At 37.7% G+C, this 230,686-nt stretch carries 181 protein-coding genes, 5 tRNA genes, 2 rRNA genes and 1 riboswitch (1 of these 189 cut by a window edge); of the genes, 107 read left to right on the top strand and 81 right to left on the bottom strand.

Translation table 11 applies throughout. From position 1 onward, the window contains the following. Nucleotides 1–4: 4 nt before the first annotated feature. From I6U50_RS05070 to rrf, 4 genes are all read left to right on the top strand, one after another. A tRNA-Ile gene (locus tag I6U50_RS05070) sits at nucleotides 5–78 on the top strand. 183 nt (nucleotides 79–261) lie between these two features. Beyond that, nucleotides 262–335: transfer RNA gene (locus I6U50_RS05075), tRNA-Ala, on the top strand. A gap of 218 nt (nucleotides 336–553) precedes the next feature. Next, nucleotides 554–3,388: ribosomal RNA gene (locus I6U50_RS05080) — 23S ribosomal RNA — on the top strand. Between the two features lie 167 nt (nucleotides 3,389–3,555). Further along, nucleotides 3,556–3,664: ribosomal RNA gene (rrf, locus tag I6U50_RS05085) — 5S ribosomal RNA — on the top strand. A 74-nt stretch (nucleotides 3,665–3,738) separates the two neighbouring features. Here rrf and I6U50_RS05090 read toward each other — a convergent pair. Further along, nucleotides 3,739–4,377 (bottom strand): diheme cytochrome c-553, encoded by a 639-nt coding sequence (locus I6U50_RS05090; protein WP_198638075.1) that lies wholly within the window; start codon nucleotides 4,375–4,377, stop codon nucleotides 3,739–3,741. 77 nt (nucleotides 4,378–4,454) lie between these two features. Beyond that, nucleotides 4,455–5,285, bottom strand: coding sequence for a universal stress protein (locus tag I6U50_RS05095; RefSeq protein WP_198638076.1), 831 nt, complete (start codon nucleotides 5,283–5,285; stop codon nucleotides 4,455–4,457). Between the two features lie 114 nt (nucleotides 5,286–5,399). On the opposite strand from I6U50_RS05095, the gene I6U50_RS05100 reads away from it, so the two are divergent. Then, nucleotides 5,400–5,864: an RNA methyltransferase gene (locus I6U50_RS05100; RefSeq protein WP_193712349.1), complete on the top strand. Its 465-nt coding sequence runs from the start codon at nucleotides 5,400–5,402 to the stop codon at nucleotides 5,862–5,864. A gap of 93 nt (nucleotides 5,865–5,957) precedes the next feature. Further along, nucleotides 5,958–7,904: a M1 family metallopeptidase gene (locus tag I6U50_RS05105; RefSeq protein ID WP_198629511.1), complete on the top strand. Its 1,947-nt coding sequence runs from the start codon at nucleotides 5,958–5,960 to the stop codon at nucleotides 7,902–7,904. A gap of 59 nt (nucleotides 7,905–7,963) precedes the next feature. Here the strand turns inward: I6U50_RS05105 and I6U50_RS05110 are convergent, their stop codons facing one another. Then, nucleotides 7,964–9,394, bottom strand: coding sequence for a TonB-dependent receptor (locus I6U50_RS05110; protein ID WP_198638077.1), 1,431 nt, complete (start codon nucleotides 9,392–9,394; stop codon nucleotides 7,964–7,966). 37 nt (nucleotides 9,395–9,431) lie between these two features. Further along, entirely contained in the window at nucleotides 9,432–10,970 is a 1,539-nt protein-coding gene (locus I6U50_RS05115) for a SulP family inorganic anion transporter (RefSeq protein ID WP_198629509.1), read from the bottom strand. A gap of 352 nt (nucleotides 10,971–11,322) precedes the next feature. On the opposite strand from I6U50_RS05115, the gene era reads away from it, so the two are divergent. From era to I6U50_RS05130, 3 genes are all read left to right on the top strand, one after another. Further along, a complete protein-coding gene (era, locus tag I6U50_RS05120; protein ID WP_198638078.1) occupies nucleotides 11,323–12,204 on the top strand; it encodes a GTPase Era in 882 nt (293 codons plus the stop codon). Nucleotides 12,205–12,522: 318 nt separating this feature from the next. Continuing rightward, on the top strand, nucleotides 12,523–13,830 hold the full coding sequence (gene der, locus I6U50_RS05125; RefSeq protein ID WP_193712354.1) for a ribosome biogenesis GTPase Der: 1,308 nt from the start codon (nucleotides 12,523–12,525) through the stop codon (nucleotides 13,828–13,830). Between the two features lie 106 nt (nucleotides 13,831–13,936). After that, nucleotides 13,937–16,699, top strand: coding sequence for a TonB-dependent receptor (locus tag I6U50_RS05130; RefSeq protein WP_198638079.1), 2,763 nt, complete (start codon nucleotides 13,937–13,939; stop codon nucleotides 16,697–16,699). Between the two features lie 265 nt (nucleotides 16,700–16,964). On the opposite strand, the gene I6U50_RS05135 is transcribed toward I6U50_RS05130, so the two are convergent. The 5 genes from I6U50_RS05135 to I6U50_RS05155 are packed head-to-tail and all read right to left on the bottom strand — an operon-like array spanning nucleotide 16,965 to nucleotide 20,113. After that, nucleotides 16,965–17,762, bottom strand: coding sequence for a TPM domain-containing protein (locus I6U50_RS05135; protein ID WP_198638080.1), 798 nt, complete (start codon nucleotides 17,760–17,762; stop codon nucleotides 16,965–16,967). Continuing rightward, nucleotides 17,763–18,203: a TPM domain-containing protein gene (locus tag I6U50_RS05140; protein WP_193712357.1), complete on the bottom strand. Its 441-nt coding sequence runs from the start codon at nucleotides 18,201–18,203 to the stop codon at nucleotides 17,763–17,765. Between the two features lie 5 nt (nucleotides 18,204–18,208). After that, nucleotides 18,209–18,805 (bottom strand): LemA family protein, encoded by a 597-nt coding sequence (locus I6U50_RS05145; protein ID WP_193712358.1) that lies wholly within the window; start codon nucleotides 18,803–18,805, stop codon nucleotides 18,209–18,211. A 1-nt stretch (nucleotide 18,806) separates the two neighbouring features. Further along, complete coding sequence (locus I6U50_RS05150) at nucleotides 18,807–19,136, bottom strand: MerR family transcriptional regulator (protein WP_079722071.1); 330 nt, start codon at nucleotides 19,134–19,136, stop codon at nucleotides 18,807–18,809. Next, nucleotides 19,136–20,113 (bottom strand): M23 family metallopeptidase, encoded by a 978-nt coding sequence (locus tag I6U50_RS05155; RefSeq protein ID WP_193712359.1) that lies wholly within the window; start codon nucleotides 20,111–20,113, stop codon nucleotides 19,136–19,138. The genes I6U50_RS05150 and I6U50_RS05155 overlap by 1 nt, the downstream gene beginning before the upstream one ends. A gap of 131 nt (nucleotides 20,114–20,244) precedes the next feature. Here I6U50_RS05155 and alaS point away from each other — a divergent pair, with 131 nt between their 5' ends. The 3 genes from alaS to I6U50_RS05170 all read left to right on the top strand — a co-directional run bounded on the left by alaS (nucleotide 20,245) and on the right by I6U50_RS05170 (nucleotide 24,873). Further along, nucleotides 20,245–22,854 carry an alanine--tRNA ligase gene (gene alaS / locus I6U50_RS05160; protein ID WP_198638081.1) on the top strand — a complete coding sequence of 870 codons (2,610 nt, stop codon included), beginning with the start codon at nucleotides 20,245–20,247 and terminating at the stop codon, nucleotides 22,852–22,854. A gap of 157 nt (nucleotides 22,855–23,011) precedes the next feature. Beyond that, on the top strand, nucleotides 23,012–23,968 hold the full coding sequence (locus I6U50_RS05165; RefSeq protein WP_198638082.1) for a GSCFA domain-containing protein: 957 nt from the start codon (nucleotides 23,012–23,014) through the stop codon (nucleotides 23,966–23,968). A gap of 290 nt (nucleotides 23,969–24,258) precedes the next feature. After that, nucleotides 24,259–24,873 carry a DUF4230 domain-containing protein gene (locus I6U50_RS05170; protein WP_193712362.1) on the top strand — a complete coding sequence of 205 codons (615 nt, stop codon included), beginning with the start codon at nucleotides 24,259–24,261 and terminating at the stop codon, nucleotides 24,871–24,873. Between the two features lie 60 nt (nucleotides 24,874–24,933). Here I6U50_RS05170 and I6U50_RS05175 read toward each other — a convergent pair whose 3' ends face one another. From I6U50_RS05175 to I6U50_RS05185, 3 genes are all read right to left on the bottom strand, one after another. After that, nucleotides 24,934–26,691 (bottom strand): aromatic amino acid hydroxylase, encoded by a 1,758-nt coding sequence (locus I6U50_RS05175; RefSeq protein ID WP_198638083.1) that lies wholly within the window; start codon nucleotides 26,689–26,691, stop codon nucleotides 24,934–24,936. Nucleotides 26,692–26,821: 130 nt separating this feature from the next. Next, nucleotides 26,822–27,364, bottom strand: coding sequence for a DUF4136 domain-containing protein (locus I6U50_RS05180; protein ID WP_198629502.1), 543 nt, complete (start codon nucleotides 27,362–27,364; stop codon nucleotides 26,822–26,824). 11 nt (nucleotides 27,365–27,375) lie between these two features. After that, nucleotides 27,376–29,373 carry a urocanate hydratase gene (locus I6U50_RS05185; RefSeq protein WP_198638084.1) on the bottom strand — a complete coding sequence of 666 codons (1,998 nt, stop codon included), beginning with the start codon at nucleotides 29,371–29,373 and terminating at the stop codon, nucleotides 27,376–27,378. Between the two features lie 105 nt (nucleotides 29,374–29,478). On the opposite strand from I6U50_RS05185, the gene I6U50_RS05190 reads away from it, so the two are divergent. Next, nucleotides 29,479–29,940, top strand: coding sequence for a copper resistance protein NlpE (locus I6U50_RS05190; RefSeq protein ID WP_198638085.1), 462 nt, complete (start codon nucleotides 29,479–29,481; stop codon nucleotides 29,938–29,940). On the opposite strand, the gene I6U50_RS05195 is transcribed toward I6U50_RS05190, so the two are convergent. Further along, entirely contained in the window at nucleotides 29,935–30,105 is a 171-nt protein-coding gene (locus tag I6U50_RS05195; RefSeq protein ID WP_193712367.1) for a DUF5522 domain-containing protein, read from the bottom strand. The two genes, I6U50_RS05190 and I6U50_RS05195, sit on opposite strands and share 6 nt — an antisense overlap. 32 nt (nucleotides 30,106–30,137) lie before the next feature. Between I6U50_RS05195 and I6U50_RS05200 the strand changes: the two genes are divergently transcribed. The 4 genes from I6U50_RS05200 to hemL are packed head-to-tail and all read left to right on the top strand — an operon-like array spanning nucleotide 30,138 to nucleotide 33,555. Continuing rightward, a complete protein-coding gene (locus tag I6U50_RS05200; RefSeq protein WP_193712368.1) occupies nucleotides 30,138–30,464 on the top strand; it encodes a hypothetical protein in 327 nt (108 codons plus the stop codon). A 32-nt stretch (nucleotides 30,465–30,496) separates the two neighbouring features. Then, nucleotides 30,497–31,435, top strand: coding sequence for a 1-aminocyclopropane-1-carboxylate deaminase/D-cysteine desulfhydrase (locus I6U50_RS05205; RefSeq protein WP_198638086.1), 939 nt, complete (start codon nucleotides 30,497–30,499; stop codon nucleotides 31,433–31,435). A gap of 1 nt (nucleotide 31,436) precedes the next feature. Further along, a complete protein-coding gene (locus tag I6U50_RS05210; protein WP_193712370.1) occupies nucleotides 31,437–32,258 on the top strand; it encodes a glucosaminidase domain-containing protein in 822 nt (273 codons plus the stop codon). Between the two features lie 7 nt (nucleotides 32,259–32,265). Then, complete coding sequence (gene hemL, locus I6U50_RS05215; RefSeq protein ID WP_198638087.1) at nucleotides 32,266–33,555, top strand: glutamate-1-semialdehyde 2,1-aminomutase; 1,290 nt, start codon at nucleotides 32,266–32,268, stop codon at nucleotides 33,553–33,555. A gap of 258 nt (nucleotides 33,556–33,813) precedes the next feature. On the opposite strand, the gene I6U50_RS05220 is transcribed toward hemL, so the two are convergent. Further along, entirely contained in the window at nucleotides 33,814–35,331 is a 1,518-nt protein-coding gene (locus I6U50_RS05220; protein ID WP_198638088.1) for a GH3 auxin-responsive promoter family protein, read from the bottom strand. Between the two features lie 110 nt (nucleotides 35,332–35,441). On the opposite strand from I6U50_RS05220, the gene I6U50_RS05225 reads away from it, so the two are divergent. Continuing rightward, nucleotides 35,442–36,236: a DUF2797 domain-containing protein gene (locus I6U50_RS05225; RefSeq protein ID WP_198629385.1), complete on the top strand. Its 795-nt coding sequence runs from the start codon at nucleotides 35,442–35,444 to the stop codon at nucleotides 36,234–36,236. Nucleotides 36,237–36,432: 196 nt separating this feature from the next. Here the strand turns inward: I6U50_RS05225 and I6U50_RS05230 are convergent, their stop codons facing one another. Beyond that, entirely contained in the window at nucleotides 36,433–39,105 is a 2,673-nt protein-coding gene (locus tag I6U50_RS05230; protein ID WP_198638089.1) for an AsmA-like C-terminal region-containing protein, read from the bottom strand. Between the two features lie 90 nt (nucleotides 39,106–39,195). Continuing rightward, on the bottom strand, nucleotides 39,196–39,894 hold the full coding sequence (locus I6U50_RS05235) for a queuosine precursor transporter (protein ID WP_198638090.1): 699 nt from the start codon (nucleotides 39,892–39,894) through the stop codon (nucleotides 39,196–39,198). Between the two features lie 106 nt (nucleotides 39,895–40,000). Between I6U50_RS05235 and folK the strand changes: the two genes are divergently transcribed. Further along, on the top strand, nucleotides 40,001–41,128 hold the full coding sequence (folK, locus tag I6U50_RS05240) for a 2-amino-4-hydroxy-6-hydroxymethyldihydropteridine diphosphokinase (protein ID WP_198638091.1): 1,128 nt from the start codon (nucleotides 40,001–40,003) through the stop codon (nucleotides 41,126–41,128). A gap of 11 nt (nucleotides 41,129–41,139) precedes the next feature. Here the strand turns inward: folK and I6U50_RS05245 are convergent, their stop codons facing one another. Beyond that, nucleotides 41,140–41,706, bottom strand: a complete 567-nt coding sequence (locus tag I6U50_RS05245; RefSeq protein WP_193711701.1) for an RNA methyltransferase — start codon at nucleotides 41,704–41,706, stop codon at nucleotides 41,140–41,142. Nucleotides 41,707–41,848: 142 nt separating this feature from the next. Here I6U50_RS05245 and I6U50_RS05250 point away from each other — a divergent pair, with 142 nt between their 5' ends. The 6 genes from I6U50_RS05250 (at nucleotide 41,849) to I6U50_RS05275 (ending at nucleotide 48,848) form a co-directional block, all read left to right on the top strand. Further along, nucleotides 41,849–43,681: an ABC transporter ATP-binding protein gene (locus I6U50_RS05250; RefSeq protein WP_198638092.1), complete on the top strand. Its 1,833-nt coding sequence runs from the start codon at nucleotides 41,849–41,851 to the stop codon at nucleotides 43,679–43,681. Nucleotides 43,682–43,766: 85 nt separating this feature from the next. Next, entirely contained in the window at nucleotides 43,767–44,216 is a 450-nt protein-coding gene (gene tnpA, locus I6U50_RS05255; protein WP_193711699.1) for an IS200/IS605 family transposase, read from the top strand. A gap of 254 nt (nucleotides 44,217–44,470) precedes the next feature. Further along, nucleotides 44,471–45,718: an ATP-binding cassette domain-containing protein gene (locus tag I6U50_RS05260; RefSeq protein WP_198638093.1), complete on the top strand. Its 1,248-nt coding sequence runs from the start codon at nucleotides 44,471–44,473 to the stop codon at nucleotides 45,716–45,718. Nucleotides 45,719–45,843: 125 nt separating this feature from the next. Then, a complete protein-coding gene (mutS, locus tag I6U50_RS05265) occupies nucleotides 45,844–48,435 on the top strand; it encodes a DNA mismatch repair protein MutS (RefSeq protein WP_193711714.1) in 2,592 nt (863 codons plus the stop codon). A gap of 238 nt (nucleotides 48,436–48,673) precedes the next feature. Continuing rightward, nucleotides 48,674–48,746, top strand: a tRNA-Gly gene (locus tag I6U50_RS05270). Nucleotides 48,747–48,763: 17 nt separating this feature from the next. Beyond that, a tRNA-Leu gene (locus I6U50_RS05275) sits at nucleotides 48,764–48,848 on the top strand. Between the two features lie 585 nt (nucleotides 48,849–49,433). On the opposite strand, the gene I6U50_RS05280 is transcribed toward I6U50_RS05275, so the two are convergent. Then, a complete protein-coding gene (locus tag I6U50_RS05280; protein ID WP_198638094.1) occupies nucleotides 49,434–50,408 on the bottom strand; it encodes a YihY/virulence factor BrkB family protein in 975 nt (324 codons plus the stop codon). 88 nt (nucleotides 50,409–50,496) lie between these two features. Continuing rightward, entirely contained in the window at nucleotides 50,497–52,254 is a 1,758-nt protein-coding gene (locus I6U50_RS05285; protein ID WP_198638095.1) for a mechanosensitive ion channel family protein, read from the bottom strand. A gap of 205 nt (nucleotides 52,255–52,459) precedes the next feature. Between I6U50_RS05285 and I6U50_RS05290 the strand changes: the two genes are divergently transcribed. The 3 genes from I6U50_RS05290 (at nucleotide 52,460) to I6U50_RS05300 (ending at nucleotide 56,658) form a co-directional block, all read left to right on the top strand. Further along, on the top strand, nucleotides 52,460–53,128 hold the full coding sequence (locus tag I6U50_RS05290; protein ID WP_198638096.1) for an FAD-binding oxidoreductase: 669 nt from the start codon (nucleotides 52,460–52,462) through the stop codon (nucleotides 53,126–53,128). Between the two features lie 99 nt (nucleotides 53,129–53,227). Next, complete coding sequence (locus I6U50_RS05295) at nucleotides 53,228–53,989, top strand: sterol desaturase family protein (RefSeq protein ID WP_198638097.1); 762 nt, start codon at nucleotides 53,228–53,230, stop codon at nucleotides 53,987–53,989. Nucleotides 53,990–54,204: 215 nt separating this feature from the next. Further along, complete coding sequence (locus I6U50_RS05300) at nucleotides 54,205–56,658, top strand: zinc-dependent metalloprotease (RefSeq protein WP_198638098.1); 2,454 nt, start codon at nucleotides 54,205–54,207, stop codon at nucleotides 56,656–56,658. A 209-nt stretch (nucleotides 56,659–56,867) separates the two neighbouring features. Here I6U50_RS05300 and I6U50_RS05305 read toward each other — a convergent pair whose 3' ends face one another. Continuing rightward, nucleotides 56,868–57,545, bottom strand: coding sequence for a M15 family metallopeptidase (locus I6U50_RS05305; protein WP_198638099.1), 678 nt, complete (start codon nucleotides 57,543–57,545; stop codon nucleotides 56,868–56,870). 199 nt (nucleotides 57,546–57,744) lie between these two features. Between I6U50_RS05305 and I6U50_RS05310 the strand changes: the two genes are divergently transcribed. The 4 genes from I6U50_RS05310 (at nucleotide 57,745) to I6U50_RS05325 (ending at nucleotide 62,721) form a co-directional block, all read left to right on the top strand. Beyond that, on the top strand, nucleotides 57,745–58,491 hold the full coding sequence (locus tag I6U50_RS05310; protein WP_198638100.1) for an SDR family NAD(P)-dependent oxidoreductase: 747 nt from the start codon (nucleotides 57,745–57,747) through the stop codon (nucleotides 58,489–58,491). Nucleotides 58,492–58,832: 341 nt separating this feature from the next. Next, nucleotides 58,833–61,487: a PAS domain S-box protein gene (locus I6U50_RS05315; protein WP_198638101.1), complete on the top strand. Its 2,655-nt coding sequence runs from the start codon at nucleotides 58,833–58,835 to the stop codon at nucleotides 61,485–61,487. Between the two features lie 9 nt (nucleotides 61,488–61,496). Further along, nucleotides 61,497–61,871 carry a response regulator transcription factor gene (locus I6U50_RS05320; protein ID WP_193711678.1) on the top strand — a complete coding sequence of 125 codons (375 nt, stop codon included), beginning with the start codon at nucleotides 61,497–61,499 and terminating at the stop codon, nucleotides 61,869–61,871. 76 nt (nucleotides 61,872–61,947) lie between these two features. Next, nucleotides 61,948–62,721, top strand: a complete 774-nt coding sequence (locus tag I6U50_RS05325; RefSeq protein ID WP_193711677.1) for an XRE family transcriptional regulator — start codon at nucleotides 61,948–61,950, stop codon at nucleotides 62,719–62,721. 70 nt (nucleotides 62,722–62,791) lie between these two features. Here I6U50_RS05325 and I6U50_RS05330 read toward each other — a convergent pair whose 3' ends face one another. From I6U50_RS05330 to I6U50_RS05345, 4 genes are all read right to left on the bottom strand, one after another. Then, nucleotides 62,792–62,947 carry a hypothetical protein gene (locus tag I6U50_RS05330; RefSeq protein WP_193711676.1) on the bottom strand — a complete coding sequence of 52 codons (156 nt, stop codon included), beginning with the start codon at nucleotides 62,945–62,947 and terminating at the stop codon, nucleotides 62,792–62,794. Nucleotides 62,948–62,973: 26 nt separating this feature from the next. After that, nucleotides 62,974–63,252 carry a hypothetical protein gene (locus I6U50_RS05335; RefSeq protein ID WP_193711675.1) on the bottom strand — a complete coding sequence of 93 codons (279 nt, stop codon included), beginning with the start codon at nucleotides 63,250–63,252 and terminating at the stop codon, nucleotides 62,974–62,976. A gap of 129 nt (nucleotides 63,253–63,381) precedes the next feature. Continuing rightward, a complete protein-coding gene (locus I6U50_RS05340) occupies nucleotides 63,382–63,612 on the bottom strand; it encodes a hypothetical protein (RefSeq protein ID WP_193711674.1) in 231 nt (76 codons plus the stop codon). 61 nt (nucleotides 63,613–63,673) lie between these two features. After that, a complete protein-coding gene (locus tag I6U50_RS05345) occupies nucleotides 63,674–64,930 on the bottom strand; it encodes a 3-deoxy-D-manno-octulosonic acid transferase (protein WP_198638102.1) in 1,257 nt (418 codons plus the stop codon). Nucleotides 64,931–65,024: 94 nt separating this feature from the next. On the opposite strand from I6U50_RS05345, the gene I6U50_RS05350 reads away from it, so the two are divergent. Next, on the top strand, nucleotides 65,025–66,158 hold the full coding sequence (locus I6U50_RS05350) for a DegT/DnrJ/EryC1/StrS family aminotransferase (RefSeq protein ID WP_198638103.1): 1,134 nt from the start codon (nucleotides 65,025–65,027) through the stop codon (nucleotides 66,156–66,158). Between the two features lie 10 nt (nucleotides 66,159–66,168). Continuing rightward, nucleotides 66,169–67,449, top strand: a complete 1,281-nt coding sequence (locus tag I6U50_RS05355; protein ID WP_198638104.1) for a metal-dependent hydrolase family protein — start codon at nucleotides 66,169–66,171, stop codon at nucleotides 67,447–67,449. Between the two features lie 240 nt (nucleotides 67,450–67,689). On the opposite strand, the gene fabD is transcribed toward I6U50_RS05355, so the two are convergent. The 5 genes from fabD to I6U50_RS05380 form a co-directional block, all read right to left on the bottom strand. Next, nucleotides 67,690–68,571 carry an ACP S-malonyltransferase gene (fabD, locus tag I6U50_RS05360; RefSeq protein ID WP_193711670.1) on the bottom strand — a complete coding sequence of 294 codons (882 nt, stop codon included), beginning with the start codon at nucleotides 68,569–68,571 and terminating at the stop codon, nucleotides 67,690–67,692. 99 nt (nucleotides 68,572–68,670) lie between these two features. Next, complete coding sequence (locus tag I6U50_RS05365; protein ID WP_198638105.1) at nucleotides 68,671–69,171, bottom strand: pyridoxamine 5'-phosphate oxidase family protein; 501 nt, start codon at nucleotides 69,169–69,171, stop codon at nucleotides 68,671–68,673. A gap of 102 nt (nucleotides 69,172–69,273) precedes the next feature. Further along, nucleotides 69,274–70,125: a fructosamine kinase family protein gene (locus tag I6U50_RS05370; protein ID WP_198638106.1), complete on the bottom strand. Its 852-nt coding sequence runs from the start codon at nucleotides 70,123–70,125 to the stop codon at nucleotides 69,274–69,276. Continuing rightward, complete coding sequence (locus tag I6U50_RS05375) at nucleotides 70,112–70,594, bottom strand: dihydrofolate reductase (RefSeq protein ID WP_198638107.1); 483 nt, start codon at nucleotides 70,592–70,594, stop codon at nucleotides 70,112–70,114. The genes I6U50_RS05370 and I6U50_RS05375 overlap by 14 nt, the downstream gene beginning before the upstream one ends. A 4-nt stretch (nucleotides 70,595–70,598) precedes the next feature. Continuing rightward, the gene (locus I6U50_RS05380; protein ID WP_198629342.1) at nucleotides 70,599–71,096 is read right to left on the bottom strand and encodes a 2TM domain-containing protein; all 498 of its coding nucleotides are present in this window, start codon (nucleotides 71,094–71,096) and stop codon (nucleotides 70,599–70,601) included. Between the two features lie 63 nt (nucleotides 71,097–71,159). Here I6U50_RS05380 and I6U50_RS05385 point away from each other — a divergent pair, with 63 nt between their 5' ends. After that, nucleotides 71,160–72,245, top strand: coding sequence for an aminotransferase class V-fold PLP-dependent enzyme (locus tag I6U50_RS05385; protein WP_198638108.1), 1,086 nt, complete (start codon nucleotides 71,160–71,162; stop codon nucleotides 72,243–72,245). Here I6U50_RS05385 and egtD read toward each other — a convergent pair. The 9 genes from egtD to I6U50_RS05430 all read right to left on the bottom strand — a co-directional run bounded on the left by egtD (nucleotide 72,242) and on the right by I6U50_RS05430 (nucleotide 80,436). Then, nucleotides 72,242–73,210 (bottom strand): L-histidine N(alpha)-methyltransferase, encoded by a 969-nt coding sequence (egtD, locus tag I6U50_RS05390; protein ID WP_198638109.1) that lies wholly within the window; start codon nucleotides 73,208–73,210, stop codon nucleotides 72,242–72,244. The two genes, I6U50_RS05385 and egtD, sit on opposite strands and share 4 nt — an antisense overlap. A gap of 12 nt (nucleotides 73,211–73,222) precedes the next feature. Next, entirely contained in the window at nucleotides 73,223–74,386 is a 1,164-nt protein-coding gene (egtB, locus tag I6U50_RS05395; RefSeq protein WP_198638110.1) for an ergothioneine biosynthesis protein EgtB, read from the bottom strand. 102 nt (nucleotides 74,387–74,488) lie between these two features. Next, entirely contained in the window at nucleotides 74,489–74,899 is a 411-nt protein-coding gene (locus tag I6U50_RS05400; protein WP_232805884.1) for an energy transducer TonB, read from the bottom strand. Nucleotides 74,900–74,932: 33 nt separating this feature from the next. Beyond that, nucleotides 74,933–75,310: an energy transducer TonB gene (locus tag I6U50_RS05405; RefSeq protein WP_198638111.1), complete on the bottom strand. Its 378-nt coding sequence runs from the start codon at nucleotides 75,308–75,310 to the stop codon at nucleotides 74,933–74,935. Between the two features lie 32 nt (nucleotides 75,311–75,342). Continuing rightward, nucleotides 75,343–76,167, bottom strand: coding sequence for a thymidylate synthase (locus I6U50_RS05410; protein WP_198638112.1), 825 nt, complete (start codon nucleotides 76,165–76,167; stop codon nucleotides 75,343–75,345). A gap of 79 nt (nucleotides 76,168–76,246) precedes the next feature. Then, nucleotides 76,247–77,941 (bottom strand): NupC/NupG family nucleoside CNT transporter, encoded by a 1,695-nt coding sequence (locus I6U50_RS05415; protein WP_198638113.1) that lies wholly within the window; start codon nucleotides 77,939–77,941, stop codon nucleotides 76,247–76,249. An 11-nt stretch (nucleotides 77,942–77,952) separates the two neighbouring features. Next, a complete protein-coding gene (locus I6U50_RS05420) occupies nucleotides 77,953–78,579 on the bottom strand; it encodes a bifunctional nuclease family protein (protein ID WP_198638114.1) in 627 nt (208 codons plus the stop codon). Nucleotides 78,580–78,663: 84 nt separating this feature from the next. Next, a complete protein-coding gene (locus I6U50_RS05425) occupies nucleotides 78,664–79,626 on the bottom strand; it encodes an electron transfer flavoprotein subunit alpha/FixB family protein (protein ID WP_198638115.1) in 963 nt (320 codons plus the stop codon). A 63-nt stretch (nucleotides 79,627–79,689) separates the two neighbouring features. Continuing rightward, the gene (locus I6U50_RS05430; protein WP_193711658.1) at nucleotides 79,690–80,436 is read right to left on the bottom strand and encodes an electron transfer flavoprotein subunit beta/FixA family protein; all 747 of its coding nucleotides are present in this window, start codon (nucleotides 80,434–80,436) and stop codon (nucleotides 79,690–79,692) included. Nucleotides 80,437–80,749: 313 nt separating this feature from the next. Between I6U50_RS05430 and I6U50_RS05435 the strand changes: the two genes are divergently transcribed. The 6 genes from I6U50_RS05435 (at nucleotide 80,750) to I6U50_RS05460 (ending at nucleotide 89,545) form a co-directional block, all read left to right on the top strand. Then, entirely contained in the window at nucleotides 80,750–81,730 is a 981-nt protein-coding gene (locus I6U50_RS05435) for a pyruvate dehydrogenase complex E1 component subunit beta (RefSeq protein WP_198638116.1), read from the top strand. A 169-nt stretch (nucleotides 81,731–81,899) separates the two neighbouring features. Further along, on the top strand, nucleotides 81,900–84,398 hold the full coding sequence (locus tag I6U50_RS05440; protein ID WP_198638117.1) for a DUF5686 and carboxypeptidase-like regulatory domain-containing protein: 2,499 nt from the start codon (nucleotides 81,900–81,902) through the stop codon (nucleotides 84,396–84,398). A 65-nt stretch (nucleotides 84,399–84,463) separates the two neighbouring features. Beyond that, nucleotides 84,464–84,982 carry an inorganic diphosphatase gene (locus tag I6U50_RS05445; RefSeq protein ID WP_193711655.1) on the top strand — a complete coding sequence of 173 codons (519 nt, stop codon included), beginning with the start codon at nucleotides 84,464–84,466 and terminating at the stop codon, nucleotides 84,980–84,982. 113 nt (nucleotides 84,983–85,095) lie between these two features. Then, on the top strand, nucleotides 85,096–87,552 hold the full coding sequence (locus I6U50_RS05450; protein ID WP_198638118.1) for a sodium-translocating pyrophosphatase: 2,457 nt from the start codon (nucleotides 85,096–85,098) through the stop codon (nucleotides 87,550–87,552). A 434-nt stretch (nucleotides 87,553–87,986) separates the two neighbouring features. Next, nucleotides 87,987–88,235: a DUF7218 family protein gene (locus tag I6U50_RS05455; RefSeq protein WP_198638119.1), complete on the top strand. Its 249-nt coding sequence runs from the start codon at nucleotides 87,987–87,989 to the stop codon at nucleotides 88,233–88,235. Nucleotides 88,236–88,510: 275 nt separating this feature from the next. After that, nucleotides 88,511–89,545 carry an App1 family protein gene (locus I6U50_RS05460; RefSeq protein WP_198638120.1) on the top strand — a complete coding sequence of 345 codons (1,035 nt, stop codon included), beginning with the start codon at nucleotides 88,511–88,513 and terminating at the stop codon, nucleotides 89,543–89,545. A 2-nt stretch (nucleotides 89,546–89,547) separates the two neighbouring features. Here I6U50_RS05460 and I6U50_RS05465 read toward each other — a convergent pair whose 3' ends face one another. Further along, entirely contained in the window at nucleotides 89,548–90,213 is a 666-nt protein-coding gene (locus tag I6U50_RS05465; protein ID WP_193711651.1) for a sterol desaturase family protein, read from the bottom strand. Nucleotides 90,214–90,224: 11 nt separating this feature from the next. Further along, nucleotides 90,225–90,839 (bottom strand): deoxynucleoside kinase, encoded by a 615-nt coding sequence (locus I6U50_RS05470; RefSeq protein WP_198638121.1) that lies wholly within the window; start codon nucleotides 90,837–90,839, stop codon nucleotides 90,225–90,227. Between the two features lie 165 nt (nucleotides 90,840–91,004). Between I6U50_RS05470 and I6U50_RS05475 the strand changes: the two genes are divergently transcribed. Further along, the gene (locus I6U50_RS05475) at nucleotides 91,005–91,898 is read left to right on the top strand and encodes a DUF302 domain-containing protein (RefSeq protein ID WP_198638122.1); all 894 of its coding nucleotides are present in this window, start codon (nucleotides 91,005–91,007) and stop codon (nucleotides 91,896–91,898) included. Here the strand turns inward: I6U50_RS05475 and I6U50_RS05480 are convergent. After that, entirely contained in the window at nucleotides 91,895–92,812 is a 918-nt protein-coding gene (locus I6U50_RS05480) for an AraC family transcriptional regulator (protein WP_198638123.1), read from the bottom strand. The two genes, I6U50_RS05475 and I6U50_RS05480, sit on opposite strands and share 4 nt — an antisense overlap. Nucleotides 92,813–92,925: 113 nt before the next feature. Here I6U50_RS05480 and I6U50_RS05485 point away from each other — a divergent pair, with 113 nt between their 5' ends. Both I6U50_RS05485 and I6U50_RS05490 read left to right on the top strand, forming a co-directional pair. Continuing rightward, nucleotides 92,926–94,425 carry an aldehyde dehydrogenase family protein gene (locus I6U50_RS05485; protein ID WP_198638124.1) on the top strand — a complete coding sequence of 500 codons (1,500 nt, stop codon included), beginning with the start codon at nucleotides 92,926–92,928 and terminating at the stop codon, nucleotides 94,423–94,425. Between the two features lie 3 nt (nucleotides 94,426–94,428). After that, nucleotides 94,429–94,788 (top strand): DUF779 domain-containing protein, encoded by a 360-nt coding sequence (locus tag I6U50_RS05490; RefSeq protein ID WP_198627821.1) that lies wholly within the window; start codon nucleotides 94,429–94,431, stop codon nucleotides 94,786–94,788. Between the two features lie 206 nt (nucleotides 94,789–94,994). Here the strand turns inward: I6U50_RS05490 and I6U50_RS05495 are convergent, their stop codons facing one another. From I6U50_RS05495 to I6U50_RS05505, 3 genes are all read right to left on the bottom strand, one after another. Beyond that, nucleotides 94,995–95,363, bottom strand: a complete 369-nt coding sequence (locus I6U50_RS05495) for a DUF6122 family protein (RefSeq protein WP_198638125.1) — start codon at nucleotides 95,361–95,363, stop codon at nucleotides 94,995–94,997. Nucleotides 95,364–95,419: 56 nt separating this feature from the next. After that, the gene (locus I6U50_RS05500; protein WP_193711644.1) at nucleotides 95,420–95,752 is read right to left on the bottom strand and encodes a DUF202 domain-containing protein; all 333 of its coding nucleotides are present in this window, start codon (nucleotides 95,750–95,752) and stop codon (nucleotides 95,420–95,422) included. Between the two features lie 108 nt (nucleotides 95,753–95,860). Further along, on the bottom strand, nucleotides 95,861–99,154 hold the full coding sequence (locus I6U50_RS05505) for an amidohydrolase family protein (protein ID WP_198638126.1): 3,294 nt from the start codon (nucleotides 99,152–99,154) through the stop codon (nucleotides 95,861–95,863). 334 nt (nucleotides 99,155–99,488) lie between these two features. Between I6U50_RS05505 and I6U50_RS16075 the strand changes: the two genes are divergently transcribed. Further along, on the top strand, nucleotides 99,489–99,821 hold the full coding sequence (locus tag I6U50_RS16075) for a hypothetical protein (RefSeq protein ID WP_317192016.1): 333 nt from the start codon (nucleotides 99,489–99,491) through the stop codon (nucleotides 99,819–99,821). Nucleotides 99,822–99,862: 41 nt separating this feature from the next. Beyond that, entirely contained in the window at nucleotides 99,863–100,006 is a 144-nt protein-coding gene (locus I6U50_RS16080; protein ID WP_317192017.1) for a hypothetical protein, read from the top strand. Here the strand turns inward: I6U50_RS16080 and I6U50_RS05515 are convergent. From I6U50_RS05515 to metK, 5 genes are all read right to left on the bottom strand, one after another. Continuing rightward, a complete protein-coding gene (locus I6U50_RS05515; protein ID WP_198638127.1) occupies nucleotides 100,003–100,944 on the bottom strand; it encodes a pyridoxal-phosphate dependent enzyme in 942 nt (313 codons plus the stop codon). The two genes, I6U50_RS16080 and I6U50_RS05515, sit on opposite strands and share 4 nt — an antisense overlap. A gap of 67 nt (nucleotides 100,945–101,011) precedes the next feature. Continuing rightward, nucleotides 101,012–101,464: a universal stress protein gene (locus I6U50_RS05520; protein WP_193711640.1), complete on the bottom strand. Its 453-nt coding sequence runs from the start codon at nucleotides 101,462–101,464 to the stop codon at nucleotides 101,012–101,014. A 111-nt stretch (nucleotides 101,465–101,575) separates the two neighbouring features. Beyond that, the gene (locus I6U50_RS05525; RefSeq protein ID WP_198638128.1) at nucleotides 101,576–102,505 is read right to left on the bottom strand and encodes a 2-hydroxyacid dehydrogenase; all 930 of its coding nucleotides are present in this window, start codon (nucleotides 102,503–102,505) and stop codon (nucleotides 101,576–101,578) included. Nucleotides 102,506–102,531: 26 nt separating this feature from the next. Continuing rightward, on the bottom strand, nucleotides 102,532–103,896 hold the full coding sequence (locus I6U50_RS05530) for an acyl-CoA dehydrogenase family protein (protein WP_193711638.1): 1,365 nt from the start codon (nucleotides 103,894–103,896) through the stop codon (nucleotides 102,532–102,534). A 134-nt stretch (nucleotides 103,897–104,030) separates the two neighbouring features. Beyond that, on the bottom strand, nucleotides 104,031–105,287 hold the full coding sequence (gene metK / locus I6U50_RS05535; protein WP_198627815.1) for a methionine adenosyltransferase: 1,257 nt from the start codon (nucleotides 105,285–105,287) through the stop codon (nucleotides 104,031–104,033). Between the two features lie 891 nt (nucleotides 105,288–106,178). On the opposite strand from metK, the gene I6U50_RS05540 reads away from it, so the two are divergent. The 11 genes from I6U50_RS05540 to I6U50_RS05590 all read left to right on the top strand — a co-directional run bounded on the left by I6U50_RS05540 (nucleotide 106,179) and on the right by I6U50_RS05590 (nucleotide 117,075). Continuing rightward, entirely contained in the window at nucleotides 106,179–107,471 is a 1,293-nt protein-coding gene (locus I6U50_RS05540; RefSeq protein ID WP_198638129.1) for an O-acetylhomoserine aminocarboxypropyltransferase/cysteine synthase family protein, read from the top strand. Between the two features lie 86 nt (nucleotides 107,472–107,557). Then, a complete protein-coding gene (locus I6U50_RS05545) occupies nucleotides 107,558–108,571 on the top strand; it encodes an alpha/beta fold hydrolase (RefSeq protein WP_193711635.1) in 1,014 nt (337 codons plus the stop codon). Continuing rightward, nucleotides 108,534–109,607, top strand: coding sequence for a homoserine dehydrogenase family protein (locus I6U50_RS05550; RefSeq protein ID WP_198638130.1), 1,074 nt, complete (start codon nucleotides 108,534–108,536; stop codon nucleotides 109,605–109,607). The genes I6U50_RS05545 and I6U50_RS05550 overlap by 38 nt, the downstream gene beginning before the upstream one ends. 21 nt (nucleotides 109,608–109,628) lie before the next feature. After that, nucleotides 109,629–110,792, top strand: a complete 1,164-nt coding sequence (locus I6U50_RS05555) for a trans-sulfuration enzyme family protein (RefSeq protein ID WP_198627812.1) — start codon at nucleotides 109,629–109,631, stop codon at nucleotides 110,790–110,792. A gap of 94 nt (nucleotides 110,793–110,886) precedes the next feature. Beyond that, nucleotides 110,887–111,303 (top strand): RrF2 family transcriptional regulator, encoded by a 417-nt coding sequence (locus I6U50_RS05560; protein WP_198638243.1) that lies wholly within the window; start codon nucleotides 110,887–110,889, stop codon nucleotides 111,301–111,303. Between the two features lie 122 nt (nucleotides 111,304–111,425). Beyond that, complete coding sequence (locus I6U50_RS05565; RefSeq protein ID WP_193711632.1) at nucleotides 111,426–111,677, top strand: DUF2061 domain-containing protein; 252 nt, start codon at nucleotides 111,426–111,428, stop codon at nucleotides 111,675–111,677. Between the two features lie 65 nt (nucleotides 111,678–111,742). Further along, on the top strand, nucleotides 111,743–112,372 hold the full coding sequence (locus tag I6U50_RS05570) for a phosphoadenosine phosphosulfate reductase domain-containing protein (protein ID WP_193711631.1): 630 nt from the start codon (nucleotides 111,743–111,745) through the stop codon (nucleotides 112,370–112,372). 174 nt (nucleotides 112,373–112,546) lie between these two features. Beyond that, complete coding sequence (locus tag I6U50_RS05575) at nucleotides 112,547–114,640, top strand: HEPN domain-containing protein (RefSeq protein WP_198638131.1); 2,094 nt, start codon at nucleotides 112,547–112,549, stop codon at nucleotides 114,638–114,640. Next, entirely contained in the window at nucleotides 114,606–115,418 is an 813-nt protein-coding gene (gene cobA / locus I6U50_RS05580; RefSeq protein ID WP_394370610.1) for a uroporphyrinogen-III C-methyltransferase, read from the top strand. The genes I6U50_RS05575 and cobA overlap by 35 nt, the downstream gene beginning before the upstream one ends. A 6-nt stretch (nucleotides 115,419–115,424) precedes the next feature. Beyond that, the gene (locus I6U50_RS05585; RefSeq protein ID WP_198627809.1) at nucleotides 115,425–116,018 is read left to right on the top strand and encodes a precorrin-2 dehydrogenase/sirohydrochlorin ferrochelatase family protein; all 594 of its coding nucleotides are present in this window, start codon (nucleotides 115,425–115,427) and stop codon (nucleotides 116,016–116,018) included. Next, entirely contained in the window at nucleotides 116,011–117,075 is a 1,065-nt protein-coding gene (locus I6U50_RS05590) for an NAD(P)/FAD-dependent oxidoreductase (RefSeq protein ID WP_198638132.1), read from the top strand. The genes I6U50_RS05585 and I6U50_RS05590 overlap by 8 nt, the downstream gene beginning before the upstream one ends. Nucleotides 117,076–117,277: 202 nt before the next feature. Here I6U50_RS05590 and I6U50_RS05595 read toward each other — a convergent pair whose 3' ends face one another. From I6U50_RS05595 to I6U50_RS05615, 5 genes are all read right to left on the bottom strand, one after another. Beyond that, nucleotides 117,278–118,111 carry an NAD(P)-dependent oxidoreductase gene (locus tag I6U50_RS05595; protein ID WP_198638133.1) on the bottom strand — a complete coding sequence of 278 codons (834 nt, stop codon included), beginning with the start codon at nucleotides 118,109–118,111 and terminating at the stop codon, nucleotides 117,278–117,280. A 49-nt stretch (nucleotides 118,112–118,160) separates the two neighbouring features. Next, on the bottom strand, nucleotides 118,161–118,481 hold the full coding sequence (locus I6U50_RS05600) for an ArsR/SmtB family transcription factor (protein ID WP_193711626.1): 321 nt from the start codon (nucleotides 118,479–118,481) through the stop codon (nucleotides 118,161–118,163). A gap of 750 nt (nucleotides 118,482–119,231) precedes the next feature. Next, a complete protein-coding gene (locus I6U50_RS05605; RefSeq protein ID WP_198638134.1) occupies nucleotides 119,232–119,654 on the bottom strand; it encodes a hypothetical protein in 423 nt (140 codons plus the stop codon). Beyond that, a complete protein-coding gene (locus I6U50_RS05610) occupies nucleotides 119,647–120,126 on the bottom strand; it encodes a helix-turn-helix domain-containing protein (RefSeq protein WP_198627805.1) in 480 nt (159 codons plus the stop codon). The genes I6U50_RS05605 and I6U50_RS05610 overlap by 8 nt, the downstream gene beginning before the upstream one ends. A gap of 3 nt (nucleotides 120,127–120,129) precedes the next feature. Then, nucleotides 120,130–120,615, bottom strand: a complete 486-nt coding sequence (locus I6U50_RS05615) for a hypothetical protein (protein ID WP_198638135.1) — start codon at nucleotides 120,613–120,615, stop codon at nucleotides 120,130–120,132. A gap of 352 nt (nucleotides 120,616–120,967) precedes the next feature. Here I6U50_RS05615 and I6U50_RS05620 point away from each other — a divergent pair, with 352 nt between their 5' ends. The 6 genes from I6U50_RS05620 to I6U50_RS05645 all read left to right on the top strand — a co-directional run bounded on the left by I6U50_RS05620 (nucleotide 120,968) and on the right by I6U50_RS05645 (nucleotide 128,329). Further along, nucleotides 120,968–121,390: an OsmC family protein gene (locus I6U50_RS05620; RefSeq protein WP_198638136.1), complete on the top strand. Its 423-nt coding sequence runs from the start codon at nucleotides 120,968–120,970 to the stop codon at nucleotides 121,388–121,390. 209 nt (nucleotides 121,391–121,599) lie between these two features. Further along, nucleotides 121,600–121,708, top strand: a riboswitch (SAM riboswitch). A gap of 52 nt (nucleotides 121,709–121,760) precedes the next feature. Further along, on the top strand, nucleotides 121,761–122,777 hold the full coding sequence (locus I6U50_RS05625) for a homocysteine S-methyltransferase family protein (protein WP_193711619.1): 1,017 nt from the start codon (nucleotides 121,761–121,763) through the stop codon (nucleotides 122,775–122,777). Next, nucleotides 122,774–125,479 (top strand): methionine synthase, encoded by a 2,706-nt coding sequence (gene metH, locus I6U50_RS05630; RefSeq protein WP_198638137.1) that lies wholly within the window; start codon nucleotides 122,774–122,776, stop codon nucleotides 125,477–125,479. Before I6U50_RS05625 ends, metH begins: the two co-directional genes overlap by 4 nt. Nucleotides 125,480–125,495: 16 nt before the next feature. After that, nucleotides 125,496–126,452, top strand: a complete 957-nt coding sequence (gene metF / locus I6U50_RS05635) for a methylenetetrahydrofolate reductase [NAD(P)H] (protein ID WP_198638245.1) — start codon at nucleotides 125,496–125,498, stop codon at nucleotides 126,450–126,452. Between the two features lie 24 nt (nucleotides 126,453–126,476). Beyond that, nucleotides 126,477–127,577 carry an acyloxyacyl hydrolase gene (locus I6U50_RS05640; protein WP_198638138.1) on the top strand — a complete coding sequence of 367 codons (1,101 nt, stop codon included), beginning with the start codon at nucleotides 126,477–126,479 and terminating at the stop codon, nucleotides 127,575–127,577. Further along, nucleotides 127,574–128,329, top strand: coding sequence for a head GIN domain-containing protein (locus I6U50_RS05645; protein ID WP_198638139.1), 756 nt, complete (start codon nucleotides 127,574–127,576; stop codon nucleotides 128,327–128,329). The genes I6U50_RS05640 and I6U50_RS05645 overlap by 4 nt, the downstream gene beginning before the upstream one ends. Here I6U50_RS05645 and gldA read toward each other — a convergent pair. Further along, nucleotides 128,316–129,221, bottom strand: coding sequence for a gliding motility-associated ABC transporter ATP-binding subunit GldA (gene gldA / locus I6U50_RS05650; protein ID WP_198638140.1), 906 nt, complete (start codon nucleotides 129,219–129,221; stop codon nucleotides 128,316–128,318). The two genes, I6U50_RS05645 and gldA, sit on opposite strands and share 14 nt — an antisense overlap. A gap of 419 nt (nucleotides 129,222–129,640) precedes the next feature. Between gldA and I6U50_RS05655 the strand changes: the two genes are divergently transcribed. The 14 genes from I6U50_RS05655 (at nucleotide 129,641) to I6U50_RS05720 (ending at nucleotide 144,476) form a co-directional block, all read left to right on the top strand. Next, nucleotides 129,641–130,465, top strand: a complete 825-nt coding sequence (locus I6U50_RS05655) for a prephenate dehydratase (protein WP_198638141.1) — start codon at nucleotides 129,641–129,643, stop codon at nucleotides 130,463–130,465. Further along, on the top strand, nucleotides 130,465–131,613 hold the full coding sequence (locus I6U50_RS05660; protein WP_198638142.1) for a pyridoxal phosphate-dependent aminotransferase: 1,149 nt from the start codon (nucleotides 130,465–130,467) through the stop codon (nucleotides 131,611–131,613). The genes I6U50_RS05655 and I6U50_RS05660 overlap by 1 nt, the downstream gene beginning before the upstream one ends. Beyond that, nucleotides 131,610–132,458, top strand: a complete 849-nt coding sequence (locus I6U50_RS05665; RefSeq protein WP_198638143.1) for a prephenate dehydrogenase — start codon at nucleotides 131,610–131,612, stop codon at nucleotides 132,456–132,458. Before I6U50_RS05660 ends, I6U50_RS05665 begins: the two co-directional genes overlap by 4 nt. 24 nt (nucleotides 132,459–132,482) lie before the next feature. Further along, nucleotides 132,483–133,565, top strand: coding sequence for a bifunctional 3-deoxy-7-phosphoheptulonate synthase/chorismate mutase type II (locus I6U50_RS05670; RefSeq protein ID WP_193711611.1), 1,083 nt, complete (start codon nucleotides 132,483–132,485; stop codon nucleotides 133,563–133,565). 208 nt (nucleotides 133,566–133,773) lie between these two features. Next, on the top strand, nucleotides 133,774–134,724 hold the full coding sequence (gene rsgA / locus I6U50_RS05675; protein WP_198627797.1) for a ribosome small subunit-dependent GTPase A: 951 nt from the start codon (nucleotides 133,774–133,776) through the stop codon (nucleotides 134,722–134,724). Further along, entirely contained in the window at nucleotides 134,721–135,173 is a 453-nt protein-coding gene (dtd, locus tag I6U50_RS05680; RefSeq protein ID WP_193711609.1) for a D-aminoacyl-tRNA deacylase, read from the top strand. The genes rsgA and dtd overlap by 4 nt, the downstream gene beginning before the upstream one ends. Nucleotides 135,174–135,225: 52 nt before the next feature. Continuing rightward, nucleotides 135,226–137,133, top strand: a complete 1,908-nt coding sequence (locus I6U50_RS05685) for a DUF3857 domain-containing protein (RefSeq protein WP_198627795.1) — start codon at nucleotides 135,226–135,228, stop codon at nucleotides 137,131–137,133. A gap of 7 nt (nucleotides 137,134–137,140) precedes the next feature. Further along, nucleotides 137,141–139,153 (top strand): transglutaminase domain-containing protein, encoded by a 2,013-nt coding sequence (locus I6U50_RS05690; RefSeq protein WP_198638144.1) that lies wholly within the window; start codon nucleotides 137,141–137,143, stop codon nucleotides 139,151–139,153. A 7-nt stretch (nucleotides 139,154–139,160) separates the two neighbouring features. After that, entirely contained in the window at nucleotides 139,161–139,487 is a 327-nt protein-coding gene (locus I6U50_RS05695) for a nucleotide pyrophosphohydrolase (protein WP_193711606.1), read from the top strand. Then, nucleotides 139,487–139,750 carry a hypothetical protein gene (locus tag I6U50_RS05700; protein ID WP_193711605.1) on the top strand — a complete coding sequence of 88 codons (264 nt, stop codon included), beginning with the start codon at nucleotides 139,487–139,489 and terminating at the stop codon, nucleotides 139,748–139,750. Before I6U50_RS05695 ends, I6U50_RS05700 begins: the two co-directional genes overlap by 1 nt. A 12-nt stretch (nucleotides 139,751–139,762) precedes the next feature. Continuing rightward, the gene (aroA, locus tag I6U50_RS05705; protein ID WP_193711604.1) at nucleotides 139,763–140,986 is read left to right on the top strand and encodes a 3-phosphoshikimate 1-carboxyvinyltransferase; all 1,224 of its coding nucleotides are present in this window, start codon (nucleotides 139,763–139,765) and stop codon (nucleotides 140,984–140,986) included. Between the two features lie 86 nt (nucleotides 140,987–141,072). Next, nucleotides 141,073–142,128, top strand: coding sequence for a tRNA preQ1(34) S-adenosylmethionine ribosyltransferase-isomerase QueA (gene queA, locus I6U50_RS05710; RefSeq protein WP_193711603.1), 1,056 nt, complete (start codon nucleotides 141,073–141,075; stop codon nucleotides 142,126–142,128). 215 nt (nucleotides 142,129–142,343) lie between these two features. Continuing rightward, nucleotides 142,344–143,387: a 23S rRNA (adenine(2503)-C(2))-methyltransferase RlmN gene (gene rlmN / locus I6U50_RS05715; RefSeq protein WP_193711602.1), complete on the top strand. Its 1,044-nt coding sequence runs from the start codon at nucleotides 142,344–142,346 to the stop codon at nucleotides 143,385–143,387. Nucleotides 143,388–143,498: 111 nt separating this feature from the next. After that, nucleotides 143,499–144,476, top strand: a complete 978-nt coding sequence (locus tag I6U50_RS05720) for a polyprenyl synthetase family protein (protein WP_193711601.1) — start codon at nucleotides 143,499–143,501, stop codon at nucleotides 144,474–144,476. A 60-nt stretch (nucleotides 144,477–144,536) separates the two neighbouring features. Here I6U50_RS05720 and I6U50_RS05725 read toward each other — a convergent pair whose 3' ends face one another. From I6U50_RS05725 to I6U50_RS05745, 5 genes are all read right to left on the bottom strand, one after another. Beyond that, nucleotides 144,537–144,791: a hypothetical protein gene (locus I6U50_RS05725; RefSeq protein ID WP_198627791.1), complete on the bottom strand. Its 255-nt coding sequence runs from the start codon at nucleotides 144,789–144,791 to the stop codon at nucleotides 144,537–144,539. 80 nt (nucleotides 144,792–144,871) lie between these two features. Further along, nucleotides 144,872–145,108: a hypothetical protein gene (locus I6U50_RS05730; RefSeq protein WP_193711599.1), complete on the bottom strand. Its 237-nt coding sequence runs from the start codon at nucleotides 145,106–145,108 to the stop codon at nucleotides 144,872–144,874. A gap of 46 nt (nucleotides 145,109–145,154) precedes the next feature. After that, on the bottom strand, nucleotides 145,155–145,937 hold the full coding sequence (locus tag I6U50_RS05735) for a TIGR03915 family putative DNA repair protein (RefSeq protein ID WP_198638145.1): 783 nt from the start codon (nucleotides 145,935–145,937) through the stop codon (nucleotides 145,155–145,157). Nucleotide 145,938: 1 nt separating this feature from the next. Beyond that, a complete protein-coding gene (locus I6U50_RS05740) occupies nucleotides 145,939–147,198 on the bottom strand; it encodes a putative DNA modification/repair radical SAM protein (protein WP_198638146.1) in 1,260 nt (419 codons plus the stop codon). Nucleotides 147,199–147,274: 76 nt separating this feature from the next. Continuing rightward, nucleotides 147,275–148,960, bottom strand: coding sequence for a sulfatase family protein (locus tag I6U50_RS05745; RefSeq protein WP_198638147.1), 1,686 nt, complete (start codon nucleotides 148,958–148,960; stop codon nucleotides 147,275–147,277). 96 nt (nucleotides 148,961–149,056) lie between these two features. On the opposite strand from I6U50_RS05745, the gene I6U50_RS05750 reads away from it, so the two are divergent. The 7 genes from I6U50_RS05750 to bglX all read left to right on the top strand — a co-directional run bounded on the left by I6U50_RS05750 (nucleotide 149,057) and on the right by bglX (nucleotide 163,227). Further along, complete coding sequence (locus I6U50_RS05750) at nucleotides 149,057–151,804, top strand: helix-turn-helix and ligand-binding sensor domain-containing protein (RefSeq protein ID WP_198638148.1); 2,748 nt, start codon at nucleotides 149,057–149,059, stop codon at nucleotides 151,802–151,804. A gap of 224 nt (nucleotides 151,805–152,028) precedes the next feature. Next, on the top strand, nucleotides 152,029–155,145 hold the full coding sequence (locus tag I6U50_RS05755; RefSeq protein ID WP_198638149.1) for a SusC/RagA family TonB-linked outer membrane protein: 3,117 nt from the start codon (nucleotides 152,029–152,031) through the stop codon (nucleotides 155,143–155,145). Nucleotides 155,146–155,163: 18 nt separating this feature from the next. Continuing rightward, a complete protein-coding gene (locus I6U50_RS05760; RefSeq protein ID WP_198638150.1) occupies nucleotides 155,164–156,618 on the top strand; it encodes a RagB/SusD family nutrient uptake outer membrane protein in 1,455 nt (484 codons plus the stop codon). 246 nt (nucleotides 156,619–156,864) lie between these two features. Then, the gene (locus I6U50_RS05765) at nucleotides 156,865–158,235 is read left to right on the top strand and encodes a glucoamylase family protein (protein ID WP_198638151.1); all 1,371 of its coding nucleotides are present in this window, start codon (nucleotides 156,865–156,867) and stop codon (nucleotides 158,233–158,235) included. Nucleotides 158,236–158,290: 55 nt separating this feature from the next. Beyond that, nucleotides 158,291–159,091 carry a carboxylesterase family protein gene (locus I6U50_RS05770; protein ID WP_198638152.1) on the top strand — a complete coding sequence of 267 codons (801 nt, stop codon included), beginning with the start codon at nucleotides 158,291–158,293 and terminating at the stop codon, nucleotides 159,089–159,091. Nucleotides 159,092–159,105: 14 nt separating this feature from the next. Then, on the top strand, nucleotides 159,106–160,920 hold the full coding sequence (locus tag I6U50_RS05775) for a family 43 glycosylhydrolase (RefSeq protein WP_198638153.1): 1,815 nt from the start codon (nucleotides 159,106–159,108) through the stop codon (nucleotides 160,918–160,920). A gap of 33 nt (nucleotides 160,921–160,953) precedes the next feature. Next, on the top strand, nucleotides 160,954–163,227 hold the full coding sequence (gene bglX, locus I6U50_RS05780) for a beta-glucosidase BglX (RefSeq protein ID WP_198638154.1): 2,274 nt from the start codon (nucleotides 160,954–160,956) through the stop codon (nucleotides 163,225–163,227). A gap of 304 nt (nucleotides 163,228–163,531) precedes the next feature. Here the strand turns inward: bglX and I6U50_RS05785 are convergent, their stop codons facing one another. Beyond that, nucleotides 163,532–164,431 carry an alpha/beta hydrolase gene (locus I6U50_RS05785; RefSeq protein WP_198638155.1) on the bottom strand — a complete coding sequence of 300 codons (900 nt, stop codon included), beginning with the start codon at nucleotides 164,429–164,431 and terminating at the stop codon, nucleotides 163,532–163,534. A 109-nt stretch (nucleotides 164,432–164,540) separates the two neighbouring features. On the opposite strand from I6U50_RS05785, the gene I6U50_RS05790 reads away from it, so the two are divergent. From I6U50_RS05790 to I6U50_RS05800, 3 genes are all read left to right on the top strand, one after another. Continuing rightward, nucleotides 164,541–164,993 (top strand): GatB/YqeY domain-containing protein, encoded by a 453-nt coding sequence (locus tag I6U50_RS05790; protein WP_193711587.1) that lies wholly within the window; start codon nucleotides 164,541–164,543, stop codon nucleotides 164,991–164,993. Between the two features lie 67 nt (nucleotides 164,994–165,060). After that, nucleotides 165,061–165,134 (top strand) — tRNA-Arg (locus I6U50_RS05795). Between the two features lie 287 nt (nucleotides 165,135–165,421). Further along, on the top strand, nucleotides 165,422–166,867 hold the full coding sequence (locus tag I6U50_RS05800) for a sulfatase (protein ID WP_198638156.1): 1,446 nt from the start codon (nucleotides 165,422–165,424) through the stop codon (nucleotides 166,865–166,867). Between the two features lie 414 nt (nucleotides 166,868–167,281). Here I6U50_RS05800 and I6U50_RS05805 read toward each other — a convergent pair whose 3' ends face one another. Continuing rightward, nucleotides 167,282–168,493, bottom strand: coding sequence for a proline dehydrogenase family protein (locus I6U50_RS05805; RefSeq protein WP_198638157.1), 1,212 nt, complete (start codon nucleotides 168,491–168,493; stop codon nucleotides 167,282–167,284). Nucleotides 168,494–169,379: 886 nt separating this feature from the next. On the opposite strand from I6U50_RS05805, the gene I6U50_RS05810 reads away from it, so the two are divergent. From I6U50_RS05810 to I6U50_RS05870, 13 genes are all read left to right on the top strand, one after another. Beyond that, nucleotides 169,380–170,756, top strand: coding sequence for a nucleotide sugar dehydrogenase (locus I6U50_RS05810; protein ID WP_193711584.1), 1,377 nt, complete (start codon nucleotides 169,380–169,382; stop codon nucleotides 170,754–170,756). A gap of 260 nt (nucleotides 170,757–171,016) precedes the next feature. Continuing rightward, entirely contained in the window at nucleotides 171,017–172,003 is a 987-nt protein-coding gene (locus tag I6U50_RS05815) for an SDR family oxidoreductase (RefSeq protein WP_198638158.1), read from the top strand. A 17-nt stretch (nucleotides 172,004–172,020) separates the two neighbouring features. Then, nucleotides 172,021–173,274: an oligosaccharide flippase family protein gene (locus tag I6U50_RS05820; protein WP_198638159.1), complete on the top strand. Its 1,254-nt coding sequence runs from the start codon at nucleotides 172,021–172,023 to the stop codon at nucleotides 173,272–173,274. Beyond that, nucleotides 173,267–174,736, top strand: coding sequence for an asparagine synthase-related protein (locus tag I6U50_RS05825; protein WP_198638160.1), 1,470 nt, complete (start codon nucleotides 173,267–173,269; stop codon nucleotides 174,734–174,736). Before I6U50_RS05820 ends, I6U50_RS05825 begins: the two co-directional genes overlap by 8 nt. 36 nt (nucleotides 174,737–174,772) lie before the next feature. Next, nucleotides 174,773–176,035, top strand: a complete 1,263-nt coding sequence (locus I6U50_RS05830) for a hypothetical protein (RefSeq protein ID WP_193711580.1) — start codon at nucleotides 174,773–174,775, stop codon at nucleotides 176,033–176,035. Continuing rightward, nucleotides 176,032–177,114, top strand: a complete 1,083-nt coding sequence (locus I6U50_RS05835; protein ID WP_198638161.1) for a glycosyltransferase — start codon at nucleotides 176,032–176,034, stop codon at nucleotides 177,112–177,114. Before I6U50_RS05830 ends, I6U50_RS05835 begins: the two co-directional genes overlap by 4 nt. Continuing rightward, nucleotides 177,111–178,286, top strand: coding sequence for a glycosyltransferase family 4 protein (locus tag I6U50_RS05840; RefSeq protein WP_198638162.1), 1,176 nt, complete (start codon nucleotides 177,111–177,113; stop codon nucleotides 178,284–178,286). Before I6U50_RS05835 ends, I6U50_RS05840 begins: the two co-directional genes overlap by 4 nt. Beyond that, nucleotides 178,283–178,855 carry an acyltransferase gene (locus I6U50_RS05845; RefSeq protein ID WP_198627706.1) on the top strand — a complete coding sequence of 191 codons (573 nt, stop codon included), beginning with the start codon at nucleotides 178,283–178,285 and terminating at the stop codon, nucleotides 178,853–178,855. The genes I6U50_RS05840 and I6U50_RS05845 overlap by 4 nt, the downstream gene beginning before the upstream one ends. Before the next feature lie 25 nt (nucleotides 178,856–178,880). Continuing rightward, nucleotides 178,881–180,062, top strand: a complete 1,182-nt coding sequence (locus tag I6U50_RS05850; protein WP_198638163.1) for a glycosyltransferase family 4 protein — start codon at nucleotides 178,881–178,883, stop codon at nucleotides 180,060–180,062. Between the two features lie 374 nt (nucleotides 180,063–180,436). Continuing rightward, on the top strand, nucleotides 180,437–181,588 hold the full coding sequence (locus tag I6U50_RS05855) for an MraY family glycosyltransferase (protein WP_193711575.1): 1,152 nt from the start codon (nucleotides 180,437–180,439) through the stop codon (nucleotides 181,586–181,588). Nucleotides 181,589–181,690: 102 nt separating this feature from the next. Beyond that, nucleotides 181,691–182,491, top strand: coding sequence for a polysaccharide biosynthesis/export family protein (locus I6U50_RS05860; RefSeq protein WP_198627704.1), 801 nt, complete (start codon nucleotides 181,691–181,693; stop codon nucleotides 182,489–182,491). 5 nt (nucleotides 182,492–182,496) lie between these two features. After that, nucleotides 182,497–184,893 carry a GumC family protein gene (locus I6U50_RS05865; protein ID WP_198638164.1) on the top strand — a complete coding sequence of 799 codons (2,397 nt, stop codon included), beginning with the start codon at nucleotides 182,497–182,499 and terminating at the stop codon, nucleotides 184,891–184,893. Nucleotides 184,894–185,268: 375 nt separating this feature from the next. Further along, nucleotides 185,269–186,630, top strand: coding sequence for a capsule assembly Wzi family protein (locus I6U50_RS05870; RefSeq protein ID WP_198638165.1), 1,362 nt, complete (start codon nucleotides 185,269–185,271; stop codon nucleotides 186,628–186,630). A gap of 369 nt (nucleotides 186,631–186,999) precedes the next feature. Here I6U50_RS05870 and I6U50_RS05875 read toward each other — a convergent pair whose 3' ends face one another. Beyond that, the gene (locus I6U50_RS05875) at nucleotides 187,000–188,004 is read right to left on the bottom strand and encodes an LLM class flavin-dependent oxidoreductase (protein ID WP_394370611.1); all 1,005 of its coding nucleotides are present in this window, start codon (nucleotides 188,002–188,004) and stop codon (nucleotides 187,000–187,002) included. 305 nt (nucleotides 188,005–188,309) lie between these two features. Here I6U50_RS05875 and I6U50_RS05880 point away from each other — a divergent pair, with 305 nt between their 5' ends. Further along, entirely contained in the window at nucleotides 188,310–188,675 is a 366-nt protein-coding gene (locus I6U50_RS05880) for a hypothetical protein (protein ID WP_198638167.1), read from the top strand. Between the two features lie 117 nt (nucleotides 188,676–188,792). Then, entirely contained in the window at nucleotides 188,793–189,143 is a 351-nt protein-coding gene (locus I6U50_RS05885; protein ID WP_198638168.1) for a DUF488 domain-containing protein, read from the top strand. Between the two features lie 13 nt (nucleotides 189,144–189,156). Here the strand turns inward: I6U50_RS05885 and I6U50_RS05890 are convergent, their stop codons facing one another. The 8 genes from I6U50_RS05890 to tamL form a co-directional block, all read right to left on the bottom strand. After that, complete coding sequence (locus I6U50_RS05890; RefSeq protein WP_198638169.1) at nucleotides 189,157–190,128, bottom strand: YpdA family putative bacillithiol disulfide reductase; 972 nt, start codon at nucleotides 190,126–190,128, stop codon at nucleotides 189,157–189,159. After that, the gene (rpe, locus tag I6U50_RS05895) at nucleotides 190,115–190,777 is read right to left on the bottom strand and encodes a ribulose-phosphate 3-epimerase (protein ID WP_193711567.1); all 663 of its coding nucleotides are present in this window, start codon (nucleotides 190,775–190,777) and stop codon (nucleotides 190,115–190,117) included. Before rpe ends, I6U50_RS05890 begins: the two co-directional genes overlap by 14 nt. A gap of 315 nt (nucleotides 190,778–191,092) precedes the next feature. Then, nucleotides 191,093–191,956: a sigma-70 family RNA polymerase sigma factor gene (locus I6U50_RS05900; RefSeq protein WP_011708302.1), complete on the bottom strand. Its 864-nt coding sequence runs from the start codon at nucleotides 191,954–191,956 to the stop codon at nucleotides 191,093–191,095. A 674-nt stretch (nucleotides 191,957–192,630) separates the two neighbouring features. Next, nucleotides 192,631–194,865: a polyribonucleotide nucleotidyltransferase gene (locus I6U50_RS05905; RefSeq protein ID WP_193711566.1), complete on the bottom strand. Its 2,235-nt coding sequence runs from the start codon at nucleotides 194,863–194,865 to the stop codon at nucleotides 192,631–192,633. Nucleotides 194,866–195,177: 312 nt separating this feature from the next. Further along, on the bottom strand, nucleotides 195,178–195,447 hold the full coding sequence (gene rpsO / locus I6U50_RS05910) for a 30S ribosomal protein S15 (protein ID WP_193711565.1): 270 nt from the start codon (nucleotides 195,445–195,447) through the stop codon (nucleotides 195,178–195,180). 101 nt (nucleotides 195,448–195,548) lie between these two features. Next, the gene (gene accD, locus I6U50_RS05915) at nucleotides 195,549–196,406 is read right to left on the bottom strand and encodes an acetyl-CoA carboxylase, carboxyltransferase subunit beta (protein ID WP_193711564.1); all 858 of its coding nucleotides are present in this window, start codon (nucleotides 196,404–196,406) and stop codon (nucleotides 195,549–195,551) included. Between the two features lie 112 nt (nucleotides 196,407–196,518). Beyond that, nucleotides 196,519–197,586 carry a class II fructose-bisphosphate aldolase gene (fbaA, locus tag I6U50_RS05920; protein WP_198638170.1) on the bottom strand — a complete coding sequence of 356 codons (1,068 nt, stop codon included), beginning with the start codon at nucleotides 197,584–197,586 and terminating at the stop codon, nucleotides 196,519–196,521. A 45-nt stretch (nucleotides 197,587–197,631) separates the two neighbouring features. Beyond that, nucleotides 197,632–200,205, bottom strand: coding sequence for a translocation and assembly module lipoprotein TamL (gene tamL, locus I6U50_RS05925; protein WP_198638171.1), 2,574 nt, complete (start codon nucleotides 200,203–200,205; stop codon nucleotides 197,632–197,634). A 37-nt stretch (nucleotides 200,206–200,242) separates the two neighbouring features. Here tamL and I6U50_RS05930 point away from each other — a divergent pair, with 37 nt between their 5' ends. Continuing rightward, a complete protein-coding gene (locus I6U50_RS05930; RefSeq protein ID WP_198638172.1) occupies nucleotides 200,243–200,974 on the top strand; it encodes a TrmH family RNA methyltransferase in 732 nt (243 codons plus the stop codon). A gap of 124 nt (nucleotides 200,975–201,098) precedes the next feature. Here the strand turns inward: I6U50_RS05930 and porT are convergent, their stop codons facing one another. Together porT and ubiE are read right to left on the bottom strand one after the other, a co-directional pair. Then, complete coding sequence (gene porT, locus I6U50_RS05935) at nucleotides 201,099–201,761, bottom strand: type IX secretion/gliding motility protein PorT/SprT (protein ID WP_198638173.1); 663 nt, start codon at nucleotides 201,759–201,761, stop codon at nucleotides 201,099–201,101. Between the two features lie 4 nt (nucleotides 201,762–201,765). Beyond that, a complete protein-coding gene (ubiE, locus tag I6U50_RS05940) occupies nucleotides 201,766–202,494 on the bottom strand; it encodes a bifunctional demethylmenaquinone methyltransferase/2-methoxy-6-polyprenyl-1,4-benzoquinol methylase UbiE (RefSeq protein WP_193711559.1) in 729 nt (242 codons plus the stop codon). A 138-nt stretch (nucleotides 202,495–202,632) separates the two neighbouring features. On the opposite strand from ubiE, the gene trkA reads away from it, so the two are divergent. Both trkA and I6U50_RS05950 read left to right on the top strand, forming a co-directional pair. After that, complete coding sequence (trkA, locus tag I6U50_RS05945; protein ID WP_193711558.1) at nucleotides 202,633–203,982, top strand: Trk system potassium transporter TrkA; 1,350 nt, start codon at nucleotides 202,633–202,635, stop codon at nucleotides 203,980–203,982. Continuing rightward, entirely contained in the window at nucleotides 203,982–205,478 is a 1,497-nt protein-coding gene (locus I6U50_RS05950; RefSeq protein ID WP_193711557.1) for a TrkH family potassium uptake protein, read from the top strand. Before trkA ends, I6U50_RS05950 begins: the two co-directional genes overlap by 1 nt. Before the next feature lie 289 nt (nucleotides 205,479–205,767). Here the strand turns inward: I6U50_RS05950 and I6U50_RS05955 are convergent, their stop codons facing one another. Beyond that, the gene (locus I6U50_RS05955) at nucleotides 205,768–206,961 is read right to left on the bottom strand and encodes a pyridoxal phosphate-dependent aminotransferase (protein WP_198638174.1); all 1,194 of its coding nucleotides are present in this window, start codon (nucleotides 206,959–206,961) and stop codon (nucleotides 205,768–205,770) included. A 100-nt stretch (nucleotides 206,962–207,061) separates the two neighbouring features. Beyond that, a complete protein-coding gene (locus I6U50_RS05960) occupies nucleotides 207,062–208,165 on the bottom strand; it encodes a fatty acid desaturase family protein (RefSeq protein WP_198638175.1) in 1,104 nt (367 codons plus the stop codon). A gap of 120 nt (nucleotides 208,166–208,285) precedes the next feature. Here I6U50_RS05960 and rsmG point away from each other — a divergent pair, with 120 nt between their 5' ends. Next, nucleotides 208,286–208,915 (top strand): 16S rRNA (guanine(527)-N(7))-methyltransferase RsmG, encoded by a 630-nt coding sequence (gene rsmG / locus I6U50_RS05965; protein WP_198638176.1) that lies wholly within the window; start codon nucleotides 208,286–208,288, stop codon nucleotides 208,913–208,915. A gap of 455 nt (nucleotides 208,916–209,370) precedes the next feature. On the opposite strand, the gene I6U50_RS05970 is transcribed toward rsmG, so the two are convergent. The 3 genes from I6U50_RS05970 to pruA form a co-directional block, all read right to left on the bottom strand. Continuing rightward, the gene (locus tag I6U50_RS05970) at nucleotides 209,371–216,156 is read right to left on the bottom strand and encodes a LamG-like jellyroll fold domain-containing protein (RefSeq protein ID WP_198638177.1); all 6,786 of its coding nucleotides are present in this window, start codon (nucleotides 216,154–216,156) and stop codon (nucleotides 209,371–209,373) included. Nucleotides 216,157–216,305: 149 nt separating this feature from the next. Further along, nucleotides 216,306–226,034 (bottom strand): T9SS type A sorting domain-containing protein, encoded by a 9,729-nt coding sequence (locus I6U50_RS05975; RefSeq protein WP_198638178.1) that lies wholly within the window; start codon nucleotides 226,032–226,034, stop codon nucleotides 216,306–216,308. Nucleotides 226,035–226,356: 322 nt separating this feature from the next. Then, nucleotides 226,357–228,000 (bottom strand): L-glutamate gamma-semialdehyde dehydrogenase, encoded by a 1,644-nt coding sequence (pruA, locus tag I6U50_RS05980; RefSeq protein WP_198638179.1) that lies wholly within the window; start codon nucleotides 227,998–228,000, stop codon nucleotides 226,357–226,359. Nucleotides 228,001–228,139: 139 nt separating this feature from the next. Here pruA and I6U50_RS05985 point away from each other — a divergent pair, with 139 nt between their 5' ends. Then, a complete protein-coding gene (locus I6U50_RS05985; protein ID WP_198638180.1) occupies nucleotides 228,140–228,856 on the top strand; it encodes an NRDE family protein in 717 nt (238 codons plus the stop codon). Here the strand turns inward: I6U50_RS05985 and apaG are convergent. The 3 genes in view from apaG to I6U50_RS06000 are tightly spaced (at most 30 nt apart) and all read right to left on the bottom strand, a layout consistent with a single transcriptional unit that may run on beyond the window. Beyond that, entirely contained in the window at nucleotides 228,853–229,239 is a 387-nt protein-coding gene (apaG, locus tag I6U50_RS05990) for a Co2+/Mg2+ efflux protein ApaG (protein ID WP_193711549.1), read from the bottom strand. The genes I6U50_RS05985 and apaG overlap by 4 nt on opposite strands. Before the next feature lie 2 nt (nucleotides 229,240–229,241). Further along, nucleotides 229,242–230,324, bottom strand: coding sequence for a DUF3667 domain-containing protein (locus tag I6U50_RS05995; protein ID WP_193711548.1), 1,083 nt, complete (start codon nucleotides 230,322–230,324; stop codon nucleotides 229,242–229,244). Nucleotides 230,325–230,354: 30 nt separating this feature from the next. Next, on the bottom strand, nucleotides 230,355–230,686 hold the 3' end of the coding sequence (locus tag I6U50_RS06000) for a type IX secretion system plug protein (protein WP_198638181.1). It continues 922 nt past the right edge of the window; only the last 332 of its 1,254 coding nucleotides appear in the window; its start codon lies beyond the right edge, outside the window; the stop codon is at nucleotides 230,355–230,357.

The following is a 230,686-nucleotide window of genomic DNA, read 5'->3' on the forward strand; positions in this document are numbered from 1 at the left end:
GGACAGTCTCATAGCTCAGCTGGTTAGAGCGCTACACTGATAATGTAGAGGTCGGCAGTTCGAGTCTGCCTGAGACTACAGCGCGCTAAAGCGCAGTTAAAGGTTAAGAGTTCAAAGTAATTTGAATTTGGGACAACAACGTTCATTACAAATTGAAAGGAAATTTTAGAAGTTGGGCAACCAGTTTACAGTACGCAGTGAGCAGTACGCAGTACAGTTACGACTGAATACTGAATACTAATTAACTGCCAACTGAAAAATGGGGGATTAGCTCAGCTGGCTAGAGCGCCTGCCTTGCACGCAGGAGGTCATCGGTTCGACTCCGATATTCTCCACAAAAGGCTTTAAGCATTATGCTATAAGCCGTAAGCAAAAATGCCTAAGGCTTATAGCCTAAAGCATATAGCTTATAAAGTTCATTGACATATTGAGAAACAAAGAATACGAGAAAACTACAGTTATAGGATGTAAATTTTATAACGAGGTAAATTAATTATATTAATAGAATACATTGTGATTTAAGGTCACGAGAAATTCGAGCATAAGCAAGAAGCATACAAGCTAGATAAGGGCGTATGGGGAATGCCTAGGCTCTCAGAGGCGAAGAAGGACGTGATAAGCTGCGAAAAGCTGCGGGGATTGGCACATACAAGTTGATCCGCAGATATCCGAATGGGGCAACCCACTATACTGAAGGTATAGTATCCGCAAGGAGGCAAACCCGGAGAACTGAAACATCTAAGTACCCGGAGGAAGAGAAAACAATAGTGATTGCGCTAGTAGCGGCGAGCGAACGTGCATTAGCCCAAACCATAAGGTTTACGGACCTTATGGGGTTGTAGGACCACAATATTTGTTGCAAACAGAATTAGAACAAGTTGGAAAGCTTGGCCATAGACGGTGACAGCCCGGTATAGGTAATGGATGTAATGATAGTGGTATCCTGAGTAGTGCGGGGCACGTGAAACCCTGTATGAATCCGGCGGGACCATCCGCCAAGGCTAAATACTCCTGAGAGACCGATAGTGAACCAGTACCGTGAGGGAAAGGTGAAAAGAACCCTGAACAAGGGAGTGAAATAGATCCTGAAACCATACGCTTACAAGCGGTCGGAGCCTTTAGGGGTGACGGCGTGCCTTTTGCATAATGAGCCTACGAGTTACCGTTTCCAGCAAGGTTAAGCAGTTCAGCTGTGGAGCCGTAGCGAAAGCGAGTCTTAATAGGGCGATTTAAGTTGGTAATGGTAGACGCGAAACCGTGTGATCTACCCTTGGGCAGGTTGAAGCTGTGGTAACACATAGTGGAGGACCGAACCCGTTGACGTTGAAAAGTCTTGGGATGACCTGAGGGTAGGGGTGAAAGGCCAATCAAACTCGGAAATAGCTCGTACTCCCCGAAATGCATTTAGGTGCAGCGGTATAATAGTTTTATAGAGGTAGAGCTACTGATTGGATGCGGGGGCTTCACCGCCTACCAATTCCTGACAAACTCCGAATGCTATAAAATGTTTTATATCAGTGAGGGCATGGGTGCTAAGGTCCGTGTCCGAGAGGGAAAGAACCCAGACCATCAGCTAAGGTCCCCAAATGTATGTTAAGTTGAATAAACGCGGTTGGACTGCCCAGACAGCTAGGATGTTGGCTTGGAAGCAGCCATTCATTTAAAGAGTGCGTAACAGCTCACTAGTCGAGCGGTCCGGCATGGATAATAATCGGGCATAAACATACTACCGAAGCTATGGATTTCATATTTAGATATGGAGTGGTAGGGGAGCATTGTAACAGAGATGAAGGTGAGTCGTGAGGCTTTCTGGATTGGTTACAAAAGAAAATGTAGGCATAAGTAACGATAATGCAGGCGAGAAACCTGCACACCGAAAGACTAAGGTTTCCCCAGCTATGCTAATCAGCTGGGGGTTAGTCGGGACCTAAGGCGAACCCGAAGGGGGTAGTCGATGGACAACAGATTAATATTTCTGTACTTGCCCCACGTTAAAGCGGACGGAGGCGAAAAGTTGGTGCGTGCTGACGGAATAGCACGTTGAAGGGAGTGGTAACACCCCGATAGTACACAAAAGCTTCGGCCGGCGTGATAATCCAGCGGATCGACTTCCAAGAAAAGCGAGTGGATGCAACCCGTACCGTAAACCGACACAGGTAGTTGGGATGAGAATTCTAAGGTGCTCGAGAGATTCATGGCTAAGGAACTAGGCAAAATAGGCCCGTAACTTCGGGAGAAGGGTCGCCCCGCTTTTAGCGGGGCCGCAGTGAAGAGGTCCAGGCGACTGTTTATCAAAAACACAGGGCTCTGCTAAATCGAAAGATGATGTATAGGGCCTGACACCTGCCCGGTGCTGGAAGGTTAAGAGGAGATGTTAGCTTCGGCGAAGCATTGAATTGAAGCCCCAGTAAACGGCGGCCGTAACTATAACGGTCCTAAGGTAGCGAAATTCCTTGTCGGGTAAGTTCCGACCTGCACGAATGGTGCAACGATCTGGACACTGTCTCAGCCATGAGCTCGGTGAAATTGTAGTATCGGTGAAGATGCCGATTACCCGCTACGGGACGAAAAGACCCCGTGCACCTTTACTATAGCTTAGTATTGACTTTGGACAAGTGATGTGTAGGATAGGTGGGAGACTTTGAAGCGCCGTCGCCAGGCGGTGTGGAGTCATTGTTGAAATACCACCCTTTACTTGTTCGGAGCCTAACCTCATTATGTGAGGGACAGTGCTTGGTGGGTAGTTTGACTGGGGTGGTCGCCTCCAAAAGAGTAACGGAGGCTTCTAAAGGTTCCCTCAGCACGCTTGGTAACCGTGCGTAGAGTGCAATGGCAAAAGGGAGCTTGACTGAGAGACATACAGGTCGATCAGGTACGAAAGTAGAGCATAGTGATCCGGTGACACCGCGTGGAAGGGTCATCGCTCAAAGGATAAAAGGTACGCCGGGGATAACAGGCTGATCTCCCCCAAGAGCTCACATCGACGGGGGGGTTTGGCACCTCGATGTCGGCTCGTCACATCCTGGGGCTGGAGAAGGTCCCAAGGGTTGGGCTGTTCGCCCATTAAAGTGGCACGCGAGCTGGGTTCAGAACGTCGTGAGACAGTTCGGTCTCTATCTGTAGTGGGCGTTAGAAATTTGAGTGGACCTGACTCTAGTACGAGAGGACCGAGTTGGACCAACCTCTGGTGCACCAGTTGTTCCGCCAGGAGCACTGCTGGGTAGCTACGTTGGGAAGGGATAAGCGCTGAAAGCATATAAGCGCGAAACCCACCACAAGATGAGATTTCTTTAAAGGACCGTGGGAGACGACCACGTTGATAGGCCATAGGTGTAAAGGCAGCAATGTCATAGCCGAGTGGTACTAATAATCCGTAAAGCTTGATGCGATTCCTGTTATCCTGCAAGGGATAACAGGAGCTTGAATGCTTGCCGCAGTTTTATTTTATTTTTTGTTTCTTTTAATATGTCAACTTATTAGAGTAGGCAGTTGTAAGTAAAAGGGTAAGCAGGAAAACCTGCAAATTTATAGACTGTAAACTGCATACTAAAGACTTAAGGTGGTTATGGCAACGGGGCTCACCTCTTTCCATTCCGAACAGAGAAGTTAAGCCCGTTAGCGCAGATGGTACTGCTATTTGTGGGAGAGTATGTCACCGCCTTTTTTTTAAAAGACCTTTACAGCAATGTAAAGGTCTTTTTTTTTGATCTAGTTTTTTTGGAAAGGAGGAGGGGGCTACTATAAGTCTTTAAGTGGTTTTGCAGGTGGGACTACATTTGCTACCGGTGGTAGGCTTTTAAAATAGAAGTACATGGCCTTTAAATCTTCTTCCTTTATATCTTTAAAGTTTTGCCAGGGCATGGGCGGCAATAACATGCGGGCATTTTCCTGGCCTTTGTATTTTCCTTCCACCATAGCCCTTTTAAACTGTTGAAACGTCCAGGTGCCCATACCCGTGTCGTGTGGTGTTAAGTTTGCCGCATATGAAACTCCCCAGGGACCCACAAAAGCAGTTAAATCCTGGTTCATTAACATCCACCCCTCTTCTAAGGCTTGCTTATTCAATGATGGTAAATTGTTATTTGCCTGAAATCCTGAAAAGGCTAGTTCAGTAATCATCTCTGGTCCTCTTTCCCCTAATTTTTTAGGACTATGACAGTCATGACATCCAATTATTTCTACAAGGTACTTACCACGATTTTCATATTCTGTGGTACTTGATTTTTTTTCTTCAATTGTATTTAGGCTAATTCCTTTTGTGAAGTTTTCTTTCTTTTCTTCTTTGCATGAACCAAATAAGATTATAGTTAGTATACTTACACTAAATAAACACAGTTTTAATAAGGGCTTTCCAGAAATAGATTGTAATAGTTTCATAATGCCGATTTTATATTTCTTTAATTTATAAAATCGGCAGAAATCAACTTATAGGGGGAAATACCTATATTTTCAAGTTAAATTTCCCGGTTAATACTCAATACAGGAAGATCGTAGTTGTTAATTATTTCTTCGGTAATGCTTGGGCTAAAAATAGTATCGAAGCCTGTGCGATGATGTGTTATACTTGTGAATAGGTCGGGTTTTAATTTGTTAAGAGCCATTCCTAACCCACGAGCTTCATTATTGGCATTTAAACACCGAACTTTTAAATCTTTAATTTCAATTTTTCCTAGAAACTCATTAGCCATATTATCAATTTCATCTGTTTCTTTAAAATTATAAGGAGTATTTATGTAAACGATTTCAATTTGGCTTTTTAATTTTGTTAGGATGTTATAGATTTTTTCAAAGGCTTTCAATGATTTTTCCTGTAAGTCGGTAGCTATAAGAATTTTCTTTAGTCTGTTAAAATCAAAATAACTCTTTATTGCTAATACCGGAAGCTGAGATTGTCTAATTAGTTTTTGGGTGTTAGAACCTAATATTTTTTCAATGCCTTTAGTGCCATGCGTTCCCATAACAACTAATTCATAATATTTAGGATGAACATAATTTACCAAATCATCCATGCCTGTATTATAGATTATACTATATTCTGCTTCAACATTATTTTTATTCGCTTTTTGTTCCCATTTTTTTAATTCGTTTTTGGCATTGTTAATTCTTTCTTTAGTTTCAGGATATTTTTTTTCATCTTCTTTCGGTAGTTTGCTCCAGTCTACCGGTGTGGGTACACTATGTAAAAAACGTACGGGAAGTTGTAATGAATGTGCAAGAGCAAGTGCAAACTCAGAGGCGTTATTTGCAGACTCAGAGAAATCAGTTGGTATTAAAATATATTTCATGACAATGGTTTTTAATAAATTTAAGTTACATAAATATAATTTGAAATGAGGAATATCAGGTTTAGTCTCTCAGGCATAGTCTAGAAATATTAATTCTACTATTTTTGAAGCACTATGAGAATAAATAATTTAGAACAGGGGTTTTTTGGAATTGGAATACAAAATGGGAAAACTCCTGAAAATCTTGGAGTACTATGGCGTTCGGCCCAAAATATGGGGGCAAGCTTCATTTATACCATAGGTAATCGTTATGCAAAGCAGGCTTGTGACACTCATAAAGCTGTAGGTGCCATGCCTTATTTCCACTACAAAACCTTTGAAGATTTTTATGCACATCTCCCAAAAGGAGCCATGTTGGTAGGTGTGGAACTTACCGATGAAGCCGAAGCACTCGAAACGTTTAAGCACCCCAGGCGTTGTGTTTATCTACTGGGAGCAGAAGATCATGGCCTATCTAAAGAAGCTATCGAAAAATCTCATTTTTTGGTAAAATTCCAGTCAAGCTTAAGTTTAAATGTTTCTGTGGCTGGGAGTATCATAATGTACGATAGAAGCAGTAAAACGCATTTTTCTACCTAATTTTCCGAAGCTTTTTTTATAAACTTCATTTTATCAGGGATTCTTGAACAGTTTGGTTAAATTAGCGGCAGTTATAATAAAAATTTTAAAGGAATGAGATACCTATCCAGAGCTATGCTTGGTCTGGCAGTTGCCGGTTTGTTTTCTACCGGTACCAATGCCCAGGAGGTTGTAGAGAACAACCAAAAAGATTTTAATGAATTTATGGATCGCAGTGGTAATATGTACCGCTCAGCTTCAGGTAAACCGGGGCCGGAATATTGGCAAAACGAAACCGATTATAAAATTGAAGTGACTTTAAACGATGAAGATCATACCATACAAGGGCATATTGAGCTAACCTATACAAATAATAGTCCTCAAGATTTAGATTTTATATGGATGCATTTAGAGCAAAACCGTTTTAAAGAAGATTCTCGCGGATATTTAACCACTCCAATTCAGGGAAATCGTTATAATGGCGATATAGATGGAGGATATACCATTACCAACCTTAAAGCTAAGGTAAAAAGAAGTTCTTCTTCAGAATATATAATATCGGACACCAGGATGCAGGTATTTTTTGATGACCCAATTCCTGCCAATGGTGGTGAAGCTACCGTTTCTATGAATTTTGAGTACAAGATTCCGGTAGAAGGTATGGATCGTATGGGAAGACTTGCTGTTGAAGATGGTACTATTTATGCTTTAGCACAATGGTTTCCTAAAGCAGCGGTTTATGATGATGTAGAAGGGTGGAATATTGAACCTTATCTTGGCGCTGGCGAATTTTACCTTGATTATGGCGACTACGACTATAAAATTACTGCACCTGCAAGTCACATAGTAGTAGCATCAGGGGAATTGCAAAACCCCAGGCAGGTTTTATCTCCTACCGTAAGGGAAAGAATGGAAAAAGCTTCTAAAAGCGATTCTACCGTGTATTTAATCAAGCCCGAGGAAGTAAACGATATGTCTTTGCGTGCAAAACAAGAAGGTACGCTTACCTGGCATTTTAAAATGGAAAACACCCGCGATATAGCTTTTGGTTCTTCAAAAGCATTTATTTGGGATGCAGCCAAAATAGATTTGCCTAGCGGAAAGAAAGCCATGGCACAATCGGCTTATCCTAAAGAAAGTGACGGGCAGGGTGCCTGGGGCCGTTCAACCGAATATTCTAAAGCTTCTGTAGAACATTATTCAAACAAATGGTTTGAATATCCTTATCCTGTAGCTATAAATGTTGCAGCCGATATTGGTGGAATGGAATATCCGGCATTAAATTTCTGTAGTTGGAAAAGTGAAGGTGCTTCTTTATGGGGAGTTACAGATCACGAATTTGGGCATAATTGGTTTCCTATGATTGTAGGAAGTAACGAAAGAAGATATGCCTGGATGGACGAAGGTTTTAATACTTTTATTAATTATTACAGTACTGTAGAATTTAACAATGGAGAGTATCCGGCAAGATTAAATAAAACCAGGAATATGACTGGCTGGTTTACCAGTGAGCAGCGTGAAGGCATAGATACCTATCCAGATGTTTCTAACCTAAGAAACCTTGGGATGATAGCTTATTATAAGCCCGCTATTGGTTTATTATTGCTTAGAGAATATATTTTGGGCGAAGAGCGTTTTGATAATGCTTTTAAATCTTATATTGAAACATGGGCGTATAAACATCCACAACCGGCAGATTTCTTTAACCATATGGAAAACGTTTCAGGGGAAAATCTTTCCTGGTTTTTTAGTAAATGGTTTTATGGTACAGGAAATATAGACCTGGGAATAGATGCGGTAAGAGCCTATGAAGGTAATTATGTGGTTTCTCTTTCGAATGAAGGAGAAATTCCTATGCCTGTTAAAATGGAAATTACTTATGGTGATGGTTCTTCTGAAGAAGTTACACTTCCGGTTGAGATATGGCAACGTGGAGATTCGTGGAACTATCTGCACCGAACCGATAAAGCGATTGAAAAGGTGGAATTAGATCCAAATAAGATTCTGCCTGATGTAAATTCAGGTAATGATTCCTGGCCAAATACTTTCTACGAAGATTAAGAGTATATTGAACAAAGAAAAAGCCGTTTGAAGTTAATTCTAACGGCTTTTTTATTTTTCTATTTTCCTTTAAAAAGTGATTTTTCTTTAATCATTTTTGTTGTGCTTTCCGGAAGCATAGCTTCCCAACCGGCTTTTCCTTCTATAATCATCTCATGAACCTGTCTTGAATGGATATCTAAAGTTTCAGGATCATAATCTTTAATATCTACTACCCGGCCATTATCTTTAAAATATTGATATAGCTCCTGCATTCTGGGGTGAACTTTTAAGTTTTCACTAGTAATAATTTCACCCGTTTCCTCGTCTTTTAATGGGTATAAATAAATCTTCAGGCTTTTAAAGAATAACTTTCCAAAGGCCTCCAAAATTCCTCCGCTTAAATGCCTGTAATATCTTTGGTCAAAAATATCTTTTAGCGTACTTACTCCCATGGTAAGTCCCATTCTTTCTTTGGTATGTTGTCCAAAATACTCTACAACCTTATAATATTCCTGAAAGTTTGAAATCATTACCGTTTGCCCCAAAGAACCTAATAAGTCTGCTCTGTCTAAAAAGTCACGTTCGTCTATTTCCCCTTCTTCTTTAAGATTGGAAAGAGTAATTTCAAAAATAACTACCGTCTTATCTTTATCTACCTTTCTTTCATTTAAAAAAAGCTTAAGCGATTTTTCATACATCGCCATATTTACCTTCGTAACAGGCCTGAAACTTCCGCGAAGCGTTAAAATATTTCTTTTGTAGAGAATACTGGCCGGTAACACATTATTACCGTTGGGAGCAAACATAATGGCTTCGGTGATTCCATTTTTAACCAGCTCTAAACTCATTAAACGATTATCTACATTTTTAAAAACAGGCCCTGTAAAATTAATAGCATCAATTTCAATTTTGTCGGTGGTAAGATGGTCAAAAAGGTGTTTGAGTAGGTTTTTGGGATCATCGTGGTGATAAAATGCGCCATAAATGAGGTTTACCCCCATGATACCTAAACTAATTTGCTGATGAACCGCATTATTTTCATGAAACTGTACGTGTAAAACAATTTCACTATAGTCTTCTCCAGGCGTGGTTTGAAACCTAATTCCCAGCCATCCGTGACCTTTGTATTTCTTTGCCCAGTCTATGGTAGCTACTGTATTTGCATAGCTAAAAAAAAGTTTATTAGGATGTTTTAAGCGTGAAATGCGTTCTTCTATAAGTCCCGTCTCGTAACGCATCATACTGGTTAAGCGCTGCTCTGTAACATAGCGCCCATCATCTTCAATCCCGTATATGGCATCACTAAAATCTTTATCATAGGCACTAAGGGTTTTTGCCACCGTGCCCGAAGCACTCCCTGCCCTAAAAAAATGGCGTACTGTTTCCTGGCCGGCGCCAATTTCAGCAAAGGTGCCGTATATATTTTCATTGAGGTTAAGGCGCATGGCCTTATTTTGCACAGAGGTTATTTCTTCAAACTCTTTCTCTCCTTCCGAAATTATAGACATGATATGCGTTTTAGTTTGAAGTATAAAGTTAAGAAACTTAAGCCTTTTCTACTGCAACTTTATACGTAGGGTCTTCCAGAATATTTACTTCAATAATAGCATCTGCATTACTTAATAGGCTCCTACAATCTTCACTTAAATGTCTTAGGTGTAATTTCTTACCTTGTTTCTGATACCTTTCTGTAAGTTTATTTAATGCCTCAATTCCCGACATATCTACTACACGACTTTCAGAAAAATCTATAATCACTTCTTCAGGGTCGTTTAAAACATCAAATTTATCATTGAATGCCTGTACAGATCCGAAGAAAAGTGGCCCATAAATTTCATAATGTTTTATACCTTCTTCGTCTACTCGTTTTCTGGCACGAATGCGTTTGGCATTATCCCAGGCAAAAACCAGGGCTGAGATAATTACTCCCACAAGTACTGCCAATGCAAGGTTATGAAGAATTATGGTTACTAAAGTTACCAAAACCATTACCAGAACATCAGACTTGGGCATTCTTCTAAAGGTTTTTAGACTAGCCCACTCAAAAGTTCCCACGGCAACCATAATCATTACCCCGGTTAGTGCGGCCATTGGTAATAGTTCTATTACCGGTGCACCTACGAGAATTATAACTAGAATGGTAAACGCAGCTACAATTCCAGAAAGCCGTGCGCGAGATCCAGAAGATAAATTTACCAGTGTTTGGGCTAACATAGGGCAGCCGCCCATTCCGTAGAAGAAGCCATTGGCAATGTTTGCAGTTCCCTGGGCTAAACACTCTTTATTACTACGGCCACGGGTCCCTGTGATTTCATCAACGAGATTTAATGTTAATAGACCTTCAGTTAAACCTACTGCAGCCATAATTAGTCCATATGGAAAAATCACCTGTAACATTTCCCAGGTAAGGGGAACCTGTGGAATATGGAAAGGTGGTAAGCTACCACTAACTGAAGCAATATCTTTTACTTGTCTTGTTTCAATTCCGAAGAAATAAACAATAGCGAAAACAACCAATATGGCTACTAAAGATGGTGGTACTGTTTTGGTTATTTTTGGGAGAATAAGAATGATGCCAATAGTTAACGCTACCAGTACTATCATAATTAATAAAGCATCTCCGGTTAGCCATTGTACCTGGCCATTAATTATTTCTTTAAACTGTTCTAATTGGGCAGTGAATATAATTACTGCCAAGCCATTTACAAACCCGAACATTACAGGTTGCGGTACTAGCCGAATAAATTTACCCAGCTTAAAGATCCCGACTGCAATTTGAATAATTCCAGCCATGGCCACTGCCGCGAATACATATTCTAATCCGTGAGAATTCATTAAAGCGATTAAAACTACCACGGTAGCGCCGGCACCACCAGAAACCATGCCCGGGCGCCCTCCAAGTACAGCCGTAATAATCCCCATAATAAAAGCTGCATACAAACCTACCAGTGGGGGGAAATCTGCAAGAATAGCAAAAGATAAGGATTCTGGAATCATAGTCATCGCTACGGTAAGTCCTGCAAGGACTTCATTTTTATAATCAACTTTTTGTGAAAAATCAAACAGGTTGAAGATTTTTTGCATCAGAATTTAATTTTAATAAGTATTGGGAGCGGAATATTTTCCGCAGAAAATAATGTTGGAATATAATAAAAGTAAAACCTTAATTGCCTAGGGCGGAGTAAGTGGAGACGAATATTTGCTAATTCCTTGTTTCATAAGAGGCGTCAAAATTAGCCAATTATTTTGAATACAAAAGCTTCGTGCCACTTAAGTGGTAATTTTTAGCGCTTTATAAATAAGAATTAACTTGATTATCAAATTGATAATTAATTTTTATTGCAGCCGGCGAGAATTACTTTTTTGGAAATAATTTGAAACAAAGAAGATAACTATTATCTAATCATCTTACCTTTGCATCATAAAAATTATTAAAATGGCACATAAAGCAGGATTTGTAAATATTATAGGGAACCCAAATGTGGGCAAATCTACCCTTATGAATGCTTTTGTAGGTGAAAAGCTATCTATTATAACTTCTAAAGCTCAAACCACGCGCCACCGTATCTTGGGAATTGTAAATGGCGAAGATTTTCAAGTGATTCTAAGTGATACTCCGGGAATTATTAAACCGGCCTATCAATTACAGGAATCTATGATGGATTTTGTGAAATCGGCTTTTGAGGATGCCGATGTTTTGATCTATATGGTTGAAATTGGCGAAAAGGAATTAAAAGATGAAGCTTTCTTTAATAAAATTGTTTCTGCCGATATTCCTATTCTTTTGTTGCTGAATAAAATTGATAAATCTAACCAGGAAGAATTAGAGAGCCAGGTGCAATTATGGAGAGAAAAAGTGCCCAATGCCGAGATCTTCCCGGTTTCTGCATTAGAGGGATTTAATGTAAAGGAGGTTTTTACTAGAATTATTGAATTGTTGCCTGAATCTCCTGCCTTTTATCCAAAAGATACGCTTACCGATAAACCCGAACGTTTTTTTGTAAATGAAATAATTAGAGAAAAGATTTTAATGCACTACAAAAAAGAAATTCCGTATGCAGTAGAAATTGATACCCAGGAATTTTTTGAAGAAGATGAAATTATTAGAATGCGAAGCGTAATTATGGTAGAACGCGATACGCAAAAAGGAATCATTATAGGCCATAAAGGTGCTGCTTTAAAAAGAGTGGGAGTAGAAGCCAGAAAAGACCTTGAGAAATTTTTTGGAAAACAGGTGCATTTAGAGCTTTATGTGAAAGTAAATAAAAATTGGAGAAGCGACCAGCGCCAGTTAAAGCGCTTTGGGTATAATGATTAAGAGCTTCAATTTAATAGTTCAAATAACTTCCGCTTTCTAAGTTTCGGGTAAACCGGAATTTTTACACTAATTTTGCAAACAAATAAAAAAGGCCTTCAGAAAAGTCATGTTTTCGTCAAGCCAAACTTGTTTCAGATTCTATTATCTTTTTGATTTTTAAGAAATTAGATTCCCGATGAAAAATAGGGGTAGACTCTGAAATAAATTAAAGACGATGTATAGCGTACTTGGTAGAATGAGTCTTATAGTTTTAGAATCATTTGTTTTCTGAATATATTCAGGAAATAAAACCTCAAGGAGGTATTAAAGATAAATATTATGGGCAATATCGTAGCCATTGTAGGAAGACCAAATGTTGGGAAATCTACCTTTTTCAATAGGTTAATTCAACGCCGTGAGGCGATTGTAGATTCGGTTAGTGGGGTAACTCGCGATCGCCATTATGGAAAATCAGATTGGAATGGTCGAAATTTTTCCCTTATAGATACCGGAGGTTATGTGGTGGGAAGCGATGATATTTTTGAAGCCGAAATAGACAGACAGGTTGAGCTAGCTATAGAAGAAGCTGATGCTATTATTTTTATGGTAGATGTAGAAAGTGGTGTAACTCCTATGGATGAAGATGTGGCGCAATTACTTAGAAAAGTAGATAAGCCGGTTCTTTTGGCTGTTAACAAGGTAGACAATAACAAAAGGCTTGAAAATGCTGTAGAATTTTATTCCTTAGGCTTGGGAGAGTATTTTCCTATTGCCAGTACAAATGGTAGTGGTACAGGAGATTTATTGGATGCATTAATTGCAGCCTTACCGGTAAACGAAGCCGAAGAAGAAACAGAATTGCCAAGGTTTGCCGTGGTGGGCCGTCCCAACGCAGGGAAATCGTCTTTTATAAATGCATTAATTGGGGAAGAACGTTATATTGTAACAGACATTGCGGGAACTACCCGAGATGCTATGGATACACGGTATAACAGGTTTGGATTTGAGTTTAACCTGGTAGATACCGCCGGGATTAGAAGAAAGTCAAAGGTGAAAGAGGACCTTGAGTTTTACTCGGTAATGCGATCGGTTAGGGCTATAGAAAATTCAGATGTATGTTTGTTAATCTTAGATGCCACAAGGGGTTTTGATGGGCAGGTTCAGAATATTTTCTGGCTGGCGCAAAGAAACCGAAAAGGAATCGTGATTTTGGTTAATAAATGGGATTTGGTTGAAGATAAAAAGACCAATACCATGAAAGAATTTGAAGCCATGATTAAGCGTGAAATAGAACCTTTTACCGATGTTCCTGTAATCTTTATGTCTGTTCTCACCAAACAACGTATTTTTAAAGCCATAGAGACTGCAGTAAAAGTTTTTGAGAATCGCAGTAAAAAAATTAAAACCCGTGAGCTTAACGATGTGATGCTGCCAATAATTGAGCAAAACCCGCCGCCGGCTTATAAAGGTAAATACGTGAAAATTAAGTTTTGTACGCAATTGCCTACTCCACAACCACAATTTGCTTTTTTCTGTAATCTTCCTCAATATGTTCGAGATCCTTATAAACGATTTATAGAGAATAAGTTAAGGAATGAGTTTGACCTAACAGGAGTGCCAATTTCGGTGTATTTTAGGAAAAAATAAGTTTTCCGTTAAACTATGTGATAAATTAGGAGTCTAACTATCAATATAGTTAGTGAGGTGATATTTATTTCCTCAATTTATTCATAGTTTAACACCCAAATTCTACATGAGATTTTTCTTTTCTTTTGCCTTGCTTATTCTGGCAGGGAACTTAACGGCCCAAAATTTCGAAATTAATGGTAAAGTAACAGGACCGCAGGGGGAACCGTTAGAATCTGCAACGGTATACCTGGAAAAACCTGTAGATAGTAGTTTGGTTACTTATACAATTTCAGATAATTCGGGGACTTTTCAACTTGCCGGTAATGAGAAGCTTGAAATCGCCAAGCTACTTGTTTCTTATGCGGGTTTTAAAACTTATAGCCAAACAGTAGAAATTGGTGAAAAACTCAATTTGGGTACTATAAAGATGCAAATAGCCGATAATGCATTAGATGAAATAACAATCACTTCCTCTCGCGCTCCGGTAACGATTAAAAAAGATACCCTTGAATTTAACGCCGCCTCTTTTAAAACTCGTAAAGATGCAAATCTTGAAGAATTGTTGAAAGAACTTCCGGGTGTGGAAGTAGCTACCGATGGTAGTATCACGGTTAATGGAACCCCGGTTTCACAAATTAAGGTAAATGGAAAAGAGTTTTTTGGGGACGACCCTAAAATTGCTACTAAAAACCTTCCGAAAGAATTGATTAATAAATTACAGGTGGTAGATAGTAAAACCAAATCTGAGGAATTTACAGGAAAAGAAGGGGATGCCGAAAATAAAACTATCAATATAACCATAGATGAAGATAAAAATCGTGGATTTTTCTCCAGACTTACCGCCGGTGGCGGAACCAACGAGCGCTATGAATTAAGCGGAATAGGTAATTATTTTAAAGATGATTTACGGGTAAGTCTCTTAGCGAGTTCCAACAATATAAATTCTTCGGGTTTTTCTTTTGATGAGATTTATGACTCCATGGGGCGAAATGCTTATTCTATTTCCAGAAGTCGTGGGGGTAGTTTTAGTGTAAACGGAAATAATTTTGGTAGCGGAAGTGGCATTACCAGGTCTGATAATGCCGGCTTTAACTTCGTAAATGAGTGGCCACAAGAAACCGAGCTTTCCTCGAATTATTTTTATAGCCGTGCCGATAATATTACTGAAAGTAAGACTCAAAGAGAAAATATTTTACCTGATAGAAGGTTCTTTAACAATTCAGAATCTAGTGGGCAGCGTCTTAATAACAATCATAGGTTTAGTTTAGGGTTTGAAATTCAACCAGACACGCTTACCAGGATTTCGGTGAGACCAAATATTAATACTAATAACGGTCGCTCTTCCAATCAATCCTTTACAGAATCGATAGAGGAAAACGGTACGCCTATAAACACTGCTTTAACCGATAATTATTCTGAAGTGCATAGTGTGAATTTTTCTAATCGATTATACTTTACCCGTAAATTCGGTGAAAATGGAGGTTACTACAGTTTAGGTTTTAATAATCAGAATAATAACAGGTCTCAGGATAATAATTTCTTCTCGGAAAGAGAGATTTATAATCAGCAAGGAGAATTAGAAAGAACCGATGTGCAGGATCAATTAATTTCTGAAGAAAATACCGATAATAATTATGGAATAAATGTTAATACCCGTATACCAATTACCGGGGGCTTAAAATTGGATGTAAGCTATAATTTCGATAAAAGAAATGGTCGTAATGAGCGCCTGGTTTATGATGGGGATGATGAAGGAAGTTACACCTTGTTAGATGATGAATTGAGTAACGATTTTGTTTCAGAATCTTTTGAGCATCGTCCCAGTTTGGGACTTGCCTATAATAGCGATAAGTTAAGGGCACATGTTTCGAGTGGTTTTCAAAGTATTCGATTAAAAAATAAAGACCTTTTTACCGAAACAAGCATAGATAATACCTACGAAAATCTGTTTGCTAATGCTTATTTTAGATTTAATTTATCACAGGGTAAATCTATTTATTTTAATTACCGGAACTCCTGGGAAACTCCGTCACTTTCACAATTGCAGCCTGTAACCAATACCATAAACCCTCTAAATATTATTACCGGTAACCCAAACCTACGCCCCGCTTTAAGAAATAGGTTACACCTTAATTTTAATAATTTCGATTTTAAAACACGCTCTGGCTTTTATGTTTATTTGGGAGCGAATTTTATTAATAATAAAGTGGTTAGTAGAAGCTCTATAGATCAGGATTTAGTGAGAACCACTACCTATACAAATGTAGATGGTGCTTATAATTATTATGGAGGAGGTACCCTGGACAAGACATTTGAGTTGCAGAAAGAAAGTTCTATAAAAGTCAAAACCGGACTTTACGGTAATTTCGATAAAAATATAGGCTTTACAAACGAACAGCGTTATTCTTCCAAGAGCTTACGCTTTACGCCAAGTTTAAACCTGGAGTATAACTTTAGGGATTTGGTGACTATAGAACCTTTTTACAGTATCGAGTTTGTAGATGCTGAATACAGTTTTAATAATAGGGAAGAGAATTATAAGAATCAAAATATTTCCCTGGCGCTGACTTCCTTTTGGCCTGAAAAATTTGTGATAGGTAGCGATATCTCCTACCAAACTATTGGTAATGCCTCGCCGGGATTTCAGAATTCTTTTTACCTGTGGAATGCCAGTTTAGGCTATGAGATTTTTGGGGAAGACGGTGTACTAAAAGTAAAGGTTTTTGACTTGCTGGATCAAAATATAGCCACACGTAGATTTACTGGAGACGACTTTATTCAGGATACCCAGCAGCTTGTTTTGGAACAATACTTTATGCTTAGCTTTACGTATAAAATCAGCAAGTTTGGCGGAAAAGATCCAAATAATAAGAGAGGAAGAAGGTAGCATTAATTTACCTTGATATTTGCTCCCCTCCTTGCAAGAAGGGGATGAATTCAGCAGAGCTGAAGAAAGGGGAGGTTTCACATTCTAATTGATTTTTTGGGAAAATAACCCCTCCGGCCTGTGGCCACCTCCCCTTGAAAATAAGGGGAGGACCCGTATGCTTTTTAAAATAAACTCGGTTAGATCAAAAAATCATTTAAACTGGAAATCGAAAACTGACACCGTTTTACTGCTAACTGCTTACTTAATTACTGCAAACTGGAAATTACCAGCTTCCACCGGCACCGCCGCCGCCGAAGCCTCCGCCGCCGAAACCGCCACCAAAGCCGCCTCCGCCGCCAAAACCTCCACCGGAGCTGCCTCCGCCAAAAGTGCCACGCCCAAGAGAGCTTAAGATAATAGCGTCTAGAAAAGTATCTCCTGCGCTTCTACGGCCACCATTTCTACCGCCACCGCCACGTCGTTTAAAAAACGAAATAATAATGATCACAAAAATGATTAGCATAACAATTCCCTGAAGCGGAAAGCCTCTTTCTGAATTTCGGGATTGCGGTGTGCCTTTAAAAGTGCCCGATAATACCTGGAAAATTGCGGTAGTTCCGGCATCAAGACCATTGTAATAGCTCCCGTTTCTAAATTGAGGGAGAATTACCTGTTCAATTATTTGTTTACTACGGGCATCGGTCATATACTCTTCAAGCCCGTAACCGGTTGTGATCCAAATTTTACGATCGTTTTCGGCAACCAGTATCAATAGGCCATTATCCTTTTCACTTTGTCCTATACCCCATTCCTGAGCCCATTCTGCAGCGTATACGCCTTCATACTCACCTTGTAAAGATTTTATTGTGGCAATTACAATTTGGGTAGAGGTAGTATCAGCATAGTTAATTAACTTCTGCTCTAACTGATTTTCTTCTGAGACAGATAAAATATCAGCTCCATCATAAACACTGGTTTCTTCTGCCGGTTTAGGCGGAATGTCCCGTTGTGCATAGATGAACCCCGAAAAAACGAGGAAAAACAGAAATAGTAATTTGAATTTTTTGGTGAATTGTGGCATTTATCCTTTTGAAATTTCGTTGGAGAGTTCGTCTCGTGTGTCTTCACTCCACGGGAAGTGTTTTTTAAGTTGCTGGCCTGCGGTTAGAATTCCGTTTACCAGGCCTTGCTTAAACTCTCCTTTTTTAAATTTATCTACAATGGCATCTTTAGTGCTTTCCCAAAAATTATCGGGAACTACGTCGTTAATGCCTTTGTCGCCATAGATCACAAAGTTATGATCTTCTACGGCAACGTAAATAAGCACGCCATTATCATGTTTGGTATTATCCATCTTTAGAAGGTGAAAAACCTCCATAGCGCGCTCAAAAATATCTTTTTCGCCGGTAGTTTTTTCCAGGTGAACCCTTACCTCGCCAGAGGTATGGCTCTCTGCTTTTCTAATGGCTTCAATGATCTCCTCTTCGTCTTCTTTGCTTAAAAAATCTTCAACTTTACTCATTGTTTTTAAAAATCAAATTCAACATCGGGTGCGTTTTCTGCACCTTCTTCAGCTTCAAAAGTCGCTTTTCTTTCAAATCCGAACATTCCGGCAAAAATATTATTCGGGAACTTTCTAATATAGGTATTGTATTGTCTTACCGCTTCGTTGTACCGGTTTCTGGCTACGCTAATTCGGTTTTCGGTTCCTTCTAATTGCGATTGTAATTGAAGAAAGTTTTGATTCGATTTAATATCGGGATATCTTTCAACCGAGACTAAAAGCCTTGATAATGCTGAAGATAATCCGCCTTGTGCCTGCTGGAATTGCTGAATTTGCTGCGCATCTAAATTCCCCGCATCTACATTTACCGAAGTGGCTTTGGCACGGGCTTCAATAACGTCGGTAAGTGTTCCTCGTTCAAAATCGGCTGAACCTTCTACGGTACTCACCAAATTTGGGATAAGATCACTTCTACGCTGATAGGCATTTTCTACATCGGCCCAATTCTTTAAAACGCTTTCTTCGTATTCTACCGCGGTGTTATTCACGCCAGCCGTAAGGCTATAAACTATAATACCCAGAACTACAATAACTATTACAGGAATTAACCATTTTTTCATTTTATAACTGATTTTTAAGATTGATTAGTTTAGCTTTTACCCCTTCCAGTTTCCGAATTATCTCGAAGTTACTAAGGGTTTTTTGTTTTTCTTCTTTTAAATGTGTTTTTGCACCTTCTAGCGTAAATCCGCGTTCTTTAACCAGGTGATATATAAGTTCTAAATTCTTAATATCTTCGGGAGTGAACTTACGATTGCCCTTGGCGTTTTTTTTGGGTTTAATTACATCAAATTCCTTTTCCCAAAAGCGAATTAAGGAGGTGTTTACCTTAAAGGCTTCAGCAACTTCGCCAATGCCATAATATCTTTTATCGGGTAAGTTAAGGTGCATTAATCTAGCGATTGGTTTTCTTGTTGTGCTTTTTCCAGAACTTTGTCAAATTCTTCGGGCGATAGATGGCCGTAATAAAAGTTAATAGGATTAATGCGCCTATCATCCTTAAAGATTTCATAGTGTAAGTGTGGCGCCTGAGACCTGCCGGTACTTCCTATATAACCAATAATGTCACCCCGCTTTACACGCTGGCCAACCCTTACATTATATTTGTATAAATGGGCATAAAGGCTTGTGTAGCCATAGCCATGATCTATTCTTATATGGTTTCCATACCCGGTAGACCTGTTGTCGGCCCTGGTTATACGGCCATTCCCGGTAGCATAAATAGGAGTGCCACGAGGAGCGGTAAAATCCATCCCATGATGAAATTTTCTTACTTTGGTAAAGGGGTCGGTTCTCCAGCCGTATCCGGAGGCAATTCTGCTCAGGTCTTCATTCTTTACAGGCTGTATGGCAGGAATAGAAGATAATAAACTCTCTTTTTCTTTTGCCAATTCGGCGATTTCATCTAAAGATTTAGATTGCACCACCAATTGCTTGCTTAGAATGTCCATTCGTTTTGTGGTTTCAATAATCAATTTAGAATTATCAAAACCTTCCAGATCTTTATAGCGGTTTATACCACCAAAACCGGCAAGTCTTTGCTCTTCGGGAATTGGGTTGACTTCAAAATAAACCCGGTAAATATTATTGTCCCTATCCTCAATATTGGCGAGTACATTCTGGATTTGCGTCATTTTTTTATTGAGCAAACCATATTGAAGCTCCATGTTTTGAAGTTCGCGTTTTAAAGCTTTTTCTTTTGGAGTTTCAATTTGCGGAATGTTTAAATAAATAACCAGTAAAAGAAAACCGGCCAGGAAAGACCCTAGAATACTAAGCAATACAATCCCTGTGCGGCGGCCTTTTCGGCGCTCGATTTTTTTATAGGATTGCGTCTCACTATCGTAATAATATTTAACCTTCGACATGAGTCAAATTTATGCTATTTTTGCCAACAATACTAAGCAATTACCATGCTAAGTTAAGTTTGGTAAACGAACAAATATAAGAAATTGTTGCAGCACCAACACAATTAATAATTTTAGATTCGATTAAGTAGATGAAATCTCAGGAAATAAGAAGTCAGTTTTTACAATTTTTTAAGTCCAAATCCCACAAAATAGTACCTTCGGCACCCATGGTGTTAAAGGACGACCCTACCCTTATGTTTACCAATGCAGGGATGGTGCAGTTTAAGGAATATTTTTTAGGAAATAGCGAGCCTGCCAGTCCTCGTATTACCGATAGCCAAAAATGTTTACGGGTAAGTGGTAAACATAACGATTTGGAGGAAGTGGGCATGGATACCTACCACCATACCATGTTCGAAATGCTTGGTAATTGGAGCTTTGGCGATTATTTTAAGAAAGAAGCTATACATTGGTCCTGGGAGTTATTGACCGAAGTTTTTAAAATTGCTCCCGAAAATCTCTATGTGTCTGTTTTTGAAGGAAGCAAAGAAGATAAATTAGGCCTGGATACCGAGGCTCTTGATCTTTGGAAAGAAATTGTTCCTGAAGACCGAATTGTCTATGGCGATAAAAAAGATAATTTCTGGGAAATGGGAGAGCAGGGGCCTTGCGGACCTTGTTCCGAAATTCATATAGATATTCGTTCTGAAGCTGAAAAAGCTAAAAAACCGGGAAAAGAGCTGGTAAACGAAGATCATCCGCAGGTAGTAGAGATTTGGAACCTGGTTTTTATGCAGTACAATAGAAAAGCCGATGGTTCCCTGGTAGAATTGCCTGCAAAGCATATTGATACCGGAATGGGCTTTGAAAGGCTGTGCATGGTATTGCAGGGAAAACAATCTAATTACGATACCGATGTTTTTACCCCCCTAATTGCTGAAATCGAAAAAATTACTAAAGCCGCCTATGGGAAATCTGAAAAAATAGATATCGCTATTAGGGTAATTGCAGATCATGTAAGAGCTGTAGCTTTTTCTATTGCCGATGGGCAGCTACCTTCAAACACAGGTGCAGGTTATGTGATTAGAAGAATTCTAAGACGTGCTATTCGTTATGGTTTTACGTTTTTAGACACTAAAGAGCCATTTATTTATAAATTGGTAGATGTTTTAAGCAAGCAAATGGGTGAGGCTTTCCCCGAACTTAAATCTCAAAAAACTTTATGTGAAAATGTTATTAGGGAAGAAGAACAGTCTTTTTTAAGAACATTGGATCAGGGCTTGGTTTTACTGGAGCATATAATTTCAGAAACAAAAGGAAAAACTGTTTCAGGTGAAAAAGCATTTGAGCTTTACGATACTTTTGGCTTTCCTATAGATTTAACCGCTCTTATTTTACGAGAACGCGGATTTGATCTTGATCAAAAAGAATTTGAAATTCAGCTTAAAAAACAAAAAGATAGATCTCGTGCGGCAACCCAGGTTACAGCCGGAGATTGGGAGGAATTAAACCCGGTAAATGCCGAAGCATTTGTGGGCTATGACCATCTGGAAACAGAAACTCAAATTGCCCGCTACCGAAAAGTGGAAAGCAAAAAAGGTACATTGTTTCAAATTGTACTTACACAAACTCCTTTTTACCCTGAAGGCGGTGGCCAGGTTGGAGATAAAGGTTTCCTGGTAGATGATAAAAACAACAAGATCAACATTACCGATACTAAAAAAGAGAACAATTTAATTGTGCATTTTGCTAAATCTCTTCCTAAAAACCCTAATGTTAAACTTAAAGCAGTTGTAAACGCAAAAAACAGGGAAGCCACTGCTGCCAACCATACTGCTACACACTTATTACATCAGGCTCTTCGGGAAGTTTTGGGAACCCACGTAGAACAAAAAGGTTCTTTGGTTAAAGGAGATTATTTGCGTTTTGATTTTTCTCATTTCAGCAAGGTAAATAAGGAGGAGCTTGAACAGGTAGAGAAACTGGTGAATAATCGTATTAGCGAGCAATTGCCATTAGAAGAACATAGGAATATCCCATTTAAAGAAGCAGTAGAAAAGGGGGCTTTGGCGCTTTTTGGTGAAAAATATGGGGATGCGGTTAGAGCTATTCGTTTTGGCGAGTCTATGGAGCTTTGCGGAGGTACCCATGTAAAAAACACTTCAGAAATATGGTATTTTAAAATTACTGCTGAAGGTGCTGTGGCTTCCGGTATACGTAGAATTGAAGCTATTACCGGGGAAGCTGTAAAAGATTATTTTGCTAACCAGGATGAGGTTTTGGAACAAATAAAGGCCGAATTGAAAAACGCTAAAGATCCGGTTAAAGCGGTAAGTACTTTACAGCACGAAAATGTGGCTCTAAAAAAGCAGATAGAGTCTTTGTTAAAAGATAAAGCCAAAAACCTAAAAACCGAATTAAAATCTGAAATCTCAGAAATTAATGGGGTGAATTTTCTTGCTAAACAAGTAGATTTAGATGCCGGGGGCATTAAAGACCTGGCTTTCCAGCTTGGCAACGAATTTGAAAACCTATTTCTTTTATTCGGGACCGAGCAACAGGGGAAAGCGCTTTTAAGTTGCTATATCTCTAAAGATTTGGTGAAAGAAAAAGATCTACATGCCGGGAAAATTGTAAAAGCCCTTGGGAAATATATTCAGGGGGGTGGCGGTGGCCAGCCGTTTTTTGCAACTGCCGGCGGTAAGAAGCCCGAGGGGATAAAAGAGGCGTTGCAAGAAGCGCAAGCCTATTTAAAATAAAATATGTGACTGTCTGAAAAGTCTATTTTCGCCAATCTTAATCTGTTCCAACCTTTAATATGTTTGGTAGGTTAGGTGTTTAAAAAACTACCTGATAGAGCGAGTAGGTTTAGGATAATAGATTTAAAGTCTTTTCAGACAGCTTCTATATAATTCTATGGAATTCAGGACTAAAATACCTATAGCAAGGGCAGAACCTAAAATAGACTATAAGTCTAAGGTTTTTCTTGTGGGCTCCTGTTTTGTGGAAAATATCGGTAAAAAGCTGGATTTTTATAAGCTTCAGAATTTACAGAACCCGATGGGTATTCTGTTTCACCCTATAGCTATTGCAAATTTTTTTCAAAAACTTCACAGAGCTGAAGCATATACTAAGAGCGATATTTTTGAATATCAGGAACGTTGGCATTGTTTTGATGCGCATTCGTCTTTAAGCCATCCTGATGCCGATGTGTTATTAGAAAACCTAAATTCAGCATTAGGAAATGCCCGTGATTTCCTTCAACAAAGTTCTCATGTGATAATTACATTGGGGACGGCGTGGAGTTATTATCATTTAGAAAGCAAGCAAAGGGTAGCGAATTGTCATAAAATCCCACAAAAAGAATTCAGAAAAGAATTGCAATCAGTTGGCGAAATTGAAGCATCATTGCGTAGTACCCTTATGATTTTAAAAGAAATTAATCCTGAGGTTGCAGTAATTTTCACGGTTTCTCCAGTGCGGCATAGTAAGGATGGGTTTGTTGAAAATCAACGTAGCAAAGCACACTTAATTACTGCCGTTCATAGCATCATAGAGAGTAAAGAATTTGAGGTTGGAAATTCTTATTTCCCTTCGTATGAGCTTATGATGGATGAGCTTAGGGACTATAGGTTTTATGCCGAAGATATGCTGCACCCTTCACGAGTAGCTATAGATTATATTTGGGAGCAATTTATTATTGCCTGGTTTTCAGAAACTTCTTTGCCTGTTTTAAAAGAGGTGAAAAATGTTCAGAATGGTCTGGCGCATCGGCCCTTTAATCCTAATTCTAAAGCACATTCCCGTTTTCTGGAGAAATTACAAGCACAAATTTATAAGCTTAAACAGCGCTATTCGCATTTGGATTTTTAATTAAAATCTATTAAAAATAATATTTAATAATTTTTCTTTTTTGACTTTATATAGAAATATTTTGTATTTTTAATTAAGATTTGAGGTGTAAAGTATTGGAAATTAGGAGCTGAAAAGTTCATTTTTTTTAATCGGCATCTTGATTCTTTTCTAGAATTTGTTGGGGTAGATTTTAGAAATTTTTAAAACTTATGGACGGGTGGGGCCGTCCATAAGTATTTTATAGGGCTAAAGTATTCTTCCAAAATCTCAAAATTCACAATCTTTGTACCTTTAGAAAAAATTGATACATGAAAAATTTTCTTTTTGGTGCTTTCCTGGTATTACTGGTTGTTTTTGGGGTTCGTTATTGCGAAAATAAAAATCAGGAAAGAGATGAATTAGAAGAAAGTACGGCCTTGTTGCAGCAACAAATAAAAAATGTTGGTAAGCTGGTTGTTACCGAGGGTACTTTCTCCCAGGTGTATTCTTATAAAAATTCTAAAAAGTTTTATCTCGATATATTTTCAGCTCGAAAAAAAGCTCTAATTATTGTGAATGCATCGGTAACAGTTGCATACGATCTTAGTAAATTAAAAACAGAGATTGATGAAGAGAATAAGATTGTGCGTATTACTGAGATTCCGAAGGAAGAAATTAGTATAAATCCCGAGATTAAATACTATGATGTGACCCAGGATTATTTAAACCAATTTGATGCGGCAGATCATAATAAAATCCGAAACCGCATAGATACCTCTATTCGAGAAAAAGTAGAAGCGTCTTCTTTAAGGTCTAATGCCCAAAATAGGCTAATTAGCGAGTTACAAAAAATATATATCTTAACTAATTCTATGGGATGGACCCTACAATACAACGAGAAAAATTTTAGTAATTCAGAAGAGCTGGAACAAATTAAACTGTAAATTATGCTACTGAATAACCGAGGTTTAAAACTTGTAAACCGTGTTTAAATAAATTCAAAATTAATTTTTGACCAATTGGCTATTTATAAGGTTGACGCCTCCATCAATTAAGTGCGCAATATCGGGTCTTCGGGATTTTACGAGTTCTAAGTTTTGTAAAGCCTCTTTAGCGAGTTTTTCGTGTTTACCTACTGCCAGTTCGTAAATTTCAACCGAGAGTAGCCAGTCTTTTGGATGCTCTTTTTGTAGAAGCTCTAATGCAGCATCCAGCGAGAATTTTGCATTTTTTCCTTCCCTAATATTTCTAACCGAAGCATAAAGTGAAGCAAGTTCCTCGCGTTCTGGGGTACTCTTGCTTTTAATGGTTGTACTCGACGTTTTATGTGTAATTAAATCGAAGGAAAGATTATCTGCCGGGCCGGCAAATGCCGAAATGACTTCTTTACCAATAGCCATATCGTAGTTGCCCCATTCGGGTTTAAAAAGAATCTCCTGGTTGTAAGTGACCTTACAATTTTTAAGACTTATTAGAATTATTTTTCCCTGGAGGTTTCGGGTACCGGTAATAATTTCTCCGGCTACGTTTATACCTCCTTCAAATTCCAGTTCTATTTTTTTTCCTTCATAGATTCCATAAGCACTAAGATCTCTGGGGCTCATATCTTCTATGGCTAAATTGATACCTTTTAAAGTGCCAATAGGAGATCCGAATCCGTTTGGATGGTTCTTTACGCCGTGGCCAACCAATTCTTTCTCGCGGTGAGAAAGGGCGGTTTTTCCCGAGGTTTGGATATAAATTGGCTTGCCTTCATGTTCAATAACTTTCGAGAAATCTCCCGAAATTTGCAAACCGGTGCTTAATTCTATAGAACCCAAATTTTTAGAATTAATCAGCTTTTTTATACCTTCAAGTCCACCTCTTCTTAGCGCCATTTTATTGGCAAACTCTTCCAAAACCAAACTTAAATGGGCAAAGTCTGGTGTTATATATAGTTGAGGTTGAGGTTTGGTGATATCGAATTCCTGTTTGCAGGCTTCTATAGAATAAGGTATTTTCTTTACTTTATCTGTCATACACCAGGCGCTTTCTCCAATAGAGGATAAAAGGCCGGCGCCATAAATTTTAGGATTCTCAATGCTGCCAATTAACCCGTACTCTACCGTCCACCAATGCAGATTTCTTATTTGGGCCATTTCACTAAGTTCGGCAGTTTCATTTTGAAGCTTATCTACTTTTTTTTCGGCTGCTTCAATTTCTTCCTGTGGTGTGTCTTCGGCTTCTTTTATGATGGAGAGATGTCTTATAGCTTCATAGATTTCATAATCCCTGGCGCTGGAAATGGCCTTGCAACCAATTTCGCCAAAACGCCTAAGGTATTCGGCGTATTCGGGATTGGCAATAATAGGCGCGTGCCCTGCACCTTCATGAATAATATCGGGTGCCGGGGTATATTCAATATGTTCCAGCTGCCGTATATCGCTGGCAATCACCAAAACATTAAATGCTTGAAATTCCATAAAAGCGGCGGGCGGAATAAACCCATCTACCGCTACAGCTGCCCAGCCAATTTCCTTTAATATCCGGTTCATTCCATACATATTTGGAATATGATCTATAGAAATCCCCGTTTGTTTTAGGCCCTCTAAATAAGATTCGTGAGCCACTTTACTTAGATAATCAACATTTTTGCGCATTACATAACGCCAAACCGCATGATTTATAGGAGAATAATCATCGTAATTTTGTGGTTTTATATATTGTTGAAGATGGGCCGGCAAGCGGTCTAAAATCGCATTAGATTCAACGTTATCGAGCATAATTATCATTAACTAAAATTCAATATAAAGATAAGAAATTAAGCTGAAAATTATAAAATGTCAATGAAATATGCTTAAAAATAAAAACGTCCCTAAAAAAGGGACGTTTTGTTGAGAAAAATCTGTTGGGTTATTTGTTGATTTCCGGGGGATACTTTTCCAGTATCTCCCTAACAATTTCGTTTATTCTTTCCTGTTTTTTATCTACATCACTTGCTAAAGCGGCTGTTCCCATTCCCTGCCAAACCAATTCTTTTTCTTCAGCATCAATAAGATCTATGTAAAGAGTGCCTTCACTGGTACGGTTTACCGTGTTAAATCCAGAGCCCCAGTACCATGGGTGCCAACCCCAGCCATATCCCCAACCTACCATGTTGTTTTGGTAGATGTTTATATTTTCATTGGTTTTTGTAAAAATACTAACCAAAAGGTCTGGGTTCTCTGATTTTGTAAAACCTTTACGCTGCATCTCTGATTCTATAGCTCTTAGAATTCTTTTTTTATCCAAATCTGAAATTTCAGCTTTGTCTATTCCGGGCTTAAAGAATGCGAAACTCTTGTATTGGTTAAAGTTTACCTCCCTGTCGTAATCTGAGGCAACTTGCACGCTGCTGCACGAGGTTAGCAGGATAGCCAACAGTAAAAAAACCGGAGTAATTTTTAAGACTTTCATAAAATATAGTTTTAGGTGTTAATATCAAAGAGAGCCGGATCTACCAGGTTTGGGATAGTTACTTTTAGTTTTGGCTCCATCTGCATAGCCCTTTTTGCAGTAAAAACTGCTTCTTTGTTTCGGGCCCAACTTCGGCGTGCAATTCCATTGTTAACATCCCAGAAAAGCATAGATTTTAAACGCTCTTCCGACGCTGTATTACCTTCAAGAATCATACCAAAGCCACCATTAATCACTTCGCCCCAGCCAACACCACCGCCGTTGTGAATACTAACCCAGGTGGCACCTCTAAAACTATCACCAATTACATTTTGTATGGCCATATCGGCTGTAAACTGCGAGCCATCATATATATTAGAGGTTTCCCGGTAGGGGGAATCTGTTCCCGAAACATCATGATGATCACGACCTAAGATAACGGGGGCAATTTCCCCCTTGCCAATAGCATCATTAAAAGCTTTGGCAATTTTCATTCGGCCTTCAGCATCTGCATAAAGAATCCTGGCTTTAGATCCCACTACCAGTTTGTTTTCTCTTGCCCCTTTTATCCATTTTATATTATCGGCCATTTGCTGCTGAATTTCTTCCGGTGAATTTCTTTTCAGCTCTTCTAAAACTTCAGTAGCAATTTTATCGGTTTTGTCAAGATCTTCTTCTTTTCCTGAAGCACAAACCCATCTAAAGGGGCCAAAACCGTAATCAAAACACATGGGGCCCATAATATCCTGTACATAACTGGGGTATTTAAAATCTTTTCCATTTTCGGCAAGAATATCGGCTCCCGCCCTTGAAGCTTCCAGTAAGAAGGCATTTCCGTAATCGAAGAAATAAGTGCCTTTAGCGGTATGTTTATTAATTGCCGCGGTTTGTCTTCTTAAACTTTCCTGTACTTTCTCTTTAAATTTTGCGGGCGCTTCGGCCATCATGGTATTGGCTTCGTTTAAACTCAAATCTGCCGGATAATAACCACCAGCCCATGGATTATGCAATGAAGTCTGATCGCTACCTAAATCGATATAAATATTTTCTTTTTCAAAATATTCCCAAACTTCTACAATGTTTCCCTCGAAAGCTATAGAAACAACTTCTTTGTTTTCTTTGGCCTGTTTTACCCGTTTTGCAAGTAAGGCTACATCAGAGATTACCTCATCTACCCAACCCTGGCTATGGCGGGTTTGTATTGCTTTTGGGTTAATTTCGGCGCATACGGTAATACAGCCGGCAATATTTCCTGCTTTTGGCTGGGCACCGCTCATGCCGCCAAGGCCAGAGGTGACAAATAATTTTCCTTCCAGGCCTTCTCCCGATTTTGATATTTTTCTTCCGGCATTTAAGACCGTAATAGTGGTGCCGTGTACAATACCTTGTGGACCAATGTACATATAACTTCCGGCCGTCATTTGTCCGTATTGTGTTACGCCAAGTGCATTAAATTTTTCCCAATCATCGGGTTTTGAATAATTTGGGATCATCATTCCGTTGGTAACTACCACTCTGGGAGCATTCTGGTGAGAAGGGAATAAGCCCATGGGATGGCCCGAATACATAACCAGGGTTTGATCGTCTTCCATTTGGGCTAAATACTGCATAGTGAGCCGGTATTGCGCCCAATTTTGGAAAACCGCCCCATTACCACCGTAAGTAATCAATTCTTCGGTGTGTTGCGCAACTTCGGGGTCAAGATTGTTTTGAATCATGAGCATAATTCCTTTTGCCTGGGTACTTTTTCCTGGATATTCCTCAATACTACGGGCATACATGGGATAGTCTGGCTTTAGCCTATACATGTAAATTCGGCCATATTGTTCCAGTTCATCTTTAAATTCCGGTAATAATTCCTGGTGATGCTCTGGTTTAAAATAACGCAATGCATTTTGAAGCGCAAGTTTATTTTCCTCAGCATTTAGAATATCTTTGCGCTTTGGAGCGTGATTGGCTAAGGTTTTGTATTCTTTTTTTGGAGGGAGTTTAGCCGGGATTCCCTGTAATATTTCAGCTTTAAAGTCCATTAAATTATAATTTACAATAAAATTCAATATTAATAAGAAATGTTAAGTTTATAAGTTTTAAATTTCGTTTTCTATAAACTTAGCACTCTTTTAAAGAAATATATTATGAAATATGTTACAATTATTCTCTGTCTATTTTGTTTTATTTCCTGTAAAAATCAGGAAAAGGAACCTGAAACTAATGTTGAGGAGCATACCATAGAGGATGTGGGTTTTAAGCCTGATAATGCACATAATTCGCAAAATTCGTTGGATTGGGCCGGGGAATATAAAGGGACTTTGTCTTGTGAAGATTGCGAGGGAATTGAAACCAGAATTCTCTTACAACAGGATTTAGGCTATGAACTTTCACAAAATTATATTGGAAGATCAGAAACGCATGTAAGTATCAACGAAACCGGGGAGTTTAAATGGGATAAACAAGGGAATACCATTAGTTTGGGAAAGCACCAAAAGTTTTACTTTCAGGTAGGTGAAAATTACCTGTTACAGCTTTTTGAGGATGGAACCAAAGTTATGGGGGATTCTGCAATGAAGTATCGGCTTACTAAAATAAATAACTTATAATTGTTTGCCGGTTTTTTTATCGAAGCCATAAGGGCAATGCCGGCAACCACTCTCGCAGCAATAACCCCGTTTTAAATGATATTGCTCGGTAAAACAACGATAACCTTCTGGAGTTGTGTAGTAATCTCCTTCTTCTAAGGGAATTCTTTTTCTGGAAAAACTCATATTGCAAAAGTACAATTTCTTAACTTCCGGGCGTGATTCTAATTGTTAACAAATATCTACTGGGAAAATCTTTTAAAGGTGCAAGCTTATGGCCTTTTGTGATTTTGAAGAATCACGATCTTAAAAGAGACGAGACTTTTATTAATCACGAAAAAATTCACCTTAGGCAACAAATAGAATTACTAATTATTCCTTTTTATGCCTGGTATTTATTGGAATATCTTTTCCGATTACTACAATATAGAGACCGTTTTTTAGCCTATAAAAACATTAGTTTTGAGAGGGAAGCTTACACGCAGGAGGTAAAGGAAAACTATTTAAGTGAGCGAAAATTCTGGGCATTTTTAAAATTTGTATAGGTGATTAGTCTTAGAATTTAGACCTTTGCGCTATGGCAAATCCTTTAAATTTTAATGTTGAAATTTCTTCTGAAAATCAATTTATTACCGAATTTAAAAACGGAACCTCCCTTTATCTAAAACGAGAAGACTTGCTGCATCCTGAAGTTTCCGGGAACAAATTTAGAAAACTAAAATATAACATTTTTGAAGCTGAAAAGCAGGGAAAAGATACCTTACTAACTTTTGGGGGGGCTTACTCCAATCATATTGCGGCTACTGCCGCTGCAGGCAAACTTGCCGGGCTAAAGACTATAGGAGTTATTAGGGGGAAGGAATTAGGTGAGAATTTAGGGGAAACACTTAAGCAAAATGCAACTTTAAATTTTGCCCATTCCTGTGGGATGCAATTTTACTTTGTTTCCCGGGGTGATTATCGAAAAAAAGCTAATTTGGAGTTCCGGCAGCATTTGAGCGAAAAATTTGGGGACTTTTATTTGGTGCCCGAGGGAGGAACCAATGCATTCGCTATAAAAGGTTGTGAAGAGATTTTGAGTGCTAAAGACAAAGAGTTTAATTATATAGCCGCTTCAGTAGGAACTGGAGGTACACTTTCGGGCTTGATACGGGCATCTTCCGAAAATCAAAAAATCCTGGGTTTTCCCGCTTTAAAAGGTGATTTTCTTTCCGAAGAAATTAAAAAGAATGACGTTAAAGATAATTGGGAGTTAATACTAAACTATCATTTTGGTGGTTATGCCAGGGTAGATTCGCAATTAATCAGTTTTATTAATAAATTCAGGGAAAAATATCAAATTCAGTTAGATCCGGTATATACAGGAAAGTTAGTTTTTGGTATTTTTGACCTCGTAAAAACTGGATATTTCCCTTCCGGGAGTAAAATTCTGGCAATACATACAGGAGGTTTGCAGGGAATTATGGGAATGAACAGCTTTTTAAAAAAGAAAAATTTGCCTTTAATCAATTACTAAGATGAGATTTAACCGGTTTTTTATTTTGTTTTTCTTTGCATTATTTGCGGTTTCGTGTGGAAGCAAGAAAAAAGTAATCACCACTAAAAAAGAAGGGGTTATTGCTGAATCTTCTGAAAACAATAGGATTGAAGGGGTAAAACCACTGGGTGGCGCACCCAAATTACCTCCGGTAAACCCGCGTCTATACACTGTGGAAGATTATATTAGGGATTTTGCAGCGGTTGCTATGGAAGAGATGCGACTTTATAATATTCCGGCAAGTATCACCCTGGCGCAGGGAATATTAGAGTCTGGGGGTGGTAAAGGAGATTTAACCATGCGTTCAAATAATCATTTTGGGATAAAATGTCACGACTGGAAAGGAGCCCAGGTATATCACGATGATGATGCCCGGGGAGAATGTTTTAGAAAATATAAAGATGCCCGGTATTCTTATAGAGATCACTCTCTTTTTCTAACCGAAAGGAAACGTTATGCCTCCTTGTTTGATTTAGATAAAGACGATTATAAAGGTTGGGCCAGAGGCTTAAGAAAAGCGGGCTATGCCACAGATAGAAAGTATCCCGATAAATTGATAAGCTTGATAGAGCGCTATAAGCTTTATAAGTTTGATGCAGATGTATTAAAAAGGCCATCTCCAAGTTATACCTATACTCCCGAAGAACCAGAATCGGTTACATACCGGGTTAAAAAGGGAGATACCTTATATGCAATTGCCAAAAAACACAATACTACGGTAGAAGACTTACAACGATTTAATAATTTAAGAGATACCAATATTAAGGTTGGACAAATGTTGGTAATTATCTCTCCAGAATAAAAAAACAATGATTTATAAAAGAAGTAGCGAGTTGTTCGCTTCGGCGCAAAAAGTGATTCCCGGCGGAGTGAACTCTCCGGTAAGGGCATTTAAAGCAGTAGGTGGAGATCCCATTTTTATTAAGAAAGCCGAGGGACCTTATTTGTATGATGAAGACGGAAATAAATTAATAGACTATATAAATTCCTGGGGTCCCTTAATTTTAGGACACGCGCACAAACCAGTAATAGATGCGGTAATTGCGATTGCAAAAAAAGGAACTTCTTTTGGAACTCCTACCGAAATTGAGACTAAAATCGCAGAATTAGCGGTGAAAATGGTGCCTAATATCGATAAGATTAGAATGGTAAATTCGGGTACCGAAGCTACGATGAGTGCAGTGAGACTTGCTCGCGGATTTACCGGGAAAGAAAAGATTATCAAGTTTGCCGGTTGTTATCACGGCCATAGTGATTCCTTTCTAATTCAGGCAGGGAGCGGTGCTGTTACTTTTGGCACTCCAAATAGTCCTGGTGTTACCCAGGGAACGGCAAAAGATACCTTGCTTGCTAAATACAACGATCTTGATAATGTAAAAAAACTTGTTGAAGCTAATAAAGGCGAGATTTCCTGTATAATCCTGGAACCGGTTGCCGGAAATATGGGCTGTATACCCCCTAATGAAGGTTTCCTGGAAGGCTTGCGAAAAATCTGTGATGAAACCGGGATTCTAATTATTTTTGATGAGGTAATGACAGGATTTAGGCTTGCTCCGGGAGGAGTTCAGGAGCGAATGGGAGTAAATGCTGATATTGTTTGCTTTGGGAAAGTGATTGGTGGTGGTTTGCCCGTGGGAGCCTTTGCCGCCAGGAACGAAATTATGGATTACCTGGCACCGATTGGTCCTGTGTATCAGGCGGGAACCCTTAGTGGAAACCCACTAGCGATGGCTGCAGGTTTAGCTATGCTTAAAGAACTGGATAGTAATAGGGAAATTTTTGAAAGCATAGATAAAAAGACCGCATACCTTCACGAAAGAATGGAAAAAGTGCTGTTGCAAAATAATATAGATTTCAGCATTAATAGAGTGGGGTCTATGATCTCGGTACATTTTGGAAAAGAACCTGTAACCGACTTTGCTTCGGCTGCTGAATCGGCCAATTTAGGTACTTTCAATAAATTCTTCCATGGAATGCTGGAAAACGGAGTTTATATCGCCCCAAGTGCCTTTGAAACCTGGTTTATAAGCGATGCCCTTTCTTATGATGATCTAGATAAGACCATTGAGGCTGTAGATAAAGTTTCGAAAACATTGTAGAATAATAAATCTCACAGGTTTTGAAAACCTGTGAGATTTACTCGATAATCGAGATTAAACACTCTGGGGCCTGCCTCCTAATCGAATTGTCTTTTTTAATTATAATGCTTCGTGAGCTTGCACCGTAGTAGTCTGCTTTTTCAACGTCGTACTGAATTTATTTTCAGGATCTAACACTTCATTCTAAGATAAAGGATTTCAGCTTCTAATGTGAAATTCGCTTAAACCATTTTGATATTTTAAAAAAGGTAATCTGTTTTACTGAGAATTCATTCCCAGTAATTCTTCTACATAAGTTCTGGAATTAGAAAGCCTGGGAATTTTATGCTGTCCGCCAAGTTTGTCATTTTTCTTAAGCCAATCGTAGAATAATTTTTCTCGTGCCTGGTGTATTTTCGGCATATTTAGCGTCATATTATTATAGCGTTTTGCTTCATAATCGCTATTTACCTGTTGTAAGGCTAAATCCAACTCATGCCTAAATTTATCAAAGTCCTTCGGCGGATTTTTAAACTCTATAATCCATTCATGCGCACCTTTTTCTTTGCCTTTCATAAAAATTGGTGCAGCGGTATAATCTACTATTTCACAGTTGGTAACAAGGGAAGTCTTTTTTAAGGCTTCTTCGGCATTCTCGATAATTAACTCTTCTCCAAAAGCATTGATATGATGCTTGGTCCTGCCGGTTACTTTGATGCGATAAGGATTTGTAGAAGTAAATTTAACTGTATCACCAATCTTATATCTCCATAGGCCCGCGTTGGTAGTGATTACCACCGCATAATTTTTTCCTGTTTCTACTTCGGCTAGCGGAATAGCTTTTTCATGTTCGCTTCCATAGCTATCCATAGGAATAAACTCATAATAAATTCCGTAGTCCAGCATTAATAAAAGCTCTTTGGAATCGTTCTGGTCCTGGCAGGCAAAAAATCCTTCCGAAGCATTATAGATTTCATAAAACCTAAAATCTTCTTTGGGTAAAATCTTTTGATATTGCGGTGCATAAGGATCAAAACTTACCCCACCGTGAAAATAAACTTCAAGGTTTGGCCAAACTTCAAACAGGTTTTCTTTACCGCTGGTCTCCAAAATATTGTTGAGTAGCACCAACATCCAACTGGGTACACCGGCTAGGCTGGTTACATTTTCTTTAATTGTTTCATTTACAATTGCCTGCATCTTTACTTCCCAATCGTTCATAAGGGAAACCTCGTTGCTTGGCGTGCTGCTAAATTCTGCCCAAAAAGGCATGTTTGCAATTAAAATAGCCGAAAGATCTCCGTATGCCGTACCGTTGTTTTTGTAAATTTCCTTACTGCCTCCCAATCGTAAGCTTTTCCCTGTAAAAAGTTGTGACTGCGGATTGTTGTTTAAGTACATACAAAGCAGGTCTTTTCCTGCATTGTAGTGGCAATCTTCGAGGGAGTCTTCACTTACCGGTATAAACTTACTTTTTGCACTGGTAGTTCCACTAGATTTGGCAAACCATTTTATAGGGGTAGGCCAAAAAATATTATTTTCTCCCCGCCTGCTGCGTTCAATACAAGCCTCATAATCTTCATATTTTTGAATTGGAACACGCTCTGCAAACTGAAGGGGATTTTTGATTTCCGCAAAGTTGTACTTCTTGCCAATTTCTGTGTTTCTCGCCTTAGAAAGTAAATCCTTTAGCAACTCGTGTTGCACTTCGTGAGGGTATTTTATAAACAACTCCATTTGGTGAATTCGCTTCTTTAGGAACCAGGAGGCCACGGAGTTTACTAGTGGAATTGGCATTATTCTTTATATCTTTATACGCTGAGAATGCTTCAGCTGGTTGGCTGGATAAAAATAATTTAAACTTCGAAGCTTGCAAATCAACTTCGGTTAAAAATAGGGAAAAAATGATGAGATACGAAGGCGTTTTAAAAAAAATGAGAACCGAAATTGTAGATAAAGTACAATATTACCTGGTTTTTGAGGACGATTTTATCAATATAAATCAAATACTCAATAAAAAAATAAGCCTTAATTTCCTTCGTTTTCAATGTTTAAACTGCGGATTGGAAAAGAAAATATTCCGGCAGGGGTATTGTTATGATTGTTTCTCGTCTATCCCGCAGGCAGGTGATTGGATTATGAAACCCGAACTGAGCAAGGCTCATTTAGATGAAGAGGATCGGGATTTAGATTATGAAAAACAAGCCCAATTACAGCCACATATAGTTTATTTGGCTAATTCCAGCAATGTAAAAGTTGGTGTAACCCGAAAAACGCAAATTCCTACCCGGTGGATAGACCAGGGAGCCCACGAAGCTATTGAAATAGTTGAGGTGCCCAATAGGTATCTTGCCGGAGTTACCGAAGTAGCTTTAAAAGATCACGTATCAGACAAAACGAACTGGCGAAAAATGCTAACCAACGAGGTTTTAGATCTTAACCTTGCTGAAGAAAGAGATAAATTAAAAGATTTTATCCCGGAGGAAGCTAAAGAATATTACCTGGGCGATAGAAAAGAACTTGAAATTGATTTTCCGGTGCTGGAATTTCCAAAAAAGGTAAAAAGCCTTAACCTGGGGAAAAGTCCATTTTATGAAGGAGTATTAAAAGGAATTAAAGGCCAGTATTTAATTTTTGAAGACGGTACCGTGTTTAACGTTCGCGCCCACGAAGGCTTTGTAGTGGAGTTGGGAGTACTTTAATTGAATAAAGCTGAAAGGACGTCATGCTTATTTCAGCATCTAAGATATTGATAGTTAAAACATACTAAAAGTTGAAATAATTTCAGCTTGACAAAATTAGACTTTATTGGCATCGCCAGGGAATATAATACCCAAGGTGGTTTTAAAAAAGCCTCATAAATTCCCAGGATAATAGGAAATTATGAGGCTTTATTTTTTAATTACTTGTGGTGTCCGTTTGCTTTTTCTTTTTTCCAAAAATGCCGCCTAAAATATCTTTGGCTGCATCCTTAACCTGTTCCTCCTGGCTTTTAGGTTTGTCTTCTGTTTTAGGAGTTTGGGTTTGGGTAGAGTCTTGAGAGGCAATGCTATCGGTTTGCTGTTGTTGATTTCCACCCATTTGTTTGTTAATTATATCTTTAATCGCATCCTTGCCACGGTCTTTAAGGTCTTCTTTTTGTTTTTCCACAATTCTTTGGGTAAGATTGCTTACTGCTTGTTGCATATTTATATTGATTTGTGGATTTTGAAAAGTTCCTTTTAGGCCAATGGGCAATGCTACCATCATATTTTGTAGTTCGTCCCCGCTTAACTTGCTTAGTGCATTTCCTACCTGGCTGCCCAATAATTTGGCCGGAACATCCAGGGCCAGGGTATAGTCCATATTCATATCAAATCCATGGCTACCCGAAACCTTAACGTCTACCCCTTTTACATTAAAACTAAAGGGTTCAATTTGTACCATCCCATCATTAAAGGTTAGTTTTGTTTTTAGCTTATCCAGGTCCAGGTCACTTAAATTAATAAAATCTAATTGCTGATCTAATCGGGAAAGCAAGGCTAATTTTTCGGGATTTACCTCTGCCGTAAGAATTTCGGCCAGGGCGTTCCCGGCAAGTGTTGAGAGCTGTGGGGTAAGATCTTCATTTAAGTTTCCATTTAATTTTAAATTGGTTTGCAATTTTCCTTGCAAGGCCTGGGCTACCGGGGCCAATCCCTGTAGCATTTCCAATCCGTTAAACGATTCAGCTATATTTAATGCGTTTAGCGCCAGGTCCATGTTAAATGTAGGGGTTGTACCTTTTGTAGAAACATTTCCTGTTAGGGCTATATTTCCGCCAAAAATGTTTGTGGAAATATTTTGTAAAGTGGCGGTTTCGTCACGTAAAATAATACTTCCTTTAGCATCTTTAAGTTTAAGGTTGTCGTAAATTACCGTGTTTACCGCAAAAGCCAGTTCTGTATCCAGGAATGAAGGAATTTTAACCGCTTCTTTTGTAGCCTGGGCAGAAATTTGAGCTCCGGTTTCAGCTTCAGTCTCCGTTTCTGCAATCATAAAGTCGTTGATTGCAAAAACATCTGAATTCACTTTAAAGTTCCCTTTTAGATTTTGATCGGTAAATAGAAAACCCATAAGGTTTTCAATATTTCCGGTAGCCGAAATATCGGTTTGCCCGGTACTTAGTTTTAATTCAGGAACACGCACATTACCCTGGTTAAAATTCATAGTAGCGTTAGCGATCTTTAACTCATTGGGAATTTCGGGCGATTTATAACTGAAATTCCTAATACTGGCGGTTCCGTTACTTTTTACATTCTGATATTGTTCTTTTTCTATAGAATTCATATCAAATTGCGTGGTGACATCGGCTGTCAATATTCCATTTAGTTCCTGTTCCAGTTCTAAGGGATAAGCTTTGTTAAGGTTCGCTAAGTTTAGGGTTCCCTGTAACGACATATCTATAAGCATATTTCCCATTAGGTTTTTTACGCTTCCGTTGGTCGCAAACTTATCCTGGTCTATTCTAAAAGTCACATCATTGAAAGTAAGATAGGTGTCTTCCAGGATTCCGGTTTCGTTTAGAACCTGTAGGTCTATGTTGATATCCTGTACACTCTTTGGTAGCTCGGGATATTTAAAAGAGGCATTGTCTGAACTTACTTTTATATCCATTTTAGGGATATAGGTCTCGTCTACAATACCCTGTATTTTTCCATTCACAATGAAATTTCCGCTGGTTTCTACATTTTCAATGTTTTTTGCATAGGTTTCAGGAATTACCGCCAGGAAGTTTTTAAAGTCTGAAGAAGGCGTCTGGAAACTTAGGTCTATTTCATTATTGTTTTCATTTACCTGAACAAAACCTTCAAAAGTAAGTGGTAATTGGTTGATGGTAGCTTTATTCTCCAGGAAGGTGTAACGCATATTCTCCAAATCCATTTGGATTACTGCATCAAGGGCGACTTTGTTTCGGTTTAAATAGTTTACGCCATCAAAATCTAAAGAAACCAGGGCATTAGATTTAGTATCGAGTTCACTTGTGGCAAGGGAGAAATCGCCGGTTCCCTGGTGGTTTAATTCTTCTACATCCAATAATAGATTTTGGCCTTCATCTAAATATTTTACGCGCGAATTATTTATTTCATAATGCTTTAAATCAAGGCTAAATCCGGTTGAAGTAGAATCACCGGTAGTTGTGGTAGTATCTTCAATTGCAATATCGTAGTTGGCGTTGCCAAGCGAATCTACCTTAATATTTAAATAGGCATTGTTAATTTTTATATTGTCTAAAATTTTAGGTTCATCGGCCCCCTTAAATAATTCTTTAATAGACATTTCTAACTGCGCTTCTTCACCAATAGCAAGGGTGTCTCCTTTAAAAGGCTCATTATTAATCACGCTAAAATTTTCAATTACCACCGTAGCTTGAGGAAAATTTCTAAATAGGCTTAGACCAATATCGCTAAATTCAATTTGGGCATCTACACTGTTATTGGCGGTTTTACGCACATAGTCTTTTATTTGAGATTCGAATAAAAAAGGTGCTGCAACAAGTATAATAACAATTGCCAATAATGCAATACCAATTATTTTAAATGCTTTTTTCATTTTTTTATTATTTAATTCAATCTTGTCTATCAATATGAGCGTGAGTAAAACACAGCTCGTTTTAAAAACTTTTTAAACAGCTTTATTTTATTAATTATATTCTATTTCTTCTCCCTGTTTCAGATTAAAACGCTTTCTAAAAGCATAAACCGAGGCATAGAGGAGTGGGGTATCCAGGGCGGCCACAATTACTTTAAACAAAAATCCGCTAAGTAACAACCCACCAAATAGTTCCCATTCAATTTTATTAAAACTACAGAGCAAAAACAAGACCGAAAACGTATCTACAAACTGTGAGAGGAAGGTAGAAAAGTTATTTCTAAGCCATAAATGTTTTCCTTTGGTTAGTCTTTTCCAAAAATGAAACAACTGGATATCTATATACTGTGCCAGTAAATAAGCAACCATAGAGGCAAAGACTGCTATAGTGGTAGCACCAAAAACCTGGGTAAACAAGGCATTGCTTATAGGTGACCATTCGGTTGCCGGTACGGCATCTGCAGTATAAACAATCAATAAGGAAAAGAGCGAGGCAAAAATACCCGTAGTCACTACCTGGTTTGCTTTTTTCTTACCATAGATCTCACTAATTATATCGGTGATTAAAAACGTAACCGGATAGGGTAAAATTCCCACAGAGACTTCGAACGTATAAATCCCAAAAAAATCCCAGCTAAAGAATTTTTGAAAAATTAAGTTCGAGGCGACCAGGGATGCTATAAAAAGCCCGGCCAGGATTAAGTAAATGCGTTGCGCTGTAAGTTGGTCTTTTAGTAAAAGTCTATCCAAATTTATTTTTTAAGTCTTCTTACAAAATTAGGGGTATGTAATTTTGTTTTACTTAATTTGCTGTGAAATTTACAGTCCAGCTTAAAAAAACTTTTCCTTACGTAGTTTGAATTCCCCTAAATTAGTACATATAGCCCTGGGAAGCAATGTGGGCAACCGCTTTGAGCTTCTGCAAAATGCACTGCATACCATATATTTAGAAATTGGCGAGATACATCAGGTCTCGCAGGTGTATGAAACTCCTGCCTGGGGTTTTAGTGGAAATGCTTTTTTAAATGCCTGTATTACCGTTTCTACAAGATTTTCGGCTGAAGAGGTACTTCGCAAGTTGTTAAAGATAGAGGCCGATGCCGGCCGGGTACGTTCTGATGCTAAGACTTACCAAAACCGAAGCCTGGACCTGGATATTCTACTTTTTGAAAATGAAGTTTTAGAAACCAAAGATTTAGTGCTGCCGCATCCTTCAATGCAAAACAGGAAGTTTGTTTTGCTGCCGTTAGCCGATATCGCCGCAAAGGAAATTCATCCTGTTTTTAAAGTTTCTATAGGAAAACTCTTGCAAGAAGTACAGGATGATTCGCAAATAAATGCGATTTCTGAAAAACTTGAAATCCCAAAAAAAAGTTTTCATTTAAATAAACTTAATTATATCGCCGTAGAAGGTAATATTGGAGCCGGGAAAACCAGTTTTTCGACTATGGTTTCTGAAGATTTTAATGCCAAACTTATCTTAGAAAGATTTAAAGACAACCCTTTCCTGCCCAAATTTTATGAAAATAAAGAGCGGTATGCGTTTCCGTTAGAAATGTCTTTTTTAGCCGATAGATACCAGCAGCTCTCCGATGATTTAGCGCAGTACGATCTTTTTAAAGATTTTGTGATATCAGATTACGATGTTTTTAAGTCGCTTATTTTTGCTAAAATAACCTTGCATGAAGATGAATATGCCCTGTACTACAAGCTTTTTCATTTAATGTACAAAGAACTGGTAAAACCAGACCTGTATATTTACCTCTATCAAAACACTGATAGGTTACTCGAGAATATCAAGGTTCGCGGTCGCGATTATGAGCAAAACATCCAGCCCGATTATTTAGTGGAAATTAATAAAAGCTATCTGAATTTTATAAAAACCCAAACCAATATGAAGGTGCAGATTATAGATATTTCAGGGAAAGATTTTGTAAATAACCGTGCCGATTATCTTTCTATTTTAGAAGAGATAAAAGCTTAATTGAAATAATACTAGTGGGCCATATAAGCTTGTTCCCTGTTATCTTGTGAAATTTTAGAAAATAAATCCCAAAGCACAACACCTACACTTACCGAGATATTTAAAGAATGCTTGGTGCCAAGTTGTGGAATTTCAATAATTCCATCACTGGCCGAAACTACCTTTTGCTGTACACCTTTTACTTCGTTACCAAAAATAACCGCTAACTTTTCACCGGCCTGGGCTTTAAAATTGTTTAGCATTACCGAGCCTTCAGCTTGTTCAATAGCAAAAACTTTAGTTTGCTCTTTTTGTAGTTTTTCCACAACCTCCAGTGTGTCTTCAACATATTCCCAGGCAACCGTATCGGTGGCACCCAAAGCGGTTTTTTGAATGTCTTTATGCGGTGGTTTTGCAGTAATTCCGCACAGGTAGATTTTCTCGATCAAAAAAGCATCGGCACTTCTAAAAACCGAACCAATATTGTTTAAACTTCTAATATTGTCTAGCACCACAATAATGGGGGTTTTCTCAGCTTCTTTAAATTCTGAGACAGATTTACGATCTAATTCGCTGTTTTTTAACTTTCGGTTTTCCATAGCACAAAAATAGGTTTTCCATCTTTTCTTCGGAAGACTTTTTACGATGCTTTTAATGGGCACCGCCAAAGGGTGTAATACCCCCGAGGTAGATTACTTAAATTTTTAAAAATTACACTTAACTTGCAAAGAAAAATTCTCCTTGCCAAGACCCAAAAAATCATTAGAAGCCAATAAAGTTTCGTTTAAGGGAAGTTTCGAATCCCTAAAATTTGTTCCCCGGTTTTTTAAAGAAATCAGGAAGGTAAATCCGTGGCTTTTTTATGCTAATCTATTGTCGAGAACTGTAAATGCTGTACTTCCGGTAATTATCCTTATTGTGGGGAAATTGATTATCGATGAGGTGGTTTTACAAATTTCTGCTGAAACCAAAGACCTGGAAAGACTGTGGTGGTTGGTAGCCGCTGAATTTGGATTGGCTATTTTGTCTGATCTAATGAGTAGGGCCATTAGCTTAACCGATGCGCTTCTTGCCGATCAATATTCAATAGATACTTCGGTTCGTATCATTAAAAAAACTTCAGAATTAAATTTAGATCAGTTAGAAGACGCTGAATTCTATGATAAATTAGAACGCGCCCGCCAACAAACTACGGGTAGGGTTGGGCTAATGTCTAATATTCTTACCCAGGCCGAAGATTTGGTGGTTATTTTCACCTTACTCGCCGGGGTAGTAGCTTTTGAGCCCTGGCTTATTATATTATTGGTAGTTTCGGTAGTTCCTACAATAATTAATGAAATTAAATTTAGCGGCACCAGTTATTCCCTGGCGCGAAGCTGGACACAGGAGCGTCGCGAACTCGATTATTTGCGTTATGCCGGTGCCAGCGATGTCACCGCGAAAGAGGTGAAGCTCTTTGGCCTTTCTAATTACCTGGCAGACCGATTTAAAAATCTTTCTGATACTTATTATTTAATGAGTAAGAAACTTGCGAAACAGCGTGCCGGCTGGGGCTCGCTATTTAATGTGATAGGTACGGGAGCTTATTACGGTGCTTATCTCTTAATTGTTTTTAGAACCGTAGCAGGAATCTTTAGCCTGGGCGATCTAACGTTCCTTTCCGGGTCTTTTAACAGGTTGAGGTCTAAATTACAGGGTTTTTTCACCCGTTTCACGGCTATTACTGAAAGTGCACTTTATCTTCAGGATTATTTTGAATTCCTGGATCTGAAATATTCTGAAGAATTGGAAAAAGAAAAATTATCCCTTCCGAAGAAAATAAAAAAAGGCTTTGAGTTTAGAAACGTAGGCTTTAAATATCCGAAATCTGAAGCCTGGGTGGTGCGCAATATAAACTTTGAATTAAAAGCTGGCGAAAAACTGGCCTTTGTGGGTGAAAATGGTGCCGGAAAAACCACGCTTATCAAATTATTACTTCGGTTTTATGAACCTACAGAAGGAGAAATTCTGCTAGATGGCATCCCTGTAACACAATATAATCAAACCCAATATCAGCAATACTTCGGAGTGATTTTTCAGGATTTTGTAAAGTTTGAGCTTACGCTTCGGGAAAATATTGCCATGGGTGAAATTGAAGAAATTCAAAACCAGGAAAGAATAGACAGTGCCGCCGAGAAGAGTTTGGCCAATGAGGTGATCTCCGATTTACCTGGAGGCTACGACCAGCAATTGGGTAAGCGTTTTAAGCAGGGAAAAGATCTTTCGGGAGGGCAGTGGCAAAAAATAGCGATTGCCCGCGCTTATATGAAAGATGCTGAGGTCTTAATTTTAGATGAACCCACTTCGGCCTTAGATGCAAGGGCCGAAACCGAAGCTTTTGACCGGTTTATTAAATTAACCGAAGGAAAAACAGCGGTTATTATTTCGCACCGCTTTAGTACGGTAAGAATTGCCGATAGAATTATGGTCTTAAAGAATGGTGCAGTATTGGAAATTGGAACCCACAGAGAACTTATGGAAAACGATAAACTTTATGCCGAATTGTTCAATTTACAGGCGCAGGGATATCAATAAAGTTAATTTCACTGTACTTTAATTTTTATTAAAAAAAATCTAACTTAGTACCTAGCCTCAAATTCAAATCTCTAAAAAAGAAAAAATGGGGCAATCACTATCGCAGATGTATATCCATCTGGTTTTTGGAACTAAATTCAGATATCCTTATATCAATGAAAATGTATCGGATTCTTTGCACGCTTACATCGCTGGCATATTAAAGAATTTGGAAAGTCCGGCGTTAAAGATCAATTCTGTGCCAGATCATATTCATATTCTCTTTCGGCTTTCTAAAAATTATTCACTGGCAAAAGTGGTTGAAGAGGTGAAGAAACAATCTTCAAAATGGATGAAGGAGCAGGGAGTTACAGGTTTTACCTGGCAAGGTGGTTATGGTGCGTTTTCGATAAGTAGTTACAAAGTTGAAATTGTAAAGAATTATATAATAAGACAACAAGAACATCATAAAATTGTGAGTTATAAAGATGAAGTCGAGAAGTTTATAAAAGATTATAAACTAAACAATTATGATACGAAGTATTTTTGGAGATAAGTAGCGAGGTGTTTCAGGCCTTCAGCCTGAGGATTTATGTGGTTGAGATGTGAGTTGCGTGTAGCGGCTATTTCTCAAGAAGCGAAGCTACTCGTTGTGCTGTGTAAGGCCTGCAGCCTTACTTTTAGTTATGCTGCTCTAAATAAACTATATGTTAGTAGTTTTAGAAAAGCCTGAAAGGCTAATACACTTTAACCATACACGCCGTCTCGGTTACATCTCAGCCTGAAGGGCTGAAACAGAAAAGTATATACATGAAAATTAAACACTACGGCATACCTGGAACTGATGTTTCATTGAAAGGAAGATGGATGCAAGAACTTTTAATAGGCAATGCTCCGGCCGAATTACAGGAACTGCAAGGAAAAAAAGGATTACTCTTTTCGAAAGTAGTTTTAGATAAATTTATTGAAGAAGATGCTAAACACGGAAATTCTGTTTTAGTTACGGGTGAGAATCGTTCGTTAAGGACTTTTTCCAGTGGTGAAAAGCGAAAAGCTTTACTGAATTATTTATTGTTGCAAGAACCAGATTTTCTGGTTTTGGACAATGCATTTGATAGTTTAGATAAAACTTCAGTTAAGGCGTTAAGATCAAGCCTGGAAAGAGTTTCAGTTGAAACCGCTATAATACAATTATTCAATAGGCAGGAAGATTTATTGCCATTTATAGGTTCAATTTTAAGAGTGGAGAACCAAGATATCACAAATTTAATGTCTGTTTCTGAATTCCTGGAAGCCCGGGGCCAAACAGCGTTTTCAGCTATATCAACAATTCCACCGGCACCCAATGTTTTTTCTGAAATTCCGGAGGCTTTAGTAAAAATGAATGAGGTTTCTGTTTCGTATAAGGAAAAAGCTATTTTAAAAAATATTAACTGGGAAATTAAGAAAGCTGACTTTTGGCAACTTATTGGGCCCAATGGATCTGGAAAAACCACCTTGCTTTCTATGATTTATGGTGATAATCCAAAGGCTTATGGTGTAGATTTATATCTTTTTGGCAGTAAAAAAGGTAGCGGTGAAAGTGTGTGGGAAATAAAGAAAAAAATCGGTTATTTCTCGCCTTCCCTTACCGAGCTTTTTACCCGAAGGAACAGCGTTCTGGAAATGTTAATTTCAGGGTTGCGAGATAGCATAGGCCTGTATCAAAAACCCAGCGATAAAGAAGTTAGAACTGCAAAAGCCTGGTTAAAGGTATTGGGAATAGAATCATTCTCAGGCGCTATTTTTACCGGTTTATCTGAACTTCAGCAAAGAATTGTTTTAATTGGGCGGGCTATGATTAAGCATCCGGCCTTGCTTATTTTAGATGAGCCCACCAATGCGCTAGACGATAAGAGTGCCCTGGAAATTATATCGCTTATTAAACTGATTGCTCGAGAAAGTGAAACTGCAATAATTTTTGTTTCACATAGGAAAGAAAAGGGCCTGGAGCCAAAAAAGATTTATCAATTAATTCCCACAGAAAATGGATCGATTGGGGAAATACTACCGGTATAATTGTGGAAAAAAATAAATAACTTATACGGGATATTTTCCTTTGAAAAAGTGGGATTCTGTACTTTAGCAAGAAATTAAAAGTAAGCATTTTGGCAGCAAAAAAACCTCAGAAAGTTACCCCATTGATGAAGCAATACAATGCTATAAAGGCAAAGTATCCAGATGCCTTATTATTATTTAGGGTGGGCGATTTCTATGAGACTTTTGGTGAAGATGCGGTAAAAGCCGCCAGAATCCTTAATATTATTTGCACCAATAGGAATAATGGTGGCGAGCGCACCGAGCTGGCCGGGTTTCCCCATCATTCTTTAAATACCTATTTGCCAAAACTGGTAAAGGCCGGGGAGCGGGTAGCAATTTGCGACCAGCTGGAAGACCCTAAAATGACCAAGAAAATAGTGAAACGCGGGGTGACCGAGTTGGTGACCCCGGGTGTGGCTTTAAGCGATGAGGTGCTTCAGAGTAAATCGAATAATTTTTTATGTGCCATTCACTTCGGAAAGAAAATCTTTGGAGTTTCGTTTTTAGATGTTTCCACCGGCGAGTTTCTCACTGCACAGGGCAATTCAGAATATATAGATAAATTACTTCAGAATTTTAGCCCTAGTGAGGTCTTGATTCCGAAGAAAAACAAGAAAGATTTTGCGCAAATTTTTGGGGAAGACTTTCATACGTTCTACCTCGAAGATTGGATTTTTAAACAGGATTTTGCTTACGAGACCTTAAACGGGCATTTTCAAACAAAATCTTTAAAAGGTTTTGGGGTAGAGCACCTGGAAGAAGGCATTATTGCCTCGGGGGCTATTTTGCATTACCTGGCCGAAACCCAGCATCGCAAACTGCAGCATATTACCGCCATAAATCGTATTGCCGAAGAGGAATATGTTTGGATGGACCGCTTCACTATTAGAAACCTGGAACTATACCATTCTACTGCTGCCAATGCCGTAACCCTGTTGGATGTTATTGACAAAACAATCTCGCCAATGGGTGGTAGGTTGTTAAAACGTTGGCTTGCCCTTCCTTTAAAGAATGCCGATAAAGTGAAAAAACGCCATGAAGTGGTAGGATTTTTACTTGAAAATCCTTTGGTATTGGAAGAGATTCAGCAAAACATTAAAAAAATAAGCGACCTGGAGCGGTTAATTTCTAAGGTTGCTACGGGAAAAGTGACCCCGCGGGAGGTGCTTCAGCTTAATCATTCATTACAGGCAATTATTCCCATTAAGGAATTAGCCCTAAAAAGCAAAAATGAAGCGATAAAAGTAATTGGCGATAATTTGCATGCCTGCGAGGTGCTTCGGGGCAAAATTACCGAAAGTTTGCACGAAGATGCGCCGGTAAATATTTTAAAAGGAAATTGTATAGCCGAAGGTTTTTCGGAAGAATTGGATGAATTGCGAAAAATAGCTTTTTCAGGTAAAGATTACCTGGATAATATGCTAAAGCGCGAAACCGAAACCACCGGGATTTCTTCGCTTAAAATAGGTAGTAATAATGTTTATGGGTTTTATATTGAAGTGCGCAACACCCATAAAGATAAAGTTCCCGAAAACTGGATTAGAAAACAAACTCTGGTGAATGCCGAGCGGTATATCACTGAAGAATTAAAGGAATATGAAGCCAAGATTTTAGGGGCAGAGGAGAAGATACTGCAGTTGGAGCAGCAGCTTTTTAGCAAGCTGGTAACTTGGATGAACGATTATATTCAACCGGTACAACAAAACGCCCAACTTATTGCTCAATTAGACTGTTTGTGTTCTTTTGCTGAACAGGCCAAAGCCGAAAATTATTGTAAGCCTGAGATTGAGGAAAATCACGATCTAAATATTGAGGAAGGCAGGCACCCGGTTATTGAAAAGCAATTGCCAATAGGAGAAGCTTATGTAACCAACAATGTTGTTTTAGATCGGGAAAACCAGCAGGTGATTATGATTACCGGCCCTAACATGAGTGGTAAGTCGGCGATATTGAGGCAAACCGCGCTTATTGTATTAATGGCGCAAATGGGAAGTTTTGTACCGGCAAAAGCTGCTAATATTGGCCTGGTAGATAAGATTTTTACCCGGGTTGGGGCCAGCGATAATATTTCTATGGGCGAGTCTACTTTTATGGTAGAAATGAACGAGACTGCCAGTATCTTGAATAATATTTCAGACAGGAGTTTGGTGCTTCTAGACGAGATTGGCCGTGGGACCAGTACCTACGATGGTATTTCTATTGCCTGGGCTATAAGTGAATATTTACATGAACACCCTGCCAAACCTAAAACTCTTTTCGCAACGCATTATCATGAACTCAATGAAATGTGCGATACTTTTGAGCGGATCAAGAATTTTAATGTTTCGGTAAAAGAACTAAAAGACAATGTGCTTTTCCTTAGAAAGCTGGTACCTGGAGGTAGTGAGCATAGTTTTGGGATTCACGTGGCCAAAATGGCCGGAATGCCGCAACAGGTATTGCACCGAGCCAATAAAATTTTAAAAAAGCTTGAAAAGTCACATAAAATGGAAGACTCAGGGGAGCTTTTAAAGAAATCGGCCGAAGAAGAGATGCAGCTAAGTTTTTTTAATCTAGATGATCCTATTCTGCAAGAATTAAAAGAAGAGGTTTTACATATAGATATAGATACACTTACACCGGTAGAGGCTTTAATGAAGTTAAACGAGATTAAAAGAACCCTTGTAGGTAAAGAAAAGTCTAAAGAGAAGGCTTAGATGGTTTTCTGTTGGCGGTTGTGGGGTTTTTAGTAAAAAATAGTGAGAAAGAGTATTAAGTATTGGTAAACAATGAGTTGTAAATTTTCAATTTAGGCTATGAATTACTGAAGGAATTTTTTCTTTAAGTTTTTCTTTATTTTTTTAAAAAAGCCTTTGACATTATAAGATTTATATTAAATTTGCATCCGCAATACGCTATTGCAGCCACTAAAAATGTGGAAGTTCTTTTAAACACGCGAAAATAGCTCAGTTGGTAGAGCGCCACCTTGCCAAGGTGGAGGTCGCGGGTTCGAATCCCGTTTTTCGCTCATATAAAATATACCACGCTCGGGTGGTGGAATTGGTAGACACGTTGGACTTAAAATCCAATGGCCATTATGGCCGTACGGGTTCAAGTCCCGTCCCGAGTACTTAAAGCCTTGTTAATCACCTGATTTTCAAGGCTTTTTTGTTTTTGAAGCTGAAAATTTGTCAAACATTTGTCCAACAAAATGGGGGAAATCTCGGCTGTGAGCCAATTCGGGATCAATAAAGTTCGCTCTGGTATCTGATTCAGATATCATATTTGCCATCAATTGTTATCTTTTTTAAGCGTATAATAGGTGCCCGGGCCTTTACCTCTTCGAATTATTAACTTATCTTCATTTACCAATTCAGCTAAAATCTCTGAAGTTTTACTTGATTTGGCCTCGATCAATGGAGAGGCAGTACTTCTGTTTATAGTTTGGTGGTCTAAAAGATAAAGAAGAATTTTTTTCAGGACTTAATCGACCGATAGATTGACTGGAGTTTCTTTTTTGAGAACGATTTCGATATTCATAAAATCATTCTTTTCTTCTATTTTAGGAGTAGGTAAACCATATTCTTTACAGGAATTAATAATACGGTTAATTCTGCTTTCTCATTTCCATTAGAATCCAGTTATTTCAAATTATGATTTTTTCAGCCTGCAGTAAAAAAATACTTCTGCCAGCCAATCTTCTCTTATTTGATTTTTAACAATCCTCATCAGGATCTTCAACTGCGCAATGATCGGCGTGCCAGGCGTTTCTTTCGCCCATTGGTTTTTCCATTCCTATGGTAGTGTCGTGGCGGGTTTGATGTTCCATTTCTGAATTTATCTCAGCACCCATTAATACAATAAAAGCGGTTAAAAATAACCACAACATTAATATTGCTACGGCAGCAAAACTTCCGTAGAGATCATCATAACTTCCAAAATTGGCTACATACCACGAAAATAAAATAGAGCCGGCCAGCCAAACCAGGGAGCCAATTACCGCACCCCAGCTTACCCAACCAAATCTTGGATTTGTTCTGTATGGAGCAATTTTATAGAGCATACTTAAATTAAAAATTAAAATAAGTCCTAAAAATACCCAACGTAACCAGTTGAACATGTTTTCTAATTGTGGTGTTAAGCCCAGGTTTTTTATGAGTAACGGGAAGAAAATCACAATTAATAAACTAATGAGTCCTATTACTAAACCTCCCAGGGTAAACAACAGGCTTAGCAGATTTTTCATGATAATTCCCCGGCCATCAATTTCATCGTACGCAATATTAATACCTTGCAAAAGTGCACTTGTTCCTTTATTGGCACTCCAAATACTTATAAGAATACTAATAAATAACCCCCAACCAATTTCTTTTTTAGAACGTTCTAAAACAGGATCCAGGAAATCGGTTAGCATATTAAAAGACTGGTCGGGTAAAATAAGGTTTAGGTATGAAATCTGTTCTTCAATTTGCGAAGGTTCTAAAACCAGGCTATAGATGGAAATAGCAGCTACAATAGTGGGGAAAATTGCAAGAAAGAAATAAAAGGCAACCCCGGCTGAAATTATTTGTATATGGTCTAATTTCATCTCTCGAAATACACGCTTCCCAATATCTATCCAGCCTGATATTGGGATTTGGTGTGGCCATTTAGCTTCTTCGCCCCGGTAATTATTTCTGTTTTTACTCATTTTATAGATACTGGATTTTTACCTCTATTTAAGTAAGCCTAATATTTTTTGAAAAAGGGAATCTTTATTTCGCTTATTGATTTTGCTTTTAAATTCCGGTGCTCGAGCCTTTCGGCGGATAGCTTGATTGGTTTCTAAGAGCATCAATTTGCTCCCTGGTAAATTCCGGTATTGGCATTTCGCGCTCCTTTCTCCAGTTTTCAACTTCAGCTTCGGCTCTGGCCGACTTTTCTTTAGAAAGCCCGGGGTCTTTTCCGAAATAAATAGTTTGTGAAGGGAAAGCAAAATCGGTACCGCTGCGGTCTACAACTTCCATCATTCTAAGCATAAGGTCTTCGCGTATTTCCAGAAACTCTTCATAACTGCGTGCTTCTAAATAAGCAAAAACTTCAATATCTAAAGAGTGTGCGCCAAAACCTATAAAGCGAATCCTGGCCGGATCTTCATAAACTTTTGGATGTGAATAGAGTGTTTTTCGTAATTCGGTAAGTAAAAAACGCAATTGGTCTGATGAGGTTTCATACCTGAAATTTAGAATGCTTGCGAACCTAAATTTATCTCGATAGGCATAATTCTCTATGGTGTCTGATGAGAAAGCTCCATTGGGAATGGTGATAAGTGTACGATCCAGGGTTCGAATTCGTGTAGACCTAATCCCAATTTTTTCAATAGTTCCGGTAATTTCTCCCACTTTACAAAAATCACCTACTCTAATGGGCCTATCGGCTATTAAAGTTACACTTCCTACAAAGTTCTCTATAGTTTTTTGTGCACCCAGGGCCAGTGCTATACCACCAATTCCTAATGCGGCGAGGCCGGTGGTTACATCTACACCTATAGTCCCCAGAATTGCTATAATTCCAAAAGCTACAATAGCTATTTTAGCTGCACGTTGTAAAAATAGGACTATGGAAACCCCGGCAGGGTTTCCGCGTAAAAGCATTTTTTCCTGGGTTATCTTTCCAATAAAATCAGATAATCTCCATAAAAGGATAAGAATAGCAGCAATCCCTATGGTTATAGTAATGGCACTAAATTTCTGCCGTAGAATAAATGAAAGTTCAAGGTTTCTTGAAATAGATACAAATATCCATACCGCCATATAAAGTTTTACAGGTAGTTTCAGCGCAGTAATGATTCCTGAAATTGGCGAATGTCTTGCTTTTTTCCATATTTTCTTTAGTAGAAATATAATGACAGAAACTATTAGTCGCGAAATTAAATAGCTTATTGCAATAAGTATTACTGCAATTATCCATTGGCCGGCCGGAACCCCGCCCCATAGGTGCTTTTTTAAAACACCGGGCATTATTTCATCTATATATGTAGGGTTTTCCAGGTTAAGCGAGCTAATAGCCCTGGTAGTTTTAGAGGAAAAAAGCCATATGGGATGGCCGGCTTCATCATCATATTTTTCTAAAAAAATAGGTATGGTCTCATCATTAACCTTTACACTACCAATTTGATCCAAATTTGCATCTATATCATCATCTAATTTGCCACTTTCTTCATTACTAATTATGTAATAAGACTGTATGTTTCCTTTTTGGTCAAACAAACCTTGTAAAATTCTAATAACTCGCTCTTTCTCTTTTTCGGTAGAAATACCCGCCGGAAAATTTAAGTATTTAGCTGCTTTGTTATAGTTTAGCTCGGCCATTGCATCTATAAAACCATTTACCGCTCCTCTTGGCGTTCTTCTACCAAGGGGGTCTTTAGGGGTTTCCTTTGCTTCCTGCTCTTCATTTTGTGTTTTAGATAATGGGAATTGCGCCTGGATATCTATGCTTGAAAACAGCAAGAAACAAATAATAAAAATCTGATGTACGCGGGTTATTGACTTCATGAGTTGGCAGTTTTCAAACTTATACCGAAGATAAGCAATTGTTTTTATCGCTTAGTTTTCTGGCTTCAGTTCTAACGTATTTATAGAATTCAGACTTATAAATCTTCCTTAAAACTTGATCGTAAAATCTTTAAAGAAGGTTAAAGTTCTTGAAACAGCTTTTTTAAACCTGTAAATTATAGAATAGAGACTAAAATAATGAAAAATGGAAAAAATAGTAAAGATTAAAGAAGTGAAGCTTGTAACTCATGATGTTAAACAATTTATAGTAGAAAAGCCTGCTGGTTATACGTTTACCCCGGGTCACGCCACCGAAGTTTCTATAAATAAGCAAGAGTGGAAGCATGAAAAAAGGCCGTTTACCTTTACCAGCTTAAACGAAGACGATTATTTGGAATTTACAATTAAGATCTATCCAGATCATGATGGGGTGACTGAACAATTAGGTAAATTAAAACCGGGAGACGAATTAATTGTTCGCGATACCTGGGGTGCCATAGAATATAAAGGGCCGGGATATATTATTGCCGGGGGAGCAGGAATAACTCCATATATAGCGATGCTGCGCGAGCTTAAAGAAAAAAATAAGCTAGACGGAATAACTTTATTTTATTCTAATAAAACCGATAAAGACATTATTCTAAAAGAAGAATTGGATACTATGCTGGGGAAAAATGTAACTTATGTGATTACCGACCAAAAAGATACTCATTTTACCAAAGCTTATATAGATGAAAACTTCTTAAAAAGACATATAGATAATTTTAATGAAAAATTTTATGTATGTGGGCCGCCGAAAATGACAGAAGAGGTAGGTGAACTTTTAGAAAAATTAGGTGCGAATCCAGAGTCAGTAACCTTAGACGATCAGTAAAAAAAAGCATCCTTCAAGTAAAATTATTACTAAGAGAGGTTTTGCTTACCGGGTAGGGTTAATTGAGGAATATGTTATCTATAATATTTTAAATGGAATATGATATTTTTTGAAATTAATAATCCGGGGTTGTTTCTTGTATGTGTACTCATCTTTTTTGCTGCGGTTTTTCTCAGGTATCTGGTCGCTGCAGGGATTTTTTATTGGTATTACTTTAAGCTGAAAAATAAAAAGTTTAGTGCAAAAAGGTTAAGTAAACGTGGCTTTAGAAAAGGGCAGTTAAAAAGTGAGATCTACTGGAGCATGTGGTCTTCTGTAATTTTCGGCTTTTTTGGTGCGGTAACCTATTTTCTTTGGCAAAAGGGCTTTACTGCCATTTACTTAGACCTCGAAAAATATGGGCTTTGGTATTTACCGGTAAGTTTTATTTTACTTTCTCTACTGCACGAAACTTATTATTACTGGATACACCGTTGGATGCATAAGCCCGGTGTTTTTAGAAAAATTCATAAAGTACATCACGATAGCCTGGTGCCCAGTCCCTGGACGGCTTTTTCATTTCACCCCTGGGAGTCTCTATTAGAAGCCATAATAGTCCCGCTGTTGTTACTTCTGATACCCGTACATCCAATTGTTATTGGTCTCTATCTAATCTTTATGACATTTAGTAGTGTAATAAATCATTTAGATATTGAAATCTATCCAAAATTATTTAGGAAAACCTGCTTCGGTAAATTGTTTATTGGGGCTACCCATCATCATTTTCATCACGCCGAGTTTAAGACCAATTTCGGACTTTACTTCACTTTTTGGGATAGATGGATGCAAACCGAAAGCAAGTCTGAGGCTTCCTCTGAGTAAGGAAAGCCCATTTTGAAAAGTTTTATAGATTAGCCCAAACTTGTTTCAGAGTTTGTGCTAATGTTTTTTGGAGATTTAAAATGTGAATATTTTAACTATGCTAGAAGCTGAAAAACAAGTTTAGCTTGAGGCTGGTTGCCAATCTAAATTCTTCTCTTACGATTATTTCAGGCTTTTGTAAGCTTTCCGTATCTTGAAGCCAAAATAAAAAATTCATGATAAAAAAACTACCTGTTCTGGGGCTGGCTGCAATGCTTGCAGTTGGTTGCGGAAGTGAGAAATCTCTTTTTGGCGGTAAGGATAAGTCGGCCGAAAACATACCTAAAAAATCAACCAACGGCCTCAAATCTTATAATCAGGTGATACCTTCTTCGGCTAAATCAGACGAAGGTCTTTTTACCACACATTTTGTAGACGATAAACTTTACTTCGAAATTCCTTTAGATTTACTGGATAAGGATATGCTTTTGGTAAGCCGTATTGCCGGTGTGCCCGATGGGTATGGAGGAGGCTATGTGAATGCCGGTTCTAAAGTAAATGAGCAGGTGGTGCGTTGGACCAAACGAAAGGGGAATATAGATGTTAAGGTAATTAGCTTTGAAAATATGAGTGATGAAGAATCACCTATTTACAAATCGGTACAAGCCAATAATTATTTCCCTATTTTATTTAGTTCAAAAATTGAAACTTATAATGCAGACTCCACAAGTGTGGTAATTGAAGTGGGCGATTTGTTCGAAAACGAAGTAAAAGCCATTAACGGGCTTTCGTCTTCACTTCGGAAACGTTATAAAGTTAGAAGACTAGATCAAAATAGATCTTATATAGAATCGGCAAATTCGTATCCAAAAAACATAGAGGTAAAGCACGTGATGACTTACGAAGCCGAAGAACCACCAACAAGGGACCAGGCCGGGACTATTTCTATGATGATGAACCAATCTATGGTATTGTTGCCAGACGATAAAATGCAGCCTAGAATTGCAGACCCACGTGTGGGCTGGTTTACTATAGATAAGTACAATTATAATTCGGAAGAGTTAAAAGCCGATGATTACGAGTTAATTAGGCGTTGGCGATTAGTACCTAAAGATATTGAAGCATATAAACGTGGAGAGCTGGTAGAGCCGGTAAAACCCATTGTATATTATTTAGATCCTGCCACCCCTAAAAAATGGCGGCCTTATTTTAAGCAGGGAATTGAAGACTGGAACGTGGCTTTTGAAAAAGCAGGATTTAAAAACGCCGTAATTGCTAAAGATCCGCCTAGTGAAGAAGAAGATCCCGAATTTAGCCCGGAAGATGTTAGGTACTCGGTAGTGCGATATGTAGCCAGTACCACAAGAAATGCAGTTGGCCCTTCGGTAACCGACCCACGTACAGGCGAGATTATAGAAAGTGATATTATATGGTACCACAATCACTTGCGTTCTTATCGTAACCGGTTTATGATTGAAGCCGGTGCCCAAACCGAAGATGCCAGAACCTTAAATACCCCCGAATCTGAAATTGGAGAAATGATGCGTATGGTAATTGCGCACGAAGTAGGCCATGCACTCGGTTTACCGCATAATATGAAAGCGAGTTCAGCCTATCCTACAGATTCTTTAAGGTCGGCTGAATTTACCCAAAAGTATGGTTTAACTCCATCTATCATGGATTATGCGCGTGTAAATTATGTGGCACAACCTGAAGATAAAGGCGTGCGATATATAAGAATGATGGGGCCATACGATTTATATGCCATCAACTGGGGATACCGGTATTTGCCTGAAGCTAAATCGGCTGAAGCAGAGAAAGAAAAATTAGATGCCTGGATATTGGAAAAAGCAGGAAACCCCTGGTATGAATTTGGAAACGGTTATGGTGGGGTAGATCCACAATCCCAACGTGAAAGCCTGGGAGACGATCAGGTAAAAGCTAGTGAATATGGTTTGGGGAACCTTAAAAGAGTGGTGCCTAACTTAATTGAGTGGACCTCCAAAGATGGCTACGGCTATGAAGATTTGGAGGAGGTTTATAGAGAATTAACCTATATGTGGAGGGGTTATGTTTCTCACGTGGTAACCAATGTTGGGGGCGTTTATGAAACTCGTAAAACCTCAAATCAGGATGGTGTGGTTTATAAAAACGTGCCTAAACAAAAACAGAAAGAAGCTGTAGAGTTCTTGGTAGATGAGGCTTTTAGCACCCCCAAATGGTTGCTTAACCAGGAAATATTAGACCGTATTGAAGCTTCAGGAGCTATAGAACGAGTACAAAATTTACAGACCCGTGCCCTTAAAAGCTTGTTGGATGAAGATCGTTTAAACCGAATGATAGAAAATGAAGAGATAAACGGAAATGAAGCTTATACCGCTATTAATTTAATGCAAGAATTACGAAAAGGCATTTTTAGCGAACTTTATAGCCGTAAAAATGTTGATGCGTACCGCCGTAATTTACAACGTTCTTATGTGGATATTGCTTCAAATTATCTCAAAAAAATGAAGTCAGAAGGAGATGAAGCTTTATTAAAATCAGATATATTGCCATTGATGCGTGGTGAGATGCAAACATTAAAGCAAGATATAAACCGAAGAAAATCTGGGGTAAATCACTCCCTTACCAGATATCATTGGAATGATCTAATTGCCAGAATAGATGCTGCGTTGGAGGTAGAGTCTTAATTTTTTTAAATATCAATAGAAACCCCGAAAAGCATAAAGGTTTTTCGGGGTTTTATTTTTTTACTCCTTAACTTGTTCTATAAACTTTCGCGATTATTTCAGAATCTATTTAGTAAAGATTTAAAGTTGAAAAAAAGAGCTTGCTTTTAGGTTTGTGAAAAATAACAAACATTTGTATTATCCTCTAAAGTTTTCCCTGACGTCAAAAACTATTGCACAGGAAAATCAAAATAAGTTTCAGGATAGGGCTCATTTCTAAGGGTATAATGCCACCATTCTTCGGAATACGGTCGGAAGCCATTTTTGAGCATAATTCGTTTTAACAACAAACGATTTGCTTTTTGTTCTTTGTTAATTTTATTGGTATTATGGTGGGAAATATCTCCGAAGAAATCATATTTGCTGCCCATATCCAGTTCTTTTCCTGTATTCATATCTATAATAGTGAGGTCTACGGTACTGCCCCTGGAGTGCCCCGATTTGCTGGCTATATAGCCCAACTGAAATAAATCTTTTTTAGCAATTTCAGGATAAAATTTATTTTTGGTGAGCGTGTCTTTTGGATGCCTGGCCCATTCAATAAAATGGTTTACTGCGGTTTGTGGCCGGTAGGCATCAAAAATTTTAAGGCAATAGCCTTCCTGCATCAGGTCATCTTGGGCATTTTTTAGTGCTTCAGTAGCCACTTTGGTTAAAATGCCAACCGGTTTATAATAGGCATTCACCGGCTTGCCAATAAAATTATTACTTCCGGCATACCTAATATCCAGCTTTATGTTAGGGATTTGTTCTTTGATATAAACAAAATCTTTGTGAAGTCCTTTTTCCTGGGCCAGGCTTATACTTAAGTTGCATAGGAAAAGGAAAAGATAGGTTAAGTTTTTCATCGTTGCTAAATTTAATTCAGATTACTCGATAATCGAGGCTTAATGTTTGGAGCTTTGCCTCGATATTACAAAAAGTTTCTTTAATGTTTTGTTGACCTGCCGTGAGGTAAGTTACTTAAAATATTATTCCCTGATTTTCATCATACTTTTTTCTTGGTTAAAGGCTTAAATTTAAGCTTATTAATTAAATATTCAGGTCATGGAATTAAAAGGTAAAGTAGCTCTTATAACAGGCGCAGCATCAGGAATAGGAAAAAGCACAGCCTTACTTTTTGCAAAAGAGGGGGCAAAAGTTTTTTTAACTGATGTCAATGAAAAAGATGGAAAGGCCTTGGTTGCTGAAATTGAGGAATCGGGAGGAGAAGCTGCATTTCTTAAAGCCGATACCTCTAAGCCCGAAGATTCTGAAAAAAGCGTAGCCCAGGCAGTAAAAAAGTTCGGGCAACTGGATATTGCCATCAACAATGCGGGTATAGGTGGTCCTCAAAATCCTGTTGGGGAATATGAAATTGAAGCCTGGGATAAAGTAGTAAGCATTAATCTTTCCGGGGTTTTTTATGGAATGCGATATCAAATTCCTGCGATGCTTAAAAATGGCAAAGGAAGTATTATCAATGTAGCTTCTATTTTAGGAAGTGTAGGTTTTGCAAATGCATCAGCTTATGTGGCAGCCAAACATGGGGTTGTTGGTTTAACAAAATCGGCTGCACTGGAATATTCGGCGAAAGGAATACGGGTAAATTCTGTAGGACCTGCTTTTATAAAAACGCCATTATTGGAGGGGTTGGACAAGGAGCTTTTGGCGCAATTGGTAAGTGTTCATCCTATTGGGCGTTTGGGAGAAGCAGATGAGGTTGCACAACTTTTTGTATGGTTGGCAAGTGATAGGTCTTCTTTTGCCACCGGGTCTTATTATCCCATAGATGGGGGGTATTTGTCTCAGTAAGATTTTAAGTTTTTATTGGTGTAAACAATAAATGGACTGAAAAAGTTTAATAAACTCCTTATTTTGTTCCAAAGGTCTTTAGGGTTATTGTTAGCGTCTGCACTGTTTTTTAATCGGTGAACAATCAAAAACCTGAAGATATGTTGAATAAAGCTTAAAATAAAAATTTAGCTAGAAGAAAGTAGACTATGCAGAAAGCCTCTTGCCAATAAAATTGGTTTTCTTTCCCTAAAATATAACTTTATGATTTTCATAAGAAATTGAGAGGTGGATTGCTGTTGAAAAATAGTATTTTAGAACTTTAAATAAGCAAATCTTAACCGAGAATCTAGTTTATATTTATGGTAAAACCTCATGCCAACGAGCTTTCTGAAAAAGAAAAAAATATCCTTACTAAATATGCCTTACAGCTTACCCAAACTATTAGGGAGCCGTTGCTGGTTTTAGATGAAAATTTTTGTGTTTTAAGCGCTACAACCGGGTTTAAGAATAGGTTTAAGCTTATTGGGCAGGCCATGGATGGAGATTCGGTTTTTCACTTAAACAAAGGGCAATTAGATATACCTGACTTTAGGAATAGTCTTGAAGAGGTCTTAAAAACAGGTGAGGCAATTAATGAGAAGACTTTTAGTATTGGTCTTAAGAAGAAAGGAAGAAAGAGGTTTTCTGTAAATATTTCTTTGTTAGAGTCTCCTAATGCGCAGAATATACTTTTGGTTAGCTTTAGGAAGCTAAAGGAAATGAGTAAAACCGACAAGCAGGAGGCTGTTTTTAATCGTATTTTTAAAAATATCCTATCAAAAACTCCTGCAGCTATATGTGTATTACGCGGGCCGAATCACGTCTTTGAGGTGGCCAATGAGAATTATATGAAACTGCTAGGGCATAGGGATATTATTGGTAAGACTGTGCAAGAAGCGATTCCGGAGGTGAGTAATCAGGGTTTTATAGAACTTTTAGATGAAGTATACAAAACAGGAGAACCTTATATAGGTAAGGAAACCCAGGTACAACTCAAAGTAGATGAAAATAAATTTAAAAATTCTTTTCTAAACTTTGTATACCAACCCACCAGAAACCATAAAGGAAAAATAGATGGGATTTTCGCCCATGTGATTGACGTTACAGAGCAAGTAGAGGCACGTAAAGCTGTAGAAGATAGCGAAAAACGCCTACGGGAAGTGATTGATGCTGTCCCGGCAATTGTTTGGATTTCCGATACTAAAGGGCAAACGGTTTACCTCAATAAAAACTGGTATAGTTATACCGGGCAGGACAAGGAAACTTCTGAAGGTTTAGGGTGGTTGGAAGCCATTCATCCCGAAGATAGAGAACAAACTAAATTATCATTCCTGGAAGGTCATGAGCAAAAAAAAGGCTATAGTATAGGCTTTAGATTGCGCAACAAAAAAGGAGAATACAGATGGGTGCTAGATAAGGCAGGCCCTAAATTTGATTCCAGTGGCAATTACGAAGGTATGATAGGTACCTTAATAGATGTCCATGAAGAAAAAAATAAGGAAGACCTGGTTAGGGAAAAAGATCACCGGCTACAGGGTATTGTTAAAGAGGCCACTGTAGCTACTGCCATTTATACAGGAAAGGAGATGCGCATAGATCTTGCCAACGATGCTATGATTAAGCTTTGGGGTAAAGATAAGTCGGTTATCGGTACTCCATTACATAAGGCCTTGCCCGAACTGGACGGACAGCCTTTTTTAGGTTTGCTTAGAAATGTTTTGGATACCGGGGAAACATATTGGGGAAAAGAAGACAAAGTAGATTTAATGATAGACGGTAAAATGCAAACCGGCTATTACAACTTTACCTATAAACCCTTAAGGGACAAAAACGGGAAGATTTACGGAATTTTAAATATGGCGATAGATGTAACAGAATCTGTTACATCAAAAATATTGCTAAAGGAAAGTGAATTTCAGTTTAGGCAAATGGCCGATTTAATGCCCGGAATGGTGTCTAAATCCAACAAGGAAGGTGTGGATATTTATTTCAATAAAAATTGGCTGGATTTTACCGGAAATGACACTACAAAGCTTAAAGAAAAGGGATGGTTTCAATATATCCATCCCGATGAAAAAGAAGGGTTTTTACGTGCCTGGCAAGATTGTCTAAGTACCGGTTGTAATATGGAGATGCAATTGCGCCTTAAAAATAAAGAAGGGAAATATATTTGGCATCTAAGTAGATGTGAAGCGGTAAAAGAAGACGACGGTTCTATAAAAATGTGGATTTCTGTAAATACCGAAATAAATAAGATTAAGGAAGAAGAAAAGCGGAAAGAAGAGTTTTTAAAAATGGTAAGTCATGAGTTAAAAACACCGGTAACCTCCATAAAAGGCTATGTTCAGCTTTTGTTAACCTTAATCAAAAAACAAGAGGCGGCAGAAGCTTCAAAACTACCTCTAAAACCTTCATTAGAGCGCATAAATCATCAGGTAACCAGGTTAACCCGTTTAATTTCAGAAATACTGGATCTTTCAAGGATTAGGGAAAATCAATTGGAACTAAAAAAGGAAGAATTCAATTTAAACGAATTGGTTAAAGAAACTATTCAGGATATCAATTATACCAATACCCAACACGAGATTAGCTTAGATAGTGATAGTCAGTTTAGGGTGATGGCAGATAGGGATCGTATTGGGCAGGTAATTATAAATTTTGTAATAAATGCCATTAAATATTCTCCGGGGAGCCAGAATATAATTCTTAAAATTACCGGAGAGGGTAAAGATAAGGTAAGGGTAAGTGTTAAAGATTTTGGAATAGGAATAGGAGAAGAAAATTATAAAAAGATTTTTAGGAGATTCTATCGGGTAGAAGTTAAGCGGGAAGAAACTTACTCGGGTTTTGGAATTGGTTTATATTTGGCTAACGAAATTATAGAAAGACATAACGGAGAAATACAACTTAAAAGTAAGCTGGGTGAGGGGTCAGAATTTTCATTTATTTTGAACACTACTTGCGTTACTTCTTAATTATTAAATATGGAAAAAACTACAAAAATTCTGGTGGTTGATGATGATTCAGGAATAGGGGAGATGCTAAAAACCTTGCTGGAATTTTATGGTTACCAGGTAATGGTTACCGAAAAGCCACTACTGGCAGAAGAATTAATTCAACAAGAAAGTATAGACCTGGTTTTATTAGATATGCTTATCTCAGGGGTGGATGGTACCGATGTTTGTGCCGGTATTAGGCAAAACTCTAAAATAGCTCAAACTCCGGTGCTTATGATGTCGGCATTACATGATGCCGGCCCTAAATGTAAATCGGCCGGTGCCAACGATTTTATTGCGAAACCTTTTGAAGTGGAAGATCTTACTGCCAGGATAGAAGCAATTCTACAGAAAAAAGAATAGGCATATAATTTTGTAAATACGGAATATATCCAATAAATTTGGGTTTTAATGGATATATTCCTAATACATTATAATTATGGGCCAACCACCTTCTATTGAAATTAAACACTTTAAAGAGATTAGGGAAGAAAATAACTTTACCCAATCTGAATTTGCCGATCTTTTAGGGATTAAAAACTCTACTGCCGATATTGAGCGAGGTCGTACCAAGCTTTCGGGCAAAGTGGTGGCCGAACTTCTTGGGCAGTTTGGGGTTAATCCATTGTGGCTTTTTGGGCAAAGTGGGCAAAAGTTTTTACAACTTAGTAAAGGCGATGTTAGCCCCAAGGTAGTGACGGTAGATTCTTCAGATAATGAGAATATGCTCATGGTAAATCAAAAGGCTGCGGCCGGTTACCCCCATAATGTACAGGATGTAGAGTGGTATCAGCAATTACCGGCTTTTGATATTCCATTGCCCGAATTTAGAAATGCTACTTACAGGGGCTTCCAAATTGAAGGTGATAGTATGCTTCCAAATTATTATCCTAATGAATGGGTTTTGGCTAAAGCCGTACCCGATTTGGACCAAGCCAGCAACAATAAAATTTATGTAGTGGTTTTACAAGACTCGGTGTTGGTAAAAAAACTACAGAAATTACCTGATTCTTCTAAGATATTATTGATCTCCTTAAATGAAGAATATCTTCCTATTGAAGTGAATATAAATGAAATTCAGGAGCTTTGGCAGGTAAACTCAAAGCTTACTTTTAATCTGGATAATCCTTCAGAAAGCGGTCTTTTTAGAGAGTTAAAACAATCTATGGAAGATCTTAAACGAGAGCTTCGAACTTTTAAAAAACAGGCATAAATAAAAAAAACCTTTTTGATATGTATCAAAAAGGTTTTTCCATTGGTTGGTTAGCTTGTAAAAAAATGCTCTAATCTACGGCATCTTCAATTTCCTCACCAGCCTCTTCAGCAGCATCTTCTACATCGTCTGCTGCCTGTTCTACTCCAGATTTTTCTTCTCTACAAGAAGTAAATACTGCGGCAGTACTAAAACTAATGGCCAGGATTAAAATTATCTTTTTCATCTTTTTTATTTTAAAATGTTGGTTAATTAATAGTCGTCATTACCTTCTACCTCATCTTCTACTTCATTTGCAGCATCTTCTACTGCTTCCCCGGTTTCGTTGGCTGCATTTTCTACAGCATCTCCAACGTCGTTGGCAGCGTCTTCAATGTCTTCTCCAACATTGTCCATATCATTATCCATTTCGTCCATTTCTTCTTCCATCTCCATTTCCATTTCATTTTCTTCCTCCTTTACTTCACGGCAGGAAGTGAAAGCTGTACTAAGGGTGAAAAACATGGCAAGCATTAAAATTGATCGTTTCATAATTTGGTTGTTTCTAGTTTTCAAGAACAAAATTACAGAGGTAAAATTGTATCGTTGATACAAATAACATTAAATTTTTCTTAAAATAAAGATAATTTGTCGATATAAATAGCTTTTTAAGATGTAAAATTAATTATCGTCAATTTTGTCTATCTCTTCGTTAATCTCCTTGTTAACTTTTTTATCTACTTTTTCACCGGCACGCTCTAAGATTCCTTTTTGTTCCTCTTCTTCAGGTTCTGGTGCTTCTTTTTGAACTTCAACTTCCTTTACCACGGTTTTTTCCTCTGCAGTCTCCCTACAAGAGGTTAAGCTTAAGGTACCTAACAAAAATATTCCTGTAATAAATACTCGTTTCATGTTTTTATTTTTTTGATTAGTAGATCGAAATTACAATTTAAACTTTATGCTTATTTCTTTTTTAAGAAACTTTAGCAAAATCAGGTAGGTTTTTTAGATATTTCATAACGCTATGGGTAGCCCCGGTATTACTGTTGATGAAGTGGCCGGCAATCATTCCTGTTTTCTCCCTAAAACTTCTGTCGGTAATTAGTTTGTTACTTATGTTAGAAAATTCGTTAGAACTGGCTGCCACGAACAATCCCGCTAATTGCCGAAGTTTAATGGCTTCGGGAAAGTTTTTATAGTTTTTACCTATTACCACAGGAGTTCCAAAAGTAGCAGGCTCAAGGATGTTATGAAGTCCCGTAGTACCGGCGGCACCACCTACATAAGCAATATCAGCATAACTGTATACCTTTCCTAAAAGACCAATAGTATCTAATATTAATATATCGTAGCTTTTTAAATCTTCATGTTCTCTTTTAGAATATCTGATATATTTTTTTGTGATTCTCTTTTCCAGGGCTTTTAGCTTTTCTTCCTTTATCTCGTGAGGTGCAATAATCACTTTAAGTTTTTCTGAAGTTGCATTTATAAACGGAATTATAAGATCATCATCTTCAGGCCAGGTACTTCCCGCTACTAAACAGGTGGTGTTATTAATAAACTCTTCGGCGAAATCAAGTTTGTTGTTATGCTGAATTTGCCTCGATACACGATCAAACCTGGTGTCACCACTTAGTGTAGTATTATTTAACCCAATGCTTTTCAGCAAGTCTCTGGATTTTTTATTTTGAACAAAAAAGTGATCAAAATTTGAGAGCGCTTTCCTCATAAAATCTCCGTAGGCTTTAAAATAGATCTGATTCTCTCTAAAAGCCCCCGACACTAATAGCGTTCTAATACCTCGCTTTTTTAATTCTGATAAAAAATTTGGCCAGATTTCATATTTGATAAAAAAGGCCATTTTAGGTTGTACAAGGGCTAAAAAGCGTTTCGCATTCTTCCGGGTGTCTAGTGGTAGATATGTGATTACATCGGCCAACGGGTGGTTTTTCTTATTTTCATAGCCCGAAGGAGAAAAAAATGTGATCAAAATCCTGAATTTTGGAAAGTCTTTTTTTATCTCTTCAATAATTGGCAAAGCCTGTTCAAACTCACCTAAGGAGGCAGCGTGAAACCAAAGATACTCTTCTTTAGGGTTAATCTTAGCTTCCAGTTCAGTAAAAACCGATTTTCGGCCTTCTGTAAATAATTTTAATTTTTCATTAAAACTGGCGACCAGCGGGAGGGCTCTCTCTGCAATTTTTGTAGTTAGGTTATATAGTGCTCTCAAAATAAGTTATTTCTAATGCTAAAATAGGTCTTTAATTAAAATTGATTGGCAATAGGAGCTTATTTTGTATTTTCGTACCACTCAAAAAACTTACATGAAAAAGATACAAATGGTTGACCTTAAGGGTCAATACGAGGGAATAAAAGAGCAGGTGAATACTTCTTTTCAGGAAGTAATAGAAAATGCAGCCTTTATTAATGGCCCACAAGTTCAGCAATTTCAGAAAGACTTGGAAGACTATCTTCAGGTAAAAAATGTAATTCCCTGTGCGAATGGTACTGATGCCCTTCAAATAGCCATGATGGGGCTTGGTTTAAAACCAGGAGATGAGGTGATTACTGCCGATTTTACGTTTGCGGCTACTGTAGAGGTGATAGCCCTACTTCAGCTTACCCCGGTCTTGGTAGATGTAGAGCCAGATACGTTTAATATAGATCCCGAAGCAATAAAAAAAGCAATAACTCCTAAAACTAAAGCTATTGTTCCTGTTCATCTTTTTGGCCAGCCGGCAAATATGGATGCAATTATGGAAATAGCAGAAGAACATAAGTTATTTGTTATTGAAGATAATGCGCAAGCCATAGGTGGAAATTATCATTCTAAAAATGGAAAGACATATAAAACAGGGGCAATAGGGCATATTGGTGCCACCTCCTTCTTTCCATCTAAAAACCTTGGCTGTTATGGAGATGGAGGAGCCATTTTTACCAATAACGATGAATTAGCACATACTATTCGAGGCATTGTAAACCACGGAATGTACGAGCGTTATCATCACGATGTAGTAGGAGTGAATTCTCGTTTAGATAGTTTGCAAGCTGCGGTTTTGCGGGCTAAACTTCCAAAATTAGATGTTTATAACGAGGCTCGTAAAGAAGCTGCAAATCGCTACAATGATGCTTTTAAAGACGAGGCGCATATAGAAACTCCCGTTAGGAAAGGCGATTGCGATACCCACGTGTATCATCAATATACCCTGAAAATTAAGAACGGAAAACGTGATGCCCTGGCAAAACATCTTCAGGAGAAAGGAATTCCTTTTGGAATTTATTACCCAATTCCGTTGCATAAACAAAAAGCTTATGCCGATTCGAGGTATAATGAAAGTGACTTTCCGGTGACCAATCAATTGGTACAGGAAGTTTTATCATTGCCTATGCATACCGAACTGGATAAAGAACAAATTTCCTATATTACAAAAACCATTAAGCAATTTTTAAACACTTAAACTTTTAAGTATGAAAAAACTTTTAATCTTTTGTTTCGGAATATTTCTGAGTACCGGGCTTCAGGCTCAGGATTTATATATACAGGCCGGGAAGTTGGTAGATACCAGGTCTGGAAAAGTCTTAGCTGAGAAAACCATTATCGTTTCCGGAGAAAGGATTAAAAGTGTGGAGAACGGATTTGTAGCACCAGAAAATGAGAAGGATTCTGTAATCGATCTTCGGAACAAGACAGTGTTGCCCGGATTAACAGATATGCATGTTCACCTGGAAAGTGAAACCAATCCGCAGAAATATATGGAGCGGTTTGTAAACGATCCTGCCGATGCTGCATTTAACTCGGTAGGTTTTGCTAAAACAACTTTAATGGCTGGTTTTACTACGGTTAGGGAATTAGGCGGTAGCGGTGTAAATATTGCGCTTCGAGATGCTATTAACGCAGGAAAAGTGCCCGGGCCTAGAATTTTTACTGCCGGAAAATCCCTTGCAACAACCGGTGGTCACGCCGATCCTACAAACGGGATGAATAAAAAATTAACCGGAAATCCGGGGCCAAAAGAAGGTGTGGTAAATGGCCCGGAAGATGCAGCGAAAGCAGTACGCCAGCGGTATAAAAATGGAGCCGATTTAATAAAGATTACGGCTACCGGTGGGGTTTTAAGTGTCGCGAAAAGTAGCTCTAATCCGCAGTTTACCGAAGATGAAATAAAAGCCATTGTAAAAACAGCTAACGATTATGATTTTCATGTAGCAGCCCACGCTCATGGCGATGAGGGAATGCAACGGGCTATAAGGGCCGGTGTAAAAACTATTGAGCACGGTACCAAAATGAGCGAAGAAACAATGGATTTGATGAAAAAGCATAATGCTTATTTGGTGCCCACCATTACGGCCGGGAAAGAAGTAACCCAAAACGCTGAGATTGAAAATTACTATCCGGCACTTGTAGTGCCGAAGGCCAGGGAAATAGGTCCACAAATTCAGGGAATGTTTGAGCGTGCGTATAAAAGAGGCGTTGGCATTGCTTTTGGCACCGATGCAGGTGTTTTTAAACACGGAGAAAACGCACGGGAATTTGTGTATATGATCAAGGCCGGAATGCCGGCTATGGAAGCTATACAGAGTGCTACAATTACTCCGGCTATGATTTTAAAAATGGAGAATAAAATTGGCCAAATTGCTGAAGGTTTTTATGCCGATATTATAGCTGTAGAGGAGGACCCTACCCAAAATATAGAAACTTTAAAAAATGTAAAATTCGTTATGAAAGAAGGAAAGATATATAAAAAGTAAATTCCTTAGTTGTTTCGGGCAGAGTCGAAAAGTTTCGTTTGAAGTACATAAAAATAAAAATCCTGAAGTTTATAGCTTCAGGATTTTTTATTTTTTGAAATTGCTTCGGTCTTTTGATATCCATGTTACGACCGTCATCCTGAATTTATTTCAGGATATAACGTATTAGAAGCTGAAACATGTTCAGCTTGACGAAAGCTGGTTATTCAAAGAGCCTACTTAAATTCTGTTTTCTCAGTCCTATATAGAAGCTGAAGCAGTTTCCATTTTTCGGTCTATTTTCTTAACCAGACCCTGCAATACTTTTCCGGGGCCAACTTCGGTAAAGCTACTGGCGCCGTCTTGCATCATATTTTGTACACTTTGCGTCCATTTTACCGGGGCTGTTAATTGAAAAACAAGGTTTTTCTTTATTTCCTCGGGATCGGTTACTGCAAACGTGCTTACGTTTTGATAAATAGGACAGGTAGGCGTATTAAATGTAGTATTCTCTATAGCAGCAGCCAGTTCTTTTCGGGCCGGTTCCATTAAAGGAGAATGAAAGGCACCTCCAACAGGCAGGATCATAGCACGTTTTGCACCGCGTTCTTTTAAAGTTTCGCAGGCGGCTTCTACTGCTTTTACATCTCCCGAAATCACTAATTGCCCGGGGCAATTGTAATTTGCAGCTACAACGGTTCCTTCTGTTTCAGCACAAACGGCTTCTACTATCTCGTCTTCCAGGCCTAAAACAGCGGCCATGGTAGATGGCTCTAATTCGCAAGCCTGCTGCATAGCCATAGCGCGTTTATAAACTAATTTTAAACCATCTTCGAAAGAAAGCGTGTTATTTGCTACCAGTGCCGAAAGCTCTCCTAGCGAATGTCCTGCTACCATGTCTGGTTTAAAATCTTCGCCCAAAACTTTACTTAAAATAACCGAATGTAAAAAAACTGCCGGTTGGGTAACTTTTGTCTGTTTGAGGTCTTCAGCAGAGCCTTCAAACATTATATCGGTAATTGAAAAGCCTAAAATTGCATTGGCTTTCTTAAAAAGTTCCTGTGCTTTCGCAGATTTTTCAAAAAGGTCTAAGCCCATTCCCGAAAATTGCGCTCCCTGACCCGGGAAGATATATGCTTTCATAATTTTTCAATTTAGATTCGGCTAAAATAGAAATAATAAAAAAGACCTCATAACAAATGAATTGCCAGGAGGTCTTTTAATTGTAAAATCGGGTGTTTTTTAAAGGTTCAATTTGCCTTTCTCCCCAATTTCTTTTTTATCACCGGTTATGGCCGCAGCCCCAATTTTTAAGAAAGTCACAAATTTGTTTTGCTTGTTATCCCAGAAATAAGCTTCTTGAGGAACCACTTTTATAGCCGTTAAATTGGGGTCGTCAACTCCATTAAACCAGGCATCATCCATTTTTCCGTAGAATTCTTTTAAAACACCTTTGTTGGTTTCAATACTGGCCTTTCCATAAATGCTAATAAATTCCATATCTGAGGTGTCACTGTATAAAAGTTGTACGTCATCGTCTTTTGCGATATCTCCATTATGGTCACTATCTAACCTGCTAAAAAACCAGATATTTCCTTCTTTATCCACTTCTTTGGTTGTCATAGGTACGGCACTTAGAGGTTTGTTACCAAAATCTGTAACCAACATGGCTGTTTTTATACTGTTTACCATGGTTTTCATCTTGTCTAAAGCCTCGTCTTTATTCAAATTTTCTGTACTCATTATTTTTTAGTTTAAGTTGGAAATTGAATTTAACGAGTATATTAAGCTATCTACGCTAAGAAAGTGCTAAAAGAATAATATGGCCTGTTAAGAATTGTAAAATTAAGTGTATTGCTTTATGATGCTGGTAACCTGTGGCTTATATCCCGCACCAAAAATATTGAGATGAACCAATAAATAATAAAGTTGCCAAAGTGGGATCCGCTTTTTAAACCCTGCTTCTAAAGGAAACTCTTTTTCGTAGCTATTGAATAATTCCTTATCAAATCCGCCGAAAAGCTGCATCATAGAAAGGTCCATTTCCCTAGGGGCAAAAGAAGTGGCCGGATCTATAAGGCAGGGATCGCCGCTTCCATTAACCAGGTAATTGCCTCCCCAAAGATCGCCGTGAATTAATGCAGGATTTTCATTGGGGATTATTGTTGAAATGTTTTTAAAAAACGAACCGGTAGCACCAAGGTCAAAACCATTATTTTTCGCCAGTTTAAATTGAGGTTCCAGTCGCTGGGAAATATAAAAGTCGGCTGCCGAAGCTGCAGTATTATTTTGTTGCGGAAGACTGCCAATATAATTATCCCGGTGAAACCCGAATTCTTTGGCAGTAGTTTTATGTAAGGCTGCTAATTGTCGACCAAAATCCTGCCAGAAAGTAGATGACTTGGTAGCACTTTCTTTGTGTTCCAACAACAAATATGAAAAAGAGTCAATTTCACCAATTCCTAAAACATCAGGAACATCAATTACTTTCGTGTTTTTAAGCGCTTCCAGGCCTGCCTTTTCAGCTTCAAACATACCGGGAAACTTTTCGGCATTATTTAGTTTTACTACCTGTTTTTTCTCACTAATTGTAATGAGATAAACATCATTAATATCGCCGCCGGTAAGTCGGCTAAATTCGGCGTTGTTTAGATTATGCTCTTCAGCTATTTTAAAGAGAATGTTATCTTCTAACATAGGTTAGGTAAGTAAAGGCGTAGTCGTGCTTCTCATCCTTAGGATGAAACTCTTCGGCTATTAACTTCCATTTTTTTTCATCTATTTCGGGAAAAAAGGTATCAGCTTCAAAAGTACCGTGTACACGCGTAAGTTCTATTTTATCGGCTACCTCCATCCCTAATTTATAAATTTCGCCGCCGCCAATAATAAAAGGTTGGGGGTCTATTTTAGCAAATTCAAGCGCCTTTTCTAACGAAGAGGTAATTATAGCATCTTTTTTTAGATAATTATCATTGCGTGTAATTACAATATGTGTACGGTTGGGTAGCGGTTTTGGAAAAGATTCAAAAGTTTTCCTGCCCATAATAATATGGTGCCCGGTGGTAAGTTTCTTAAAACGCTTAAAATCGTCTGGTAGGTGCCACACTAAATCCTGGTCTTTTCCCAGGGCATTATTTTCCGCAGCAGCGGCAATCATGGTAATCATAGTTTTAGGTATTGTAAGGTTGATCCGGTTTATCGGGCTGGTTGGGTTTTGGTTTAAATCGCTCGTTGTCTGCTTTTAATTCAGGTTTAACCTCCGGTTCAGCAGTATTTTTATGCAAAGGAGGGTTTGCAGGGAAATCCTGCTCTACCTGTTTTTGCATTTTCGCAATCTTTTCCTTTTGTTTTTGTACTAATTTACTCATTTGTTTATCCTGCCATTCTTTTCCTAAAAATTTATTGGTAATAAAAACATTAAAAACGTGGGCTAAAAGTAGAAAGCTCCAAATTAAAATTGCCCAAACAAACCAATTATAGCCAAGGGGCATAAAGTTTTCTTTGTAACCAATCACTACATTTAAAACAATAAGGAAAACGGCACCAATTAGAAAAATAATAAAATGTTGAAATAACCTCTTTTTTTGAAGTGTACGTTTACGCGCATTTTCATAGAGTTCTCGTTGCTCGGCATCGAGTTTGGAAGTGTTTTTCTTTTTAGAAAACATAATAAGAAGTACTTTAGTGTCTATACCAAATTTACAGTTTTCGTTAACAATTTACATAGGATTATGGAGAATTTAAGAAAAGGATTTCCGGTATTGGAACAATACACTTACTTAAATACCGCAGCTTCAGGTTTATTGCCCGAAGCGGTTTGGGAGTTTAGGCAAAATCATGACCTGGATTTTCTACTAGGGGCCAGTGTATTTAAAGAAAAACAAGCCGAAGCACTAACCGAAACCCGTGAATTGGTAGGCGAAGTCTTTAAATGTGCCCCGGCCCGGGTGGCTTTGGTTCCTAATTTTTCCTTTGGGATTAGTACTTTATTGGAGGGGCTGGATAAACACCCAAAAGCGCTCTTGCTTAAAAATGATTATCCGTCATTAAACTGGGCAGTCACATCCAGGAATTTTGAAATTGAATATGCTGAAATTAACGAAAACCTTGAAGAAAATATAGCTGAAGCCTTTAAAAAGCAACAACCCGATTTTTTTGCTTTTAGTATTGTACAATATCTTAATGGTATAAAAATAGACCTTGGTTTTGTTAATAAACTAAAACAAGAATATCCTCATACCTTATTTATTGCCGACGCAACCCAATATTGCGGTACCGAAGAATTTAATTTTGAGGAGAGTGGGCTCGATGTGCTTATTTGCAGTACTTATAAATGGTTAAATGCCGGCTATGGCAATGCTTTTATGCTCTTTAAAAAAGAAATGGAAAATAGGATTAGTCCAAAAACTTTAGGTTTTGGCTCTTTACGGGGTAAATATAAAGCCCATGAAGGTAATTTTATAGGGAAATTTGAACCGGGGCATCAAGATACCTTAAATTACGGAAGCTTAGCTGAAGCCTTAAAATTGATCAAAAAAAATGGAATAAAAGAGATTTCCGCAAGAATTGAATCTTTAAGCAACAAGGCTAAAAGTGAATTCACAGAAATGGATTTACTGGAAGAAAGCGTTGTAAATAGAAAAACACATTCTTCAATTTTTAATATTAAAGGAGGAGAAAAGCTATTCCGGCATTTACAAAGTAAAAACATTATTACTTCTATGCGGGGTGGTGGGGTTCGCGTAAGTTTTCACTATTTTAATACTGAAGAGGAGCTGCATTTCCTCCTAAAACAATTAAGGGAATTTGGGGTTTAATGCTTTTTCCTGAATATATAGTTTTTAAACCAGTTATCCTGGTCCTGAAAACTGGATTGAATCTCTAAACCGGCTTCTTTGGCCAGCCAGGCTACCACGGCATCGTCGTATTTTTGAGAAATTTCGGTATGTATGCTTTCCCACGCATCAAAACATACCTCTAGCTCTAGCTTTTTAATAGCCACTTTTTGCTTTACTCTACTTACCAAATAGCTTTTTGCGGTTCCGGTTTCGGGGTTATAGGTTTCCCAGTGTTTAAAATTGTCTAAATTAAAGTTGGCGTCTAATTCTCTATTTATTCTTGCCAGTAAATTTTTGTTGAAAGCTTCTGTAATGCCGGTCTTATCGTTATAAGCGTCTAAAATCTTTTGCGGATCTTTTTTCTGATCAAAACCCATAAATAGACGGTCTTCAAAATTCATGGCTTTTTGAATATTACGAAGAAAGTTTATTGCGTTTTCGTGTAAAAGATTCCCAATATTGGAGCCCAACACCAGGATTACTTTACGGCGATTGTTATAATCGGCTAGGTTTTCGAGGGTTTTAAAATAAGTGCCCTGTTGAATTTTTACCTTCACTTCGGGTATTTCATTCCTTAAAGAATCTCGTAATTCTTCCAGTACATGCTGACTAATATCTATAGGTAGATAATTGAAATCGTATTTTTTAGCTACCAAATGTTGTAAGAGGATTTTGGTTTTTTTTCCGTCTCCTGCTCCTAATTCAATAAGGTCAAATCCTCCTTCTTTATTAAATATTTCGGCAATAGCAGCTTTATGATGTTCCAGTATGTTTAACTCGCAGTTAGTAAGATAGTATTCAGGCATTTCCATTATTTGCTGGAAAAGTTTATCCCCTTTTTTGTCGTAAATATATTTGGAAAGTAAATATTTCGGAAAACTGGTTAGGCCTTTGTAAACGTCTTCTTCAAACGCCGATTGGAATGTAGTAGGTGTGGTTTTCATTTAGTTTTTTGGTTATTTGGCCAGTCTTAATCCCGTAAATTGCCAGCGTAAATGTGGATGAAAAAAATTGCGATATGTGTGGCGTGTATGCTTTTGGGAAGTGGCAACTGAAGCTCCTCGTAAAACTTTTTGGTTTACCATGAATTTTCCGTTGTATTCACCCAATGCGCCTTCAGGCCTGGTGTAATTAGGGTAGGGTGAATAAGCACTTTCTGTCCATTCCCAGCGGTCTCCCCATTTAAAATATTTTTGTGCGGTTTCCCATTCAAATTCTGTGGGTAATCTTAAACCTTTCCACTGCGCAAAAGCAAATGCTTCATAATAAGAAATATGACTTAATGGAGCTTCCGGGATTAGTTTTGTAAGTCCGTTTAAAGTGTATTGATGCCATTCTCCATCTATTTTGTGCCAGTAAAACGGAGCTTCAATTTTATTAGAATTAATCCAGTCCCAGCCTTCGGCGTGCCATAATAGCACATCTTTATAAGCCCCCGACGCAATGAATTCAATAAACTCGGCATTGGTTACCAGTTTATTTGAAATTTTAAAATCATTTAGGTAGACCTTATGAGCCCCCTGCTCGTTATCATAACAAAAGTCATTAGATTTATGGCCTATTTCATAAACGCCTTTAGAAATTGAGATCCATTCCTGCTTAAAATCCTGGATGGGATTTTCTTTAAACTGATCGTTATATTCTGGAAATAGCGGGTTGTTTCCAAGAATATACTTGATATCTGTTAATAAGAGTTCCTGGTGTTGTTTCTCATGATGGCAACCTATCTCAATTATGCTGCATAACTCTTTAGAAATACTGCTCTCCTTAAGAAATTGTTCCATAGCTTTTGAAACATAATTTCGGTATTTATAAACCCAGGCTACCGTTGGTCGCGATAAATTACCACGATTGGTCCTTATTACTTTATCGCCTACACTTTCGTAGTAACTATTAAAAACGTAAGCCGAATGTTTATCGAAAAGTTGATAATTTTTTAGGTGTGGTTTTAAAACAAATTCCTCAAAAAACCAGGTAGTATGCCCAAGGTGCCATTTTGGGGGCGACACATTTTCTATTGGTTGCACCACATAATCTTCTGTTTCCAAAAAGGAACAAATCAGTTCAGATTGTGCCCTGGTTTTATTAAAAAAGTCGAGTAATTGTTTTTGTGATTGCATAAAAAAGAGTGATACCTTTTTGGGTATCACTCAAATTTACAATTTTTTCTTTCGGTCTAAAACTTAAGCTAGTTAACGCCAAGTTAAAGTATAATGAGACCCTTATAGATTTAAAGGGAGGGTGTAGCTTATTTTTGTAGGCTTTCCGCCACGAGTGCCCGGTTTCATTTTAGGCATCTTTTTAAGCATTTCTTTTACTGCGGCAATTACTTCTTTTTTATCGCCCTTAACAGTATTGATTACTGTTTTACCTTCTTCATCTATATGCATTTTTACAACCACCTTTCCTCTTATAAATTCCCCCTTATTGTTACGAGGATATTTATAATTAGACTTTACATGTTCCATCAATTTTTGATTGAAACATTTTTTTGGATCTTCGCTAGATTCACATCCCGGCCAAACCGGTGCCTTTTCCTTTACCGTAACCGTATTTCCTTTAACTTCTACGTCGTTTTGGGCAAACAAAAAAGTGCCGGTTAATAAAAAGAAGCAGAACATTAATTTTTTCATGGCTCGGGCTGTTAGTGGTTGTAGAGCTGTTCTCTAGAAATTAAATGGGACGGTGAAATTGCGGTCATCTGGTTCGCCATTTAAGGTTCCAGGTTCCATATCAGGAATCTTTTCAATCATTTCTCTGGCTGCAGCATTTACTTTTGGCTCAGATCCTTCTACCTTTTTTACTACGGCTTTTCCTTCTTCAGTAATGGTGAAAGAGATTTTTACTTTTCCCCGCACATAATCACCGTCTTCGGTTTGAGGATACTCATAATTTTCTCTTACGTGTTGAGATAGTTTTTGATTAAAACAGGCTTTTAAGTCTTCGGAGTCTTCACAGCCTGGCCAAACCGGAGAAGTTTGCTGGGCCTGAACACTGGTTAAACCTCCAACTACTAAACTTGCGATAAGCAATAACTTTTTCATAAATTTTAAAATTTTAATTAGATAATTATAGATTACACCGCAACCTTGGCTTTAATACCCGGGTGCGGATTATAATTCTCTAATTTAAAATCTTTATAATCGAAATCAAAAATATTTTTTATTTCGGGGTTAAGGCTCATAGTTGGAAGCGCCCTGGGCTCTCGGGAAAGTTGCAGTTTTACCTGCTCCATATGGTTATTATATATATGAACATCGCCAAATGTATGAATAAAGTCCCCCGGTTCATACCCACAAACCTGTGCCATCATCATAGTTAATAATGCATACGAAGCAATATTAAAAGGTACCCCAAGAAATACATCGGCACTTCTTTGATAAAGTTGAAGCGAAAGTTTTCCATCGGCAACATAGAATTGGAAAAAAGCGTGACAGGGTGGCAGTGCTGCCTTTCCATTGGCTACATTCTCTGAAAATGATTTAGAAGAATCTGGAAGAACTGATGGGTTCCAGGCCGAAACCAACATTCTGCGACTGTTAGGATTCTTTTTTAAGGTTTCTATAATTTCTTTGATCTGGTCAATTTCTTCGCCATTCCAATCTCGCCATTGTTTGCCATAAACAGGGCCCAAATCGCCATTTTCGTCTGCCCATTCGTTCCAAATGCGCACCCCATTTTCCTGGAGGTATTTTACATTGGTATCGCCTTTTAAGAACCACAAGAGTTCGTAAATAATAGATTTTAGGTGTAGTTTTTTGGTAGTGACCATGGGAAAGCCTTTGCTAAGATCAAACCTTAACTGATGCCCGAAGATACTTCTGGTGCCTGTGCCGGTTCTATCGCCTTTGTCGGTTCCGTTATCTAAAATATGCTGTAAAAGTTCGTGGTACTGTTTCATAAGTTTGCGCTGCAGAAGATTAGTTTTGCTAAAATAGCAAAAGCTGTTCAAATACAATTCTTAAAGATTTTTTAATAAATTACCCAATTATCATCCCGGCAAGGGTGGCAGAGAGCAAAGAGGCGATAGTCCCGCCAATTAGCGCTTTCATTCCAAATTCTGATAAGGTTTTTCTTTGTCCCGGGGCGAGAGATCCAATACCGCCAATTTGAATTCCTATAGAGGCAAAATTTGCAAAACCACAAAGCATATAGGTGGCCATAATCACAGATTTTTCATAATTAAGGCTAAGTGCATTTGCGGTGTTTTTAAGATCGGCCAGTTGTACGTAGCCTACAAATTCACTTGCAGCCAGTTTTATTCCCAGCAATTGCCCCATGAGCATCATATCTTCTTTAGCAACACCAATAAGCCACATTAGGGGGGCGAAAATTGTTCCTAAAATAGCTTCAAGTGAAAAGCTGGAGTAGGGGGTGTTTTCGGCTAGAAAAGCGTTTATACCGGTCCAGGACCCTGTCCAGTTTAAAATATAATTGATCATGGCTATAAAAGCGATAAAAACCAGGAGCATGGCTGCAACGTTTGCGGCAAGTTTTAAACCTTCGGTAGTTCCGTTGGCTATAGCGTCAAGGATATTTGAACCAATTTTATCTGAAGATACCTCCACATTGGTATTAATTTTATTTTCCTGGGGATATAGTATTTTAGAAACCACAATGGCGCCGGGCGCTGCCATTACTGAAGCTGCCAGTAAATGTTTTGCAAACTGAAGCCTTAGTTCTGGATCGTCACCTCCTAAAAAACCAATATATGCTGCGAGCACACCACCTGCAACGGTAGCCATTCCGCCAATCATAACCAGTAAAATTTCAGAACGGTTCATTCGTTCCAAATAGGCCTTAATCATAAGTGGGGCTTCGGTTTGTCCAAGAAATATATTTCCTGCTACGCTTAAGCTTTCGGCTCCCGATATTCCCATTAAACGGGTAAGTATCATCGCCATTCCCTTCACCACAATTTGAATAATTCCAAGATAAAATAATACAGAGGTTAATGCTGAAAAGAAGATAATAGTGGGTAATACCTGAAAAAGGAAAATAAAACCAAAACTGTCTACATCCATCATTCCGCCAAGTAAAAATTCGCTTCCTGCGGCTGTAAAATCAAGAATTAGTACAAATATATTTCCTATAAATTCAAATATTTTTTGAATAAAACTAATCTTTAAAACGCCAATTGCCAATAATAATTGTGCACTAAGTCCAATGCCAATGGTTTTCCAATTAATGGCTTTGCGATTGCTGCTAAATAAGAAAGCAATAAATAATAAGCTTAGCATGCCTAATGCTCCCCTCCAAATACTATTAAAGGATATCCCGGCACTGGGCACCATTTCTTTTGCCAATTTAGCAGGAACAACCTCTTCGAGATTGTTAAAATCTTCGGTTTTAAAGTAAAATTCTTTATCAGCCTCCTTTAGCGTCATGCTGGAATCTGTAAGCGCAGAAATTCTGTAATTTACAATGCTGTCTTGAGGTGGGCTGTAAAATAAAACGAGAAGTTTGTTTTGTAGAATATAATCTCCTGAGGCAAGTGTATCTTTAGCTGTACTAATGTTAAAGATGCCTTCATCTAAATGTAAGTTGTGTCCCTGCGCAAAAGTCTCCTGGTTGTCTTGTTCTTTATCAAGAGTCCAGGTTTTTGAAATATTTTGGGAAAAAGTGCCGGTCACACTTAAAAGAACTAAAATCAGGCAAAACCAGGTTTTATTCATAAATGGGAGCATTATTTGCGTTTGGAAATTTCGTCCCGTATGCGCGCCGCTTTTTCGTAATCTTCATTGTTTACGGCCTGGGAAAGCATATTTTTAAGTTCGTCTAAGGATAACTTTTTATAGTCAGTATCGTCAGATTTTATATCAATATCGTCGGGAAGTAGCTCTTCTGAAATTATATCTTCCTCCTGTTTTTCTGAAGCGGTTTTTTGCTCTTCTTCCTCTCCTTTTAAAAAGATTCCTGCTTTATCAAGAATGTTTTTATACGTGAAAATAGGAGCGTCAAACCTTAAGGCAAGGGCAATAGCATCACTGGTGCGTGCGTCTACAATTTCTTCAATCTTATCGCGTTCGCAAATCAAACTGGAATAAAATACACCGTCTACCAGCTTATGAATAATTACCTGCTTCACCGTAATTTCAAACCTGTCGGCGAAATTTTTAAAAAGATCGTGGGTTAAAGGGCGAGGTGGTTTTATTTCTTTTTCTAAAGCAATAGCGATAGATTGTGCTTCAAAAGCTCCAATAACTATGGGAAGTTTACGTTCTCCATTTACCTCGCTTAAAATTAAAGCGTAGGCTCCGTTTTGGGTTTGGCTATAAGAAATTCCTTTTATATTAAGGCGCACTAAACTCATATATCATCAATTAAAAAGGGCTGTCTAATTTAGGACTTTCACCGTATTTTAGACAGCCCTTTTAAAGGGTGCAAGTTATAAAAATTATGCGTTTTTAGCTTTAAATTCCTTTAGTTTTTCGTTTAGCTTAGGTACAATTTCAAAAGCATCACCAACTACTCCGTAGTCTGCGGCCTTAAAGAAAGGTGCTTCCGGGTCGTTGTTAATTACCACTTTAGTCTTGGCAGCGTTAATTCCTGCAAGATGTTGTATTGCTCCTGAAATTCCTACTGCGATATAAAGGTTAGAAGCTACCGGTTTTCCCGTTTGCCCCACGTGTTCGCTATGCGGTCTCCAGCCCATATCGCTAACCGGTTTGGAGCAAGCTGTGGCAGCCCCAAGAATATCGGCCATTTCTTCAATCATTCCCCAGTTTTCAGGGCCTTTAAGTCCGCGACCACCCGAAACAACTACTTCTGCATCAGCAATGGTTACTTTGTCTTTTGCTTTATCTACCGATTCTACATTTACTGTAAAGTCTCCTTCTTTTAGCTCAGGAGAAAAATCTTCAGCGGTAGCAGCAGCTTCACTTTCTTTTAAACCGAATGCATTTTGAGATAAACCTACAATTTTTACATCGGTAGTGATTTTAGTAAAATTAAAAGCTTTGTTGGTAAAAGCACTCCTTTTAACTGTAAAAGGCTCCTGGCTCTCTGGTACTGCAATAACATTAGATGCATAACCTGCATTTAAATGCACGGCCAAAAGTGGAGCTAAATATTTACTGTTGGCGCTTTGGCTCAATACAATAAGCTTACTTCCTTCTTTTTCTGCTGCTTGTTTAATTGCATCTGCATAAGCTTCAGCATTAAACTTGCTTAGTTTGTCGTTTTGGATATTTAGCACTTTGCTAACTCCATATTTTCCAAGCTCAGAAGTATCGGCAGCGTTAAAACTTACTGCAACTACTTCATCTCCGCCGGCTACTTCCTTTGCATAAGAAGCAACTTCAAACGCAGCTTTTTTAAACTTGCCATCTTCGGTTTCTGTATATACTAAAACTGACATATATTTTTATTTTTTAAGTGTAATTGCTCACAGGTTTTGAAAACTTGTGAGGTAATTTATATTTTATATTGCCTTGGCTTCGTTGTGAAGTAAATCTATCAATTCATCAAGATTTTCTGGGTCAACCAGTTTTACATCTCCTTTAGGAGCCGGTTTTTCAAACTTCACAGCTTCGGTTTGCGTAGCTGCTTCCTCGGGTTCAAGAACATTAAGTGGCTTTTTACGAGCTTGCATAATCCCTCTCATATTTGGGATCTTAAGATCGCTTTCTTCAACCAAACCTTTCTGTCCTCCAATAACCAAAGGAAGAGAGGCAGTTAAAGTTTCCTTACCGCCATCTATTTCCCTTACGGCTGTAGCTTTGTTGCCTTCTATCTCTAAACTAATACAGGTGTTAATAAAATTAGCGTCCAGAAGTGCTGCTAGCATTCCCGGTACCATTCCGCCGTTGTAATCTATAGATTCACGTCCGGCAATTATAAGGTCATATTCTCCTTCTTTAGCAACTTTTGCCAATTGTTTTGCTACCTGAAAACCATCTACAGCTAACGTATTTACACGTATGGCATTATCGGCTCCAATAGCAAGTGCTTTTCTTAAGGTAGGCTCGGTTTCGGCGCCCCCAACATTTACAACATCTACACTTGCGCCTTGTTTTTCTTTAAACCACATAGCGCGGGTAAGTCCAAACTCATCATTTGGATTTATTACAAAATTCACTCCGTTGGTATCAAACTTTGAATCACCATCGGTAAAGTTGATTTTTGAGGTAGTATCAGGTACGTGACTAATACATACTAATATTTTCATTATAACGAGTTTTTTATATTTATAACAAATTTCATCACGAAGTTACATAATTTAATCCATAAAATGCTATGCATGCATAGTAAATTTCGCAATTTTCTTCAAAATTAATTTTATTGATTCCATCAATATATTGTAAATATGACAATTTTAAGATTAAAAAACTCCCAAAAATTAATTATTTCTTAGGGGTAATAGGCTATAATGTTGAACTTACGGAAGGCCTGTAAATTTTTGTGGATTATTAGTGGGGAAAACTTTATTGAATTACTATTTTTGTTGTTTAAAAAGATACATCTAAATAGTATAGCATATAATGAAGACAATTCAATTTAGGGAAGCCGTTCAGCAAGCAATGAGCGAAGAGATGCGAAAAGACGAGTCTATTTATCTAATGGGCGAGGAAGTAGCAGAGTATAATGGTGCTTACAAAGCCTCTAAAGGTATGTTGGACGAATTTGGCCCTGATCGTGTAATAGATACACCAATTGCAGAGCTTGGATTTGCTGGAATTGGTGTGGGTTCGGCAATGAATGGCAACAGGCCTATTATTGAATTCATGACCTTTAACTTCTCATTGGTTGGAATTGACCAGATAATAAATAATGCGGCTAAAATGCGCCAAATGAGTGGTGGCCAATTTAATATTCCTATCGTTTTTAGGGGGCCAACCGCTTCTGCCGGGCAATTGGGTGCAACGCACTCCCAGGCTTTTGAAAGTTGGTATGCCAACTGCCCGGGTCTAAAAGTAATTGTACCTTCAAATCCTTACGATGCCAAAGGTTTGCTGAAAGCTGCTATTCGTGATGATGATCCGGTAATCTTTATGGAGAGTGAGCAAATGTATGGTGATAAAGGAGAAGTACCTGAAGAAGAGTACGTACTGGAAATAGGAAAAGCCGATATTAAAAGAGAAGGTAGTGATGTAACAATTGTTTCCTTTGGAAAAATTATAAAAGAAGCTTATAAGGCCGCTGATAAATTGGCTGAAGACGATATTTCTTGTGAGATTATAGATCTTAGAACTATTCGCCCAATGGATCATGAGACTATTATCGAATCGGTTAAGAAAACCAATCGTTTAGTGATTTTGGAAGAGGCCTGGCCTTTTGGAAATATTTCTACTGAAATCACCTACCAGGTACAGTCTAAAGCTTTTGATTATTTAGATGCACCAATTGTAAAAATAAATACTGCCGATACACCGGCACCTTACTCTCCTGTATTGCTTAAAGAATGGTTGCCAAACAGCGACGATGTTATTAAAGCGGTTAAACAGGTGATGTATATTGACTAAAAAAGCCAGCAGGATGCTGGACTTAAAACTTAGCAATAAACAGGTAATTAATCATAACTCTATAAGTAACACCAATTATAGGTTAAGCTTGCAAATAGAGAGAACTTTTATAAATCTAAAACTTCATCGGATTCTGATTCGGTGAAGTTTTTTTTTGTCCTGAAGAACAATGAGGCCGAAAGCAACTTATCTTTCCTTATTATTTTTGCTTTGCTATACGATAATGGCATCGCAAACCAGGGTTGGTGGTGTGGTTAAAGACGAAAACGGCCAGGCTTTGCCTTTTGTGAATGTGATTTTTAATAATTCTTCGGAAGGGACAACCTCAGGTGAAAATGGGAAGTTTTATTTGCAAAGTGAAAATAACCATACCGAACTCAAAATTTCTTTTATTGGTTATCAAACCGAAATAATCCCACTTCCGCAAAAAAGTAATCTTTCACTGGAGATAGTATTGCAGCAAGAGGCTTCAAGCCTTGATGAAGTGAAAATAATTAGAGGGAAAACTTCTAAAAAGAATAATCCCGCTATAGATATCCTGAGAAAAATCTGGAAAAATAGGCGAGATAACGGTATTACTGCCTTTAAACAATATCAGTATAAAAAATATGAAAAGCTGGAATTCGAACTAGATGGTATAGATAGTTCAGTAGTGAAAAATCCAATTTTTAACGGAATGGAATTCATATTTGATTATGCCGATACCAATAGAATTACCGGAAAGACTATTTTACCGGTTTTTATAAACGAATCGGTTTCCAGGGTATATGGTGATAATGTAGAAAATAAAAAACGAGAAGATCTTTTAGGAAATAAAAACTCAGGCTTTGATCAAAATCAAAATTTAATCGCTGCGGTAAAAGATGTGTATGATGAGTATAATGTATACAACAACTATATTAAGGTTTTTGATAAAAGTTTTGTAAGTCCGCTTTCTACTACCGGCATTAATAATTACAATTACGTATTAAGTGATAGTGCTTATGTAGAAAATAAGTGGTGTTATAATATTATTTACTATCCACGCCGGGAAAACGAGCTTACTTTTAAAGGAGATTTTTGGGTAAATGATACTACCTGGGCAATTAAGAAAATAAATCTTGAGGCTTCTCGCGATGCCAATATAAACTGGGTAAAGGAGTTGTATATAGAACAGGAGTTTGAGGTACTTAACGATTCGGTGTTTTTAATATCCAAAGATTATTTCCAGGCTAATTTTTCTTTGACCAAAAAAGAGACTTCAAAAGGAGTGTATGCCAAAAGGACTCAAGTTTTTGACGAGTATCAATTTAATTTAAAGCAAGCAGAAGGATTTTACGACAAACAGGCATATAGATTTAATAAAGAGGTTTATCAGCGGGGTCAGGATTTTTGGGATAAAAACCGTTTGGAAGAACTTAATAGGGCAGAGGAGGATATTTATGTGATGCTGGATAGTCTAACCAGTGTGCCCGCATTCAATAGAATTTATGATATTGCAACCATAGCCGAATCGGGGTATGTAGAGTTTAATGGCTGGGATTTTGGCCCTGTCTATTCCTTGTTCGATTATAATGAGGTTGAGGGTTTTAGAACCCGTTTAGGCGGAAGAACTTATTTTGGGCAACATGACCCCTGGCGAATTGAGGGGTATCTGGCGTATGGTTTTTTAGATGAAAAGTTTAAATATGGAATTTCCGGGAAGTGGTTATTGGATGCGCGCTCGCGTTTAATAATTTCTGGAGGAAAAAGACGCGATATTGTACAGTTAGGAGCCGGTTTAACCGGTAATACTACCGATGTTTTGGGACGCAGTTTGGCATCTTCAGGACTTGTGAGCGTGGGAGACAATACTAAATTAAGTCATTTAAACTTAAATACTGTAAATCTTGAAATTGAGCCCTGGAATAATTTTAAGGTTCGGGTAGGTGCTTCTTATCGTGAGCTTAGTTCGGCCTCTCCAGATTTTAGTTTGGACTATTATACCGATAAAATGCAGTCTAACATCGCTTCAACTATAAAGCAAACAGAAATTGCAACTACTTTCGCCTATACGCCGGGTAGGCAAACTTCCGGGTTTGGGGTAGAACAAAATGTAATTAATGAAGATGAATTTCCTACCTTCTTTTTTAATTATAGTCTGGGCTTAAAAGACATATTGAAAAGCGATTTTGATTATAAGAAAATCCAGTTTTTCTACAATCAGCCACTTAAAATTGGCGGTTTTGGTAGGGCAAATGTCAGCATGGAAGCCGGAAAAACCGTCGGAGAAGTTCCGCTGGGGCTTTTAAATGTGGTGCCCGGGAACCAAACTTACTTTTCTATGTATAATGCGTTTCCGGTACTTAATTTCTATGAATTTGTAACTGATACGTATGTTTCAGCACATTTTGATCATAATTTTAACGGAAGGTTATTTGCCAGGATTCCGCTTTTGCGAGAATTAAATTTGCGTGAACTTGTTGGTGTTAGGGCTGTTTGGGGAGAAATTTCTGAAGCAAATAAAGCGCTAAATGCTTCTGAAATTCCATTTCGCGCACCTAACAAAACACCTTATTACGAATATAGCCTTGGAATAGGAAATATTCTTAAATTTCTAAGTGTAGAAGCTCATTTTAGAGGTAATTATTATAATGTACCAGAGTCACGATCTTTTGCCATAACAGCCTCCTTTGGTTTTCATTTCTAAATAGGCGTAATTAATACTGAATTTCACTATATTTGCCGCCTTTAAATGAGAAAAATAGAAAGAACATGTCAGATAGTTTTGATGTATTAATCGAGATCCCAAAAGGGAGTAGAAACAAATATGAATACGATTTTGAGTTAAAGAAAGTCCGTTACGACAGGATGATTTTTTCTTCAATGATGTACCCGGCCGATTACGGCTTTATTCCAAATACCCTGGCCCAGGATAGCGATCCATTAGATGTTTTGGTATTGGTGAGTGAACCAACTTTTCCCGGTGTTGTAATGGAAGTTAAACCAATTGGTGTTTTCCATATGGCCGACGAAAAAGGACCTGATGAAAAAATTATTTGTGTGCCGGTTTCAGATCCTATTTGGAATAGGTTGAATGACCTTAAAGAACTTAATGGCCACATGATTAAAGAAATTGAGCATTTCTTTAAGGTTTATAAAGATCTTGAGAAGAAAAAAGTAGATGTAGGTGGCTGGGGCGATGCTTCAGAAGCCAAAGAAATTATAAGACAATGCGTAGAGCGTTTTGAGAATTTTGATGGAGATAAAGGTCAATTTGGAATACAACCTTAATTTCAGTCACATAATTTTGACGATTTTAAAGCAATAACCTTAAAAAGTTATTGCTTTTTTAATTATCAGTGATTTACTACATTAGCCATATTAACTAAAACTTAACAATTAATATGGAATCAATAATGGTTTATATGCCTGCAATACTTGCAGTAGTAGGTCTTGTTTTTATGTGGGTAAAACGTTCCTGGGTACTTAAACAGGATGCCGGGGACGGCAAGATGAAAGATATTTCTTCACATATCTACGAAGGGGCACTCGCCTTTTTAAATGCAGAATATAAATTACTTAGTTTTTTTGTGGTTGGGGCCAGTATTGCCCTGGCAGCTATAGCCTATGTTGTGCCAACCACACATTACCTAATTATTGTTGCTTTTATTTTTGGAGCTTTTTTCTCGGCCCTGGCCGGAAATATGGGGATGAAGATCGCTACCCAAAGTAATGTGCGCACCACACAGGCGGCCCGAACCAGTTTGCCACAAGCTTTAAAAGTTTCTTTTGGGGGTGGTACCGTAATGGGTCTTGGCGTAGCCGGTTTAGCGGTACTTGGGCTAACCACATTTTTTATTTTATTCTACCATTATTTTATGGGTGGGCAGTGGAGTAATACCACTCAAATGACCGTTGTTTTGGAAACCCTGGCAGGTTTTTCCCTGGGTGCCGAGTCTATTGCATTATTTGCCCGTGTTGGCGGTGGAATCTACACAAAAGCTGCCGATGTTGGTGCCGATTTAGTGGGGAAAGTTGAAGCAGGAATCCCGGAAGACGACCCCAGGAATCCTGCAACCATTGCAGATAATGTAGGAGATAATGTTGGTGACGTGGCTGGAATGGGTGCCGATCTTTTTGGGAGTTATGTGGCTACCGTTCTTGCTACTATGGTTTTAGGAAATTATATTATTGAAGATATGGGCGGAAATATTGTCGATTCCGGGTTTGGAGGAATTGGTCCTATTTTATTGCCTATGGCTATTGCCGGTGCCGGTATTATTATTTCTATTATCGGGACGCTTTTAGTGAAAATAAGCAGTAATTCGGCTAAAGAAGCCCAGGTGCAAAAAGCATTGAATATCGGTAATTGGACCTCCATAGTTCTGGTAGCAGTGGCCAGTTACTTTTTGGTAACCTGGATGCTACCTAAAGAGACCTTAACTATGGGCTTCTTTGTTGGTGGATCTGAAGGTTTTGAATTTATGGAAATCGCATCAATTAGGGTGTTTTATGCTTCTTTGGTAGGAATAGTAGTGGGAGGTGTAATTTCGGCGGTTACCGAATATTATACCGGTCTAGGTAAAAAACCAGTACTCTCTATTGTGCAAAATTCGAGTACAGGAGCCGGAACTAATATTATTGCAGGTTTGGCTACCGGAATGATCTCTACCTTTCTTTCTGTGTTATTATTTGCATTAGCTATTTGGGCCTCTTACGCTTTTGCCGGATTTTACGGCGTTGCATTGGCGGCTTCAGCCATGATGGCCACTACAGCAATGCAATTGGCTATTGATGCTTTTGGGCCTATTGCCGATAATGCTGGGGGAATAGCCGAAATGAGCGAACTGCCGGCCGAGGTTAGAGAGCGCACCGATATCCTGGATTCTGTAGGAAATACTACTGCAGCTACCGGAAAAGGTTTTGCAATTGCTTCTGCCGCATTAACCTCACTGGCGCTTTTTGCTGCCTACGTAACTTTTACCGGAATTGACGGAATCAATATTTTTAAAGCCCCGGTTTTGGCGATGCTATTTATTGGAGGCATGGTGCCCGTGGTTTTTTCAGCATTAGCCATGAAATCTGTTGGGAAAGCAGCTATGAAAATGGTAGAGGAAGTGAGACGACAGTTTAAAAGCATTCCAGGCATTATGGAAGGAACCTCGAAGCCTGAATATGATAAGTGTGTCGCTATTTCTACCGAAGCGGCCTTAAAAGAGATGTTGTTACCCGGAATTTTAACCATTGGCTTTCCAATTGCCATCGCCCTACTTCCTATGCTTTTTGGCTATGAGAATGTTTTAATAGCAGAGATGCTTGGCGGCTATATGGCCGGGGTGACTGTAAGCGGGGTGCTTTGGGCAATTTTTCAAAATAATGCCGGTGGTGCCTGGGATAATGCTAAAAAGTCTTTTGAAGCAGGAGTGATGATAAACGGAGAAATGACCTATAAAGGTTCTGATGCCCACAAAGCCGCGGTTACCGGAGATACGGTAGGAGATCCGTTTAAAGATACCTCCGGGCCTTCTATGAATATTTTAATTAAATTAACCTGTTTAATCGGTTTGGTAATTGCACCAATTTTAGGAGGACATACCCAAACCGATGTGCCCAACGAAGAGACTGCAATAAAAAAAGAGGTGATTATAAATAATAATGCTTCAACCGATGAGAGCTCCAAAGAAATCCAGGTTAATATGATTTCGGAAGGAAATGAAACTATTGCTAAAGTAAGAATTACTACTACTGAAAAAGGAAAAACTGCAGTACAGCAAAAAACTTTTACCGGTACCAAAGCCGAAGTAGAAAAACAGGTACAGCAGTTAAGAGATAGAATATACTTAAGTCAGGTTTTTTTTTAACCAAAGAGGCTGTTTGATTTTTTGTTAAAACCGTTATCCAGAATTTATTTTAGGATCTAAGATGTTTAGAATTTAATTCATGTTAGAAGCTGAAACAAGTTCAGCTTGATGAAAAAGAGTTTTTTCAAACAGTCTCTTTCTGTATACAAAAAGGGGCTAATGCCCCTTTTACTCGATAATCGATAGATTTATCCCGATAGTTATCCGGCCTCTTAGGCTTGGCTCGAAATGGAATTATATTCTCCGACCTTGCTTCGAAGTAGTTTGCTTATTAATTCTTTTTCACAAGGTTTTGATGCCTAAAGCTGAGATTTTCATAAATTTTATAATTCATTTTAAAGCCGAAGCCCTTTCCAATTTTAACAAAGCTACAACTAAGCTTCCGTGTTAATTCTTTTAAATTTAAGAATAGAAGAAACCTAAAAAATAATATTATGGCTAAAGATCATGGACCATCTATTAAAAATGATGAGCAATACGAGGAATTAAGGGATAAAGGAATGAGTAAATCTAAAGCAGCACGAATTGCAAACGACCCCAATTCTGGTGAAAAAGGTGGAAAAGCCGATAAATATGAAGAGCGTACCAAAGAGGAACTTTATAAGAAAGCCCAGGAGATCGGGATTGAAGGCCGGAGCGATATGAGTAAAGATGAATTGATAAAGGCCCTTAGAAACCACTAGAATGAGTAATAGGTAGCTGTTCTAGGGGTTTTTCATGTTTAGATTTATTAAAAAAGAAGCTTAATCTTGATACGCTAATTAGGTACAGGAGTTACCATATTTTGTAGAGAGGCATAAAATAAAGATAAAAACGAAAGTAGAAGAGAGGTTTTGAAGGTATGTAAGGTTGATGTATGTAAAACAGATTAGTTAGCACTTCGCATCTTCCTAAAGTTTATTTAAAAGTAAGGTCGCGCTATCCTATAATTTTTAACTTGTCCGAAAGCGCAAATTTCATGAAAAAAAGAATACGTAAGCTGGCTGGCAGGTATAAGCTAATAGATCAGGTATTAATTACACCTTATAGAAGCTATGCTACACATTCTCGTTTGTATATAAAAGGCCGTGTATTGGATAATGAGCCGCTAAAAATTATTAAGGATGCCAATATTTTTAGAACCATAAAAACCACTTATAAGCAGTTTGATACTTTTGAGATTCCTGATGCTCAGGTAGATTTACTACTGCCTGGGAAAGTGCCGGCAACTACAAAAACCAATGCGGAAGGCTATTTTTTATTTGACAATGATATTAAGCAAAACCTGGCACAGTATGCAGATGCAGAGGGCTGGTTAGATTATAAGCTATACTATAGGGGGCCAATGGGGAAGAAAACCCAGTTATTGGAAAATCCGTTTACCGGTAGTTTTTTAATTCCGGATCCCGAAGCAGAATATGGTGTAATTAGCGATATAGACGATACCATTTTACATACCGGTGTTACGTCTTTTTTAAAACTTAGATTGCTCAAAAATTCATTGCTGACCAATGCCTATGATAGAATTCCGCTAAAGGGAGCGGCAGAATTTTACCAAAAACTGCACAAAGGACGTAACAACACACCAAATAACCCCATTTTTTATTTAAGTAACAGCCCGTGGAATTTATATGAGTATTTAAAATTATTTTTAGACCATAATGTTTTTCCGAAAGGACCAATTTTACTCCGGAAATTTAGCACGCCGTTCGATGGGAGTTTGAAACCGGAAAAACCACATAAGCAAAAAGAAATTACCAATATTTTACAGACCTATACAGGTATGAATTTTATTCTTATAGGTGATAGTGGTGAACACGACGCTTCTATCTATACCGAGATTGCTGCCCAATATCCCGATAGGATTCTGGCAATTTATTTGCGTAGTGTAAAACATAAAAAGCAGATGAACCGGGTGCGAAGTATAATCGATAACTTCAATACCACTCCTGTGCTAATGGTAGAATCTTCGCAAGAAGCCGTAGCCCACGCAAAAGGACAGGGGTTTATCTAATACTAGTCGTCAATGCTTTTTCCTACTGCAGTTTTTCTGCTGGCCGCCGTTTTTCTAGGCATCGTTCTAAAAATATGATCCCAAAGTGGGGAAGATACCCCAAATGCCCTGTCTGGCTCACGGTAGTGATGAATGCTATGGTGCTGCCATAAAACTTTTAAGAAATTGTTTGGAACCTTAAAAGCGTGCACCGAGTAGTGTACGGCAAGGTAGCCTGCATACCCAATTAAAAATCCGGCAAGGAAACCAAAAACATAATCTCCCAATACCGCCCGGTATATAATAAAAAGTATGGTAGCAATTATTAAACTCAACACCGGTGGCATGGCTAGTCTTGATTTATCTTTTGGATAGTCATGGTGTACCCCATGCATGGTGTAAGATATTTTTTTCTTTCTTTCGCTGGTAGCAGGGATATGGTACAAATACCTGTGCATAATATATTCCACAAAAGTAAAAAAGAAAAGACCGGCCGCGAAAAGGCCTATCATCATAGGTGCTTCAAAACCTTTTTCAATAACTCCGTAGTAGATTAAAGCAGCAGCAATAAGCCCAAAAATAATTAGGGGCAGGGAAATATGTGTATGCGTTAGCTTTTCTAAAATAGGGTTATCAAATAGTTTTGGAGAACCCTTATGTTTTGGTCGTTTAAGTTTTGTTGATTCCATCTTACTTGTTTTTAAAATAATCCGTGAAGCTCAGCGTCAATTCGGTTTATAATATCTCCTAGATCTTCAGGGTTATCTACAAAGTTAATATTATCTACATCTATTATCAATAGATTGCCTTTGTTGTAGTTATGAACCCATGCTTCGTAGCGCTCATTTAACCTGCTTAAATAATCTATAGAAATAGAGTTTTCGTAATCCCGGCCTCTTTTGTGTATTTGAGAGACAAGGTTTGGGATGCTGCTTCTTAAATAAATAAGAAGATCGGGGCCCTGCACCACGCTTTCCATAAGATCAAAAAGAGAACTGTAGTTTTCAAAGTCCCTGTTGGTCATTAATCCCATTGCGTGAAGGTTAGGGGCAAAAATATGGGCATCTTCATAGATTGTTCTATCCTGGATGATTTTTTTTCCGCTCTCTCGTATTTGAAGTGTTTGCCGAAATCTACTATTTAAAAAGTAAATTTGGAGGTTAAAAGACCAACGTTCCATTTTATTATAGAAATCTTCGAGGTAGGGATTTTCTAAGACATCTTCATACTGTGCCTCCCAATTATAATGTTTTGCCAATAATTTAGTAAGGGTGGTTTTTCCCGCGCCAATGTTCCCTGCAATCGCTACATGCATAAAGTTGTTATAATTAGATAGTTGTTAGAGCCGCTTTAAAAAGCGGCCTGCAAAGATACAAGAATTAGTATTCTTTGAATTTTCCACTTTGTCAAAATACTCATAAATCTTGAAAAGCTAAAGTTTTTCATTCTATATCTTCTTAAAATTCATTAACTTAAAGCTATGAAATTCCTGTTAAAATATTTCTTCCTTATTTTTTATTGCGGAATTCAATTAGGAACGGCTCAGGAGAAAGAGAAGGATCATTTAATGCTTGCCCGCAGTGATTATAGTTTTAAAGAAACGGCCTCGCGTTTGGCAAAAACTTTAGAACAACATAATACGTTCACTTTTTTTTCAAAAATCGAACATTCAAAAGAGGCTAAAAAAGCCGGTTTGGAGCTCTCAGAAAATCTCCTTTTAATTTTCGGTGATCCTAAACAAGGTTCCCTTTTAATGCAAAAAGATCAATTGGCGGGCCTGGAACTCCCGCTTAAAATATTGGTATATAAACAAGACAATCAAACTATAATAACATATAGTAGTACCAATTACCTGAAACAGCGCTACGATCTTAGAAAAAACAAGGATCTGGGTAATCTTAGTAAAACGCTTAAAAGCATAGTTTCTAAAACTGCGGGCAATAGGGTTAAAAGCTCCGGAAAACTCAAGCTGAAAAAACACCAGGGTATTATCTCAGAAATTAGTGAGTTTAACTTTAATGCCACTTACAATCGTCTTGTAACGGCGATTAAAGAAAATCCTGATTTGCAGATTTTTATAGAGTTAGATCATTTTAAAAATGCTGAGGAAATAAATATTGGATTGCGCCCTACTAAACTCATCATATTTGGGAGTCCAAAAATTGGTACGCCAATTATGAAGGAGAATAGCAAAATTGCCCTGGAATTACCGATTAAATTTTTGGTTTGGCGTGATGAAGCCGGTGTGGTGAAAATATCCTACAACGACCCTTTGTTTCTGGCAAAAAGGTTTAAACTTACCAAAAACCTTCCACAGTTGAGTGCTATGAAAAATGCATTGGAGGAACTAAGTGAAAATGTCGCAAAATATTAAGCGATATTGTTTTTAACCAATTTTCTATATTGATTAGGAGTAATTTTCTCAAAGCGCTTAAACTGACGGTTAAAATAGCTGGTATTGTTAAAGCCACTTTTATAAGCGATATCGGCAAACTTTTTATTTGTTTGCTGAATAAGTTTTTTTGCAAACTTAATTCGCTCTGCGTTTAGATAATCTATTGGGCTTTCGCCAAAGGTGTTTTTAAAGCTTCTATAAAAATTTGAAGTGCTCATACAGGCTTTATTGGCCAATTTATCTACTTGAATATTTTCGGTAAGGTGCTCCCGCATGTATTTTACAATAAAAGCCATCCTATTATTGTCAAAAAGTGTTTCGTTGTCCAAAAGCATAACCTTTGCTTTGGTTTGAAGCAACCTAATAATAAGTTCTTTTAGCATTAAATCTAGCAATGCGTCTCTAGCTGTCCCGGCCTCCAGGAAAGTATTGAAAATTCGATCTAGTACAAATTGTACCTGTTGATTATTGTCTAAATGAACCGCAGTAGTTTCGAAACTATGAGTGTCATTTTCAAATTCAATTCGGGTGTTTTCATTAAAGATTTCAACCGTTTCTTTAATCTTTTCAGGATCAATTCCCAAGGCAAGGCACCGGGTTGGATTTTTTGCACTTGCTAACGGAAAGTCTATAAGCATCTTTTTATCTGAAGGCAAAACAACCGATTCCCCTGGGAAAAAATCAAAGGCCTTTATTCCGTCAAGATGCATCACCTTTTTTCCGGTAAGCATACTCGCAATAATTGGGAATCCAAACTTAAGGTTTATCTTCTCGGCTACCTGCCTGGTTTCAAAAACATTTAACTCAGCGTAATCTGAACTGTAGATCGTTCTGTTTTCAATAGAAGTTTTTAGCTTTAAATCGTGATTATATTTTAGTAAATTATCATTCAAAACCTTTTTAATTTAATTACTTGGTAGTAATGTGATATTTATTAATAGAAATGTTCAATTAATTGGTGTTAAATTTAAATAAATTGTATTGCTAAAATATTAAAATTATTTCTATGAGCTACTCAGCACCAAAATTTAAAGAAAAATACGGTAATTTTATTAATGGGAAATTTCAGGATCCTATAGATGGGGAGTATTTTGAAAACCATTCGCCGGTAGATAATAAGGTATTGGCGAAATATCCCAGGTCTAATGAAAAGGATGTGAATAATGCCATTGAAGCGGCTAACAATGCTAAACACGAATGGGGGAAAACTTCTGCTTCAGAACGGGCTGCTATTTTGCATAAAATTGCCGATGTAATCCAGGAAAACCTGGAAACATTTGCACAAATGGAAACCGCCGATAATGGGAAGGCTATTCGGGAAACAATGAATGCCGATGTACCCCTGGCCATAGATCATTTTAGGTATTTTGCGGCCGCAATTAGGGCCGAAGAAGGTTCGGCTACCGAACTTAACGAAAATACCCTCTCTTTAATTATAAATGAACCTTTGGGAGTGGTTGCCCAAATTATTCCGTGGAACTTTCCATTATTAATGCTTGCCTGGAAGGTAGCACCTGCTTTAGCATCTGGTAACTGCGTTGTTTTAAAACCTGCTGAACAAACCCCTGCTTCAGCAACGTTTTTAGCCGAAAAAATAGCCGATTTATTGCCCCCGGGCGTATTTAACGTGATTCACGGTTTTGGGCCCGAAGCAGGAAAACCATTGGCGTCAAGCCCAAATGTAGACAAAGTTGCCTTTACGGGAGAAACCACTACCGGGCAATTAATTATGCAATATGCTTCAAAAAACCTGCACCCGGTAACTATGGAATTGGGTGGAAAATCGCCTAATGTGTTTTTTAATAGCATAATGGATCATGACGATGCTTTTCTCGATAAATGTATTGAAGGCGCCGTACTTTTCGCCTTTAACCAGGGAGAGGTTTGTACTGCACCTTCCAGAATTTTAATCCAGGAAGATATTTACGACGAATTTATTAAGCGGGTAATTGAGCGCACCAAAGCTATAAAAATGGGTAATCCGTTTGAAGAATCTACCATGATGGGTGCCCAGGCTTCTAGCGATCAGCATCAAAAAATCCTGGAATATATTAAAATAGGAAAAGATGAGGGGGCCGAGGTTTTAGCCGGAGGAGGAGCAGCAAAACTGGATGGAGATTTAGGAAACGGATTTTATATTCAGCCAACTATTCTGAAAGGTCATAATAAAATGAGGGTGTTTCAGGAAGAAATTTTTGGCCCGGTGGTAGCTGTTTGTACTTTTAAAGATGAAGCCGAGGCTATTGAAATTGCAAACGATACAATGTATGGTCTGGGTGCCGGGGTTTGGACCCGTGATGCACATCAATTATATCAAATTCCACGGGCAATAAAAGCTGGTCGGGTTTGGGTAAATTGCTACCATGATTATCCGGCCCACGCGCCATTTGGAGGTTATAAAAAATCTGGTTTTGGAAGGGAAAATCATTTAATGATGTTAAACCATTATCGCCAAAGCAAAAATATGTTAATCTCCTACGATAAGAATAAACTGGGTTTCTTTTAAAAAATGGATTATAAAAGAGTAGAAATAACTCCTGAAGCAAATAAATTGCTACAAGAACTGAAGCAACAGCACGGCGAGGTGATTTTTCACCAAAGTGGTGGCTGTTGCGACGGCTCTACCCCTATGTTATTGCCAAAAGAAGATTTTTATATTGATGATAACGATATATTGCTTGGCGAAGTTGGTGGAGTGAATTTTTATATGAGCCGGGACCAATTCGAATATTGGAAGCATACCCATTTAACGGTAGATATAGTTAAGGGGAGGGGAGGTAGTTTCTCTTTAGATATCCCTACCGGCTACCGTTTTCTTATAAAATCACGAATGCTTAATGAGGAAGAAAATAAAAATTTAAACCCTTAAAATATTGCTTAGGCAATGCCTGAAAACTACATATACCCCAAATATGCGGTTTTTCAGGTTTTTTTTTGATATCCAGATTTAAATTTTTTGCCTTTTAAAATCCCTAAGATATTCGAATTTGAAACTAATTTATTGGCACTGCCAAAGGGTGTAACACCCCGAGTTAGTTTACTTTAAAATTATGCTGCACGATATTTTTATGAAATTTAATGAACCCACTTGTAAATTTCAGAAGAAGTATAACACTCACCGCATTTAGAAAACATCCAAAGGCAGTCTATAAAATCGGTTAGCATATGGAAAAGTAAACCGATAAATATCAATTTCCATAGCTTGTTCTTAATAAAAAGTACACCTAATACATAACCCGCGATGGCAAAATGTGAATGTAGGGGATGATAGCCAATTCCGCAGCGCATAGGGTCAAATAGGGGAGTGGCAAAAATATGGTCTATATCTACAGCCATGGTAGCCAGTAGAATAAGCCAGTTTTTTTTCCAGTTCTTTTTATCATAGAACCAGGCAATAGCACCAATGGCTATAAAATGAAGAAAATAATGTGTGAATGTTTGCAAATGAAGCTCTTAAAAATTGAAGTTTTTAAAGAAAATTGAAGCCTGTATGTAACTTATTAAGGCTCCTCTTTCTCTTCAGCAGAAGATTCTATCTTGCCCTTTAAAAGATCTTTCATTTTATTTTTGAGTACGATAAATCGCCAAATTCCAATAGTAAGAAACAAAACAGAAATTACCAGGGCCAGATAGCCAATGTAATGCATCTCTTGATATTCCTTTAGCTGAATTAAAGCCAATCCCCCCAGTAAAAAATACATAGATGCTTGCGTGTAAGATAACAACGTACGCTCATTGGCGAGCTTAGTTCTTTCTAGCGCAAGATGTTCACGAATAATGCTTTCATCTATTTTTCTGTGAGTGAAAAGCTTTCCAAATTTTACCCTTCTCATAAAATTTCATATTTCAGCATAGAAACTGGATAGTTAATTTGCTTTAAAAGTTACCAAATTAGGTTTGTTTAAGCAAAAGCTAAAATTAACTATCCAATTTATGAGTTTTTAATTTGTTAATCTATGGCAGGTGCAACCGGGAGCAGTAAAGCTCTGGGTGCTTTCGTGCCATGGGAAAGCCGCATTATATTTGTTGTTTTCCCAGTAAAATTCATTGCGTTCTTTTGGGTTGTTTCCAATTTCATTCATAGTCTCGGCTTCATAAAGCCTGCCATTTACCATGGTATAAATAACCGATTCAGAGTTACGAATATCCTCCAATGGATTTTTCTCTAAAACAATTAAATCGGCTAGTTTACCTTCTTCTAAAGACCCGATTTCACTACCCATGCCAATATATTCGGCACCGTTAATGGTGGCGGCTTGCAGGGCTTCCAAATTCGTCATGCCTCCCATTTGCAATAACCAAAGTTCCCAGTGGGCACCAAGACCCTGTAACTGCCCGTGCGCACCAAGATTTACTTTTACGCCAAGGTCAGATAGTTCTTTAGCGGTGTTTGAAACTAAAATAGGTCCGTTTTCATATTCTTCATCAGGAAGTTTGGTACGGTGCCTTGATCTTGAATCTACAATTTGACGCGGAGTAAAATTCAGCAAACGCTCATTCTCCCAAACATTGTCTTTCTGGTAAAAATAATATTCACCGTTTACGCCTCCGTAATTAACTATTAATGTAGGGGTGTAACCGGTTTTGCTATTTCCCCAAAGTGTTTCTATATCTTTATAAACAGGAGCTATAGGAATATTATGCTCTATCCCGGTGTGCCCGTCTACAATCATGTTCATATTATGTAAAAACGTACTTCCACCTTCGGGCACTACATTCATCTCTAACTCTTTCGCTGCCTGCATTATTTGCTGGCGCTGTTCGCGGCGTGGTTGATTATAACTTTTGACCGAGGTTGCCCCAAAGGCTTTTGTTCTTCTTAAAGCCGATTTGGCTTCTTCCAAACTATTTATAACTGCTTTAAAATCGCCTTCAGCACCGTATAAAATGATTCCAGTAGAGTAAATTCTAGGCCCTACCATTTCACCGGCTTTTACCAGTTCTGCCATACTAAAAATGCTTTCACTTAAAGCCGAAGGATCGTGCACGGTAGTTACCCCAAAGGCCATATTTGCGTATAAAGGCCAATGTTTTTTTGGTGTTAAACCATATCTAAAAGCACCAATATGAGCGTGTGCATCTACAATACCCGGCATGATGGTTTTTCCTTCCAGGTCATAAACTTTGGCATTATTGGGAATAGTCACTTCGGAAGCTTCGCCTACTGAAACAATTTTATTTTCCTTAATTAAAATACTTCCGTTTTCAATTATCTTGTCACCATTCATGGTAATGATCCTGGCATTTGTGAAAGCTATTTGCCCTTTAGGTACATCGGTTTTTAACTCCAATCCTATTTTTGTTCCTTTTTCGGTAATGGCTGGAATAGAATCTGGAGAGCTTTCCAGGAACGTAAAACGCTCTGAAACTTTATTGGTAAAATACTCGTCACCTAAAGTCCAGTGTACTTTTTCACTGTTGTTAGACCAATGCAAGTTCATCCCGGCATCTTTGGTGATTTGGGTTACCGGAATACTTTTGGTATTGTTATCTAAATCTAAAGGTCTTCCTGTTAAGGTAAGTGGTGCTAAATAGGCCTGGTGCAGGTGGCTAAAAGCTACCCATTTATTATCTGGGCTAGGTACTAAACGGTTGGCACGTTTTGAATTTATATGCGTGCGCTCGTCATTTCCGTTTAAATCAATACTTTTTAGGCTTTTTTGCAAGCTACCCATAAGTGCGCCCCCGGTTTGAAAGAAAATACGGGAATCGTCTTTGTTGTACATCGGGAAATCTCCTGTGTGGTGGATTTTCTTTTTGTTTTCTCCTGAAGCACTTATCGTGTAAATTCCCGGTTCTTTGCTAAATGTTTGCCCCTGGTCACTATTGCCCCTTTCTTTCACAAAAACAATTTGTTCTCCATTATTTGAAAAAGCCGGGTTTCTGTAAATACCTTTTTCTGAAGTTAGCTTCTGCGGGTTTCTTCCATTTAGGCCTACCTTCATCACAGCTCCCATTTCTGAGTCGTTCCAGGTTACGTAAACAATTTCTTTCCCGTTTGGTGAAAAAGCAGGCTCAAACTCAAAATCTTCACCTTTGGTAATACGCTGAGGTTTTCCGTTAGGTAAAGATTTTTTCCACAAATAACCAACGGCATTAAAAACCAGGGTTTTTCCGTTTGGTGAAGTCACCGCATGGCGAATTACTTTTGGGTTGAATTCTTCTGAAAACACCTGGTGTTCGCTACGATGGGTTTCAGCGATTTCTATGGTGTTTTCAACTTCAAAAGGAATTACTTCGGCTTCGTAATTTTCAATATTTACTTTATTGATTTTTCCTTCACTCCAAAAAACAAGCTCTTTTCCTGAAGGCATCCAGCTAAATCCGGGATATACCCCAAAAATAGCCCAGGCTTCCTGTTGGTCTTTACTCAATTTATCGTAAACCGGCCATTCTTCGCCTGTTTCCAGATCGTGAATGTATAAAACCGATTTGGTTCTAACTCGTTTAATAAAAGCAAGTTTTTTACCATCGGGTGAAACCTGAGGTCTGGCTGCGCCCCCGGGACCACCGGTGATAGTTTTATTTTTACCGGTTTCAAAATCGTAACGTTTTATTACGTAAATCTGCTTATTCGGGTCTTTATTGTATTGAAACATTCCGCCGGGATACATATCTTCACTGTAGTAAAGGTAGCGGCCATCTGGAGAAATACTGGGCTCATTTACGTCTTGCTGGTCGTTTTTACGTTCTGTAAGTTGTAGGCCTCCTTCACCGCCAATATGGTACAGCCACATCTCGCCGGCGCCAAGAGAACGGCCCGAGGTAAAGTGTTTTCTGGCTACTATGGCATTGCCATCTGGAGTCCAAACCGCATTGTTTAATAGCCTGAAATTTTCTTTGGTAAGTTGCCTGGCATTTTCTCCTTTGGCATCCATAATCCAAATATTGTCACCGCCTCCGGCATCGCTGGTAAAAGATATTTTAGAACCATCGGGGCTAAATCGCGGCTGAACTTCATAGGCCATACCACTTCTTAAAAGTTCTGCTTTACCACCGGTAATTGGCATTTTGTAAATGTCGCCCAAAAGGTCAAAAACAATGGTTTTGCCATCTGGGGAAACATCAAGGTTCATCCAGGTGCCCTCATTGGTTTGAAGCTGAACTTCTTTAATATTCCAATCGTCGGAATAAGGATTGTTTACATCCCATTTCTTTTTCTCTTCGTCTTCCTGAGAGAAAAGTGGTGAAGCGGCTAAAAGTAACAAGATAGCCGGAAGGAAATTTCTAAGCATAGTGTAATTTTTAATGATTTTTGTTATGATGCCAATTATAAAAGTCTCAATTCGAGCGTTTTTTGAAGTAAAAAAATGTATTGAGAAGGCTAAACACTTGAGTCTGTTCTCAATTAATTTTCATTGTTATTATTCATAAAAACTATTTGAATTGATATGCCCTTAGTGTTTAATAAGCTCTTATTTTAAGAGGCTAAATATACTATGAAATGCTTAAAAGCTAAAGCAGATATGTAGATTTAAAACCTGAAATCTTATGACGCATGTTTTTTATGAGTATTACTTTTTCTATTAAGTTTGATGTAAATAATATTTTACTGAAATTCTTAAAAAAATGGGAGATAATAAACCTGAAGTTTGGTTGCGGGGAAAAGTAGCGGGGGTGCCTAATTTGTTGCAGCCTGTGGCTCATGCACTTTTGCAATCCATGGAAGAAATAGAAAAATACACGCAGGGATTTCCGGAAGAGTTACTTTGGGAAATGCCCTCAGGAAGAGCTTCTGTGGGTTTTCATTTGCAACATTTAACCGGAATATTAGATAGAATGTTAAGCTATGCAAAAGCTGAAAAGCTATCGGAAGCTCAATTTGCTTATTTGAAAAATGAGGGAAATTCAAATGAAGATATTTCCATGAAAATCCTTGTACAAAATTTCCGAAAAAGGTAGAGGAGGCAGTCGTTTTTCTTAAAAATACCCCTGAAGATATTTTGACAGAATATAGACCGGTGGGTAGAAAAGCATTGCCATCTAGCGTAATTGGTTTGTTGTTTCACGCAGCAGAACATAGCCAACGGCACGTTGGGCAAGTTTTGGTAACGGTGAGTTTTTTAAAGGAAAACCGGGAAATTTAAAAAGGTAAATTGCTTACATCTACATTGCCTCCCGAGATAATAATCCCTACTTTTTTTCCCTGAAATTTTTCTTTTTCACGTAAAAGGGCTGCAAAAGCTACCGCTGCCGATGGTTCAACTACAATTTTAAGCCGTTCCCAAATAAGCTTCATAGCGGAAATAATTTCTTCTTCCTCTACCCGAATAATTTCAGAGACTCTTTCTTGAATAATAGGGAAGTTTTTATCGCCCAGGTGGGTTTTTAAACCATCGGCAATGGTATTGGTACTTTTGTTAAACTTAATTTTTCCGCTTTTAAGAGACCTGTAGGCATCGTCAACTTCAAAGGGTTCTGCACCTATAGTTTTGCATTTTTCAGCATAAAAGTCTACCGCAAGTGCTGTGCCCGCTAAAAGTCCGCCGCCACCAACGGGAGTTATAATTAGGTCTAATTCGGGAAAATCTTCCAGAAATTCCTTAGCTGCGGTGCCCTGTCCATAAATTACATCAAGATCATTAGAAGGATGCAGAAAAATAGCTCCCGTGTCTTCCTGTATTTTTTTGGCTGCTGATTCCCGGGCTTTTATATTGGGTTCACATTCGGTAATTTGCCCGCCATAAGTTTTTACGGCCTCTTTCTTTACTTGTGGAGCAGAGGATGGCATTACAATGTAAGCCGGAATTCCCAGACTTTTTGCTGAAAGTGAAACTGCTTGTGCAAAGTTGCCCGAAGAATGGGTAACCACGCCTTTTTTACGCTCTTCTGCACCTAACGCCAAAATTGCGGCCGTAGCACCACGCATTTTAAAAGCACCCATTCTTTGAAAATTCTCACATTTAAAATATACTTCGGTCCCTGCGAGACCATTTAATAATCGCGATCGCATAATGGGCGTGCGCTTAATATAGGGTGCAATATTGGAGTGTAAGTTTGTGAATTCCTCTTTGCTTATCATCATACAAGACTTCTACGAATAAAATTAATGCCAATAAATGTTGCGATTTTAATAGCAATGAAATAACCGCCTATTTTTTTTCTTCAATGGGTACAGCAAAAACCGGTATTTCAGCGTTTTTAAAAAGTTCTACCGATACACTTTCGGCAAAAAGATTGTAAAAAAAGCTGTGTTTGTGCGTACCTACAATAAGCATATCGGCTTTCAATTTTTTGGCTTCTTCCAGAACCGTTTCTACAGTAGAACCTTGAATTAAAAGGGCTTCAGATGGTATTTTTTCACTAATAAACATCTTGCAAATTTCCTGTAATTCTTTATGTTCGGTTTTAAGTTCGTCGGCACGCATGTCCCTTATGTATTGAGGGCCGGTGCTATAACCCACAAAATCGGGATCTGGGGCGGCCACGTGAACCACCCAGATCTTTGCCTTAAATTTCATTGCAATACTTTCAGCATAAGCCATTAGTTCCCCAACGGCATCGTTAAAATCTATGGCTACAAGAATGTTTTTGAAATTTTTCATAAGTAACTTTTTTATTGGCGCCGCCAAAGGGTGTAATACCTCCAAGGCTTGCCTCGACATTAAAAATTTGTTTCCAACGAATGCCTCGTGAGCTTGACACGAGGTAGTTTACTAATAACCTATGTCTCTTTTTACTTCATTTTTAAGTGGTTCCCCGTCCTGCAATCTTTCGTAGTTTTCAATAATTTGCGGTACCACAGATTTTGGATGGGTAACACTGGCAATGTGGGGAGTTACTCTAATTTTTGGGTGTTTCCAAAACGGATGTTCATCTCTAATGGGTTCTTCCCAAAATACATCTAAGGCAGCCCCCGAAAGATGACCATCATCTACTTTGGCCAATAAGTCCTGCTCTACCAAATGTTCTCCACGCGCAACATTTATTAGATAGGCCCCCTTTGGTAATTTTTCGAATAATTCTTTGTCGAGTATTTTTTCGGTATTCGGAGTTAAAGGGAGCATATTTACCAGGATATTGGATTGTTCCAGGAATTCGTCTAGTTCATCTTCACCGGCAAAGCTTTCTACATTTTCAATTTCTTTTTTATTTCTTGAAAATCCAATTACCTGAAAATCGTTTTGAAGTAATTTATGTGCTACCCGTTGTCCCAGGTTTCCAATTCCTAAAATCCCTACTTTAATTTGATTGTTTCGGGTGTAGGGAACAGGTTCCCACTTTTCGTTAAGTTGACTTTCCCTGTAATGCAGAAGGTTTCTTTGGTGAGCCAGAATAAGGCCCAGCACAAAAGTCCCCATATCTTCTTCTAATCTATCATCTACTACTTTGGTGATTTTAATATTTTCGGGAAGCTCTTCATCACTGGTAATATGGTCTACCCCGGCACCCATAGAAGCAATCACTTTTAAATTAGGGTAATTTTTGAAAATTCCGCGTGGATGCTTCCAGGTAAGGGCAAACTCTACTTCTTCTTTATCATGGTCTTCCGGATAAACATAAATGTTTAGGCCCGGATGTTGTTCTTTTAATGCTTTAACCCAGGCTTCCGGGTCTTTCCCCGGACTAATAACTAATAATGACATTCTTTTTCTATTTTTTTTGATTAGTATTAACTCACAAATGCACTATAACCCGTAATTGCACGGCCTACAATAAGTGAATTTATTTCTTTTGTTCCTTCATAACTATAAATGGCTTCTGCATCGGCCACAAAACGCGCTACATCGTGTTCAAGTAAAATACCATTTCCGCCCATTACTTCGCGGGCACGGCTTACTACATCCCTGGTGCGCATACTGCAAAATACTTTGGCCAGAGATGCGTGTTCGTCTGTAAGCAAATCGGCATCCTGCATTTCAGAAAGCCTAAAAACCAGGGTTTGCATTGCAGTAAGATTGGATACCATTTCTACCAGGTGATTCTGAATTAGTTGGTAAGAGGCAATGGGTCTTCCAAACTGTTCTCTTTTTCGGGTGTATTTTAAAGCACTTTCGTAAGCTCCACGGGCGCAGCCAACTGCCTGCCAGGCCACCCCTGCCCTGGTCATGCGAAGTACTTTTGCGGTATCTTTAAATGAATTGGCGTTTTGCAACCTATCACTTTCGGGTATCTTACAATCGGTTAAGGTAATGAGGGCATTTTGTACAATTCGCAGTGCCATTTTATCCTGCATCTTTTCAGCCTTAAAACCGGGATTTTCTTTTCTAACCAGGAAACCTTTTACCTGGTTACTATCTTCATCTCTTGCCCAAATAATAATTACATCGGCGAAGGTGGCGTTGCCTATCCATTTTTTCTGTCCGTTTAAGATCCAACTTTCGCCATCAAACCTACAGGTGGTTTCCAGGCCACCGGCAACACCAGAACCTACATTTGGTTCTGTAAGGCCAAAAGCGCCAATCGCCTCCAGTTTTTGCATTTTTGGAAGCCACTCTTGTTTTTGTTCTTCGCTACCACATAGATAAATAGAGCCCATTGCAAGCCCGCTATGTACGCCAAAAAAAGTTGAGATAGACACATCTACCCTGGCAATTTCCTGCGCAATGATACCTTCCATTAAGAAAGGAAGGTTGGGGCAGCCATAACCTTTGTAAGGAACGCCCGTAATATTTAATTTCTTGAATTTTTCAATGATTTCGTGTGGAAATTTAGCCCGGTTCCAATGGTCGTTCACCAAAGGTCTCACTTCATCTTCCATAAAATTTCGCACCTGCATCTGGAGCTTGCGTTGCTCTTCTGTTAACTTAAGGTCTAAGTTGTAAAAATCGCCATCTATGGGAGGGAGATCGCTTTGGCCTTTTTTACGCTTGGCTTTTAACATTTTCATTAAACCCTGCAGCTGACGTTCATCGAGCTGGCCTAAACTTTTTACCGCTTCAGAAAGATCTATTTGTTTATTGATTTTCGCTAATTGATCCATATCAACCGACTTTAATAGGTTGATAGTGTTTTTTACTTTTTTAAAAACAGACATAAGACGCTTGGTTAGTGTAATTCTAAAAATAGGAATTAAAACTGCGCCCCGTTGTTAAAGCTTTCCGAAGAAAAAGTCAAAAAAAAAATACCGCTGATTGCAGCGGTATTTTAAATAATTATGGCATTTGTAATTTAAAGCTTAAAAGCTTCCTTTACTTTATCTACATAATCCAGTTTTTCCCAGGTAAATAATTCAACTTCTTTCTTTATTTCTCCGGAATAAGGACTTTTAAAGATTTTTGTAATGGTTCTTGGGGTTTTTCCCATATGCCCATAGGCAGCGGTTTCGCGATAAATAGGATTTCTGAGTTTTAACCTGTCTTCAATGGCCCAGGGGCGCATGTCAAAAATTTCAGCTACTTTTTTAGCGATTTCTCCATCTTTCATATCTACTTTGGCCGTACCGTAAGTTTCTACAGAGATTGAAGTAGGCTCTACCACCCCAATGGCGTAAGAAACCTGTACTAACACTTCATCTGCAAGCCCGGCGGCCACTAAATTTTTGGCTACGTGCCTGGAAGCATAAGCAGCAGATCTATCTACCTTGCTGGGATCCTTACCTGAAAAAGCACCACCTCCGTGGGCACCTTTACCACCGTAGGTGTCTACAATAATTTTTCTTCCAGTTAGACCGGCATCACCGTGAGGACCGCCAATAACAAATTTTCCTGTAGGGTTTATATGATAAGTGATGTCGTCGTTAAATAGTTTTTGTACATATTCAGGTAATTGTGCCTTTACCCGGGGAATAAGAATTTCAATAATATCTTTCTTAATCTTTTTCAGCATTTCCTCATCGTTCCCATTAAAATCGTCGTGCTGGGTAGAAACCACAATGGCAACAATCTTTTGCGGAACATTATCATCGCTATATTCTATGGTAACCTGGCTTTTAGAATCTGGCCTCAGGTAAGGAATATCTTTTCCTTCCCGCCTTAATTTTGCCAGTTCAATAAGAATTTTATGCGAAATGTCCAGTGCCAGCGGCATATAATTCTCGGTTTCGTTGGTAGCGTAACCAAACATCATACCCTGGTCTCCGGCACCTTGTTCTTCCTTGTTTCCACGATCTACACCCTGGTAGATCTCCTGGGATTGTTCGTGAATTAATGAGATTACGCCACAAGAATCCCCGCTAAATTTATAAGCCCCTTTGGTGTAACCAATATCGTTTATTACTTCCCTGGCAATGTTTTGCACATCTAAATAGGTGTCGCTTCTAACCTCACCGGCAAGTACAACCTGTCCTGTAGTTACGAGGGTTTCGCAGGCAACTTTGGAATTTTCGTCAAATGCAAGGAAATTATCCAGCAGTGTATCGCTAATTTGATCTGCGATTTTATCGGGGTGTCCTTCAGATACACTTTCTGAAGTAAATAAATATGCCATATTTAAAAATGTTTTTAAAAAATATGGGCAGCATTTGACAGATAAAGCTAAGAGGAGTGTATTACTGCTTTAGCATTTTTAATACACAATTCGTGTATTTGAGGGTTGCAATCAGTCAAATCCTTCCCTTTAATTAATTCGGGTACAAATGTATAAAAATAACCTCAACTCGAACTTGCTTTAACTTTCTTTTTTATTCGGTTTAAGGATGTTAGCAACGTAGATAGAAGCATCTATTTTATAATTATTTGACTTACAGTTTATTGTCTTTATTTTTGATTTAAAAATGGAGAATTGTTATTTTTAAATCAAAATAAATATCGACTTTTTATTTTTTACGCCTTTTAAAATTTTTTTCGTAAAAATGCTGTTTCGATTTGGAAATTAGAAATTTCTCCCCTTATATTTGCCGGGAACAAAACAAAGAAATGTACCAGACAATTTTCAATATGATGCGTATGATGATGTGGAGAGCCTCCGCAGCGCATTCAATTGAATAAATCTGAAAAGATAAAATTGAAAAAGCCGCTGCCAAACGCAGCGGTTTTTTTATGTCATAATTTAATGTTGTAAGCTTAGAATTACAGTAAAAAATAAAACGAAGAATTCCGGTTTTCCGGAGCTATAGAAATAAACGAGATGAAAAAGGCAATGAACAATATGATGATGCGTGATATGATGATGTCTATGATGATGCGACACATGAATCGCTATTGCCAAAACCGAATTTAACTTAGTTTGTTTAGAGTTCAATTTAAAAGGTCCCCTTGGTAATAGCTACTTAAGGGGACTTTTTTTTACAAAACAATTATATACCCGCAAAGTAGGGAATTCAATAAAAAATAAATCAAACTTCAAAATACGAAGTAAGAATATAAAAAATTAGAAATTATGAGTACGCAAAAATTTTCAACAAACGCATTACACGCCGGTCACGATACTAAAAACAATGGAGGAACAAGGGCTGTGCCTATTTATCAAACCACTTCTTATGTATTTAATAATTCAGATCACGCTGCAAATCTTTTTTCATTAGCTGAACCCGGATACATCTACACCCGCTTAAACAACCCAACGAACGATGTTTTGGAGCAAAGGCTTGCTGCATTGGAAGGAGGTATTGCGGCAGTAGTTACTGCATCTGGAACGGCTGCTATAAACACTACGCTTTTAACGCTTTTAAAAGCCGGAGATCATATTGTAGCTTCCAGTAGTTTGTATGGAGGAACTTACAATTTACTGAGCGTAACCTTACCTAGATTGGGAATTACCACCACCTTTGTAGATCCTGAATATCCCGAAAACTTTAAAAAGGCGGCCAAAGAAAATACCCGTGCAATTTTTGTGGAATCTCTAGGGAATCCAAAACTCGATGTGCTAGATCTAAAAGCCATTGCTGCAGAAGCCAGTGCACTTAAAGTTCCGTTTATAGTTGATAATACTGTTGCTACCCCTTCATTGTTAAAACCCATTGAGCACGGAGCAGATATTGTTATTGAATCGCTTACCAAATACATTAGCGGTAATGGAACTTCGCTGGGAGGTGCTATTGTTGATGCAGGTAATTTTGACTGGGCAAATGGAAAGTTCCCGGAATTTACAGAGCCATCACCGGGTTACCACGGACTTGTTTACCACGAGGCATTGAAAGAAGCAGCTTTTATTGCTAAAGTTAGAATTGAAGGTCTTCGCGATCACGGGGCAGCATTAAGCCCATATAATGCTTTTCAGATTTTACAGGGGCTGGAAACCCTGGAAATTAGGATAAAACAACATAGTGAAAATGCCCTTGCGCTCGCCCAATGGTTGGAACAGCAAAAAGAAGTGAAGTGGGTGAATTATCCGGGGCTTGAAAGTAGTAAGTACAATAAACTGGCTAAAGAATACCTTCCAAAAGGCCAAAGTGGTGTGGTTACTTTTGGAGTAGAAGGTGGCTTTGAATCGGCTAAAGTTATTGCCGACGAGACCAAACTATTTTCTCTTGTTGCCAATATTGGAGATACCAAATCTTTAATTATTCATCCTGCAAGTACCACGCATCAGCAACTGGACGAGAAGCAACAGGCAACAACCGGAGTTACAAAAGACCTTATTCGACTTTCTGTAGGACTTGAAAATATAGAAGATTTAAAAGCAGATTTAGTGGAGGCATTTGCCAAGATTAAAGAAAAAGCACTGGTTTAATTTATTGTTGGTGGAAAGGCAAAGGAGAAAGCAGCCAGGTTAAGTCTTTTTCCTTTTGCTCTTTCTAAATCAAAAAAAAGAGAAAAATGCTTCAGGAACTCTGTTTAAAAGATTTTAGGAATTCGGCGGGAACGGTACAGGATATCCATTTGAGCTTTCAACAATTTGGGCAAAGCCATAAAACTGCGCCGGTTGTTTTAATAAACCACGCACTTACAGGAAACTCTCAAATTACCGGGAAATTGGGGTGGTGGACCAAAATTGTAGGTGAAAACAAAAGTGTAGATACCAATAAATTTAGTATTCTGGCTTTTAATATTCCGGGTAATGGATTCAATGGGAAAAAAGAACACCTAATTGAAAATTACAAGGAGTTTACCCTGGCTGATATTGCCAGAATTCAAGCCCTGGCCCTGGAACGTCTGGAAATAGAAAAACTCTTTGCTATAATTGGCGGCTCTATAGGAGGAGCCCTTGCCTGGGAATTGGCTGCTTTAAAACCCGATTTGGCCGAACATATTATTCCTATTGCAACCGATTATAAAGCTACAGATTGGGTGTTGGCAAATTGTAAAGTGCAGGGACAAATATTAAATAACTCTAATACCCCGGTAAAAGACGCTAGAATGCATGCCATGACTTTTTACCGTACGCCACAATCCCTAAGTAAAAAATTTAATAGAAGCAAAGAAGAACTGGAGCCTTGTTATAAGGTTGAAGGCTGGTTGCAATACCACGGTAAAAAATTGGAAGAACGTTTTCAACTGGCGTCATATAAATTAATGAACCATTTACTAACCACCATAGATATTAGTAAAGGTAGCGGTAAATACCTGGAGGCCGCAAAAAAAATTAAGGGCGATATTCATATAGTAACGGTAAATTCAGACTGGTTTTTCCTGGCCGACGAGAACTGGGACACTTATGTAAACCTTTCGCTCGAAAAAAATAATGTGAGTATTCACGAAATAAAATCAATACACGGGCATGATGCGTTTTTAATTGAAGCCGCACAACTGTCTAGATTTTTAAAACCTGTATTTAAAACCAACATTAAAGAAAATGAAAAAAGTGAACATCATCTTGTTTGGGATCGGTAACGTAGGAAGTACCCTTATCAATCAATTACTTAACGCAAAAGAGCAATGGGAAAAGAATTCGGGAGTTTCAATAGACATTCCGGTAATTGCCAATTCTACAAAAGCACTTTTTACTACCGAAGGAATTTCTGAAAACTGGCAAGAAGAATTCAAAAGCAATGCTAAAAATTATAAACTTGAAGATATCCTGGATTTTACCAGAACCAACGATCTTGAAAACTTAATTGGGATAGATGCTACGGCAAGTAAGGAGTTTGCATCAATTTATATAAGGTTAATTCAAAATGGCTTTAACCTGGTAGCGGCCAATAAGGTAGCCAATACCTTATCTTCAGATTTTTACAAAGAAATACGTAAAGAACTGGATTATCACGGCAAACATTTTTATTACGAAACCAATGTAGGTGCAGGGTTGCCCATAGTACAAACCGTTCAGGACCTATACCAATCTGGTGAGAAAGTCACCAAAATTCGTGGAGTTTTCTCCGGTTCGTTAAGCTTTATTTTTAATACTTTTTCTGAAAATCAGGAAGAATTTTCTGATGTATTAAAGAAAGCGGGAACGCTTGGTTATACCGAGCCTGACGCCCGCGAAGATCTTTCAGGTAACGATGTTGGTAGGAAATTGTTAATTCTTGCCCGTGAGCTTGAGTTAGATAAGGAGTTTCAAGAAGTTAAAATTCAGTCTTTAATTCCTGAGAAATTAAACGGAAAAACTACCGCAGAGGAATTTCAACAAAGACTTGGGGAGTTAGACGAGATTTTTAGCAAACACAAGAACGAGCAGGAACAAGGTAATGTATTGCGATATATTGGTGAGATTGAAGTAGCCAGTGCCAGCCTGGAGGCAAAGCTTATTTCTGAACCAAAAAATACAGCCCTGGGACAAATTAAGGGAGCCGATAACATCTTTGAGATCTACACCGAATCTTATGGAGATCAACCCCTGGTTATTCAGGGAGCAGGTGCAGGAGCTGCCGTAACTGCCCGTGGAATTGCTGGCGATGTACTTAAATTATCGCAAAGGCTAAATTAAAAAACAACAAAATCAACAATTATGCATTTTGAATCCGAAGCCATTAGAACCCAAAACGAACGAACGCAATACCAGGAGCATTCCACGCCCTTGTATCTTACGTCTAGTTTTGTTTTTGATGATGCCGAAGACATGAGGGCTTCTTTTTCTGAGGAAAAAGAACGCAATATCTATAGCCGCTTTACAAATCCGAACAATTCAGAGTTTACTGAAAAAATGGTAAAAATGGAAGGGGCAGAGGCCGGTTTTTCTTTTGCCACAGGAATGAGTGCTGTTTTTTCCAGTCTTGCGGCCTTGTTAAATAGTGGCGATCATATAATTTCGGCCAGAGCTGTTTTTGGCTCTACCCACAGTTTGTTTACCAAATTTTTTCCAAAGTGGAATATTTCGCACTCTTATTTTAATGTAAACGAAGTTGATAAGATTGAAGAATTAATAAAGCCGGAAACCAAAATGATTTTTGCCGAAACGCCTACCAATCCAGGTTTGGACATTTTGGATTTGGAGTTGTTGGGGAGGATTGCGAAAAAGCATAATATTATTCTGGTAATTGATAATTGTTTTGCCACACCCTGGTTGCAAAACCCTATTAAATATGGAGCAGATCTAGTAATTCATTCTGCAACAAAACTAATAGATGGCCAGGGGCGTGTGCTAGGAGGGGTAACTGTAGGAAGAGCCGATTTGATTCGGGAAATTTATTTGTTCTCAAGAAATACCGGCCCGGCTTTGTCGCCGTTCAATGCCTGGGTGCTTTCAAAAAGCCTTGAAACCCTGTCGGTGCGTTTGGATAAACATTGCGAAAACGCCGAAAAAGTAGCACGGTTTTTAGAATCCCAGGCCAACGCTGAAAATGTAAAATACCCATTTTTGAAATCGCATCCACAATATGAGATTGCAATAAAACAAATGAAAAAAGGAGGAAACATTGTTTCCTTTGAGATTAAAGGGGGGATTGAAGCAGGTAGAAAGTTTATTGATGCCGTAAAACTCTGTTCAAGATCTGCCAATTTGGGAGATACAAGAAGTATTGTGACGCATCCTGCCTCTACCACCCATAGTAAATTAAGTGAAGAAGATAGATTGGAAGCTGGGATAACCCCCGGTTTAGTTAGGGTTTCGGTAGGCCTGGAACATGTAGAAGATATAATAGAAGACCTAAAGCAGGCATTAAATTCAATTTAATATGCTCATTTCAGCAGAATGCTTTCGTTTTGATATTTTCGTAGAGAGATCTATAATAAATGTAAAAAAGTCAATATTTGAGTATATTCGCAGTATGCTTTCAAAAAAGACTAAATACGGTATTAAAGCCCTGGCGTTTATCGCGAAAAAAGCCGATAAGAAACCAGTGCAAACTTCAGAAATCTCCAAAAGCGAAAATATTTCCCAAAAATTCCTCGAAAGCATTCTGTTGGAATTACGAAAATCGGGATTTTTAGGATCCAAAAAAGGCAAGGGTGGGGGCTATTATTTAATAAAAGAGCCTAGAGATATTCAAATGACAGCGGTTATACGCGTTTTGGAAGGTCCTATTGCCATGGTTCCCTGTGTGAGCCTTAATTATTACGAAAAGTGTGACGATTGCCCTAGTGAAGAAACCTGTTCGGTGCATAGCCTAATGATACAGGTTAGGGATAGTACACTTAAGGTTTTAGGCGATAATACTTTAGCCGATATTTCAGCAAGGAAATAATTTTTTTAATGTTAAAAACTGAAAATTAGGCCATTATTTATTGGTCTAAAAAAAAATAAAATTACTTTTGCTCTATAACCTACTAATTCTATAGGTTAATAGAATTAAAAATTTTGAGGAGTATGATATTGGATCAGGCAAAAACTAAAACCACATATAAAAAAGACAGGACTTCAGAGAAGCCTCTACGAAGTATTCTAAAAACGGTGAGTTGGAGGATTGTAGGAACCTTAGATACCATAGCTATTTCCTGGGTTCTTACAGGGGAAATTGACACTGCACTCGCCATAGGATCGGTAGAATTGGTCACTAAAATGGTTTTGTATTTTGGCCACGAGCGACTTTGGAACATGATTAGTTTTGGGAAAGATTGAAATTGAATTTTAGAAAAATATATAAAGTTAAGTTAGGTTCTAGAAGAACCAGAAAATTTTGAAAGATGAAACGGTACAGTGAAAAAGAATTAAAAATTCTCAACCAACAATTCAAGGGAATAACCCCGGCCGAGATTGTACAATGGGTGACTTCTAATGCAGAAAGACCTGTAGTTACTACCAACTTTAGGCCTTATGAAGCTGCAATTTTACATGCAGTTTCAGAAATAGATCCTGTGATAAAGGTCATATGGTGCGATACCGGTTATAATACCCCTCAAACTTACAAGCACGCAAAACAGGTGATAGATCAATTACAGTTAAATGTAAAGCTCTATATACCAAAACAAACCGCAGCATATAGGGATGCACTTTTTGGAGGAATTCCCGATATTAATAATCCTCAACACGAAGAGTTTACCAGGCAGGTGAAACTGGAGCCTTTTGCACGTGCCATGAATCAGCAAAATCCTGATGTTTGGTTTACAAATCTTAGAAAGGGTCAAACCAATTTTAGGAATAGCATAGATATTTTGAGTTACAGTAAAGACGGATTGTTAAAAGTGAGCCCTTTTTATCACTGGAGTGACGAAAAACTAGATGCTTATTTAGAGGAAAATAACCTGCCAAATGAGTTCAAGTATTTTGATCCCACTAAAGTTCTGGAAAATAGGGAGTGTGGGCTTCATGCTTAATATAAAAAAATGAATAAAGAAAAATCACAGATTATCATGTGCCGCTTTATGTGTATTCCCAGCACTTAAAGGTATCTTTTTGTAAAATTTATAAAAGGTTCTTTTAGGTGAAAACACAAAAGAACCTTTTTTGTTAAACGCCTGTTTTAGGCATCATTTTAAAAATTATTAGTAATGCAAAGTTTTAGAACCGAAATAGAAAACCCGGTAGTTGAGCAAGATATCCTTGATTTAGAGAAAAAAATCAGGCTGTTTCGTGAAGGAAAAGCCGATGAAGAAAAATTCCGAAGCCTGCGTTTGGCGCGTGGTGTATATGGACAAAGGCAGGCTGGGGTGCAAATGGTTCGTATAAAACTGCCATTTGGAAGAGTCACTTCAGAACAATTACATAGAATAGCCGATGTTTCTGATGAATATTCCAAAGGCCGATTGCATATTACCACGCGCCAGGATATTCAAATTCATCATGTTAGTCTGGATAGAACGCCAGAACTTTGGGCGCAACTTGAAAAAGATGACATTACCTTACGGGAAGCTTGTGGAAATACGGTGAGAAACGTAACGGCCTCCCCAACTGCAGGGATAGATAAAAATGAGCCTTTTGATGTCTCTCCTTACGCCCATGGAACTTTCCAGTTTTTCCTGCGGAATCCTATTTGCCAGGAAATGGGGAGGAAATTTAAGATGTCTTTTTCTTCTTCAGAAGAAGATACGGCACTTAGCTATATTCATGATCTGGGCTTTATTGCAAAGTTGAAAGACGGGAAACGCGGATTTAAAGTAATGTTGGGCGGCGGACTCGGTTCTCAGCCAAGACACGCCGATGAACTTTATGAATTTTTACCGGCCGAAGAACTTCTTCCTTTAATTGAAGGGGTCTTACGGGTTTTTGATAGATATGGTGAACGCAAAAAGAGGCTGAAAGCCAGAATGAAGTTTCTTATAAAAGATATAGGTAAAGAAGCTTTTATGAAATTGGTGTCTGAGCAAAATACGGCACTTTCTAAAAATCATCCAGATTTTGAAATTGAAAAATTTGAGGTAGAACCACTACTTCAGAAAGTTGAGGTTCCTCAGGTTGAAATTGAAGATGAAAAGCACTTTGAAACCTGGAGAAACACCAACGTAATTCCGCAGAAACAGGAAGGTTTATTTGCTGTGGGAATTCGTGTGCCGCTAGGTGATTTTTATACCCGGGGTGCCAGGAAACTTGCCGATTTGGTTAAAAAATATGCGGGAAATGAAATAAGACTTAGTTTAAGACAGGATATCCTAATTCGTCATGTTAGAGAAGCGTTTCTGCCTTTTTTCTATTCAGAATTAAAAAAACTTGGTTACGCTGAAACCGGTTACGACAAAACCGTAGATATTACCGCCTGCCCGGGTACCGATACCTGTAACCTTGGTATTGCCAGCAGTACGGGAATTACAGATGTTTTGGAAGATGTTTTAAAAGAGGAATATCCGCAGTTTATAAACGGAAAAGACATCACCATAAAAATTAGTGGATGTATGAATGCCTGTGGCCAGCATAATATGGCCGAGATAGGTTTTCAGGGAATGTCTGTAAAAGTTGGAAAAACCGTGGCACCAGCACTTCAGGTTTTACTGGGTGGTGGAACACTTGGAAACGGAAAAGGTCGTTTTGCCGATAAAGTTGTAAAAGTGCCCAGTAAGCGAGGGCCACAAGCATTGCGATTGCTACTTAACGATTTCGAGGCGAATGCCAATTCTGAAGAAAAATTTGCAGAATACTATGATAGACAGGGGAAAACCTATTTCTATGATTTACTAAAAGAACTTGCCGATACTTCAACTATTACCGAAAATGAATATGTGGATTGGGGGCACGAAAAGCCTTATATAAAAGCGGTTGGAGTAGGCGAGTGTGCCGGCGTGGTTATAGATCTTATCGCAACTTTGTTATTTGAAAGTGAAGAAAAGATAGATAATGCTAAAAGTGCATTGGAGCGAAAAGCCTGGGCCGATAGTATTTATCATTCCTATACGTCTATTGTAAATTCAGCTAAAGCATTATTGCTTGCAGAAGACGTGAAAACCAATACCCAGGCCGGGATTATCTCTCAGTTTGATGAGTTATTTATAGACACCGGCAAAATTGAGTTGGCAACTTCTTTTAAAGAGTTTGCCTACCAAATGAATGAGCACGAGCCCACTGAAGCTTTTGCCAATAAATATTTAGAAGATGCGCATTTGTTCTTAAAAAGAGTAGATGCATTTAGAACAAAGGAGGTACAAAATGTATAATTCACCAAAATTAAGCGTGGTTGGCGCCGGGCCGGGAGATCCTGAATTGATTACACTTAAGGCTTTAAACACTTTAAAAGATGCCAAAGTGGTGCTTTTTGATGCGCTTATTAATCGCGATTTATTGGAATACGCCCCACAAGCCGAACATATTTTTGTAGGAAAAAGAAAGGATAAACATCGCTATTCTCAAGATGAGATTAACGAACTTATTGTAAAGTATGCGCTGGAGAGAGGTCACGTAGTTAGGCTAAAAGGAGGCGATCCATTTATTTTTGGAAGAGGCTCAGAAGAGATTAACTATGCAAAACAATATGGCCTGGAAACCACGGTAGTTTCGGGGATTACTTCCTCTATTGCCGTTCCGGCCAATGTGGGGATTCCACTTACCCAACGTGGCACCTCCGAGAGTTTTTGGGTAATAACAGGAACCACAACCCAAAAGAGAATTTCAGAAGATGTTCGTTTGGCAGCGCAATCTACCGCAACGGTGGTGATTTTGATGGGAATGGCAAAACTCCGGGAAATTGTTGAGATTTTTAGTTATTACGGAAAAGAGAATATTCCGGTAGGGATTATTCAGAATGGAACCACAGCCAATGAAAAGTCGGGTTTTGGAACTATAAAAAGTATAGAAAAAGTAGTTGCAGAAAAGCGATTAACCGCACCTGCCATTATCGTTATTGGCGAAGTTGTTAAAGAAAGCGGGAAATTAGAGTCGGTAATGAAAAACGCAATTCAGGAACCAGTAATTATAAATTCCCCGTTTGGGGCCTAAGGGCTTATGGAAGAGAGAAACGAATTATACCCGGTATTCTTAAAAGTCAATAAGCTAAATATTTTAGTGGTTGGTGGTGGAAGTGTGGGGCATGAGAAACTTCACTTTTTATTTAAGTCCAGTCCCAGGGCCAATGTAGAAGTGGTTGCAACATGGTTTTTGCCGGAAACAGAAGAGCTTGCAAAGAAACATGGCGCCAAATTAACCAAAGGTCGGTATAAGAAAAAATACTTGAAAAACCGGCACTTTGTAATTGCAGCTACTAACGATGCGAAACTCAACAAACGTGTTCACCGCCATGCAAAAAAACGCTATTTGCTAGCGAATATTGCTGATACGCCTGAACTCTGTGATTTTTATATGGGTGGAATTGTAAATAAGGGGCACGTAAAAATTGCGATTTCTACCAATGGAAAATCACCCACCGCTGCCAAGCGTTTGCGCCAGTTTTTCGAGGAAGTGATTCCCGAAAATATAAACCAAATGGTAGAAAACCTTAATGAATACCGTAGCACTATTAAAGGCGACTTTGAAGCCAAAGTGGAACAAATGAATACTATAACCGAATCTTTAAAAGTTAAAAATAAGAGTGATGATTAAAACAGATATCCTCATTATAGGAGCCGGGCCAACCGGTTTATTTACCGTTTTTGAAGCGGGATTGTTAAAGCTAAAAACCCATTTAATAGATGCCCTACCGCAACCCGGCGGGCAGTGTTCTGAGATATACCCTAAAAAACCCATTTACGATATTCCGGCATTTCCCGAAATTTTAGCTGGAGATCTGGTAAATAATTTAATGGAGCAAATTAAACCTTTTCAGCCGGGATTCACTTTAGGAGAACGCGCCGAAACTTTAGAAAAGCTGGATGATGGTACCTTTATAGTAACTACCAATAAGGGAACAAAACACCACGCTCCGGTAGTAGCTATTGCCGGCGGCTTAGGTTCTTTTGAACCCAGAAAACCTCCAATTTCAAATATTGCCGATTTTGAAGATAAAGGTGTTTCTTATTTTATTAAAGATCCTGAAGTTTACCGCGATAAAAAAGTAGTGATTGCCGGGGGAGGAGATTCGGCTTTAGATTGGGCTATTTACCTGGCTGAAGTTGCTGCTGAAGTTGCGCTGGTACATAGAAGGGCAGAATTTCGTGGTGCCCTGGATTCTGTAGAAAGAGTTTCAGAATTGGCAAAACTAGGTAAGATAGAAATGATTACCAATGCTGAGGTAGTTGGCCTAAGAGGAGAAGACAGGCTTGAGCAAGTGGTAATTAGGCATAAAGATGAAGCCCGCGGAGAAGAATTTAAAGAGGTAGACGATTTTATCCCATTATTTGGCTTGTCGCCAAAATTGGGGCCCATTGGAAATTGGGGACTCGAAATTGAAAAAAACGCTATAAAAGTTGATAATTCCTATGATTATCAAACCAATATCCCAGGGGTGTATGCTATTGGTGATGTAAACACTTATAAAGGAAAATTGAAATTAATTCTTTCCGGGTTTCACGAGGCGGCTATTATGTGTCAAAGTGCTTACAACCGTATTTTTCCCGATAAAAAATATGTACTTAAATATACCACCGTTGGTGGCGTAACCGGATTTGACGGTAGTAAAAAAGAAGCCAAAAAAGAAGTGGTACAGAGTATTGGCGTGTAGGCTTTTTAGCTCTCGAAGTAAATTTGAAACAGGTTACTTAAGGGGAGTAAAAGAAATGCCTTTTATGGTTATTAGTTCCCCTCCTTTTAAAGGAGGGGTGGCTAATAGGCCTGGTGGTTGAAGCCTTTTTTTGGTCGCTTACTTGATATCACAAGGGTACGAATCAATCATCTAACTCGCTTTATAGAATGTTGTTTTTATATTATTTCTTGATTTTTTTGAAATAATTATCTTTCATATCTACTAGATATACACCTTGACCATACCATTGTTTTTTTTCATCATTGGATAATGTGGCAACTCTTAATATCTCTTCGGCAGTATCTTCTCTACCAATTGTTCTTTTGGCATATTTTAATGGGAGCTCTTCACTATGTAATCCGGTCGTGTTAAAAACATATGCGTACCGTCTTTTGGCAGGTGTATCTTTTAATGCAGCAGGTCTGAATATGATAAAATCTAAACCTTCCGGTTGAGCCTTAGCAAGAATTGCCTCGCTCTTGGTTACATTTTTAAAAATTGGAAAAATCACTTGAACAAGATTAGATAACATATTGTAATTCGCAGGCCATGCGGTTAGGCTTTTCCCCGGAACGCCCTCGGTGCCTACCGAACCATGATATAATGTTTCTACCCAACGGCTATTTCGCTGGCCATCAACTATTGCTTGAATCGTATCGGTGTAAAGTGTGTTTTTAGAATTTATCATGTCTTTGGTCTTTGTCACCCCAACAAAACAACAAATTGCATCTATAGACTTGTCTTCTTTGAGAAGTTGAGCATAAGTTTCCGGCTTTAAAATGTTGCTATTCTTTGCTTTTAATTTACCTGTTTTATTATTAGTCGCTATTCCGTCAGGGGTTAGATTTGTATTTTCCAATACATCATTCATTCGTCTTAGTGCCGCTTTATCATCTACTGCACGGCAAAGTGCTGTGACATCGTGACCTTGTCTTAATGCCTTTTTTACAAAGAAGCGTGCACCACGAGATGCTGCCGCTACAACAAGAAAATGTCTTTTTTTATGTTCTTTCATTTTTTATTTGGTTGTATGCACACATATGCATATTTTGAATTAAATTTTTTTAGTTCTTAGTATGTACATTCATTAAATCTCTCAATGATTTAGCGGTTTTTTCAATATGTTGAGTAATTAATTCACAATCAAGTGTGTAGAAAGTATGTCTTGAGCGTTTCTCTTTTATAACGATACCTTGTGTTTGCAGTTGTTCTAAATGTCTTGAAATTACTGATCTATCCTGCGTGAAATTTTCTGCAATTTCTTTGATGCTACGTTCCTTTCCATCAGCCAGGTGCTTTACAAGTTCAAAGCGAACAGGCTCAAACATGGTGAGAAAAAATTTCAAATTGATAGATTCTTCTATGTTATGCTCCGGATTTGCCATTTTTCACTTATATGTGCAAATGTATGCATATAATTTGATAGGTCAAAGATTTTATTTTGTTTATTAAATTAAAAATTTAATATGGTAATTAAGGGGATTGTAATAATATAATAGGTTTTGAAAAAAAAGTAATTGACAGCCCCTTTTTTGTATGGTACTTTAAGCGGTCTAAATCTTTGTTTGGCCCACCTATGGTCATGTTGCACAATTCGGTGAAAAGTCAATTTTCCCTGAATGTGGTGATAGTTCTAATTTTATGTTATTACATGTTAATAATTGCACTCAAAGTAGGGCATAAATTAGGGAGTCGCACTTTGGCGGTAATTAAAACAGAAACTTCTTATGAAATTGGGCTTATATCATAGTATTATTCAATAGATAAGCTCAAAATAGTACAAGTCTGTACCACAAAACAACGTAGGTGGCCAATTAGGATCACATTTTTTAGCAAGTGGACAGATTTATTTAACCAATCATAGTGATGCTGGTGGCACTCTGGAAGTGACCACAAATAGGATGCTGAGCAGGTTATTTTTGCATTGAATTCTTACTGAAGCAAAGCTTTATTAAAAATTCAACGCCTTAAAAATTAAATGATTATGAGATAATAGAGTTTAAAATATTATTTTTGAGAGACAAGATTATTGCTTTTCATAGGAACCGTCTTTTTTGGCAACTGGCTTGGCTCCAATAAAAAAGCAAATTAATCTAAAAATCAATTTGCCTTAAATCTATAAATGTTATAATTCTTTATTTTTTAAATTCTACATCTTCTTGTACCATATCTGCTACATTTAATGTAGGTAGTATGAATTCGTTATAACGAGTATTTTCAGTTTTTGAATGTAAAACCCCTCTAGTAGTTCCCACAGTTATAACTGCTAAGTGAGCCATAAATCTTTTGGGGATTTTTACTGTTTTTTCATTAGTAAAGTCTTTCCAGATTTTTGGATCAATATTAAATTCACAGGAAACCTCAATAATTAAAAAGGCTTTGTCATTTTGCTCAAATTGAATTTTCACAGATGACTTTATTGCTGAATTTGACGGATCTATTCCAAAACTAATATTGGTTTCTAGGTTGAATTCCTCATTTTCATCATCATATGCATCATCAATAAATGCAAATTGATGCGTATTTATTTTTTTTAATTGAAATCCTATTTTATTCATTAATTACCTCTCTATAATCAGTTGAATTTGAATAAAACTCTTTTGAAGCAAAATTAAATGTAATTACATTATCAGATTTTGTGTAATTGTTTTGAGTTACTTTTTGCTTCTTATACTTTGCCTCATTTTTAACAACAACTTCTTCTTGACCTTTGATTATACTATTATCAATAATTTTAATATCTAAAGCTTTTTGAATTTTTGATATAGTTTCAATATTCAGCTTTTCAGTTCCCTTTAATAATTTACTTACATACTGAGGACTGCAATCTAGAACTTCAGATAATTCTTTTTGATTTTTTGGAGCAATATCTTTCTTTTTGTTTTCTCTTAAAGAAGAAAGAATCTTAACTGCTATAGCAAATGAAATATCTAGCCAATCCTGGTTTTCTTGACGATATTTTGCTTTATCTAGCCAGCCAGATTTTTTATCTGAAATAAGTGCTTTAAACTTCTCTGTTTGATTTGTCATATTTTAAAAAAATATTTCTTGAAAACTATCAGCGTCGTAAACCCCTTGATCTTTCAAATAATCTCTTGCTTTGTTTATCTTAATAAGTTCGTCGTTGGTGTGGGGTCTATCTTGCATTAAATGTTGATTATCCAATTTGATGGCTCCTCCAGTTATTACATAGTGTTCGTTATCTATTTTAATGGCGTATAATCTTAGCCATCTATTTCTGGCTTTCTGGTGAGTAAGATCTTCTGATGTATATACATTGTTATTCAGGTTCTTAAAAAGTTCATTTAGTCTGTTTGGTTCAGACTCAGCAAACTCTAAAAGTTTATTCCTTAAAAAATCTGCTTCTTTTTTTACTTTTTCAATCGCATCCTCAATACTAATCTTTATATCAGTTTCATTTTCTTCAAAAAATTCATTCAAAAATAATGGGTTAGCCCATTCGTCAAATACTCTTTCCAATTCATCAGGAAAGTCTTCTTTGTATTTGAATGAATACAAATATGGTACAAATGTATTGATTATTTGCATTAAATCAACCTGTGGGTTTACTTTTTTGTATTATTTAACTTTAAATGGAATCTCAAAATTACAAAAGTGAATACTTGATAACGGAATTATTGATTAGAACATATTAACAAAATTTCTAGCTTGTTGCGAACCCTTTATACCCTACTATTCCCAATTATATCATCATAGATAACCGGAATAAAGTCCATTTTAGGTATAACTTCCCAGTAAATCTATTAAAAATTTGTTACTGGCATTTACGGAAAACCCTAATCTGGGATAGGCTTTATAACTATGAGGTTTTTTAGTATGCTTTGATTAAATTTGTTTAAAATAAAATATTATGAAAATCAGCCTTAAAAGACTTAATAAAGATTACCATTTTGAAACCGTAAACGAACGCGGGGATATTGTTCATTTAGATAATAAAACCAATGCCGAGCCAAAGGGTGCCAGCCCTATGGATTTGCTGCTTCGTGCCATTGCCGGATGTAGCAGTATCGATATTGTAATGATCTTAAAAAAACAACAAATAGAGTTAGACGACCTTCAGGTGGAGGTAGAGGGCTTTAGGGAAGATGGAGCTATCCCCAATGTTTTTAAGAAGATTCAGGTTAACTTTTTATTAAAAGGAGATGTACCTGCGGCTAAGGCCAAACGTGCAGTAGACCTTTCTATAGATAAATATTGTTCGGTCTCTAAAATGTTGGAGAAAGCAGCGGAAATTAAATACGCTATTATCTTAAACGGGGAGTTGATTAATTAATAGCCCCTCTCTTAAATACAAATTCAAAGGTTTTTAAAGAAGCATTATAATTTTGCTATTTAAAAGCTTTTGAGTTTTTTTAATTTCAGTATTTAGATAATTCTTTTGAAATGTTAATTTAAGTTTCTTTTTAATAAAAATAGCTTTGAAGGCTTGTGTTTAATGGCTTGTATCGTATATTTGTGGGTTCAAGTTCATTGTTTGAAATATCGTTATCAAGAAAGGTTGAGGGATTAGACCCTGCGACACCTTGGCAACCCTCCTGTAATGGGAGAAGGTGCTAAATTCTACTTCGCTTATTGCGCAGATAGATAACAGAAAAGAATTCTTTCCCGCTTCTTTTTTTGATAGTGATTTTAGATAAAATTATATGTCAGGATTAGAAGAACAACTTCAAAAAAAAATACTTGTTTTAGACGGTGCCATGGGGACTATGCTTCAGGAATATAAATTTTCTGAAGAAGACTTTCGTGGAGAACGTTTTAAAGATTGGCCTGCGCCTTTACAGGGTAATAACGACTTGTTATCTATTACGCAGCCAAAGGCAATTGCTACCATTCATCGCAAATATTTTGAGGCCGGTGCAGATATAGTAGAAACAAATACGTTTTCTGCTACTACCATAGCAATGGCCGACTATGAGATGGAAGAACTGGTAGATGAACTCAATTATGAGTCGGCTAGACTTGCCAAAGAGGTGGCGGTAGAATTAACAAAGAAAAACCCCGAAAAGCCTCGTTTTGTAGCGGGAGCTATGGGCCCTACCAATAAAACAGCCAGTATGAGCCCCGATGTAAACGATCCCGGGTTTAGGGCAATTTCTTTTGAGGAATTACGACTGGCCTATAGGCAACAAGCCAAAGCTTTAATAAAAGGAGGCGTAGATATTCTTTTGTTAGAAACCGTTTTTGATACTTTAAACGCTAAAGCTGCCCTTTTTGCCATAGATGAACTTAAAGAAGAGTTGGCTTTAGATATTCCTGTAATGGTAAGTGGCACAATTACCGATGCTTCGGGCCGTACCTTATCTGGGCAAACCGCTGAAGCTTTTCTTATTTCGGTTTCCCATATTCCATTGGTAAGTATTGGTTTTAACTGTGCATTAGGTGCTAAACAATTAACGCCACACCTGGAAGTTTTAAATCGTTTTGCGAGTTCAGGGGTTTCAGCCTATCCAAATGCCGGTTTACCAAATGCTTTTGGAGAATATGACCAGGACGCCGAAGAAATGGCGGCTGAGATCAAAGAATATCTGGAAAAAGGATTGGTGAATATTTTAGGTGGCTGCTGCGGTACCACACCAAAACATATAAAAGCTATTGCCGATATCACCAAAGATTATAAGCCACGTAAAATAGTGACCCCTAAGTTTTCTACTGTATTATGATAGCAACTGAGAATAAAGAAAAGGATATGGAGATTAGGCCCTTAAAACTATCTGGGCTGGAACCTTTGGTAATAACGCCCGACAGTAATTTTGTAAACGTGGGGGAGCGTACCAACGTTGCGGGTTCTAAAAGATTTCTACGATTAATAAAAGAAGAGAAGTTTGAGGAAGCCCTGGAAGTTGCCAGGGATCAGGTAGACGGTGGTGCGCAGATTATAGATATCAATATGGATGATGGTCTTATTGATGGAAAAGAAGCTATGGTGAAATTCCTAAACCTAATTGTAGCCGAGCCCGATATTGCCCGCGTACCTATTATGATAGATAGTTCTAAGTGGGACATTATAGAAGCCGGTTTACAGGTAGTACAGGGAAAATGTGTGGTAAACTCTATTAGCCTTAAAGAAGGAGAAGCAGAATTTATTGAGCACGCCAAAAAGATTAAACGTTACGGGGCGGCGGTAATTGTTATGGCATTTGATGAAGTTGGACAGGCCGATAATTATGAGCGTAGAATTGAAATTGCCCAACGTTCTTATGATATTTTGGTGAATCAGGTGAAATTTCCTCCGGAGGATATCATTTTTGACCTGAATATATTTCCCGTGGGAACGGGGATGGACGAGCATAAAAAAAATGCGATAGATTTTATTGAGGGAACCCGGTGGGTAAAAGAAAACCTTCCGCATTGCAGTGTTAGCGGAGGAGTAAGTAATGTCTCGTTTTCTTTTCGCGGAAATAATCCGGTGCGGGAAGCCATGCACTCAGTGTTTTTGTATTATGCCATTAAGGCCGGAATGAATATTGGGATTGTAAACCCGGCCCTTCTGGAAGTTTACGATAATATTCCCAAAGACCTTCTGGAACATGTAGAAGATGTAATTTTAGATAGAAGGGAAGATGCCACCGAACGTTTGCTGGAGTTTGCCGAAACTGTAGTGGGTTCAAAAAAAGAGAGTAAAGTAGATCTCTCCTGGAGGGAAAATCCGCTTCAGGATAGAATTACCCATGCTTTGGTAAAAGGTATAGATACCTATATCCTGGAAGATATAGAGCAAGCCCGCCAGGAAGCAAGCAAACCAATTGAGGTGATAGAAGGCCATTTAATGATTGGAATGAATGTGGTAGGTGATCTCTTTGGAAGTGGAAAAATGTTTCTGCCACAGGTAGTGAAATCTGCCAGGGTGATGAAAAAAGCAGTAGCCTACCTTCTTCCATATATTGAAGCCGATAAGTCTAATAAGCGCTCTTCGGCCGGGAAAGTCCTTATGGCTACGGTTAAAGGAGATGTACACGATATTGGAAAAAATATTGTTAGCGTAGTATTGGGCTGTAACAATTACGAAATTATAGACCTGGGGGTGATGGTACCTCCCGAGAAGATTATAGATACTGCAAAAGCAGAAAATGTAGATGCCATTGGTTTAAGTGGATTAATTACGCCTTCCTTAGATGAGATGGTTTTTTTAGCTAAAGAAATGCAGCGGCAAAATTTTGATGTGCCCTTGCTTATTGGGGGTGCTACTACCTCTAAAGCTCATACCGCAGTAAAGATAGATCCGCAGTATAAAAATGCCGTTGCCCACGTAAACGATGCATCGCGGGCAGTAACAGTGGTGGGAGATCTTTTAAAAGAGGAAACACGAATAAAATATATGAGCGATCTTAAGGCTGAATATGATAAATTCAGGCAGAGCTTTAAGAAACGAAGTAAAGTGAAATCTTTTTTATCTATAGAGGAAGCCAGGGAAAACAGGTACAGTATAGATTGGGAGAATACGCAAATTACCAAACCCAATAACCCTGGAATTCACCAAATAGATCATTTCGACTTAAAAGAACTTGAAGCTTTTATAGATTGGAGCCCATTTTTTAGAAGCTGGGATTTACACGGTCGCTATCCAGATATTTTAGAGGATAAAGTAGTAGGTGAGCAAGCTACTTCTTTGTTTAAAGATGCTCAGGTATTGCTAAAAAGAATTCTGGATGAAAAATTGCTGAAAGCGAAAGCTGTGTATGGGCTTTTTCCGGCAAATACCATAAATAGCGATGATATTGAAGTTCGTTATGAGGAAAATTCCGAAGAAAAAACGATTCTTTTTAGAAGCCTACGACAACAGTTAAAAAAGCACGGGGGGAAGCCAAATTTTGCCCTGGCAGATTTTATAGCACCAAAAGAAACAGGAATCCAGGATTATATAGGCTGTTTTTGTGTGACTACCGGTTTTGGAACGGCAGAGCTAGCTAAAAAATTTGAGGAAGATCTTGACGATTATAATTCTATTATGATCAAAGCCCTGGCCGATAGGCTGGCTGAAGCTTTTGCAGAATATTTACATAAAAAAATAAGGCGTGAAGACTGGGGCTATGCGCCCGAAGAGAATTTAAGCAACGAAGAATTAATAAAAGAAACTTATAAGGGGATTCGGCCTGCGCCAGGTTATCCTGCCTGTCCAGATCATTTAGAAAAATTGAGTATTTGGGAAATTTTGAAGGTTAAAGAGCGAATTGGGGTTAAACTAACCGAAAGTTTGGCCATGTGGCCGGCCGCGAGCGTAAGCGGTTATTATTTTGCCAATCCGGAAGCTCGATATTTTGGCCTGGGAAAAATTAAGGACGACCAGGTGAAAGACTTTGCCGAAAGAAAAGGAATCCCATTGAAACAAGCCGAGAAGTGGCTAAACCCAAATATTGCAGATTAAAAATAATAGCGATACCATGAAGATTACCGAACATATAGAAAATGCCAAAGGGGAAACTTTGTTTTCTTTTGAAATTGTTCCTCCACAAAAAGGAAAAAATATTCAGGATTTATACGATAATATAGATCCGTTAATGGAGTTTAATCCTCCGTTTATAGATGTCACTACCTCCAGGGAAGAATACCTGTATATTAAGAAAAAGAATGGTTTATTGGAGCGAAAAATAACGCGTATGCGTCCCGGTACGGTAGGTATATGTGCCGCATTAAAGCAAAGATATCAGGTAGATACCATTCCGCATGTTCTTTGCGGTGGTTTTACACGAGAGGAGACCGAGTATTTGTTGGTAGATTGCCATTATTTGGGGATAGATAACGTAATGGCCTTACGTGGTGATGCTATGAAACACCAACGTTATTTTGAGCCAACCAATGGTGGAAACTGTTATGCCAGCGATCTGGTTACCCAAATTAAAAACCTGGGCGTGGGGAAGTATCTTAACGAAGTAATAGAATCAGATAACAATGCCGATTTTTGTGTAGGTGTGGCCGGCTATCCGGAAAAACATTTGGAGTCGCCTTCATTAACTACCGATTTAAAGTGGCTGAAAGCAAAAGTAGACGCCGGTGCCGATTATGTGGTTACCCAAATGTTTTTTAATAATCAGGCCTATTTCGATTTTGTAGAGAAAGCCAGGGAAGCCGGGATAAATGTGCCAATAATTCCTGGGATAAAGCCTATCGCCGTTAAAAAACATTTACAATTATTACCGCAGGTTTTTAGCATAGATTTACCCGAGGAGTTGATAGCGGCTGTTGAAGCTTGTAAGGATAATAAAGAGGTGAGAGAAGTTGGTATTGAATGGGCCATAGCGCAATCTCGCGAACTAAAAGCGGCGGGAGTGCCGGTTTTACATTATTACTCTATGGGAAAAAGCAGTAATATTCAAAAAATAGCAGAAGCTGTTTTTTAAAATATTAGGCTACATTTGTGGGGCATGAAGAAAATTACAGCCCTATTTTTTCTTATAAATTTATATAATGCTTCTGCCCAGGAATTCGGGCAGAAACATTATTCTTTTGATGCCAGCTATTTTTACGGAACTATAGCTGAACATAATCCTGATATCTCCCATTTAATCACCGGGCATCCTACCGGGCTTATTCTTGGTTTTAATAAAAAAAGTTTCGGTTTTAAAGATTGGGAAAAACGTTATAATTATCCCGATGTTGGGGTTTCCCTTACCTATCAGGATATGAAAAATCCTAATTTGGGTGAAAATTATGGCTTGTATGCCCATATGAATTTTTACCTCTTCAAAAGAAACTTGATGTTTAGAATAGGCCAGGGCCTTGCCTATGCCTCTAACCCATACCATCCCGATAAAAATTACAGGAATAATGCCTATGGTTCACGTTTGCTAAGTTCTACCTATCTTATGGTAAACTATAGAAAGGAGAATATATTTGAAGGCCTGGGTTTTCAAGGCGGGCTTTCTTTAATTCATTATTCCAATGCCGATTTTAAATCGCCTAATGCCAGTACAAACACTATTACATTTAACCTGGGGATAAACTATGTACTAAATCACCAGAATTTACCCGATTATATTCCCAGGGGGGCAAAAGAAAAATATACAGAACCCATTCATTTTAATTTTGCTTTGCGAAGCGGTGTAAATACTATGGGAATTATAGGTTCTAAACAGTATCCGTTTTTAACCTTTTCGGCCTATGTAGATAAGGTACTTAACCATAAAAGTACCCTTCAGGCCGGAACCGAAGTTTTCTTCTCAAAAGCAATGGCAGAGCGTATAAAATACCAGTCGATAGCTTTTCCTTTAGGCGATACCACTGGAGATGAAGATTCTAAACGGGTGGGTGTTTTTGTAGGTCACCAGTTAAATTTTGATAAACTATCGGTAATTACGCATTTGGGCTATTATGCCTATTACCCCTACGAGCATTTTGTAGATCAGTTATATAACCGCATTGGTTTACAAAGAAAACTTACCGAAGATTTATGGGCTTCACTAACAGTTAGATCGCATTATGCCAACGCAGAAGCTGTAGAACTTTCTATAGGATATCGCTTATGAAAAAACAGGTTTTAGGAATATCGATCTTACTTTTTATCTTTTTAGGATGTAATGCTGAAGATGCGCCTACCTGTATAAAAACTTCAGGTAAGATTATTGCTGAAGAGTTTGTTGTAGATGCTTTCGAGGAAATTATAGTTTATGAACGGGTAAAGCTCTTCCTTGAACAAGGTGATGAATATAAAGTGAAGATTGAAACCGGTGAAAATTTAAAGGAAAAAGTATATGCTGAAGTAGAAAACAATAGGCTTCAGCTTAGAAACGAAAACTCCTGTAATCTTTTTCGGGATTATGAAATCACTAAAATTTATGTAACTACACCTACTTTAAATTGGTTACAGAATAGTAGTGGAAGCAGTATAGAAAGCATGGGAACTTTAAAATTCCCTGAACTTTGGTTGCGTTCTTTTAACCAGGAGGAAGATCCCAATATTCATACAAATGGCGATTTTATTTTAGATTTGGAGGTTGAGAACCTAAGAATTACCAACGATAATATTTCTAATTATTTCCTTAGCGGAAAAGCTACCAATGTTAACCTGTTTTTTGCCAATGGGGACGGTAGGTTGGAAGCCGGTGATTTAACTGTACAGCATTATGATGTGTTGCACCGCGGTACCAACAAGTTAATTGTGAATCCGCAGCAATCTTTAAAGGGAGTTATTTTTGGATTTGGTGATATTATATCAAAAAATCTTCCGCCCATAGTAGATGTTGAACAGCACTATACCGGAAGACTTATTTTTGAGTAAGTTCAGCAAATAAGCTTTCTAAGTTTTTTGTCTTTTGATTTAACTGCAATGCTTTTAACCCATTATTGTGTGCAAAATCAAATACAGCCGGGCGCATGTCTTTTTTAGTATCAAATGTAAGTTCGTGGGCAAATCCGCCTACGTTTTTTGCAGACTTTAGATGGGGTAGTCTTTGTAATGCAATGTTTTCTATCCGGTAATCAAACTCTACGAAAATAACCTGTTCATTTTCTTCCCGTAAGTCTTTTAAGTTTTTGTCGGCTACCACTTCACCTTTGTTAATAATAATTACACGGTCGCAAACAGCTTCTACTTCCTGCATAATGTGAGTAGATAGAAATATGGTTTTGCCTGTTTTTTCTTTTCCAATTTGTTTAATAAGTGTTCTAATTTCTACTAATTGGTTAGGGTCTAGACCTGTAGTTGGTTCGTCCAGGATTAAAACCTGGGGATCGTGTAGCAAAGCTGTTGCCAGGCCAACCCGTTGCCTGTATCCTTTAGAGAGCTGTGCTATCTTTTTGTTGGCTTCCGGTTTTAGCCCGGTAAGTTCAATCACTTCTTCAACTCGGGATTTATTTATCTTGTAGATTCTGGCATTAAATTCTAAGTATTCCCGCACATACATTTCTGTATATAAAGGATTATGTTCGGGGAGGTAGCCTATTTGCTGCTGAATTTTATGTAAATCGTCTTCAAGGGAAATTCCATTTATTTTAGCCGTGCCTGCCGATGGGCTTAAATAACCGGTTAAGATTTTCATTAAAGTAGATTTTCCGGCGCCGTTGGGTCCCAAAAAACCAACAATTTCTCCTTTATTCAGCTTAAAAGAAACAGCATCCAGCGCTTTTTGTTCGTTATAAAACTTTGAGATTTCCTGAACATGAATAGACATAACAAGCTTTTTTTCAAAAGTAAGGATTTTTAAATCACCTAAAACAGTCAAAATTAGTCTGCCGCTTGTGGTAACCTATAAAGGGCTTTGTAGATTTCGGAATTGCAGGTAATCTTATCAAAGTCTTATTGCAAATCTTTCGATTTATTTGTGGAAAAAAAATTAAGTCTATAAAAAGCTTTGTAAACTTAAAAAAAACTTGAGAAAAGATTTTTCGTTAAAGAATTATATTCTACTTTAGCCGCATAACAAAGAAACAATGAATCACGCATTTAACTGGAACGCATTTTATTTTTTTTATTTCTATTTCAGAGATAGGAACGGGAATGCTATGTAGTTAAGTAAGAAATTATATAAAAAAGTCCCGATAAATATCGGGGCTTTTTTTTTACACAATTTTGAGATTTAATTAAAGATTAATGGATAAAATTATCGCAATACAGGGAGTGCAGGGCTCATTCCACCATTTGGTAGCCCAGGAATATTACCATAAAGAGGTTGAGGTTTTAGAATGTATGTCTTTTGCAGAACTTACTAAAAGCCTGGTGACCGGTGTAGCTAAAGAGGGAGTAATGGCCATAGAAAATTCTATTGCGGGTTCAATTTTACCAAATTATGCACTTATAGATGAGAATAACTTAAAAGTGGTTGGCGAGCATTATATTCCCATAGACATGAATTTTATGGCAATGCCGGGACAAAAAATAGAGAATATTAAAAAAGTCTATTCACATCCCATGGCACTTTTACAGTGTAAGGAATTTTTTAAAAAGTATCCGCATATTAAACTTATTGAAGATGCAGATACTGCTGAAGTGGCACGAAGAATCTCAGAAAAGGGAAGCACAAAAGTCGCTGCGGTAGCCAGTAAGGCAGCAGCCCGGTTGTTTGGGTTGGATATTTTGGCTGAAAGTATTCATACCAAAAAAAGCAATGCAACGCGTTTTTTGATTTTAAGCACAAAAAAGAAAGAGCCTAATGGCGATAAAATAGATAAAGCATCTTTAAAATTTGAATTGGAAAGTAAACGAGGCAGCCTGGTTTCGGTACTAAATATTTTAAGGGATTTTAATCTGGATATGACCAAGATCCAGAGTATGCCTATTATAGAATTTCCCTGGAAATATTCATTTTTTATAGATGTAATCTTTGAAGATTATATAGAATTTAAAAAGGCTATGGATATTTTGGAAGTGATGACCGAGCGATTAACAATTTTAGGAACCTACAAAAATAGTTTGTAATGATAGAGCAGGCCAAGAGATTAGATAGTGTAAAGGAGTACTACTTTTCTTCAAAGTTAAGAGAGGTGCGTGCTATGGCGGCTGCCGGGAAAGATATTATTAACCTGGGTATTGGTAGTCCAGATTTGGCACCACCCCAACAGGTGATTTCGGCTTTAAATGAGGCACTGGTAAATACCGGTGCACATCAATATCAGCCTTATAAAGGTACCGCCGATTTTAGAAATGCCATAGCTGAATTTTATCAAAATTATTATCAGGTTTCACTTGATGCCGAAACTGAGATCCTTCCGCTTATGGGAAGTAAAGAGGGAATTACCCATATTTCCCTGGCCTTTTTAAACGAGGGCGATGAAGTACTTATTCCAAACCCTGGGTATCCAACCTATTCCTCGGTTACCGAACTGGTAGGTGCCAAGGCTGTTTACTACAATTTGAATGCTGAAGGAAACTGGTTGCCAAATTTGGAAGAACTGGCCAAAAAAGATTTAAGCAAAGTAAAATTAATGTGGGTTAACTATCCGCATATGCCTACCGGTGCTTCTGCAAGCGAAAGTTTATTTGAAGAACTTGTAACTTTTGCTAAAACCCATAATATTTTAATTGTAAACGACAATCCTTATAGTTTTATCTTAAACGAGCACCCAAAAAGTATTTTAGAAGCTGAAGGGGCCAGGGAAGTGGTTTTAGAGCTTAATTCGTTGAGCAAGACTTTTAATATGGCCGGCTGGCGAATAGGAATGCTTTGTGGCAGCGAAAGAAATTTGAATACAGTTTTAAAAGTTAAAACCAATATGGATAGCGGTATGTTTTATCCGCTTCAGGCCGGTGCAGCAGCAGCTTTACGTTTAAATAAAGATTGGTTTTCTGAACAGAATAAAATTTATCAAAGTCGGAAAGAAAAAGTTTTGGAGCTGGCGGAAGCTTTAGAGTGTGAACCCGAAAAAGATCAAACAGGAATGTTTGTTTGGGCAAAGGTTCCGAAGGGAACAAACGCCGAATCTTTTGTAGATTTTCTGCTAAATAAATACCACATTTTTACTGCACCGGGTTTTATTTTTGGTAGTAATGGCGAAGCCTATATTAGGTTTTCCCTTTGTGCTTCCGAAGAAAATATAGAACGCGCTATAAAAAGGATAAAACAATGAAGGTTCAAATTATAGGAATAGGCCTTATAGGCGGTTCGTTTGCCATAGATATTAAATCGGCTTTTCCAGAAGCCGAAATTTATGGTAGTGACGCCGATGCCAAAAACCTTAAAAAGGCGAAAACCCTTGGGATTATAGATCATATTGCAAAAATAGAAGATACGCCGCAAGCCGATGTAGTTTTGGTAGCAGTGCCGGTAGATGCTGCTACTAATGTAGTAAGCCGGGTTTTGGATTTAGTGGGTGATAATACCCTGGTTTTTGATGCAGGTTCTACTAAAGCAGGGCTTTGTAAGGAAATTGCCAATCATAAGAATAGGAGGAATTTTTTGGCAGCTCACCCTATTGCGGGTACAGAATTTTCTGGCCCGGAGGCAGCAATTGCTAATCTTTACAGAAAAAAGACCAATATTATATGCGAGGTAGAGAAAACAGCTTTTAAGCTTCAGGAACGGGCACTCGATATTTTTCAGAAATTGGGAATGCGCATTAGGTACATGGATCCTGTGTCTCACGATAGGCATATAGCTTATGTTTCACATTTATCGCACATAAGTTCATTTATGTTGGGTAAAACAGTATTGGAAAAAGAACGTAATGAGCGGGATATATTTGATTTGGCGGGTAGCGGATTTGCCTCTACGGTAAGACTGGCAAAAAGTTCCCCCGCAATGTGGTCGCCCATATTCAGGGAAAATAAAAGCAATGTTCTGGAGACTTTAACCGAGTATATCAATAATCTTACACATTTTAGGGATTTGCTTGAAAATGATGATTTTCAGGAGGTGTATAACGAGATGCAACGCACCAATCATATTAAATCAATTTTAAACGGAATAAACTAATAAATCATAACTAAATTTTAAATTATGGAAAACAAGAAAGAATTAAGAGGCTGGCTAGACGCTTTCGGATTAGAACATCCGTTAGTAATTGCAGGACCCTGTAGTGCAGAGACCGAAGAGCAGGTTTTAAACATCGCACACCAATTAAAAGATACTGATGCTACCGTATTACGTGCCGGAATATGGAAGCCCAGAACCAGACCGGGAAACTTTGAAGGTGTGGGAGCTTTAGGCTTAAAATGGTTGAAAAAAGCAAAGGAAGAAACCGGCATGTTAACTTCAACTGAGGTAGCAAACCCACATCATGTAGATCTTGCTTTAGAAAATGATGTAGATATTCTTTGGATAGGCGCAAGAACAACGGTTTCTCCTTTTATTGTACAGGAAATTGCTGAAGCGCTAAAAGGCACCGATAAAACCGTATTGGTGAAAAACCCTGTAAACCCAGACCTTTCTCTTTGGTTGGGAGCAGTTGAAAGATTGTATACCCAGGACATTAAGAATTTAGGAGTTATTCACCGTGGATTTTCTGCTTACGAAAAAACCAAATATAGAAATAACCCGGAATGGCAAATAGCAATTGAACTTCAGAATAAATTTCCAGATCTACCGTTAATTTTAGATCCTTCGCATATTGCAGGACGTAGAGATATTATTTTTGATCTTTGCCAAACGGCACTTGATCTTAATTACGACGGAATTATGGTTGAAACCCACCATACGCCAGACGATGCCTGGAGTGATGCTGCACAACAAATTACCCCTGCAACACTTATTCAAATTATGAAAGACTTGCAGATTAGAAAAGAAATTTCTGAAAGTGAAGAGTTTCAAAATAAACTAGGCACTTTAAGAGCTAAAATTGATGTGGCCGATAACCAGTTAATTGAACTACTTTCAAAAAGAATGAAGATTTCTGATGAAATTGGCCAGGTTAAAAAAGCCCAAAACGTTTCTGTATTACAAACCAAAAGATGGAATGAAATTCTTGGAAAAATGGTGCTTGAAGGAGAGCAACACGGTTTGAGCGAAGAATTTATCTTAAGGTTATTTAAAGCTGTTCACCAGGAATCTATTAATCACCAGGAGAAAATCATGAAATCTTAGAATCTTGTTTTCCATGATTTTTGGTTTAAAAGCAAATAGTAAAAACTGCTTTTGCTATTTTAGCAAAGTGGCTGTTTGAAGGTTGACTTATGGACGTCATCCTGAAGTTGTTTCAGGATCTAAATTGTTAAGATATTAGAAGCTGAAGCAAGTTCAGTTTGACGAAAATTAGAATTTTCAAACAGCCACTTAAAAAACCATAATGTGAATGATAGGAACCGTTTATAAATCTACCGGAAGCTGGTACCAGGTGAAAAGTGAAGCTGGAAAGTTTTACGATTGCCGTATTAAAGGAAAATTTAGAATTAAAGGTATTAAAAGTACCAACCCGGTTGCTGTGGGAGACCGTGTGCAGTTTGATGTTGAAGATAAAGAAAGCAAGGCACAGGGCGTGATTAAAGAGATTGAGGAACGGCAAAATTATATTATTCGAAAATCTGTTAACCTTTCTAAGCAAACTCATATAATTGCAGCCAATATAGATCAGGTTTTTTTATTAATTACCTTAAATAACCCGCCTACCCTTACCACTTTTATAGATCGGTTTTTGGTGACTGCCGAAGCCTATCAGGTAAAAGCCGTATTGCTTTTTAATAAGGTAGATACTTACAATGAAGATGAACTTGTAGAAGTGAAATATCTTGCGGCAATTTACAGAAGTGCCGGTTACGATTGTATAGGTGTTTCAGCTAAAACAGGTAAAAATGTAGACAAGGTAAAAGAGATGATGACCGGTAAGACCAGTATGTTTGCAGGCCACAGTGGTACTGGTAAATCTACTTTGGTGAATGCTATAGAGCCCGGTTTAAATTTAAAAACCTCAGAGATTTCAGAACAACATAAACAAGGACAGCATACCACTACTTTTGCTGAAATGTTTGATCTTGGTTTTGATGCCAGAATTATTGATACACCGGGAATTAAAGGCTTTGGAGTGGTGGAAATTGAACGAGAAGAACTGGGAGATTATTTCCCTGAATTTTTTAAACTTAAACAAGATTGTAAATTTCATAATTGTCTACATCTGGAAGAGCCAAAATGTGCGGTAAAGGATGCTCTTGAAGATGGAGAGATTGCCTGGAGCCGCTATAAAAGTTATTTGCAGATTATGGAAGACGAGGAAGACAATTATAGAACAGATATTTATCCAAAAAAATGAGAGTAGTATTACAAAGAGTTTCAAAAGCTTCGGTGCAAATTAACCATGAGATTAATGCAGTAATGCAGAAGGGACTTCTAATTTTACTGGGAATTGAGGCTGAAGACACTCAGGAAGATATAGATTGGCTTTGTAATAAAATAGTAAAAATGCGCATTTTTAATGACGAAAATGAAGCTATGAACCTGTCTTTATTAGATGTAGGTGGTGATGCTATTGTGGTAAGCCAGTTTACCCTGCACGCTTCTACTAAAAAGGGTAATAGGCCCAGTTTTATTAAAGCTGCAAAACCAGATATTGCTGTACCGCTATATGAGAAATTCATTAAAAAACTGGAAGAAAGTTTAGGGAAACCGGTTGGGAGTGGAGAGTTTGGTGCCGATATGAAGGTAGAGTTAATTAACGACGGCCCGGTTACGATAATAGTGGATTCTAAAAATAAAAGTTAAAATTAGTTAAAAATTTATATCTTGCGGATTTATTATTCATCACATTCGATAAATGCGCAAAATTTTATTGTTTCTATTTGTAGTTATTCAAATAGTTCCTTCCTTGATTTTTGGTCAGGACTATGCCATATCTTCCATTGAGCCAAATTTACTATCCAATGCCAATTCTGTAGTACGAAATCAATCTATAGAAATCTCAGTTCTTTCTAAAGATAAGATGAGGGTTAAAACAAAGCGTGTGGTAACCGTGTTCAACGAATATGGTGAGCAACACATAGGTGCCTATGATTTTTACGATGACCACAGTAAGATAAAATCTCAGGAGGCTATTGTTTACAATAGTAAGGGGAAAGAGATAGAGAAAATAAAGAAAAGAGATTTTCAGGATCGTAGCCTTATAGGTTCTAATACGCTTTATAGCGATAATAGATTAAGTTACTTAAGCTATACTATTAAAGATTATCCAATAACAATTGCTTACGAAAGTGAGATAGAAACAAACTCCACAATATTTATTCAGTCATGGAATCCCCTGGAGAACTATAATTTAAGCGTAGAAAAATCTTCTTATAAATTAATTAACCCAAATGCTATTCCCTTTAGGTTTGAAGAAAGAAACCTGGAAGGCTTAGAGCTTAAAAAACAAAATACTGGTGCAGGTTTAAATTATGAGGTGAGGAATATTTCTGCAGTAAAAAGTGAAGTTTTTAGTCCTAATCTTTCAACTTATGCCCCCAGGGTGTTAGTTGCTTTAAATGAATTTGCACTGGTTGGGGTAGAAGGAAAAGCTTCTAATTGGAAAGAATTAGGTAAATGGCAGTATGAGTATTTATTGAAGGAGAAAATGGAACTTCCGCGGGAAACTATTTTAAAACTTAATGAGTTGACTTCAAATGCAGTTTCTAACAGGGAAAAAGCAGAGATTATCTATAATTATGTTCAGGAAAATACACGGTATATAAGTGTACAATTGGGAATTGGTGGCTGGGAGCCAATGCTTGCCAAAGAGGTGGATGAATTGGGCTACGGCGACTGTAAAGCCTTAACTAATTACACCAAGGCTCTTTTAGAATCGCAGGGAATACCTTCGTACTATACAGTGGTTTATGGCGGCGATAAAAATAATATAGACCCTGAATTTGCCTCCATGCAGGGCAATCATGTAATCCTGAATTTGCCATTGGCAGAAGAAGATATATGGTTGGAGTGTACCAGTCAAACTAATCCGTTTAACTATTTGGGCGATTTTACCGATGATAGAAAGGTTTTAAAAATAACCGAAGATGGTGGGGAGATAATAAGTACTCCAAATTATGCTACTGCTGCCAACCTTAGGGAAAGTTTTGTGGAAATTCAATTGGATGAATCTGGTGGTTTTTTAGCTGAAATTACGCGTAAAAACCACGGAATCCCGTATGGTGATATCTATAGTATTGAAAGTCTAAAAAATGATCATCAAAAAATATACTACCGGGAAAATTGGGGGCATCTACGAGAATTACAATTTGATAAAATTGCTTTTGAGAATGATAGGGATTCAATTGTGTTTACCGAAAAGCTAAAGATTAAAGGGGCTAAACTGGCTATGCAAGCTGGTAACCGATTACTGGTGCCTGTTAATTTTTTAAAAGCAAAAACTTTTAATTTACCCAGAAATGAATCTCGTAAACATCCATTGGTAATTGAAAGGGGGAAGACTTATAAAGATCACTTTCAATTTACCTTACCGGCAGGGTTTAAAGTAGAGTCAATTCCGGAGCCCATAACCATCGAAAATGAATACGGTAAACTAATTATGGAAACCAGTATTGTAGAGGAAGATGAGACCAAACTAGATGTAAAAAGAATACTGATTTTGGAAGAGGGGAACTGGAAAAGTTCAGCGTATAATTCGTATAGGGAGTTTATGAACCAAATTAAATCTTATACCAATCAAAAAGCAGTTTTAGTTAGTAATTAATCATATTATGAAACATTTTTACATTCTTATTGTTAGTTTATTTTCGGTGTGTTTACTTCAGGCACAGGATTACAAATTCGGAAAGGTATCCAAAGAAGAGGTGCTTGAAAAAGAACATCCAAAGTATAAAGAGGCCAATGCGGCTGTATTGTTTAGAAAGCACCTGGTCTATTATGATATTAGAAAAAATACCGGTTTGACGCTCGTTACCGTGGTACACGAACGTATTAAAATATATAATAAAGAGGGTCTTGACTGGGCAAATAAAACAATAACCGGATATCAAAACGGATCAGAAAGTGAAGAGGTCAGTGCTATTAAAGGGTATACCTATAATATTGTAGATGGGAAGCTTGTTGAAGAAAAGCTAAAAAGAAATGGTGTTTTTAAAGAAGAAACTAATAAATATAAACTAAAGACAAAATTCACTATGCCTGCGGTAAGCGAAGGTAGTGTTATAGAATATACGTATACTATAAGATCCCCATTTGTGACATCTATTGACGATGTGCCGCTTCAGTTTGAAATTCCGGTGAATAGATTGGAAGCCGAGATTAAAATTCCTGAATTTTTTGGTTTTAGAATGCATTATAATCCTAAATCGCCCATAGTTTTTCCTATCGATAAAACTAAAGAGAGCTTTACTTATAATTACTCCCAAAAAACCAGAACCACCGGAAGAACTGTTCAAACAGATTATAAACAGCGTAGTTTAGACTATTTGCTGGATTTTTATAAGTTTCAGAAAGATGATATTCCTCCTTTGAAGAAAGAAGTTTATGTAGATTATTTACAAAACTATGCAGCATATTTAAGGTGGGAATTACAATACACTAAATTTCCTAATTCACCAATAGAAAGTTTTGCCAGTACCTGGGAAGATGTTGCTAAAAGCATTTATAATGATGCCGGTTTAAAACAAGAGGTAAATAGAACCGGCTTCTTTGATGAGGACTTAGATGAACTACTTGCCGGATCTAAAGATAATGCTGAAAAACTAGCTAAAATCTTTATGTATGTTAAGAGTAAAATTGCCTGGAATGATTTCGTAGGCTTTCAAGCAGAGAGTGGAACAAGAACGGCTTATAAGGATGAAAAAGGAAACACGGGAGATATAAATTTATTATTAGTGAGCATGTTAAGATATGCCGGCTTTAATGCTAACCCTGTCTTAGTAAGCACCAAATCTCATGGTATCCCAATTTTTCCTACACGAAACGGTTTTAATTATGTGATAGCTGCTGTAGAAAATGAGGATAATATTTTGTTATTAGACGCTACAGACAAGAATGCGGCAATAGGAGAGCTTCCGGCAAGGGCTATGAACTGGCAGGGAAGAATTATAAGGGAAGATGGAACTTCAGGTTGGGTGAGTTTAATGCCTAACGCAAAATCACAGAACACAACCATGTTAAATATGCAATTTGACGATAACATGGTTTTAAAAGGGAAATCGGTAAGAGATTTAAGCGGTCTGCATGCGAAAGAATTTAGGGATCGTTATGTTGGATTGGCTGAGAAGGATTACCTAAAAATCCTGGAGGAAGATAAAGGGAACATAGTGGTTTCGGGGCTGGATATTTCGAAAGAAAAAGCCATTGGGGAAAACATTAGGCAAACTTATAACTTTGAATTAAGGGATGAGATGGAGGAGATAAATGGGAAGATATATTTAAAACCTATGGTTTTTGCCGGGCTACACGAAAATCCGTTTAAAGGGGAAGATCGTAACTACCCCATATTTTTTGACTTTCCAACCAGTAATGATAAGATTATAAATATTTTAATTCCCGATGGTTATAAAGTAGAATCTCTGCCCGAAAGTGCTATCGTTAATTTAAAAGAAGGGGCGGGTGTTTTTAAGTTTGTGGCAACCTTAAATGGGAAATTTTTAAGGGTAGAATCTTCTTTAGATATGAATGATATGGTTTATATTGCACAGGACTATAAAGCGCTTAAAAATTTCTATGCTGAAATGGTGAATAAACATTCAGAAGCCATAGTTTTGTCAAAATCTTAGAAATAATATGAACATAGAACACGCTCAAAAAGCAGTAGACGATTGGATAAAAGAACATGGGGTTCGGTATTTTAACGAGCTTACCAATATGGCGCAACTTACCGAGGAAGTAGGGGAGGTAGCCCGAATTATTGCGAGACGTTATGGGGAGCAAAGTGAAAAGGAATCAGATAAAGAAAAGGACTTAGGGGAAGAACTTGCAGATGTTATGTTTGTGGTGCTCTGTCTTGCCAATCAAACCGGAGTTGATCTACAGGAAGCTTTTGATAAAAAATTAGATCTAAAAACAAAAAGGGATCACGACAGGCATCATAATAATCAAAAGTTAAAATAATGAAATTCAAAGAGATGATCTCTAAAAAAGCCTTCTGGAAATCGGTTTTGTTTCTTGGTCTGGGCTTTCTTATTGTCTATGATATTGTAAGTATGCTGTTTGAATATGGAGGCTTTCATTTTAAAGCCTATTTTACCGAGCGAACCGAAAACGGAAAGTTGTTCAGGTTTATCCTCGGGCAGTTTTTTGCCGCTTTTGCTTATGGGTTTATTATCTCATTTGGGCAGTTTAGAGGAAAAAACAAAAAAGATTCAAAAAGCTAATACTGTTAATTCATGAATTTAGAGATATCAAATAGCCAGGAAAATCTGTCGGCTAATATTAATATAACCGGATCTAAGAGTGAGTCTAACCGCTTGTTAATCCTTCAGGCTTTATTTCCAAACTTAAAAATAAGCAACCTTTCAAATAGTGACGATACCCATTATTTGCAAAAGGCACTTAAGAGTGAAGGTGAGTTAATTGATATTCATCATGCCGGTACTGCTATGCGTTTTTTAACGGCCTATTTTGCCACTTTAGAAGGTAGGGAAGTAGTTTTAACCGGTAGTAAACGAATGAAAGAACGCCCGGTTAAACTATTGGTAGATGCCCTTAAAACAATGGGTGCCGATATCTCTTATGAAAAGAATGAAGGTTATCCGCCAATTAGAATTAAGGGTAAAAAGATTACGGCAAAAACAGTAAGTCTGGAAGCCAATATTAGCAGTCAATATATTTCGGCTTTAATGCTGGTTGCACCTTCTTTGCCTAACGGACTTGAAATTAATTTACAAGGTGAAATTACGTCTACCCCTTATATTAAAATGACTTTAGAGCTTTTGCAAAGAGCCGGAGTAAGAGGAGTTTTTGAGGGGAACACTATTAAAATTGAACCTGCAAAACAATTAAAAGATCAAAGCTTGGCAGTAGAATCAGACTGGAGTTCTGCTTCCTACTACTATAGTCTTGCTGCCATAAGCGAATCAGCCGAACTTAAATTAAGCACCTATAGAGAAACCAGTTTACAGGGAGATTCTTGCCTTTCTAATATCTATAAGCAATTTGGGGTAAGTACTAAATTTGAAGATAATCATATTATTTTATCCAAAAAGCCCGGTACGAAACCAAAGCATATAAAGGAAAATCTTCAAAATTCACCTGATATTGCGCAAACCATTGCGGTAACCTGTTTAGCGCTGGAGGTGCCTTGTTATTTAACCGGTTTACATACCCTGAAAATTAAGGAAACCGATAGGTTGGAGGCTTTAAAAGCAGAGATTGAGAAATTTGGTAGCCAGGTAGAGATTACCCAGGATAGCCTTGAATTATTTCCGAAAAAAGATTTTGAAGAAAACGTGTCGGTTGCCACTTATAACGATCATCGAATGGCCATGGCTTTTGCGCCTTTAGGACTTAAAGTTCCTTTTAAGATTGAAGATGCCGAAGTGGTGTCAAAATCTTATCCCGGGTTTTGGGAAGATTTTGAAAAACTCAATTTTAAGCTGAGAAAGTGCTAAATGAAAGGCATTTTTTAAATAAACGCTTAAATACTTGACAACCCCTATCTTGAGATTGTATATTTGCGCCTTCTAAAAATTCAATTATGGGAATGAAACTTTCACACTTCAATTTTGAACTTCCGAATGAACTTTTGGCCGAGTATCCTTCAGAGAACAGAGATGAAGCAAGGCTTATGGTTCTAAACCGAAAAGAACAAACAATTGAGCATAAACAATTTAAAGATATTCTAGATTATTTCGAGCCAGAAGATGTCATGGTACTTAATAATACCAAGGTGTTTCCTGCACGTTTATATGGGAATAAAGAGAAAACCGGGGCGCGAATTGAAGTTTTCCTATTAAGAGAATTAAATCCGGAAACCAAGCTTTGGGATGTACTGGTAGACCCGGCTAGAAAAATTAGAATTGGAAACAAATTGTATTTTGGTGACGACGAAAGCCTGGTAGCAGAAGTTATAGATAATACTACTTCTCGTGGAAGGACCCTTCGTTTTCTTTACGATGGTTCTTACGAAGATTTCAGGAAAAAACTAAAAGAGCTGGGGGAAACGCCACTTCCAAAATATATAAAACGAGATGTACAACCTGAAGACCAGGAGCGTTACCAGACTATTTATGCTAAAAAAGAGGGAGCTGTAGCAGCGCCAACCGCAGGACTACACTTTTCTAAACATCTTTTAAAGCGTTTGGAAATTAAAGGAGTAGATTTTGCTGAAGTTACTTTACACGTTGGTTTAGGAACTTTTAGCCCGGTTGAGGTAGAAGACCTTAGTAAGCATAAAATGGATTCTGAAGAAGCATTTATAGAAAAGAAAGCTACTGAAACTATCAATAAAGCGAAACTTGAAAACAGACGGGTTTGTGCCGTGGGTACAACAGTAATGCGTGTGTTGGAGAGCTCGGTGTCTTCAAACCATACATTAAATGAGTTTAGTGGCTGGACCAATAAATTTATCTTTCCTCCTTACGATTTTAGCATAGCAAACTGTATGATTACTAATTTCCATACACCAAAATCTACACTTCTTATGATGATCTCTGCTTTTGCAGGTCACGATTTTATGAAGCGTGCATATGAAGAAGCAGTAAGGGAAAAGTATCGTTTCTATACTTACGGAGACGCGATGTTGATTATCTAGTTTTTGTTTAATATAATCTTAAGCCACGAATTCACTAAGTTATTTGATGAATTCGTGGCTCTTTATTTTATAACGATAAATCTTACGTATTACGTAACTTTCAAAAGCCGTATTAATCCACAGGCTTCTAACTTTAAGCTTTGTTATTGCCACAATCTAAAACACTTAGCTTTGGCTTAACTAAAAAATCCTTTAATTCTTAGTACTTTTGCAGCGTGAAAAACAAGAAGAAAGATATACGAGCACTTACCAAGGCCCAGCTTCAGGAATTTTTTGTTGCCAATGGCGATAAATCTTTTCGTGGAAGTCAGGTTTATGAATGGCTTTGGAGCAAAGGGGCCCATAGTTTTGAGGCAATGACCAATATTTCCAAAGCTACCCGAAAGATGTTAGACCAAAATTTTGTGATAAACCATATTCGGGTAGATCGTATGCAGCGCAGTAGCGACGGTACTATTAAAAATGCGGTAAAGCTGCACGATCAGCTCACCGTAGAATCGGTGTTAATTCCTACCGCCACCAGAACTACAGCTTGTGTTTCTTCTCAGGTTGGTTGTAGCTTAGATTGCCAATTTTGTGCAACTGCTCGCTTAAAAAGAATGCGTAACCTAAATCCTGACGAGATTTATGACCAGGTAGTTGCTATAGACAATGAAAGCCGGTTGTATTTTGACAGGCCCTTGAGCAACATTGTGTTTATGGGGATGGGAGAACCGCTTATGAACTACAAGAATGTGATGAAAGCGGTCGAAAAAATCACCTCTCCCGAAGGTTTGGGCATGTCCCCAAAGCGAATTACGATTTCTACATCGGGCGTGCCTAAAATAATTAAAAAACTCGCAGATGACGAAGCCAAGATAAAACTTGCTGTTTCTCTGCACGCTGCAACCGATGAGATTCGAACCAAAATAATGCCTTTTAATGAAACCTTTCCTTTAAACGATTTAAGGGAGTCTTTAGAGTACTGGTACTCTAAAACCAAAAGCCGAATTACTTACGAGTATATTGTTTGGAAGGATATTAATGACACAAGAAAGGATGCCGAAGCCCTGGTTCGGTTCTGCAATTATGTGCCGTGCAAGGTGAATTTGATTGAGTATAACCCAATAGACGATGGTAGCTTTCAACAGGCTTCGTCTAAGGCTACAGATATGTACCAGGAAATTTTAGAGCGTAATGGAATTACGGTAACCGTTAGAAGATCTCGTGGAAAAGATATAGATGCTGCTTGTGGTCAGTTGGCAAATAAGTCGGCATAGCTTCCTTAAGGCTTTATTTTTTTATAAGCTCTCAAACTTAGCTCATAATCTTGATTTTGGCAGAAAAGCATCACTGAATATTCTGTATAAATAATTATCTTTGCTGGCTTAATGAAAGTAATTTCCCAAATAAAACTTCCAGTAGAGAAAGAGATGGAGCTTTTTGAAAAAAAGTTCCTCGAAGCCATGTCTTCTAAAGTGGCACTTCTTAATAGAATAACTCATTATATTGTAAACCGTAAAGGAAAACAAATGCGACCTATGTTTGTTTTCCTGGTAGCCAAAATGGTTTCAGAAGGCGAGGTAAACGAACGTACTTATAGGGGAGCTTCAGTAATAGAGCTTATACATACGGCCACCTTGGTTCATGACGATGTGGTAGATGACTCTAACCGTCGCCGGGGGTTCTTTAGTATAAATGCTTTGTGGAAGAATAAAATTGCCGTTTTGGTGGGCGATTATTTACTTTCTAAAGGTTTGTTGCTTTCTATAGATAACAACGATTTTGATTTATTGAAGATTATCTCAGTTGCCGTAAGGGAAATGAGTGAAGGGGAGTTGTTGCAAATTGAAAAAGCTAGAAGACTCGATATTACAGAAGAAGTTTATTACGATATTATTAGGCAAAAAACGGCTACTCTTATCGCTGCTTGCTGTAGTTTAGGTGCTGCGTCGGTAAAGCCCGATTCTAATGCGGTTGCCGAAATGAGAAAATTTGGGGAATTAATAGGAATGGCTTTTCAGATAAAAGACGATCTTTTTGATTATGGTGATGAGAAAATAGGAAAGCCCACTGGAATAGATATTAAGGAACAGAAAATGACGTTGCCATTAATCTATGCCCTGAATAATTCTACCAAAAAGGAAAAAGCCTGGGTAATTAATTCGGTTAAGAACCATAATAAAAATAAAAAACGGGTAAATGAAGTTATTCAGTTTGTAAAGGATAAGGGAGGTCTGGAATATGCCGTAAAGCGTATGAAAGAGTTTCAACAGGAGGCTTTGGTGATCCTGGAAAAATATCCGGCTTCTCCTTACCGCGAATCTTTAGAACTTATGGTGAATTATGTAATTGAACGCAAAAAATAAGGCTGTTTTTTAGCCTTACGGGCAAAATTTTAAACAGCCTTACTTAGAATCCTTTTTTAGTTATTGTTCTCTGGAATTATCGATTTCTTCATCGATTTCCTTTTCAAGTTTTTTAGCGCCTTCTTCTACTTTCTTAGCACCTTCCTTAATTTTTTCAGTACCTTCTTTAACTTTATCACCGGCTTTTTTTACATTGTCTTCAATGTCTTTGCCAATTGCTTCTACGGCATCTTCTGTTTTTTTCTGGGTAGTTTCCCGACAGGAAGATAGGCTTATAGCCAAAACGGCCACCATAATTAATAGTAACTTTTTCATTATCTAGCTTTTAGGTTTAATAAAAAAAAGCTGCTTCCTTTGAGGAAAGCAGCTTTTAGCATTTTTAAGAAGTAAGACGATTACATGTTATCGTCTTCGTTCATTTCTTCTTCCATTTCAGCTTCAGCTTCTTCAGCCTCTGCTTCGATTTCATTTCCGGCCTCTTCAATTTCGTTTCCGGCCTCTTCAGCTGCATTTTCTAAATCTTCACCTGCAGACTCCATAGCGTCTTCAGTTTTTTCTTCAGTAGTTTCTCTACAAGAATAGATAGAAAGAGACATTGTTGCAACTGCAAACAGTAAAAATAATTTTTTCATGTTAGAATTTGTTTAATTAGTTGAAGAAACAAATGTAAACTATTTTTTATTTATGCAAGGGATTCTTTTCACTCAAATATCTCCAATATCTTTTTGGTACGTGTTGTAGGTGAAGCCTTGTGTTTATGCGGGATTCAATGGTAGTTGCTTCAAAATATTTCTTCCATAATTTCTGAAATTCTATCTCTGATGTATCAAATATTCGTGTTTTTTCTTCTGATAAAGACAGATTTTTTGAGAAATTCATTTGAATTATTTCCGCTTTTTGGAGATCGTAATAGAGGCCAAATTTTCGTTTTAGGTCATGAATAATCCATTGCTGATCGCTATAACGGGAAGTAAAATGCTTTTCAATTAAAGGTAGTACGTTAAAATCTGGTTCAATATTGGCAAAATAAATTTTATCCTTTGTTAGCTGAAAACGAACAAAGGCTTCCATTCTATGTTTCTCTCTTCCTACCTTTTTAGCGGTTTGTGCAATTTTTAGAACGTGTTTATTTGTAAAATCGCCGTGAATGTTAGCCTTAGATTTAAAGGTATGTTGAAAATACCTTAAAATGTCAAGTTCAATTTTAGGTAACTCACTCAAGTAGGCGTGATATACTGCGTTTTGACTGCGATGGTTGGCAAACTTTTGGAATCCGTGCCATACGCGTTTTGCTTTGGTTTCGTCTGTAATTACTTCAATGTTTTCAGCAAAAATATCTGTTTTGTGAATGCCGGGAGCTAGAATATTATTCACTTCCAATTTCTCATCAAAAGCTACGAAAATGCAGGTAAGTAAACCTTTAAAGGTTCCATCGTACAATAGGCATTTGGGTGAATTCATTTTAAAATAAACTTAATTGGCTGCTGTACTCCTTTCTAAACTTTCCGGCCGAATTTCGTAAGATTAAAGATTTTATTCTGCTCGCGCTCAGATCTTGTTTCTCCCATCCACGACCATCACAAATTATAAAATATCGTGCCCGGTTTAAGGCTACTCCAATGGCTTTTAAATGATCGTAATTGAGCTTTCTAAATTTTCTGGCTTGAAGTATTTTATGTACAGATTTTAATCCAACCCCCGGTATTCTTAGTAGCATTTCTTTTTCGGCGCTATTCACATCTACCGGAAATTGATGTTGATTTCTTAGTGCCCAACTTAGTTTTGGGTCTACTTCTACATCTAAATTAGGAAATTGTTGGTTCAATAACTCATTTACATCAAAACCATAAAAGCGCATTAACCAATCGGTTTGGTAAAGACGGTTTTCCCTTAGCATAGGAACCTGGGAACCCAGGGAAGGCAGCCTGGGATCGTTACTTATGGGTACATAACCCGAATAATATACCCTTTTCATATTATAGTTTTTATAATAATAATTTGCCGAAAGCATTATTTCGCGATCACTTTCGCCTGATACACCAACTATCATTTGGGTACTTTGGCCGGCGGGGGCATATTTGGGAGTGCTTTTAATGAGTTTTTTTTCTGAATTGTATTGAATTATTTCATTTTTCACCTTGTTCATGGGTTTAATGAAATCTGAATGATCTTTTTCCGGGGCCAGTTTTTTTAGTCCGGAAACCGTTGGTATTTCAATATTAACACTTAGCCTATCGGCATATAGGCCGGCCTCCCTCATTAGTTCGTCACTTGCACCGGGAATAGATTTTAAGTGTATATAACCATTAAAGTTTTCTTCCAGGCGCAGTTTTTTGGCCACTTGTATAAGACGCTCCATTGTAAAGTCGGCATTTTTAAAAATCCCCGAACTTAAAAACAGGCCTTCAATATAATTTCTTCGGTAAAAATTAATAGTTAAGTCTACTACTTCCTGAACTTTAAAAGCAGCTCTTTTTATATCGTTGCTACGGCGTGTAACGCAATAGGCGCAATCAAATATACAATGGTTGGTAAGCAAAATTTTAAGCAAGGAAACGCAGCGCCCATCTGGCGTATAGGAATGGCAAATGCCCATTCCATCTGAGTTTCCAAGCCCCTTATTTTTATTGCTGCGTTTGCTGCCACTACTGGAGCAGGAGACATCATATTTGGCAGCATCGGCCAGAATTTCTAATTTTTCCTTAATTCTATCAAACCTCATAATTATTGAAATTTGATTCAAATGTAGGAAAAAATCCAATAAATAGGAATAAGTACTTATTTACTGTTATTTTTTATTACTCTTTTTTATATCCGGAATAATTTTCTGGCTTTTCTCCTGCCATTCGCGCAAAATTTCTATACGCCTGATTTACCTTCTCTTTGGGCGTTGTAGCGAATTCTTCCTCGGTTACCCCATAATTCTGCTGAAGAGAATCCAGCCTGGAGTGTAAATCTTTTCTAATCTTAGCATAATCCGGATGCTTATAGATATTGTTTACCTCATTAGGGTCTTCTTGTAAATCGTACATTTCCCATACATCTATATCATCATAAAAATGTATAAGTTTAAACCGATGGGTTCTAATTCCATAATGCCTTTTAACCATGTGAAAAGCAGGAAAATCGTAGTAATGGTAATAAATTGCATCCCTAAAATCTTTGTTTGAAACGGCATTGTTCAGTAAAGGACGAAAAGACCTGCCCTGCATTTCTTTTGGAATTTCTGCATTGGCGAAGTCAAGGAAAGTAGGAGCGAAGTCTAGATTTTGTGTTAAAGCATCAATTTCGCTTCCTGCTTCTATCTCACCGGGTAGTTGCATTAACATAGGCATGGCAAGAGATTCTTCATACATAAAACGTTTATCAAAAAAGCCTTTTTCCCCTAGATAGAATCCCTGATCTGTAGTGTAAACAATTAAGGTGTTTTCAGCCAAACCAGCTGTTTCCAGGTAGTCTAAAATTTTCCCTACCCCTTCATCTACCGAGGCTACGGTGGCTAGATAATCTCTTAAATAGCGCTGGCCTTTCCATTTAGCAAGTTCTTTTCCCGATAAATTAGCATCGTGAAAAGCATCATTTTTAGGTTGGTAGGACTTGTCCCAGACTTCCCTTTGTTCTTTGGTCATTCTTTCAAAATCGGTTTTCCAGGGGTTATGTCTTAGCGAATCGCTGCCTTTTGCTATAGTCATTTTAAGATCATGACCTTCATACATATCTTTATAGATTGTTTGCAATTGTTCTTGTGCAGCCGGCTGTCCCTGGTGATCTGAAAAATAGCTTTTTGGTAGTGGAAATTCAATAGAGTCGTATTTATTGATATGCCTCAAGGCTGGCATCCAATTTCTGTGAGGTGCTTTATGCTGTACCATAAGCATAAAAGGCTTTTCTTTATCCCGGTTGTTCTTTAGCCAATCTAAGCCCATTTCGGTGATAATATCTGTGGCGTATCCTTCAATCCTGGTGGTATCTTTATTTTTTATGAAATCGGGATTGTAATAATTTCCCTGGTCTACAAGAATGTTCCAATCGTCAAAACCCTGCGGTGAACCGTGTAAGTGCCATTTTCCGAACAATGCTGTTTGGTAGCCTGCCTTCTTAAGGTACTTTGGAAGTGTGGGTTGAGAACCATCAAAGGTTTCACCATTCATTCTAAATCCATTTAAGTGGCTGTGTTTACCGGTAAGTATTACGGCACGACTGGGGCCACAAATAGAGTTTGTACAAAAATTGTTTTTAAAGGTTACCCCGTTTTTGGCAATACGATCTATGTTTGGCGTAGGCGCTAATTTGCTTATGGGATGGCCATAGGCACTAATAGCTTGCGCAGCATGATCATCGGTCATTATAAAAACAATGTTTGGACGCTTGTTTGTTTCATCTTTATCTAATTTCTTTTCTTCTGAATTATTCTTACAGGAAATAATAGAAATACCTACACATATAAAACCCAAAATTAAGGGAAACGCCTTTTTTAATTTCATATCAACATGTTTTTAAATTGAGAAAGTTCCAAAGTACAAAAAGTATGTATTTTTGCCTTAAATTATAACTATACAAAAACTGCACAAATAGAATTTATGAAGCGCTCTATCCTGAATATAATTACTGCTTTCTTCTTTGTTTTGCAGTACTCCAGCCTTATAGGACAACAACTTACTCCGCCTATACATAATTATTTGGCTACTAATTATAATGCAGCTAGTCAAAACTGGGATATTGATGTAGATGAAGAAGGCGTAATTTATGCTGCCAATAATCAGGGGTTACTTAGCTATGATGGACAATCATGGGAACTTTTTCCTTTGCCCAATGGTAGTATTATTAGATCTGTTTTTGTACATAAAGACCGAATCTTTACCGGGTCTTATAAAGAATTTGGATACTGGAAAAGAGATAGTACCGGTAAAATGTACTATACCTCTTTAATACCAAACCTTGGCGATTATAAAATGCAAAGCGAAGAGTTTTGGGAAATTCTTGAATTTAGAGGCGACATTTATTTTAGGTCTTTTGGCGCGATTTATAGATATAGCCAGGATACCGTTGAACCGGTTCAAAATGTGATTAGCAATAAAATGATTGTTTATAAAAATCAGCTTTTGGTGGCATTAGGGAGAAGCGGGCTTCACATCTTGAGTGCCGATAATGATTTGAAGAATATACCTAACCAGGAACTTTTACAAGGGGAAATAGTTGTTGATATGGCTGTGAGCGGGCAGAATCTAATTATTGGAACAAAGGATAATTTATATAAGTACAACGGTGACACTTTTTCGACTTTTGGAGATAGTAATTTAAAAGATGAGTTAAAACGTTCTGAACTAAACCATATTCTTGCTTTAGACAACAAGAGATTGCTATTGGGTACGGTTAAAAATGGCCTTATAAATTACGATTTAAAGAATAATAGTTACAATATTTTAAATAGGAATAATGGACTTCAAAATAATACTGTTTTAAGTTTTGTAGAGAAATACGGCAATATTTGGTTAGGCCTCGATAACGGAATAGATCGCATTGAAATAGATTCACCGATTAACTTCTATACCGATGATACGGGTGAATTGGGTGCGGTGTACGACCTTGAATTTCACGAAACTAAAATGTACCTGGCAAGTAATACCGGAGTTTATAATTTTAATAATAACAAACTTCAGATTATTGACGGCTCTGAAGGGCACACCTGGAATTTAAAAATTCTTAATAATACTTTATTTGTAAACCATAACTCCGGGACATATTTTATTAAAGAAAATAGTTTGTATCCGGTTGAAACTGCGACAGGGAGTTATAAGATAGATGAAATCTCCTATTCTGCGAGTAATTACTTAATTAGTAGTTATACGGGGCTTAGGAAACTAAACCCTTTAAAAGACAGCATTTATCAATTAGATAACCTGGATTTTCCTGTTAGGAATGTTGTTTTTGAGAATGAAAATACCCTATGGGCCGTGCATCCGTACGAAGGTCTTTATAGGGCTGGTTTTGATAATAATTTTGCACAAACCAATTTTGTAAAAAAAATAGCTATGCCCGATGGTGGGAATAGTATTAATACCAACATTTCCAAGATTAATAATCAATTGGCCATATTTAACGGGGATCGTTGGTTTAAGTATAATCCATTTAAAGACTCCCTGGATGTTTTTGAGGAATTAAAAGCGTTTAGAAAACATAAAATGCTTTTTAAAGATGCAGGTTCATATTGGTTTAGCGATACCGAAAATAATAGCTTAAAGTTTACAGACTTTGAGAACACTATAGTAATTGCTCCGGAAAGCTTGGGGAATAGATTGGTGAAAAATTATGAGAAGATTATAAAGAATGGAGATTCAATATATTATGTGGTCTTAAATGATGGTTTTGCCCGAATAGATTTAAAGAAGTTTATAAAAGATTTGGGACAAACACCCGTGAGCACCCCCAAAGTAAAAGGATTTTTGAATATAAAAGGGCGTTTAGAATTGGGAGAAAAGCCGGTAATGGCTTATAAAAACTCAAGAGATTTAAATGTATACACTTCTTTTCCGACTTCTGGGGCCATGGGTTTAAATTATAAATTAAAAGGTGAAGATACGCTTAGTGGTAAGGTGGTTAACGGAGTTATAAACCTCCAAAATTTAAGTCATGGCGATTATGAATTAGAGCTTTTGGCTATGGGCCCTCAGGCTCATATTGCGAAAAGGAATAGCTTTAGTTTTAGGATTCAACCACCCTGGTATCTCTCAAATGCCATGAAAGTTGCCTATGTTTTTTGTTTTTTGGTAATTCTGGCGTCTATGTATTGGTTTAACCGGCTTAAATTAAGGAAACATCAATCCTTGCTTGAAGAAAAATTTGAAAAGGAGCATCAGGAGCGTATTAACAAATTAGAAAAAGAGCGTCTTGTAAATGAGATTAACCTAAAACGTAAAGAGCTTGCCAATACTACAATGGTTGCGGCTAAGAAAAATGAGATGCTTATGGAGATTCAAAATGAATTGAGTAAGGATAAGACCAATTTTTCTAACCAGTTTAAAATGAAACATATTTTAAATAAAATTAATCGTGCTATTAAAAACAAGGATGAATGGAAAGTCTTTGAAACGAATTTTAATGAATTGCACGAAGATTTTTTTAAGGATATTTTAAAAACCTACCCCAAACTAACGAGTAAGGATTTAAAACTTTGTTCTTATTTAAAAATGAATCTTACCTCTAAAGAAATTGCTCCTCTAATGGGAATTTCTGTTCGTGGTGTGGAAGTACATCGTTATAGATTACGAAAAAAAATGGGACTAAATAAGAACGAAAATTTGACAAATTTCCTCATTAAAAATTACTAGTTTCGTTATTTAAAGCCCATATTTTAACAAAAAAATACTACATCAATACTACGTCAAAGGTTTTTAGTACTGTTAAAAAACTACTTCTAAATATATGTATGTTGTTGATTTATAGTTGTTTGCAGTCGCAATATCTTTGATGTAGCAGTTGTGTACTATATCGTTTGCGTAAAAACCGGTCTTGGTTGTATCTTTCTTCTAAAATTCAGTAAAATTTGAACCGTATGAAATTAAAATTATTCACCATTTGTATGGTCCTTTTATCTGGTTTTGGCTTCGCTCAGGAAGGCAAAACAGTTTCAGGTGTTATAACGGACCAAAATGAAATACCTTTACCGGGAGCCGAAGTAAAGGTAATTGATAAAGAAATTTATGATGTAACCGACTTTGACGGAAATTTTACTCTGGAAAATGTTGAAGAGGGGGATGTGGTACGAGTAACCTTTTTGGGGTTTCTTCCGCAGGAGTTTACTATAAGTACTAATAACACTTATACTATTGCCTTAGAAGAAGATACCGATCAGCTTGAGGAAGTGGTGGTAGTTGGGTATGGCCGTCAGAAAAAGCAAGATCTAACCGGAGCAATAAGTCAGGTTGCTTCAGAGGAAATTACCAGGCAGCCGGCCTCTAATGCTGCTCAGGCTTTGCAAGGTAAAGTAGCGGGTGTAAATATTATTAATAGTGATGCACCTGGATCAACTCCTACCGTTGCAATACGTGGACTGGGGACTGCATTGGGTGGTCGTGATCCTTTGTATGTTGTAGACGGGGTTCCTGTTAATGATATCACCAACATTAGTCCTTCTAATATAGAATCTATGGATTTTTTAAAGGATGCCTCTTCCGCAGCAATTTATGGTGTTAGAGCAGCTAACGGAGTGATAATCGTTACTACAAAACAAGGGAAATCTGGGAAAGCAAAAATGAATTTTAGAAGCTTCTTTGGTGCCAAACCAATCCTGAATCAGGTTGAGATGGCAAATGCCAGTCAGTATATTACTTACTTTAACGAAGAAAATGCGGCTATTGGGGGAGACCAATTAAACCAAACGCAAGAGTATAATACAGATTGGTATGACGAGGTGCTGCAAACAGGCTTTGTAAATAATACAGTTTTTGATATTAATGGCGGAGGCGAAAATATTAATTACTTTTTTAGTTACGATTATTATGAAGAGCAAGGCTTGCTGGAAGATCAAAAATTTAGAAGATCTACAATTACAGGTAACAATACCTTTAAGTTATTTGAAGATCGCCTAAAAATCACTCAAAATCTAAATATTTCTACCAGGAATGAAAACCGCAAACCTTACGGGGCTTTTAATACTGCCTATCGTCAATCTCCTTTGGTTCCTGTTTTTTATCCAAATGGAAGATATGGAGGTTCTTATTATAACAGAGCTACCGGCGAAGCAACATATATAGCAGGGCCCGGGGAAAGTATTGGGAATTTAACCAGTCACGGAAACCCTGTTGCTGATGTGGCTTTTCAAAATGAACGATTTAATTCTGTTAGATTACAGGGAAGTGTAACAGCTGAACTCTCTATTACCGACGATATTACTTTTACATCTAGGTTTGGTGCAAGAAAAGAATTTGCAAGGGGCCGGGTATACAACCCGATTCAGCAACGTTGGTTAAACAGTGATCCTACCAGAACAGTAGAGGAATTTGAAAATTTAAAAGCTCAAAATCCTGAACAATTACAATATGCATATAACGAACTGTCTTTTAATTCTAGTGAGAATTATAAATATAACTGGGATAATTTTATAAATTATAATACCAATTTTGGTAAGCATAACCTTGATGTTACTTTAGGAGGGTCTAAGGAGCAAATAGGAATTGGCATGAGAGATGATTATAGAGCATGGGATGTTCCGGAGCAAAAGCAATATTGGAGTTTAAAGCACGCTAGTGATCAATACGATAAACAGGTTAATCAAACCTATCTAACCCCAACAAATTTCCTTTCGTATTTTGGAAGGGTTCAGTATAACTTTAATAGAAAGTATTATTTTACCGGTACCTTAAGACGTGATGGATCAAGTACTTTTCAAAATAATGCCAATTACTGGGGGACATTTCCAGCTCTTGGTGTAGGGTGGACGCTTACTGAAGAAGAATTCCTTGCAAATAACGAAACCATAAACTTTTTGAAGTTAAGAGGATCTTGGGGGGAATTAGGAAATGCCAATGTACCACTAAATTCAACTCAAATTCTTACCGATCCTGCTAGTGGAGGTCAAAATTATGTGTTTGGGCCGGGTCAGGACCTAATATTTGGTGCATATATTGGCTCTCCAGCTCAAAACCTTAGCTGGGAAGTTGTTAGTGAATATAGCGCCGGTTTAGACTACGAATTATTCGATTACAAATTAACGGGTAGTTTAGACTACTATATGCGTACTACAGAGAATACTATTCTTGAGGTTCGTCCCTTACTGAATTCTACATTTTCTACAAACTTCTTTGATCACGGAGCAGAAGTGGTAAATGAAGGTTTCGAATTTGCTATAAACTGGAGTGATGAGATTTCAGAGGATTTTAGCTATAGTATTGGGAGTAATTTCTCATTCAATAAAAACACTGTTGAAAGTGTTCAGCGAAATTATGAAGGCCAATTGGGTGGAGATCTTGGTAATGGGCAAATTACTAAGCGTTTAGCCGAAGGGCAGCCGTTAGGTTCCTGGTGGTTATTTGAAGCCGAAGGAGTATGGCAAACGCAAGAAGAAATAGATAATAATGCTTCTATAGGGGGAGCAAGACCGGGACATTTAAGGTATACCGACCAAAATAACGATGGCGTAATAGATGACCGCGATAAAACTTATCATGGCTCTTATATACCAAAATATAACTACGGGCTAAATATTGGTTTTAACTATAGAAACTGGGACTTTAGCTTAGATGGTTATGGCGCAGGAGGCAACAAGGTTTACAATGCGCTCTTAAATACAAGGATTGGTGGTGAAAATGTGCCTGTATCGGTCTTTAATGATAGATGGACCGGGCCGGGAAGCACAAATGTTAATCCGGGAGCAGATCGTGATGCCAGAGCCTCAGATTACTACCTGGAAGATGGTGATTTCTTTAGGATTAATAATATAACATTGGGTTATACTTTCCCTGAAATGACCAGGTTTATTTCAAAAGCCAGAGTATATGTATCAGCTCAGAATCCATTTATTTTTACAAAATATTCAGGTTTTACCCCGGAAATCTCCGGTTACGACCCTAATGACACCAATGCTCAAGGACCATATAGAACCACTGGTATAGAGCTTTCGGCATACCCATTAACCAGTACATTCCTGTTTGGTTTTAATATTCAATTATAAAATTTAACAATAGCGTATATGAAACGATTATATAAAATAGCAGTTTTCACTTTCGCCGCTTTTATGAGTATTGGCTGTAGTGAAGAGTTCCTGGAGGTTGATGCCAGGGAAAATATTGATGCAGAAGACAGAGACGAGAATTTTACCCCTGACGATTTTGTGACTGGGATTTACGGAATGTTTACTGAATTTGATTATGCATTTGCTTACCTTGGAATTACCGAAATAATTTCAGATAATGCAGATAAAGGAAGTTCGCCAACAGATACAGGGACTGATAAACAATTACTGGATGATTTGGAATTTACAAGTACCGTACCCTCAAGCGCTACCATGTGGGAACATTGGTACAAAACTATAGGCCGTGCAAATTATGCTATTGCATTTGCTCAGGAAGAAGGAGGTACTAATACAGATAGGCTAATTGCAGAGGCTAAATTTCTTAGGGCTTACACTTATTTTTTTCTTGTAAGAAGTTTCGGTGGAGTTACTATTCAGGGTGAAATAGAATTTGTAAACGGTGAAGCAGTAGTAGATCAGGACGTAGATTTATCTTCCCGGAATACCCAGGAGCAAGTTTACGAGTATATCGAACAGGATTTAATAGATGCTATTAGTGTTTTACCGGCTAAGAGTGAATATTCAGCACAAGATTTAGGTAGGGCAACACGTGGTGCAGCTCAAGGGCTACTGGCTAAGGTACATTTATATCAGGAAGAATGGAATGAAGCTATAGAACAGGCAAATGGAGTAATCTCTTCGGGAGAGTATAGCCTGGAACCAAATTATGAAGATGTATGGAGAGAATATTCTGAAAACGGTGTGGAATCTATTTTTGAAATACAGGCGCGTGGAGAAGCTATTGCCCATGGTGTTCAACAATATTCACAAACCCAGGGTGCAAGAGGTACCAGCGGTTGGGGCTGGGGGTTCAATACTCCTTCTGAAAATCTTGTAGAAGCTTTTGATGCCGAAGGCGATGAAATTAGAAAAAATGCCACAATAATTTTTGCAGGGGAGACCCTATGGGATGGCCGGGAAGTTAGTGCCTCTGTAGAAAACCCACTTTATAGCGAAAAAGCTTATTCTAGTGCAAGTGTTGGTGATGGCGATGGAGATAAAAATATTCGTGTACTTAGATATGCCGAAATCCTTTTAATAAAGGCGGAAGCAGAAGCACAGATAGGTAACCTTCAAGCTGCCACGGAAGCACTTAACCTTGTACGTGAAAGGGTAGAGCTTGAACCCGTAAGTGGACTTGCCCAGCAAGAATTAATCGAAAAAATATGGAACGAAAGAAGGTTGGAGCTTGCTTTTGAACACGATCGTTGGTTTGATCTTCTTCGTACCGGCCAGGCACCTGAAGCAATGGCTGCACACGGTAAAGATTTCCAGGAAAAACATTATTTATTTCCTATTCCTGAGAATCAAATAATCCAAACACCAGACATGGAACAAAATCCGGGCTGGTAGTAAATATAAAATTTTAGGTTCCGCGGCATGCATGGTCGCGGAACTTTAAAATATCTTTCAAGAGTATTTTTAAAATCAAGTACCATTATTTATTGGCTTGTAAAGGGCTTTGTATGCAATTTTTGAAGTAGCTACAACAACTTAGTAGCAGTTATATTTTGAGAATTATATTTTCAAAACAAATACAAACCGGTTTAAACAAACTGGGGTTTAATTATTAATTCCGAAAATTAAAAATTATACAACATGACTAACTATAAATCAGTTTTAAGTATTTTTCTTATTGGTTTTTTGCTATTAAGCTGTAAAAATGAATCAAAAAAAGAAGAAAAGGACTTAAACAAAAATAAAACCCTAACCCTTTCAAAAGAAGAATTACTGGATACGGTTCAAAAGCAAACCTTGAAATATTTTTGGGACTATGCCGAGCCAAATTCCGGTATGGCCCGGGAACGTTATCACCCCGATGGCGAATATCCGAAAAACGATGCCCACGTAGTAACTACAGGAGGTTCCGGCTTCGGACTTATGGCTATAGTTTCGGGGATGGAACGGGAGTGGATTCCGCGAGACTCTGCTGTAGCCCGCCTCGATAAAATTGCCGATTTTTTAGACAATGCACCAAGATTTCATGGGGTTTGGGCACATTGGTTAAACGGAAAAACAGGCGAAACCCAGGCTTTTAGTGAGAAAGATAATGGAGGAGATCTTGTTGAAACTTCATTTTTGGCCCAGGGCTTTATTGTTGTTCGTGAATACCTGAAAAATGGAAATGAAAAGGAAAAAGCAGTTGCCGAAAAATATGATGCGCTCTGGAAGGGTATAGAGTGGGAATGGTATACCAATAATAAAAATGGACTATACTGGCACTGGTCTCCAGAATATCAGTGGGAAATGGATTTTATGATAGAAGGTTATAACGAATGCTTAATTACTTATGTGATGGCTGCTTCGTCTCCAGATCATGCTATTGATGCTAAAGCTTATCACGAAGGTTGGGCGCGTAGCGGAAACATAGTTAGCGATAAAGAAGCATACGGAATTCCCCTGGTTTTAAAACATAATACTAGTGGAGATAAAGCAGGACCGCTCTTTTGGGCACATTATTCTTATTTGGGCTTAAATCCCAAAGGCCTGAAAGATAAATATGCTAATTATTGGGATTTAAATGTAAACCATACCAAAATTAATTATGAATACGCTCAGGAGAACCCTAAGGGTTTTGAAACTTATAACGAAAACTCCTGGGGCTTAACTGCCAGTTATACGAGAAACGAAGATAATGGAATAGGTTACACGGCCCATTCACCCGATAATGATCGCGGAGTGGTTTCTCCAACTGCCGCCATTAGTTCTATTGCTTATACTCCAGAGCTTTCCCTAAAAGCCATGCGTTACTTTTTTGAAGATCAAAACGACTTACTTTGGGGACCGGCCGGATTTTATGATGCCTATAGTTTAGAAGATGAAAACTGGGTAGCCCAAAGATACCTGGCTATAGACCAGGGTCCTATGGTGGTAATGATAGAGAATTATAGATCAGGACTTATTTGGGACTTGTTTATGGGAGCCCCCGAAATACAGGAAGGACTGGATAAACTTGGTTTCTCTTACTAACACTATATCTTACAAAAACTTAAATTTTGTAAGATTAATATAAATAATAATGAATATGAAAAATAGGTTTGTACATGTTTTAGTAGTTTTTCTGGTTACTTTACTAATTGTACCGTCTTCAGTAGGAGCACAGGAAAAGGAAGCTTTTAAAAAGGAGCACTTTATTAAAGATTCTGATACCCTGAAATACCGTATTCTTTTTCCGAAGAATTTTTCTGAAGAAAAAGAATATCCTGTGGTTTTGTTTCTTCATGGGGCAGGGGAGAGAGGTAGTGATAATCACTCACAATTAATGCACGGTAGTGAGTTGTTTCTAAACAATCAGGAAGAATTTCCTGCAATAGTTATTTTTCCGCAGGCACCAAAAGAAGATTACTGGGCAAAGGTAGAAGTGAACCGTGATACCATTCCTTTTCAATTTGGTTATATGAATAAAAAGCCCGCTACAACATCATTACAGTTAGTTATGGAACTGATGGATAAAATAACTACTGAAAATTATGTGGATAATAACCGAATTTACGTTGGCGGACTTTCCATGGGAGGAATGGGAACTTTTGAAATAATTTATAAAAAACCTGAAATGTTTGCGGCTGCTTTTGCTATTTGTGGTGGTGCCAATCCTGAAATTGCTAAGGAATATCCCGAAGGATTTAATATTTGGCTTTTCCACGGAAAAAAAGATAAGGTAGTGCTTCCGGAATATTCTGAAGCCATGGCTCGATCTATTAATCATTACGGTGGTAATGCTAAGCTTTCGCTATACCCAAATGATAATCACAATAGTTGGGACTCAGCATTTGCAGAGCCTAATTTATTGCCCTGGTTATTTTCATTCGATAAGTCGAACCAATAATAATGAGGGAGAAAATGAAAAAACTTAATTACTTATTTACTGCAGTGATTTTGTTGTTTATGGGTGTTGCTTCTGCACAGGAAACAGAAGAAGTAATCCCGGAAACCTATATCAACCCTTTAGATATAGACTATACCTATATGGTTTACAATTCCCATAGGGATATTTCTTATCGCTCTGGGGCAGATCCTGCAGTTATTGAATACAGGGGGGAGTATTATATGTTCGTTACCCGGTCATTCGGTTATTGGCATTCTAAAGATCTAATAAATTGGGAATTTATTAAGCCAAAACAATGGTTCTTTGAAGGCTCTAATGCGCCAACTGCTTTTAATTATAAAGATTCATTGGTTTATTTTGCTGGAGATCCGGCCGGTTATGGGAGTATTCTGTATACCGATGACCCTAAAAAAGGAGAATGGACACCTACTGCATCTATTTCAACAAATATCCAGGATTCCGAATTGTTTATTGATGATGACGGGAAGGCCTATTTATATTGGGGTTCCTCCAATGTGCATCCTTTAAAAGTAAAGATGCTGGATAAAGACAATCGGTTTATTGAAACTGGTGTTGAAAAAGAACTTATTAATCTTGTAGAAGAAGAGCACGGCTGGGAGCGGTTTGGTGAGAACAATTATCACCCTACTTTAAAAGAAGGCTATATGGAAGGAGCTTCCATGACCAAACACAATGGTAAATACTATTTGCAGTATGCCGCACCAGGTACACAGTTTAACGTATATGCCGATGCTGCCTATGTTAGCGATTCGCCACTTGGGCCATTCACTTATATGAAGAACAATCCCATGAGCTTTAAACCCGGCGGGTTCACTAATGGGGCCGGCCACGGGATTACTATGAAGCAAAAAAACGGTCAATATTGGCATTTTGCAACTATGGCACTGGCTTCTAATTCTCACTGGGAAAGAAGACTTGCTATGTTCCCAACTTATTTTGATAAGGAAGGTTTAATGTACACCATTACCGCTTATGGGGATTACCCACTTTATGGGCCCAAACATCCTACCAAAGCCGGACAGCATAATGGTTGGATGCTACTTTCTTATAAAGGAAAAGCCACGGTATCTTCTTCGCAAATGCAGATAAGTAAAAGTACCGCTACCGATGGCGATTTTGATATTAAAGAAATGCCATTGGAAAAGAATAGTAAGGGAAAGATAATCTCGAAAGTATTAACCGATGAAAGCCCTAAATCTTTCTGGGTCGCCGAAGCAAATAACGATCAGCAATGGGTAGAGATAGAAATGCTCTCTCTGGGAAAAATTTATGCTTTTCAATTAAATTTTCACGATCAGGAATCCGGAATTTATACCCGAACCGAGGGTTTACGGCATAGGTTTACCCTGGAAGTTTCAGAAGATGGTAAAAACTGGAAAACTATTGTAGACAGAAGCGAAAGCTTTAAAGATACACCCAATGCCTATATTCCACTTAATAAGGCTGTGAAAGCGAAATATGTGCGCTATAAAAATATTGAAGTTCCCGGGAATAACCTGGCTTTATCTGAAATTAGGGTCTTTGGAAAAGGTTTTGGTAAAAAGCCAGCTAAGGTGAAAAACTTCGAAATCATCCGCCAGGAAGACAGGAGGGATATCTCTTTGAAATGGGATGAGGTAAAGGGAGCCCAGGGCTACAATATTCGCTGGGGAATTGCACCAAACAAATTATACCATTCCTGGTTAGTGTACGATAAGAGCGAACATTTTATGCGTAGCCTGGATCGGGATACAGAATATTATTTCAGTATTGAAGCCTTTAATGAAAATGGGATTTCTAAAAGCTCTGAAGTAGTAAAAGTGAAATAATCAAAAAAAAAATAATTTAAAAGAAAAGGAAAAATGAGGAGAGTTTATCTATCAATGAGTCTTGTAATGCTTATGGGGCTCTCGTTTCTAAATGCCCAGGAAAGAATACCTGAGGTTGAGAAACTATTAACAAAAATGACACTGGAGGAGAAAATAGGTCAGTTAAACCTGGTTACTCCCGGAGGTGGTGTAGCTACCGGATCGGTGGTGAGTGAAGATGTAGAAACTAAAATTAAAGAGGGAAATGTTGGAGGTGTTTTTGGTGTTTCCAGCCCCGAAAAAGTAAGGCAGGCACAGCAATTAGCCGTGGAAAACTCGCGTTTGGGTATTCCTTTGCTAATAGGATCTGATGTTATTCATGGGTATAAAACTACTTTTCCAATTCCACTAGGGCTTTCCTCCAGTTGGGATATGGAACTTATTAAAGAGACGGCACAAATTGCGGCAAAAGAAGCTACCGCCGATGGAATTAACTGGAATTTTTCTCCAATGGTAGATATAGCCCGGGACCCAAGATGGGGGCGTATCGCAGAAGGCGCAGGTGAAGATCCTTATCTAGGATCTCAGGTAGCTAAAGCCATGGTAGAAGGTTACCAGGGAGACGATTTTACTGCACCACATACCATGCTTTCTACGGTAAAACATTTGGCACTTTACGGAGCTTCTGAAGCCGGCCGTGATTATAACTCGGTAGATATGAGCAAGATCAAAATGTTTAATGAATATTTGCCGCCATACAAAGCGGCGGTAGATGCCGGTGTTGCCAGTGCAATGACTTCCTTTAATGATATTCACGGGGTTCCTGCTTCGGGGAATAAATGGTTGCTTACAGATTTGTTTCGTGAGCGTTGGGGATTTGAAGGTTTTATAGTTTCAGATTATACTTCTGTAAATGAAATGATTGCCCACGGAATGGGCGACCTACAAGATGTTTCAGCTTTAGCTATAAACGCCGGGTTGGATATGGACATGGTAGGTGAAGGTTTTTTAACCACCCTGAAAAAATCTGTGGAGGAAGGAAAAGTTTCCGAAGAACAAATTACTAAAGCCGCTCGCAGAATCCTGGAAGCAAAACATAAATTGGGTCTTTTAGACGATCCTTATTTATATTCAGATGAAAGCAGGCCTGAAAAAGATATTCTTTCTGAAGAAAACAGAGCGGTAGCCAGAAAAGCAGCAAGACGTTCTTTCGTATTATTGAAAAAGCACGAAAACATTTTGCCTTTAGCCAAAGATGCGAAAATTGCATTGGTTGGGCCATTGGCTAATAACAAAAATAATATGCTTGGAACCTGGGCACCAACCGGGAACCCGCAACTTTCAGTTCCAATTCTGGAGGGCCTAAAGAATGTGGCGCCAAATGCTGAAATTACTTATGCAAAAGGAGCGAACGTTAGCAATGATACGGCTTTTGCTAAAAAAGTAAATGTCTTTGGCCCACGTATTGAAATTTCAGAGGAATCTCCAGAGGCTATGCTGGAAGAGGCTTTAGAGGTTTCTAAAGATGCCGATGTAATTGTAGCTGTTGTTGGGGAAGCCAGTGAAATGAGTGGGGAGGCTGCCAGCCGTACTAACTTAAATATTCCCGATAGTCAGAAAGAGTTGATAAGAGAACTTGTAAAAACCGGTAAACCTGTTGTGTTGGTTTTAATGAGTGGCAGGCCATTAGTGATTTCAGAGGAAATGAAATTGCCGGTAAATATTCTTCAGGTATGGCATCCGGGTGTGGAAGCCGGAAATGCCATAGCCGATGTGCTTTTTGGAGATTATAATCCTTCGGGGAAATTAACCGCTACCTGGCCGAGAAATGTAGGTCAAATTCCTATTTACTATCGAATGAAAACTACGGGAAGACCTGCGGCATCACCATCTGAATTTCAGAAGTTCAAATCTAATTATTTAGATGTGGAAAATACGCCCGAGTTAGCCTTTGGTCACGGACTTTCCTATACAGATTTTGAATATGGTGAATCTAAGCTAAGTTCAGATAAAATGAGTGCAAGCGAAAGTATTACAGTTACTACTACGGTGACAAATACCGGTAATTTTGATGGGGAAGAAGTGGTGCAGCTGTATATTCACGATAAAGTGAGAAGCATCACACCACCTCAAAAAGAATTAAAAGCATTTAAGAAGATACGCCTAAAGAAAGGCCAATCTCAAGAAGTAAGTTTTAAAATTACTGCGGAAGACCTTAAGTTCTATAACGCAAACCTGGAATTTGTAGTAGAACCCGGCGAATTCGAATTTTTCGTAGCCGGAAGTTCAGACCACGAATTCACCGGAACTTTTACTGTAGGGGAGTAAAGTTTTTGTTTTTTATTGGTACTGCCAAAGGCTGTAATACCCCAAGGTAGTTTATTAATGCAAGTTTCCGGGAGGTGCCCTACTGCTCCCGGATTTCAAATCCCGCTTCGGCGGGATTTTTAATTGGCACCGCCAAAGGGTGTAATACCCCGAGGCTTGCCTCAAAATTAAAAATTTGTTTTCAACGAATGCCTCGTGGGCTTGCCCCGAGGTAGTTTACTAATATACTGCGTTGTTTTTCAATGCAAAACTCATCTTACTCGATAATCGAGATTTAATACTCCCGGACCTGCTACGAGTTTATTTACTTATAGACTTCAACTTGTTTGCTTTCCCCATTTAAAAACACCGATTTAAAAAAGTTGAAAACCTCAGGTAGATAATCAAATGGCATTCCTGCGTGTTCGTGTTTTCCGCCATTAAAGCTATACAGCATATAGGAAGTGTTTAATTTTGCCAGTTTTTCGGTAATTGTTTTAGAGCCGTCTAGCATAATATAGCCCGGTTGGGCCGGGTCACACCAATGGTGTGGGGCGGAAGCATAGGGCACAAGGTTGTCTTTGGTGCCGTGAAAGAATACTCCGGGCACAGCATTTTGCCCGGTAATATATCGTGCATCTACAACGGCACCGGCCAGGGAGAAAACCCCGGCAAAATTTATTTCCCTATGTTTTGTAGCATCTTCAAACATTAAACGGTCGTTATAGACTGCATTCAATACCGCTTCGGCCCCGGCGCTACTTCCTCCAACAATTACCTTTGAAGTATCTATGTTGAATTTCTGCTTGTTTTTTATCATAAAATCTACTGCATCCATAAAGTCTTCAGCAGCCAGTTTAAATGTTTCAATCTTTCCGGAAGCTTTATAATCGCAGCCAAAAGATTGTCCTTTTCGGGTAAGCCTGTAGGAAATTTGTACAGCAACATAGCCTTTTTTAGCTGCATTTTCAGCAAATTTTACTTCGGCGGGATTGGTTCGGCTACCGCCTGAGAATCCACCACCGTGCATAAAAATAATCACAGGTCTTTGCTGCATGGTATCCTTTTCTGGTTGGTAGATATCTAGTTTTAATTCCTCACTGTTTTTAATAGCATAAGTTCTGGTTTCTTTGGTTTTTAATTCAAAAGAATCGTTTATAAATCGCTCCTGTGCTGAAACAGAAAAGCTTAGAAGAAGCAGCGCGCTAATAAATAGGTTTTTCATAATAAAAGCTATGTTTAATGGTTTGAAGATACTTAATTTTCAAAGGACAATAAGTGTGTATTTTAATTTTAATATTTTATCTTCGCTGCAGAAATAAGATTTTTAAACTATGAGTTTACAGGATAAAGTAATGGCAGAGATGAAGGCCGCTATGAAGGCTAAAGACAGCGAAAAGCTAGAGGCTTTACGTTCGGTAAAAGGTGCTATTCTACTGGCAAATACCGAAAGTTCTGCAAAAGATGGTTTAACTGAAGATGAAGAATTAAAGCTTTTACAAAAACTGGTAAAACAACGTAAGGATAGTGCTGCGATTTACAGGGAACAAAACAGGCCAGACCTGGCTGAACCTGAAGAAAAGCAAGCGGCGGTAATTGCGTCTTTTTTACCTGAACAGTTAAGTGAAGCTGAAATTGAAGCAAAAGTAGATGAAGTAATTGCTAAAACCGGAGCCAGCGGCATGCAGGATATGGGAAAAGTGATGGGAATGGCAAGTGCTGAATTGGCGGGTAGAGCCGATGGCAAGACTATTTCTACCATTGTTAAGAAGAAATTGAGTAAGTAATTTTCAAAATAAATTTGAAAAGAAATATTTTTTAGTTTTGCAAACTGCAAACTGCAAACTGAAAAACGGCCCCGTGGCGCAACTGAATAGCGCATCAGATTTCGGCTCTGAGGGTTGCAGGTTTGAATCCTGCCGGGGTCACAAAAGTAAAAAGCCTACATGGGAATGTAGGCTTTTTTATTGTTCAATAGCCGAAGATATTTATATCTTCTAAGCTAAAGATTAGTCTTAGATTTAGTATTTAAATTTGCTGTTTTTTGCTTAGACTTTAATTTTTTTAAGGCAAAAATTATAATATCAGTATCTGTTTAATGTTTGTTATTCTATTTTAGAGGAAATATTATAATAGAGATTTTATTTATGTTAATAGCAGAAAATCACGGCGAAAACCCATTAATAGGAAATGATTCAATATAAAGACATCAACAATGATTAGAATAATACTTTTTTCTTTTTTTATAGGTTTAACCACAATTCAGGCGCAAGAATCAAATAAATATAATGTTCTTTTCATTATTGCAGATGATCTTACCACCACTGCGGTTTCAGCTTATGGAAATCCGGTACCGGAAACTCCTAATATAGATAAGCTTGCATCAGAAGGGGTGAAGTATACTCGTGCTTATTCGCAATATCCGGTTTGTGGACCATCCAGGGCATCTATGATGTTTGGGTATTATCCAACTGCAAGTACCACTTATGGATATGTGAGTGGAAGAGAAAATATGGGCCCCCACAGAAAATCCTGGCCTCAACTATTTAAAGATAATGGTTATTATTCGGCCAGGGTGAGTAAGATTTATCATATGGGTGTTCCTATAGATATAGAAACAGGTGCTCATGGCGAAGATGATGCTGCTTCCTGGACAGAACGTTTTAACAGTCAGGCAGCCGAATGGAAATCGGAAGGAGAGGCAGAGCTGGTGCAAAATAATCCATATGGACATAAGCCACGCCAGGGTGGTAATGTTATGACTATAGTAAAAGCAGAAGGGCATGATACTATTCAATCTGATGGGAAAACGGCAAAAACAGCAGTCAACTTAATTAAAAAGCATAAAGATGAACCTTTCTTTTTGGCAGTTGGTTTTGTTCGTCCGCATGTACCGTTTGTAGCTCCTGAAAAATATTTTGAGCCTTATCCCTACCAGGAAATGATATTGCCTCCCCAGGTGGAAAACGATTGGGATGATATTCCGCAACGCGGAATTAATTATGTAACCAGCGTAAATGCAAAAATGACGGAAGCACAGGAGAAAAAAGCTATAGCAGGCTATTATGCCTCTGTTTCTTTTATGGATGCTCAGGTGGGTAAGGTACTACAAACTTTGGAAGATGAAGGTTTGGAAGATAACACCATTGTTATTTTTACTTCAGATCATGGGTTTCACTTAAATGAACATCGCTTTTGGATGAAGGTAAGCTTACACGAAGAATCGGTTCGGGTACCCTTAATAATAAAAGTTCCCGGGAAAAAACCGGCAGTGAGTCATTCGTTTGTAGAGCTACTGGACTTATATCCAACTGTGGCAAACCTGGTAGGACTTAAGGCCTCTAAAGACCTGCAGGGAATGGATATTGGAAAAACTTTAGATGATCCAGATTTTGAAGTTCGGGATATGATATTCTCGGTAACTCAGGGTGGAAAATCATTTTTAATTAGGAATAAAAAATGGGCCTATATTCAGTATGATGAAGATGCCAGATCGGGCATGGAGTTATACGATATGGAAATTGATCCGCAACAGTTTAATAATTTAGCTTATAATCCTTTGTATTCCGATGTTGTTTTAAAAATGAAGGAGGCGCTTAATTCTAAACTAAGGAAAGTTCGTGACAACGATTTGGGGATAGACTATTCTAGTAGGCAGTAATTTAGTAGGCAGTATTCAGTAAACAGTTTGCAGTTTTATGGATTTTGGTTACCAAAATTCAGCAGCACCTTCCTTTTCTAAGGGAAGGTGGCACATTGTAAAGGTGGCGGAAGGGTTTCTTGTTCAGTACGCAGTAATTTAGTGTGCAGAGGCAGTTTCAATGAGGAGTAGTTTAGTAGGTAGTTGGCAGTGTTTGTATGCGGTAACTTAGTATGCCGTCCGTGATTTCTGCAAGTTTCTATTTAATGCATAGACCATTAGGCAAATCTTTCCTTATCCGAATAACGAACCAACGAATCCGGAGTTAACATATTAACTATTTAACCAATTAACCAATCCCAAATTCACTAATCACTCAATTCCAAACCTACAAGCCTAACGCTAAAAGACTACTTAAAAACAGCCAAGTTCAGCCTAAGCCTGTTTCCTAACGTCGTTTTTACTTGCTTCCGAGGCCATTTTCCTTCTTTTCTTTTCCCTGCGAAGTAGATTAAGCTCTCTGTTGGTTTGTCCTTCAACCGAAGAATTTTCTTCAGCCCGCCTTAAAAGATAAGGAACTACATCTTTAACCGGCCCAAAGGGAACTAATTTGGCAGTATTATAATTTTTGTTGGCAAGATTATAACTAATTTGATCGCTCATTCCGTATAACTGACTAAACCAAACCCTGGGATCGTCTTTAGCAATACCCTGGTCTTCCATAATTTGTAGGGCTAAATAATTACTCACTTCATTATGGGTTCCTATAAAAACCGCGATATCCTCAATATTATCAAGACAATAGGCCAACACATTGTTAAAATGAAGATCGGTTGCTTTTTTATTTTCGCAAATAGGGGATTTCTTGCCGTATTTTTTGGCTCGTTTATTCTCTTTTTCCATATAAGCGCCGCGAACTATTTTAGCACCTATTTTAAAGCCTTTTTCTTTTGCTCTGGAATGCAGCTCTTTTAAATAGTCTAAACGATCCCAACGATAACACTGAAAAGTATTAAAAATTAAAGCCTTTTCAGTATTGTATTTCTCCATCATTTCTTCCATAAGGTCATCGGCTGCATCCTGCATCCAACTTTCTTCGGCATCGGCATATAATCTAACACCGTGATTATAGGCTTCTTTACATAGATTCTCTACGCGAGCTTTTGTTTTTTTCCATTCTTCCTTTTCGCTATCGTTAAGATTAATATGCGAACTCAGCTTGTGCCATATTTCAAAACTACCCAGTGCGGTGGGTTTAAAAATTGCAAAAGGAATTTCAGTTTCTTCCCTCGCAAATTGTATAAGGTCTTTTTTTATGCGAAATGCTGAATCAAATTCTTTTTCAGTTTTCTTTCCTTCTACAGAATAATCAAGAATACTGGAGAGGTTTACCTGATGCATTTCTTTAATAACCGGTTTGCAGTCTTCTTTACTGGTACCTGCACAAAACTGATCGAAAATAGTATTTTTTATAAGGGGCTGTATAGGGAGCTTTGCTTTTAGGGAGTATTTGGTTAGAAAAATTCCCGGTTTAATGAGGGAAGGAACTCCCATTACATTAAATAGTAACAAGGCTCTGTTAAGTTCTAAATCAGATTTTAATTTAAATGCTGTAGCGGTATCGTTAAAAATTTTTTTCTCAATCATAGCTTAAAACTACCTTTTAATAGAGATTGATGAAAGTGCTTTAGGTAAACTTTAACCCACCTGAAGCTTTGTTGCGAAAAGCAGTAATATTAGTTTGAAATGGAGTATAAAAATAGTTAATAGCCTTCTTGAGTATGTTAAGGTTTTTAGCAATGTTGATTTTATAAAAAATATATAATTGGGGGTATTTTAGGCATATGAAATTTTTTGAATATGAATATTATTAATTTGATAAAAAATTGCTGATTTTTTACATTATTGATCGAGTTTGACTTATTACTAAAAATAAGATCTCTTACTATATATTTTAGTGTTATGAAACTGTTATCGTTTGATAATGAATGCTCTATAAATTCCTACAAAAATTAACAAGTAAAGCTTGTTTGAGATTTTTTTACTTCTTTATCTTTGGCAATCTAAACGGAAAGCAAATATTTATTGCTGTTTTTATAATTATTTCTGATTGTTGTCGTTCTAAGATATTACAAACAGATTTAAAGTTGAATTCAGAAATAGTGAGAGTCAAAATGTGACTCACTGTGGCGAAGCCATGTTCAGCTTGCAGTTATCGGCTATGTATATCCATACTAAAACCGAGCACCTAATAACTGTAAACCGTTTGAAATCAAATCTACCGTCTACAGTCTAAAGACTACGGACAAACAAATTAACCTACGGCCCGTTCTTAAGCGGGATTAATTAATCACAACTTTTGCAAAATCCTACAATTGCAAGAGCACTAAAAATGTTTATGGTATAATTCGCAACCGCGTTTCAGCGGAGAAAAATCCTTAAATATTATTTATTAAAACTAAACACTTAAAAAAGTGTTTACAGCTATGCTTTTGTCTAAAAATAAAAAAAATGATAAACCAACTCTCAAAAAATGAAAAAAGACACTAAAATTGCTGTAATTGGCCTGGGCTATGTAGGCCTTCCATTGGCAAGATTGTTTGCTACAAAATTTCCGGTAATCGGGTTTGATATCAATAAAGCCCGGATAGAAGAATTGCGCCAGGGGCATGATAGTACACTGGAAGTAGAAGATGAAATTCTGCAAAGCGTTCTGCTTAAATCAAATCCTATTGTTGTTGAACAATTAAACGGAAAAGTCTCGGAAACGGCATCGAGTTCGGGTAATCCTTATCCTGAGCAGGATTTGGAATCTAATACCATTCAAGCTGCTAAAGGCTTATATGTTACCTACGGCCTGGAAGAAATTGCCGATTGCAATCATTACGTTATTACTGTACCAACCCCAATAGATAAAAATAACCGGCCAGATCTTACGCCTTTATATAAATCTAGCGAAACTGTAGCTAAGGTTCTAAAGAAGGGAGATATAGTAATATATGAATCTACGGTTTATCCTGGTGTAACAGAGGATGAATGTGTGCCGGTACTGGAAAAGCACAGCGGACTTAAATTCAATGAAGATTTTTTTGTGGGATATTCTCCCGAAAGAATAAACCCCGGAGATAAAGAGCATACTGTAGAAAAGATTTTAAAGGTTACCGCAGGCTCAACCCCTAAAACAGGAGAGCAGGTAGATGCACTTTATAAAGAAGTGATTACTGCCGGTACCCATTTGGCGCCAACAATAAAAGTGGCCGAAGCCGCTAAGGTTATAGAGAACTCCCAGAGAGATATTAATATTGCTTTTGTAAATGAGTTGGCGAAAATTTTCAATATGATGGATATAGATACCAATCATGTGTTGGAAGCTGCTGCTACCAAATGGAACTTTCTTCCTTTTAAACCCGGTTTGGTTGGAGGGCATTGTATAGGGGTAGACCCTTATTACCTGGCGCAAAAAGCACAGGAAATAGGTTATCATCCAGAGATTATTCTTGCGGGAAGAAGAATGAACGATTCTATGGGGAAACATGTGGCTTCAGAAGTAGTGAAGTTAATGTTGAAAAATGAGCTTAAGATAAAAGGTGCCAACATCCTGGTATTGGGAATCACTTTTAAAGAGAATTGTCCCGATGTGCGGAATACCAGAGTGGTAGATGTGGTTGAAGAACTACAATCTTATGGCACCAAACTTACTATTTACGACCCCCTTGCAAATCCTGAGGAAGTAAAACATGAGTATAATTTGGAAACCACCCGTGAGTTACCCAATGCTAAATATGATGCGGTGGTCTTGACAGTAGCTCACCAGGAGTTTTTAAGTTTAGACCTAGATCCTTTAAAAAATAACGCTGCTATTGTTTATGATGTAAAGGGCGTTTTAAAAGAAGTAGACGGGAAGCTTTAATCTGGGTGTAACCCTGATGAAAATTTGGGACGCTGGAACTGACGAATTTGGTAAGGCAAATTTCGTCAGTTTCAGTGAAACTTAAAATAATTAAGTTTTGAGTATTATTTTCAGGATTACGCAGCCAGAAAGCACTGGAAGGTAGCATTCATGATTTTAAGCGATAACAAAAAACGATTGGTATCAGTTCGAATAAAAGCATAAAATGCTGATACATTATGCTTTGTGTCGAGAACAATACCGAGAACACAAAATTATATATGAATTACACTAATTTAACAAACAAAAAAATACTGGTCACAGGTGGAGCCGGGTTCATTGGCTCCAATTTATGTGAAGAGCTCTTAAATAGAAAAGCTAAGGTAACCTGTCTCGACAACTTTGCAACAGGGCATAAGTATAATCTTGATGCAATTATGGCTCACGAAGATTTTACATTAATTGAAGGAGATATTCGTGATTTGGAAACCTGTAACAAAGCGTGCAAGGATCAGGACTATGTTTTACATGAGGCTGCTTTGGGTTCGGTGCCGCGTTCTATTAACGATCCAATTACCAGTAACGAGGTAAATATTAATGGTTTTTTAAATATGCTTGTGGCCGCTCGCGATGCAGAAGTAAAGCGTTTTGTATATGCTGCAAGTTCTTCAACTTATGGCGATTCTGAAAATCTGCCCAAGGTAGAACATATTATAGGAAAGCCTTTATCTCCCTATGCTATTACTAAATATGTAAATGAACTTTATGCCGATATTTTTAATGATGCCTATGGCTTAAACACTATTGGCTTACGCTATTTTAATGTCTTTGGCCGCAAGCAGGATCCCAACGGTGCCTATGCGGCGGTAATCCCAAAATTCGTTATTCAATTAATGAAACACGAAAGCCCTGTGATTAATGGCGATGGCACCTATTCACGCGATTTTACGTATATCGATAATGTTTTGCATATGAATATTTTAGCATTGACTACTGAAAATAGAGAGGCGGTAAATCAGGTGTATAACACGGCGGTAGGGGATCGTACTAATTTACTGGAGCTTACTGAAATGCTTAAAACGCACCTGGCAAAATATGATGAAAAAATAGCTGATATAGAAATTAAACACGGTCCTAACCGCGCCGGCGATATCCCGCATTCTTTGGCCTCTATCGAAAAAGCAAAAGAAAAATTGGGCTACGACCCGCAGTTTAAAATTGAAGCAGGAATTAAAGAAGCTGTGGACTGGTATTGGGAGAATTTGTAATTTATAAGATCGTTTAATTGAAGAATAAGTTAAAATCTTTATTGAAGAATAAAGATAATAGGACGTTGATTGAAAATTTCTTTTCTCTTTCTGCTTTACAAGTTGTTGGTCTAATTTTGCCCTTAATAACGCTTCCTTATGTTTTAAGAGTAGTTGGCTTTTCTAATTATGGAATTATTGTTTTAGCCGCATCTTTAATTGCTTATTTCCAATCTGTAACAGATTTTAGTTTTAAAATAACTGCGACTAGAGATGTAGCTATATTTAAACACAATCAAAAAAAATTAAACCTAATTTATAGTAAGGTAATAACCATAAAAGCAATATTCTTACTTCTATCTTATCTTCTTATTACGGTTATTGTGTTGGTTTATCCTCCCTTCAGGGAAGAGATGCTTGTTTTCTTTTTATCGATGCCTCTTCTTTTGGGATATGCATTATTTCCTGAATGGTTTTTTCAGGGTATTGAAAAAATGAAGTATATCACATTCCTAAACATTGGTATAAAAGTCTTCTTTACGGTATGTGTTTTTATCTTTCTAAAGCAAAAGGAAGATTATTGGATATATCCATTTTTACAAAGTGCCGGTTTTGTTGGTGCTGGTTTGGTAGGACAAATAATTTTATTGAGAAAATATAAATTAAAGTTTGTCTTTTTAAAAAAAAGACAAATTAGGAATACCATACAGGAGAATATTCCAGTATTTGTGAATCAGTTTGTACCTACGCTTTACAACAATACTACAACTTTTTTATTGGGGATTTTAACTACTACTAACCTGGTTGGTATTTACGACGCGATAAAAAGGATAATAGATTTAGCTGTTAAAGTAATAAATATATTATCGAGAGTCTTTTTTCCTCTTATCAATAGGAAAAAAAATGTTTTTGAAAACTATAGGAAACTAATATTAATATTCACTTCTATATTAAGTATAGGAATATTATTGATTCACCCTTATTTATTTTGGTATTTAAATATAGACTATCCTGATGCACTTTTGATACTTATTATTCTAGTTGTAGGAATCATAGGCTTTTCTCTTTATGATATTTTTGGGTTGAATTATTTTATAGTAAAGCGTAACGATAAATTGGTAATGAAGAATACGATTAGAGCATCCTTAATTGGACTTGTTTTGGTATTTCCGCTAATTAGCTTCTTTGGAATTATTGGAGCAGCTATAAACTTAAGCTTTTCGAGATTGATTATGGGAGGTGGTATGTGGTTTAAGTATTTTAAAATGAAAAAAATCTATGAACATGATTAATTTTAAATATTATAATCATCTTGGTTTTCATAACCCTTACTACATATGGGAAGACCAGAATATTAAGTTATTTGAAGATTTTGATAAGGTAATTAATAATATAGGGGAAGAGAAGTATATAGATTTTACAGCTATAGCTCAGGTTCTAAGTAACGGTTATATTTTGGGTGACCGAACTATAATTGAGGGAGTTAGAAAGTCTCCCTGGATGGCAAGGCCAAAGGAAGATTTTAAATCCTGGTCTTATTATAGTGTTCCAAATCATTTTGAAAAAGAGTTCTCTAGGGAAGAAATTGTGGACACCTTTTTTGGTCTACTCAAAGAGGAAATGGAAAACTATTTGCACGATGGGAAAAATATAGGAATTCTGCTAACCGGAGGGATGGACAGTAGGATTGTGGCTTGTGTGCTTAAGAGTCTTATAGATAGTAATATTATAGATAAAGATGTTGAAGTTACTGGTATTACCTGGGGGATGCCGGGCAGTAGAGATGTTGTGTATGCTTCTGAGATAACACAGATGTTTGGCTGGAAATGGGAACATTTGACGGTAGATACTGTACAATTGAATAATAACATCGCTATAACGGCAAGTATGGGGTGTGAGTTCTCTCCACTTCACTTACATGCTATGGAGAAAGTGCCCAATTTTAAACATCTCGATTGTATTTTAGCAGGTAGTTTTGGTGATAGTATTGGAAGAGGAGAGTATTCAGGAGTGAAGGTTAATGCTTTGGGAAAATATACTGAAGACACTAAGAACTTTTTTGGTTTGCTTAGAAGTGATTTTAAAAACTTTGTAAAAGAAAACAATATAGCAGATATTCAAAACTATCATAGCCTGTTTCCTCAAGATAGGCCGTATCAACAAACAGAGCAAGATTATCAGCTACACTATATGCGACGCATGTTAAATTCTTGTATGTCTTTAATAGATAGAGAAATTCCTTTATACCAAATGTTTACGGCTCCCAGGGTTTTCGGTTTTATCTGGTCTTTAAACCCTCATTTAAGAGATGACTTAATTTATAAGAGGATTTTAGAGAAATATGAGCCTAAATTATTGAAGATTCCCTGGGCTAGAACTGGATTAGTTTATCCCGATAAGGAAGGAGAACCAGATGGCCTTTCTAAAAGTCATCATAACTACGGAGAATTATTTAGAAAAGAACTTTTACCATCTTTGAAAGATCAAATTCTTTCAAATGAGATTTCTCAACTGGGAATATTTGATATGAAGTTGCTTTCCAAATTAGTGAAGTTGTGTTTCAAAAAACCTATAAAGGGAAGTCATACCTACGAAGAAAAACTTATTTGGATTGCCAGTCTCGCTCAATTTATAAAGACTAATAAAGTAAAATCGAATTATAGCGTTAAACCATTTAAAGCAAGTTTAAAGAACTACTCTAATGGTGTAATTGAGTATAATGCTAAGTACTATAAAAGAAAATTTAACCTCTAACTTCTGGTATAGCTTTAGTTAGCTCCTTTTATTTATATGGATTTAGTAATTAGTCTATCCAAATTATTCCTGGGAATTTCTTTTTTCTATAGTGTACTTTCAGTATTCCAGCTTATAAGAAAAAATCATCTTTCTGGATATTTAATAGTACTACCAATAATATATTTATTTTATGTTATTCCATTGTTTACCGATTGGTTATTTAATTTACAATTTGATAGTTACTGGTATATCAAACAAGCTTTACAGGATAGTTCAACCCAAGTAATTTACAATTTCTATATAGGGGCTTTTGTTTTGGTTTTTACCTTTTTAGCAAGGTATAAACGTAGTTTTGGAGAAGACAATTATTTCTTATCTGGATTTTCCTTGATAAGGATTTACAATAAATATAAACTAATAATATGGCTGATAATTGTTAGCCCGCTTTTAGCGGTTTTCATCTCAGGTAATCCTTCTTATTATTTAACCTACTCTATTTTTAAGTCGGATATGGAAGCGCCACCACTCCATATTTTGGTTACTAAATTTTGTTTTTTAGGTGTACTTTTTTCAGCATTAGTGATTTCGGTTTTGGGCTTAAAGGAGAAAGAAAAGCTTACAGGTTCCAATTTACCTTTACGTGTACTTTTGTACTTTTTTACATTTAGTGCTATATGGATCCATGGGAAAAGAAGTATTGTGGCTATTTTCTTCGCTGCACTATTTATCATGTTTTTCATTACCAAGCTATATAATGGAAAAAGAATTTTAAAACGTTTAGTTCTGTTTGTTTTCTTTTTTATAGGCTTTAACTCCTTTTATGGTAAAAATATCTCCAATGATTTTAGCGAGACATACAAGCGATTACGAATGGATTATAGTAGGGATTATAGTGTTAAGTTTTCAATATATAATGACCTAATTATTGAGAGAAATATATTGCCCAACCAATTTGATTCTTACATTTTTAATGTTTTACAATTTGTGCCTAGAAGTTATTGGGAAGAAAAACCATATCCTTATGCTGTTTATTTTACTAATGCTGTTTTTGGCGATTTTGGATCTTATCACTTGTATGGTTGGGGTTTTACAACTAACATAATTGCGGAAGCAATATCTAATTTAGGAAGCTTTGGCTTTCTTATAGCTCCACTCATTATTATAATCATTTTACATTTTGAATCAAAAAGTAGAAATGCAATTTTCAAACTACTGTCCATAGTGATTGCAGTCTTATTATTTGTTTTACAACCCGCAAGTTTTGCTATAATCATAGTGTTTTATATGATTTTATTCTTAAAAAAGCAGTACCGATGAAAAAAGTTGCTTTCCTGGTAACAGGGCTCAATTCAGGTGGTTTAGAAAACTACCTACTTCGTTTCCTTACATTTTATGAAAATAAGATTGATGCTACTGTAGTCTGTAAGGGAGGTTACATAGGTATATTGAAAAAGGATTTTGAAAATCTCGGTGTGAATATTATTCCGATAGAAATCGGTTATTTTAATGCTGCAAAATTTTATGAGTTATATCAAATCTTAAAGAAGGGCGAATTTGATTCGGTATGTGACTTTACCGGTAATTTTGCTGCAATTCCACTTTATTTAGCAAAATTAGCTGGGATAAAAAATAGGCTTGCTTTCCATAGGGGGTCTAACAATAGATTTAAAGAAACTCCTATTAAAATGGTCTACAACAAGGCCATTAATAAGCAGTTACCTATCGTAGCGACTTCTGTGTTGGCAAATTCTAAAGCCGCTATGAACTTTTTCCATAATGGTATATGGAAAGACGACCCTAAATTTGAAGTGATCTACAATGGGATAAATGCCTCCCGGTTTTTAGACAGTGATGAAAACTTACGTAACGAGCTGAAAATTGACAAAGAAGCTTTTGTTGTTGGTCACGTGGGGCGTTACAATGAAGCTAAAAATCATAGAACCATTATTGAGGTAGCCATAGCACTTTGTAAGAAACATTCCAATATTTTATTTCTGCTTTGTGGTAATGGAGTAGATACGGAATTAAAAGCTAAAGTAGAGGCCGAAGGTTTAGAGGGGCAAATAAAGTTGCTGGGATATAGAAAGGATGTGGTAAAGGTGTTAAATACTTTAGATTGCTTTTATTTCCCCTCAATTAATGAAGGTCAACCTAATGCTTTAATAGAAGCGATGGTGGCTGGGCTTCCCTTTTTAGCTTCCGATATCGATCCTATAAAAGAAACAGTGCCAAAAGAGTTACACCATTTTCTTGTGTCACCTTTAGAGATTGACCTGGCCGTAGATAGATTATTGGAAATTAAGGAAGATAAACCTAACAAATTAATATTAGCAGATTGGGCAATCAGTCATTTTTCTGCAAAAAAATGGTTTGATAAATTTTATTTGAAATTATGAAAATTACAATTGTTACAGATCATCGGTTTTTTAATCATCAAAACCAGATATATGATGATTATGTTTTTGACTATAATTTTTTTAAGAACTATTTAGATGTTTTCGATGAAGTTGAAGTAGTGTGTAGAGTGCAAGAGATAAATGATCTAGATTGTAAACTAGTTAAATCTAGTGGCCCTAAAATTAATTTTATTGCTTTACCAAATGAGCATGGTATTAAATGGTTTTTAAATGTTCAGCGCTATATCAAGAAAAAGTCATCATCTATTTTTAATACAGATTGCTTCTGCTTTAGGTTACCATCAATGGCAGCCTGGGAAATATTTCGTTTAAATAGATTAAAGCGATTACCTTTTATATTTGAATCTATTGGTGATCCTGAAGACGCTATGGTTTCTTCTGAAGATTCTGTGGTAAAAAGAATACCCAGTAAGGTTTTTGGACACATCCTAAAAAACAGAAAGAGAGAGATTGTATATGGTGCAGAATCTGGAAGCTATGTAAGTATAGCTCATTTACAGAAAAAATATCCAATACAGCAGGGTAAAAGCACAGAATCTATTTCAAGCATTCGATTAGATGGCCAATATATTTTACAGGATCGAAAAATATTTGATTTTGAAAAATCAATTAAAATCATTCATATCGGTTCTTTTATACCCTTAAAAAATCAGAAGGACTTAATCCAATCTTTTAAAATTCTTTTAGAACTATACCCGCAGGCTAAACTGGATTTTATAGGGGATGGCCCAACAAGAGCTTCTTGTGAACAGTTAGTTCAAGACCTACAGCTTTCTTCAAAAGTGTCTTTCCATGGGCAGGTTACCGGTTTTAATAATATAGTGAACTTATTGGATAAGGCTCATTTTTTTGTTCTCCCTTCTTTTAATGAGGGAATGCCCAGGGCACTTATAGAAGCTATGGCAAGGGGGTTAATTTGTTTAGGTTCAGATAGAGGTGGGATTTCGGAATTATTAGAGAGCGAATATCTGTTTTCTGTTGGAGCATATAAGCAAATAGCGGATAAATTAAACGGGATCATAAGTGGCTCTTCGGCCGAGAAGCTGGAAAAAATAAGTCTAAGAAATATTAATACTGCAAAAGGTTTTGAAAATTCTATACTTCAAGCCAGGCGTAATAAATTACTAAAATCATTAAGAAATACTTTATGAGAGAGTTAAAAAATCAATTGAGGTATGTGCTTCCTTTGTGGTTTGTTTTTTTAATAACAAGTTGGTTCCCAGATAATAGGCTTACTATTAGATTTAGAGGTTTTTTGGCAAGTTTTTTTATGAAGAAATGTGGTAAGAACTTTACAATTGCTAAAGGTGTTATAATAAATAATCCACAAGGTTTAGTAATTGGTGATCATGTTTATATAGCTAAGGGCTGTTGGTTAAATGCAATGGCTGGATTAACAATTGAAGATGAGGTTATTTTCGCTCCTTACGTTGTTATTAGTACTACACAACATGTTTTTGATAATAATTCGGTGCGTTTTGGTGGGAGTATAGCAAACCCTGTTTTAATTGGAAAGGGGTCCTGGTTGGCTTCTCATGTTTCAGTTAAATGTGGTGTTGAAGTTGGTAAGGGCAATTTAATTGCTGCGAATGCATCGGTTACCAAAAGTACGCCCGATTTTAAAATACTAGGCGGTGTTCCTGCGAGGATCATTAAGGATAATGTAGATACAAAACCATCGTTCTCCTCCAGGGCGGAATTCGAAAAATCAATCAAATAATTAAGCTAGCTTAAGTTTTAGGAATATGAGGAAAAATAAAATATGCATAGTAATAGGTTCTGCTATGAATTTAAATAGTCTTTACAAAGATCAATTTAAATATTTAATGAAAAATGGTTATGAAGTTACAGGTGTAGCTCCTTCCGGAGAAGAACATAATTGGTTGCAAAAGGATGGTGTTAAAACTAAAGTGATTCACTTAAAACGACCCCCCTCTATTTTTAATGATCTATTTAGTGTATTTCAACTAAGTTATTTTTTTATTTTTAATAGATTTGATATTATAAGTGTTTCAACTCCAAAAGCGTCTTTAGTTGGTACGTTAGCAGCTAAAATCTCCTTACAAAATAATATTATTTATACTTTAAGGGGTAGAGCCTATGAGGGCGCTACAGGTTTTAAAAAGAAGTTTTATGAGTTTATTGAAAAATTTGTTTGCAATAATGCTAAAAAAGTATTCTGTATCTCACACGAATTGAGAAAAGATATTATTAAAAAGGGTATTTGTGAAGAAGACAAAATTTTCACTATAGGATCTGGATCCAGTAATGGGGTAGACTTATGTAAATTCTCCAGGGATAAAAATACTTTAGAAAAAGGAAATCAAATTAGGGCAAAATACAATATAGGGAAAGATGATTTACTCATTCTATATTCTGGAAGAATACGAAAAGATAAGGGCATTAATGAGTTAGTAGATGCTTTTAATGAATTGTGCCAAAAGCATCCAAATGTATACCTACTAATTCAAGGAAAGTATGATTATTTTGACCCACTAAGCCCAGAAGTCATAAAGATTATTAAAGAAAACCCTAGAATAATAGAAGCCGGTTGGGAAAAAGATATAGAAGGCTATTATGCAGCCTCAAATATTTTTGCCTTTCCAAGTCATAGAGAAGGATTTGGCAATGTAGCCATAGAAGCTTCAGCAATGGGGTTGCCCGTCATTGGTTTTGATGTTATTGGCTGTAGGGAAAGTATTAAAAATGAGGTTTCTGGAATATTGGTCTCAGAAATAAATGCACAAGTATTCGCAAAAAAGTTAGAAGAATTGATTCTGAATCCAAATTTAAGAAATAGATTAGGTACACAAGGAAAGGAATGGGTATATAATAGTTTTGATTCCAAAATGATTTGGAAACATCTCCTTAATATCTATGATGGTATGTTAGATAAAGAAAATTATGCTTTTAGAGCAAATAGATAGAATTCTAACAATAATTTACTTTAATATTTTAGATAACTTGTTTTTTACTTTATAATATAAGCTATAATTAAACTTTTCAATCTTATTTTTTAAAGAACGGCTTTACTAATTTTTTGATTAAAAAAAACTTCAATTTTAAATACTTTAGGAAAGAAGAGTCCAGTATTCTTTCTGAAAATTGATTTTTAATATTTACCTAAACCTTATAAAAAACAATATTGTTGAGTATGAACCCCAGCAGTATTAAGATTTAAAATATGTAAGATTCTCAAGTAAAATTGTATTCGTCTAATAATTACCCCAAACATTGTTGCGACATAATACAATTTCAGGTCTCTTACTAGATCAAAGTTACCAAACCCAACCTACTTATTATGAATATTTTAGAACAAAATGTGCTTCTGGAGCTATTTCAGAGGTATTATCTATTTTTTGCTATCGGCGTCTTTTTATTAGCCTTTGTATTAACCTGGTACTTTATACCAAAAGTACTATGGGTAAGTCGCGAAAAAGTATTAATGAAGGAAATTAATGAGCGGAGTTCCCACACCCAGGCTATTCCTCCTTTTGGTGGAGTTTCCTTCTTCCTTGTCCTCGTGCTAATTATAAGTATACTGCAGGCCTTAAGAACTTCGCCTACAGGGAATCATCTTCTTGTTGGTCTTACCTTTCTTTTTATGGCTGGTTTAAAAGATGATCTCGTAATTTCTTCTGCAAAACTCAAGTTTATTAGTCAGCTATTTGCCGCCGGGTTCATTATTTTCTCACCAGAATTACAGCTAACAAATTTACATGGATTTTTAGGAATATTTGAGATTCCGGAAATACTGGGGTACGCTCTAAAGCTGTTAATAGTAGTTGCTTTAATTAATGCTTATAACCTTATTGATGGAATAGATGGATTGGCCGGGATAGCCGGAATTGTAATATCCCTTACATACTCCTGGGTTTTTTATGCAACTGGCCATCCCTATTTTGTGTTGATAAGTCTATGTATAGCCGGTATTTTAGGCGCTTTTCTAAGATTTAATTTTTCGCCTGGCGTAAAGAAAATCTTTATGGGAGATGGTGGTAGTCTTATTATAGGCTTTATGATTGCTTTCTTAAGCCTTAAAATCTTAACAATGCAACCTTATGAGGCTGTAGTAGATGGAGGTCTTCTTCCAGAGAATAGACTGCTGTTTGCCTGTGCTGTTTTGTTTTTGCCCATTTTTGATACCCTGCGCGTAATTATTATTCGTTTAAAAAATGGAAAAACCCCCTTTGAGGCCGATCGTAACCATATGCATCACGTATTATTGGATAATGGACTAAGCCACAAGAAAGCCAGTTTTGTACTTGGAGGGCTAAACCTTTCGGTTATTATTTTTTATTTAGAGTTAAGTCGGGGATTAAAAAGTACTGGAATGAGCCTGGCAATGCTTGGTGTCTTTTTGATTGTTGCTATCGTTTTTGCGGGTCTAAAAAAGAAGGCGCAACAAAGAATTATTAAAAAGGCCGAACCGGAAGTACCAAAGGAAGAGTAGAAAATAAAGAAAAGAGATTATGCCTTTTTACTTAGGCACAGTTAGAAATCAAGACCTTATTAAGTTTTTAAACAAAAGTAACTTTCAATATAATTTTAAATAATGATAAGATTCCCCAAATTTTTTAAGTTTCCTGCTATAGTTTTATTCATACTAAGCCTTACCAGCTCCTGTGTTTCGCGAGAGGAAATAGTTTACTTTCAAGGACTGGAGAAGGCTGAAGCAGTAATGGATAAACAAAAAGAAAATAGCCTAAAGATTAAGCCCAACGATTTACTTACTATAAGTGTTTCGGCAGCCGAACAAACTGCAGCTCTACCCTTTAACCTTCCGGTAATTGGGGTGTCTCAAGGAGGTTCAGATATGGGTATGAGCGTTACTGGAAGGCAACAATTGCAAACCTACCTGGTAGAAGATAATGGCAAGATAGATTTTCCTGTATTAGGTAATATAGTTGCCGAAGGCCATAGCCAACAGGAATTGGCTGCAAAACTTAAAGAAAAAATTAGAAGATATGTTCAGGACCCTATTGTAAATGTAAGGCTGGTTAATTTTCAAATTAGTGTGTTGGGTGAAGTCAATCGCCCAGGAACCTTTGATATTCAGGATGCTTATTTCACTTTACCACAAGCCCTGGGGATGGCAGGCGACTTAAGCATTTACGGAAAAAGGGATAATGTTTTAGTAATGCGGGAAATAAATGGAGTCACTACCCATGCCTATCTAGATCTAGGTGATGCTAATGTTATTAATTCACCTTATTATTATTTACAGCAAAACGATGTGGTGTATGTAGAGCCCAACGGCCCACAACGTCAAAGCGCTAGTTATAACCGGAATGCGGGTGTGTATATTTCTATAGCTTCAGTTTTAGTTTCAGTAGCCGTACTTTTAACAAGATAAGAATTATGTCTCAACAATCTATACAAAATCGACCTCAGGAAGATCAGATTAACCTGAGGGAAGAAATTGAAAAATATTTATATTATTGGCCCTGGTTTGTGATGGGCGTAATCCTATGTTTGCTAATTGGGGTCTCATACCTTAAACTTACTACTTCTCAATATAGTACTACTGCCAGTATTATTATTAAAGACGAGAAAGGTAAAGGTCCAACTTCTGAAATGGCCGCTTTTACCGATCTAGGCCTTTTAAGTGGCATGGGAGCCAGTAGTATTGAAAATGAAATTGGTATTTTAAAGTCTAAGACTTTAATGACCCAAACCATTAAGGCATTGAATCTTAATATTAATTATTTTGAAGAAGAGAGTCTAAAGACTAAAGAACTTTATACTAAAACACCTTTTAAAGTTGTAGCGCTCCAGCTGAATGAGAAAGACCTGGTACATGCTATTAATGAAGGTTTAGGGAATACATATTATATTATCCCGAAATCTGACGAATATTTTCATTTGATTAATGTAGAGACGGGTGAAGAAATAGAAGGGAAGTTTGGAGTAACGTTAGAAATAGATTTTGCCACAATTATAGTGGAAAAAACCGGAATAAACCAGGAACAGGATGCAGGGAAAATTGCTGTTCGTTTTAGTCCGATGGAGTCTGTAATTGCAAAGTATCGAGGGGCAGTTCAGGTTAATTTAACCGATAAGAATTCAAGTTTACTACAATTGAATTTGGTAGATCCGGTAAAGGAAAAGGCACAGGATATTTTAGATCAGTTAATTTTAGAGTATAATCAGCAGGCAATTGAAGATAAAAATTTGGTGGCGAGTAATACCGCTAAGTTTATAGATGAAAGGCTAGCTATAATAAACCAGGAGCTGGATTCAGTAGAAGTAGGTAAAGAGGAATTTAAAGAGTCGAATCAGCTTACAAATATAGAGGTCGAATCGGAGCAGTTTATTGAAAATGCCAGCGATTATAAAAAGCAACAACAGGAGGTTGGAACTCAATTGGAACTTGCCAATGCCATGATAACTTATCTGGAAACGGGTACTAATTCAGATCTTCTGCCGGCAAACTTGGGGATTCAGGAAGATGGAGTAAATGATATCATTAAAGAATATAATACCTTAGTTCTTGAACGCAATAGGGTTTTAAGTGGCTCAACCGAAGAGAATCCAGTAGTCTTAAGGCTAAATTCGCAAATAAACCAAATGCGCGCCAATGTTTTACAAAGTTTGGAACGAATGCGCAATAACTTTAGGATTGCCCAGGAAGATTTAGACCGCCAAATGGCGGTTATTGGTTCGCAAATATCTTCTGTTCCTGCAAAGGAAAGACAATATCGGGGCATAGAAAGACAACAAAGTATTAAGGAAGCATTGTATCTATTCTTGCTGGAAAAACGAGAAGAGAATTCGCTTTCACTTGCGGTTACGGCCCCTAAAGCTAAAATTGTGGACAATGCCTATAGTGGAAATAAACCGGTATCACCAAAATCAAAGATTATATTATTGGCTGCTCTTATTTTAGGCTTGCTAATCCCCTTTCTCATTATTTACTTGAAGAATTTATTAAATAATAAAGTTACCGATAGAACCGATATAGAAAGTGCGACGAAAACAATACCAATTGTTGGAGAAATTCCCAGGATTTCGAGAAAGGAAAATGATTTAATAGCTGTAAACGATAGGTCGGTGCTTTCAGAGGCTTTTAGGATTATGGTTACCAATCTCCAGTATTTACTGGTGAGTGCAGGAGATAAAGATAAAGGTATAAAGTTATTTGTGACTTCTACAGTGAAAGGTGAAGGGAAAACCTTTACAGCCTTTAATCTTGCCATTACTTTTGCAAATATGGGTAAAAGGGTAATTATTGTTGGGGCCGATCTAAGAAACCCGCAATTACAGCGTTATGAGTCTAATGCCCGTCAATATTCAGGTGTTAGTGATTATTTATATAACGATAAGGTGAAGCTTCAGGATATTATAGCACAATCTAAAGCGAATGCAAAATTAGATCTTATAGCTTCTGGCAATATTCCACCAAACCCATCAGAATTGCTTAGAAGTGACCGAATGGGGTATTTATTAAAAGAATTGGAGGAAATATATGATTATATTATTGTTGATACAGCACCGGCTATGTTGGTAGCCGATACTTTTTTGATAAATAAGTATGCCGATTTAACCTTATATGTTGTAAGAGCGGGTTATACCGAAAAGAAATTGCTAGGATTTGCCGAAGATTCTAAAAATGAAGGCAAGCTGCACGATGTTAGTTTTGTACTGAATGATGTAGAGCTCGCTAATTTTGGTTACGGAAATAAGTACGGATATGCCTATGGTGAAGAGAAAAAATCTTTTTTCCGTAGGCTTAAAGATAAAGCGGCAATCTTTTGAATTGCTTTTCAATTTTAAAAACAGATTGTTTCTCCCAATGAAAACCGGGATCGCAATGACGGTTTTGTTTAGCCTAACGTCATTGCGAAAAGTCGAGAACCAATGCGGCAATCTCTTGTTGTAGAGAAAATAGTAAAGAAGGAGAAGAGTGAAGGAGAAAACAAAAGACGACTAGAACTAATCAACCCACAACCGAGAATTGAAACCGCCAACCTCCAACTGACAACCACTTCTCGATACATCCCGACTGCATCGGGACACTCGAAGGGAAATCACGTCTTTACGAGAAATCGATCGATTAGAGGGAAATTGATGACGCGACAATCTTTTCCTCTTTAACTCGAATGCTATTAACAACTCAATTAATATCTATCAATGATAAAAAAAATAGCCTTGGCAGGCTTTCTCAGCTTAATGTCCCTGGGCAGTTATGCACAATGGGATTTTTCAGGTTCAGTAAATCTTAATGCTTACCTTCATGATGGCGAATTACAACGTCTTCCATTTTGGATGTACCATAATCAGCGTGCTCGGGTTTCTGAAGAAACTAATATTTCGGGCTGGATTTCAACCAGGACATTTAGGGAGTTCAATAATGGAAATTCTCTGGAGATTGGAGCAGGGATATTATATCAGGATGGAATAAGGGATAAAATCTTTTTAGATGAGGTTTATGCAGCTTATAATAACTCCTGGCTGGAAGCTATAATAGGAAGAAAACAGAGAAAAGAGCTTTATAAAGGCCTTAGTGCCACCAACGAAAGTATACTTTGGTCTTTAAATGCAAGACCAATGCCCGGGATATCTTTGGCCACCAACCGCACAATCTTTTTTAGCCCTCAATCGGCTTTTGGCTTTGAAGCGCATTGGAGTGATTATTTGATGGGAAAAGATCGGTTTGTAAGGAATACTCTTTTACACCACAAAGGCTTTAAACTGGTATATCGCCCAAGTCCCGACTTTGAGATAAAAGCCGGAATTCGTCATTTTGCACAGTGGGCCGGCGATTCCCCTGAATCAGGAAAACAACCAGATGGATTTTCAGATTACCTTAAAGTGGTTATGGGAAGAGAAGGTGGGGAGAATGCTGTTAATGGTGATCAAATTAATGTTTTGGGTAATCATTTAGGTTCTTATGAGCTGGAAATAAGAAAAAGGCTTTCTTCTGAAATGCAATTGCAATTTATTTATAACCATATGTTTGAAGATGGAACCGGAAGCCGATTTTCAAACTTCCCCGATGGACGCTACGGACTTTTCCTTGATTTTGATGATAAGCGTCGCTTGCTTAATGGTATATTATATGAATTTTATTATACGAGAAACCAGAGTATTAATTCGGGTGCTCCCCATAACAATGATAATTATTTGAACAATTTTCTAACCTATCATTCTGGTTTTACGTATGAAAACAGAATTCTTGGAGCACCGTTTTTTACTTATGATAAAGCCTTGGATCGGGTTGTGAACAATAAGTTTAGTGCTCACCACCTGGGACTTTCAGGGAGTTTTTCTAATTATTTTGTAAGTTATCCCTGGAAGTTGTTGTTAAGCTTTTCTCATAATGAAGGAAGGCATGGCGCTTTTTTCGTGCCTAATAAAGATGTCTATTCTGGTTTGTTTGATATACGTTTATTGCAATCTTTTGTGGAGTTAAATCTGCAACTAGGGCTGGAAGTAAGCAACCTTGCAGAACCTTTATACGGCCTGGGTATAAACTTGCGAAAAGAGTTCTAAATTTTATTCTTACCGGTTTCAGCATGCAGTCTCAGTATGCATTATTCAATTTTATAAATTTTCCAACTAAAATTTAAAAAGCTCCTTCTCTTTTTAAGGAAAGGTGGCGCATCGCAGAGGTCTCGGAAGGGTTTCTTGTTCAGTAAGCAGTAACTCAGTAGGCAGTGTGCAGTTTCAGTAAGCAGTAATTTAGTATGCAGTATGCGGTCTCAGTCCGCAATTTTTGCAAGTTTTTATTTAATGCATGGACCATTACACAAGGCTTTCGTAGTCCAACCTAACGAATTAACGAATCCCGAGTTAACAAATTAACTATTTAACCAATTCACGAATCTCGAACCCACTAAAGTCGACCGTCTAAAGACTAAACTAAATCTCTCCCTTCATAATCTCTGAAAATATTTCAAAAGATCGTAATCTATCATTGTGGTCATAGATGTGGGAAACTGCAATAATCTCATTTACGCCTGTTTCTTGAATAAAAGCATTGGTTTTTTCTTTTACTGTTTTAGCATCCCCAATAAATGCATATTTAAGCATTCGTTGAAAACCTGGATGAGCAAGAATTTCTTTATGCTCACTGGTAAACTCTTCCGGAGGCTGCATATAATCTATATTTCCGCTCATCACGCCAAGCATCATTTTAATAAGCGATGTCGATATTTTTTCAGCTTTAGCCGTTGTGTCGGCAGCGATTATATTTACCCCGGCAATAGTATAGGGTTCTTGTAGAAATTTTGATGGTTTGAAATTATTGTGATAAATACTAAGCGCCTGGTGTAGTTGGGCAGGTGCAAAATGACTGGCAAAAACGTATGGCAGGCCTTGTTCAGCCGCGAGTTGGGCACTATCTGTACTGGAACCCAAAATATAAACAGGAACATTTACACCCTCTGCCACGGTGGCCCGTACCTGTGCCTTTGTATTCTCTGCAGAAAAATAGTTTTGGATTTTTTTTACTTCCTCGGGAAACTTAAAAACCGACTTCATTCTATCTGAGCGGATTTCCTGTGCGGTAACTTGATCGGTGCCAGGAGCTCTTCCCAGTCCTAAATCTATTCTATTGGGATATAGTGTGCCCAGGGTGCCAAATTGTTCGGCAACAATTAAAGGGGAGTGATTAGGAAGCATAATCCCACCTGAGCCTACTTTAATCTTGGAAGTACCACCTGCAATATATCCTATTAATACTGAAGTGGCAGCACTGGCAATACTTAGCATGTTATGATGCTCGGCAAGCCAAAACCTCTTGTATCCCAGTACTTCGGCTTTTTGTGCAAGGTCTAAACTTCTGTCAAAAGTTTCTTTAACATTAGAGTCTCTAGCTACGGTGGCCAATTCAAGAATCGAATAGGGGATATCCCTTAATTTTATATCCATTTTAGGTGTATTTTATATCTGTACATAGCCGAAATAGGTGAGAAATCCTTACAGAAAATCCACATAAACCCTTTATTTTCCGACTATTTTCAGGTGGTCTACTAATAAAAAGTTAAAAGTGTAATTGTGTTTTTGTCTGTAATTCGGTAACAAAAAAGTCTTTTAGACACTTTTTTGTTACGAAAAATTGAATTAATTTAGATATATTAACAACTAGGAGTTAAATTTCGCATAAAAAGTTTCTGCCCGTTAAGTATACCTATAATTTAGCCTAAAACAAACCAATAAAATTAACACCTATGGCATCTTACTTAAATACCAACGAAATAAGATTGAGCCTTCAGCAACTGGTGAAACAATATGTTGAAGAGTGCGAATCTTGTAAACAACTCTCTGATGAATTTGTTAGCCTGATTAAACATAATTTTTGTGCTAAATATGTTTACTATAACAAAGATAAACAGCAAATTGAAATAGGGATTGAGGCTTCTGAAGCTCCAGACACGTATCCGGACATTAAAATTTATAAATTTCCGGTAAAGAAAGCGGTAAAATGGTTGGATAAATCATTTAAAGATCAAAAACGAGATTTAGAATTTTATGGGAAACTTCTAAATAGGAATGATAACTTTAATTCCTCTGAAATTGTTTTGATGAATAGATAAAGATTTAATCACCAGTAATTAGCCGCCTAAGTAATTTTATTCGTTGTTCTTTTTTTTTAGTAAAACGAATAAAGTTATGTAGGCGGTTTTTATATATCTGCTTTTTATCTTTAGAATATGAATATAGAAATAGCAAGAATATACGAAGATAAAAAGGATTCGAAAAATATAAGGATTTTAGTCGACAGGCTCTGGCCCCGGGGCATCTCTAAAGAAGATGCATCTTTAGGTTATTGGCATAAAGAATGGGCGCCAGGAGATGATTTACGAAAGAAATTTCATTTAAATAAAGTTTCCTGGGATGAGTTTAGAAAAAGTTATAGGATAGAATTAAAGAAGAATAAAGAAAACATTTTAAAAGATTTAGCAGAACTGGATAAAAGAAAAACTCTTCAACTTTTATACGGCTCTAAGGATAAAAAGCATAATCACGCATTAGTTTTAAAAGAATTTTTGGAAGATCTTTAAAGTAAGCCGTAACTTATTTAGCCAGATCTTCCATAATCATTTTAGCATGTATCCGAGAGTTTTCTATAAACCATTTATGAGTTTCTACGCCGCCACAAATAACTCCTGCAAGGTAAATTCCCTTTACATTCGTTTCCATTGTTTCCTTATTATATTGCGGGATTTTTTTTCCATCATCAGATAGATTAATACCCATACTTTTCAGAAAATCAAAATTAGGACGGTATCCGGTAAGCAGGAGTACAAAGTCGTTTTCCAGGGTTGCTAAGCCTTCCGGAGTATCAATAACTACCTGATTTGGCCTAATTTCCTTTAAGTTGGCATTAAAGAATGCCTTAATGCTACCTTCTTCAATTCGGTTAACTATATCGGGACGTACCCAATATTTTACCCTGGGGCCAATATCTTCCTTCCTAACTATCATAGTAACATCACCACCTTTTCGGTATATTTCTAGAGCGGCATCTACAGCCGAATTGCTAGCGCCAACCACAAGGGTTTTTAAGGTGGCATAATAATGCGGATCTCCGTAATAATGGGCCACTTTAGGTAAATCTTCTCCGGGGATATTCAAATAATTTGGGATATCGTAAAAACCGGTGGCAACCACTATATTCTTTGCTTCGTATTCTCCTTTAGAACTGGTTATTTTGTGAATTTCTCCTTGCGATTTTACTTTGGTAACTTTTTCAAATAAATTGATGTTAATTTTATTTGAAGTGGCTATTCGCCGGTAATATTCTAGCGCCTCGGCTTTTCTGGGTTTCGGGTTGTTGCTGATAAAAGGGATGCCATTCAACTCTAGTTTTTCTGATGTAGAAAAGAAGGTCATGTTGTTCGGGTAATGGTATAACGAATTTACCAAACAACCTTTTTCCAGGATGAGGTACGACAGATTTTTTTTCTCTGCTTCGAGGGCGCAGGCTATACCAATAGGGCCGCCACCTATTATAATTAAATCGTAAATGTTTTTAGGAGTTTGCAAGATTTTTTAAGTCTTTTATGGTTTCTACCTGATCTTCAGCTTTAAAGACATAACTGCCGGCCACCAAAATATCTGCACCGGCCTTTACCAGTTGAGAAGCATTTTCATTGGTTACTCCACCATCAATTTCAATTAAAGTAGCGGCATTATGCGTAACGATAAGCTCCTTTAAACGTTGCACTTTTTGGTAAGTGTTTTCAATAAAGCTTTGCCCGCCAAAACCTGGATTTACACTCATGATGCATACTAGGTCGATATCATTAATCACATCTTTCAATAAATCTACATTCGTATGGGGATTTATGGCTACACCGGCTTTCATTCCTTCGGCCTTTATTGCTTGCAGCGTACGGTGTAAATGGGGGCAGGCTTCGTAATGTACCGTTAGATTATCGGCTCCCAATTTTGCAAATTCTTTAATGTACCGATCAGGATCTACAATCATTAAATGAACATCAATGGTCTTTTCTGCATGTTTGGAAATAGCCTGAAGTACGGGCATTCCAAAGGAGATGTTGGGTACAAAAACACCATCCATAATATCTATATGAAACCAGTCGGCTTCACTTTTGTTCACCATTTCAATATCACGCTGAAGATTGGCAAAATCGGCAGCAAGTATAGATGGAGCAATAAGTTTTGTTGTCATAGTTTTTGTGCTGTATGTATGTACACGCAAAAATAACAAGATTATACGTATTTGATGCTTTCTGTAAAATTATTTAAGAGGCAGTTTTTATTTCATATAACTTCATCATAAACTTAAATATTGGACGGTTTAAAAAGTATGGTAATTATGTTTTTAGAGAGGAGAAACGCTTTTAGATTCTAATTTGTTAAATGTAATTAATAAAGGCATATAAAAAAACCCCGGTTCATCACGCCGGGGTCATTCATCAATCAAAAAACGAACAGTTATGTTAGCCGGCCGTCGCCGGAGTTAACTGTTGTCACCTTAAATATCTTAACCTAAATAGGTTTTTAAAATCTTACTTCTTGAAGTATGCTTTAATCTTCTTATCGCTTTTTCTTTAATTTGTCTAACTCTTTCTCTGGTAAGATCAAAAGTTTCCCCAATTTCTTCAAGCGTCATAGGGTGCTGGTCTCCAAGCCCAAAGTATAAACGAATTACATCAGCTTCACGCGGAGTTAAAGTTTCTAAAGCACGCTCTATCTCGGTTCTTAAAGACTCGTGTAAAAGTTCTTTATCGGGATTTGGAGATTCTCCAGAACGTAAAACGTCATAAAGGTTAGAATCTTCACCTTCTACCAGTGGAGCATCCATAGAAACATGACGTCCGGAATTCTTCATAGATTCCTTAACATCATTAATAGTCATATCCAGCTCTTTCGCTATTTCTTCTGCGCTTGGTGGGCGCTCGTGAGATTGCTCAAGAAAAGCAAAGGTTTTGTTGATCTTGTTTATAGATCCAATTTTATTTAGTGGTAAACGAACAATACGTGATTGCTCTGCCAGTGCCTGAAGAATAGACTGGCGAATCCACCATACAGCATAGGAGATAAATTTAAAACCACGAGTCTCATCAAAACGTTTCGCAGCCTTAATCAATCCTAAATTTCCTTCATTAATAAGGTCGGGTAGGGTTAACCCCTGATTTTGATATTGTTTTGCCACCGACACCACAAAACGTAAATTCGCTTTGGTTAATTTCTCCAAAGCGCGGTCATCACCCGCTTTAATGCGTTGTGCTAATTCTACCTCTTCATCGGCAGTAATTAGATCAACCTTACCAATTTCTTGCAAATACTTATCTAGCGAAGCAGTTTCACGGTTCGTTACCTGCTTCGTAATCTTAAGTTGTCTCATCTATCGTCTCCTTGGATTTTAATTGTGAATAGCTCTTGTATTAGTTTATACGTAAAGACTCGTCTAAATGTTACAGAAAACCGTAATTATTTTTTTATTTTAAAAAACCATGTAGAGTTTTTTATAGCCTTTTGACTGGTGTATAGGATGATACACGCTTTTTGTCGTCTAAAATCTTTTTGAAGAATTGGATGCTTTTAAAAATTATTTTCGTTAAATAGCTTATATCACCCGTAAAGTAGATTGCATACTACACTCATAATTTAATGCTTTGTTGATAGGTAGCCAGGTAACTTATTCATTAATATAGTATATTGTTTTAGGTTTTAAGTACTTCGTGGACGTTCCCCTACGGGTCGGGCTTTTCGCTGCAAGTCCGCGTTCGTTGCACTCACTGTGGGCTTTCCGCTGCAATCCCTAACGCATAAAAAAGTTTGCAGTCTCAGTCTTAAGTTTGCAGTTGGGGTAACAGTATATATTTCAGTGTAGCAAACTAACGAATCACGATGTAAGGAATGCATAATCTTACTAGCCTCTACCCACTAACAACTCAGGTAGATATGTAGTTTGCAATCGCCGAAGTTTTACTAAAACATTTCTAACATATAAGAAAAGGCATAAAAAAATCCCCGAAAAAAATTCCCGGGGATTTAATTTGTAAAGATTAAGACTAATTAGTCTTTATTTCTACGATCTTTTTGATCTCTACCTCGACGATCATCACGACTACGATTGTCTCTAGAGCCGCGGTTATCGCGATTACTATCTCTAGGCGGACGAGACTGATAACCTTCTGGTTTTTCCAATAAAGCCTTTCTTGAAACTTTTTCCTTTCGGGTTTTAGGGTCTATACCAAAGTACTTTACATCTATTATATCACCAAGGTTTACAATATCAGTAACATTATCGGTTCTTTCCCAGGCAAGCTCAGAAATATGTAATAGCACCTCATTTCCGGGAGCGTCTACATACTCTACTACTGCACCAAAGTCCAATACCTTAATTACTTTCACCTCGTAAACGCTTCCTTTTTCAGGTTTAAAGGTAACTGAGTCTATTTTAGCCAGAACTTTGTCAATTCCCGCCTGATCTGTTCCTAGAATTTCAACAATACCTTCCTCGGTTTCTGGATCTTCATTGATCACAATCTCAGTTCCGGTAGTTTTTTGCAGTTCCTGGATTACCTTTCCACCAGGCCCAATAAGTGCACCAATAAACTCATTAGGAATTCTTCTGGTGATAATTTTTGGAGCATGTGCTTTTACCTGCTCATTTGGTTGAGCAATAGTATCAGTAAGTTTTTCAAGGATATGTAGTCTTCCTGCACGCGCTTGTTTCAAGGCTTTTACTAAAATTTCGTAAGGAAGTCCTTTTACTTTTATGTCCATTTGGCAAGCAGTAATTCCGTCGGCTGTTCCGGTTACTTTAAAGTCCATATCTCCAAGGTGATCTTCATCTCCAAGGATATCTGAAAGTACCGCGTGACGTTCGCCATCAGAAATTAATCCCATAGCAATACCAGATACAGGTTTTGTCATTTTTACCCCGGCATCCATCATGGCCATAGTTCCGGCGCAAACCGTTGCCATAGAAGACGATCCGTTAGATTCTAATACTTCTGAAACTACTCTTACCGTGTAAGGGTTGTTCTCAGGAATCATTCCTTTTAATGCACGCTGGGCAAGGTTTCCGTGTCCAATTTCACGTCTTGAAGTACCTCTAATTGGGTAAGCTTCTCCTGTACAAAATGGAGGGAAATTATAATGTAGGTAAAAAGTTTCTTCACCCTGGTGTGTTGGCATGTCTATGGTATTGGCTTCTCTGGAAGTACCTAAAGTTACCGTTGCCAATGCTTGAGTTTCCCCACGGGTAAAAATAGCCGAACCGTGTACCGATGGTAAATAATCGGTTTCACACCAAATAGGTCTAATCTCGTCGGTTTTTCTACCATCAAGACGAATACCTTCGGCAAGAGTAAGTTCTCTTACTGCCTCTTTTTCGGTTTTGCTATAATATTGTTTGATTAGCTTTTCGTTTTCTTCTAATTCTTCTTCAGAAAATAAAGCCAGTACTTCTTCTTTTACGGCAGCAAAAGCTTCACTACGTTCTTTTTTGCTGTGGCCACCTTTGGCAATCTCGTAGATTTTATCGTAGGCAGCTTCCCGAACTTTTTGCTCAATATCTTCTTTCTCTTCAGCGGTAGCATATTCCCTAACCGGTTTTTTGCCAAAAGCTTCTGCAAGGCGTACTTGAGCGTCTATTTGTTTTTTAATATGTTCGTGGGCAAATTGGATGGCTTCAGCCATTTCTTCTTCAGAAATTTCTTTCATCTCACCTTCTACCATCATCACAGAATCTGCAGAAGCACCAATAATCATATCAATATCTGAATCTTGTAACTGGCTGCGGCTTGGATTTATTATAAACTCTCCATCTATTCTTGCTACACGGGCTTCAGAAATAGGAGTTTCAAAAGGAATATCAGAAAGTTGAATAGCAGCCGAAGCAGCAAGTCCTGCCAAAGCATCTGGCATTACTTCTTCGTCATGAGACATCAGCTGAATCATTACCTGGGTCTCTGTTTTATAATCTGATGGGAAAAGCGGGCGCAAAACACGGTCTACAATTCTCATGGTTAAAACTTCGCCGTCACTTGGTCTTGCTTCTCTTTTAAAGAAACCACCCGGGTAGCGTCCTGCGGCAGCAAATTTTTCTCTGTAATCTACAGTTAGTGGAAAGAAATCCATAGTACTTTCTTTGTAAGAAGATACTACGGTACAAAGCAACATAGCGTTGCCCATTTGAACAACAACCGACCCGTGGGCCTGTTTTGCTAATTTTCCGGTTTCGATAGAGATTTCTCTTCCATCTCCTAAATCGATAACCTCTTTAAATGTTTGTGGAATCATAATTTTGAATTCTTCGTTTGATCTGAATAACTTCACCAGATCTTTTTGTTAAACAATGGTCTCCGCCTATACCGGACGGCCGGGTGTTGTGTTGTTGTGTGTTGTGTAGACCAATGAAAAACTACTCTCTTTGAGCGACAATTTTCTCGATAATCCTCTTGTATAAGGTCTCTTAGAGATACTTTATTTGATAATCGAGATTTAAATTACTTCGGGTAGGGCAATTACTTTTAGTTTAATAAACGCACCTAAAACAAAGTGATTTATAAATTATTATTATAAAAAAAGGGGGCGTAAAGCCCCCTCTGAAATTTATTTTCTTAATCCTAACTCTTTAATAATAGCACGATATCTCATGATATCTTTCTTTTTTAAGTAGTCAAGTAAGCTTCTTCTTTTACCAACCAATCTTACCAAAGAGCGTTCTGAGTTAAAGTCTTTACGATTCTTTTTTAAGTGGTCTGAAAGATGAGAGATTCGGTAAGTGAACAATGCAATTTGTCCTTCTGCAGAACCGGTATCGGTTTTGCCTTTTCCGTGTTTCTCAAAAATTTCTTCTTTTTTTTCTTTGGCTAAATACATTCCAATATTAATTTTAATGATTTTTATGTATTGACAGTTTTTCCGTCAGGCGGCAAAGATACTACTTTAAATATAATTACCTACTCAAAGAAAAATTTATTTTAAGCCCTTACTGGTTGATTTTGAATAAGATCTAAATAAAGATTTACTTTATCCTTAAGCTCAGACCTTTTTGTTATGAAATCTAAAAAGCCGTGTTCTTTTAAAAACTCTGAAGTTTGAAAATCTTTTGGAAGGTCTTTCCCGGTAGTATCTTTTACTACCCGTGGGCCCGCAAAACCAATTAAAGCACCAGGTTCTGAAATATTGATATCTCCTAACATCGCGAAAGAGGCGGTAGTACCTCCGGTAGTTGGATCTGTGGCTAGTGAAATATACGGAATACGAGCTTCTGCTAATTGTGCCAGCCTAACCGAAGTTTTTGCTAATTGCATTAGAGATAAAGCGGCTTCCTGCATTCTCGCCCCACCAGATTTAGAGATAATCATGAAGGGAATTTGATTTTTTAGTGAATAATCTGCTGCCCGGGCAATCTTCTCACCTACAACAGAACCCATCGAGCCACCAATAAACCTAAAGTCCATACAGGCAATTACAAGGTCTTTTCCTTTAGACTTTCCAACAGCGGTACGCACGGCATCGTTAAGCTCGGTCTTTTCCTGAGCTGTTTTTAAGCGCTCGGTATATTTTTTAGTGTCCTTGAAGTTTAAAGGGTCTTTAGAAGTCATACCCTTATCCAATTCTTTGAATTTATTATCATCAAAAAGGATTTTAAAATATTCTTTACTACCAATTCTTACGTGATATCCGTCTTCCGGACTTACATAAAAATTACTTTCTAATTGCTCTGCATCTACAATCTTACCGGTAGGTGATTTATACCAAAGACCCTTTGGAACATCTTTTTTGTGTTCTGTGGGTGTTTGAATTCCTTTTTGTGTTCTTTTAAACCAAGCCATATATTTTTCAGGTTTCAGGTTTTGGTTTATTGTATGGGAAATAAACCAAAAGTTTTACTTAAAATAAAAACAGCCGGAATTTTAAAATTCCAGCTGTTTTAAAAAATTAAATTTATAGAGTGTTTACGTTATTAAGGTCTTCGAAAGCCTTTTTTAGTCGGGCTTTAAAAGTAAGTTCTCCTTCACGTAACCATTTTCTTGGATCGTAATGCTTTTTGTTAGGTACATCGTCTCCTTCAGGATTACCAATTTGGGCAGCAAGATAATCTTTCTTTTCTCCCATATAATCGCGAATTCCTTCAAGGTAAGCATATTGAAGGTCTGTATCTATATTCATTTTAATTACGCCATAGCCAATTGCTTCGCGAATTTCTTCAACTGTAGAACCGCTACCTCCGTGGAATACAAAATCAATATTGTTTTCTTCCACACCATATTTTTCTGAAATATACTCTTGTGAATTTTTAAGAATTTTTGGTGTAAGTTTTACGTTTCCTGGTTTGTAAACCCCGTGTACGTTTCCAAAAGCAGCAGCAATAGTGAATTGGTCACTTACTTTGCTTAATTCTTCATAGGCATAAGCTACCTCCTCTGGTTGAGTGTATAATTTTGAAGAATCGATATCGGTATTATCTACACCGTCTTCTTCACCTCCGGTAACTCCAAGCTCAATTTCAAGGGTCATTCCCATTTTACTCATTCTTTCCAGATATTTCTTGCAGGTTTCAATGTTTTCCTGAAGCGACTCTTCTGAAAGATCTATCATATGCGAGCTGTATAACGGCTTTCCAAATTGCTCGAAATGTTTTTCACTGGCATCAAGTAAACCGTCTACCCAGGGAAGTAATTTTTTCGCGCAATGGTCTGTATGTAAAATTACCACGACACCATAAGCTTCAGCAAGTTCGTGCACGTGTTTAGCACCTGCTACAGCTCCTAAAATAGCAGCTTTTTCATTTTCGTTAGACAAACCTTTTCCAGCGTTAAACTGGCCACCCCCATTGGAAAACTGAATGATTACCGGAGAATTTAATTCGGCAGCGGTTTCCATTACAGCATTCATACTGCTGGAGCTTATTACGTTTACTGCGGGAAGGGCAAAGCCCTTTTTCTTGGCGTAATTAAAAATTTCTTGTACTTCTTTTCCTGTAGCTACGCCAGGTTTAATGTTATGACTCATAATTTTAGTTGAATTAGAAATACAAAAATAAGAAAATATGTTAGCTTAGAAAGGATAATTGATACCTACATTGTAGACGGCGTGATTAAAGTTGTAATCTCTTAACCAGCGATTGCCTTCAGGCAGGGCAGGGTCGTAGGTTTTAAAGCCAATATCAAATCTTAAAACAAAAAAGTTAAAATCGTACCTTAGTCCAAAACCAGAACCTATGGCGATGTTTTTAAGGTCTGCAAAAGACTCGAAAGTTGCTTTTTCGTCTTCAACAATATCCAGGACATTCCAAATATTTCCAACATCAATAAAAACGGCCGAATTTAAAGAGCCAAATAAATTATAACGGTATTCGGCATTAAGGGCCAGTTTCATATTAGCCTCGTTAAATTCATTTCGGCCGCCACTGCTTCCGGGGCCAAGGTCGTAGGCCCGCCAGGCTCTGTTGTCGTTAGGGCCTCCGGCAAAAAAGCTTCTTACAAAAGGGATGCTGTTTGCATTTCCATAAGGGATGGCTACCCCTCCAAAAGCACGGAATGCAAAGATATTGTCCCTGCCTAAATCCCAATGCTTAATAAAATCGAGTTCGGTTTTAACATATTGGGAATAATTAACCCCTAATACACTATAAGTTCCATTCTCATTTTTGGTAAAATCGGCCAGGGAAGAAATGGCAGATAGTACATTTCCGGCAGTTTCTATTTTAAATCTAAATCGGGTAAACTCCTGGTCGTATAGATTCTTCTTGGTATTCCATAAATAGGTGTAATTGGTAGCGAATATAAGGTTGTTCTCGGTAAGACGCTTTTTGCGCTCTCCTATGTTATTTACCAGTCGTTTTTGGTCTTGGTTTAAGCCGGTGGTTCCTCCGGTATTGTTAGAAATGTCCCTAATGAAATTTTCAGCACCCGTAGGAATACTTAACAAGCCTTCTGAATTTAAATACGAAGGATTAGTCACTATATTTCCCGACTGGATAATTTGGTTTAGATCGTTATAAGAATTCCTATATACATTAAAGTAATTATCTATATTCAGGTTTCTTACATATTGAATATTTAAAAAATCCAGGCGATTTGAAAGCTTTGAAGAAGGATTCCATCTATAATTAAGAATGCCCGTAAGGTTACGTTTGTCGAGCCCAATATTGTTTTGAGTGCTAACCCCAAGGCTAAGTGATGTAAAGGGTTGCATGTATTTTGGAATAAAACGATCTGTATTAATAGGTAGAAATATTCGTGGGAAAGTAAGTTTTAGGTCGGCTCCAATTTCTGAAATATCAAAAAAGCGATCGTCATTGCCACTTATAGCAGCGTCTGTAGAAGAACCTATGCTTCCACGGCCTGAAATTTCAAAATTTTCAGCTCCTTTAAATACGTTTCTTATTAAAAGTGAGCCCCCAAAACCAATCCCGAATTTTTGGATATTACTTTGTGAAACATCAAAATCAAATCCCAGGGAATATTTTGGTTGTGGTGTTAAAAAAATATTAGCGATAAGGTCACTACGGGTAGAATCTGCAGGATCTGGGGTGAATTGTACATTGGGATATTTAAAAATTCGTAAAGAGTTTAAGCGATTATAGGTCCTGGAACGTGAAATGTCACTGTAGGTATTTCCGGGTTTTATAAAAACGGCATCGGTAATGGCTTGCGGTTTATAGCGCTGCTTTTCAAAACTGTAAAGCGTGTAGCCATCTTCGGTGGTAATACTATCTGTAAGTGTTTGGTTTCGGTTAGCGTATTTATAATCTGTAAAAATGTTAACCTTGCTTATTTCATGGATTTTAAATGGAACCCTTGAACTGGTGTCGGTTTCAGATGCGAAACGATTTTTTATAATAAGGGTCGTGTTTACCTTTTTTCCGGTGTTTATGGTATCTGCATTAAAGCTTATGTATTCCTGGTCAAAATTATAAACACCGCTATTTCTAAAAAGAGAAGTAAGCCGGTCTCTTTCTTCATTAATGTCTAATGTCTTATATTGCATGCCCTCTTTTATGATAGATTTATCTCTATGCAACTCATATAAAGAGTCTAAAACCTTAGAAGAGATGCTGGTAGTGATAGAGTCTAACTGATATGCTTCTCCAGTCGTTACATTATAAGTTACATGGGCGCGTTTCTTTTTTTTATTTGAAGGGGTTATCTCATAATTGGTTTCTACATTAAACCATCCATTGTTCCAATACCACGAATTTAATCGATTAACAGATTTTTGAGTTTCTTCTTTGCTTACAATTACCGGAGCTTCCCCCGTACTTTTTATCCATTCATTTAAAGATTTTTTTGAATGTAATAATTTTTCAAACTGCTTGTATGATAGAATATTTGTAAGCGTATTTTTCTTACTTTCATTCTTTAAGTATTTTTCGCTTAAAATCGAATCTATATCGGGGCGGGCAAGATTATAAAAATGAAGTCGTAGCGGTATGCCCAAAAAGCTGGTGTTTGGTTCCTGGTAGAGCTGATTATAAATACGGCTTTCTTTAATCTTTTCGTTATTTACGAAAATCTCATTGCTAGTGAGCAGTTTGTCATCACCCTCTACGCGTTTTACGGCATTACAGGAAATTAAAAAAAGCAAGCTTAAAAAAAATAATGATATTTTTGCGAAATGCCGATTCAAACACACATTTTTAAGAGATCAAAATTACATTTTTTGTATGGTTAGTAAAAGCCAAATTAAGTTAATAACCAGTCTTGCACAAAAAAAATATCGTTCTAAACATACACTTTTTGTAGCTGAGGGTATTAAAACAATAAACGAGCTTATAAACTCGAAATTTTCTTTAGAGCGACTTTTTACTACCGAACAAGATTTTGGAGTTCCTGCCAGCAAAATTCAAAAAATAGACGAAAAGGAACTTAAGAAAATAAGCTTTCTTAAAACCCCACAGGTCGCATTAGCTTTATTTAAAATTCCACAGGAGTTTGAGATTAAAGATGAAAACCTAATTCTGGCTTTAGACGGAGTTAGGGACCCTGGAAATTTGGGTACTATTATTAGGCTTTGTGATTGGTTTGGAATAAAGAGCCTGGTTTGCTCTAAAGACTCGGTAGATTGTTTTAACCCCAAAGTGGTACAGGCAACTATGGGGTCTTTGGCCCGCGTGAATATTGTATATCGTGATTTAAAGAATTATATTGAAGAATCAGGATTGCCCGTATATGGAGCTTTTATGGAAGGGGAGAATGTTTACAATGCTGAAACTAAGGAAAAGGCAATTTTGGTAATGGGGAATGAAGCCAATGGAGTCTCAATAGAAATTGAAGCATTGGTAGAAAAGAAAATAAGCATTCCGCGTTTTGGAGAATTAAAAGAAACCGAAAGTCTCAATGTGGCCACGGCAACAGCAATTCTTTTAAGTGAATTTAGACGCAAAAGTTTTACTTAAAACCTCTGGTTTGCTATTTTTCTGCAGGTACCTGCTTTAAAATATCAACAAATCAAACCCGAAAACTCATGTTGGTTTACCAGGAAGTTAAGATATACTTTTTAAAATGGCCTTCAGGACCCTTTTATTGGAATGTGAAGTTGAGAAATACAGCTTGTGATCGCATAGCATCTACAGCCTGGAATTTTGTTTCTGCCATTTCATTGTTTATGGTAAACACACCTCTTATTGAAGGTGAGAACTTAAAATAATAAAGATAAAGGTCTATACCCAGCCCAACTTCATAGTGGAAATTATTGGTTCTTAAACGCGTGTCTACATCTGGGTTGTTCTCATTACTGGAAAGATTTATTGATGTAGATAAACCTCCAACAACAAATGGTTTAAAGTTATTATTTCGGTCTGCTGAAAACTTCAACAATAAGGGAATGTGCACATAAGTAGCATTTACCTCCTCAATATCTTTGGTGTAAGGAGGTCTAAAATTTCGTGTATTAAAAGTAACACCCGGCTCTAACCGAAGGTCCAGATTGTTGTTTAGTCTTAAATTCCCAACCAGGCCTACGTTAAAACCAAGGGTTTTTTCAATAATGAGGTCATTCCCGTTGGGAGCTACTTCATCATTATATTTAAATTTAAAATCGTAGGTGTTAAAACCCAGGTAATATCCCCAGGACCAACGTTGTTTGTCAAAATTCTCGTTATTTATAATTTTATCTCCTCCAAAAATTTGTGCATTTCCAAATTGAACACAAAAAAGAAAGGTAATAACAAAAAGTTTCTTCATAATTTTATTTTGAAGCAGTGTAAATGGTTGCAACTCCAAGAGTTTGTGGCTTGTTTTCTATATCTATAAACCCAGTTTTCTTTAAAATATTGTTGAAAGCTTCCCCATGAGGAAATTCGGCTGCACTTTTACTTAAATAAGAGTAAGCTTCACGGTCTTTAGAAAATATTCGCCCAATTAAAGGTAGTATGTGGCCTGAATAGAGCTTATAACCTTGTTTAAACGGGAATTTAGTAGGTACCGAAGTTTCCAAAACTACAAAAATTCCACCGGGTTTTAGCACTCTTCTTATTTCTGATAGCCCTTTTTCTAAATCCTCAAAATTGCGTACACCAAAAGCTACGGTTATGGCATCAAAAGCATTGTCTTCAAAGGGCAGTGCTTCAGAATCTCCCTGAATCATCTCAATTTTATCGCTTAGGTTTTTAGCTGCAATTTTTTTACGTCCCACCTTCAACATACCTTCAGAAAGATCGAGGCCAACAATTTTCCTGGCATTAATATTTGCCATTTGTATAGCGAGATCTCCGGTGCCGGTAGCAATATCCAACACAGCAGTTGGTTGGTGCGCTTTTACCAAAGCAATAACTTTTTTTCTCCATTTAACATCGGTGCCCAGGGAAATAACCCGGTTTAAGCCATCATATTTCCCAGATATTTTGTCAAACATCTGCTCAACCTGCTTCTTTTTATTGAGACCTGAGTCTTGATATGGAGTCAATTTTTTGCCCATAGTACTATTTTTGCGTCAAAGATACACGATAAGAAATAATTGTACCTGAAACTTTTAGGATTTGTTGTAACAGACTTTGGTTTTTGGTTTGTCTAAAATACCTTACATTTGTTCTTCTTTTCAATTTCAAGCTGTTATATGAAGATAATTATTGCCGGAGCGGGTGAAGTGGGCTTTCATTTGGCAAAATTGCTTTCTTTCGAGTCCCAGGATATTACATTGATTGATACCAACCGGGACAATCTTAGTTATGCCGATACACATTTGGATATAAGGACTATTAAAGGAGACGCCACTTCTATTGCTATTTTAAAGGATGCGCAGGTAAAGCATGTAGATATGCTTATTAGTGTAACCTCTAGCGAAGCGACTAATATTACAGCCTGTGTTTTGGCCAAACAATTGGGTGCAAAAAGAACAATTGCCCGTATTTCTAATACAGAATTTCTTGAAAATAAGGAGGAAATTGGTTTTACACGCTTTGGTATAGACGAGTTGATCTCTCCTGAAGCATTGGCCGCCAGGGAAATTGCCCTACTTTTAAATCAATCTGCTTTTAACGATAGTTATGAATTTGAAAATGGTGCACTAACTATGATAGGCCTTAGTCTTTCTCGTAATGCATTATTTGTGGGTAAAACAGTTAAGGAAGCAGCTAATATTTTTCCAGACCTTAATTTTGTTCCTATAGCCATACAGCGTTATGGAACGCAGTATACATTAATTCCACGAGGCGATACACAGTTTAAGGAGGGGGATCAGGTAAATTTCATTACCCTGAAAAGCGGTGTGGAAAATCTTTATAAGCTTACCGGAAAAACCAAGCAGTCTATTAAAAATATTATGATTCTGGGCGGAAGCAAAATTGGGAAAAAAACAGCCAAGGATCTCTGCAGAAATAATTTTAATGTGAAATTGGTGGAGAGTGACAAAGGAAAAGCTTACGATCTCGCCGATGAGTTGCCCAATGCACTAATTATTCATGGAGACGGTAGAAATGTAGAGCTGCTAGAAGAAGAAAATGTACATGATATGGATGCTTTTATTGCCGTTACAGGCAATTCAGAAACAAATATTATGTCCTGTCTTGTGGCCAAATCCAAAAGTGTAAAGAAAACTATCTCATTGGTAGAGAATATGGATTATTACCAATTGAGTCATTCTATAGGAATTGATACTCTAATCAATAAAAAATTACTTGCTGCAAATAACATTTTTAGATATGTGCGAAAGGGCGAGGTAGTTGCAATGACCAAGATTAACAATATGAACGCCGAGCTTTTGGAGTTTATAGTAAAGCCAAATTCGCAAGTTTGCAACAAAAGGATTAAAAACCTCGATTTCCCGAGATCGGCTATTATTGGTGGAATTATAAGAGATGGGAAGGGTATAATTGCCTTAGGCGAGTTTACTATTACCCGTGGAGATCGTATAGTGGTATGTTGCCTGCCAAGATCTATAAAAAAGGTTGAAAAACTCTTTCTGTAATGCCTAGACTCAATTATCAAATTATTCTGCACGTTATGGGGCTACTGTTACTTTGTAATGGTGGCTTTATGCTTACAGCGGTTTTAGTGAGTTGGTTTTATGAAGACGGTGTAACTATAGATATTTTGGCTGCAGCCTTCATTACCTTGTTTTTGGGGGTGCTTTTTATGTTTACCACACGAGGTCACCGCAAGGAAGTAAAAAAGCGGGAAGGTTACATTATTGTAACTTTTGGGTGGATCTTTATGGCTTTAAGCGGAACATTGCCTTATGTTTTAAGCGAATCTATTCCTGCCTTTACCGATGCCTTTTTTGAAACCATGTCTGGGTATACCACCACGGGCGCTTCTATTTTAAATGATATAGAATCTATTCCTAAGGGTGTGTTGTTTTGGAGAAGCCTTACCCATTGGATTGGTGGTATGGGAATAATTGTTCTTGCTATAGCAATCTTGCCTTTGTTAGGAATAGGAGGGATGCAGCTTTTTGCTGCGGAAGCACCTGGCCCAAGTGCCGATAAACTTAAGCCAAGGATTACCGATACTGCTAAAAGACTATGGCTAATTTATGTAAGTTATACTGCGGCTGAAACTATCTTGTTAAAGGTAGCCGGAATGAGTTTTTTTGATGCGATAAATCATTCCCTTAGTACGCTTTCTACCGGTGGGTTCTCCACTAAGAACATTAGCGTTGCTTACTGGAACGATAGGCCTATTATTCAGTATATCATAATGCTTTTTATGTTCTTGGCGGGTGCCAATTTTGTTTTAAGCTATTATAGCTTTAAAGGCCGAATTCAAAAGGTTTTGCATGACGATGAGTTTAAATGGTACTTTTACTTTATAGGTATTTTTACCCTCGTAGCTTCATTATTTATTTATTTTGAAGCCGATGTTGCGCTTTCGCAAATAGATCATCCCATGGTTTGGGGAGAGGCCGAAAGTGCATTTAGGCATGCACTTTTTCAGGTTTTAGCGGTTATTACCACCACGGGTTTTGTAAGTGCCGATTATACCATGTGGACTCCCTTCCTTACAATTTTCTTCTTTGGAATGTTTTTTCTGGGTGGCTCGGCAGGGTCAACTGCGGGTGGGGTTAAGGTGATGCGACATATCATTATGATAAGAAATGGAGGGATAGAATTTAAACGGGCATTACACCCAAACGCTATTCTTCCTGTACGATTTAACCGAAAATCTATTGGAAAAGGAGTAACCTTTAATATTTTGGGCTTTTTTATCCTTTATATGTTGTCTTTTATTATTGGGTCTGTTGTTTTAGGTGGGTTGGGTCTTGATTTTGAAACAGCAATTGGTGGAGCAGCCTCTTCCCTGGGGAATGTTGGTCCTGCTTTTGGGGCTTTGGGGCCGGTAAATAATTACGATATTCTACCGCCTTTAGGGAAATGGTGGTGTTCTTTTCTAATGCTTATTGGAAGGTTAGAACTTTTTACGGTACTTATACTTCTTACGCCATTTTTCTGGAGAAATAGGTGATATTAATATTCTATTTAAGAAAATAGAAAACTTGTCTAAAAGAATAATTTTCTGTCAAGCTGAATTCGTTTCAGACTTTATCAAGAATTTGCTTCGGGATTCTAACCCGTTTTCTATTCTCCAACAACCTGCATCTCCGAATAAATTAGGGAGTTGGCTTTGAAACAAATTCAAGATTAAAATATTGAATAAAAATTAGAGCTATTAATGGTTTAAGTGAAATAAAAAAATCCCGATGGGTTTTAACCGCATCAGGATTTTTTTTAAAATATTATTAAGCACTTAAAATCTAAGCTTCAGAGAGTGCTGATTGAATTCTTTTCAGTGCTTCTTCAATTTGAGATTCACTTGCCGCATAAGAAATTCTTATACAATCTGGGTTTCCAAATGCATCACCGGTAACGGTAGCTACAAGAGCTTCCTCTAGTAAAAACATAGAGAAATCTGTGGCGTTTTCAATCTTATGGCCTTTAATTGTTTTTCCGAAGAAATGGGAAACATTCGGGAATACATAAAAAGCACCTTCAGGTTCAGTGGTTACAAAACCTTCAATATCATTTAGTAGATCTATAATAAGCTTTCTTCTTTTCTTAAAAGTGTCTACCATATAGCTAATTTCACTAACCGGGGCCTCCAGGGCTGTAATCACTGCTCGCTGAGCTATACAATTGGCACCACTGGTAATTTGTCCCTGCATCTTGTTACAGGCACGTGCAATCCAGGTTGGGGCACCTATATATCCAATTCTCCAGCCGGTCATGGCGAAAGCTTTTGAAACACCGTTCACGGTAACTACACGATCGTACATGTCTTCAAACTGCGCCATAGAAGCGTGCCCGCCTACAAAATTTATATGCTCATAAATCTCGTCACTTACCACAATAATGTCTGGATGCTTTTTTAACACATCGGCAAGGGCCCTAAGCTCTTCTTTGCTATAAACCATACCACTGGGGTTGCAAGGTGAACTATACCAAATCATTTTGGTTTTTGGGGTGATTGCTGCTTCTAGTTGCTCCGGAGTCATTTTAAAATCGGTTTTTACTGAAGTTGGAACTTCAACCGGAACACCTTCGGCCAATTTTACTATTTCAGCATAACTTACCCAGTAAGGACAGGGTAAAATAACTTCATCTCCTGGGTTTAATAAAACCATAGCTACATTTGCCAAAGATTGTTTAGCTCCTGTAGAAACCACAATTTGAGAATGGTCATAAGTAAGATTATTATCCCGCTTAAATTTATTGATTATCGCATCTTTCAATTCTACATAACCATCTACAGGCGTATAAGAATTGTAATTGTCGTTAATTGCTTTAATAGCAGCATCTTTAATAAAGTCTGGAGTGTTAAAATCTGGTTCTCCAAGGCTTAAACCTATAATGTCCTTCCCTTCGGCTCTAAGTTCACGCGCTTTTGCCGCCATAGCCAGCGTTTGGGAAGTGGCTAAATTGTTAATTCGGTTGGATAAGTGTTCTTGCATTTTTTTAATGGTTACAAATTAATTACTTACTAAATGAGATTGAAGAAAAATAAAATGATTCTTTTCAATCTCTATCTCGTAGAATTTTTTTTAAAAAAATCTACGAAATTGCAGGTTTGGCACCCATTTCTTTTAAATGTTGAAAATGGGCAATTATTGCTGCGCGTGTGGTTTTATATTCGTGATAGGGGAGATTGCATTCAAATGCTGTCTCCTTAACTATGCTAGCTATTTTAGAATAATGAATATGACTAATATTCGGGAAAATATGGTGTTCTACCTGGTGGTTTAATCCGCCGGTAAACCAGTTTACTATTCTATTTTTTGTTGCAAAATTAACCGTGGTAAACAATTGGTGAATAGCCCATGTGTTTTTCATAGAGCCGGTTTCATCTGGTAATGGCATTTCTGTTTCTTTTACCACGTGGGCCAATTGAAATACGATACTTAATATTAATCCGGCTGTATAATGCATTACGAAAAACCCTATCAAAATCTTCCACCATGCAATAGACAGGATAAGCATAGGAATAATAATCCAAATAGCTAAATAGATCAATTTAGTGATGGCTATAATACTCCATTGTGTTACAGGATTAGGCATTTTACCATAGGATAATTTGCGCTTTAAATAATTATGGGTCTGTTTAAAATCTGTGGTTAAGGCCCAATTAAAAGTTAATAAACCATATAAAAACACTGAATAGTAATGTTGAAAGCGGTGAAAGCTATACCATTTAGCGTGTTCAGAAAAACGTATTATTCTACCGGCATCTAAATCTTCGTCATGTCCATGTATATTTGTGTAGGTATGGTGCAAAACATTATGCTGTACCTGCCAGTTGTAAACATTTCCGGCAAGAACATATATGGTTCCTCCCATAAATTTATTGATCCATTTTTTTGAAGAGTAAGAACCGTGATTCCCATCATGCATAATATTCATTCCTACTCCTGCCATTCCGGCACCCATAACCATTGTAAGCAATAGCATCCACCATTGAGAAATATCCAGGGTGAGAATTAGAAAATATGGAGTTAGAAATAGAGAGAACATCACTACAGCTTTCAGGTGTAGTTTCCAGTTTCCAGTTTTTTTAAGATTATTTTCTTTGAAGTAGTCATTAACGCGTTTATTAAGTAACCTAAAGAATTTTGTAGAATCTTTTCGGGCGAACTTTATGTGATTTTGAATTTTTTCCATGTAATTTTTGTAAGCGGTAAAGGTAAAATTTTTACGTAGTTAATCTATAATTCAGTACGTATTAATATACGGTATTTTTAAAGCGGCAAATTATGTATTTTTGTCCAAAATTTGAAAACTTTGGAATTAATAAAGAAATACTTTCCCAATTTAACCGATGACCAGTATGCTAAATTTGCGCATTTAGAGGCCTTGTATAAAGACTGGAATCTTAAAATTAACGTGGTTTCGCGTAAAGATATTGACGAAATTTATTTAAGGCATGTGTTACACTCGCTGGGCATAGCAAAAATTCTAAAGTTTAAGCCCGGTACAGAAATTTTAGATGTTGGTACCGGTGGTGGATTTCCGGGTATTCCATTGGCCATTCTATTTCCTGAAACTAATTTTCACCTTGTAGATTCTATAGGGAAAAAGATAAAAGTGGTAAACGAAGTGGTAGAAGGTTCACAACTTACCAATGTAAAAACTACTAACTCCAGAGTAGAAGAGATTCCCGGCACCTTCGATTTTATTGTTAGCAGGGCGGTAGCTGCCATGCCTACTTTTGTGCATTGGACCAAAGGTAAAATAGCTAAGAAAAGTAATCACGAACTTAAAAATGGCATTCTTTATCTTAAGGGTGGAGACCTTAGCGTAGAACTTAGTGATTATCCGAAAGCTGAAATACACGAATTACGAGATTATTTTGAAGAGGAATTCTTTAATACAAAAAAAGTGGTGTATTTACCTTTGAAGTATAAACCCTAGAATTAGCTCTCGGTTCTCGGTTCTCAGTTCCTGGTAATTCTGAGTTTAATTTAGACTTCCTGGTGCCATGAATACACATATTTTATAGGCACTTCCAAAGGATGTAATACCTCGAGGTAGTTTACTTATAATTAGTGGATTCGTGGCAGTTTTTTTGGATTCTAATAATCAATAAAGCAGTAATTTAAAAAAAATGTGAATGATAGGCCGAAGCACGTGGTGATCTAGATTCTGATATTTATTGTTTTCAATTGTTGATTTGTTATTGCGAGGACGAAGGACTTGCGATCTGTTGTTGGCTCTGTTGTGTTGCCTATGAAATTGGGACTACCAACTCGGTTTTTGTTTATCGCTGCTTGCTTATTTGTTGTTTTTGTTGAAAAATTTTTAAACCAAAACTCACAACTGAAACCCCACAACCGATAACTCACATCCTGCAACCGAGAACTACCAAATCAATCTTTTCTAATTATTACTTTTTTAGCATAATCACCTGTATTGGTATAAACTTTTACAATGTAAACGCCCGAGCTTAAGGATTTTTTCTGTGGAATATGGATTTCCTTAATGTCTGGTATACCAAAGTGTTGGTCTACTAATTGACCTCCAATATTATAAATATTGATGTGTTCAATTTTATGAAGTTCGGGATTGCTAATTACAAATTCTCTGTTGGCTAAAGAGTAATAGTAATCGATAGGGCCCTGGCCCGGCTCTTTATCTTCCAGAATTGAATTTGGATCTTGAAAAACGATTTCATACCTGTTATTATATTCTCCTGCTGGTAAACTCGCTTTATAATCTGCCTTCCGTAAATCGTGATATGAACTATCACTATTATCTCGTAAGTAAATATCAATGATATCGGGCACATTCTCCAATTCCCCAAGCTCTATATTAAACTCCTTCTCTTCAGCAATAGTAATCCCAATAGGTAGTTTTTGGTCCAGGTTAAAATTGGGAACCCCCTGAATAACAAATTTGCTATCTTTTATAAGCCAGTACATGTCTTCAGGAATGTTGTCATTTAAAAGTGCATCGTAGCCTAAATCAAACCCGTTTGTAGTATAATTATCGGCAGTAACCAAAATCTCTCTTTGATAACCAAGTGGGGAAGAAAAGTTTAACCTTATTTTATATCTTGAATCTTTAGTTGTAACGGTTCTTTGACTTTTGGTAAGTTTGTTTGGTTTTAGAAATTGGGAATCGTTTGGGTTAACTTCAGAAGCAAAAGCTCTTTGACCGTTATTGAAGTTAATATCTCCTCCGCTTATGCTTAAACCAGGCGCCAGACCCGGGTCTAAAACTGTATTGACGAAAAACCCCTGAGCTACCGGAATAAATGGCCCCGGTTTTTTAGTTCCTTTAGAACCATCGTTATTAATACGCTCATCTATAGAAGTTGCCGATTGTACTGCACCCGATAGATTTATAGTAGCATATCCTCCAACATATTCCCTTAAAATATGTGTTTTACCGCCAAAATGATCCCAAAAATATAGCGCCCCGTTAAAAATATTTCTGGTGTTTTTAGCACCATTTACATCGTGCTTTGATAAATTATCCAGTATGAATTTTTTAACCTCTATCGCCGACGGATAAGGATTTCCTAAAAGATAATTTTGATCATTGGCAATGTTCAACGCATTCGTTAGAGGTCCGTTATTTGGAAAACCTTTAAAAGTGTAATTCTGAAGGTCCTGTATGTTGGCATTACCTGAGGTTCCCTTCATGGTATAGCCTTCTCCCGGCAATAAAGTACCATCTTTTCCTATATATTTCCATTCACTATATTGATTGGCATCGCCTCTAAATTTATACAGCCAACGACCACTAATTTTTCTTGGAACGCTATAATTTCCATCGGCATAAGTAACATGTCCGGGAGGTCCTATATCAAGATTTTTTGGAGATGCCTTATCGGTGCCATCGTGCATCACAGAGGCGATGGTATAAGACTGGTTTCCTGTATTGGAAACTACCGGAGAACTCCAATAGTTATAATTATAGCTATTGGCGGTTCCTTGCTGGTCACGGGTAAGATACCCCGAACCGGTAAGGATACTGCCTTCGGTTTGTACTAGCTGGGATTCTCCGTTAAGGTCTATATGTCCATTTAGTTCCAGATAATGTGTGATACGTAATTCGTTCCCCGAAGCGTTATCTTCTCCTTGCATTTTTAATTGAGTGGCAGGCTCAGAGAACAATCCTAATAGCTTAATGTCTTTATTGTTGGAATTTAAATCATTGTTTTGAACTGCGATATTCCAGTTTATTTCTGTTTCGTTATCAATTCCGATATCGTTAGGGAAAGTCCAATGTTTGGTAGCGTTTGGATCCCAGGAATTGCGGGTATGCCAGTTTCCTGTTGCTTCAGATTCATAAGGAAGAGGGGCAGAGGTTTGTTGGGAAGTGGTAATGTTTTTTAATTCTCCTGGAAAACCAATGTCAGACCCATCATTGTAGGGGTAAAGGTTTCCACAGTTTACTTTGTCCATTCTATAATACCCAATTAAATCTACCCAATTAAGATTTTTTATATTAAATGGAAGCACCTCACCGGCCACGGCTGCTCCATTATTTTCGATATGCTGATTCATCATCTCCCGTAATTGATTTGGTGTTAAAGCAACATTCCAAATTCTAAATTCTTCCATCCATCCATGAAAGTGATTTGTGGGTACGTTAAATTCAGACTGATCTACAGCACCTAGCAAGGCTTTGCTGAGGTTTGCATCGGGAGATCCACCGGCGGTAGATTTTATAAGAACCCCATCAACGTAAAGCTTATATTCTCCCGAAGAGGAGTGGGTAACAGCGATATGATACCACCTATTAGCTTGAACTTTATGAGGTGAAGAGTTTATAGTTCCGCTGTTATTCCAGTTAAAAGATACTTCTCCATCGTGAATTGAAAGATCATAACCTTTATTATCAGCGTAGTTTGCATCTCTTTTTGAAAAGATTGTTTGAATTCCGCTGGTAGATTCTGGTTTAACCCAAACTTCTATGCTGAATGCTTTTTTGTTGGTACTGTTGGATAAGTGATAATTGTCTTTGCTAAAATCTATATAATCATTAATTCCATCAAAGTTAATTTGATTACATTCTTTGATTTCTACTGTAATAGAATCTGAGCAGCCATCTACCGTCCAGGTTAAATTATAGGTTCCTTCGTTTCCGGTAAAAGTAGCATTGGGGTCGTTAATATCAGAAAAAGATTCCGAAACACAATTGTTAGTGCCACTTAGCCTTGTCCAGGTCCAGGTGCCTATTTCGCCAGTACCTGGGTCATCACAGTTTATACAGTTGGTGGGTTTTGAAGGATATGCTCCTTTTTCATTATTTTCAGTTGCTGTAAGTGTATTGTCATAAGCATTGAGTTGCACTGTATTTTGGCCGCATTCATCATTGGATAATATAATATCTTCTCCAGCATAGGAATAAGAAACAAGAATATTTATTAAATCTGTTCCCTCTTCATTATAAGTTCTACAACCGTTAATTAAAGCGGTTCCTCCATATTCGTGTTGCCCCGGCACGGCAGGAGTGAAAGCAATAGGTACTTCAGTACGGCCTACTACAATAGGATCTTCGTTGGGGTCTCCAATACCATCGGTCCATTCCAACTCAGTGTCTACAAAAACCTCTTCATTAACAATTATATTATCCATGGCCCAAACACTCTTATCGCTTGTTCCGGTAAATTTCCATCTAATTCTTACATTGTTCTCTCCAATGTAGTCTTCAAGAGAAATAGAGGTGTTGTCTGTACTAAAATTGTAATTGCTAGCATTAGATCCGGCATAGGATTCGGCAGTCCCTGCTGTAAACCATTTTTTAATCCCCGTGCCCGGTGAGTGCATTATCTGAAGCGTGGAATAAGTACTTCCCCCATCAGTTGAAATTTCAATTACTGCGTTGTCTCCATTGGCAAAATAAAAGGCCTGATCAAAATCTAAGCTTGCCGATACCGCATTAGATAGATCTAAAATAGGGCTTTCTAAGGTTGTGGGGTTATTTCCTTTGTATTGGCTGTCACTAAAGTCTCCCTGAGCTATCGCAAATTTACCATCGCCTCCATCGTAGGTGATATCACCAAATTCATGATCATTGGTACCCGACCAGTTTCTAGGTTTTTTTGAATTGCCACCGGCGGTAAAACCTCCGGGGTTTCCGTCTGTGAGCCATGAATTAGGATCCTGAGTATTTAGCTGTCCCTGATTAAAATCTCCAGGTGCTTCATTGGGTAATGCAGGTTGTGTAGCGGTATAATTACTTTTAGCAAGAAGATTTACTTCGTCTCCCAGGCAATATTTGTTATTCGTTTCCGGTTCTAAATTTTCAACTGTAGGGGCATCTCCTACGGGTAAAGTTCTTATATAAAAACTATTGGAATATTCGGCGCAGGTTCCTGTTTGAATAAGTACCCTGTAATAAGTTGAGACCAGTTCACCTTCTGCAAAGTTTGCTGTATGTGAGTTGCCAGTATTATTTATGATTTCCCAAATACCTCTATTGACCGAAAACTTCTCCCAATGTATAATGTTGCCTCTTTCGGCTGTTAAGTCTAATTCAACAGAAATAGCTTCGCCACATGCCGAAATATCAATTTGTTCCTGAAAAACAGAAGATTCAAAAGTGCCTTTTAATGTTCCACCATCTACATCTAAAGGTTTAAGCTCAATTTCCTGAATTTGTATTGATTTATTCCCTTTGCTATCAATAAACTCCCACTCAATGGTGTTAGTTCCAGTAAAGGAGTAAGGAAATTCAAAATTTTCACTTAAGTTTCCGGAGATAGTACCTTCACAGGCATCTGTAGCGGTTGGTATGTCTAATTCATCGATGCTGGTGATCTGGCATCCACTTATAATTTTTTTGGGTAGGGAGCCTGAATCGGGAACAGGAGCTATAGTATTATTAATTATAACATTTTGTTCGATTGGGCCAATTTCATTACCTGCAGCATCTTTAAAATACCAGTAAATGGTCTCTGAGGCATCAAAAGTAAGATTGGTAAGACCTGTTGTTCCGGTGATTGTTCCGTCGCAATTGTCGGATGTAGTTGGTGGCGTTACCGTTAGAGGGCATTCACTAACTAAATCGGGTAAATCCGGTATTGTTGGATCTGTCGTATCGTCAACGGTTATTTCTTGTGTTACATTGATGGAGTTCCCGGCATCATCTGTTACGCTATATGTTCTTATGATGATTTCGGGATTGCTATTGCCATCACTAACATCAGATACAAAAGCTACTACTGGATTTGAAGTGCAATTATCTGCTTCATCGGTAACCACTGTAGTATCTGCTGCGGGTACATCTGCAGCGCACTGTACATTTAGCGGAGCGGGATTACTGGCTGTTGGGTCTGTCGTATCGTTAACAGTAATTTCCTGTGTTACATTAATGGAATTCCCAGCATCATCTGTTACACTATAGGTTCTAGTGATAATTTCAGGATTGCTATTGCCATCGCTAACATCAGATACAAAAGCGACAGTTGGATTGGCAGTACAATTATCTGCTTCATCGGTAACCACCGTAATGTCCGGCTCAGGTACATCCGCAATACATTGGACATTTAGCGGGGCAGGATTACTGGCTGTTGGATCTGTGGTGTCATCAACAGTAATTTCCTGTGTTACATTGATGGAATTCCCGGCATCATCGGTTACGCTATAGGTTCTAGTGATGATTTCGGGGTTGCTATTTCCATCACTGGCATCAGATACAAAAGCGACAGTTGGATTGGCAGTACAATTATCTGCTTCATCGGTGACCACCGTAATGTCCGGCTCAGGTCCATCCGCAATACACTGTATATTTAGCGGGGCGGGATTACTGGCTGTTGGATCTGTTGTGTCATCAACAGTAATTTGCTGTGTTACATTGATGGAATTCCCGGCATCATCGGTTACACTATAGGTTCTAGTGATAATTTCAGGATTGCTATTGCCATCGCTAACATCGGAAACAAAAGCGACAGTTGGATTAGCAGTACAATTATCTGCTTCATCGGTAACCACCGTAATGTCCGGCTCAGGTACATCTGCAATACACTGCACATTTAATGGTGCAGGGTTACTGGCTGTTGGGGCTGTGGTGTCATCAACAGTAATTTCCTGTGTTACATTAATGGAATTCCCGGCATCATCTGTTACGCTATAGGTTCTAGTGATGATTTCAGGATTGCTATTGCCATCACTGGCATCAGAAACAAAAACGACAGTTGGATTAGCAGTACAATTATCTGTTTCATCGGTGACCACCGTAATGTCCGGCTCAGGTACATCCGCAATACATTGGACATTTAACGGAGCGGGATTACTGGCTGTTGGGTCTGTCGTATCGTTAACAGTAATTTCCTGTGTTACATTGATAGAGTTCCCGGCATCATCTGTTACACTATAGGTTCTAGTGATGATTTCAGGATTGCTATTGCCATCGCTAACATCAGAAACAAAAGCGACAGTTGGATTGGCAGTACAATTATCTGCTTCATCGGTGACCACTGTGATATCTTCTGTTGGTACATCTGCAATACATTGGACATTTAACGGAGCGGGATTACTGGCTGTTGGGTCTGTAGTATCGTTAACAGTAATTTCCTGTGTTACATTGATGGAGTTCCCGGCATCATCGGTTACGCTATAGGTTCTAGTGATGATTTCAGGATTGCTATTTCCATCACTGGCATCAGATACAAAAGCGACAGTTGGATTGGCAGTACAATTATCTGTTTCATCGGTGACCACCGTAATGTCCGGCTCAGGTACATCCGCAATACATTGGACATTTAACGGAGCGGGATTACTGGCTGTGGGATTTTTATTATCATTAAAAGTTAGCGTAAAAACTTCAGTAATTTCAAGATTATTATTATCACTTAAGGTAAGTGTGTAATCGCCTGGTGCAAGGTTGCTAATTTGATTTGTTGAACCAGTAAAACCATTTGGTCCAGTCCAGGAATAATTGTAGGGAGAAGCACCACCGGAAGCATTCGCCTCCAAATCACCATCGTTTGTGTCGTTACAGCTTGCTGGAGTTTCTGTTATGGTAACGCTTAATTCTTCATTTAACAAAAACCCAATAAAATAGGAGTAGTTGCGGTCATTGTTATGGGCATAGGGTTTTTCCGGCCCAAAACTAAAATTCGCCAAAGCAGTATTTTCGGAAAGTAGGAACAATCCGAAAATTAAAACTGCTAAAAAAAACCGGGGAGTAATTTTACCCATAGGCAACTAATTGTTACAAGAGGTAAAATTACACATAAAAAATCTACTTTAACAAGAATTTAAGCAAAAAAATATTATTTAAGAGTCTAAAAACCAGTTAAAAGGAGGTTTTTTTAACCTGATAAATGGCAATGTAAGAAATTACTTTCTTATTCCATGATAAACTTCTTATTCCTATTTCCATTTTCGGTAACCAGCTTTACAATGTAGATACTTGAATGCATAGGTTTGATAGTAATTGTGTGCTGCTTTTCATTAGGTATATTCTTAAAACCTTGAATAAGTTTTCCACGTAGGTCGAATAAAAGTACCTCAGAAATATCAATAAGATCGGGATTGTAAATTTTGAGTTCCCTTGTATTATGGTTGTAACCAAAATCAAGGTTAGTTGTAATAGAAGGATTACTTGGGTTTTCCGAATCTTCTTTGCCTTTAAAAATTATTTCGAGCCTATCCTTAAATATTCCAGGTGTTGAACTTGCCAGGTAAGCGCCTGTTCTAAGATCGTGAATGCTGTCGCTTAGCTTATCTTTTAGGAATACCGATTGTGAGTCGGGATAATTTTCCAGTTCACCAATTTCAATACTAAACTCACCTTCTTTTTTTATTTTAATGCCTAATGGTAATACCTGGTCAATATTGAAGTTAGGTACTGCCTGAATAACAAATTCATTGTCTTGAATAAGCCAGTACATATCTTCTGGTATGTCATCTATTAAGAGCGCATCGTAACCCAGGTCAAAACCATTGGTGGTATTTGCATCGGCAGTTACCAGAATCTGTCTTTGATAGCCAAGAGGCGAAAGGAAGTTTAGTCTAATTTTGTACCTCGTATCTTTTTTGGTTAGTTTATTTTTCTCTTTAGTAGGATAAATAGGTTTAAGAAATTGTGAATCTTTCGGATCTATTTCGGTAACAAAAGCTCTTTGTCCATTATTATAGTTAATAGTACCTCCACTTATAGTTATACCATTGGCAATTGCTGGATCTAATACCGTATTGATAAAGAATCCCTGGCCAACCGGAACAAATTGCCCGGGTTTCTTATTTCCTACCGAACCATCGTTATTAATACGTTCATCTACTGAAGAAGCCGATTGTACCGCTCCTGAAAGATTAATGGTAGCATAACCTCCAATATATTCCCTTAAAATATGCGTGTTTTCGTCACCAAAATGATCCCAAAAATAGAGGGCTCCATTAAATATATTTTGGGTATTTGTAGCATTTGGCACTACATTTTTGTCTAAATTATCTAAAATAAATTGTTTTGCATCAAGGGCCGACGGATATGGATTTCCAATTAAGCGATTTTGATTCGCTCCAATACTCACACCGCCTACAGGCCCATTATTAGGAAGTCCCCTAAAGATATAATTTTGGGGTGTTGAAAGCGATACTGCCCCTGAAGTGCCTTTCATGGTAAATCCATCTCCTGCATTAAGCTGGCCATTTTCGCCTATCCATTGCCATTCAGCATAAATATTGGCGGTGCCAAAGAATTTAAAAAGCCAATAGGCGCTAATTCGCTTTGGGCCGGTAGCATAATTATAGTTATCGGCATAAGTATGATCGTAAGCAAAGGATATATTCTGCGCATTGTTGGAATCGGTGCCATCTTTTAGAATAGCTTTAATGGATCCGCCGCTATTAGAAGCTCCTGCACTAACAGGAAAACTCCAGTAGTTATAGTTATAGCTGTTGGCGGTACCCTGTTGATCGCGTTCCAGATAGCCCGAACTGCCTGCATCTACAATACTACCAATATCCTGAACTAATTGGGATTCTCCGGTAAGATCTATAATACCGTCTAATTTTAAATAATGACTTACTCTTATATATTGTCCCGAATTGGTTTCATTATGTGGGCCTGAGGGATTAAAAATGTCTAAGGTTCCCACTTCTGATTTTAAACCTAATACAGTAATGTCTTTATTTCCCGAATCAATATCATGTGAGGTTCTAACAATATTCCAGTTAATAGGATTTCCATTTATACCGGTACTGTTTGGTGCATCCCAAACATCAAATTGAGTCCAGGTGTTATCTGTGCCCCAGGTTTGGCCATCAATCCTTGAAGTATAGGGCAGAGGAGCGGTGTTTTCCTGTAAAGTCTCCATATTAACCAGCCTGCCGGGTATCGAGCTATTTGCAAGGTCATCCGTAGTTCCATCGGTTAATAAAACTGGATCGGCTAGAAGCTGATAATAGCCTGCAAGATTGCTAAACCTTAATCCGCCGGGAACATTCATAGGAATTTCCACGCCCATTTGTGTACCATTATTGTATAGGCGTTGGTTCATCATAAACCTTATCTGATTTATACTTAGGTTAGTGCTCCAAATACGTACTTCTTCAATCCAACCTTCAAAGTGATTTTCGGCAGCTCCATTATTCCACCTTGCTCCAATCAATGTTCTTGCACCACTACTACCAGGGTTAAAATTACCGATGTCAATTCCATCTATATAAAGCCTGTTATTCGCTACAGCAATATGGTACCATCGCGTATTGGGCATAATCCCTGCCGGTAAATCTTCCATATTAATTTCAAAATTAGGCCCGCTTAAAATGGTACCCTGTAAACTTTGAGGGCGAATCCAGGCTTCCAGGCTGTAATTTCCGATATAGGTTTCCCCTAAATCCACATAATCATCAAGTCCGTCAAAATCCAGGGCTATGCAAGGTTCAAAGGCAATTTCCAGTGGTTCATAAATAGGCAAACAATTTTGGTTTTCAATTAAGTTTCCATTTTCATCGGTTTCGGTGGGTTCTAGAATCCATCTAAAGGTGTAGTTTTCAGTACTTTGGGAATTTGAGGTGAAAATTGCATTAGGGTTGTTTACAGGGTTGCTCGTGTTATTCGGATCGACATTATAAAATTCGAAATTTTCATCCGGCCCTTCCACCTTCCATTTACCAATATAACCGTCTTTAGTGGGGTAAGATGTAATGATACCCTGGGTAACACTGCTAACTGCAGCAGTTAACTGTGCCGAATATGACCCGCAATTGATGGTTTCGACAGTAACGCTGGTTGTGTATTGGTCGAACACAAAAACCTTAATTTCTTCATCGTTTCTGGCGGTTGGACACGACCCCCCTGTATACTCTAATGTAGTAGTTATTACAGAAACATTCCATCCAATTTCGGTAGGGGTCCATTGTTCTGAAAAATTTGTTCCAATCACTACCGGAGTTTCAGGATTGGTAGTGTCTTCCCATATAACACCTACATCCTGTGGGCCATCCGGCAATATGATGTTATCTACAGCCCAAACATCTCCATCTCTAGCCCCTGTAAACCTAAACATAATTCTTAGGTTATTTTGACCAATATAATTACCTAAATCAATTTCTATTTTGTTTTCAGGTCGGCTAATAGGCGTGCCGGAAGCAAAATCGGTATAATTTCCGCTTGAAGGATCGTTGTTGTTGCTGTATAACTGTGTATAACTGCCTGCAGCTCCACCATTGGTAGAAATCAATACTTCAATGGAAGCCCCGGGGGTAAGATTATAAGCCTGGTCAAAAGTTAGAATACCGGAATCCATCCCATCTAAAGCAAAAACATTGGTTTCCAATGTAGAACTATTATTCCCGGACACAATAGCAAAACCTTTATTTTGGTCTGTTAGTCCGTGATCAAATAATTGTAAGGATGTATTGTAAGGAGAAGTTAGGTTAGTGGTAATAAATTCCCGGGGTGTAACTCTTTTCCATACATTTGGCCTTACATTACTGGCACTGGTTTCAAAATTTTCTTCTATTCCATTGGTGTTTATAACCCTCCAACCATGTTGATCTATAGATGCATTATCGAAATTGCCGCTATCATTTACACCATCTCCAGATTGATAGCCGGAATCTGCAGTTAAGGTGACTTCTTCTCCTAAGCAGATAAGGTTTTCGCTAACACTTACCGGAGCCGGTTCTATATTTGATGAAATAACACTTAAAATAGCAGTTTGGCTGTTTACCGGGTCGTTGCAAGCGCCATTTATAATTTCTGCCTGAAAAATTAAGGTTTCGTTGCTCAATAAACTTCCTATAACAGCAGCAGGCAGGCTTGTGCCGGTCTCCCCGGCTATGGTTTTAAAAGATCCCTGTGCGGTTCTGTATTTCCAGGCTACAACTTCGCCTGTATGGCCTGAAAGAATAAGGTCTTCTACAAAGTCTGGATTTTGACAGGTTGTATATAATCGGTCATACCCCCTAAAATTCAATTCACCTCCAACAGGATATTCATCTACCTGAATATTAACGCTTTCTGAAATGTCTTCGTCACAAACACCATTCTTCACCACCGCTCTAAATGATGTGCTGAGACTAAGATTTTCATAAGTATAACTTGTTGATATTTCAGAAGCTTCCTGGTCTATTGTTTGCCAGGTAACTTCGTTATCTTCAGAATACTCCCAACGAACAACCTCTCCTGTTATTCCGGTAACCGAAATTTCGCCTGAATTATTGCCTGTACATACGCTCGTGGCTCCCGAAATTGTACCGGCATTGGAGGGCTGGTCTACAATGATAGTAATTTCAGCTTCGGTAGCGCAATTTCCGGTTCCTGTGCCTATTACTGTATAGCTGGTTGAAGTTTCCGGGTTTATATTAATAGAAGCAGTATTACCAATCTCTTCATTAGCCTCATTGAGCCAAATATATGTGTTAGCTCCAGTTGCGGATAAGTTTACAGGCTCGCTTGCACAGACTATAGTGTCTGAAGTGCTTATGCTAACTTCTGGTAACTCGTGAATAATAACAGTAATTTCTACTTTATCACTCTCACAGGCATCAAGGCTTTGGGAAACGTAGTAAAGATAAGTCCCGGGGGTTGTAGTCGCAGGAGTGGGAGCTGCTGCCAACGCATTATTATCTTTATCATACCAATTTAAAATTGCTCCATTGGTAGAACTGGCTTCTAAGGCATTTGCTGTTTCGCCTTCACAATATTCCAAAAGTGCCGTAGTTTCTGGAGTTAAGGGTTTCTCTTTAATGTTCACACTAACTGCTACCCGTTCACTTTCACATACATCGGGGGTTTGGGTTACCCAGTAAATAGTTTCTCCCGGTGTATTGGTATTAGGTACTGGAGGGGCGGCAAAAGCATCATTCCCACTTTCTGATGCATACCAGGTGAGCTTGCTGCCATTAACTACCGTTAGTGCGGGTGCGTCTTCAAATTGACAATATTCAAAATCCTGTACTGTTGGTGGTTCAGGGATCTCATTAAGGCGTAATTGAAATGGGTTAGAAACTGCGGTAGCACAGGTAAATTCTGAAGGACCCTGAATTTCTACAAAATAATCGCCATTGTATGCGGTAGTAACATTGATAATTTCCAGTATGCCGGTGTAGGTGCCGTTTTGTTCTGAGATTGTAATACTAATATTGGGATCCGATTCATTTACCGGTGTATTTCCTTTATACCAGGTGAATGTTAATGGAGCGCCATTGGCACTGGCGATAAATTGCATATTAGCTTCTGAAAAACCATCACCACAAATTGGAACTTCAGAAACAGGTTCCTGAATAAAAATGTCTTCATCTACATTTATGCTAACTGTGTTAGAAGTTACAGTTGAACAGGATGTAGCTCCTGTTACTACCACGTAATATTCTCCTGCATGAACAGAGGTGGTATTGCTAAAGCTTAAGGTGGCTGATGTTGCTCCACTTACTGGCGTACCGTCCTGGTACCATTGATATTGCAGGTTGTCTCCGGTAGCAGTTACGCTAAGTTCACTTGGTTGGGTGCTACACACGCCAACGTTAAAAGGTTGAGATGTGATTTCGGGTTTTTTAGCTATTACAATATCAAGGCTTTCCTGTACTTGTTCGCAGGAATTTGCAGCCGCAATTGTATAGGTTACGGTATGAGGTCCGGGTGTGCTGGCTGCAGGATTTATCGTTCCATTACTATCTATAGCCAGGCCAGTGGTACCGGAAAAAGTTCCATTTTGATATTCACCTGGTGTTTCTGTAAAAACTACCGCTTGATCCTGAGTTTCAGAATTACAAAGCGCAGCATTGTCGTAATTAAAGTTGGCATAAGGTACTTCTGTGATATTTACAGTAGTATTGAAATTTACTGCTTCGCAACCGGCTTTTGCGGCAATAAGATATTCAACAATATATTCTCCGGGCTGGCTTTGGCTGGGATCAATGGCTCCGGTTTGGGAATTTATGGAGAGCCCGGTAGAATTTGCAGAGAAAGTCCCACCTTGATAATTTCCAAGCATATTATTGAAAATCACTTCTTTTATCTCGGTTTCCGAAGTGCAAAAAGGACCATTGTAGCTTATTTCGGTGTAGGGTAATGCTGTAATTGTGAGCGTGGTTTCAGTAGAAACAGGTAAGCAACCATTCACAGCATTGGTCTCATAGCTAATGGTGTAGGTGCCGGGAGTACTGTTTTGTGGATTAACGGCTCCCGAAGTGGGATTAATGTCCAAACCTGCCTGAGAAGTATAGGTTCCTCCTAAACTATTACTGTTTCCGGTTAATACAACTTCAATAGGAGTTGTTTGTGAATTACAAAATTCGGTTGCCGCATAAGTAATTGTAGGGTTAGGTACTTCTGTTATGGTTATTTCAGTAGAGTATTCGTAGGTATTACAACCACCACCGGCCGGTGTAGTATAGGTAATTGTATAAGTGCCCGGATCGCTGTTAGATGGGGTAATCGTTCCGGTTCCTGCATCTATTTGCAGTCCTGTTCCTGCTGAAAAAGTTCCATTTTCATAATTTCCAGTGCCGCTTAAAGTTACCGGTTTATTTGCTGTATCAGAAGTGCAAAAAGCGTTGTTTTCGTAGCTTAAACTTGCCGTTGGTACTGCTGTTATGCTTATATTAGTAGATAACTCAAGGCTTTCGCAACCAAGTGAAGCCGGAATTGTATAAGTAACCACATAATCGCCGGGATTGCTACTGCCGGGATCTATCGCTCCGGTAGTTGCATTAATAATCAAGCCGGATGGTGAGGCCGAAAAGCTTCCGTTCGCTGTTGCGCCAACCTCATTTTCTAGTGTTACCTGTTTAGATTCAGTATCGTCTTCACAAAATGAAGTTTGAGGGTAAACCAGTTCGGCATAGGGAACCGGGTTAACAACTATTTCGTGTGTTCCTGAAAGTGATTTTTCACATAAAGGTTCTTCCAGGTATTGCGCGCTTATTAATTGAAACGTAGTAGAAGAAGTTAAATTGTTCGTAATTATACTGGCTTCTCCGCTCGAGTCGAGATCTATAGCTTTTGAAGTTCCGTTTTCGGTATAAGTAATTCGGGTGCCGGGTGTTCCTGTTAGGCTAATTTGTGTACTGGTGTTTTCGCAAATATCCTGACTTGTGGTAGTAAAAGAAGCCTGAGGGTCTTCCTTAAAAAATATAGTCATTTCGTCTTCACCTGCATTACATGCACCACCCGGCTTCTCGGTAGTTAAACTAATGCTAACCTGCCCGTTGCTTATATCGGCAGCGGTAGGAATGTACTCAATTATAAAGTTATTTACTTTTCCCGTTGGCGGGGTAATTAGCGCCCCCGAAGAAGTCTCAATCCTATCTATTTTTAATTTAGCGTTTTTAGAACCGAAGGCTACATAGGCATCAATAGTGACTGTGTTATTTAGACTGCATAAAACCATATCTTCGCCAAGATCGGTAATTACATATTCGTCGATGGCTATTCCTGTAATTGTTTCACTCGCGCTTGCTCCGCAAATATTTAAAGCTTGTACCGAAACGCTTTCGTTTGCACTATAATTTGCATTCGCGGTAATATTTACAGTAATATTTGTAGTTCCCGTTCCGTTTATAATTTCCCAACCATTGGGTAAGGTCCAAAGATATTCACTGGCATTGCTCACCGAAGGAATAGAGAATTCTACATTGTTTAATGGTGGGCATATTGCTGTACTTGGTAAAGAAGATGTTATAGCTAAAGGTTTTGTAGGTGCAGCAGTTACAGATTGTACATATTTTGAAATAATTGAACTTTCGCCACAATTATTAGTGGCAAAAACTTCTATGTTTCCTGAAGTTTCCGAAGCATTTACTTGAATAATATTGGTGTTTGCTCCCGAAGTAACACTCCAACCTGAGGGTAATGACCATTCATAAGAGGTAGCGTGATTTATTATAGGAATGCTGTATTCTAATTGTGTGCTACTGGAACAAACCACTTCGGGACCGTTTATTACTGCAGATCCTATTTCGGGAGCCGGTTCATCTATATTAAGGTTTAGTGTGCTTGCAGAGCCTTGTCCGCAGGAGTTTTCCGGTATTACGCTAACATTACCGTTTTGTCCATAATTACCGGCATTTACGGTTATACTATTGCCTGTTTGGTCTCCAATAAAACTCCATCCCGAAGGAATACTCCAGGTGTATGCTTCTGCTTCAGGAAGTTGTGTGACAGATAGTTCTATTTGATCTCCCGGACAAATTACATTGTTGGAATTTGAATAAGTAATGTTAATGGGGCCTACGCTGGTTGGAGCAGCATTTTTTACTTCTACCGCAAGATTTTGTGTGCCGCTTGTGCCACAGGAGTTTCTGGCGGCTACTGTAATATTCCCATTCCCGGTAGTTCCTGTTGTAATGCTAATTTGTGGTGAAGTAGTTATTTGTTCAGAAATATTCCAGCCGGTCGGAAAGTTCCATACATATTCGGTTGCATCATTAATAGCGGTAATACTGTAAGTTTCTGAGGTATTGGGACAAACTGAAGTGTTACCACTAATAATTCCCGGTTGGCCAGGGGTGCCGGGTTTAACCGATACTGCTAGATTTTGTGTACTACTGGTGCCACATGAGTTCCTGGCAGCTACCGTAATATTGCCAGTTCCCGAATTCCCTGTGGTAATGCTTGTTTCTGGCGTTGTAGTTGTCTGCTCCGGAATATTCCAGGCTGAAGGGAAGTTCCATACATATTCGGTTGCATCATCAACAGCTGCAATACTGTATGTTTCCGATGTATTGGGGCATACGGTACTATTGCCGCTAATAGCAGTCGGTTGTGCAGGAGTACCTTGTTCAACATTAACTGTAATGCTTTGTTCGGTATTGCCGCATTCCCCTATTGCAATTACTTTTATGGTTCCGGTGTTCGTTCCTGTGGTAAGAGTAATAGAGGTACTTGAACTGGAACCGCTCCAGCCACCGGGTAATTCCCATTGATAGGAAATAGCATTATTTACAGGATTAATACTATAAGTTTCAGAAACACCGGGGCAAACAAGGTTTTCTCCGGTTATCGTGCCGGGCGTATCTGGTGAGGACGGTTTTTCGGAAATAGTAATTTGATTACTGAAAAAATCTGCCGTACAGGGATTACTGGAAGTGACAAATAACTGAACCTGATCTCCCGCGCTCAATACTGCGCCAAAACTTGCGCTATTGCCCGCACTGGAATTATTTACCCGCCAATCGTAAACAGGATTGGTTCCGGCTTCGGTAATACTCACGATGCTAAAATTTATAGCTTCACCAGGGCAAACGGGATTTGCATCCGCCTTAATAGTTACACTGCCTTCCCTGGTACTATTCACTGTCATTTCAATAGGCTGCGTTATGATTTCGCAATTTGCATCATCGGTGGAGGTAACTATAAGTCTCACCTCGTCGTTATCTTGAAGCGTAGAGGTGCTAAAGCTTGCCTGGCCAGTCCCAACATTAGTTTGGTTAATTTGCCACTGATATATTAATCCGGTACCTCCGGTTACAGAGGAGTTAAAAGTAACCTGGGTGTTTTCGCAAATAGTTCTACCTTCGGCTACACTTATACTAACCGAACCAGGGCATGCCTGCGAAAATCCATTTTCCGAAAAGAAAAAAATAGAAAATATTAGCAGTAAATAAGAAAGTAGTTTTCCTCCCATAATAGTAATGTTTTAGAGCAATAGTAATTACGTAGGGGTAATTTAAAAAGGTAATAAATGGGGTAACTACCTGGTGCAAAGACAATTATTTATTTAAAATACAATATTTGCTGCAGTATTTTCTTTTAATTCGGTGAAGGGTTCTTTAATTCGTTAAAATGATTTCAATATGATTAAAAATTATGTTAATTGTATGTATATATTATTTTTTTATGTCCTTTAGTTGGTATTTGTAGTTTAGAAAGTTTGAAAAAAAACTAAAAAAAAGAGTCGCAACATTATTTGCTGCGACTCTTAATTGGTGAACTATATTTCTTACAAATTATTCTCCCATAAAAGGATATCTGTAATCGGTGGCCGGAACAAAAGTTTCTTTAATGAGCCTCACAGAAATCCATCTCATCAGGTTCATTTTAGAGCCTGCCTTGTCGTTAGTTCCGCTGGATCTTGCACCTCCAAAGGGCTGTTGGCCAACAACCGCTCCTGTGGGTTTGTCATTAATGTAGAAGTTACCGGCAGCATTTTGCAGTAGGTCGGTTGCCTTTGCGGCGGCATAACGGTCTCCTGATATAATTGCTCCTGTAAGCGCATACATACTTGTGTTATCTACAGTTTCACAAATATCTACCCATTTTTTATCGTCAAAGTTCTTGTCGTCATACACATAGATGGTTACAACCGGACCAAAAAGTTCGGTTTCCATGGTGGTATAATGCGGATCTGTGGTTAGAATTACAGTTGGTTCGATAAAATACCCTTTAGATTTGTCGTAATTTCCACCAACCACAATCTCGGCTTTTTCGTCTTTTTTAGCTTTATCAATATAACTTGCGAGTTTATCAAATGAAGCCTCGTGTATAACTGCATTGATAAAGTTGCTCATATCCTCTGGGGATCCCATTTTAAAAGATTCTACATCCTCTACAACAAAATCCTTTATCTCTGGCCAAAGGCTTTTAGGAAGGTAAACCCTTGAAGCAGCACTACATTTTTGCCCCTGGTATTCAAATGCACCTCGGGAAATAGCGGTTGCAACTTGTTTTGGATTAGCAGTTGGATGAGCAAGGATAAAATCTTTTCCTCCTGTTTCTCCTACAATTCTTGGATAAGATTTATAGTTTCTAATATTTTTTCCAACTTTTTCCCAAATACCTTTAAAGACATCGGTGCTTCCGGTAAAATGAATTCCGGCAAAATCTGGGCTGGCAAGAACAGTATCGGTTACCATTTCCGGATCTCCGTTAACCATATTGATAACTCCGTCGGGAACACCGGCTTCTTTAAAAACTTCCATCAATATCTGTGCAGAAAGCATCTGGCTATCACTAGGCTTCCAAACCGTTACATTTCCCATAAGCGCAGCACTGGAAGGAAGGTTTCCGGCGATAGCTGTAAAGTTAAATGGAGTGATAGCATATACAAAGCCTTCAAGAGGTCTATATTCTACGCGGTTCCAGTTACCATCAGAAGAAATTGGTTGTTCATTATAAAGTTCGCTCATAAACTCTACATTGAAGCGTAAAAAGTCGCAAATTTCTGCAGCTGAATCGATTTCGGCCTGGTAAATATTTTTTGACTGGCCAATCATAGTTGCGGCATTCATTTTTTGCCTATATGGTCCCGAGATAAGATCGGCTGCTTTTAAGAAAACGGCAGCACGTTGCTCCCATTCAAGTTTTGCCCATTTCTTTCTGGCTTCCAGTGCTTCTTCAATAGCTTTTTCAACATGCTTCTTTTGGGCTAGATGGTAAGTACCTGCCTGGTGTTGATGATCGTGAGGAGGATTAATGGTTTTGGTATCTCCGGTTTTAATTTCCTCAGATCCAATATATAGAGGAACTTCTGTGTTAGCGTTCCAAAGATCTTTATAAGTGAGTAAAACTTCTTCCCTTTCCGGGGTGCACGGAGCATAAGATTTTACTGGTTCGTTAATCGCTTTTGGAACGTGAAAAAAACCTTTTCCCATAGTTATTTTGTATTTTTTGGATTTTTAAATTTTGTGTGTCTAAAGTTAAAAAAAATAGGTGATTTTTAATTACTCTAAATGAGCATTTAAGAAAGCTTAACTATTTTAGTGAAAGCAGTAATTTTATTAAGAAAAATTTATGTGCACAATTAGTATTACGCCGCATTTTAGAAATAAAAATGGCTTTGTTTTAACATCTAATAGGGATGAAGCCAGTAAAAGAGAAACGTATATGCCGAAATTTAAAACCCTGGCAGACCAGAAATTGCTTTTTCCTGAAGATGCGGTAGCTGGTGGTAGTTGGATTGGTATAAGCCAGAGAAGAAGGGTTTTATGCCTAATGAATGGAGGTTATGTTTCGCATAAACGGCAAAATTACTACAGAAAGAGTAGGGGGTTGGTCCTAATAGATTGGCTTGTTGCCGGTAATATTGAAAGTGAAATACAAGACTATAATTTAAAAGATATAGAGCCTTTTACAGTAGTGATAGTAGATTGGTCTTCAGAATTATTTTTTGCTGAATTTGTGTGGGATGCCAGCCAGAAGAATTTTAAGAAATTACCTTTAAAACCACAAATTTGGTCTTCATCTCCATTATATACTTCGGAAATGAAAGATCTTCGTAAGACCTGGTTTGAAGACTTTCAGAACAGGCAAAATCTTTCAGCTAAAAATATATGGGACTTTCATCATGCTGCAGGAGAGAATAATAAAGAGGTGGGTTTAATTATGGATAGGGGGTTTGTGAAGACCAAAAGTATCTCTCAAATAGAATTTATGCCAGGGAAGTTGACTTTTAAATATGAAGATCTCGAGAAAAATCGGCTTGAAATTAAAGAATTTCAGGGACTTTAATTTACAGCAAAAGGAGCGCTTAATTTAAAGGTTGGGATTTTTACTTTAAATTTTTGGGTTGAAGTGAAGCTTACCATATTGTAATATCCGCTCATAGAACCAAATGGTGAGTTTAGAAGGCAGCCGCTTTGGTAGGTGTGTGATTCACCGGGCTTTAAAACCGGTTTTTGGCCTATAACTCCTTCGCCTTTTACAATTTCGGTATGATTTAGGGCGTCTTTTATTTCCCAAAAGCGAGAAGTTAATTGCACTGAGTCGTTACTTTGATTTTCTATGGTGATATGATAAGAAAAAGCAAAACGAGAGTCTGGGCTTCTTAATAGAGTGCCTTCAAAGTTGGTTTTAACCGAAATCTTTATTCCTCTTGTAACTTGTTGAACCATAATTAATAAATTGCAAAAGATGCCAGTATCGAAATAATTGTTGCAACTCCTGCTAAAATAAAAAATATAAAGTTTAGGAGTGCGAACTTTACAATGGTTTTAACACGCCTTTGTTCATAAAAATTACGCATCGCCTTGTATAAATAGAAGGGGAAAATCAGGTTTGCAACAGTAAATGCCCAGTTCCCGGAAACATAATCCAATAATAACGCCAGGGCATAAACTATAAAAAAGGTGGTTTGTACATGAAAAGCAAAAATTAAATGCTCCATATAATTAAAAGGCCTTCTTACATATAAGAGCCAGATGAATAATGCGAATACCGGTAAGTAAAAGAAGATGATAAAAGGTAATTTGTTGACAAAGTAATTAAAGAATAGTCCGGGATTGTTTTTTACAGTGTTCCAGTCTACTGCTTTTTTGTATAACCAATGATTGTAATTTGTTTGTGGATAAGAAAGGCTGTCCATGGCAGTTTCTGCACTTCTTATAGATTTTTCTTTATAAAACCGCGAAAAGATGTTGAATTTTTTATTTCCTGCTTTCAAATAACTCAGGGTGTCCAGTTCTCCGGAAGGGACATAAATTTCTTTATAGGATTTTAAATTTCGTTGTTTTTGTTTCTGGGTAATTGAGTCTAAATTCAGGTTGCCCATAGGGGTGGCTACGAGTTTGGGTATATTTGCATCTATACTATCTTTTTCAATTTCCCGGGCAACTTCATCGGCATCAGGGATTGGTTGAATGTTGTCAAAAGAATTAGTGAAACCCCAAATTAAAAAGAAAATAATCGAGGAACTTAAGTAGAATCGGAAAGGGTTTGCGTAGCACATTCGCTTTCCTCTAATATAGTCTTTTGAGATTTTTCCCGGGGAAAATAGTAATACCCGTAAAGTTCTTTGAAAGCGGGAATCGTAAGCTAGTAGACCTGAAAAAAATTCAGAAAAAAAATCGTCGAATTTTAATTTTTTGGTGCTATTTGATTGTCCGCAATTTGGGCAATACCTATCACTTTTATCTAATGGGAATTCACAGTTTAAACATTTGGTGCCCCTATATTTAAGATCAAATCTATTGCTTGCCATTTTTTATGAGGAGTTGAGTTGGTTAGGCTCTTAATTTGTAATTGAGGTAGAATTCGCTGTTGCTGTGCCTATTAATCGGTCGTATCTGGCGCCCGGGCTTCGATAATAAATCAAAACCTGATAGGAGTTTTCGGTTTCATCAAAATTACCGCTAAAGAAACCTTCATCAATTGTTCCGTCAGTGCGTTTTAAGACATATTTGTAATTGTAAAATCCTTGTTTAAAAAGTCTTGCGCCTTCGTAAAGATCAGAATTTTTGTTGTAAGTAAGGCGAGTACTTTTGTCTAAATTAAAATTATTAAAAGCTCCATAAATATGAACTTCACCTCTGTTTAACTCTGAGTAATTTTCAAGTTTAAAAT

This window comes from Salegentibacter maritimus (assembly GCF_016236975.1).
Classification (GTDB): Bacteria; Bacteroidota; Bacteroidia; order Flavobacteriales; family Flavobacteriaceae; genus Salegentibacter; species Salegentibacter maritimus.

Excerpts from the sequence above, each read along its gene's own strand:
- I6U50_RS05090 (WP_198638075.1), bottom strand. The coding sequence starts at position 4,377 with ATGAAACTATTACAATCTATTTCTGGAAAGCCCTTATTAAAACTGTGT.
- I6U50_RS05095 (WP_198638076.1), bottom strand. The coding sequence starts at position 5,285 with ATGAAATATATTTTAATACCAACTGATTTCTCTGAGTCTGCAAATAAC.
- I6U50_RS05100 (WP_193712349.1), top strand. The coding sequence starts at position 5,400 with ATGAGAATAAATAATTTAGAACAGGGGTTTTTTGGAATTGGAATACAA.
- I6U50_RS05105 (WP_198629511.1), top strand. The coding sequence starts at position 5,958 with ATGAGATACCTATCCAGAGCTATGCTTGGTCTGGCAGTTGCCGGTTTG.
- I6U50_RS05110 (WP_198638077.1), bottom strand. The coding sequence starts at position 9,394 with ATGTCTATAATTTCGGAAGGAGAGAAAGAGTTTGAAGAAATAACCTCT.
- I6U50_RS05115 (WP_198629509.1), bottom strand. The coding sequence starts at position 10,970 with ATGCAAAAAATCTTCAACCTGTTTGATTTTTCACAAAAAGTTGATTAT.
- era (WP_198638078.1), top strand. The coding sequence starts at position 11,323 with ATGGCACATAAAGCAGGATTTGTAAATATTATAGGGAACCCAAATGTG.
- der (WP_193712354.1), top strand. The coding sequence starts at position 12,523 with ATGGGCAATATCGTAGCCATTGTAGGAAGACCAAATGTTGGGAAATCT.
- I6U50_RS05130 (WP_198638079.1), top strand. The coding sequence starts at position 13,937 with ATGAGATTTTTCTTTTCTTTTGCCTTGCTTATTCTGGCAGGGAACTTA.
- I6U50_RS05135 (WP_198638080.1), bottom strand. The coding sequence starts at position 17,762 with ATGCCACAATTCACCAAAAAATTCAAATTACTATTTCTGTTTTTCCTC.
- I6U50_RS05140 (WP_193712357.1), bottom strand. The coding sequence starts at position 18,203 with ATGAGTAAAGTTGAAGATTTTTTAAGCAAAGAAGACGAAGAGGAGATC.
- I6U50_RS05145 (WP_193712358.1), bottom strand. The coding sequence starts at position 18,805 with ATGAAAAAATGGTTAATTCCTGTAATAGTTATTGTAGTTCTGGGTATT.
- I6U50_RS05150 (WP_079722071.1), bottom strand. The coding sequence starts at position 19,136 with ATGCACCTTAACTTACCCGATAAAAGATATTATGGCATTGGCGAAGTT.
- I6U50_RS05155 (WP_193712359.1), bottom strand. The coding sequence starts at position 20,113 with ATGTCGAAGGTTAAATATTATTACGATAGTGAGACGCAATCCTATAAA.
- alaS (WP_198638081.1), top strand. The coding sequence starts at position 20,245 with ATGAAATCTCAGGAAATAAGAAGTCAGTTTTTACAATTTTTTAAGTCC.
- I6U50_RS05165 (WP_198638082.1), top strand. The coding sequence starts at position 23,012 with ATGGAATTCAGGACTAAAATACCTATAGCAAGGGCAGAACCTAAAATA.
- I6U50_RS05170 (WP_193712362.1), top strand. The coding sequence starts at position 24,259 with ATGAAAAATTTTCTTTTTGGTGCTTTCCTGGTATTACTGGTTGTTTTT.
- I6U50_RS05175 (WP_198638083.1), bottom strand. The coding sequence starts at position 26,691 with ATGCTCGATAACGTTGAATCTAATGCGATTTTAGACCGCTTGCCGGCC.
- I6U50_RS05180 (WP_198629502.1), bottom strand. The coding sequence starts at position 27,364 with ATGAAAGTCTTAAAAATTACTCCGGTTTTTTTACTGTTGGCTATCCTG.
- I6U50_RS05185 (WP_198638084.1), bottom strand. The coding sequence starts at position 29,373 with ATGGACTTTAAAGCTGAAATATTACAGGGAATCCCGGCTAAACTCCCT.
- I6U50_RS05190 (WP_198638085.1), top strand. The coding sequence starts at position 29,479 with ATGAAATATGTTACAATTATTCTCTGTCTATTTTGTTTTATTTCCTGT.
- I6U50_RS05195 (WP_193712367.1), bottom strand. The coding sequence starts at position 30,105 with ATGAGTTTTTCCAGAAAAAGAATTCCCTTAGAAGAAGGAGATTACTAC.
- I6U50_RS05205 (WP_198638086.1), top strand. The coding sequence starts at position 30,497 with ATGGCAAATCCTTTAAATTTTAATGTTGAAATTTCTTCTGAAAATCAA.
- I6U50_RS05210 (WP_193712370.1), top strand. The coding sequence starts at position 31,437 with ATGAGATTTAACCGGTTTTTTATTTTGTTTTTCTTTGCATTATTTGCG.
- hemL (WP_198638087.1), top strand. The coding sequence starts at position 32,266 with ATGATTTATAAAAGAAGTAGCGAGTTGTTCGCTTCGGCGCAAAAAGTG.
- I6U50_RS05220 (WP_198638088.1), bottom strand. The coding sequence starts at position 35,331 with ATGCCAATTCCACTAGTAAACTCCGTGGCCTCCTGGTTCCTAAAGAAG.
- I6U50_RS05225 (WP_198629385.1), top strand. The coding sequence starts at position 35,442 with ATGAGATACGAAGGCGTTTTAAAAAAAATGAGAACCGAAATTGTAGAT.
- I6U50_RS05230 (WP_198638089.1), bottom strand. The coding sequence starts at position 39,105 with ATGAAAAAAGCATTTAAAATAATTGGTATTGCATTATTGGCAATTGTT.
- I6U50_RS05245 (WP_193711701.1), bottom strand. The coding sequence starts at position 41,706 with ATGGAAAACCGAAAGTTAAAAAACAGCGAATTAGATCGTAAATCTGTC.
- tnpA (WP_193711699.1), top strand. The coding sequence starts at position 43,767 with ATGGGGCAATCACTATCGCAGATGTATATCCATCTGGTTTTTGGAACT.
- I6U50_RS05260 (WP_198638093.1), top strand. The coding sequence starts at position 44,471 with ATGAAAATTAAACACTACGGCATACCTGGAACTGATGTTTCATTGAAA.
- mutS (WP_193711714.1), top strand. The coding sequence starts at position 45,844 with ATGAAGCAATACAATGCTATAAAGGCAAAGTATCCAGATGCCTTATTA.
- I6U50_RS05280 (WP_198638094.1), bottom strand. The coding sequence starts at position 50,408 with ATGAGTAAAAACAGAAATAATTACCGGGGCGAAGAAGCTAAATGGCCA.
- I6U50_RS05285 (WP_198638095.1), bottom strand. The coding sequence starts at position 52,254 with ATGAAGTCAATAACCCGCGTACATCAGATTTTTATTATTTGTTTCTTG.
- I6U50_RS05290 (WP_198638096.1), top strand. The coding sequence starts at position 52,460 with ATGGAAAAAATAGTAAAGATTAAAGAAGTGAAGCTTGTAACTCATGAT.
- I6U50_RS05295 (WP_198638097.1), top strand. The coding sequence starts at position 53,228 with ATGATATTTTTTGAAATTAATAATCCGGGGTTGTTTCTTGTATGTGTA.
- I6U50_RS05300 (WP_198638098.1), top strand. The coding sequence starts at position 54,205 with ATGATAAAAAAACTACCTGTTCTGGGGCTGGCTGCAATGCTTGCAGTT.
- I6U50_RS05305 (WP_198638099.1), bottom strand. The coding sequence starts at position 57,545 with ATGAAAAACTTAACCTATCTTTTCCTTTTCCTATGCAACTTAAGTATA.
- I6U50_RS05310 (WP_198638100.1), top strand. The coding sequence starts at position 57,745 with ATGGAATTAAAAGGTAAAGTAGCTCTTATAACAGGCGCAGCATCAGGA.
- I6U50_RS05315 (WP_198638101.1), top strand. The coding sequence starts at position 58,833 with ATGGTAAAACCTCATGCCAACGAGCTTTCTGAAAAAGAAAAAAATATC.
- I6U50_RS05320 (WP_193711678.1), top strand. The coding sequence starts at position 61,497 with ATGGAAAAAACTACAAAAATTCTGGTGGTTGATGATGATTCAGGAATA.
- I6U50_RS05325 (WP_193711677.1), top strand. The coding sequence starts at position 61,948 with ATGGGCCAACCACCTTCTATTGAAATTAAACACTTTAAAGAGATTAGG.
- I6U50_RS05330 (WP_193711676.1), bottom strand. The coding sequence starts at position 62,947 with ATGAAAAAGATAATTTTAATCCTGGCCATTAGTTTTAGTACTGCCGCA.
- I6U50_RS05335 (WP_193711675.1), bottom strand. The coding sequence starts at position 63,252 with ATGAAACGATCAATTTTAATGCTTGCCATGTTTTTCACCCTTAGTACA.
- I6U50_RS05340 (WP_193711674.1), bottom strand. The coding sequence starts at position 63,612 with ATGAAACGAGTATTTATTACAGGAATATTTTTGTTAGGTACCTTAAGC.
- I6U50_RS05350 (WP_198638103.1), top strand. The coding sequence starts at position 65,025 with ATGAAAAAGATACAAATGGTTGACCTTAAGGGTCAATACGAGGGAATA.
- I6U50_RS05355 (WP_198638104.1), top strand. The coding sequence starts at position 66,169 with ATGAAAAAACTTTTAATCTTTTGTTTCGGAATATTTCTGAGTACCGGG.
- fabD (WP_193711670.1), bottom strand. The coding sequence starts at position 68,571 with ATGAAAGCATATATCTTCCCGGGTCAGGGAGCGCAATTTTCGGGAATG.
- I6U50_RS05365 (WP_198638105.1), bottom strand. The coding sequence starts at position 69,171 with ATGAGTACAGAAAATTTGAATAAAGACGAGGCTTTAGACAAGATGAAA.
- I6U50_RS05370 (WP_198638106.1), bottom strand. The coding sequence starts at position 70,125 with ATGTTAGAAGATAACATTCTCTTTAAAATAGCTGAAGAGCATAATCTA.
- I6U50_RS05375 (WP_198638107.1), bottom strand. The coding sequence starts at position 70,594 with ATGATTACCATGATTGCCGCTGCTGCGGAAAATAATGCCCTGGGAAAA.
- I6U50_RS05380 (WP_198629342.1), bottom strand. The coding sequence starts at position 71,096 with ATGTTTTCTAAAAAGAAAAACACTTCCAAACTCGATGCCGAGCAACGA.
- I6U50_RS05385 (WP_198638108.1), top strand. The coding sequence starts at position 71,160 with ATGGAGAATTTAAGAAAAGGATTTCCGGTATTGGAACAATACACTTAC.
- egtD (WP_198638109.1), bottom strand. The coding sequence starts at position 73,210 with ATGAAAACCACACCTACTACATTCCAATCGGCGTTTGAAGAAGACGTT.
- egtB (WP_198638110.1), bottom strand. The coding sequence starts at position 74,386 with ATGCAATCACAAAAACAATTACTCGACTTTTTTAATAAAACCAGGGCA.
- I6U50_RS05400 (WP_232805884.1), bottom strand. The coding sequence starts at position 74,899 with ATGAAAAAATTAATGTTCTGCTTCTTTTTATTAACCGGCACTTTTTTG.
- I6U50_RS05405 (WP_198638111.1), bottom strand. The coding sequence starts at position 75,310 with ATGAAAAAGTTATTGCTTATCGCAAGTTTAGTAGTTGGAGGTTTAACC.
- I6U50_RS05410 (WP_198638112.1), bottom strand. The coding sequence starts at position 76,167 with ATGAAACAGTACCACGAACTTTTACAGCATATTTTAGATAACGGAACC.
- I6U50_RS05415 (WP_198638113.1), bottom strand. The coding sequence starts at position 77,941 with ATGAATAAAACCTGGTTTTGCCTGATTTTAGTTCTTTTAAGTGTGACC.
- I6U50_RS05420 (WP_198638114.1), bottom strand. The coding sequence starts at position 78,579 with ATGAGTTTAGTGCGCCTTAATATAAAAGGAATTTCTTATAGCCAAACC.
- I6U50_RS05425 (WP_198638115.1), bottom strand. The coding sequence starts at position 79,626 with ATGTCAGTTTTAGTATATACAGAAACCGAAGATGGCAAGTTTAAAAAA.
- I6U50_RS05430 (WP_193711658.1), bottom strand. The coding sequence starts at position 80,436 with ATGAAAATATTAGTATGTATTAGTCACGTACCTGATACTACCTCAAAA.
- I6U50_RS05435 (WP_198638116.1), top strand. The coding sequence starts at position 80,750 with ATGAAGACAATTCAATTTAGGGAAGCCGTTCAGCAAGCAATGAGCGAA.
- I6U50_RS05440 (WP_198638117.1), top strand. The coding sequence starts at position 81,900 with ATGAGGCCGAAAGCAACTTATCTTTCCTTATTATTTTTGCTTTGCTAT.
- I6U50_RS05445 (WP_193711655.1), top strand. The coding sequence starts at position 84,464 with ATGTCAGATAGTTTTGATGTATTAATCGAGATCCCAAAAGGGAGTAGA.
- I6U50_RS05450 (WP_198638118.1), top strand. The coding sequence starts at position 85,096 with ATGGAATCAATAATGGTTTATATGCCTGCAATACTTGCAGTAGTAGGT.
- I6U50_RS05455 (WP_198638119.1), top strand. The coding sequence starts at position 87,987 with ATGGCTAAAGATCATGGACCATCTATTAAAAATGATGAGCAATACGAG.
- I6U50_RS05460 (WP_198638120.1), top strand. The coding sequence starts at position 88,511 with ATGAAAAAAAGAATACGTAAGCTGGCTGGCAGGTATAAGCTAATAGAT.
- I6U50_RS05465 (WP_193711651.1), bottom strand. The coding sequence starts at position 90,213 with ATGGAATCAACAAAACTTAAACGACCAAAACATAAGGGTTCTCCAAAA.
- I6U50_RS05470 (WP_198638121.1), bottom strand. The coding sequence starts at position 90,839 with ATGCATGTAGCGATTGCAGGGAACATTGGCGCGGGAAAAACCACCCTT.
- I6U50_RS05475 (WP_198638122.1), top strand. The coding sequence starts at position 91,005 with ATGAAATTCCTGTTAAAATATTTCTTCCTTATTTTTTATTGCGGAATT.
- I6U50_RS05485 (WP_198638124.1), top strand. The coding sequence starts at position 92,926 with ATGAGCTACTCAGCACCAAAATTTAAAGAAAAATACGGTAATTTTATT.
- I6U50_RS05490 (WP_198627821.1), top strand. The coding sequence starts at position 94,429 with ATGGATTATAAAAGAGTAGAAATAACTCCTGAAGCAAATAAATTGCTA.
- I6U50_RS05500 (WP_193711644.1), bottom strand. The coding sequence starts at position 95,752 with ATGAGAAGGGTAAAATTTGGAAAGCTTTTCACTCACAGAAAAATAGAT.
- I6U50_RS05505 (WP_198638126.1), bottom strand. The coding sequence starts at position 99,154 with ATGCTTAGAAATTTCCTTCCGGCTATCTTGTTACTTTTAGCCGCTTCA.
- I6U50_RS16075 (WP_317192016.1), top strand. The coding sequence starts at position 99,489 with ATGGGAGATAATAAACCTGAAGTTTGGTTGCGGGGAAAAGTAGCGGGG.
- I6U50_RS05515 (WP_198638127.1), bottom strand. The coding sequence starts at position 100,944 with ATGATGATAAGCAAAGAGGAATTCACAAACTTACACTCCAATATTGCA.
- I6U50_RS05520 (WP_193711640.1), bottom strand. The coding sequence starts at position 101,464 with ATGAAAAATTTCAAAAACATTCTTGTAGCCATAGATTTTAACGATGCC.
- I6U50_RS05525 (WP_198638128.1), bottom strand. The coding sequence starts at position 102,505 with ATGTCATTATTAGTTATTAGTCCGGGGAAAGACCCGGAAGCCTGGGTT.
- I6U50_RS05530 (WP_193711638.1), bottom strand. The coding sequence starts at position 103,896 with ATGTCTGTTTTTAAAAAAGTAAAAAACACTATCAACCTATTAAAGTCG.
- metK (WP_198627815.1), bottom strand. The coding sequence starts at position 105,287 with ATGGCATATTTATTTACTTCAGAAAGTGTATCTGAAGGACACCCCGAT.
- I6U50_RS05540 (WP_198638129.1), top strand. The coding sequence starts at position 106,179 with ATGAGTACGCAAAAATTTTCAACAAACGCATTACACGCCGGTCACGAT.
- I6U50_RS05545 (WP_193711635.1), top strand. The coding sequence starts at position 107,558 with ATGCTTCAGGAACTCTGTTTAAAAGATTTTAGGAATTCGGCGGGAACG.
- I6U50_RS05550 (WP_198638130.1), top strand. The coding sequence starts at position 108,534 with ATGAAAAAAGTGAACATCATCTTGTTTGGGATCGGTAACGTAGGAAGT.
- I6U50_RS05555 (WP_198627812.1), top strand. The coding sequence starts at position 109,629 with ATGCATTTTGAATCCGAAGCCATTAGAACCCAAAACGAACGAACGCAA.
- I6U50_RS05560 (WP_198638243.1), top strand. The coding sequence starts at position 110,887 with ATGCTTTCAAAAAAGACTAAATACGGTATTAAAGCCCTGGCGTTTATC.
- I6U50_RS05565 (WP_193711632.1), top strand. The coding sequence starts at position 111,426 with ATGATATTGGATCAGGCAAAAACTAAAACCACATATAAAAAAGACAGG.
- I6U50_RS05570 (WP_193711631.1), top strand. The coding sequence starts at position 111,743 with ATGAAACGGTACAGTGAAAAAGAATTAAAAATTCTCAACCAACAATTC.
- I6U50_RS05575 (WP_198638131.1), top strand. The coding sequence starts at position 112,547 with ATGCAAAGTTTTAGAACCGAAATAGAAAACCCGGTAGTTGAGCAAGAT.
- cobA (WP_394370610.1), top strand. The coding sequence starts at position 114,606 with ATGCATTTAGAACAAAGGAGGTACAAAATGTATAATTCACCAAAATTA.
- I6U50_RS05585 (WP_198627809.1), top strand. The coding sequence starts at position 115,425 with ATGGAAGAGAGAAACGAATTATACCCGGTATTCTTAAAAGTCAATAAG.
- I6U50_RS05590 (WP_198638132.1), top strand. The coding sequence starts at position 116,011 with ATGATTAAAACAGATATCCTCATTATAGGAGCCGGGCCAACCGGTTTA.
- I6U50_RS05595 (WP_198638133.1), bottom strand. The coding sequence starts at position 118,111 with ATGAAAGAACATAAAAAAAGACATTTTCTTGTTGTAGCGGCAGCATCT.
- I6U50_RS05600 (WP_193711626.1), bottom strand. The coding sequence starts at position 118,481 with ATGGCAAATCCGGAGCATAACATAGAAGAATCTATCAATTTGAAATTT.
- I6U50_RS05605 (WP_198638134.1), bottom strand. The coding sequence starts at position 119,654 with ATGAATAAAATAGGATTTCAATTAAAAAAAATAAATACGCATCAATTT.
- I6U50_RS05610 (WP_198627805.1), bottom strand. The coding sequence starts at position 120,126 with ATGACAAATCAAACAGAGAAGTTTAAAGCACTTATTTCAGATAAAAAA.
- I6U50_RS05620 (WP_198638136.1), top strand. The coding sequence starts at position 120,968 with ATGAAAATCAGCCTTAAAAGACTTAATAAAGATTACCATTTTGAAACC.
- I6U50_RS05625 (WP_193711619.1), top strand. The coding sequence starts at position 121,761 with ATGTCAGGATTAGAAGAACAACTTCAAAAAAAAATACTTGTTTTAGAC.
- metH (WP_198638137.1), top strand. The coding sequence starts at position 122,774 with ATGATAGCAACTGAGAATAAAGAAAAGGATATGGAGATTAGGCCCTTA.
- metF (WP_198638245.1), top strand. The coding sequence starts at position 125,496 with ATGAAGATTACCGAACATATAGAAAATGCCAAAGGGGAAACTTTGTTT.
- I6U50_RS05640 (WP_198638138.1), top strand. The coding sequence starts at position 126,477 with ATGAAGAAAATTACAGCCCTATTTTTTCTTATAAATTTATATAATGCT.
- I6U50_RS05645 (WP_198638139.1), top strand. The coding sequence starts at position 127,574 with ATGAAAAAACAGGTTTTAGGAATATCGATCTTACTTTTTATCTTTTTA.
- gldA (WP_198638140.1), bottom strand. The coding sequence starts at position 129,221 with ATGTCTATTCATGTTCAGGAAATCTCAAAGTTTTATAACGAACAAAAA.
- I6U50_RS05655 (WP_198638141.1), top strand. The coding sequence starts at position 129,641 with ATGGATAAAATTATCGCAATACAGGGAGTGCAGGGCTCATTCCACCAT.
- I6U50_RS05660 (WP_198638142.1), top strand. The coding sequence starts at position 130,465 with ATGATAGAGCAGGCCAAGAGATTAGATAGTGTAAAGGAGTACTACTTT.
- I6U50_RS05665 (WP_198638143.1), top strand. The coding sequence starts at position 131,610 with ATGAAGGTTCAAATTATAGGAATAGGCCTTATAGGCGGTTCGTTTGCC.
- I6U50_RS05670 (WP_193711611.1), top strand. The coding sequence starts at position 132,483 with ATGGAAAACAAGAAAGAATTAAGAGGCTGGCTAGACGCTTTCGGATTA.
- rsgA (WP_198627797.1), top strand. The coding sequence starts at position 133,774 with ATGATAGGAACCGTTTATAAATCTACCGGAAGCTGGTACCAGGTGAAA.
- dtd (WP_193711609.1), top strand. The coding sequence starts at position 134,721 with ATGAGAGTAGTATTACAAAGAGTTTCAAAAGCTTCGGTGCAAATTAAC.
- I6U50_RS05685 (WP_198627795.1), top strand. The coding sequence starts at position 135,226 with ATGCGCAAAATTTTATTGTTTCTATTTGTAGTTATTCAAATAGTTCCT.
- I6U50_RS05690 (WP_198638144.1), top strand. The coding sequence starts at position 137,141 with ATGAAACATTTTTACATTCTTATTGTTAGTTTATTTTCGGTGTGTTTA.
- I6U50_RS05695 (WP_193711606.1), top strand. The coding sequence starts at position 139,161 with ATGAACATAGAACACGCTCAAAAAGCAGTAGACGATTGGATAAAAGAA.
- I6U50_RS05700 (WP_193711605.1), top strand. The coding sequence starts at position 139,487 with ATGAAATTCAAAGAGATGATCTCTAAAAAAGCCTTCTGGAAATCGGTT.
- aroA (WP_193711604.1), top strand. The coding sequence starts at position 139,763 with ATGAATTTAGAGATATCAAATAGCCAGGAAAATCTGTCGGCTAATATT.
- queA (WP_193711603.1), top strand. The coding sequence starts at position 141,073 with ATGGGAATGAAACTTTCACACTTCAATTTTGAACTTCCGAATGAACTT.
- I6U50_RS05720 (WP_193711601.1), top strand. The coding sequence starts at position 143,499 with ATGAAAGTAATTTCCCAAATAAAACTTCCAGTAGAGAAAGAGATGGAG.
- I6U50_RS05725 (WP_198627791.1), bottom strand. The coding sequence starts at position 144,791 with ATGAAAAAGTTACTATTAATTATGGTGGCCGTTTTGGCTATAAGCCTA.
- I6U50_RS05730 (WP_193711599.1), bottom strand. The coding sequence starts at position 145,108 with ATGAAAAAATTATTTTTACTGTTTGCAGTTGCAACAATGTCTCTTTCT.
- I6U50_RS05735 (WP_198638145.1), bottom strand. The coding sequence starts at position 145,937 with ATGAATTCACCCAAATGCCTATTGTACGATGGAACCTTTAAAGGTTTA.
- I6U50_RS05740 (WP_198638146.1), bottom strand. The coding sequence starts at position 147,198 with ATGAGGTTTGATAGAATTAAGGAAAAATTAGAAATTCTGGCCGATGCT.
- I6U50_RS05745 (WP_198638147.1), bottom strand. The coding sequence starts at position 148,960 with ATGAAATTAAAAAAGGCGTTTCCCTTAATTTTGGGTTTTATATGTGTA.
- I6U50_RS05750 (WP_198638148.1), top strand. The coding sequence starts at position 149,057 with ATGAAGCGCTCTATCCTGAATATAATTACTGCTTTCTTCTTTGTTTTG.
- I6U50_RS05755 (WP_198638149.1), top strand. The coding sequence starts at position 152,029 with ATGAAATTAAAATTATTCACCATTTGTATGGTCCTTTTATCTGGTTTT.
- I6U50_RS05760 (WP_198638150.1), top strand. The coding sequence starts at position 155,164 with ATGAAACGATTATATAAAATAGCAGTTTTCACTTTCGCCGCTTTTATG.
- I6U50_RS05765 (WP_198638151.1), top strand. The coding sequence starts at position 156,865 with ATGACTAACTATAAATCAGTTTTAAGTATTTTTCTTATTGGTTTTTTG.
- I6U50_RS05770 (WP_198638152.1), top strand. The coding sequence starts at position 158,291 with ATGAAAAATAGGTTTGTACATGTTTTAGTAGTTTTTCTGGTTACTTTA.
- I6U50_RS05775 (WP_198638153.1), top strand. The coding sequence starts at position 159,106 with ATGAAAAAACTTAATTACTTATTTACTGCAGTGATTTTGTTGTTTATG.
- bglX (WP_198638154.1), top strand. The coding sequence starts at position 160,954 with ATGAGGAGAGTTTATCTATCAATGAGTCTTGTAATGCTTATGGGGCTC.
- I6U50_RS05785 (WP_198638155.1), bottom strand. The coding sequence starts at position 164,431 with ATGAAAAACCTATTTATTAGCGCGCTGCTTCTTCTAAGCTTTTCTGTT.
- I6U50_RS05790 (WP_193711587.1), top strand. The coding sequence starts at position 164,541 with ATGAGTTTACAGGATAAAGTAATGGCAGAGATGAAGGCCGCTATGAAG.
- I6U50_RS05800 (WP_198638156.1), top strand. The coding sequence starts at position 165,422 with ATGATTAGAATAATACTTTTTTCTTTTTTTATAGGTTTAACCACAATT.
- I6U50_RS05805 (WP_198638157.1), bottom strand. The coding sequence starts at position 168,493 with ATGATTGAGAAAAAAATTTTTAACGATACCGCTACAGCATTTAAATTA.
- I6U50_RS05810 (WP_193711584.1), top strand. The coding sequence starts at position 169,380 with ATGAAAAAAGACACTAAAATTGCTGTAATTGGCCTGGGCTATGTAGGC.
- I6U50_RS05815 (WP_198638158.1), top strand. The coding sequence starts at position 171,017 with ATGAATTACACTAATTTAACAAACAAAAAAATACTGGTCACAGGTGGA.
- I6U50_RS05825 (WP_198638160.1), top strand. The coding sequence starts at position 173,267 with ATGATTAATTTTAAATATTATAATCATCTTGGTTTTCATAACCCTTAC.
- I6U50_RS05830 (WP_193711580.1), top strand. The coding sequence starts at position 174,773 with ATGGATTTAGTAATTAGTCTATCCAAATTATTCCTGGGAATTTCTTTT.
- I6U50_RS05835 (WP_198638161.1), top strand. The coding sequence starts at position 176,032 with ATGAAAAAAGTTGCTTTCCTGGTAACAGGGCTCAATTCAGGTGGTTTA.
- I6U50_RS05840 (WP_198638162.1), top strand. The coding sequence starts at position 177,111 with ATGAAAATTACAATTGTTACAGATCATCGGTTTTTTAATCATCAAAAC.
- I6U50_RS05845 (WP_198627706.1), top strand. The coding sequence starts at position 178,283 with ATGAGAGAGTTAAAAAATCAATTGAGGTATGTGCTTCCTTTGTGGTTT.
- I6U50_RS05850 (WP_198638163.1), top strand. The coding sequence starts at position 178,881 with ATGAGGAAAAATAAAATATGCATAGTAATAGGTTCTGCTATGAATTTA.
- I6U50_RS05855 (WP_193711575.1), top strand. The coding sequence starts at position 180,437 with ATGAATATTTTAGAACAAAATGTGCTTCTGGAGCTATTTCAGAGGTAT.
- I6U50_RS05860 (WP_198627704.1), top strand. The coding sequence starts at position 181,691 with ATGATAAGATTCCCCAAATTTTTTAAGTTTCCTGCTATAGTTTTATTC.
- I6U50_RS05865 (WP_198638164.1), top strand. The coding sequence starts at position 182,497 with ATGTCTCAACAATCTATACAAAATCGACCTCAGGAAGATCAGATTAAC.
- I6U50_RS05870 (WP_198638165.1), top strand. The coding sequence starts at position 185,269 with ATGATAAAAAAAATAGCCTTGGCAGGCTTTCTCAGCTTAATGTCCCTG.
- I6U50_RS05880 (WP_198638167.1), top strand. The coding sequence starts at position 188,310 with ATGGCATCTTACTTAAATACCAACGAAATAAGATTGAGCCTTCAGCAA.
- I6U50_RS05885 (WP_198638168.1), top strand. The coding sequence starts at position 188,793 with ATGAATATAGAAATAGCAAGAATATACGAAGATAAAAAGGATTCGAAA.
- rpe (WP_193711567.1), bottom strand. The coding sequence starts at position 190,777 with ATGACAACAAAACTTATTGCTCCATCTATACTTGCTGCCGATTTTGCC.
- I6U50_RS05900 (WP_011708302.1), bottom strand. The coding sequence starts at position 191,956 with ATGAGACAACTTAAGATTACGAAGCAGGTAACGAACCGTGAAACTGCT.
- I6U50_RS05905 (WP_193711566.1), bottom strand. The coding sequence starts at position 194,865 with ATGATTCCACAAACATTTAAAGAGGTTATCGATTTAGGAGATGGAAGA.
- rpsO (WP_193711565.1), bottom strand. The coding sequence starts at position 195,447 with ATGTATTTAGCCAAAGAAAAAAAAGAAGAAATTTTTGAGAAACACGGA.
- accD (WP_193711564.1), bottom strand. The coding sequence starts at position 196,406 with ATGGCTTGGTTTAAAAGAACACAAAAAGGAATTCAAACACCCACAGAA.
- fbaA (WP_198638170.1), bottom strand. The coding sequence starts at position 197,586 with ATGAGTCATAACATTAAACCTGGCGTAGCTACAGGAAAAGAAGTACAA.
- I6U50_RS05930 (WP_198638172.1), top strand. The coding sequence starts at position 200,243 with ATGGTTAGTAAAAGCCAAATTAAGTTAATAACCAGTCTTGCACAAAAA.
- porT (WP_198638173.1), bottom strand. The coding sequence starts at position 201,761 with ATGAAGAAACTTTTTGTTATTACCTTTCTTTTTTGTGTTCAATTTGGA.
- ubiE (WP_193711559.1), bottom strand. The coding sequence starts at position 202,494 with ATGGGCAAAAAATTGACTCCATATCAAGACTCAGGTCTCAATAAAAAG.
- trkA (WP_193711558.1), top strand. The coding sequence starts at position 202,633 with ATGAAGATAATTATTGCCGGAGCGGGTGAAGTGGGCTTTCATTTGGCA.
- I6U50_RS05950 (WP_193711557.1), top strand. The coding sequence starts at position 203,982 with ATGCCTAGACTCAATTATCAAATTATTCTGCACGTTATGGGGCTACTG.
- I6U50_RS05955 (WP_198638174.1), bottom strand. The coding sequence starts at position 206,961 with ATGCAAGAACACTTATCCAACCGAATTAACAATTTAGCCACTTCCCAA.
- I6U50_RS05960 (WP_198638175.1), bottom strand. The coding sequence starts at position 208,165 with ATGGAAAAAATTCAAAATCACATAAAGTTCGCCCGAAAAGATTCTACA.
- I6U50_RS05970 (WP_198638177.1), bottom strand. The coding sequence starts at position 216,156 with ATGGGTAAAATTACTCCCCGGTTTTTTTTAGCAGTTTTAATTTTCGGA.
- I6U50_RS05975 (WP_198638178.1), bottom strand. The coding sequence starts at position 226,034 with ATGGGAGGAAAACTACTTTCTTATTTACTGCTAATATTTTCTATTTTT.
- pruA (WP_198638179.1), bottom strand. The coding sequence starts at position 228,000 with ATGGGAAAAGGTTTTTTTCACGTTCCAAAAGCGATTAACGAACCAGTA.
- I6U50_RS05985 (WP_198638180.1), top strand. The coding sequence starts at position 228,140 with ATGTGCACAATTAGTATTACGCCGCATTTTAGAAATAAAAATGGCTTT.
- apaG (WP_193711549.1), bottom strand. The coding sequence starts at position 229,239 with ATGGTTCAACAAGTTACAAGAGGAATAAAGATTTCGGTTAAAACCAAC.
- I6U50_RS05995 (WP_193711548.1), bottom strand. The coding sequence starts at position 230,324 with ATGGCAAGCAATAGATTTGATCTTAAATATAGGGGCACCAAATGTTTA.